The 230,686-nt window shown below is 30.5% G+C and carries 195 protein-coding genes, 1 other RNA gene and 4 riboswitches (2 of these 200 cut by a window edge); of the genes, 26 read left to right on the top strand and 170 right to left on the bottom strand.

Going from position 1 to position 230,686, the window contains the following annotated elements; translation table 11 throughout:
* The 5 genes from B3086_RS15525 to B3086_RS15505 form a co-directional block, all read right to left on the bottom strand.
* On the bottom strand, nt 1–569 hold the 5' portion of the coding sequence (locus B3086_RS15525) for a phosphatase (protein WP_346877235.1). The gene continues 145 nt to the left of window position 1, outside the view; only the first 569 of its 714 coding nucleotides appear in the window; the start codon lies at nt 567–569; the stop codon falls past the left edge of the window.
* Between the two features lie 255 nt (nt 570–824).
* On the bottom strand, nt 825–2,678 hold the full coding sequence (locus B3086_RS15520) for a 5'-nucleotidase C-terminal domain-containing protein (RefSeq protein ID WP_346877234.1): 1,854 nt from the start codon (nt 2,676–2,678) through the stop codon (nt 825–827).
* Between the two features lie 394 nt (nt 2,679–3,072).
* Nucleotides 3,073–4,860, bottom strand: coding sequence for an ABC transporter ATP-binding protein (locus B3086_RS15515; protein ID WP_346877233.1), 1,788 nt, complete (start codon nt 4,858–4,860; stop codon nt 3,073–3,075).
* On the bottom strand, nt 4,860–6,587 hold the full coding sequence (locus B3086_RS15510; RefSeq protein WP_346877232.1) for an ABC transporter ATP-binding protein: 1,728 nt from the start codon (nt 6,585–6,587) through the stop codon (nt 4,860–4,862). Before B3086_RS15510 ends, B3086_RS15515 begins: the two co-directional genes overlap by 1 nt.
* Before the next feature lie 261 nt (nt 6,588–6,848).
* On the bottom strand, nt 6,849–7,136 hold the full coding sequence (locus tag B3086_RS15505; protein ID WP_035131176.1) for a DUF503 domain-containing protein: 288 nt from the start codon (nt 7,134–7,136) through the stop codon (nt 6,849–6,851).
* A gap of 315 nt (nt 7,137–7,451) precedes the next feature.
* On the opposite strand from B3086_RS15505, the gene B3086_RS15500 reads away from it, so the two are divergent.
* The 3 genes from B3086_RS15500 to B3086_RS15490 all read left to right on the top strand — a co-directional run bounded on the left by B3086_RS15500 (nt 7,452) and on the right by B3086_RS15490 (nt 10,645).
* The gene (locus B3086_RS15500) at nt 7,452–8,834 is read left to right on the top strand and encodes an MATE family efflux transporter (RefSeq protein WP_346877231.1); all 1,383 of its coding nucleotides are present in this window, start codon (nt 7,452–7,454) and stop codon (nt 8,832–8,834) included.
* Nucleotides 8,835–8,925: 91 nt separating this feature from the next.
* On the top strand, nt 8,926–10,041 hold the full coding sequence (locus tag B3086_RS15495; protein WP_346847302.1) for an SLC13 family permease: 1,116 nt from the start codon (nt 8,926–8,928) through the stop codon (nt 10,039–10,041).
* 94 nt (nt 10,042–10,135) lie between these two features.
* Nucleotides 10,136–10,645, top strand: a complete 510-nt coding sequence (locus tag B3086_RS15490; RefSeq protein ID WP_346847301.1) for a ferritin — start codon at nt 10,136–10,138, stop codon at nt 10,643–10,645.
* Between the two features lie 148 nt (nt 10,646–10,793).
* Here B3086_RS15490 and B3086_RS15485 read toward each other — a convergent pair whose 3' ends face one another.
* The 12 genes from B3086_RS15485 to B3086_RS15430 all read right to left on the bottom strand — a co-directional run bounded on the left by B3086_RS15485 (nt 10,794) and on the right by B3086_RS15430 (nt 29,444).
* Nucleotides 10,794–14,237, bottom strand: a complete 3,444-nt coding sequence (locus B3086_RS15485) for a pyruvate carboxylase (protein ID WP_346878489.1) — start codon at nt 14,235–14,237, stop codon at nt 10,794–10,796.
* A gap of 502 nt (nt 14,238–14,739) precedes the next feature.
* A complete protein-coding gene (locus tag B3086_RS15480; protein WP_346847299.1) occupies nt 14,740–15,153 on the bottom strand; it encodes a hemerythrin domain-containing protein in 414 nt (137 codons plus the stop codon).
* Nucleotides 15,154–15,338: 185 nt separating this feature from the next.
* Nucleotides 15,339–17,084, bottom strand: coding sequence for a flavin monoamine oxidase family protein (locus B3086_RS15475; protein ID WP_414632296.1), 1,746 nt, complete (start codon nt 17,082–17,084; stop codon nt 15,339–15,341).
* Between the two features lie 85 nt (nt 17,085–17,169).
* Nucleotides 17,170–18,576, bottom strand: a complete 1,407-nt coding sequence (locus B3086_RS15470; RefSeq protein ID WP_346847298.1) for a L,D-transpeptidase family protein — start codon at nt 18,574–18,576, stop codon at nt 17,170–17,172.
* Between the two features lie 188 nt (nt 18,577–18,764).
* Nucleotides 18,765–19,511 carry a biosynthetic peptidoglycan transglycosylase gene (locus B3086_RS15465; protein ID WP_346892095.1) on the bottom strand — a complete coding sequence of 249 codons (747 nt, stop codon included), beginning with the start codon at nt 19,509–19,511 and terminating at the stop codon, nt 18,765–18,767.
* 337 nt (nt 19,512–19,848) lie between these two features.
* The gene (locus B3086_RS15460; protein WP_346847296.1) at nt 19,849–21,108 is read right to left on the bottom strand and encodes a GntP family permease; all 1,260 of its coding nucleotides are present in this window, start codon (nt 21,106–21,108) and stop codon (nt 19,849–19,851) included.
* 24 nt (nt 21,109–21,132) lie between these two features.
* Nucleotides 21,133–22,275, bottom strand: a complete 1,143-nt coding sequence (locus B3086_RS15455; RefSeq protein WP_346847295.1) for a glycerate kinase — start codon at nt 22,273–22,275, stop codon at nt 21,133–21,135.
* A 304-nt stretch (nt 22,276–22,579) separates the two neighbouring features.
* On the bottom strand, nt 22,580–23,665 hold the full coding sequence (locus B3086_RS15450; RefSeq protein ID WP_346847294.1) for a CdaR family transcriptional regulator: 1,086 nt from the start codon (nt 23,663–23,665) through the stop codon (nt 22,580–22,582).
* Between the two features lie 75 nt (nt 23,666–23,740).
* Nucleotides 23,741–24,904, bottom strand: a complete 1,164-nt coding sequence (locus B3086_RS15445) for an SAM-dependent methyltransferase (RefSeq protein WP_346847293.1) — start codon at nt 24,902–24,904, stop codon at nt 23,741–23,743.
* A 255-nt stretch (nt 24,905–25,159) separates the two neighbouring features.
* Nucleotides 25,160–26,701, bottom strand: a complete 1,542-nt coding sequence (locus B3086_RS15440) for a glycine betaine uptake BCCT transporter (RefSeq protein ID WP_084178084.1) — start codon at nt 26,699–26,701, stop codon at nt 25,160–25,162.
* Nucleotides 26,702–26,789: 88 nt separating this feature from the next.
* Nucleotides 26,790–28,100 (bottom strand): betaine reductase selenoprotein B, encoded by a 1,311-nt coding sequence (grdH, locus tag B3086_RS15435; protein ID WP_346879469.1) that lies wholly within the window; start codon nt 28,098–28,100, stop codon nt 26,790–26,792.
* A gap of 18 nt (nt 28,101–28,118) precedes the next feature.
* A complete protein-coding gene (locus tag B3086_RS15430) occupies nt 28,119–29,444 on the bottom strand; it encodes a glycine/sarcosine/betaine reductase component B subunit (RefSeq protein WP_346879468.1) in 1,326 nt (441 codons plus the stop codon).
* A gap of 221 nt (nt 29,445–29,665) precedes the next feature.
* Here B3086_RS15430 and B3086_RS15425 point away from each other — a divergent pair, with 221 nt between their 5' ends.
* Nucleotides 29,666–30,355, top strand: coding sequence for a TetR/AcrR family transcriptional regulator (locus tag B3086_RS15425; RefSeq protein WP_346847290.1), 690 nt, complete (start codon nt 29,666–29,668; stop codon nt 30,353–30,355).
* 154 nt (nt 30,356–30,509) lie between these two features.
* On the opposite strand, the gene B3086_RS15420 is transcribed toward B3086_RS15425, so the two are convergent.
* From B3086_RS15420 to B3086_RS15360, 13 genes are all read right to left on the bottom strand, one after another.
* Nucleotides 30,510–30,707: a cold-shock protein gene (locus tag B3086_RS15420; RefSeq protein ID WP_035131204.1), complete on the bottom strand. Its 198-nt coding sequence runs from the start codon at nt 30,705–30,707 to the stop codon at nt 30,510–30,512.
* 180 nt (nt 30,708–30,887) lie between these two features.
* Nucleotides 30,888–33,824, bottom strand: a complete 2,937-nt coding sequence (locus B3086_RS15415) for an insulinase family protein (RefSeq protein WP_346893876.1) — start codon at nt 33,822–33,824, stop codon at nt 30,888–30,890.
* 420 nt (nt 33,825–34,244) lie between these two features.
* On the bottom strand, nt 34,245–34,673 hold the full coding sequence (gene mscL / locus B3086_RS15410; protein ID WP_346893874.1) for a large conductance mechanosensitive channel protein MscL: 429 nt from the start codon (nt 34,671–34,673) through the stop codon (nt 34,245–34,247).
* Nucleotides 34,657–34,902, bottom strand: a complete 246-nt coding sequence (locus B3086_RS15405) for a hypothetical protein (RefSeq protein ID WP_346893872.1) — start codon at nt 34,900–34,902, stop codon at nt 34,657–34,659. Before B3086_RS15405 ends, mscL begins: the two co-directional genes overlap by 17 nt.
* A gap of 45 nt (nt 34,903–34,947) precedes the next feature.
* A complete protein-coding gene (locus tag B3086_RS15400; RefSeq protein WP_346893870.1) occupies nt 34,948–36,711 on the bottom strand; it encodes a PAS domain-containing protein in 1,764 nt (587 codons plus the stop codon).
* 291 nt (nt 36,712–37,002) lie between these two features.
* The gene (locus tag B3086_RS15395; RefSeq protein WP_346878483.1) at nt 37,003–38,391 is read right to left on the bottom strand and encodes an MATE family efflux transporter; all 1,389 of its coding nucleotides are present in this window, start codon (nt 38,389–38,391) and stop codon (nt 37,003–37,005) included.
* A 475-nt stretch (nt 38,392–38,866) separates the two neighbouring features.
* The gene (locus tag B3086_RS15390; protein ID WP_035131214.1) at nt 38,867–39,373 is read right to left on the bottom strand and encodes a GNAT family N-acetyltransferase; all 507 of its coding nucleotides are present in this window, start codon (nt 39,371–39,373) and stop codon (nt 38,867–38,869) included.
* 247 nt (nt 39,374–39,620) lie between these two features.
* Nucleotides 39,621–40,472, bottom strand: coding sequence for a DMT family transporter (locus B3086_RS15385; protein ID WP_346847283.1), 852 nt, complete (start codon nt 40,470–40,472; stop codon nt 39,621–39,623).
* Nucleotides 40,459–41,778, bottom strand: a complete 1,320-nt coding sequence (locus B3086_RS15380) for an opine metallophore biosynthesis dehydrogenase (RefSeq protein WP_346893868.1) — start codon at nt 41,776–41,778, stop codon at nt 40,459–40,461. The genes B3086_RS15385 and B3086_RS15380 overlap by 14 nt, the downstream gene beginning before the upstream one ends.
* Nucleotides 41,775–42,554, bottom strand: coding sequence for a nicotianamine synthase family protein (locus tag B3086_RS15375; protein WP_346847281.1), 780 nt, complete (start codon nt 42,552–42,554; stop codon nt 41,775–41,777). Before B3086_RS15375 ends, B3086_RS15380 begins: the two co-directional genes overlap by 4 nt.
* A 35-nt stretch (nt 42,555–42,589) precedes the next feature.
* A complete protein-coding gene (locus B3086_RS15370) occupies nt 42,590–43,348 on the bottom strand; it encodes an ABC transporter ATP-binding protein (protein ID WP_346847280.1) in 759 nt (252 codons plus the stop codon).
* Nucleotides 43,348–44,409 carry an iron ABC transporter permease gene (locus B3086_RS15365; RefSeq protein ID WP_346847279.1) on the bottom strand — a complete coding sequence of 354 codons (1,062 nt, stop codon included), beginning with the start codon at nt 44,407–44,409 and terminating at the stop codon, nt 43,348–43,350. The genes B3086_RS15370 and B3086_RS15365 overlap by 1 nt, the downstream gene beginning before the upstream one ends.
* A 4-nt stretch (nt 44,410–44,413) precedes the next feature.
* A complete protein-coding gene (locus tag B3086_RS15360; protein WP_346893866.1) occupies nt 44,414–45,547 on the bottom strand; it encodes an ABC transporter substrate-binding protein in 1,134 nt (377 codons plus the stop codon).
* 319 nt (nt 45,548–45,866) lie between these two features.
* A riboswitch (cobalamin riboswitch) is annotated at nt 45,867–46,052 on the bottom strand.
* Between the two features lie 468 nt (nt 46,053–46,520).
* Here B3086_RS15360 and B3086_RS15355 point away from each other — a divergent pair.
* On the top strand, nt 46,521–47,066 hold the full coding sequence (locus B3086_RS15355; protein WP_346877220.1) for a GNAT family N-acetyltransferase: 546 nt from the start codon (nt 46,521–46,523) through the stop codon (nt 47,064–47,066).
* 219 nt (nt 47,067–47,285) lie between these two features.
* Here B3086_RS15355 and B3086_RS15350 read toward each other — a convergent pair whose 3' ends face one another.
* Nucleotides 47,286–48,578 (bottom strand): HAMP domain-containing sensor histidine kinase, encoded by a 1,293-nt coding sequence (locus B3086_RS15350; RefSeq protein ID WP_346878481.1) that lies wholly within the window; start codon nt 48,576–48,578, stop codon nt 47,286–47,288.
* Complete coding sequence (locus B3086_RS15345) at nt 48,575–49,249, bottom strand: response regulator transcription factor (protein WP_346847275.1); 675 nt, start codon at nt 49,247–49,249, stop codon at nt 48,575–48,577. Before B3086_RS15345 ends, B3086_RS15350 begins: the two co-directional genes overlap by 4 nt.
* Nucleotides 49,250–49,419: 170 nt before the next feature.
* Here B3086_RS15345 and B3086_RS15340 point away from each other — a divergent pair, with 170 nt between their 5' ends.
* Together B3086_RS15340 and B3086_RS15335 are read left to right on the top strand one after the other, a co-directional pair.
* Nucleotides 49,420–51,810 carry an ABC transporter ATP-binding protein/permease gene (locus B3086_RS15340; protein ID WP_346847274.1) on the top strand — a complete coding sequence of 797 codons (2,391 nt, stop codon included), beginning with the start codon at nt 49,420–49,422 and terminating at the stop codon, nt 51,808–51,810.
* Nucleotides 51,811–52,061: 251 nt separating this feature from the next.
* Nucleotides 52,062–52,628 carry a DUF6143 family protein gene (locus B3086_RS15335; protein ID WP_346893864.1) on the top strand — a complete coding sequence of 189 codons (567 nt, stop codon included), beginning with the start codon at nt 52,062–52,064 and terminating at the stop codon, nt 52,626–52,628.
* Nucleotides 52,629–52,715: 87 nt separating this feature from the next.
* Here B3086_RS15335 and B3086_RS15330 read toward each other — a convergent pair whose 3' ends face one another.
* The 4 genes from B3086_RS15330 to B3086_RS15315 are packed head-to-tail and all read right to left on the bottom strand — an operon-like array spanning nt 52,716 to nt 57,903.
* Nucleotides 52,716–54,107 carry a HAMP domain-containing sensor histidine kinase gene (locus B3086_RS15330; protein ID WP_346847272.1) on the bottom strand — a complete coding sequence of 464 codons (1,392 nt, stop codon included), beginning with the start codon at nt 54,105–54,107 and terminating at the stop codon, nt 52,716–52,718.
* Nucleotides 54,089–54,775, bottom strand: a complete 687-nt coding sequence (locus B3086_RS15325; protein ID WP_346893862.1) for a response regulator transcription factor — start codon at nt 54,773–54,775, stop codon at nt 54,089–54,091. The genes B3086_RS15330 and B3086_RS15325 overlap by 19 nt, the downstream gene beginning before the upstream one ends.
* Nucleotides 54,776–54,808: 33 nt before the next feature.
* The gene (locus tag B3086_RS15320) at nt 54,809–55,564 is read right to left on the bottom strand and encodes an ABC transporter ATP-binding protein (protein ID WP_346893860.1); all 756 of its coding nucleotides are present in this window, start codon (nt 55,562–55,564) and stop codon (nt 54,809–54,811) included.
* 11 nt (nt 55,565–55,575) lie between these two features.
* Complete coding sequence (locus tag B3086_RS15315; RefSeq protein ID WP_346877215.1) at nt 55,576–57,903, bottom strand: ABC transporter permease; 2,328 nt, start codon at nt 57,901–57,903, stop codon at nt 55,576–55,578.
* A gap of 195 nt (nt 57,904–58,098) precedes the next feature.
* On the opposite strand from B3086_RS15315, the gene B3086_RS15310 reads away from it, so the two are divergent.
* A complete protein-coding gene (locus B3086_RS15310) occupies nt 58,099–58,569 on the top strand; it encodes a cupin domain-containing protein (RefSeq protein ID WP_346847268.1) in 471 nt (156 codons plus the stop codon).
* 197 nt (nt 58,570–58,766) lie between these two features.
* On the opposite strand, the gene B3086_RS15305 is transcribed toward B3086_RS15310, so the two are convergent.
* The 5 genes from B3086_RS15305 to B3086_RS15285 all read right to left on the bottom strand — a co-directional run bounded on the left by B3086_RS15305 (nt 58,767) and on the right by B3086_RS15285 (nt 63,679).
* Nucleotides 58,767–59,270 (bottom strand): hypothetical protein, encoded by a 504-nt coding sequence (locus tag B3086_RS15305; protein ID WP_346847267.1) that lies wholly within the window; start codon nt 59,268–59,270, stop codon nt 58,767–58,769.
* Nucleotides 59,271–59,504: 234 nt separating this feature from the next.
* On the bottom strand, nt 59,505–60,749 hold the full coding sequence (locus tag B3086_RS15300; protein WP_346847266.1) for a glutamate-5-semialdehyde dehydrogenase: 1,245 nt from the start codon (nt 60,747–60,749) through the stop codon (nt 59,505–59,507).
* Between the two features lie 26 nt (nt 60,750–60,775).
* A complete protein-coding gene (proB, locus tag B3086_RS15295) occupies nt 60,776–61,588 on the bottom strand; it encodes a glutamate 5-kinase (protein ID WP_346847265.1) in 813 nt (270 codons plus the stop codon).
* 256 nt (nt 61,589–61,844) lie between these two features.
* Nucleotides 61,845–62,759 (bottom strand): hypothetical protein, encoded by a 915-nt coding sequence (locus B3086_RS15290; protein WP_346847264.1) that lies wholly within the window; start codon nt 62,757–62,759, stop codon nt 61,845–61,847.
* Between the two features lie 77 nt (nt 62,760–62,836).
* Nucleotides 62,837–63,679 carry a helix-turn-helix domain-containing protein gene (locus tag B3086_RS15285; protein ID WP_346847263.1) on the bottom strand — a complete coding sequence of 281 codons (843 nt, stop codon included), beginning with the start codon at nt 63,677–63,679 and terminating at the stop codon, nt 62,837–62,839.
* A 331-nt stretch (nt 63,680–64,010) separates the two neighbouring features.
* Between B3086_RS15285 and B3086_RS15280 the strand changes: the two genes are divergently transcribed.
* Nucleotides 64,011–65,342: a DUF4910 domain-containing protein gene (locus tag B3086_RS15280; RefSeq protein ID WP_346893858.1), complete on the top strand. Its 1,332-nt coding sequence runs from the start codon at nt 64,011–64,013 to the stop codon at nt 65,340–65,342.
* Between the two features lie 172 nt (nt 65,343–65,514).
* On the opposite strand, the gene B3086_RS15275 is transcribed toward B3086_RS15280, so the two are convergent.
* From B3086_RS15275 to B3086_RS15265, 3 genes are all read right to left on the bottom strand, one after another.
* A complete protein-coding gene (locus B3086_RS15275; RefSeq protein WP_346847261.1) occupies nt 65,515–66,378 on the bottom strand; it encodes a DegV family protein in 864 nt (287 codons plus the stop codon).
* Nucleotides 66,379–66,601: 223 nt separating this feature from the next.
* Nucleotides 66,602–67,063, bottom strand: a complete 462-nt coding sequence (locus B3086_RS15270) for an 8-oxo-dGTP diphosphatase (RefSeq protein ID WP_346847260.1) — start codon at nt 67,061–67,063, stop codon at nt 66,602–66,604.
* A gap of 38 nt (nt 67,064–67,101) precedes the next feature.
* The gene (locus tag B3086_RS15265) at nt 67,102–68,190 is read right to left on the bottom strand and encodes a radical SAM protein (protein ID WP_346847259.1); all 1,089 of its coding nucleotides are present in this window, start codon (nt 68,188–68,190) and stop codon (nt 67,102–67,104) included.
* A 286-nt stretch (nt 68,191–68,476) separates the two neighbouring features.
* On the opposite strand from B3086_RS15265, the gene B3086_RS15260 reads away from it, so the two are divergent.
* Nucleotides 68,477–71,386: a DUF3427 domain-containing protein gene (locus tag B3086_RS15260; RefSeq protein ID WP_414632301.1), complete on the top strand. Its 2,910-nt coding sequence runs from the start codon at nt 68,477–68,479 to the stop codon at nt 71,384–71,386.
* A gap of 46 nt (nt 71,387–71,432) precedes the next feature.
* Here B3086_RS15260 and B3086_RS15255 read toward each other — a convergent pair whose 3' ends face one another.
* The 14 genes from B3086_RS15255 to B3086_RS15190 all read right to left on the bottom strand — a co-directional run bounded on the left by B3086_RS15255 (nt 71,433) and on the right by B3086_RS15190 (nt 85,547).
* Nucleotides 71,433–71,816, bottom strand: a complete 384-nt coding sequence (locus B3086_RS15255; protein WP_346847257.1) for a (deoxy)nucleoside triphosphate pyrophosphohydrolase — start codon at nt 71,814–71,816, stop codon at nt 71,433–71,435.
* 35 nt (nt 71,817–71,851) lie between these two features.
* Nucleotides 71,852–72,901 carry a MerR family transcriptional regulator gene (locus B3086_RS15250; RefSeq protein ID WP_346847256.1) on the bottom strand — a complete coding sequence of 350 codons (1,050 nt, stop codon included), beginning with the start codon at nt 72,899–72,901 and terminating at the stop codon, nt 71,852–71,854.
* Nucleotides 72,902–73,014: 113 nt separating this feature from the next.
* Complete coding sequence (locus B3086_RS15245) at nt 73,015–74,490, bottom strand: protein adenylyltransferase SelO (RefSeq protein ID WP_346879457.1); 1,476 nt, start codon at nt 74,488–74,490, stop codon at nt 73,015–73,017.
* A gap of 256 nt (nt 74,491–74,746) precedes the next feature.
* Complete coding sequence (locus tag B3086_RS15240; RefSeq protein WP_414632300.1) at nt 74,747–75,169, bottom strand: fasciclin domain-containing protein; 423 nt, start codon at nt 75,167–75,169, stop codon at nt 74,747–74,749.
* Nucleotides 75,170–75,496: 327 nt separating this feature from the next.
* The gene (locus B3086_RS15235) at nt 75,497–76,564 is read right to left on the bottom strand and encodes an ABC transporter permease (protein ID WP_346847253.1); all 1,068 of its coding nucleotides are present in this window, start codon (nt 76,562–76,564) and stop codon (nt 75,497–75,499) included.
* Nucleotides 76,555–77,649, bottom strand: a complete 1,095-nt coding sequence (locus B3086_RS15230; RefSeq protein ID WP_346893852.1) for an ABC transporter permease — start codon at nt 77,647–77,649, stop codon at nt 76,555–76,557. The genes B3086_RS15235 and B3086_RS15230 overlap by 10 nt, the downstream gene beginning before the upstream one ends.
* 11 nt (nt 77,650–77,660) lie before the next feature.
* The gene (locus B3086_RS15225) at nt 77,661–78,596 is read right to left on the bottom strand and encodes an ABC transporter ATP-binding protein (RefSeq protein WP_346877208.1); all 936 of its coding nucleotides are present in this window, start codon (nt 78,594–78,596) and stop codon (nt 77,661–77,663) included.
* 85 nt (nt 78,597–78,681) lie between these two features.
* Nucleotides 78,682–79,320: a response regulator transcription factor gene (locus B3086_RS15220; protein ID WP_346847250.1), complete on the bottom strand. Its 639-nt coding sequence runs from the start codon at nt 79,318–79,320 to the stop codon at nt 78,682–78,684.
* Nucleotides 79,321–79,322: 2 nt separating this feature from the next.
* The gene (locus B3086_RS15215; protein WP_346893850.1) at nt 79,323–80,474 is read right to left on the bottom strand and encodes a sensor histidine kinase; all 1,152 of its coding nucleotides are present in this window, start codon (nt 80,472–80,474) and stop codon (nt 79,323–79,325) included.
* Nucleotides 80,475–80,603: 129 nt separating this feature from the next.
* Nucleotides 80,604–81,824, bottom strand: coding sequence for an MFS transporter (locus B3086_RS15210; protein WP_346893848.1), 1,221 nt, complete (start codon nt 81,822–81,824; stop codon nt 80,604–80,606).
* Between the two features lies 1 nt (nt 81,825).
* Entirely contained in the window at nt 81,826–82,614 is a 789-nt protein-coding gene (locus tag B3086_RS15205; RefSeq protein WP_346878464.1) for an ABC transporter ATP-binding protein, read from the bottom strand.
* Nucleotides 82,615–83,622, bottom strand: a complete 1,008-nt coding sequence (locus tag B3086_RS15200; protein WP_346847246.1) for an iron ABC transporter permease — start codon at nt 83,620–83,622, stop codon at nt 82,615–82,617. It abuts the gene before it with no gap.
* A 1-nt stretch (nt 83,623) separates the two neighbouring features.
* On the bottom strand, nt 83,624–84,616 hold the full coding sequence (locus B3086_RS15195) for an iron ABC transporter permease (RefSeq protein WP_346893846.1): 993 nt from the start codon (nt 84,614–84,616) through the stop codon (nt 83,624–83,626).
* Nucleotides 84,603–85,547 (bottom strand): ABC transporter substrate-binding protein, encoded by a 945-nt coding sequence (locus B3086_RS15190; protein ID WP_346877204.1) that lies wholly within the window; start codon nt 85,545–85,547, stop codon nt 84,603–84,605. Before B3086_RS15190 ends, B3086_RS15195 begins: the two co-directional genes overlap by 14 nt.
* A 174-nt stretch (nt 85,548–85,721) precedes the next feature.
* Between B3086_RS15190 and B3086_RS15185 the strand changes: the two genes are divergently transcribed.
* Both B3086_RS15185 and B3086_RS15180 read left to right on the top strand, forming a co-directional pair.
* Complete coding sequence (locus B3086_RS15185; protein ID WP_346877203.1) at nt 85,722–86,720, top strand: AraC family transcriptional regulator; 999 nt, start codon at nt 85,722–85,724, stop codon at nt 86,718–86,720.
* Between the two features lie 496 nt (nt 86,721–87,216).
* Complete coding sequence (locus B3086_RS15180; RefSeq protein ID WP_346893844.1) at nt 87,217–87,597, top strand: metal-dependent transcriptional regulator; 381 nt, start codon at nt 87,217–87,219, stop codon at nt 87,595–87,597.
* 55 nt (nt 87,598–87,652) lie between these two features.
* Here B3086_RS15180 and B3086_RS15175 read toward each other — a convergent pair whose 3' ends face one another.
* The 6 genes from B3086_RS15175 to B3086_RS15150 all read right to left on the bottom strand — a co-directional run bounded on the left by B3086_RS15175 (nt 87,653) and on the right by B3086_RS15150 (nt 94,910).
* On the bottom strand, nt 87,653–89,377 hold the full coding sequence (locus tag B3086_RS15175; protein ID WP_346893842.1) for an ABC transporter ATP-binding protein: 1,725 nt from the start codon (nt 89,375–89,377) through the stop codon (nt 87,653–87,655).
* On the bottom strand, nt 89,374–90,204 hold the full coding sequence (locus tag B3086_RS15170; RefSeq protein WP_346847240.1) for an ABC transporter ATP-binding protein: 831 nt from the start codon (nt 90,202–90,204) through the stop codon (nt 89,374–89,376). Before B3086_RS15170 ends, B3086_RS15175 begins: the two co-directional genes overlap by 4 nt.
* Nucleotides 90,205–90,214: 10 nt before the next feature.
* Entirely contained in the window at nt 90,215–91,228 is a 1,014-nt protein-coding gene (locus tag B3086_RS15165) for an iron ABC transporter permease (protein ID WP_346847239.1), read from the bottom strand.
* Complete coding sequence (locus tag B3086_RS15160; RefSeq protein ID WP_346879450.1) at nt 91,225–92,253, bottom strand: iron ABC transporter permease; 1,029 nt, start codon at nt 92,251–92,253, stop codon at nt 91,225–91,227. Before B3086_RS15160 ends, B3086_RS15165 begins: the two co-directional genes overlap by 4 nt.
* 25 nt (nt 92,254–92,278) lie before the next feature.
* Nucleotides 92,279–93,208 carry an ABC transporter substrate-binding protein gene (locus tag B3086_RS15155; protein WP_346893840.1) on the bottom strand — a complete coding sequence of 310 codons (930 nt, stop codon included), beginning with the start codon at nt 93,206–93,208 and terminating at the stop codon, nt 92,279–92,281.
* A gap of 811 nt (nt 93,209–94,019) precedes the next feature.
* Entirely contained in the window at nt 94,020–94,910 is an 891-nt protein-coding gene (locus B3086_RS15150) for an ABC transporter substrate-binding protein (protein ID WP_346893838.1), read from the bottom strand.
* 321 nt (nt 94,911–95,231) lie between these two features.
* Here B3086_RS15150 and B3086_RS15145 point away from each other — a divergent pair, with 321 nt between their 5' ends.
* A complete protein-coding gene (locus tag B3086_RS15145) occupies nt 95,232–96,200 on the top strand; it encodes an AraC family transcriptional regulator (RefSeq protein WP_346847235.1) in 969 nt (322 codons plus the stop codon).
* 380 nt (nt 96,201–96,580) lie between these two features.
* Here B3086_RS15145 and B3086_RS15140 read toward each other — a convergent pair whose 3' ends face one another.
* The 4 genes from B3086_RS15140 to B3086_RS15125 form a co-directional block, all read right to left on the bottom strand.
* A complete protein-coding gene (locus tag B3086_RS15140; protein ID WP_346877201.1) occupies nt 96,581–97,069 on the bottom strand; it encodes a cysteine hydrolase family protein in 489 nt (162 codons plus the stop codon).
* A 155-nt stretch (nt 97,070–97,224) separates the two neighbouring features.
* Nucleotides 97,225–98,574, bottom strand: a complete 1,350-nt coding sequence (locus B3086_RS15135; protein WP_346893836.1) for a B12-binding domain-containing radical SAM protein — start codon at nt 98,572–98,574, stop codon at nt 97,225–97,227.
* A gap of 381 nt (nt 98,575–98,955) precedes the next feature.
* On the bottom strand, nt 98,956–102,363 hold the full coding sequence (locus B3086_RS15130) for an FtsX-like permease family protein (protein ID WP_346893834.1): 3,408 nt from the start codon (nt 102,361–102,363) through the stop codon (nt 98,956–98,958).
* Nucleotides 102,364–102,373: 10 nt separating this feature from the next.
* Nucleotides 102,374–103,075 (bottom strand): ABC transporter ATP-binding protein, encoded by a 702-nt coding sequence (locus tag B3086_RS15125; protein WP_346847231.1) that lies wholly within the window; start codon nt 103,073–103,075, stop codon nt 102,374–102,376.
* Between the two features lie 219 nt (nt 103,076–103,294).
* Here B3086_RS15125 and B3086_RS15120 point away from each other — a divergent pair, with 219 nt between their 5' ends.
* Nucleotides 103,295–103,846 carry a TetR/AcrR family transcriptional regulator gene (locus tag B3086_RS15120; protein WP_346847230.1) on the top strand — a complete coding sequence of 184 codons (552 nt, stop codon included), beginning with the start codon at nt 103,295–103,297 and terminating at the stop codon, nt 103,844–103,846.
* 61 nt (nt 103,847–103,907) lie between these two features.
* On the opposite strand, the gene B3086_RS15115 is transcribed toward B3086_RS15120, so the two are convergent.
* From B3086_RS15115 to B3086_RS15075, 9 genes are all read right to left on the bottom strand, one after another.
* Nucleotides 103,908–104,201: a cysteine-rich small domain-containing protein gene (locus tag B3086_RS15115; protein ID WP_035131288.1), complete on the bottom strand. Its 294-nt coding sequence runs from the start codon at nt 104,199–104,201 to the stop codon at nt 103,908–103,910.
* An 89-nt stretch (nt 104,202–104,290) separates the two neighbouring features.
* Complete coding sequence (locus B3086_RS15110) at nt 104,291–105,466, bottom strand: macrolide family glycosyltransferase (RefSeq protein WP_346893832.1); 1,176 nt, start codon at nt 105,464–105,466, stop codon at nt 104,291–104,293.
* A gap of 39 nt (nt 105,467–105,505) precedes the next feature.
* Nucleotides 105,506–105,913, bottom strand: coding sequence for a helix-turn-helix domain-containing protein (locus B3086_RS15105; protein WP_414632295.1), 408 nt, complete (start codon nt 105,911–105,913; stop codon nt 105,506–105,508).
* 238 nt (nt 105,914–106,151) lie between these two features.
* Nucleotides 106,152–107,042, bottom strand: coding sequence for a YitT family protein (locus B3086_RS15100; protein WP_147519035.1), 891 nt, complete (start codon nt 107,040–107,042; stop codon nt 106,152–106,154).
* Nucleotides 107,043–107,428: 386 nt separating this feature from the next.
* On the bottom strand, nt 107,429–109,786 hold the full coding sequence (locus B3086_RS15095) for an ABC transporter permease (RefSeq protein ID WP_346893830.1): 2,358 nt from the start codon (nt 109,784–109,786) through the stop codon (nt 107,429–107,431).
* A complete protein-coding gene (locus B3086_RS15090; protein ID WP_346878453.1) occupies nt 109,786–110,544 on the bottom strand; it encodes an ABC transporter ATP-binding protein in 759 nt (252 codons plus the stop codon). Before B3086_RS15090 ends, B3086_RS15095 begins: the two co-directional genes overlap by 1 nt.
* A 125-nt stretch (nt 110,545–110,669) precedes the next feature.
* A complete protein-coding gene (locus B3086_RS15085; RefSeq protein WP_346893828.1) occupies nt 110,670–111,959 on the bottom strand; it encodes a HAMP domain-containing sensor histidine kinase in 1,290 nt (429 codons plus the stop codon).
* Nucleotides 111,925–112,617: a response regulator transcription factor gene (locus B3086_RS15080; RefSeq protein ID WP_346878451.1), complete on the bottom strand. Its 693-nt coding sequence runs from the start codon at nt 112,615–112,617 to the stop codon at nt 111,925–111,927. The genes B3086_RS15085 and B3086_RS15080 overlap by 35 nt, the downstream gene beginning before the upstream one ends.
* 311 nt (nt 112,618–112,928) lie before the next feature.
* Complete coding sequence (locus B3086_RS15075) at nt 112,929–113,474, bottom strand: hypothetical protein (protein WP_346893826.1); 546 nt, start codon at nt 113,472–113,474, stop codon at nt 112,929–112,931.
* 296 nt (nt 113,475–113,770) lie between these two features.
* On the opposite strand from B3086_RS15075, the gene B3086_RS15070 reads away from it, so the two are divergent.
* Entirely contained in the window at nt 113,771–114,181 is a 411-nt protein-coding gene (locus tag B3086_RS15070; RefSeq protein ID WP_346893824.1) for a hypothetical protein, read from the top strand.
* 86 nt (nt 114,182–114,267) lie between these two features.
* Here the strand turns inward: B3086_RS15070 and B3086_RS15065 are convergent, their stop codons facing one another.
* The 4 genes from B3086_RS15065 to B3086_RS15050 all read right to left on the bottom strand — a co-directional run bounded on the left by B3086_RS15065 (nt 114,268) and on the right by B3086_RS15050 (nt 121,473).
* Nucleotides 114,268–116,493, bottom strand: a complete 2,226-nt coding sequence (locus B3086_RS15065; protein WP_346893822.1) for a pentapeptide repeat-containing protein — start codon at nt 116,491–116,493, stop codon at nt 114,268–114,270.
* 38 nt (nt 116,494–116,531) lie between these two features.
* Entirely contained in the window at nt 116,532–117,068 is a 537-nt protein-coding gene (locus B3086_RS15060) for an SEFIR domain-containing protein (RefSeq protein ID WP_346893820.1), read from the bottom strand.
* A 257-nt stretch (nt 117,069–117,325) separates the two neighbouring features.
* Nucleotides 117,326–119,281 carry a UvrD-helicase domain-containing protein gene (locus tag B3086_RS15055; RefSeq protein WP_346893818.1) on the bottom strand — a complete coding sequence of 652 codons (1,956 nt, stop codon included), beginning with the start codon at nt 119,279–119,281 and terminating at the stop codon, nt 117,326–117,328.
* Nucleotides 119,263–121,473 (bottom strand): AAA family ATPase, encoded by a 2,211-nt coding sequence (locus B3086_RS15050; RefSeq protein ID WP_346893816.1) that lies wholly within the window; start codon nt 121,471–121,473, stop codon nt 119,263–119,265. Before B3086_RS15050 ends, B3086_RS15055 begins: the two co-directional genes overlap by 19 nt.
* A 350-nt stretch (nt 121,474–121,823) precedes the next feature.
* Here B3086_RS15050 and B3086_RS15045 point away from each other — a divergent pair, with 350 nt between their 5' ends.
* Nucleotides 121,824–122,150 (top strand): YopX family protein, encoded by a 327-nt coding sequence (locus B3086_RS15045; protein ID WP_346893814.1) that lies wholly within the window; start codon nt 121,824–121,826, stop codon nt 122,148–122,150.
* Between the two features lie 478 nt (nt 122,151–122,628).
* Here B3086_RS15045 and ssrA read toward each other — a convergent pair.
* From ssrA to B3086_RS14815, 46 genes are all read right to left on the bottom strand, one after another.
* Nucleotides 122,629–122,963, bottom strand: a transfer-messenger RNA (tmRNA) gene (gene ssrA / locus B3086_RS15040).
* Between the two features lie 399 nt (nt 122,964–123,362).
* Complete coding sequence (locus tag B3086_RS15035) at nt 123,363–123,974, bottom strand: histidine phosphatase family protein (RefSeq protein WP_346893812.1); 612 nt, start codon at nt 123,972–123,974, stop codon at nt 123,363–123,365.
* Nucleotides 123,975–124,100: 126 nt separating this feature from the next.
* Nucleotides 124,101–124,568, bottom strand: coding sequence for an SsrA-binding protein SmpB (gene smpB, locus B3086_RS15030; RefSeq protein ID WP_035131317.1), 468 nt, complete (start codon nt 124,566–124,568; stop codon nt 124,101–124,103).
* 928 nt (nt 124,569–125,496) lie between these two features.
* Nucleotides 125,497–126,663 carry an iron-containing alcohol dehydrogenase gene (locus B3086_RS15025; RefSeq protein ID WP_346893810.1) on the bottom strand — a complete coding sequence of 389 codons (1,167 nt, stop codon included), beginning with the start codon at nt 126,661–126,663 and terminating at the stop codon, nt 125,497–125,499.
* Between the two features lie 316 nt (nt 126,664–126,979).
* The gene (rnr, locus tag B3086_RS15020) at nt 126,980–129,157 is read right to left on the bottom strand and encodes a ribonuclease R (protein WP_346893808.1); all 2,178 of its coding nucleotides are present in this window, start codon (nt 129,155–129,157) and stop codon (nt 126,980–126,982) included.
* An 800-nt stretch (nt 129,158–129,957) separates the two neighbouring features.
* Nucleotides 129,958–130,674: a 16S rRNA pseudouridine(516) synthase gene (locus tag B3086_RS15015; protein ID WP_346893806.1), complete on the bottom strand. Its 717-nt coding sequence runs from the start codon at nt 130,672–130,674 to the stop codon at nt 129,958–129,960.
* A gap of 472 nt (nt 130,675–131,146) precedes the next feature.
* On the bottom strand, nt 131,147–131,989 hold the full coding sequence (locus B3086_RS15010; RefSeq protein WP_346893804.1) for a lytic transglycosylase domain-containing protein: 843 nt from the start codon (nt 131,987–131,989) through the stop codon (nt 131,147–131,149).
* Between the two features lie 68 nt (nt 131,990–132,057).
* Nucleotides 132,058–134,064 (bottom strand): triple tyrosine motif-containing protein, encoded by a 2,007-nt coding sequence (locus B3086_RS15005; RefSeq protein WP_346893802.1) that lies wholly within the window; start codon nt 134,062–134,064, stop codon nt 132,058–132,060.
* Nucleotides 134,065–134,272: 208 nt separating this feature from the next.
* A complete protein-coding gene (locus tag B3086_RS15000) occupies nt 134,273–134,719 on the bottom strand; it encodes a YaiI/YqxD family protein (protein WP_346893801.1) in 447 nt (148 codons plus the stop codon).
* Between the two features lie 2 nt (nt 134,720–134,721).
* Complete coding sequence (locus B3086_RS14995; protein ID WP_346893799.1) at nt 134,722–136,077, bottom strand: glucose-6-phosphate isomerase; 1,356 nt, start codon at nt 136,075–136,077, stop codon at nt 134,722–134,724.
* A gap of 73 nt (nt 136,078–136,150) precedes the next feature.
* Nucleotides 136,151–137,173: a calcium/sodium antiporter gene (locus B3086_RS14990; protein ID WP_346878438.1), complete on the bottom strand. Its 1,023-nt coding sequence runs from the start codon at nt 137,171–137,173 to the stop codon at nt 136,151–136,153.
* 132 nt (nt 137,174–137,305) lie between these two features.
* Nucleotides 137,306–137,998: a hypothetical protein gene (locus tag B3086_RS14985; RefSeq protein WP_346893797.1), complete on the bottom strand. Its 693-nt coding sequence runs from the start codon at nt 137,996–137,998 to the stop codon at nt 137,306–137,308.
* A 335-nt stretch (nt 137,999–138,333) separates the two neighbouring features.
* On the bottom strand, nt 138,334–139,344 hold the full coding sequence (locus tag B3086_RS14980; protein ID WP_346893795.1) for a hypothetical protein: 1,011 nt from the start codon (nt 139,342–139,344) through the stop codon (nt 138,334–138,336).
* A gap of 137 nt (nt 139,345–139,481) precedes the next feature.
* Nucleotides 139,482–139,934, bottom strand: coding sequence for a DUF134 domain-containing protein (locus B3086_RS14975; RefSeq protein WP_150845363.1), 453 nt, complete (start codon nt 139,932–139,934; stop codon nt 139,482–139,484).
* Nucleotides 139,904–140,134: a Fur family transcriptional regulator gene (locus B3086_RS14970; protein WP_346893793.1), complete on the bottom strand. Its 231-nt coding sequence runs from the start codon at nt 140,132–140,134 to the stop codon at nt 139,904–139,906. The genes B3086_RS14975 and B3086_RS14970 overlap by 31 nt, the downstream gene beginning before the upstream one ends.
* A 10-nt stretch (nt 140,135–140,144) precedes the next feature.
* Nucleotides 140,145–140,501, bottom strand: a complete 357-nt coding sequence (locus B3086_RS14965; RefSeq protein ID WP_346847207.1) for a NifB/NifX family molybdenum-iron cluster-binding protein — start codon at nt 140,499–140,501, stop codon at nt 140,145–140,147.
* A gap of 40 nt (nt 140,502–140,541) precedes the next feature.
* Nucleotides 140,542–141,393 carry an ATP-binding protein gene (locus tag B3086_RS14960; RefSeq protein WP_346893791.1) on the bottom strand — a complete coding sequence of 284 codons (852 nt, stop codon included), beginning with the start codon at nt 141,391–141,393 and terminating at the stop codon, nt 140,542–140,544.
* On the bottom strand, nt 141,384–142,214 hold the full coding sequence (locus B3086_RS14955) for an ATP-binding protein (RefSeq protein WP_346893789.1): 831 nt from the start codon (nt 142,212–142,214) through the stop codon (nt 141,384–141,386). Before B3086_RS14955 ends, B3086_RS14960 begins: the two co-directional genes overlap by 10 nt.
* Nucleotides 142,215–142,232: 18 nt before the next feature.
* Nucleotides 142,233–142,595, bottom strand: coding sequence for a NifB/NifX family molybdenum-iron cluster-binding protein (locus B3086_RS14950; RefSeq protein WP_346847204.1), 363 nt, complete (start codon nt 142,593–142,595; stop codon nt 142,233–142,235).
* 258 nt (nt 142,596–142,853) lie between these two features.
* Nucleotides 142,854–143,237, bottom strand: coding sequence for a hypothetical protein (locus tag B3086_RS14945; protein WP_346893787.1), 384 nt, complete (start codon nt 143,235–143,237; stop codon nt 142,854–142,856).
* A gap of 331 nt (nt 143,238–143,568) precedes the next feature.
* Nucleotides 143,569–145,098 (bottom strand): glutamine-hydrolyzing GMP synthase, encoded by a 1,530-nt coding sequence (gene guaA, locus B3086_RS14940; RefSeq protein WP_346893785.1) that lies wholly within the window; start codon nt 145,096–145,098, stop codon nt 143,569–143,571.
* A 22-nt stretch (nt 145,099–145,120) separates the two neighbouring features.
* Nucleotides 145,121–146,575, bottom strand: coding sequence for an IMP dehydrogenase (gene guaB / locus B3086_RS14935; RefSeq protein WP_346893783.1), 1,455 nt, complete (start codon nt 146,573–146,575; stop codon nt 145,121–145,123).
* Nucleotides 146,576–146,821: 246 nt separating this feature from the next.
* Nucleotides 146,822–146,920: riboswitch (purine riboswitch) on the bottom strand.
* Between the two features lie 189 nt (nt 146,921–147,109).
* Nucleotides 147,110–149,761 (bottom strand): VWA domain-containing protein, encoded by a 2,652-nt coding sequence (locus B3086_RS14930; RefSeq protein WP_346893781.1) that lies wholly within the window; start codon nt 149,759–149,761, stop codon nt 147,110–147,112.
* An 85-nt stretch (nt 149,762–149,846) separates the two neighbouring features.
* On the bottom strand, nt 149,847–150,341 hold the full coding sequence (locus B3086_RS14925) for a prepilin-type N-terminal cleavage/methylation domain-containing protein (RefSeq protein WP_346893779.1): 495 nt from the start codon (nt 150,339–150,341) through the stop codon (nt 149,847–149,849).
* Between the two features lie 19 nt (nt 150,342–150,360).
* Nucleotides 150,361–152,385: a hypothetical protein gene (locus B3086_RS14920; RefSeq protein WP_346893777.1), complete on the bottom strand. Its 2,025-nt coding sequence runs from the start codon at nt 152,383–152,385 to the stop codon at nt 150,361–150,363.
* A 56-nt stretch (nt 152,386–152,441) separates the two neighbouring features.
* The gene (locus tag B3086_RS14915) at nt 152,442–153,302 is read right to left on the bottom strand and encodes a type II secretion system protein (protein ID WP_346847197.1); all 861 of its coding nucleotides are present in this window, start codon (nt 153,300–153,302) and stop codon (nt 152,442–152,444) included.
* Entirely contained in the window at nt 153,289–154,536 is a 1,248-nt protein-coding gene (locus tag B3086_RS14910; protein WP_346878430.1) for a type 4a pilus biogenesis protein PilO, read from the bottom strand. Before B3086_RS14910 ends, B3086_RS14915 begins: the two co-directional genes overlap by 14 nt.
* Nucleotides 154,523–155,098 (bottom strand): PilN domain-containing protein, encoded by a 576-nt coding sequence (locus tag B3086_RS14905; RefSeq protein ID WP_346893775.1) that lies wholly within the window; start codon nt 155,096–155,098, stop codon nt 154,523–154,525. Before B3086_RS14905 ends, B3086_RS14910 begins: the two co-directional genes overlap by 14 nt.
* Nucleotides 155,099–155,106: 8 nt before the next feature.
* On the bottom strand, nt 155,107–156,351 hold the full coding sequence (gene pilM / locus B3086_RS14900) for a pilus assembly protein PilM (RefSeq protein ID WP_346893773.1): 1,245 nt from the start codon (nt 156,349–156,351) through the stop codon (nt 155,107–155,109).
* Between the two features lie 563 nt (nt 156,352–156,914).
* On the bottom strand, nt 156,915–157,319 hold the full coding sequence (locus B3086_RS14895) for a type II secretion system protein (RefSeq protein ID WP_346893771.1): 405 nt from the start codon (nt 157,317–157,319) through the stop codon (nt 156,915–156,917).
* Between the two features lie 328 nt (nt 157,320–157,647).
* Nucleotides 157,648–158,853: a type II secretion system F family protein gene (locus tag B3086_RS14890; RefSeq protein WP_346877696.1), complete on the bottom strand. Its 1,206-nt coding sequence runs from the start codon at nt 158,851–158,853 to the stop codon at nt 157,648–157,650.
* Nucleotides 158,854–158,871: 18 nt separating this feature from the next.
* A complete protein-coding gene (locus B3086_RS14885) occupies nt 158,872–160,560 on the bottom strand; it encodes a GspE/PulE family protein (protein WP_346893769.1) in 1,689 nt (562 codons plus the stop codon).
* 85 nt (nt 160,561–160,645) lie between these two features.
* Nucleotides 160,646–161,383 carry a prepilin peptidase gene (locus tag B3086_RS14880; protein WP_346893767.1) on the bottom strand — a complete coding sequence of 246 codons (738 nt, stop codon included), beginning with the start codon at nt 161,381–161,383 and terminating at the stop codon, nt 160,646–160,648.
* Nucleotides 161,384–161,480: 97 nt separating this feature from the next.
* A riboswitch (cyclic di-GMP riboswitch) is annotated at nt 161,481–161,565 on the bottom strand.
* A 316-nt stretch (nt 161,566–161,881) separates the two neighbouring features.
* Nucleotides 161,882–163,510: a chaperonin GroEL gene (gene groL, locus B3086_RS14875; protein ID WP_346847189.1), complete on the bottom strand. Its 1,629-nt coding sequence runs from the start codon at nt 163,508–163,510 to the stop codon at nt 161,882–161,884.
* An 81-nt stretch (nt 163,511–163,591) separates the two neighbouring features.
* Nucleotides 163,592–163,876: a co-chaperone GroES gene (groES, locus tag B3086_RS14870; protein WP_035130475.1), complete on the bottom strand. Its 285-nt coding sequence runs from the start codon at nt 163,874–163,876 to the stop codon at nt 163,592–163,594.
* A gap of 194 nt (nt 163,877–164,070) precedes the next feature.
* Nucleotides 164,071–164,787 carry a TVP38/TMEM64 family protein gene (locus tag B3086_RS14865; protein WP_346847188.1) on the bottom strand — a complete coding sequence of 239 codons (717 nt, stop codon included), beginning with the start codon at nt 164,785–164,787 and terminating at the stop codon, nt 164,071–164,073.
* 57 nt (nt 164,788–164,844) lie between these two features.
* Nucleotides 164,845–165,726, bottom strand: coding sequence for a DNA-3-methyladenine glycosylase (locus B3086_RS14860; RefSeq protein ID WP_346847187.1), 882 nt, complete (start codon nt 165,724–165,726; stop codon nt 164,845–164,847).
* 94 nt (nt 165,727–165,820) lie between these two features.
* Nucleotides 165,821–166,231, bottom strand: coding sequence for a C-GCAxxG-C-C family (seleno)protein (locus B3086_RS14855; RefSeq protein WP_346847186.1), 411 nt, complete (start codon nt 166,229–166,231; stop codon nt 165,821–165,823).
* A gap of 225 nt (nt 166,232–166,456) precedes the next feature.
* The gene (gltA, locus tag B3086_RS14850; protein WP_346847185.1) at nt 166,457–167,839 is read right to left on the bottom strand and encodes an NADPH-dependent glutamate synthase; all 1,383 of its coding nucleotides are present in this window, start codon (nt 167,837–167,839) and stop codon (nt 166,457–166,459) included.
* Nucleotides 167,839–168,702, bottom strand: coding sequence for a sulfide/dihydroorotate dehydrogenase-like FAD/NAD-binding protein (locus tag B3086_RS14845; RefSeq protein WP_035130488.1), 864 nt, complete (start codon nt 168,700–168,702; stop codon nt 167,839–167,841). The genes gltA and B3086_RS14845 overlap by 1 nt, the downstream gene beginning before the upstream one ends.
* Nucleotides 168,703–169,300: 598 nt before the next feature.
* Nucleotides 169,301–170,149 (bottom strand): 3-hydroxybutyryl-CoA dehydrogenase, encoded by an 849-nt coding sequence (locus B3086_RS14840; protein ID WP_150845321.1) that lies wholly within the window; start codon nt 170,147–170,149, stop codon nt 169,301–169,303.
* Nucleotides 170,150–170,406: 257 nt separating this feature from the next.
* Nucleotides 170,407–171,414: an FAD-binding protein gene (locus B3086_RS14835; RefSeq protein ID WP_150845320.1), complete on the bottom strand. Its 1,008-nt coding sequence runs from the start codon at nt 171,412–171,414 to the stop codon at nt 170,407–170,409.
* A gap of 24 nt (nt 171,415–171,438) precedes the next feature.
* On the bottom strand, nt 171,439–172,224 hold the full coding sequence (locus B3086_RS14830; protein ID WP_035130493.1) for an electron transfer flavoprotein subunit beta/FixA family protein: 786 nt from the start codon (nt 172,222–172,224) through the stop codon (nt 171,439–171,441).
* Between the two features lie 13 nt (nt 172,225–172,237).
* The gene (locus B3086_RS14825) at nt 172,238–173,377 is read right to left on the bottom strand and encodes an acyl-CoA dehydrogenase (RefSeq protein WP_346847183.1); all 1,140 of its coding nucleotides are present in this window, start codon (nt 173,375–173,377) and stop codon (nt 172,238–172,240) included.
* A gap of 36 nt (nt 173,378–173,413) precedes the next feature.
* A complete protein-coding gene (locus B3086_RS14820) occupies nt 173,414–174,193 on the bottom strand; it encodes a short-chain-enoyl-CoA hydratase (protein ID WP_346879414.1) in 780 nt (259 codons plus the stop codon).
* Between the two features lie 244 nt (nt 174,194–174,437).
* Nucleotides 174,438–175,088 carry a redox-sensing transcriptional repressor Rex gene (locus B3086_RS14815; protein WP_346893765.1) on the bottom strand — a complete coding sequence of 217 codons (651 nt, stop codon included), beginning with the start codon at nt 175,086–175,088 and terminating at the stop codon, nt 174,438–174,440.
* Nucleotides 175,089–175,536: 448 nt separating this feature from the next.
* Here B3086_RS14815 and abc-f point away from each other — a divergent pair, with 448 nt between their 5' ends.
* Nucleotides 175,537–177,450 carry a ribosomal protection-like ABC-F family protein gene (gene abc-f, locus B3086_RS14810; RefSeq protein WP_346893763.1) on the top strand — a complete coding sequence of 638 codons (1,914 nt, stop codon included), beginning with the start codon at nt 175,537–175,539 and terminating at the stop codon, nt 177,448–177,450.
* A gap of 115 nt (nt 177,451–177,565) precedes the next feature.
* On the opposite strand, the gene pdxT is transcribed toward abc-f, so the two are convergent.
* The 19 genes from pdxT to B3086_RS14715 all read right to left on the bottom strand — a co-directional run bounded on the left by pdxT (nt 177,566) and on the right by B3086_RS14715 (nt 199,695).
* Nucleotides 177,566–178,150, bottom strand: coding sequence for a pyridoxal 5'-phosphate synthase glutaminase subunit PdxT (gene pdxT, locus B3086_RS14805; RefSeq protein ID WP_346894098.1), 585 nt, complete (start codon nt 178,148–178,150; stop codon nt 177,566–177,568).
* Nucleotides 178,151–178,154: 4 nt separating this feature from the next.
* On the bottom strand, nt 178,155–179,033 hold the full coding sequence (gene pdxS, locus B3086_RS14800) for a pyridoxal 5'-phosphate synthase lyase subunit PdxS (protein ID WP_346847180.1): 879 nt from the start codon (nt 179,031–179,033) through the stop codon (nt 178,155–178,157).
* Between the two features lie 595 nt (nt 179,034–179,628).
* Nucleotides 179,629–180,417, bottom strand: a complete 789-nt coding sequence (locus B3086_RS14795; RefSeq protein ID WP_346847179.1) for an OAM dimerization domain-containing protein — start codon at nt 180,415–180,417, stop codon at nt 179,629–179,631.
* Nucleotides 180,417–181,973: a lysine 5,6-aminomutase subunit alpha gene (locus B3086_RS14790; RefSeq protein WP_346847178.1), complete on the bottom strand. Its 1,557-nt coding sequence runs from the start codon at nt 181,971–181,973 to the stop codon at nt 180,417–180,419. The genes B3086_RS14795 and B3086_RS14790 overlap by 1 nt, the downstream gene beginning before the upstream one ends.
* Complete coding sequence (locus B3086_RS14785; RefSeq protein WP_035130514.1) at nt 181,963–183,441, bottom strand: MutS-related protein; 1,479 nt, start codon at nt 183,439–183,441, stop codon at nt 181,963–181,965. The genes B3086_RS14790 and B3086_RS14785 overlap by 11 nt, the downstream gene beginning before the upstream one ends.
* 1 nt (nt 183,442) lies before the next feature.
* Nucleotides 183,443–184,468, bottom strand: a complete 1,026-nt coding sequence (locus tag B3086_RS14780; protein WP_035130517.1) for a hypothetical protein — start codon at nt 184,466–184,468, stop codon at nt 183,443–183,445.
* A gap of 22 nt (nt 184,469–184,490) precedes the next feature.
* A complete protein-coding gene (gene ablA, locus B3086_RS14775; RefSeq protein ID WP_035130520.1) occupies nt 184,491–185,741 on the bottom strand; it encodes a lysine 2,3-aminomutase in 1,251 nt (416 codons plus the stop codon).
* 71 nt (nt 185,742–185,812) lie between these two features.
* A complete protein-coding gene (locus B3086_RS14770) occupies nt 185,813–186,850 on the bottom strand; it encodes an L-erythro-3,5-diaminohexanoate dehydrogenase (protein WP_035130522.1) in 1,038 nt (345 codons plus the stop codon).
* A gap of 110 nt (nt 186,851–186,960) precedes the next feature.
* A complete protein-coding gene (locus B3086_RS14765; protein WP_150845313.1) occupies nt 186,961–187,785 on the bottom strand; it encodes a 3-keto-5-aminohexanoate cleavage protein in 825 nt (274 codons plus the stop codon).
* A 69-nt stretch (nt 187,786–187,854) separates the two neighbouring features.
* Nucleotides 187,855–188,235, bottom strand: a complete 381-nt coding sequence (locus B3086_RS14760) for a hotdog domain-containing protein (protein ID WP_035130526.1) — start codon at nt 188,233–188,235, stop codon at nt 187,855–187,857.
* 265 nt (nt 188,236–188,500) lie between these two features.
* A riboswitch (Lysine riboswitch) is annotated at nt 188,501–188,672 on the bottom strand.
* Nucleotides 188,673–188,827: 155 nt separating this feature from the next.
* Nucleotides 188,828–189,367, bottom strand: coding sequence for a hypothetical protein (locus B3086_RS14755; protein WP_346879411.1), 540 nt, complete (start codon nt 189,365–189,367; stop codon nt 188,828–188,830).
* A gap of 22 nt (nt 189,368–189,389) precedes the next feature.
* A complete protein-coding gene (locus B3086_RS14750; RefSeq protein ID WP_346847176.1) occupies nt 189,390–190,409 on the bottom strand; it encodes a cell wall-binding repeat-containing protein in 1,020 nt (339 codons plus the stop codon).
* Nucleotides 190,410–190,591: 182 nt separating this feature from the next.
* Nucleotides 190,592–191,443 (bottom strand): formate/nitrite transporter family protein, encoded by an 852-nt coding sequence (locus B3086_RS14745; RefSeq protein WP_346893761.1) that lies wholly within the window; start codon nt 191,441–191,443, stop codon nt 190,592–190,594.
* A gap of 304 nt (nt 191,444–191,747) precedes the next feature.
* A complete protein-coding gene (locus tag B3086_RS14740; protein WP_346893759.1) occupies nt 191,748–192,752 on the bottom strand; it encodes a hypothetical protein in 1,005 nt (334 codons plus the stop codon).
* A 355-nt stretch (nt 192,753–193,107) separates the two neighbouring features.
* Nucleotides 193,108–195,135, bottom strand: a complete 2,028-nt coding sequence (locus B3086_RS14735; RefSeq protein ID WP_346893757.1) for a urocanate hydratase — start codon at nt 195,133–195,135, stop codon at nt 193,108–193,110.
* A 141-nt stretch (nt 195,136–195,276) separates the two neighbouring features.
* Complete coding sequence (locus B3086_RS14730) at nt 195,277–197,262, bottom strand: aminopeptidase (protein ID WP_346878418.1); 1,986 nt, start codon at nt 197,260–197,262, stop codon at nt 195,277–195,279.
* 150 nt (nt 197,263–197,412) lie between these two features.
* Nucleotides 197,413–197,736: a DUF2325 domain-containing protein gene (locus B3086_RS14725; protein ID WP_346847171.1), complete on the bottom strand. Its 324-nt coding sequence runs from the start codon at nt 197,734–197,736 to the stop codon at nt 197,413–197,415.
* Nucleotides 197,737–198,148: 412 nt separating this feature from the next.
* Nucleotides 198,149–198,886 (bottom strand): alpha/beta hydrolase, encoded by a 738-nt coding sequence (locus B3086_RS14720; protein ID WP_346877688.1) that lies wholly within the window; start codon nt 198,884–198,886, stop codon nt 198,149–198,151.
* Between the two features lie 5 nt (nt 198,887–198,891).
* Nucleotides 198,892–199,695 (bottom strand): AraC family transcriptional regulator, encoded by an 804-nt coding sequence (locus B3086_RS14715; RefSeq protein ID WP_346878416.1) that lies wholly within the window; start codon nt 199,693–199,695, stop codon nt 198,892–198,894.
* Between the two features lie 180 nt (nt 199,696–199,875).
* Between B3086_RS14715 and B3086_RS14710 the strand changes: the two genes are divergently transcribed.
* From B3086_RS14710 to B3086_RS14700, 3 genes are all read left to right on the top strand, one after another.
* On the top strand, nt 199,876–200,970 hold the full coding sequence (locus B3086_RS14710; protein ID WP_414632294.1) for a FecCD family ABC transporter permease: 1,095 nt from the start codon (nt 199,876–199,878) through the stop codon (nt 200,968–200,970).
* Nucleotides 200,971–200,979: 9 nt separating this feature from the next.
* Nucleotides 200,980–201,753 carry an ABC transporter ATP-binding protein gene (locus B3086_RS14705; RefSeq protein WP_346891713.1) on the top strand — a complete coding sequence of 258 codons (774 nt, stop codon included), beginning with the start codon at nt 200,980–200,982 and terminating at the stop codon, nt 201,751–201,753.
* A 74-nt stretch (nt 201,754–201,827) separates the two neighbouring features.
* A complete protein-coding gene (locus B3086_RS14700; protein WP_346893755.1) occupies nt 201,828–202,871 on the top strand; it encodes an ABC transporter substrate-binding protein in 1,044 nt (347 codons plus the stop codon).
* A 298-nt stretch (nt 202,872–203,169) separates the two neighbouring features.
* On the opposite strand, the gene B3086_RS14695 is transcribed toward B3086_RS14700, so the two are convergent.
* From B3086_RS14695 to B3086_RS14685, 3 genes are all read right to left on the bottom strand, one after another.
* Nucleotides 203,170–204,039, bottom strand: a complete 870-nt coding sequence (locus B3086_RS14695; protein ID WP_312654290.1) for a PhzF family phenazine biosynthesis protein — start codon at nt 204,037–204,039, stop codon at nt 203,170–203,172.
* 138 nt (nt 204,040–204,177) lie between these two features.
* Entirely contained in the window at nt 204,178–205,164 is a 987-nt protein-coding gene (locus B3086_RS14690) for an ornithine cyclodeaminase family protein (RefSeq protein WP_346847165.1), read from the bottom strand.
* A 4-nt stretch (nt 205,165–205,168) separates the two neighbouring features.
* Complete coding sequence (locus B3086_RS14685; protein WP_346893753.1) at nt 205,169–206,293, bottom strand: aminotransferase class I/II-fold pyridoxal phosphate-dependent enzyme; 1,125 nt, start codon at nt 206,291–206,293, stop codon at nt 205,169–205,171.
* A 110-nt stretch (nt 206,294–206,403) separates the two neighbouring features.
* On the opposite strand from B3086_RS14685, the gene B3086_RS14680 reads away from it, so the two are divergent.
* Entirely contained in the window at nt 206,404–207,876 is a 1,473-nt protein-coding gene (locus B3086_RS14680) for a PLP-dependent aminotransferase family protein (RefSeq protein ID WP_346893751.1), read from the top strand.
* A 193-nt stretch (nt 207,877–208,069) separates the two neighbouring features.
* On the opposite strand, the gene B3086_RS14675 is transcribed toward B3086_RS14680, so the two are convergent.
* From B3086_RS14675 to B3086_RS14595, 17 genes are all read right to left on the bottom strand, one after another.
* Nucleotides 208,070–209,125, bottom strand: coding sequence for a spermidine/putrescine ABC transporter substrate-binding protein (locus B3086_RS14675; RefSeq protein WP_346878415.1), 1,056 nt, complete (start codon nt 209,123–209,125; stop codon nt 208,070–208,072).
* Nucleotides 209,126–209,276: 151 nt separating this feature from the next.
* A complete protein-coding gene (locus tag B3086_RS14670; protein ID WP_346878414.1) occupies nt 209,277–209,810 on the bottom strand; it encodes an NUDIX hydrolase in 534 nt (177 codons plus the stop codon).
* 374 nt (nt 209,811–210,184) lie between these two features.
* On the bottom strand, nt 210,185–210,994 hold the full coding sequence (locus B3086_RS14665; RefSeq protein ID WP_346878413.1) for a MerR family transcriptional regulator: 810 nt from the start codon (nt 210,992–210,994) through the stop codon (nt 210,185–210,187).
* Nucleotides 210,995–211,070: 76 nt separating this feature from the next.
* Nucleotides 211,071–212,729, bottom strand: coding sequence for a hypothetical protein (locus tag B3086_RS14660; RefSeq protein ID WP_346893749.1), 1,659 nt, complete (start codon nt 212,727–212,729; stop codon nt 211,071–211,073).
* Nucleotides 212,730–212,731: 2 nt separating this feature from the next.
* Nucleotides 212,732–213,517 carry an ABC transporter ATP-binding protein gene (locus B3086_RS14655; RefSeq protein ID WP_346893747.1) on the bottom strand — a complete coding sequence of 262 codons (786 nt, stop codon included), beginning with the start codon at nt 213,515–213,517 and terminating at the stop codon, nt 212,732–212,734.
* 361 nt (nt 213,518–213,878) lie between these two features.
* The gene (locus tag B3086_RS14650) at nt 213,879–214,379 is read right to left on the bottom strand and encodes a helix-turn-helix transcriptional regulator (RefSeq protein ID WP_312654316.1); all 501 of its coding nucleotides are present in this window, start codon (nt 214,377–214,379) and stop codon (nt 213,879–213,881) included.
* A 481-nt stretch (nt 214,380–214,860) separates the two neighbouring features.
* On the bottom strand, nt 214,861–216,834 hold the full coding sequence (locus B3086_RS14645; protein WP_346878411.1) for an ABC transporter permease: 1,974 nt from the start codon (nt 216,832–216,834) through the stop codon (nt 214,861–214,863).
* The gene (locus B3086_RS14640) at nt 216,827–217,594 is read right to left on the bottom strand and encodes an ABC transporter ATP-binding protein (RefSeq protein WP_346847151.1); all 768 of its coding nucleotides are present in this window, start codon (nt 217,592–217,594) and stop codon (nt 216,827–216,829) included. Before B3086_RS14640 ends, B3086_RS14645 begins: the two co-directional genes overlap by 8 nt.
* A gap of 214 nt (nt 217,595–217,808) precedes the next feature.
* Nucleotides 217,809–218,822, bottom strand: coding sequence for a sensor histidine kinase (locus tag B3086_RS14635; RefSeq protein WP_346893745.1), 1,014 nt, complete (start codon nt 218,820–218,822; stop codon nt 217,809–217,811).
* Between the two features lies 1 nt (nt 218,823).
* Nucleotides 218,824–219,495 (bottom strand): response regulator transcription factor, encoded by a 672-nt coding sequence (locus B3086_RS14630; RefSeq protein ID WP_346847149.1) that lies wholly within the window; start codon nt 219,493–219,495, stop codon nt 218,824–218,826.
* Between the two features lie 33 nt (nt 219,496–219,528).
* Complete coding sequence (locus B3086_RS14625) at nt 219,529–220,002, bottom strand: methylated-DNA--[protein]-cysteine S-methyltransferase (protein WP_346893743.1); 474 nt, start codon at nt 220,000–220,002, stop codon at nt 219,529–219,531.
* A 33-nt stretch (nt 220,003–220,035) separates the two neighbouring features.
* On the bottom strand, nt 220,036–220,632 hold the full coding sequence (locus B3086_RS14620) for a bifunctional transcriptional activator/DNA repair enzyme AdaA (protein WP_346893741.1): 597 nt from the start codon (nt 220,630–220,632) through the stop codon (nt 220,036–220,038).
* Nucleotides 220,626–220,754, bottom strand: coding sequence for a CGGC domain-containing protein (locus B3086_RS14615; protein ID WP_346847146.1), 129 nt, complete (start codon nt 220,752–220,754; stop codon nt 220,626–220,628). Before B3086_RS14615 ends, B3086_RS14620 begins: the two co-directional genes overlap by 7 nt.
* A gap of 549 nt (nt 220,755–221,303) precedes the next feature.
* Complete coding sequence (locus B3086_RS14610; RefSeq protein ID WP_346893739.1) at nt 221,304–222,023, bottom strand: MBL fold metallo-hydrolase; 720 nt, start codon at nt 222,021–222,023, stop codon at nt 221,304–221,306.
* A 129-nt stretch (nt 222,024–222,152) separates the two neighbouring features.
* Nucleotides 222,153–222,431: a CD3324 family protein gene (locus B3086_RS14605; protein WP_346893737.1), complete on the bottom strand. Its 279-nt coding sequence runs from the start codon at nt 222,429–222,431 to the stop codon at nt 222,153–222,155.
* A 318-nt stretch (nt 222,432–222,749) separates the two neighbouring features.
* Nucleotides 222,750–223,790: a tRNA (adenosine(37)-N6)-threonylcarbamoyltransferase complex transferase subunit TsaD gene (gene tsaD / locus B3086_RS14600; protein WP_346870760.1), complete on the bottom strand. Its 1,041-nt coding sequence runs from the start codon at nt 223,788–223,790 to the stop codon at nt 222,750–222,752.
* 184 nt (nt 223,791–223,974) lie between these two features.
* Complete coding sequence (locus B3086_RS14595) at nt 223,975–224,856, bottom strand: LysR family transcriptional regulator (protein ID WP_346893735.1); 882 nt, start codon at nt 224,854–224,856, stop codon at nt 223,975–223,977.
* Nucleotides 224,857–224,970: 114 nt separating this feature from the next.
* Here B3086_RS14595 and B3086_RS14590 point away from each other — a divergent pair, with 114 nt between their 5' ends.
* The 3 genes from B3086_RS14590 (at nt 224,971) to B3086_RS14580 (ending at nt 226,905) form a co-directional block, all read left to right on the top strand.
* Nucleotides 224,971–225,534 (top strand): chromate transporter, encoded by a 564-nt coding sequence (locus B3086_RS14590; RefSeq protein ID WP_346847141.1) that lies wholly within the window; start codon nt 224,971–224,973, stop codon nt 225,532–225,534.
* An 11-nt stretch (nt 225,535–225,545) separates the two neighbouring features.
* Complete coding sequence (locus tag B3086_RS14585; protein WP_346847140.1) at nt 225,546–226,112, top strand: chromate transporter; 567 nt, start codon at nt 225,546–225,548, stop codon at nt 226,110–226,112.
* Nucleotides 226,113–226,236: 124 nt separating this feature from the next.
* Nucleotides 226,237–226,905, top strand: a complete 669-nt coding sequence (locus B3086_RS14580) for a RusA family crossover junction endodeoxyribonuclease (RefSeq protein WP_035130962.1) — start codon at nt 226,237–226,239, stop codon at nt 226,903–226,905.
* Between the two features lie 109 nt (nt 226,906–227,014).
* On the opposite strand, the gene B3086_RS14575 is transcribed toward B3086_RS14580, so the two are convergent.
* The 3 genes from B3086_RS14575 to B3086_RS14565 form a co-directional block, all read right to left on the bottom strand.
* Nucleotides 227,015–227,938 carry a hypothetical protein gene (locus tag B3086_RS14575; RefSeq protein ID WP_346847139.1) on the bottom strand — a complete coding sequence of 308 codons (924 nt, stop codon included), beginning with the start codon at nt 227,936–227,938 and terminating at the stop codon, nt 227,015–227,017.
* A 98-nt stretch (nt 227,939–228,036) separates the two neighbouring features.
* Nucleotides 228,037–228,333, bottom strand: coding sequence for a hypothetical protein (locus B3086_RS14570; protein WP_346847138.1), 297 nt, complete (start codon nt 228,331–228,333; stop codon nt 228,037–228,039).
* Between the two features lie 2 nt (nt 228,334–228,335).
* The gene (locus tag B3086_RS14565) at nt 228,336–228,635 is read right to left on the bottom strand and encodes a DUF2089 family protein (RefSeq protein WP_346847137.1); all 300 of its coding nucleotides are present in this window, start codon (nt 228,633–228,635) and stop codon (nt 228,336–228,338) included.
* A gap of 461 nt (nt 228,636–229,096) precedes the next feature.
* On the opposite strand from B3086_RS14565, the gene B3086_RS14560 reads away from it, so the two are divergent.
* The gene (locus tag B3086_RS14560) at nt 229,097–229,366 is read left to right on the top strand and encodes a hypothetical protein (protein ID WP_346893733.1); all 270 of its coding nucleotides are present in this window, start codon (nt 229,097–229,099) and stop codon (nt 229,364–229,366) included.
* Between the two features lie 152 nt (nt 229,367–229,518).
* On the opposite strand, the gene B3086_RS14555 is transcribed toward B3086_RS14560, so the two are convergent.
* Nucleotides 229,519–229,734: a cation transporter gene (locus B3086_RS14555; protein WP_150844596.1), complete on the bottom strand. Its 216-nt coding sequence runs from the start codon at nt 229,732–229,734 to the stop codon at nt 229,519–229,521.
* Nucleotides 229,735–229,987: 253 nt separating this feature from the next.
* Between B3086_RS14555 and B3086_RS14550 the strand changes: the two genes are divergently transcribed.
* Nucleotides 229,988–230,686, top strand: the 5' portion of a protein-coding gene (locus B3086_RS14550; protein ID WP_346878407.1) for a branched-chain amino acid aminotransferase. 324 nt of this gene lie beyond the right edge of the window; the window shows 699 of its 1,023 coding nt (coding positions 1–699); the start codon lies at nt 229,988–229,990; its stop codon lies beyond the right edge, outside the window.

Below are 230,686 nucleotides of genomic sequence, written 5' to 3'. Positions count from 1 at the left end.
ATTTTAACTCCATGTTCTTTACATAAGTTTAGAAGAGTTATTTGATTTTCTCTAGCATTTCTTCTAAAGCTCTTTGGAGATATGGATGTATTATTCATTTCAAAAACCATATTTTTTTCTTTAGCCGCTAATACTACTTTTTCATAATCTAAAGGAAATCTACTATCATCAGGATGACCAATGATTTTAACATAAGGATTATCCATAACCTTTATTAAAGCATTAGTATTTTCTTCAATGGTTCCTGGTGCTACACAAGGTGGATGCATACTAGCTATGACATAGTCAAGTTCTAGTGCCAGCTCCTCTTGTACATCTATTCTACCTTCATAATCCATTATGTTAGCCTCTATTCCTTTTAGAATTCTAACTTCCATAATTTCATCCTTAATCACCTTTAAATTATTAAAATAATATTCATGAGCTGTACCTGGCATAGATATAGCATGATCTGAAACTCCAAGGACCTTTAGCCCCTTATCTCTAGCTTCCTCAATATTTTCCTTTAAAGTACTATAAGCATGCCCACTAGAAATAGTATGGGTATGTAAATCCATTAAAGCCTTCATTATATCCCTCCATTACTTTATTTTTCTTTAGTCCTATCACTATCCTCTATATTACCCCAAAACTGCATAATAAAAAAGGGATGATTCTTTCTATGTATTGCTCTATGAGTTATTCACATATTGAAAATCACCTCCAAAATAAAAAGCACATAAGCTTAACAATCGAACTTACGCTGTTAAGCTACGTGCTATATCTATATTATATCAAGTAAAAAATTTTATTTTAAAGCTCGTTAAAAAAATTTTAACAATTTATTATGCTGACTTTTTCTTTTTCTTAGCAATATATCCACCTAATGCAATTACCACAATTCCCATAATTGCAAATGCATCTGGGGTTAATGGAGCACCAGTTTGAGGTAATTTGCTTGGATTGCTTGGTTTACTTGGATTATTAGTATTTGGAGTTGATGGCTTATTTTCTTCTTCTGGAACATTAGGTTCTGTTGGTTTTTCTTCTGTAGGCTTATCTACAGTTGTATCTTCTCCTGCTACTAATACATTAAAATCTACTTTAGGGACACCATTTTGGTTCCAGTCTTCAGCCATTGCATCTCTCATAACTACATTTGTGTTAACTGCATTTATAGCATTAGAGAAATCATATTTATCTCCACCTGTTAACATAAAGTCATTTATTGCTATCGAATAGTATTTATCCATATCAATTTTAGTTCCATCATTTAATCTTATAGATGAAACTTTGCCATCTTCTGGATTACACCAAACCTTTATACCTGCATATTGACCCCATGCAAATCCCTCTGTATTAATTCCATGTTCTATGATGCCATATAAGTCTGAACCCTTAACATCAAGAGTTACTATAGTGTTATCAAAAGGAAGAATTTCGTACATATCACCAATAGTGACATTTCCTTGTTCTAGACTTCTTCTAATTCCACCACCATTAGTTACAGCTATCTCAGTTCCTACTATTTTTCTCATAGTTTCTGCTACAGTTACACCAAGTGGAGTTACTGCAGTGTTTTTATCATCATGACTTAAACGCTCTTTAAGTGAAGTTACCTTTTGTCCTAATATTTCACTTAAACCTGAATTCATATCATTTACTTCCTTTAATACATTTTCATCTACTGGAAGGGTAGCCTCTTTACCTAAAAACACATCCACACTAGGCTCTACGTCTATAAGTTTGTTGCTATGATCAAAGGTAAATGTAAGCTTAGCTAAGGCTCTACCATTATATCCACCTTCTACTACTGGTACTCCATTTACCTCGCCTGAAACTACAGAATGGTTATGACCTGCAATTACAGCATCTACACCTTCAACTTTTGCTATATCAGCAGCTTCCCCAGTTATTTCTTTTGTATTAATATCTTGATACGCTCCGGCATGCGCTATAACTACTACAGCATCAACCTTTTCTGTTTCCCTAAGTACTTTGTTCCACTTAGCAACAGTATCTACTGGATCTAAGAAATCTACATCTTTTACATTTTCAGCTAAAGTAGAAGTTGCTGTCTCTAGAGTAGAAATTCCTATTAACCCTATTTTTGCTCCATTTCTTTCAACTACTTTATATGGTTGCGCATAGCTTACTCTTTCTTCAGTACCTTTTTTAACTATATTGGCAGCTAAGAAGGAGAATCCACCTTCTTTTGACCAAGCATTTATATTATTAATGCCCCAGTCAAATTCATGATTACCTATAGCAGATGCTTCAAGTCCCATAGCTTTTAGCATAGCTGTTACTGGTTTACCAGTGGTAAGATTAGAAATTGCTGTCCCTTGATATAAATCTCCTGCTGATACTGGTATAACACCATATTCAGTAGTAGCTTTAGCTTTATATTCATTTACAACTCCTACTAATTTTGCAGCTCCAATGTTTTTACCAGACTCTAATACATTGCCATGGAAATCATTAAAACTTATAATGTCAACTACCTTGTTAACCTTACTTAAATTAGTCTCCTCTAGTAATTGTGTCTCTATACTGTTTTCGTCACTAGCTACAGCTTGGCTATTATTTGTTTTATCATTATCTTCTGCATATGCCTCAGTAATATTTATTGGCATTACTAAGGTTGCAAATAAAAATAATGACATTATAAACGCCGTAAGTCTTTTTTTCTCTTTCATACCCTTTCCCCCTAATTATAATTTAATGGAACATAGTTAACTATATTCCTTATACCTTATATTGTATTACCCATTATTTTACTTTTCAATAGTTTTATTCCTTACTTGTAATTTATGTCATTACAGAATAATTAAATTAAAAATAAAATTCAATAGGATTTTAACCATAAACTATTTAAATATGAAGCTATAAAACTATGTTCCTATTTAAATATATACCTATAAACCTATTTAAATATTTACCTAGTTAACTAGTTGTTGTGCTCATGCGGGTTTCATGATATTAGGTTACTTAAACTATAAAATTAAATGTATATTTAATTTTATATTGTGATATATGTATATTAAAAAAATATAAAAACGTCTCTTAAAAAGAGACGTTTTCTAATATTATTTAACTTCTTACTTCTTCATTATTTCTAAATTGACTATTATAAAGTTTCTCGTAAAAACCACCCTTTATCATTAACTCTTCATGAGTTCCTTGCTCTATAATATTACCTTCATCTATAACTAAAATTAAATCCGCACTACGGATAGTTGAAAGTCTGTGGGCAATAACAAAGCTTGTTCTTCCCTTCATTATATTCTTCATAGCTTTTTGAAGTAATAGCTCTAGTCTAGTATCTACAGAGCTTGTTGCCTCATCTAATATCAATATGGCAGGATCTGATATTATAGCTCTAGCAATAGTTAACAATTGCTTTTCACCTTGAGATATATTAGATGCTTCTTCATTAAGAAACATGTTATACCCATCAGGGAGAGTCTTTATAAAGTGGTGTACATTAGCTATCTTAGCAGCTTCTATTATTTCCTCTTTCGTAGCATCAAATCTACCATACTTTATATTATCGTAAATTGTACCATTATACAGCCATGTATCTTGAAGAACCATTCCAAATATTGAACGTAGATCTTCCCTCTTCATGTCTCTAATGTCTACTCCATCTATCTTTATAGCTCCCTCTTTGATATCATAAAATCTCATAAGCAAGTTTATAAGAGTAGTTTTACCTGCTCCTGTAGGACCTACAATGGCTACCATTTGCCCACTCTTTACCTCTGCACTTAAGTCCTTTATTAATGGCTTGTCGTCACTATACCCAAACTTAACATGTTCAAAGATAACATTACCACGTGGATTTTCTAATTTTATTGAATCTTCTTTATCTGAAATTTCTTCCTCCTCATTTAATATTTCAAATACACGATCAACTGCAGCAAAAGCTGATTGTATAGCTGAGGATAATTGAGTTACCTGTGAAAGAGGTTGATTTATCTGCCATATATAACGAATAAATGCTTGTAGGTTTCCAACAGTAATGGCACCTGCTATGGCATTAATTGCACCTAATACTCCAATGGCTGCAATTCCTAAATAACTTACTAGAGAAACTAGGGGTGACATTATACTTGATATAAATTGAGCTTTAAATCCAGTACTACAAAGTTCTTGATTTATATCTCCAAATTCTCTTATAACATCATCTTGCTTTCCATATAATTTTATCTCATTAAAGCCCGTATACATCTCCTGAACCTTACCATTTAGGTTTCCTAGAGCCTTTTGTTGCTTATAAAACAGTTTCTGTGATCTTCCAACTATAACTCTAGATATCATATAGCTTATAGGTATTATAAGTATAGCTACTAGTGCCATCTTCACATTTATTGTAAACATCATTATCAAGGCAAAAGTTAATGAAAGAACTGCATTAACTACTTGAACAAAACTTTGCTGTAATGCATTAGATATAGTATCTATATCATTGGTAATACGACTTAATACATCTCCATAGCTATTTTTATCAAAGTAACTCACTGGTAATTTTCTAATTTTATCTTGAACTGCATTTCTTAAATCCCTCATGGTATTTTGAATTGCATTAGTTAACATGAAGCTAGCTGCATATGTTGATGCTGTACCTCCTACATATACAAAGGCTAAAACTATTAAAATTTTTATTATATAATTAAAGTTTACTGAAGCTCCTGCTACTCCTTTCGCCATATCAAAGGCATCCTTGGTAAGCTGAGTTATAATTAATCCTTCTGTCATGGGAGCTAGAGCAGTAAAGACCGCTGCTATAATTACAAATATTATGGCCCCTATAAAAGGCCATTTATAAGGTTTTACAAAGGGAGAAATTTTACTTACTGTATTTTTAATCTTCTTCATTATGCCAACTCCTCCTTTGTTAATTGTGATGATGCAATCTCTTTATATATATCGCAATTTTTCAGTAACTCTCTATGAGTTCCTATTCCAACTACTTCACCTTCATTTAATACTATAATTTTATCAGCATCCATAATAGAGCTTATCCTTTGAGCAACTATCAATACTACAGCCTCTTTAGTTTCATTTTTAAGCTTAGCTCTAAGAGTAGCATCTGTTTTGAAATCTAAGGCAGAAAAGCTATCATCAAAAATATATATTGCAGGCCTTCTTATTATAGCTCTAGCAATAGATATTCTTTGCTTTTGACCTCCAGATACATTACCTCCCCCTTCACTTATTAACTCCTCAAACTTCTTAGGTTTTTTAATTATAAAGTCATAGGCTTGGGCCACCTTTGAAGAATATTCAACCTCTTCTACAGTAGCTTTCTTTTTACCAAATCTAATATTTGTATCTATACTTCCTGTAAATAACCTAGTCTTTTGAGGTATAAATCCAATTTTTTTACGTAAAGTCTTTAAATCATATTCTCTAATATCTATCCCATCTATCTTTATACTTCCTTCAGTAACATCATAAAATCTAGGAATTAGGTTTATTAGTGTACTTTTTCCACTACCAGTACTTCCTATAAACGCAATAGTTTCTCCCTTTTTAGCTGTAAAGGAAATATCTTTAAGCACAGGTACTTCTCCATCTGGATAAGTAAAGGTAACTTTATTAAATTCTACATTTCCTTCATTATTACTTTTCTTGATTCCATTCTCAGGATTCTTGATAATAGGTTCAGCATCTAATAGCTCTTGTATTCTATTAGATGAAACTTGTGCTTTGGGATACATAACAAATACAGTTGAAAATAACATAAGTGAAAACATAGCATGGAATAAGTACTCTATAAAAGCAACTAATTGTCCTACTTGAAGAGTTCCGACATTTATCATGCTACTAGAAATCCAGAATATGGCTATGATTGCTAAATTAAGCACTAAGAAAAAGCTTGGCTGAGATATAGACATAAGCTTGAAAATCTTCTTTGAAATCTCAGTATAGTCCTTATTAGTTTTAGCAAATCTTTCTCTTTCATGATCATCATTACCGAAAGCTCTTATTACCCTTATTCCTGTCAAATTTTCTCTAGATATTCTGTTTAACTTATCTAAATTTTTCTGTTGAATCTCTGACCACGGATGGGAAATTTTAGCTATTATGAATACACCAATAATTATAAATGGTAATGTAACAGCTAATATACTTGATAAGGATGAACTTGTTTTAAGTATCATCACTAAGCTTACTATAAACATTACTGGTGTAATCAACGCTAATCTCAGTAATATATTTATAAATTGCATTACTTGAAATGCATCGTTGGTAGTTCTAGTAATCATTGATGATATACCAAATCTATCATATTCACTATGAGAAAACTCTTGTGATTTCTTAAATATATCATTCCTTATATCTCTAGTTACATTTGTAGATATTTTAGATGAACAATATCCTAACAATATTGTCCCTAAAACCCCTATTATAGATATAACTACAATTATAAGTCCCATTGTTTTTATATATTCTATATCACCATTAGCTATTCCCTTGTCGATAACTTTAGCCATAATAGTTGGTATTCCAAGTTCAACTAAAGCAAAGCCAAATACTGATATTATATTAATCATAAGAAGCATTTTATAATTTTTTAAGTATTTTAAAATTAATTTCATTTTATAATTCCTCCTTTGTAAATATTTTTTAATACTAATAATATAAATTAATAATTTAATTATCTGTTCTATAATTAACTTTAATTATTTACCACTATTAGAACATAATACCCACAGCTTAACTATGAAGTCAATGGAATTTATAACCGTGAATACAATTACATAAAGAATTATTAATATTTATTATTTTATTTCCTCTATGTGTGTTGCAACTTTCCCCTTTTTAATATCTTCTAAAATTTTTCACCATTTAATACCACATCAAAACACATCTTCCTCGTTCTCAATTTTAATTATTTCTGCATCTGTATTTTCTTCTATAAAATTTATTATATTTTCCATGGTAGAATGGACCTGAGCTGATGTTCCACAAACTCCTGCAATACCTATAACTAATGTTTGATGTATATCTTGTTCATCAACTTCGCCAACAGAAATATTAAACTTATTTCTTAGTCTTTGCATTAAACTCTTTATCACCATTCTCTTTTCCTTTAAAGAATGTACCCACGAAGCTCTTAGTGTCACACGCATTATTAATATTTTCATTATATTATCACTCCATTGATTTAATATTTTATATTAATTTCTCCAGTTTCAATAATGTTATGTTCTTACATGGTAAACCCATTGATATTACTGTAATTAAGGCTCCTAGAGCAAATCTAATCAATTACCTCCAATGTACCCTATTATTCTAATTTTATCACAATATTCCTATATATATCCTTCGTTGCTCTTCTTTTACATACATCCTATAATGATAAGGGGATTTTTTTATCTTAAGGTATATATAAACTTAGTTTTAAATTATAAACTTTAGATTAAAATCTATAATTATATCATTTGAGGAGGTAAACTATTATGAACTCTGAAACTATCACTAAAAGGGATAATAAGATTAAAGATAGTTCTATCACTGATATGACCATTGGAAACCCTTTTAAAATTTTATGGACTTTTTCTCTTCCCATGTTACTTAGTTCACTTTTTCAACAACTTTATAATATTGTGGATAGTATTGTAGCAGGAAAATTTATAGGAGTAAATGCTTTAGCTGCTGTAGGTGCTTCTTATCCTATAACTGCACTATTCATCGCCGTAGCTGTAGGCTCTAGTATGGGATGCTCTGTTGTAGTTGCACAAATCTTTGGTTCAAAAAAATATACTACTATGAAATCTGCAATTTCAACAGCTATAATATCTCTAACTAGTCTTAGCATTATTTTAACTATCTTGGGTAGTATTTTTTGTAAGCCTCTTATGAGACTTCTTCATACTCCAGAAAATATATTTTCTGATTCTGCCCTTTATTTACAAATATACATAAGCGGAATTATATTTTTATTTTTATATAATACTGCCACCGCCATATTTAACGGTTTAGGAGATTCCAAAACACCTTTATATCTTTTAATTTTCTCTTCTATATTTAATATTATTTTAGACCTAGTGTTTGTTATAACTTTTAAAATGGGTGTATCTGGAGTTGCTTGGGCTACTTTTATTGCTCAAGGTCTTTCTTCTATACTAGCTATAGTGTGCCTTATTATGAGATTACGTAAAATTGAAGTCACTGAAAAGTATCCTTACTTTAGTAGTTACATTTTAAAGCGTATAAGTAGAATTGCCATACCAAGTATAATGCAACAATCCTTTATATCTGTAGGTCAAATTTGTGTACAAGGTCTAGTTAATAGTTATGGAGCCATAGTCGTAGCAGGATATTCTGCTGCCTTTAGAGTTCATACCATTGCTCTTACTTCTATGAGTACTATGTCTAGTGCACTTTCTAGCTTCACTGCACAAAACATTGGTGCAAAGAAAATTTCCCGGGTGAGAGAAGGATATAAAGCTGCAGTAGCTATAACCTTAAGTATATGTGGTGGAATTCTTATTCTATTTTTAATCCTTGCTCCAAAATTAATTGGATTGTTTGTAGATTCTAGTGAGAGCATAGATGTAATTAATGTGGGTACTGAGTTTCTAAGAACCCTAGCACCGTTTTATTTAGTAGTAGGTCTTAAGATGGTATGTGATGGTGTTCTACGTGGAGCTGGAGCTATGAAAGACTTTATGTTTGCCACCTTTTCTGATTTAATACTAAGAGTAGCCCTTTCCTTCATTTTAGCTTCAATAATAGGATACTCCGGTATCTGGTGGGCCTTCCCTCTTGGTTGGATAATAGGAACTGCGTTATCTGTATACTTTTATTATAAGGGTACTTGGAAACCTTCAATTAATTAAATATATAATTATATTTAGGCTATGTTTTACTTAATAATTAATTTATAATCAAAGTAATACATAGCTTAATTTTTAAAATGGAGATATACAAATGAAAATAGTACAAATTTATAAAAATCAAATTATAAAATTCTTTAAAACCGAGACTATATTAGTAATAGCTATAACTTTAGCTATTCTCTCTTCCTTTATAGCTATACCCAAGATAGAGTATATAGATTTTAAGGTTTTATTTTTATTGCTAAATTTAATGATTATTGTGGCAGCCTTTAAAGATTTAAAGATATTAGACTTCATTGCAGTGTCTATATTAAATAAATGTACAAGCTACACATCATTATGTTTTTCCCTAATATTTATAACCTTTTTCTCCTCAATGTTAGTAACTAATGATGTAGCTCTACTTACCTTTGTACCGTTAACTATAATAATTAGTAAAAAGATTAAGGTTAATCCATTAAAACTAGTAATTTTTCAAACTTTAGCTGCCAACTTAGGTAGTAGTCTAACCCCTATGGGAAATCCACAGAATCTTTTTATTTATTCCTTTTATAATCTAACTCCTGTGGACTTTTTTAGGATAACTCTACCTTTAGTTATAACTGCTATTATATTTTTAACTATATTAATTATAAATAATAAAGAAAATATTAAGGTTCCTAGTCTAGATAATATTTCCGGATTCAACACAAAAGGTATTATTATTTTTACTATTTTATTTATTATAGCTATTTTATCTGTATTTAGATTTATAGATTATAGAACTTCCATGGGGGTAACCTTGATATTAACCTTGATAATCAATAAAAATCTATTAAAGGAAGTGGATTACTCCTTACTTATTACTTTTATAGGTTTCTTCATATTTATAGGCAATATTTCCTCTCTAGGTGTTGTAAAAAGCTTTTTATCACAAATACTAAATAGAGCTAATAATACTTACTTTGCATCTATTCTGCTGAGTCAAGGTATAAGTAATGTACCTGCTACAATGCTCATTGCAAACTTCACAAATTATTATAAAGAGCTTTTACTAGGTGTTAATGTTGGAGGAATGGGCACAATAATTGCATCTATGGCAAGTGTTATATCATTTAAGTTATATGTGAAGGAATTTAAATCCTATAGTGGTAAGTTTTTAAAGAAATTTACCTTCTACAATATTTTAGGACTTTTTATATTTATTCCTATTATTAAATTGTTATAGTTGTTATAATTTGAATAACTATGGTAAATCATGTAGAATAGTACTAAATATTTAAAATCCTACAATAAACTAAGGATTATAAGGAGGTATACTAATGTTAAGTGATAATTTATTAAAAAATCTTAATGACCAAGTAAACTTTGAATTTTACTCATCTTACACTTATTTAGCTATGGCAGCCTATGCTGAATCTGTTGATTTAGGTGGAATAGCTAATTTCTTTAGAGTTCAAGCTCAAGAGGAATTATTCCATGCAATGAAACTTTATGACTATATTTTTCAAAAAAATGGTGTTGTTGAATTAGATAAAATTGATAAACCAGAGGGCAAATATGAAAGTATAATAGATGTATTTGAAACTGGTTATAAACATGAACAACTAGTTACAAGTAGAATTTATAAGTTAGCAGATATTGCTTCCGAAGAAAAAGAACATGCAACTATAAGCTTACTTAGATGGTTCATAGATGAGCAGGTTGAAGAAGAAAACACCTTCAACACTCTTCTTAAAAAGATTAAAAGAGCTGAAGATAATCCAGCAGCTTTATATATGTTAGATGAAGAACTTGCTACAAGAGTTTTCACTCCACCAACTACTGCTTAATGTGAAAATCAATTACTCATTATAATATTTAGTGAGTATAATGACAATGCAAAAGACTTACTTAGTGATAAAACATTAAGTAAGTCTTTTATAATATATATAAATTTTTTATAGGCAATTTATTTTGCTACAAATTAAGTAGATGTTATTACTTTAATTTTACTAGTAATTGTCCTGTCTTTACTTGTTGTCCTTCTGATACAAGGATGGAGTCAATAGTACCATCCATAGAAGCTACTATATTAGTTTCCATTTTCATTGCTTCTATTGTCAGTAAGCTTTCTCCCTCTTTAACTTGTTGTCCTTTTTCTACTAAGACTTTAATTATAGTTCCAGGAATACTCGCTCCAATCTCTAGCTTATCCTCAGCATTAGCCATCTTTATAGAGCTATCTTTACCATTACTCTTTAAAGCACTTGCTGTTTTATCTTTAATTTTAATTTCTCTTCTATTTCCATTAATTTCAAAGGCTAGAGTTCTATATCCTTCTGAATCTAATTTACCTATTTCTATAAATTGAACTATAAGGGTCTTGCCTTCTGCAACTTCAACTTCACATGTTTCACCCTCTGCAAGTCCATGGAAGAATACATCACTACCCATACGACTTACATCACCATATTCTGAAACAAATTTTAAGAAATCTTCAAATACTTCAGGATATAAAGCATAACTTATAACATCTTTTTTAGATGGAGTATATTTATATTTATCCTTTAAATATTCTTCAATTTTATTAAAGTCTTCAGGTGGTAATAATTCTCCTGGTCTATCTGTTATAGCCTTTTCACCCTTTAAAACTATCTTTTGTAGTTCCTCTGGGAATCCACCTTCTGGTTGACCCATCATCCCTTTGAAATAAGATACTGCCGAATCTGGAAAAGCCATATTTCTTCCCTTTTCACAGATATTTTCAGAAGTTAATCCATTTTGAACCATGAAAATAGCCATGTCCCCTACCATTTTTGAAGAAGGTGTAACTTTTATTATATCCCCTACCATATTATTTACCTCTTTGTACATAGATTTAACTTCTTCAAATCTATGACCAAGTCCAAAACTTTCTACCTGAGGTTTTAAGTTTGAATATTGTCCCCCTGGAATCTCATATTTATAAATTTCTGCTCTACCTGACTTAAGTCCTGATTCAAACTGTTCATATACTGGTCTTACAGCATCCCAATAATTTGATAACTTTTGAATTTCACTTACATTTATGCCAGTATCTCTGTCTGTATTTTCAAGAGCTGCTACTACAGAGTTTAGAGCTGGTTGGCTAGTTAAACCAGACATACTATTAAAGGTTGTATCTACAATATCTACTCCTGCATCGGCTGCCATAAGCACAGTTGCTACACCATTTCCAGTAGTGTCATGAGTATGTAAATGAATAGGTATTGAAATCTCATTTTTTAATGCCTTAATAAGTTTTTTAGCTGCATAAGGTTTAAGCAATGCAGACATATCCTTTATAGCAAGTATATGAGCTCCCATTTTTTCTATTTCTTTAGCCTTATTTACATAGTATTCAAGACTATATTTATCTCTAGTTACATCTAAAATATCTCCAGTATAGCATAGAGCAACTTCTGCTAATTTCCCACAGTTTAAAACTTCATCAAGCGATGTCTCTATACCCTTTAACCAGTTAAGTGAGTCAAAAATTCTAAATATGTCTATACCACTCTTTGAAGATTCTCTTATAAATTCTCTTATTACGTTATCTGGATAATTTTTATATCCTACTCCATTAGCTCCTCTTATCAGCATCTGGAACATAACATTAGGAATTCTTTTTCTTAATTCCTCAAGTCTTTCCCATGGAGATTCTTTTAAGAATCTGTAAGCCGTATCAAAGGTAGCTCCCCCCCACATCTCAAGAGAAAACAAATCTCTTCCATAGGCTGAGGTCGCCTTTGCAATGTTGAACATATCTCTACTTCTCACTCTTGTAGCCATTAAGGATTGTTGTGCATCCCTCATAGTAGTATCAGTAATTAATAGTTTTTTCTGATTCTTGATCCAATTTACAACACCCTGTGGACCTTGTTCATCTAATATTTTCTTAGTACCTTGTATTCCTTCTAAAGAGTCTATAACTGGAATAACTGGTACGTCAAATTCTCTCTTATTTCCCTTAGTTTCATTTACTATTTTTTCTCCAATGATTTTTAAAACCTTATATTCTTCATCAGTTCTAGGTTTTATATCAAATAATTGAGGATTATCTGCTATGAAATTAGTATCACATTGTCCTCTTCTAAAGGTTTCATTATTTAATACGTTTATTAGAAAATCTATATTGGTCTTAACTCCAGTAATATTCAACTCTTTAATGGAACGTATGGATTTTCTAATTGTATCTTCAAAGGTTCTAGAATAAGCTGTTGTTTTTACAAGTAAACTATCGTAATATGGACTAATTACAGCACCACTAAATCCATTTCCTCCATCTAGTCTTATCCCAAATCCTGAACCTGTTCTATAAACATCTATTTTCCCTGTATCTGGGGCAAAACTATTAGAAGGATCTTCTGTAGTTACCCTACATTGGATTGCAAAACCTCTTGGTTTTACATCTTCTTGTGAACAGATTCCTATTTCCTTAGAATCTAAACTATATCCCTGTGCTATCAAAATTTGACTTTGAACGATATCTATTCCTGTAGTCATTTCGCTAACAGTATGTTCTACTTGTATTCTTGGATTCATCTCAATAAAATAGTGATTGCCATGTATATCTACTAAGAACTCTAAAGTTCCGGCACTTATGTATCCTACAGATTTTGCAATCTTTAAAGCATCTTCACAGATAACTTGTCTTTTTTCTTCACTTAGAGATACTGCTGGGCTAAATTCAATAACCTTTTGATGTCTTCTTTGTATTGAACAATCTCTTTCATAAAGGTGAACTATATTACCATGCTTATCTCCAAGAACTTGAATCTCAATATGTTTAGGTCCTTCTAGATATTTTTCTATAAATATATCATCTATTCCAAAAGCCTTTTTTGCCTCATTTTTAGCACTTTTAAAAGACTCAAGAAGTTCTTCTTCTTTTCTTACTATCCTCATACCTCTTCCACCACCACCGGCAGCAGCCTTTAGCATGATTGGATATCCACATTCTTTTGCAAATTTAATTGCTTCCGTCTCTGAAGTAATTGGTTTTTCTACTCCTGGTATTACAGGTACACCAACTTCTTTTGCTACAATTTTTGATTTTATTTTATCCCCTAATCTATCCATCATTTCTGCTTTAGGTCCTATAAATTCTATTCCTGCCTCTTTACACTTTCTAGCAAACTCAGGATTTTCAGATAGGAATCCATAACCTGGATGGATGGCATCTACACGCTTTTTTAATGCAAGATTAATTATTTCATCAATATTTAAATAAGCGTCAACAGGGCTTTTATTCTTTCCAATCTGATAGGCTTCATGAGCCTTTGTTCTGAAAAGAGAAAGCTTATCCTCCTCAGAATATATAGCAACAGTTCTTATTCCAAGCTCGTGACAAGCTCTAAATATTCTTATTGCAATTTCTCCTCTATTTGCTACTAATACTCTTTTGAATTTTTTCTTAGTCATATAAAAAACACCACCATCTTTTATTATTTTTAACTAAAAACTTTATAAATTTATGCAATATATAATCTTTAGTTTATGCAAAATATATTTTTTTAACAAAAATAATTGGACTCCAATAACATGTTTTTAATTATATCACACACTTTTTATAAAGTATAGCATTTTTATAAAATTATTATGTACAACTGAAATTTAATATTTTTATACTTGCAAATATAATGACTTGAATGAAAAAATGATTTAAAATAATTCTATTCTAACTATTTTAAATCATCTTCAAACCCTTGTATTTAGCTATTTTGCTTATAATCCATTGTATATTATCATACATTTTTAATTATGCAAGATAATATTTTATGAATTTATATTCTTTAAATATTTTATTTGTGTTAAATCAATTTATTGTATTTTTATTTAATATTAACTAATTTATTGTATAAACCACCTATAATATATTAATTAATTCCATTTTTAGTAATAAAATATATAAAAATTTATGATGCTAATTAACATTTATCATTTTATATAATTCATTTTCTTCCTTGGTAATCCTTGTCTCTATAGCTTTTAATATACACTTAGTTTCTTCAACAAATTCCATTAAATTAGCTTCAATTTTATTCTTAGTATTAAATTTATTTTTATAACTAGTGAATACTTGTGAAATTTCACCCATTTCATTCATATATAAATTAGCCATTTTCTTAAGTGATAAATCTTTACCATTAATCAAAGTTGGATATAAAAATTTATCCTCTGATGTTAAGTGAATTTGTAATTTCCCTGCGAGTTTATTTATATGGCTTGCTGCTTCCATTGCATTTAATGCCATAACATTTTTATTTATCATTTCTTTTATTAGCCTTATTTCATCTGATATGTCTCCGTGTTGTCTCATTAAATTATTTAAATTCATGGTAATACCCCCCTACTGATTTACTACCTTTATTATAAACAAAATGTAACAGAAGTTATGTACCATTTGTTACAACCTTTAGCATATATCCTCTATTTTAATTAATATTAGAAAAGGTCATATCAAAATAATCTATTAATCTTAAATTAATATAAGATTTAATATATTTTGATATAACCTCATTTTTAATTTATACCTATTTTCATATAATTTTTACAATGTTCTGCTACTTCATTTGCAGCAATCATTGCACTTTTTATTGCTCCTTGTATCCATCCATGTTCCTGTGAAATATGTTCACCAGCAAAATATACTCTATTATCATATTCAGGCTGGCTAGAAGCATAGGCAAATAGCCTTTTTTGGCCAGGCATATAATAGCAAACAGCTCCAAAAAATCCTTGTTCATTATCCCATTGTATGGTTTTACTATCTAATACTATATCATCAAGATATCCTTGTTTAAGTCCTTGGACATGCTCTACTTGTATTTTTATCCATTCTAATCTAGTTATTGGTTCTAAATTACCAAGACGCATTGCATCTCTAGATAGATTGTAGGATGCTAAAAGAACCCCAGCCCCTCCATAACTTTTATACTCTCTTCTCACAGAAGGTATTACCTGACTTTCCAAATCGGCAATATTGTACTCAATATTATAAGATGGGTACCATATACTTCCTATTGGTAAGTCTGTATAAGAGGCTCCACCTATTATTGCTTTACTAGGTCCCCCTTCTTCCCAAAATTTCTCCTTACACATAAAGAGAGTTTTTTGTCCTGCTATATAATTAACCTCTTTGATTGCTTGCATTTTTTCTGTGCTAAACATAGGATATATATTTACATTACGAAGGCTAGAAAATGGTATAGTGCATATTACAAAATCAAAGCTCTGGTGGTGACTACTTATTTCTTGTTCACTTTTATATTCTAAAATAACTTTATTATCTTCGTTATTTTTGTATATACCTTCTACTCTATTCCCACTTTTCCAAGTTATATGTCCTAGTTGATCCTGTAAAATGTCATTATACTCTTTAGGGTCAAGTGACATTAATGAATGATACATTGCAATAGGTAACCATACTGTTCCTCCATCAATTTGGTACCTAAAAGCATCATCTACAGCATACTGTTCTTGGAGACTTTCTATATAACTATTATCATAGAGCCATCCAGAAAATGTAACAATAGATGATAACATTTCTATAGCACCTTCACTTAATCCCCGTTCTTCAAGTTCTCTTCTTATGCTTAAGCTGTCAAAGTATTCAATTTCTGGAGAGTACCTTTTTTTATTTTGTAATAACTCTCTTCTTATATCTGGGCTAATTTGAAGTAAGCTAGCTCCTAAGCCATAACTTACAAGCTTTTGCCATGGCTCTTGTCTTTCCCATGGTGCTAAATTAAATTCAGGATATATTTTCTCCATAACACTTATTCCATCTGGATCATTGATAGCTCTTTTATTTCTCACATAAATAAAGGCATTATCATTATTTTGAATAAAAGGTGTTGTTCTTAATTTAAATTGATTTATATACTTCCATGTAGCTTCATGACTTACTGGTATTCTCATAGCACCAAGCTCACCATAAAATCTTTTATTTTCATCAAAATAGTAAGTATAAATTCTTCCTCCTATACGTTCCTTTTGCTGTTCAAATATAGTTATGTCAAAACCCAATTTCCTAAGCTCAAAAGCAGCAGATAAACCTGCAATTCCTCCTCCTATTATACCTATATTAATGCCTTTGCATCCACCCGGTGGTAATATGGTTGTAATGTCCTTTGGCGGGCTAAGTAGTTCAATTAAATTATCATAGTCTTCTATTCGACCTACTTCCTCTAAAGCAAGCCTTAGCATACTATGCCTTTCCTCGTCTGTAGGATTACTTGGCTGCACAACTTTAATTTCCCTAGCCAAATAGTTTCAACTCCTTTTAGTTCTATAGTAATTATAATATTCTACTTTACTAAAAAGAGTTCTATGGTTTAATTATATAATCAAACTAAAAATAACATATTACTGGTGTACCCTGAGTTATATATTCAAATATCTTACTAGCAACATCATATGGAGTATTTATACATCCATGAGAACCATCTGTTATATAAATTTGCCCTCCAAATTTTGAGCGCCAAGTAGCATCATGGATACCAATATCCCCATTGAAAGGCATCCAATAACTAACGGGTGCCGCATAATTTTCTCCTCTTAAAGTTGCATTTTTTTCTTTGTAAGTTAAACTGTAAATACCTGGTGGAGTAGCATGCTTACTATCAGCATTACCACTAACCATAGGCCCTTCCGTAATTAAAACTCCATCATTGTAAAACCATATATGCTGGGTTGTTAAATTAATTTCTACATATGTATTTCCGAAATCATTTGCACCATAAGCTACAGCTGTTTGAGCATATATAGGTTGTCTTTCTTCCTTTTTTCCATCTTTAATAGCATTAATTAAAGTTTCAGTTTCTTCACTATAATTAATTAACCATCCATAGTTACCTCCGCTTACATTTACGGTAGTTCCAATGGAGGTTTTAAAATTTCTTGTAGCCCCATAAGTATCGTACTTAATAGACAGTGAATTTACATATTCTCTTGCCTTTTCTTCATTAATAGATACCTTAAAGTTTTTATCAATATCAAGCCAATTATGAATAGAATCTCCATTTAATACTTCTTTATTATCTCCAAATTTATGAGTAATTACTGAGCCTATATACTTATCAAGAGTATTTTTAGCATTTACCACTTCCTTTGAAGCAACAGTATACTTTGGTTTTTCATAGCATTCAATTTCTTCTAAATTTATTTCATCTACTTTATTATTAAGTGCTTCCTTAACTTTTTTATATAATATATCTTTATTTACCTTATTTCCTTGTACTTCATCTTTAATTACGTATTCCTTATTTTCATATTCAATTTTAGCACTCTCAGGTTTAATTACATTATCATTCTTAAAACAATTTAAACTACGAAACTTCTTTTTTAACAATTCATCATTATAAGATACTTTTTTTTCTAACTTATAATCGCTAGTATTAAAAACTCCATAAATCCATCCAAAAGCACTTTGATTATCCTTCAAGTCTCCAATTTTGTTTTCTAAATTATACTTATATTCAATGTCGCTTCCATTTATATTTTCTTCAATATTACCTCTTTGCTTTAACTTTAATATATAAGCTTCACTTTCTGCTAATATATCAGCTTCTATATCTTCCGTGGTTTTTCCAGTAACACTAACTCCATTAATCTTAGTTCCAAAATAAAATCTCTTCATAAAATATAAAGATGTACTTAAATATATAATTAGCAAAATACTAATGGAAATTATAATACCTATAATTATCCTCTTCTTTATATTCACACTTTTTTCTACTTCTTGATCTTTAATCTCCATAATAACCCCCTATATAACTAGCAATTGCAAATAAATTTACCCCGATTATTTACAATTAAATAATATTAATAAATATATTCTCATACTATATATACTAATCATACCACTTTAAAAGTACAAAAATATAGGTTGTACCTATTATTATTAAAGTACAACCTATAAGTTTTAATTTATAGCTTTTTCAACCCTTAATTTATAGTTTCTGAAGCAAGCGTAGCCTTATTGAAAGTTTTATCCATTTTACCGTTACATAGTAACTCTGCTTCCTCTCTTGAAATAACATTATTTCTTATCATAGACATTAATACAACTTCACTTCTTTCCTTTGCTCTTTCATAATTTTTAGATAATGCATAGTTTTCTGGTGATTGTGGTAATCCAGCTAACAACAATGATTGAGATAAAGTTATTTCATTGGGTGATGTATTAAAGTATCCTTTAGAGGCTTGTTTAATTCCAGAATAGCCATCACCATAATATATTACATTTACATATAGCTCTAATATTTCTTCCTTTGAGTAATTATTTTCTAGTTCTCTAACCACAAAAATTTCCGCAATTTTTCTTTCCAATCTTTGCTCATGGGTAAAAAATAAGTTTTTTGCTAATTGCTGTGTTATTGTACTTCCCCCCATAATTATTTTCCCTGCATCAATATTACTAATAGCTGACCTTCCTATGGCTATTAAATCTATTCCATTATGATTATAAAATCTATGATCTTCTACGGATACAATAGCATCTAGGAAGTCTTTAGAGATTCCATCTATAGTTACATAATCCTTACCATTTATTATATCATTAATTTTTTCTTGTACCCCTATATCAGAGGTAGCAGCTCTATATAAAGAATATCCATCTTGTAAAACAAAAACTCCAAGTGCTGTCATTAAAACAATAATCCCTAAAGTAAGTTTAACTAATAACTTCTTCATTGCAACCCCTCCTTATAAGTTTATTATACATCTCTTAGTTCACATATGTTATCGAAGTAACTTACACTTATCTTACATTTTTGTAATTTATAATTTTATAGGTTAACATATTAATTATTAATTACTAAAATTAATTAATATTATAGTCAATGACTAGTGATTTAAAGAAGGCTTTAAAATAAAAATACTATCATCAAAGAATTCATAAGTATTCCTTAATGATAGTATTTTCCTATTTAATTAAGAGTCTATGGATTTTAAAACTTGATATTGCTCTATTACTTTTAAAATTTAAATATTGTATTTATTTTTAACTATTATATCTATACTTACTAAACTAGAATATAATTCCCCACATTATTGTAGAAACTAAAGTCATTGATAATCCTACTAAAGATTCATATGGTATTAATTTCAAACGCTGTCCTATGCTCATCCCTGTTGCTCCTGCTGTTGCATGGAAGAAAGAACCATGTGGTAGATGATCAAGAACTGTAGCTCCAGCATGAACCATCGCCGCTCCTCCTATAGGTGATATACCTACTCCCACTATGGCTTGTGAGAATGTAGCTGATGCTATAGTTGACCCTGAGGTTGTTGAAGCTGTAGCAGCACACATTAATATTCCAGAAATAGGTGCCAATACAAATGCTGGCATATTTAAAGCATTAAGCACTCCTATAGTTGTAGCCTGTAATCCTGATGCCTTTATTATTCCTGCTACAGTACCTGTCCCTATTAAAAGTATTGCTACAGGCATCATTTTAGATAATCCAAAGGTTAGATATTCGTTAATATTTTTACCTTTACCCATAACTAAAACTCCTATAATACCTCCAACTGGCAATGCTATAAGTGGATCTATTGATATTCCTATTAATGGTCTAAGTGATAGTAAAATTATAGTTACAATTGGACCAATTATTGCTGCAAAGAAAGATGGCAATTCCACCTCTTCAACATCTTCTATTTTTGTTTCTTTTGCACCTCTATACTTTTTATTAAGTAAAGAAGTCAATATTACTGTAACTACAAGCCCAACTATGGCAGGAATTATATTAGCTACCATTAAAGATGACAATTCTACTCCAAAATTTTCTGCTGCTGCTATGGTATTAGGGTTTGGCGATACTATATTTCCTGCCTTACCTCCACCAATCATAGCTAAAAGTATAACCATAGGTGAATATCCTAATTTCTTCGCTATTGCAAGGGCTATAGGTGCTACTGTTATTACTGCTACATCTATAAATACTCCAACAGCTGTTAGTATCATGGTTGATAACGCTATGGCAAATAGTGCTCTTTTCTCACCTAAGCTTTTTACAATTTGATCTGCAATTTTAGCTGCTGCTCCTGTCTTAATAAGTACTCCTGCTAAAACTCCAGAGGTCACTATACGAAGGATTGCTGGCATGATATCTTTTGCTCCGCTTATCATTACACTTACGGTTCCTTCAATTCCAGCTCCACCTACTAACCCTCCAACTACTGCACCTAATATTAAACTATATACAGGTTGTACTTTTTTAATGATTAATACTATGGCTACTACAAGCCCAAGTAAAGCTCCTAATGTTGTAATCTGTACTTCCATTATCGTCACCCCTATTTAAGATTTTTATTCTTTCATTGTCTTTATAAGTCTGAAAATTTGCGTCATTGTTGATGTCATATTCTTTATAGCTGTTTCTTTATTAACTGCTTCTTCTATAGTCATAGCTGAATTTATTATAGAAAAATAGGCATCTATTCCTTCTTCATTACACTTAACAGCATCTTCTGTAGTGCATCCTGCCACTGCTATTACCTTAACCTTATGTTTTTTAGCAAGCTTAGCAACTCCTATAGGCGCTTTTCCCATGGCAGTTTGATTATCTAGTCTACCCTCACCAGTAATAACTAAATCTGCATCCTTTAAGGCTTCTTCTAACTTAATTTCTTCTAATATTATCTTAATTCCAGATTCTAGTTTTGAATTTAAGAACCCTAAAAATGCAAATCCAAGTCCACCTGCTGCTCCCACACCTTCTGTCTCAGCTATATCTTTTCCTAAGTCTTTTTTAACCACCTGTGCAAAATTTCTAAGTCCTCTATCTAATTCTTTCACCATATCAAGAGTTGCACCTTTTTGTGGTCCATAAACATAGGCTGCTCCATTTTCTCCATACAAAGGATTGGTCACATCACAAGCTATTTTGAAGGTACACTCATCTAACTCCTTCAATTTATTATGTGTTTTTATAGTTTTTATCTTATTTAATACCTGGCCACCAAAACCAACAGGTTCATTATTTTCATCATAAAACTCATATCCTAAGGCCTGTAGCATTCCTACTCCTGCATCATTAGTAGCACTTCCACCTATTCCAACTATAAAGTTTCTACATCCTTCTTTTATGGCAGCTTTTATTATTTCTCCAACTCCATAGGTAGTAGTTTTTAAAGGATTTCTTAGTTCTTGTGGAACAAGTGCATAACCTGCCCCTTGAGCCATTTCTATTATTGCTGTATTGTTATTTTTTAATATCCCATACTTAGCCTCCACCTTTTCTTCCACTGGACCTGTAACAGATATAATTTTACCTTCACCATTCATGCCTTCTACTAAGGCATCTACAGTTCCCTCTCCCCCATCTGCTAAGGGCATTATTTTTATATCTGAATTATTATCTACATTCAATATTGCTGTTTTTATTGCATTAGCTGCTTCAATTGAGGTTAAACTTCCCTTTAAAGAATCTATAGAAATTACAATTTTCATTGCTACCTCCTCCTTTTATCAAATTATATCAAAGGATTTTTGTCACTTCTATGTTACACACAACAAAATAATACGTTTTCACACCTTAATTTTTGTCATATCTAATATTGAATTTTCAAATTTAAAATCCTTCATAAAAATATTTTTACTTATAAACAAAAATATCTCAAAATTGGTTATAATTAATCCTCATTTTTATTTGATTGATACCTATTATTCCATATAGATACAATTTCAATAAAAATTTTAGATTTAATCAATTTTGAGATAATTCATTATTAAAAATTTCTTTGCATTTTGCCTTTTATGATAGTTTTATAGCTAAATAAAGTATTACGGATTCATTAAATTTCCTTGGATTAAATCCTGATTTTTCATATATTCTTTCTAATCTGTACTGAAGGGTATTTTTATGTACATATAGCTCTTCTGCAGTTTGTTTTAGAGACATATCATTTTTATAATAAACCTCCAATAGATTTATATCCTCTTCATCAAGAGATTTTAATACCTTATCCTTATACTGATTTTTTGTTTCAGTATCTACACTCTCTAAAATAAGCTCTAAATTCAAGCTATCAAGATAAGTTAAAATATCATGGTTTTCAGCGGAGTATTTAAGGGCAATTCTAGCTTCTTCATAGGATTTATACGCTTCATATAAACCCTTTAACCTCCCTACTCCCCCAGTTAAAATTCCATGATACTTACTTAATGTTTCCAAATGAGTGTTTCTTAATTTATTATATCTTTCTTGGTTTACTAATGCTATGAATTCATTAGGATAAATATATAGTTTAAATATATTACCAATATCATCTAATACACCTTTTATATGGTTCTCTATAGTCTCTAGCTCTCTAAGATTATGATACTTATTTATCTTTAAAATAACTATTGCAAACTGCTGATCTAACTCTATTCCAAATTCCTGAAGAATATTTTCAATTTCATTTTTATCTTCAACATTATTATATATCAATGACTTTACAACATAATTTATTCTCTGTTTATCTGCTTCGTATTTATAATTTAGCTGCTGTTCTTTTATAAATATTTCTGTGATTTTAGTGACTAAAAATCCAAATTTACTAACTTCACTAGGCTCTCCAGTTATACCTATAGCACCTACTGCAATATTGTTTATTTTTATGGGATAGTTTATACCTTTTCTACTTCCTTTATATTCCTCATTATCTTCAACAGTTACATTACTCAAAGTTTTTATAGCATTATATCCTGCTTGATGAAAGGTGTTAAGTCTAGATTTATCTGTACTACCTATAATTATCCCATTAATATCTATAAAATTTATATCTTTATCTACAACCTCTTTAACTGCATTTACTATTTCTTGAGCTAAGTTAAAATTGATTTTATTAATTATCATAATTTAAATCATCTCCTTGTGAAGCACTATATACAAACTTAAAGGAGGTTACCTTGTAACAAATATTATATACCACTAAATTAATTCATCCTGCTTTAATAAATTAAACAATGTAGGATTCAAATTAAATTCATTCATTAAAGCATTAACCTCTGAAAGTGCCTTTTCCTTTTTTTCCTTAGCTATACTAGCCTTTGATGCCCTAATTAATATGTTTTTAGGAGAATGAGCTATATCTATAAATTCTAAAAGCTGAGTTTTATATCCTACAGATTCTAAAAGATTTCCTCTTACTGCATCAGTCATGAGAGCTGCTACTCTTTCTTGAACTATGCCGTATCTAGTAAGTATAGATAAGGATTCTGTGTTCATTTGCTTATTAAACTCATGCTGACAACAAGGTACAGAAAAAATCATTTTGCTATTCCATTTAATAGCATTATACAATGCATAATCTGTAGCAGTATCACAAGCATGTAAGGTAATTACCATATCAACCTTATCATTATATTTAAATCCATTTATATCTCCAAGTTCAAAGTGTAAGTTTTCATAATTATATCTTTTAGCTATATCATTACACTTTTCGATTACATCCTTTTTAAGGTCTAGACCTATCATCTTAACATTAATTTTCTTAATCTCTACAAAATAGTAATATAGTACAAAGGTTAAATAAGATTTGCCACATCCAAAATCTAAAATTGTAAGCTCTTTATAATCATTCTTTTTAATTTCATCATCAATGATTTCAACAAATCTATTTATTTGTTTGTACTTATCATACTTAGAATTTACCACTTTGCCTTCTTTAGTGAAGATTCCTAAATCTATAAGGGGTTCAATTATCATTCCTTCTTTAATGATATAATTCTTTTCTTTATTATGTTCTTTATTAATAAGACTTTCATTATTGCTTGTTTTCTTTCCTAAATGAACTTTACCCTTTTTAGATATTCTTAAATCAAAGGTAATATTACTTGCCCAAGCAGAAACTTGTTTATAATTATCCATTGTATACTCTAAGACTTTTTCCTTTAATAAATCTAAAGGAATATTTTCATGAAATACCTGCTTATCAGTATACTTTTCTATTTGATAATACTCCTTCGAGTTGTTTTCCTTTAATATAAATATTATTTTGTTATATTCTATATCTTTATTCATCTTATTACTAATAACTAATTTTATAATATGTTCTTTTATAATTTCATCAATTGCTTTTCTTAATTCTTCCATCTTTACACACCTTACTATTTATATTTGTATCTATTGTATCATATATTAAATTATTGTGTTCTAAAAGAAAAAGTACATCCAAAATATTATATTATCTACATAGGGTATAGATAAATCTTTAATTTTCTATGAAATGATAATATATAGCTTTAACTATTGGTTATAAAAATGAATATTAAAAAGGGAGTCTATGACTCCCTTAAACTTTATAAATTAACTTAATATATATACCTTACAATCTATCTAAATCGCTAATTATATCTTTTCAGTTTTCAGTGCCTTCCACAGTGAAACGCAACATAAAAGCATTACTATAATAAACGGAAATGCAGCAACTACAGATGCTGTTTGTAATGATGCTAATCCACCTGATAACAATAAAGCTGTAGCTAGCAGTGCCTGAAGTATACCCCATATTATTTTCTTTTTATTAGATGGATTTAAATCTCCATTTGAAGATAACATACCTAACACAAAAGTTGCTGAGTTAGCTGAAGTAATGAAGAAAGTACCTAATAATATTATAGTAAATACTGAAATTATACTTCCTAGTGGATATTTAGTTATAACTTGGAAGAATGCAGTTTCTGGTGATGCAGCTAAGTTTTTTAATACATCCATTGTGAGCTCGCCAGTAATACCAAGATTTACTCCAAGAGTTCCAAAGACTGAGAACCAAATTATAGATACAATACTTGGTGCTACAATAACTCCAATTATAAACTCTCTAATAGTTCTTCCTTTGGATATTCTAGCAATAAATACTCCTACAAAAGGTGCCCAAGCAATCCACCACGCCCAGTAAAATATTCTCCAACTATTTACCCATTTATTACTTGCAAAAGGTTCAATATGCAGGCTACTCTCTATAAACTCTGCTAGATAACCACCTGTACCATTTAAAAAAGTATTTATTATCTTTATGGTTGGTCCTATAAATAGAGATAAAATTAAAATCCCAAAAGCAATGACCAAGTTTATATTTGATATTGCACTAATTCCTTTTTCAATCCCACTAACTGCAGTCCAAATAACTATTACTGTTATGACAAATATTATAATTAACTGAACTATAGGCGTTTCTGGAACTCCAAACATATAACTTAATCCACTATTAATTTGTAGTGTTCCAAGTCCTAAAGAAGTTGCAACTCCAGCTACTGTGGCAAATACTGCAAGTATATCAATAGTTTTACCAATTGGTCCATTTACTCTTTCTTCTCCTAATAATGGAATAAATATGCTGCTAATTAGTCCAGGTTTATTTTTTCTAAATTGAAAATATGCTAGAGCAAGACCTATAATACTATAATTTGCCCAAGGGTGGAATCCCCAATGCATAAAAGAAGATTTAAAAGCAAAATTTGCAGCTTCAACGGAACCTGGATCCATACCTTCTATTGGTGCTACAAAGTGAGATATAGGCTCTGCAATTCCCCAAAATACTAGTCCTATTCCCATACCTGCTCCAAATAGCATTGCAAACCAAGCAACGGTGCTATATTCTGGTTTTGAATCATCCGGTCCAAGTTTTATTTTCCCAAATTTACTAAATGCTAATACTACTGCGAATACTACAAATATCATCATAGAAAGCAGGTATGCCCAGCCAAATTTTTCAGTTAAAAAATTAAGAGCACTATTGGATATTTTTTCAAAACCACTTTTATCTAAAATTCCCCAAAATACAATAGCAAAAGTTATAATCAATGAAATAATAAAAACTGAATTTGTACCTTGCTTTCTTTTAGTCTTTACATTTAGTGTTGTATTTATATTAGTGTTATTATTCCCCATAACAATATCCTCCTTAAAATTAGAGTAGATAATTATGCCGTAGGTTTTCTTTAGGGGCTGTAAATTTACTTTCACAGCCCCTTAAATATTAAAACTTAACTTTAAAAACAGTTTGTTCTTTTACATCTGTAGCTAAGGCATCTAATGCAACTCCAACTCTGTGGTAACGAAGTTTCCATTGTTCTTCTTTTGAAGTTCCTGGATTTCCTAGCGGATATGGAATAGATATAGTAGGAATAATCTTGTTTGCTCCTGCTGTTTTTGAAACTGGAATTAAGTTTGCCATTTGTACAATTGGCATACCTGATTTTTCAATTTCCTTAACCATGGTTGCACCGCAACGCGTACAAGTTCCTCACGTAGAAACCATTATAACTCCATCTATACCTTCATCTTTAAGATGAACTAAAATCTCCTGTGCCATTCTCTTTGCCTCAGCTTGAGTAGTTCCAGTACCAACTGTTGAATAGAAATACTCATGTAATTTTTTGAATTTTCCTTCTTTCTCATATACTCTTAATGCATCTATTGGAGCTATTACATTTGGGTCTGCATCTGCTGCTGCAGGATCAAAACCAGCATGGATTGTTTTATAAACTCCACCTTTTAGAGCATCTACGCCATCAATATTGTATCTTCCCCATCTTGTTGCAGACGCTGATTGAATTCTATCTGGATTATCTACAGGGACGATGCCTCCTGTATTTAAAAGTGCTATAGTTGCATTTTTAAGATCTTTAATTGGCTCTGCTATAGGTACTATATCTGTTTTAGGAATTGGAAGTTCAGTGATAAACGGTCTTCCATATAATTTATCTATAAGCATTTCTACTGCTCTATCAGCACCAAACTTACCATCTTTTCTCCAAATTTGATGTCTTATCCCTCTAGGATAATATCCTTCTACTTCAGCACCAAGGGTTTTTTCACCTTTTAAAAGCTTATTTCCAAAGGTTGCCATAGCTTTTATATCACTTCTCATTTTAGCTGCACTATGTCCTCCTACAAAAACATACATATCTCTTTTAAACATTTCTACCCCAGGATTTTCTATGTGCATAGAAGTAATTACTGGAACATTAAATTCTTCTTTAACAGCATTACAGATTTCACCACACGCAACACCATATCTTCCTGCTTGAAAAGCTGGGCCTGCAAAGAAAATATCAAATTCTATATTTTTAAGTTCAGATATAATTCTTTTTATAGCTTCTTCTGTATTAGATCCCATAAAGTTATCTCCACAAATTATTGTATGAGTAACTTCTGCATCTAAGTTTTTATTTAGCTCTATAGCCGGTCCTATTGTGCCTTCCTTAATTATAGGCTCAAAATCCGCCTTATCTTCTCCACCTATTTGACCAAAGAATTGGTTTATATATATTACTGCCTTTTTCATTTTATCCCCTCCTAGTTACTAAAACTCTATCATTGTTTTTGGCGACCAACCACAAACCTGATCTCCACAGAACATAGCATTATTCTCCATTATTATTGATCCATCTGATCTTACAGAAGGTCCAAGTATCTCATCATTTTCCCAACCACCAGATACACCGTCTCTACCTAGAGATTCTAATTCTCCTATAACAGTTTCCATTGGTGGAAGAGTTATTAATTCTGACACATTACCACAAGACACTATAGCATCAGCCTTTTCGTCCATAGAAACTAGTGGCTGTGATTGTCCATCTCTTCCAGTACACTCATTAGTAAGTCCTACAACTTTTACTCCCGCATCTTCAAGAGCAACTATACAAGCTGTAAAATCTGCATCAGGGTTACCATACCCTTCCTCTGCAACTATTGCACCATCAGCTCCAATAGACTTTGCAATCTGTGCTACAAATAGTGCGGCACGGTTTTTTTGTTCTAAAGCTACATTCAGATTTGACATTATTATTCCTAAGAAATTTATTGTCTTTCCATGTTCTTTATAAAGTCTTTTTATTGTAGGATTATTTTGAAACTCATAAGTTGACCATTTAGATGAGCAAGGCATGAAACTACCTGATACCAACGCTCCATCTAAAACTTCATTTGGATGCATAAAGGTTGGTAGCATACGATTCATGTCCCATCCATATAAAAATGTGTTATACCCTAACTCTTCCATTTGAGATTGAGGTTGCATAACAAATACCATACTTGGAAGTTCATTTACCCTTTTTTCACGTTTTATTACTGGTTTTAGTTCATATTCTTCAATTTCTTCTGGTTCTAAATCTTTAACAACACTGCCTATAAATTCTGCAAGTTTATGACCTGCTTCTCTTAAAGCTTTATTTTTTTTCTGTTGTTCTCTTTTTTCAAATTCTTCATCTGTATCAGCAACTAGTACTATATTTTTAAGTTGAGAATAGTAGGTATATTTTGCACCTTCTCCACTCATATCAATAAGTCCATCTTGAAATCCACCCCAATGTTTTCCAACTACCAGCAAACTACAATCCTTCAGTGCATGAGTTCTACCATTGCCTGCTTTAACTAAATCTCCTGTATAACCTGGAAATAATGAATCTCCATTCAATTTTACTCTTGGCTCTATAGCTTCTTTTACTGGCATAAGTCGTACATTATCGCCTGGTTTAACAATAAATAAATCTGCTTCAATTATATGCTTGTCCTCTAAAACAAAATCTAATGCTTCCTTTTTATTAATAGTTAGTATTCCTTTAGCAAATTTTGTTTTTTCACCAAAAACTATATCTTCCACATAAAAATTTCCAATTTCTAGTTTCATACTCCCACTCCCTTATTATTTTTTAAATTTTCTTAATATTTATAATATTATTTTATTCCTCTAATTGTATTTTGTAAACGTGTTTACGTTTTTTTGTTATTTAATTAACAAATTCTATGTATTTAAAAATCAAATAGTTAATCTTATATCATTATAAATTCAAATTTTAATGTTATAATAAAGATACATATTAATAATGAGTAAATTAAAGGGGTAATCTTATGACTAAGTCAGCCATAGAAAGAAAGGAAATGATAGTTTCTTTCATAAATTCAGCTAATAAACTTATAGATGAAGAAGGTATAGAAAATGTTACAGCAAGAAAAATTGCTCATGCTACAGGATATAACGTTGCTACTGCATATAAGTACTTTAAAAATTTAAATCATATTTTGTTTTTTGCTTGTATGAAATATTATAATTTATATATTCAAGATCTTCCTAATTATATTAGTGAAGATAATTCATCTTTAGAGAATTATTTAGGTATTTGGAAGTGTTTCTCTATACACGCTTTTAACAATCCTAAAATCTTTAAATCAATATTTCTAGATCAAGGTCATCTTAGTGTTAAAGATACTATGAAGGAATATTATGAAATTTTTCCTAATGAATTAAAAAGTCTCCCAACATCTTTATCTACTATGCTAGATAAAGATTATATTAATGAACGTGATCTTGCTTTACTTGAAGTATGTATTAAAGATGGGTATATAAATCAAGAAGATGTTAAAGAATTAAGTGAAAATATTATTATATTTTTTGAAGGTTTATTGATGAAAGTTACAAACCATGTTGATGGCTATAGTAAAAAAAGGGCATTAGAAATTATTCTAAAATTTATTTATAACACCTTGCATTATTATAACTTAAAGTCTTCCAATGTTTTATCACCTTTTTTAACTCTATAAAATGCCATTCATACAGATGTATTTAAAATGAAGATTAATTTAAGATTCGCATATTATTGTGTAATCACACTTTTAAATAATTTATAATTTTTAAATATAAAAAACCCCTTAAATAGTATAACTATTTAAGGGGTAAATATTTACTAATTAAAAACTAGATAATAGTAATATTTTCTGCTTGTGGTCCTTTTGGTCCTTTAGCTACATCAAAAGAAACTTTTTGACCTTCTTCAAGTGATTTATAACCATCAGAATTTATTTGAGAAAAGTGTGCGAAAACATCTGTTCCATCTTCTCCTGTAATAAATCCAAAACCTTTTTCTCCATTAAACCATTTTACTGTACCATTCATAAATGTATACCTCCGAAATTTTATTTTTCTTAAATTCATTGTAATAATTCACTAACAAAATTTCGATATTAACATACTCTATTTATTAAGTACTAATTGAAACATATTGGTTTATATTATTTACTATTAATTTAAGTTCTTATTAAGCATACTACACTTTATTATATAAAGCAAGTTATTTTATAATAATTTACTTGTTTTATTAAAAATAGTTTTATTTTCCTTAATTTTTCCTTCATTACCTACTATGCAACAATAATTTTCATTCATTCCTACCTTAATCATTGAAGCATAATTTCTTATATCTTCATTACTAGTACTCAAAAGTTCATCTCTCCATCTTTGAATATCTTCTTGGGTTACATTGCAAATATAATCTGCAACTGCTTTTTCACCTTTTCTATCAGGAGTTAATGGTTTATATAACTGTCCAACAGATCCTATTATAAATTTTCCCATATCTTCCTTAGTAAAATCTACTTCTTCTAAAAATTTATAAGCTTCATTATATACATCTATAGTTCTTGTAAGGTTTGGATCACGATAGGAATAAATGGCTAAATTTCCATCCTCATTTATATCACTATAACATCCATAAGCTCCACCTTGAAGACGAACTCTAGGATATAAATATTCATTATCTAATATATTTACAAATGCTCTCATCTTTCCTGAATACTCATACCCAAGATCTGCAAAGTTAAACCCTTTAACTACATATTGCACATTGCTAGCAGTTATTATAGCTTCTATATCCTTTTTGCTCTTATATTCAATATTATATAATTTAGTAGGTTCAGTTTTAATATTACAAGTAACCTTATTAATATTAGTTACTACTGTTTCAACTTCTTTTTCTTCTCCCACCACTGAGATAATTAAATTATTTTTATTAAATATAGTCTCATAAACCTTAATAAGACTGCTTCTAACTTCCTTACCAGATTTCTCAATACTTTTTTCTAAATTACAAATGAATTCATAATAAGTTGCACCACTAATTCTTTCCCAATATTCTCCACCACATGAAGTCTGTGCAAATATTCTGTTCATCCCAACTTTATGTCCTGCATTTATATTTTTCATTTGAAGCTTAGATTTTGTTTCTTGAATAATCTGTTTAAGCCTACTTAAATCATCAAATTTAGTAGTAGTAATTATTTCATTTACTAATTCTAGTAGAGCTTGAATATTCTCTCCAATTACCTTTGATTTAACTATAAATTTAGGATGATATACCTGACTATTATTTTTCTCAGTATATACTTGATTTTCAAAAGTTATTCCACCTGTAGTTTTATATATTTCAGTAATTAATTCAGAATAACCTCTTTTCTCAGTATCAAGCTCCCCTAAAACATCCTTTAAAAGTCCTAAATAAGGAATATAAGTTTCTTCGATTACTTTTCCATCAAATAAAAGATTAATATACACTATTTTATTTGTAGGAATATGATGTTTTAAAATAGTTATTCCTTGTTCTTTCTCAACCTCTTGAGGAATTCTTTCTGCTTTTCTATCTATCTCCTCTATAGGTAACTTTGGAAGAGTATCCTTTTCTTCTTGGGTATCAACTCTAACTTGGGCTTCTTTTAACTTCCTATTTCTCTCCATAAGCTCTTTTATTTCTTTTTCTGATAAAGAACTTCTGTAATTTTCTAACTTTTCTTCTAAATCTTTATTTCTAGCATCTTCTAATCCCTTTTTAGGCGTCAAAACTACTAAAGAACAATGAGAATTTTTAACCATATTCTTTTCAATAAACTTCTCAAAATATCCATTCTCTAAAGCAGTTTTTATCTTATTAAGGATATCTTCATACTTCAAGTGAACAAGAGGATCTCCATCATATATCCAGCTATTTAAAACCCAATCATTATATTCGATTCCCTTATTTGCAGTTCTCCACGGATCAGCTTCACGCAAATCAAATTCAACGGTGTTTATAGCTGCCTTCAATTGGTCCTTATCTAATCCCTTGTCTACAAGGTCTTTAAGAGTATTCATAATAACATTTATAAATTCACTCTTCTTTGTAGCATCTACATTCTTAGCTACTATCGGGAATAATATTTCCTTAGTTGCATCCATATTCATATCATCCCTTGTAATAATGCACTCACCTATGCCAGCTTTAAGTAAGGAAGCTTTTATTGGAGATGCTGAGGATTCAATTAACATGTTATAAAGTATTTTTGTAGCTAAATATGCCTCGCCATTACGGGTTTCCTCAAAGGCGAAATTTAGTGCTAAAAATGCCTTATTTTCTTCATTTTCATCCTCACCTATAGAATAATTAGCAGTTCTTTCTATCATACCTTCAAAATTTTTCACATCCTCTATACGAGAAGGTATCTCTATTCTGTCAAATTCATAAAGATATTCATCATTTATAAACTTAAGACATGCTTCTAAATCCTGATTCCCATATAGGTATATATAACTATTAGATGGATGATAGAATTTACTATGGAACTTTTCAAAATCCTCTTGAGTTAAGTTAGGTATAACCTCAGGATCTCCCCCTGAAACAAAAGCATAAGTAGTATTTGGGAACAATGATCTAAATATATCACTACAAATTACTTCCTCTGGAGATGACATTGCTCCTTGCATTTCACTATAAACTACCCCCTTATACGCTAGTTTATTAGTATTTTCATCTAATTCATATCTCCAACCTTCTTGACGTAATATTTCATGATTTTCATATATTCTAGGATGTAAAACTGCATCTAAATATACATCGATTAAATTCATAAAATCTTTACTATTTCTACTTCCTACAGGATACATAGTTTTGTCTGTAAATGTCATAGCATTTAAAAAAGTGTGTAATGAACTCTTGGCCATATCTCCAAAAGGATCCTTAGCCTTAAATTTTCTTGAACCACAAAGTACAGAATGCTCTAATATATGAGCAACTCCAGTACTATCTGTAGGAGTTGTCCTAAAACTTATAGAAAATAACTTATTATCATCTTCATTTTCTAAATGTAAAAGTCTTGCTCCACTTTTCACATGTTCAAATATTCTAGCCATGGATTGTGCCTCTTCTACCTTCTCCTCTTTTAATAATTTAAATCCATAGTAGATTTCGTTAGTTTTAAATTGCATATAAATTCCCCCCACAATCACTCCTAATAGTGGTTTAAAATCATTTTAAACCATTACTATTCATAACTTTATATTAAATAAAAAAGTCATAGATATACCTTAGTTAAACCAAGATATCTACAACTTCTCATTTTACTAAAAAAATAAAAAGTCATAGAGTCCAAACAACCCCATGACTTAAAATATCAAAATAAATATGTTAAAATCTATTCTTAAGGCCGTTATAGGTATTATAAAATTCACTTTTATTCAAATTTTTTATACTTTTCACTTAAAAACGACCTCCTTTCAATATTCTAACTATTCAATCATAACATTTTTTAACATACTTGTAAATACAATTAATATAAGTTATGCTACATACATAAACAAGCTCTTCAATTTTATATACTATAAAAACTTTATTAAAACTTATACATCTTATAAGTCAGACGTACAATGAGGGCATTTTGATGCTTCAATTGAGATTTCTGAAATACAGTAAGGACATTTTTTAGTTGTTACAGGTTTTGCTTCTTCTTTGCCTTTAAACCTATCAAGTTGCTTTACCACAATAAATACTACAAATGTCATAATTAAAAAGTCTATAAGTCCAGTTAGAAAAGCTCCATAAGCAACTACTGAGGCTCCAGCTTCCTTTGCAGCAGCTAGAGTTACATATTCTTTTCCATCTAAAGCAATAAACAAATTTGAAAAATCAATTCTACCTACAAAAATACTAATAATAGGCATTATTACTGTCTCAACCAAAGATGTTACAAGCTTAGTAAAAGCTGCACCTATAATCATACCAATTGCTAAGTCAATCATATTACCTTTAATCGCAAATTTTTTAAATTCCTTTAACATACTTTTCCTCCTTAAAATAATAAAAAACTCTACTTGCTATACCTAATAACCTAAAAGATCTATCATCATAATTACCATAGGATATAACTTGTCCATTATAACATAAATGAACATGTCCAACAGACCCTATTCCATCTAATGTTACATATATAAATACTTCAATGTCAACATCTTTATTACTACTATTTTTTTCATCTATGACAACACCTTTTAAAAGAAGTTCCAGCATAATATAAATTCTATTATACTGAAACTTCTTTGATATTCTTAGTTTTTAATTTCTACTATTAATTTCTTCTGTGATTTTACTTATAATCTCTTCAACCTCAAATCCGCCTCTTTCACTAATCATATCTAATGTAGCTATAGATGCCATAGTCTTAAATAATACTGGATTTTTTAGTTTACTAAACTTAGGTGAAAGGTTTAGTAAGAATTCTTTTAGAAATGGATGTTTTTTTACTAAGTCACCTATAACAGTTTCCTTTGTTAATCCATATTGATTTTTTATAACCTCACCACTTACCTCATCCTTTTTACTTTCTTGTTTTTCATTAGTCCAAGATAATAATCTCTGACTTCCCTGTAATCCTCTAATCTTTGTTACATCCTGCATCATCTCAAGTACTCCTCTAAAATTCCCTTCTTCATCTCTTACTGCATTATAGATTATATAAATAAACTTACCACCGATTTCTAACCAAAACTCTGCCTGATCTTGTTCACCCGCTCTAAACGCTCTAATAATTTCTTCTACCATATGAACACTTTCTCTTGGATGGCAATTTTGCACCTTTCTTCCTATAATTCCTGCACTTCTTGGAAATACTCGATGTTTTGTATCACTATAAAACTTTACAATCTCATTTTCATCTACATAGGATAAATCTACTTGAAGATGTTTAAAAATTAAGTTTATCTGCTTAAGTGTTAACTTTCCTTGGCTTACATCTAACACTTCATTATCTTCTTTATTGAATATTCCATGTTTTTGTAAAACCTTTTCCAAATCCTTCAGAAGTTCATTATTAGACGCATTTTCATCTTTTTTAATTTCATCTTCTTTGTAATAAGGTGGTTTCTCAATTAGACAATATCCAATTTCATCATCACCTTTTCTCATCTTAATAAAATCTTCATGGTCAAGAAGATCCATTGAAGTTGGATAAAGTATTTCTTCTTCTTTTATCATCATATCCTCAATCATTTCAATTACTTCATTTTGAATATTTAAAAACTTTTCATCTTCATCCCTATCTAAATACTCTTTAGCTTTTTTAATAATATCTTTTATATTATTTTCTAAGGTCCACATTACTTTAGAAGGTTTATCGAAGCCCTTACCTTCGAGAGCAGGATATAGTTGATTTTGCTTTCTTGAAAAATGTATATTAATTTCTTCTAATTTATCATATACCTCAGCCCATTGATTTTTAATAAACTTTTTATTTAACATATTATTAGCTTCAATTAAAACATTTCTTATAGCCTTTCCTTCCTCTAAATAGGTTCTAATTGGATGACCTAATTTAACGTCTATTTTATTACTTGTAAGTATTCCATCAAAAATTTGCAGAATTTCATCCATTCTCTCTGCTAATTCATCATCAGTTATACCATATTGCTGAAGATATTGCTCACATATAGCAAATTCTTGAGCTGTTACACTTTTAACTGATGTTATCAGTTCTTCTTTTGCTAGTTCTATAGATATTTCTCCTCTTAAATACTTAAGTTTTATTTCCATGATCTTTTTAACTTTATCATGGTCGATTTCTAAATTATCCTCCATTTGAATTTTTTCTATTTTCTCTTTAGGAGTGAAGTAAACATGAAATTCTTCATCACTTAACTTCTCTACATATTTATCAAAGCCTTTACCATCCATCATTTTATACATAGGAAAAGGTTCGAAATCTTTAATTACATGTATACCTTCATTTGATTTTAACTCCTTAATTGCTTTAGTAATACAATCTTTAAAAGTCTCATGGTCTCCACGTCCATCAATAGTAATGTAGTTAATTTGCTTTTTCATATATTTTCATCCTCCTCATATTTTATATAAAATTTAAATATATTATTTAAACTTAAAATTTCTATTTAACATCATATTGTTTCTAATTGATAATGTCTTTCATTTACAATGTATCATTATTTTATTTATAAATCTGTGATTACTATCACAATATTTCTTAATATTATTTAGTTATCTTCAGTATAACAACTGCAATATTTTCAATATCTAAAACTGAATAAAAAAAGATGATTATATCAATTGCACTATTGATATAATCGTCTTCTTAAAATCTATTTAATTCATGCACTTTTAATCATGTCCAGCAAAACCTTTATTTCTCCACTTACCTCTCTTAAAGAAAACTGTAGTTACAATTGCTCCAAGTGTCCAAGAGACAAGTAGTGATATAAATGTAGATTCTGGTCTTCCAGTAGGATAAGCTGCACTACGAGTTAAATATGCAATACCATAAGCAACAGGTACACGTAAAATCACCGTAGTAATTAGAGAAATCCACATAGGTGTCATAGTATCCCCTGCACCTCTCATTACACCTGATAAACTTTGAGTTACTGCCATAGCAATATAACCCACTGCAAGAATACGCATCATATGCATACTTAAGTCAACTAATTCTGCTGTATCAGTGAAAACACCCATAAGATATTTACCAAAAATTAAAATTAAAATTGTTATAACAGTAGAAACTCCAACAGCAATCATAGTACCATCTTTAGTACCCTTATCAACTCTATCCATCTTTTTAGCTCCAATATTTTGTCCAGCATAGGTTGTCATTGCATTACCAAAGGTGAAGTTAGGCATCATAGCAAATCCATCTACACGCATAACAATTACATTACATGCTATAACCATTTCTCCAAAACTATTAGTTAGAGATTGTACAACAATCATTGCAATAGAAAATATGGCTTGAGTAAATCCAGATGGCAATCCAAGTTTTATAAGCTTCATAGAATATTCCTTAGCTGGTACAAGCATCTTAAGATTAAAATCAAAGGTACTATTCATTCTTGCTAACTTAATAATACAAAGAACTGCTGATATACCTTGAGCAATAATAGTTGCCAAAGCAACTCCTGGTACCCCCATTCCAAGTCCTGCAACAAACCAAAGATCAAGGAATACATTTAAAATTGTAGCAATAAGTAAAAATCCAAGAGCAGATATAGAGTCGCCAAGTCCTCTAAGTACTCCTGCTAAAATATTGTAATAAGCAAAGCCTGCTATACCTACATAATAAATAACAAGATAATCTGCACACCAATCTATTATAGATGCTGGAGTGTTAAGAAAAGATAACAATGGACGAGTAACTAGAGGCCCTATAACCATTATGATTAGAGATGCTATAGCAGTAAGAGATATGCATACCCCAATGGTATGAGAAAGCCTTTCTCTATCCTTTGCTCCAAAATATTGAGCAACCATGATTCCTGCTCCTGTTGCAATTCCAACAAAAAGTACAAGTAAAAGATTTAATATTGGAGATGCACTACCTACAGCAGCCAGTGCATTATCACCTACATACTTACCCACAATAATAGAATCCGCTGTGTTATAAAACTGCTGAGCTATATTCCCAATAAGCATTGGTAATGAAAATTCTACAATTCGTTTCCATGGTGTCCCCTCAGTCATGTCTTTAGGAGAAAAAAGTTCTGAAAATTTTACCATACATCTACCTCCTGATTAAATTTAATAAATTAAACTTCAATTTTTCCTTAATTTAGAGCTAACCATAAATGGTTAGCTCTAAATTTCATTCTTTCATAACTTATTTTATTTTTAAAATTTATATAATAAACATAGTTCTTAGTTTCTTTGAATCTTACCAACTGAATTCTTAATATCGGTATTTTGGGTACTTAGAAGTCGTTGTCCTTTAGGATAAATCTTTTAAATGCACTGGTCTTTTGAATATTACTTCGATACTCGAATTAATATTAGTGTATAACAATTCTGAATTCTTGTCAATTTTTGTTTTAAATTTAATGTTGTTGTTAAATGATAAAAATTCATTAGTAAAAGTTTTATCTACTATAACAATAATTTAATTCTCAATAAAAAAACAACCCTCCCAGTTTATTACCTAAGATGGTTGTCTAAAATTTTTTCTTTATTATTTTATTTACTCTCATATAAAAGATTATTATGCTGCTTTCTTCCAGAATATTTCCTTTGTAATATGATATTCTACTTCTTTTTCAAGTTTTTTTATTTCTCTAAATCCAATTCCCTTTACAAGGTTTTGAGACCTTTTATTATCTTTCTTAATTTTTGCAACAACTTTTTCTGTCCTCATTTCAAAAAATGCAGTTTTTAACGCTTCCATAACTGCATTATGGCCTATACCTTTTCCCCACAGTTCCTTTTCTCCCACAGCTATAACAATTTCAATTGTTTCACCTTTTGGGATAAGTCTTAAAAAACCTATAGTTCCATAGGGATTTTTTATAGTAAAAAATCTACAGTTGTTATTAAATAAATGAGTTAAAATTGGCAGATTTATTCTATCTATAACATTAATTAAGTTCTCTCTAGCCTTATTATCTTCATTTAAATACTTTACAATTTCCTCATCACTAAGCCAATCAGCTATCTTTTCTGCATCAGATCTATATACTTCTGGGCTTAGGACTATACTGTTTATTTCCACAAAGTACAACTCCTTAAACCTATTTAATGCTTGCAAACATATGTTAATTTACTAGTAACTATGATTTATAATACTATTAATCTTAATATAAGTAAAAATCTTAATTGCTGATTAACTAAGTTTAACTTGTTTTTATTGTACTTTCCTTTGTTTTCTACAACTTTTCCAATTAGTTTATATTTCCCATTTTTAGCTTTTTAATCCCAGTTAAAGTTATTAAAAGTCTTTTTATTACATTTAATTTCACCTACTCTAAAGATTTTTGTCTGGATAAAACAATAGATGCTCCAATTATAAGAATTCCTCCTAATATAGAGTATACGGATAAAGATTCTCCAAATAATATCAATCCCCAAGTTGCATTAAATAATATTCCTATATACCTTACTACTTCTACAATTACAGCATTAGTATTTCCAAACGCACCTGTTAAAAATATTTGTGCTAATAAGGAAACAACTCCTAAAATAAACAATAAAACAAATTCTCTAACTGTTGGTACTACAAAATTATTTCTCATTAATATAGCCGCTACTATTGTAGATGCAGCTAAAAAATAAAATACAATTTCATAAGAATGATGTTTCTTAGATTTTGCTAATTTTCTAATAGTTATAGAAGCACTTGCTGATAGGATTGCACTTAACAATCCAAATATAGCATAAAAAGAATATGTGGAATATCTAAATGGATTTATTATAAGGCTTGCCCCAAATAAAATAATTATAATAAATATCCAAGCATTCTTTGGTAGTCTTTCCTTCAAAAACATTGCAGAAAATATCATTACAAAAACACCTGATAAATGTGCTAATATAGAAGCATCTCCTAACTTCATTGTAGAAATTGCAAAGAAGTATGTTACCATGTAAAGTCCTCCTAGAAGCCCTCTCATTAATAAAAGTGGTTTTCCTTCTTTAGAAAACTTTACATTAGTTCCCTTCATTAATATCAATATTAAAATCACACCAATTATGCCTCTAAAAAAAGCTATTTCATTAGAGGGTATTCTATTACTAACTAACTTTACTAAAACATTCATTATACTAAACGTAAATGAAGATAGTATTGCCAATATTACACCTTTATCTACTCTCATTTAATCGCTCCTTAATTATAATTTTTGCATTGTTTATGCTATGATCTTCAAATACACTATTATTTATATTATTCTCACCCTTATCTTCAATAAATTTATTTAAGTAAATATCAAATAAATCTAATAAATATTTTGCATTTTCCATGTCTATATTTAATTTTTTTCCTATAGCATATAAAAGCTTGATCTTTTTATAATCTTCAAATGGCATTCTTGGTATATTCCATTTTCCCCTATTATCTTTATAAATTTTTGGATAAGGAATCCTTGAAAACTCAAAGTATCTTCCATTTTTATCTGGTATGGAAAACGGATCAATTAATATTGAGGAATATCTAACATAAAGTAAATATTCTTGTTTTATGGTATCATATTCCATATATTTATCTATATTTTCTCTTGATATAGATTCTTCTAAAACTGGATAATTATCATCGTTTAAAAACTTAAGTATATTAATAGGTTTAATCCTGAGTTTCATATACACTTGACATATTTCTTTCCATAAAGAACGCATAATAGATATAGTATTCATTGTTATAGGTCCTTCTGGATATAGCTTGTATACATATTTATTTGTTTTATCATAATCAAATACTTGATTTAAACTAATATCATTAATTAAAAAAGCTGGATGTACAAACATAGTTATGTTTCTGCTTTCAACTTCTAATGGATCATTTAATATTTCTGAAATAACTCCAATATCTTTTAGAAAACTTTTTAGAACTTGTACTTTATAGCTATATTCTAATGATGAACCTATATATATCTTTTTTTTCAAAGCTTTTGTTGTTACTTCTATTAATGATTTTGATGATGAATACTTAGTTGCACCGAAATAATTAGACAAAGAAATTATCTCTAATTCCCTTATCTCTCTATTTAAGTAATTAGAAACTATTATACTAGACCCAAACTCTGGTGATACTAAAATAATCGTTTTTACTCTAGTAAGCCTTAGTAAATCTACTTTTTTTAATATGTCCATATAGCAATCACATGGAACACACAATACCATAGTCTCCCAAATATCATCTATATTAGCATGTCCAATATATAATTTTTTTAATTTATAGCTTCCTTCTACTTTAAATAATTCTCTTTTTGATGAGTTCCCCATTATTGTAAAATTATTATTTTTTAATTGTTGTAAAAAAGATATAGTTTTATCACTTTCTCTAGCAACCATACCTATTTCACCCAAAAACCCTTTAGATAAATTAATTGTCATATTCATTGCTACAGGTCCTGAACCTACTATTAATATGTTTCCCAAATTATTATATATATCTTTAAGCATCATACAGATTTCTCCAAAACTATACTTTCATAAATATATTTACTGTCTTTTATTATTGTTTTTTGACAATGTTTCAATATCTTTGTATCCAAAGGGTAATTAAATATACTTTTTAACTCATTTCCATACCTTAAAATAACCTTTGTATCTCCATTGATATTTTCTAATAAAAATTTTGCAATATCTAATTTTTCTTCAACTAAAGAAGCTATAATAATATGAGTAAAGTTGTTTAAATCAAATTTACTTACATCTTGGGATGAAAAGAATATATTTTTGATCCCATACTTATCTGATAATCTTTGAGACAAATCAAGTGCTTCTTTATCAATATCTAAACATGTCACTTCACAATCAACTTCATTTTTTATAGTAAAAGCTGTTATAGGCATAGCTCCAGAGCCAATAAATAGAATCCTTGATTTGGTATTTATTTCAAACTCCAGTATTTCATTTTGCACAGCAAGATTTAATTCATCAGAATACTTGAATGAATCCACACTACCGCTTAATATGCTATGAGCTTGAAACTTTTCAACCCATCCTAAGGCATTTGAAGTAGAGTTTCTAAGTTCTCTAACTAGAGAATCATACGTTTCTTCTGATAAATATTTCTTCCATTTTAAATTATTTGAATTATCTAGTATAAAATCACATACGTAATCAAGTTTATCTTTTAAGACTGAAAAACATTCATTATGCTCTTTGCATAAGTTCATAATTTCTTTAATATCTATGTTTAACAACTTTAAATTTAATAAAAATTTATGTTTATTCATACCCTCTCACCTCAAAACTTTATTTTTACTATTATTTAACTACATGTAATAGGGGTAACTGTAAAATAACCTTTCTTCGTGCAGCAAACTTCTACATCTACCTTATAAACCTCTTTCAATAATGATGGTTGTAATACTTCCTCTGGTTTTCCTTCCTTCATCACATATCCTTTGTTAAATAATACTATTTTGTCACTATATCTAGTTGACAAAGCTAAGTCATGAATTACAACTATAGTAATAGCATTATTTTCTGTAGTATACTCTCTTGCTAGATCTAAAACTTGTAGCTGATGTCTTATATCTAATGCGCTGGTTGGTTCATCTAATAGTAGTATTTTGGGCTTTGAAACTAAGGTTTGTGCCATAATCACTAATTGTTTTTCTCCTCCACTTAAACTAGAAAATTTATTATAACTTAGATGACTTAAATTTATTTTTTTCAATATTTTATTTGTTTCTTCTAGTTTATCCTTAGAAATTTTCCACTTTAAATCCTTCATATGTCCAAGCAATACCATTTCAAATACAGTTAAACCAGAACTACTATTACTCATCTGCGGCACATAGCCCACTTTTTCCATGGATATTTTCTCCTTATTATTTTCATTCATATATATATGACCTCCATAGTTAACCATATTAGATATAGCTTTTATAAAGGTTGTCTTTCCTGTACCATTAGGACCAATAATTGAAGTTATTTCACCTTGGTTAAAAGTAGAAGTAATATCTCTTAATACCTCTTTATTTTTATATTTAACTGAAACCTTATCTACTGTAATAAAACTCATTACTCTGCCCCCTTAGATAGTAATAAAAAAAGTAAAAAAGGTACTCCAACAATAGATGTAACAATGCCTATAGGTATTAATGCACCTGGTTTTATTACTTTAGATATTATAGAAGCTACAACCATGATTAATGCTCCAAATATAGCTGAAACGGGAGATAAATATCTTTGATCTTCTCCAACGGATAACCTTGCAAAATGCGGAGAAATTAATCCTATAAATCCAATAGGACCTATAAATGAAACAGCTCCTGTAGTTAACAAAGTTGATATTAAAAATACCCTTAACTTTAATTTGTCTACATTTATTCCAAGACTTCTTGCTCTTTCTTCTCCGGCAGATAGGGCTGTTATTTTCCATACTATAGTTGTAGTTAGTAAGAAACATAAAAGAAAAATACTTGCAGTAATAAATACCCCAATCCAGGTAGATTTTAATAAACTTCCAAACATCCAGAATACAATTTGTTGTGATACTTCTGGTGCTGCCATATACTGAACTAAAGATTGTAGTGCCTGAAATAGAAAATGAATAACAATACCTGTTAACACCATTGTTATAGACTTCATACCCTTACTTTTACCTATAAAATATATACATAAACTAGATATAAATGAAAAAGCAAATGCCATTAAAGGTATAGAAATCCATCCTATGTTTCCAATAGTAATTCCTGTGACAATAGCAAGAGAAGCCCCAAAGCCAGCTGCTGATGAAATACCTAAAGTATATGGACTAGCTAATGGATTACTAAGTATAGTTTGCATATGAGATCCTGCTAATCCCAATGAAGCTCCCACAAATATACATGTTAATGTCATTGGAAGTCTTATAGACCACATAACAGCTGAATTTATATTTTCTTTAGTAGGTCCTTGTATTAAAGTCCGTATTACCTCTGATAAAGACATCCCAGAGGGTCCAACAATTAAATCTAAAATAGAAAATACAAGTAATGCTATAATTGTAATAGCAAATAAAATAAATCTTTTTTTATTTATGTTCTTATATACATCCTCTCCCTCATTTAAATCCTCCAATACTTTTATTTTATTAGTCATTTGACTATTCCCCCTTTATCATAAAAGTACCTGCTGGTTTTACTGGTAAATATTTTTCATAAAATTCATTTAGATTTTTCATTGGATCTACATCTTTAAACTTTTCCGGATGAATTGCCTTTGCAGCATATTGAAGATATACATAATCATAAAGAGTTCTAAGTCCGCTATGATCAAAACCATATACTTCTTTATTTTTTACCGCATTTAGATTGTTCCAACCTGGTCTTTTTAAATACATATTCATTGTTTCTACAACTCTATCCTCATTTACATTGAATCCCATCTCAAATCTTTGTTTTCCCTTATCTTGAGAATTAGTTTGTCCTGAGAACATTATAATATCAGGATTGCTGGAGATAACGTATTCAGGATTTAGTGGACCATATTCTTCAACTTTCTCTTCAGCAATATTTTTACATTTTGCAGTTTTAAGTATATTTCCCCATAAAGAGTTTCCATAAGAATTTCCATAGGTATCTGGACCTTGACTTGCAAGTTCAAAATAAACAGATTTAAGCTTATCTTCTGGTATATCTTTTACTCTATCTTCAACATTTTTTATATGACTTTTATAATTTTCAACAAGTTCCTTTGCTCTTTCTTCTTTTCCTAATAATTTTCCAAGTATTTCTGTACTTTTTACATGCTTATCTAAAGTAAAAGAATTGTAGTCAACTACTGCTACAGGAATCCCTAGACTTTTTATAGTATTAATCCCATCCCCTATTTTTTTTGCCTGATAAGGTGCAAGAATTACTAAATCTGGTTTTGCCTCAATTAGTTTCTCCATACTGAAACTATCTAAGTAAATAGATCCTGTATCAATACACCCTTCTAAATTAGGAATTATTTCTGCATACTTACTCCACATTGCATTCATTAAATCCTTTGTTTCTCCTTTTGACATAGCAACAATTCTATCTAGTTTAAAATCCCCAGACACTGCAAGATAATTTTCTATATAAAATCCTAAAAATATTTTTTCTGCTGGCCTATTTAAAGTAACTACATCACCATTTATGTCTTCTACTTCTATAACAGTACTTTCTTCTGAGTTTTTTTCCTTTTCCTGTGAGCATCCTGTTAGCCCTACTATCATTATTAAAGATACCATTATACTAACTAGTTTTTTCATAAAAAATCACTCCTCTTACTTTCTATAATACAATTTGGTTTTCATATAAGAATGTTTAGCCACCTCCCTCTTTACTTCTATTATGATTTATTAACCTGTTAATGATAATGAATATCAATTTCATAAAAACATAGTATCATATTTGAAATTCATTATCAATACAAAATTGGTAAAAAATATAAAAATATAAATAGTGAAAATAAAAAAAGTCCTATTTCTAGGACTTTAAGCACACATATACACAGAATAAAAAATGTATACTAAAATATACATTTGATATCTATTAATAATCTTTGCCGCTTTAATTTCCCACCGAAATTGCAAACTTTATTTTATGGTAGGTCTCCTGACTTATAGCTTCAAACCTAATTCTCCTTGCCTTCCCATGAATTATTTTCATAGTGACTTTTAAAGAGTTTCGTAGCTATTACAGTAGCGGGGGCTGTTGAGGATTCTAACCTCATTCCCTGTTATTGCGTATGCAACCATAAAACACAATATGTAATTTTATATCTATATAATACATATACTTATATATTTTGTCAAATAATTCGAATTATTTGTTTTCATAATAACTCAAACTTCACAGCACAAAAAGTATTTCAACCATTGCACTATCAATATCGAAGTAATTTAATAAGCATAATTATTGCAAAATTAAGCTACTTTTTTAACTGCTTATAGCAATTTGATTTTTAATGAGACTACATAACTTTAAATTGCTTCATATAGTTTAAAATGAATTTTATTAAATCATTTTTTTTGGGTTATTTTGTGGTAAACTGTTCATAAGATAATTCATCCAAAAATTTAATATATTGTATTTTGGGTATTTACATCATATCATTTTCCAGAGGAATTCTCTGCAAATTTGAGCACAAAACCTTTGATAAATCAATGGGTTAAGCTATATTTACATGTGCGAGGTTTGAGTAATTAATTATAAATAATGAATGAAATGGAGTATAAAAAAATGATTTGTAAAGTTGAAACTGAGAGATTAATAATTCGTAACTTTACTCCTGAGGACTGGAGAGATTTACATGAGTATTTTTCTGATGAGCAAGTATTAAAATTTGAACCCTACAAGCCTTTCTCCGAGGAAGATTGTAAAGAAGAAGCACTATCCAGGTCAAAGGGTGATACATTTTTGGCTGTCTCCTTGAAGAGTACAGGAAAAGTAATTGGCAATTTATATTTTAGTAAAGAGGATTTTATGACTTGGGAACTTGGATATATATTTAACTCCAAATATCATAGAAAAGGGTACGCTACTGAAAGTGTAAAAGCTATTATGAAATATGCCTTTGAGAATCTAGGTACAAGACGTATAATTGCTAATTGTGATCCCCGAAACATATCTTCTTGGAAACTGCTTGAAGCTGTAAATATGAGAAGAGAAGGACACCGTCTCCAAAATATCTATTTCTTTGAGGATGAAAATGGTAATCCTCTCTGGAAAGACACCTATGAATATGGGATGCTTGTAGATGAATGGAAGACCATAAATATGAAGTAAAGTGTCATTACCAACTTTATTTCACAGGTGCAGTAAAGTCTAAAGTAAAGGAGCTGTCACACTAAAAAATTAGTGCGACAGCTCCTTATATCTTTATATAGTTCAATAAAGGTATAAAATTTTTATTGCAACTACAACTCTTTTCTTTCCTCACTTTTCATATCTACTCTTCGCAAAATTTTAAATCTCTAAATGGGAATATCCTATTTATTAAGAATATTATTTTTTAGGTAGTCCTATTGTGAAAGTCGTACCATAATAAAGCTTACTCCTAACCTTTATTTCACCATCACATAATTCAATTATTCGTTTTACAAGTGATAATCCTAATCCATTTCCCTTGCTTAAATGGGATTTATCACCTTGATAGAACTTATCAAAAATATGTCTTTGAGTTTCTTCATTCATTCCAACACCATTATCTGAAACCTTAATAACTATTTTATCCTTCAAATCCATTAATTTGATACCAATAGTTCCACCCTTCTCCGTAAACTTAATAGCATTTCCTATTATATTTAGCCATACCTGCTGCAATAAATCCTCATTTCCTATAATACTGACTTTATCTAGGTCTATATCTAAGTCAATTCCCTTTTCACTCCACTCTGGTTCCATTATAAGAATTGCACACCTAATCTGTTCATCTAATGCAAACTCTGCTTTTCCAGTAATAACCTCTTGATTTTCAAGCTTTGAAAGCTTTAATATATTTGAAGTTAGCTTAGAAAGCCTTGATGACTCACTAATAATAATATCTGTAAATTCACTTCTCTCATCATCATCTAAGTTTTTATCTTGAATTAACTTTGCAAAGCCTTGTATAGATGCAATGGGTGTTTTTATCTCGTGGGAAACGTTACTAACAAAATCATTTCTTAAGGTCTCTATACTACTAAGCTCATGAACCATCTTGTTAAAATTTTTTGCTAATAATGAAAATTCATAATCCTTAGGAATACCTATTTTAACACTAAAGTTTCCCTTTGCTACCTCTTCAGTAGCTTTACTTAAAGTTCTTATTGGCCTTAAGATTCGCTTTGATGCTATACCTGATATTATGGTAGCTATTACAGTAGATATAATTAAGGATGTGATAGTTAGAAAAAATGCACGTATATGCACACTTTTTTCATTAAATGAATTAGATATTTTTATATACCTATCATCTACCTTTAATATAGTATTAATAATAGGAAGTCTTTTGGTTTTAATCTGTAGAAATTCTCTCTCATGAAGCGTATCAGCAGTTCCAGCATACTCATGCAAATCATTGATAAGTATTACTTCATATCTATCATTATTACTTAACTCTATAATTTTATTTAAAGTAAAATCTGTATTATCATATAGTTCTATTATAGTATCTACTACTTTCCTTTGGGCATTTTTTGATTCTTTCTCTATATTTCCACTAAACATTAATGCAGATATTATAAGGGAACAAATTCCTGATACAATCATCATCAATAGAAGAATTACAACAAACTTAACTCTTAGATTTTTTCTCATATCTTCTTAACCGCCTTATATCCAAGACCACGTACTGTAACAATCTCAAATTCTGTACAACTATCATATCTTTCTCTCAATCTTTTTATATGAACATCTACAGTACGCTCATCCACTTCATTATCCATACCCCATATTTCATCTAATAACTGTCTTCGTGTAAATATGACGTTAGGATAAGATAATAATTTAAATAATAAATAAAATTCTTTTTTAGGAAGGGTAGCACTGTCTCCATGTCGACTTACAGATATTGAATCATAATCTAAAATAATATCACCTATAGATAGTCTATGTTCATTAGATATCTTAGCTCTTCTAAGAAGTGCTCCAACTCTTAATATCATTTCATTTATATCAATAGGTTTTACCATATAATCGTCTACGCCAACATTAAATCCTTTTCTCTTATCTTCGAACATTTCCTTAGCTGTAACCATAAGTATTGGCATATTATATCCTGAGTCTCTCAAAGCTTTCACTAAATTGTAACCATCTAACTTAGGCATCATTATATCAGATATTACTAAATCAATATGCTCTTTATCCATAATATCAAGAGCTATTTCTCCATTCTCTGCCATTAATGAGTTATATCCATTTTGTTTTAAGGTTGCAGATATAAGTTTTCTTAAATTCTTATCATCCTCTACAACAAGTATATTAAACAATATTATCACCTCAATTTATTATGTTACTTTATATAATAATTATTTTATGTTAATTAAATATGAACTTTACAAATAAAAAAGAAATAAAAATATACTTTTAGACCATAATTCATATTAGGTTCATATTACGATTCTACAATTAGAAAAGTTAATCGTAAAGGAGGAGCATAATGTTACAATTAAAAAACATATTTAAAAGTTATACTACAGGCGAATTTACTCAAGTTGCATTAGATGGAATAAGCCTAAAATTTAGAAAATCTGAATTTGTTGCAATTCTTGGACCGAGTGGCTCTGGAAAAACAACATGTTTAAATGTTATAGGTGGTCTTGACCAATATGATGAAGGTGATTTAATTATCAATGGTAAATCTACAAAAAATTTTAAAGACTCAGATTGGGATGCCTATAGAAATAATAGTGTTGGATTTATTTTTCAAAGTTACAACCTAATTTCTCACTTAAGTATAGTAGATAATGTAGAAATGGGAATGACCCTTAGTGGAGTTTCAAATACAGAGAAGCACAAGAAAGCTCTTGAGGTGTTAGAAAAGGTTGGCCTAAAGGACCATGTTCACAAAAAACCAAACCAACTATCAGGAGGACAAATGCAAAGAGTTGCTATAGCTCGAGCTCTAGCTAATGACCCTGATATAATTTTAGCAGATGAACCTACTGGGGCTTTGGACACTCATACAAGTATTCAGATTATGGAGCTTATTAAAGAAATTTCAAAGGATAAACTTGTTGTTATGGTAACTCATAATCCAGAGTTAGCTAATGAATATGCTGATAGAATTGTTGAATTTAGAGATGGTGAGATAAAATCTGATAGCAATCCATTTTATGATGACTTAGATACTGCTGATTATAAACTTAAGAAAACAAGTATGAGTTTCTTTACTGCTTTAAAACTATCTGGCAAAAACATATCTACAAAGAAATGGAGAACAGCACTTACTGCTTTTGCCTCAAGTATAGGTATAATTGGTATTGCCTTAATACTTTCATTATCAAATGGATTCGATAAACAAATTGGAGAATTTGAAAATAGTACATTATCTGGTTTTCCAATAATGATTAATCAAAAAACCGCCGAAGTTGATATGGATGCAATGAGAGAGCAACACAAAGAAGCAGTGAGTAATTCCGTAAATGAAAATCAATTTCCAGATGTAGATTACATTTATCCTTATGACCCTAGTAAAAATAGTATTGAACACACAAATGTATTTACTGATGAATACATAGAGTATATTGAAAATATTGATTCATCTCTGCTTTCTGGAATGTCCTATACAAGACTTGTTAATATGAATCTTTTGAAATCTGATGGCAAAACTGCAACTCCAGTAAATACATCCCTAATTAACTTTTCATCATATCCCAATAGTCTAAATTTAGATACTAAAGGATACCTTGAAAGCAATTATGATTTATTAGCTGGGTCATATCCTAAAGAAAAAACGGATCTTGTTCTTATTGTCGATAGCTATAACAGACTTGACAACTCTATGCTAGAAGCTTTAGGTATAGATTCTGAATCAGATACTGTAAGTTTTAATGATATTATAAACAAGGAATTTAAATTAGCTTTAAATGATGATTACTACAAACAGATGGGCAATATATTTACAATAAACGGTACTCCAGACAATCTTATAGATATTTATAATAATGATAATGCTATTACTCTTAAAATTGCTGGTATAGTTCGTTCTAGCAAAAATTCAAAGCTAGAAATTCTTTCACCAGGACTTTCATATTCAGATGAATTATCACAATATTTTATTGATAATGCTAAAAACTCTGAAATTGTTAAAGTACAGCAAGATTCTAACTATAATGTATTAACTGGAAAGCCTTTTGGAGGTGCCACAGCTGGAACTAGTATGCCTACTAATCCAATGGCTGCAATGTCACCAATGGGAGGAGCTAGTAGTACTACTCCTAATGTTACTAAAGATGACGTACTTTCTCAATTAGGTGCTACTTCTACACCATTTGCTATTACCCTTTACCCTAAAGATTTTACTACCAAGGATAGGGTACTTAATTACTTAAATTCATGGAATGATGGAAATGCTGTTGAAGACTCTATAATATATACAGATTTAGCAGCTACATTCACAAAATTATCTGGTGGTATTATGGATTCAATAACCCTTGTTTTAATTGCCTTTGCCGCAATATCACTTGTTGTATCCCTTATTATGATTGGGATAATAACATACATTTCTGTATTAGAAAGAACAAAGGAAATTGGTGTATTGAGAGCATTAGGTGCAAGAAAGAAAGATATAACCCGTGTATTCAATGCTGAAACATTCATAATAGGTTCTTGTTCAGGATTACTTGGAATATTAATATCATACTTATTAACATTTCCAATAAATAGTGTTCTTAAGAATTTAACAGACCTTGAAGGTGTAGCAAAACTTAATCCAGTTCATGCTATAATACTTATAATTATAAGTGTTTCTTTAACATTGCTGGGTGGTGCTATTCCAGCAAAAATGGCTGCAAGAAAAAATCCTGTAGAATCATTACGTACAGAATAATATATAAATTTAATGTTACATACTCCTTATTTTAAAGAGTATGTGACATTTTTATTTCCTATAGTTATCTAGAAATTAATAATTAAATTTTATATTAAACACTATCTTAAATTCTCAGATTTACTAAATTTCAACTCCTTGTACACCCCTTATATCCGTACAACATATATTAACAGTATACAGATTTATTCTTATACCTTATGTATGGAGAATATGAAAAATCTATACTTTTAATAGGAGATATTATGAAAATGGAAAACACAAAAAATTGTAATGACTCTATAATCTTACCTAATCCAATAACTCAAGTAGCTAGTATGCCATATCCTCTATATCTTTCACTTCAAGGAAAATATTTTGTAGGCTATGCAGATGAATTAAATTTTGGAAGAGGTAAAAGTGCATGGGCAGGATTAGTAAATCCTTATTATTCAGGAGTTAATCTACACGTATATGTCTGGACTGTCACAAATATTGGAGAATCACCAATAAGAGCGCAAATATGGTTTAATTCAAATCCACCTGGATGTCCAGAGATATCAGAATTAGTTACTCCAGCTAATACAGCTCTTTGCCCATTACCAAAGCCACGAATTAGGTTACTTAAAGCAAGCAATGTTATAGGAGAACCTAAAGGTGGAGTTAAGGCATTTGTTAGAAGAGCCCTTCCAGAGTTTACAATTGCCGACGAAGAAGTAGGCAAATTTATTTTTCCTCCTGGAGGATCATTTATTATTTTCTTATCCAACCCAGAAACTCCAAATGAACTTGCTCAAGGTAGAGTCGCATTTGGATGGTGGGAAGAAAAGATAAAGTAAATCCTACTAATAATTAAATTAAAAGATAAAAAAGGTGCTGCTACACAATAGAAAATAAATTCTGAGGTGTGACAGCACCTTTATTAATTATATTTTAAGTATAGTAAAACTAATAGTAGTTCCAGATTCTAAAGAAGATGAACACTTTATATTTCCTCCATGACTCTCTACTATATACTTAGATATAGAAAGACCAAGCCCTGAACCTGATATATTAGTGTTTCTATACTTTTCACCTCTATAAAACTTATTAAAAACAAATGGTATATCATCAATGCTAATTCCACTACCAAAATCCTTAATATTTACAGTAATTTTATCTATCTCATCATCTACCCATATCTCAATTTTTTCTCCTGATTTAGAGTATTTTATTGAATTTGAAATAATATTATTTATAACTTGATTTATTCTTATTATATCTATAGAAATCAAAGCCCTTGGCAATTGTCCCTTAACATCTAATTTCATATTATGAGTAGCTACATCAATAGATAAGTCACCTAAAACTTCCTTTAGATAATCATCAGAGTATATTTCTTTTCTTTCAATTGACATTTCATTCAACTCTGTTTTCGATTGCTCTAATATATCATCTATTAATTTTGAAAGTTCCTTAGATTTCTTCAATATAATGTTTGAATATCTTTTTATACCATCTTCATCCTTTGCAATTCCATCTCTTATGCCTTCAACATATCCTGAAATTGATGAAAGAGGAGTTTTTAAATCATGTGAAATACAAGCTAATAATTCTTTTTCATTTCTTTTAAGCTTTTCTTCCTTTTCTTTTGAGTCTATTATTTCACCTCTCATAGCTTCAAAATCATGACAAAACTCTCCAACCTCCCCATGATAATCGTAGTTTACTTTACACTTATAGCTTCCATTTAGTATGGTTTTTGCACTACTATGGAGCTCTTTAATTGGTTTTATTATATCTATTTTTACAAACCTATTTATCATAAAAGCTAATATTCCTATTAAAAATAAAAGTATCCACAGGGGTATAAATTTCTCATTTTTGCTTTCCTTTTTTAATATACTCTGTGGTAAATCTATAATTATAATCCCTTCTTGAACATCATTATTAACTAAAGGTATACTGTATCTAATGAATCCATTCTTTCTATTGTCAAAGGCATTATCATAACCTATTTCATTTTCAAGATTTATCTTTTCTCCTTTATTAAAATCATCTATGGAAGAAAAGATAGCCTCCCCTTTTAAATTTATAACTGTATAATCATAAAAATCATTTTCCATGTAATAGCTATTTTCTTTAAACATTTCTTTAATCAATTCTCTTTGATTTGATGTTTCTATTCTTAATAAATTAGACTTATCTTCTTTTTTAATATCTTCCTTTAAAATTAGGAGAGAATATACCACTGATAATATAACAAATAGATATGTTAACCCTGTAAATATACTAATTTTTTTACCAAGGTAATTATCCTTCACTCTATTACTTCCCACTTATATCCTACTCCCCATATTGTCTTTATCGACTTTTCACCGTATTCTCCAAGCTTCTCTCTTAACCTTTTAACGTACACAGCTATAGTATTTTCATCCATATATTCACTGTAACCCCATACACTTTCATATACCTGAGACTTTGAAAACACTTGGGAAGGATTAGATGTGAAAAAATCCAATATTTGAAATTCCTTAGAAGTTAGTGGTATTTCCTTATTATTTAGTAAAGCTTTATATGCCTTAGAGTCTACTATTAAATCACCAAATTGTTTTACATCTGATAGTGTATCACTAGAAAATGAAGTATACCTTCTTATATGAGCTTTCACCCTTGCCACTAATTCCATTGGAGAAAAAGGTTTTGTCATATAGTCATCTGCCCCTACTCCTAATGTTAGTATCTTATCCATCTCTCCACTTTTAGCTGATAACATAAGTATTGGCATTTTCGATATCGTCCTTATTCTTTTACAAACTTCAACACCATCTAAAAGTGGGAGCATAATATCTAAAATAATGAGCTTTATCATAGGATCATTAGCCAGTTCCACACCTTTTAACCCATCATTAGCTATCAATACCTGAAACCCATCTATCTCTAAGTAATCTTTTATTAAGTTTCCTAAATCATTATCATCTTCAATTACCAAGATTTTATCATGCATTCTACTCACCCCCACTTCCATTATATCATTATTTTACCAGCCCCTACTTTTTATAAATTCAAATATCTTTTTTTCTCTACTATCTGAATCTTTTTCATTATATCTTCCAAGAGACAAATCACCATCAATTCTTCCATCCTTTAAATAAATCAATCTACTTGCTCTTGAGGCTGCTTTTAAATCATGGGTTACCATTACTATGGATTGTCCCTCTTCATTTAATTCTGTAAGAATATCCAATACCCTGGCTCCCGTTGAAGAATTAAGTGCTCCTGTTGGCTCATCTCCAAAAATTATCTTAGGATTGTTAATTAATGCTCTAGCAATTGCAACTCTTTGCTGTTGTCCTCCTGATATTTCTGAAGGATATTTATTCTCAATATCTTTCAGCTCTAATCTATTCAATAATTCATCTGTTTTTTTATTTACGCTCTTCTTATCTTTATTGTTTAGATAACCACAATAAGTTATATTTTCTCTTATAGTTAAATCATAAAGTAAATTTATACTTTGAAAAACAAAGGATATATATTTATTTCTAATACTTGTAGCTTCTTTTTCACCTATATTTGTTATATCTTTTCCTAAAAGTTCAACGCTACCTGCACTTGGGCTATCCATAGTACTAATAGAGTATAACAATGTAGATTTTCCAGAACCTGAACTACCCATTATTATAGTAAAATCACTTTCATATATATCTAAATTAATATTTTTTAATACATTGTTTGATGTTTTTCCTAAAATAAATGATTTACATAATCCACTTGCTTTAATAATACTTCCCATCTCTTCTCCCCCTACTCTTCAATAAGTTCCACTGTAGATATTTTTCTTATACTAAACATTGATATTATTGATGAGCCAATGGTTAATATTCCAATAAATACTATTGTGCTTATAACTTCACCATTTGGAATCATCAACCCATCTATTCCCATCATTGCAAGCTTAAATAAATTTTTAGATATAGTAGCATTTAAAATAAATCCAACCAAAGATGAAATACCTATAAGTAGCATAATTCTATATAAAGTTCTCTTTAAAATATAAATATTTGAAAATCCTAGCGATTTTATAATAGCATTATTTCTTCTATTATCGGTATTGTTCATAATTATAAGATTTACTATATTTAATATACTGAATAGTAATATTCCTAAAAGAATAATTGTAGTAACTGGTATAACTATCTCAATAACTGACTTACTTGCTGTTGCAATCAAACTTGGACATGTATCTATAGAACATACTTCATATTTTTGTTTATATTCTTCTTTAAACTCTTCATAATCATTTTTATCTTTTAAAGTAATATTGATGTTTAAGTTATTAAGGTTATTTCTAATTTCCTTAGGCACTACATCTAAAGTCATTCTCATATTGTAGTTATTTGACATCATGCCGATATATTTACCAGTGATGAGCAATGATCTCTCTTCACCTAATATTTTTATATCAATATAATCTCCAATATCTAAACTTGCATCTTTTAGAATTTGTTCTGACAATGCAATTTCATTTTTATTTTTAGGATTTCTTCCCTCTTTAATAGATACATTAAACCCATTGTTATTGTCATAGTTATCATATAAATAAGTAATAACTTGAGCATTTTTTATATTGTATCTTGATACATCTAAATAAGCGACCTTTCCTACATCAAATGAGCACGCTCTTACGCCTAAGACTCTCGGGTCACTCTTAATTTCTTCTAAAGCCTTATCATATGACGCCTCTCCACTTGGAAAATCTAAGGTAACATCTCCCTGAAGTAATCCAAACATATTCCATGCATTATCTTTCATATTAATCATTGAGTAATTTACACTAACTAAAAATACTGAAAGATATATTACAAGGGATAAAACTGTTACTATAATTATATTTTGCTTTTTATATTTAAAAATATCATTTATAGCCATGGACATTGGTGATGAAGCATCTCTAATAATTGACTTCCTAAATTTCTCTTTAGATGAAGTAACTCCTATTCTAAATGCCTCAACAGGCTTTATTTTATTTATTCTTCTAAGTAAAAGATAAATATTAGATATTAAAACAAAACTCATTAATATTATTGTTAAAACTATAAAGCTAAAATTATTTATACCACCTTCATATATTCCAATATATTTAATAGATATCTTTACTAAATAATTTATAAACCAAATACTAAAGAAACTTCCAGCGGTTATTGCAATGACTCCTACTATTCCAAAGCTTTTTAAATATATATTACGTATCTGCTTTGAGGTAAATCCTAATGATTTATATACACCTATAGATTTATACTCCTTTAAAATGTTGTTCCATAGTACAAATCTTATTATTACAATAGATACAATGAATATTAATATAGCTGTACTTAACCCCACTGCACTTGTAATTTGACTTCCAGCATTTGCTGCAAATATTGTAATCCACTTATCATATATAACTCCATCAATTGAATCACCTATATAAGAAATTAATTCAGATGTTGCATCGTTTCCTTCTTTAGATGAATCATAACCAATATATTCAGATTTAATAGGTTCATTAAAGTCATCATAATCATTACTACCTATATATAAATTATTATAGCCCACAACAGAACTCGGAACTACTGAATCGTTTACTAAAGCTGATATAGTTAAATATTTATATTCATCACCATCTTTTATCTTTAACTTATCTCCTATTTTTAAATTCTTAGAATCAGCTAAAAGATTTGAGACCCAAATAGTACCTTTACTTGGAGTCGTTACTTTTTCTCCTTCTGTTATAACTACATCCCATGGATGAGCTTTCATACTCTCATAAATTATTAAATTTGCCATTCCCAAATCAAGGTTTTCATCCCCTAAAAATACTTGTCTATCTACCGTTAACCCCTTTGTTTTTCTAATATCCTTTTCATTAGTTTCTTCTTCCATAATAAAACTTTCAACTTTTGAAATAACATCCTCATTATATGTCTGAACTACAATATCCTTTATATTTTCTCCTTCATAATAATCATTAGTATATTTTGAAACTGTACTTGTAAAGCTCATAGATAGTGCAAATATAGATGAAGATACCATTAAAATAATTGCTATTAAAATTAATTGTAATTTTTTTTGTTTAATTTTCTTTTTCCACATCATCATCCCTCCATACTTTTATATTACTAATTAATTTTTAATATATTTATTTCAAATTCTTAATGAATTCTTACATTTTTCTAAATTGATTATACACTAAGGAATTCTATCAGTAATGCCGTCATTAATTTATATTACTACAACAAATCATTAAGTTTTTGATATAATAGATTTATTATACTTAGGAGGTACAGCATGAAATCAGCACAATATTATATAGAAAAATTAGGCATGACACCACATGTGGAAGGGGGATACTTCAAACAATCAGTATTATCAGAAGATTTCTTTAGAGAAGATAAAAAGTTATTTAGTAGCATATATTTCTTGCTTGAAACAGGAGAGGTGTCTCATTTTCACAGATTAACTTCTGATGAAATGTGGTATTACCACGACGGGCAACCTCTGACTATATATATGATCACACCAGAGGGTGAGCTTATAACTAAGCAATTAGGATTAGATATAGAAAAAGGAGAGGTTCCACAAGTTTTAGTTCCTAAGGGATATATATTTGGTTCTTCTATGAATAATGATGGATTTGCTTTAGTTGGATGTATGGTAGCCCCTGCCTTTACTTTTGATGATTTTGAATTATTTGAGAGAAGAGACCTTTTAAATATGTATCCAAATCTAGAAGATATAATAAAAAAGTTAACTAGATAAACCTTCTTCCTGATATTAGCTAAATATTTATTTAATATATCGTGGATAAAAAATGGGGCTGTCGCTCTAAAAAATTTGTGAGACAGCCCCATTTTAATGGTGGAGATGAAATGTAGTATTTATAATCCACCATATAATCTTTTATGTTATTCAATGCCCTTATTAATATATTTACTCTATGTAGAATTGGCCATTCATTATGTGTATTTTTTATGCACATTTGCATTAATAATATTCTGGTACTTCCTTATATCTGATTTTATTTGTCGGTTTTCAAAAAAATAAACTTCTGTGCCTGACCAGATAAATACCCAACACACTATACTTAATATACCTGCGAAATAAGCATATCTGCTTGAAAGACTCAAGCCTATCAACCCAATAATGATGCCGAAGGCGTACAAAACAATAGCCTTCATATTATTTCTACCATAGATATATTCATTTTCTTCCACTCGGTTTGAAAAGGTATTTACTATAGCTGTCTTCAACGACTTATCATCATAATTATTTTCACCTTTAATAAATATATCAACTTCTCTTCTTCTGCAATTCAGTAGCTTTGATAAAATAAACTCTTCCAAATCAGAGCTTAGGTGTAAATCATCCGAGCTAAAATATGGTGCAAATGGAGTATTGGTTTCATCTAAAAAGATATTTATCCTTAAATCATTGTTCATGTTATCACTCCTCTTACTCAAAGTAAGTAAATTGCTATTTGTATATCGTAAATAAACTTTTTAATAGTATAAAGTAAGCAATATATGGAATTGCTACCTTCTACACCTTTTCTATTCTAAATAACATATTTTATATTATTTGAATCTATATAAAAATATATTCAGATTATCTTCTGAGTCCTTACTAAACAAAATAAAGATGACAAAAGAAGTTACTCAAAATACCTTTAATCATTTTGAGTAACTCCTTAGTTATTATCTTATTTGACCATTTCCAAATATTATATACTTATTAGTGGTAAGCTCTTTAAGTCCCATGGGACCTCTTGCATGTAGCTTTTGAGTGCTTATACCTATTTCTGCTCCAAATCCGAATTCCTCTCCATCAGTAAATCTAGTAGAAGCATTCACATAAACTGCTGCTGCATCTACTTGTTGATGAAATTTTTGAGCATTTTGATAATCATTTGTTACTATAGCTTCAGAGTGTCCTGAGCCATATTTATTTATATGAGTTATAGCTTCATCTATATCTTTTACTACCTTTATACAAATTATATAATCTAAATATTCTTTATAATAGTCTTCTTCATTTGCTAGTATTATGTCATTTACTATTTCTATAGATTTTTTGTCTCCTCTAACTTCTACTTTTCTTTGTCTTAATTCATCAACTATTACTGGAATAAATTCTTTTGCTATTTCTTCATGAACAAGTAATTTTTCCTCAGAGTTACAAACTGCTGGTCTAGTAGTTTTTGCATTTATAACTATTTGTTTTGCCATTTCTAAGTCACTATTTTTATCAACATAAACATGACAGTTCCCTGTTCCAGTTTCTATTACTGGTACTGTAGCATTTTCTACTACTGATTTTATTAGTCCAGCGCCTCCTCTTGGTATTAGCACATCTATATATTCATTTAACTTCATCATATTTTTAACAGTTTCTCTACTTGTATCTTCTATTAATTGAATACAATCTACTGGTAACTTAGTTTCTTCTAAGGCTTTTTTTAATATCTGTACTATTTTTTTGTTGGAGTTTATAGCTTCACTTCCACCTCTTAGTATTGTTGTATTACCTGATTTTAAACATAGCCCTACTGCATCACAAGTAACATTTGGTCTTGCCTCGTATATTATTCCTATTACTCCTAGAGGTACCCTTTTTTTCCCTATTTGTAGTCCATTTGGTCTAGTTACTATTGAACTTACTTCACCTACAGGGTCTTCTAGTCCTGCTACTTGTGTTAAACCTCCACTCATCCCTTTGATTCTGTCTTCATTTAAAAGCAATCTATCTACTATTGCTTCTGATGTTTCCTTATTTTTTGCATTTTCTATATCAATTTTATTTGCTGCTATTATTTCACTAGCATTCTCTAATAATGCTTTTGCCATTTCATTTAAAGCTTTGTTTTTTTCATTTGATGAAATATTTGATAATATGTACGCAGCTTCTTTTACTTTTTTACCTTTTAAAATTAACTCTTGCATCTAAAATTACTCCCTTCATATTTTGTTTATCTTTCTTTTCCCAGAAATAAAGTTCCTACATCGTCTCCATTTAATATATCAATAAGTTTACTTGGGTCTTTTCCATTTGCTAATATCATATTTGTACCATTATCAGTTACAATCTTTGCTGCATGTATTTTAGTTTCCATGCCACCTGTGCCTAAATTACTTCCTGCACCTTCTGCAAAATTTAGTACTTCTTCCGTTATATATTTCACTTCTTTTATAAGCTTTGCATCCTTATTTGTTCTTGGATTAGAGTCATAGAAACCATCAATATCTGATAGTATTATTAAAAGATTTGCATCCACAATAGTAGAAACTATTGCTGCTAGATTGTCATTATCTCCAAATCTAGATATATTTTCAATTTCATCTATAGATACACTATCATTTTCATTTACTATTGGAATTATTCCGCTTTCTAGCAAGGTTTCAAAAGTATTTGCAACATTATTTCTACTTCTTTCACATTCTATAATGTCTCTTGTTAAAAGTATTTGACCTACTGAATAGCCATATTCTCCAAATAGTTTGCTATAAATATTCATAAGTGCTACTTGTCCCACAGATGCAGCTGCCTGCTTTTCTCTAATAGTTTTTGGCCTTTCCTTTAAGTTCATTTTACTTACTCCAACACCTATAGATCCAGATGTTACAAGGATTATTTCTTTCCCACTATTTATTAAATCAGATATTGACATGGCTATTTTTTCAATTCTTCTTAAGTTTATATTTCCATTGTCATAGGTTAAGGTTGAAGTACCAATTTTTATAATTATTCTTCTTGAATTTTTAATATTTTCGCGATATATCATTTTTATCTCCTCTTAAGTTTCCTTCATTAATTTTATCTTTAATAAGCTTGTAATAATATTATCATAAAAATATAAGTTTATTAATACTACTTCACTCTACAATTTATTAGAAATAACTTCCAATGCATAGCAAACCTAAGCATATATCCTGTACATGAAATAACCCACCACAATACATTGCCGTATTGTCGTGGGTTTTATGGTGGAGGCGAGACACCACCATTAATTTAAAACTTATTTACATATTAATTTAAAATCAATATAAATTTATTAGCCCAAAAGCTTTGAAAATCCTGGCTCTTTTCACAGCTATGTAGCAAGTCCAAATTTTAGTAACATTTCTAGCTACTTCACTATCTACTCCCCAAGAAAAATTAGGTTGCCAAAAACCTTCTTCCTTCAATGTATTAATCCAAAAAGAAAAGTTCTTTTCTATAAAGGCTTCAACTAATTTATACCATTGTGACTCAGGTGAAGTTACTAAATCTAAAGGTTGTGATACATATTCCATCCATTTAGCCTCATCTATACAAAGACAGTCTAATATTCTTCTTTCCATAGACCTTATAGTTACATCACTAATCAAATTTGAATTTAGTTCTTTTAAAACTATAAATAGTCTTTGTAGGCAATAGCAATCATGGTCAGAACACTCTTCATTACTATTTAAAAACTCTATACATCTAGCTGCAATTTTATTACCTATCTCCTTTTGAACAGCATTACCATACTTGATAAAAGCTGAGGCAACAGCAGCACAAGGGTTAGGAGTAAATTTTGTATCTGGAGCATATATCCACCATGGTGCATGGGGAAAGTTTTCAACTTCCTTTGGAACCTTCTCCCAGAATGATGGCGTATCTTCAATGGTTTTTTCAAAATAATTTAATAAATTTCCAAACCAAGGCTCCTCACAATTAAGGTCATAATCATATGCAATAAAAATGGCCTCAGTAGATGCTATACTTGTTGATGATGGTAATAACATATCAGCTTCTAATCCCTTTCCAAAACCACCATCCTCATTTTGATATTTTATTAGTTCTGATACTATATCCTCTTTACTACCCTTATTAAAAGTATAATTCCATTTTACTTTTTCAATATCTCTACCATTACTAAATATATGCTCCTCTATATTTTTAAATTGGCTCATCTTTAACTTTTCCATAGTACACCTCACAAACTTTATTTCATAACTTAATGTTAATACATTAAACACCTTTAGTATTGTAAAAATGCGACATTCTATTTAATTAACTCGTTTATAGCTTTCATAGGAGTGTTTCCATGGTATTTTTTAAAGTCATTTATCATATGAGCTTGATCACAATAACCATAACTATAAGTAATATTACTAAGATTAAAATCTCTCTTAAAAGCTATGTCTTTCCATATATTTTGATATCTAACTAAACTGCAGCACTTCTTAGGAGTTATTCCAATATATTCTCCAAAGATACGCTCCAACTGTCTAGAACTAACAGAAATATAATTACTAATCTCTGATATTGTAGTTACCCCTTTAGATTTCAAAATATAATATACTCCATTTAATAAATTTTTATTTCTAAAATTCTTATTGAATAATCTTCTTAGCAATAACTTTTCTATGTAATATATTCTTTCTTCAATCTTAGGATAATATATAACTATATCTTCAATTTCTTTTCTTAAACCCATAAAATATTGGTCTACAATTGCAAACTCATTACACTTTTTAGGCAATTGATTATCTGTAAATAAATGCACAGCCCAAAAATTAAATCGGATACCAAAGGTAGAAATCAACGCCGAGGTTTTAACCTCTTCTGTATAAAAAGGATAATCATTTATACTACAAAATAGGTTATTGACTTTATTATTACTATAATCTATATCAAAAATTATATCCATACAACAATCTGGAATCACAATATTGTTTCTATCCCCATCTTTAGTTATTTCCTTATTTCTATAAGGCACTGGACTTCCCCAAAAGCATCTTATATATGGCTTTAAAGTATCACATGGCTCAACTTCTCTATAAGTATCTGATTTATTTATTATATTATTAGTTATGGGTTTAAATAAGTCTGATAACTCTTTCATTTGTTCCACCACTTCATAATAATTTATTTTTATTTTTGTTAATAATCGTACTAATATTATAACATTATTTCTAATATTTAGGATAAATTTTATCTATTAAAATCTTTAATAGATAAAGTTCATAAAAAGTGTTAGTGTGCTTAATTTATTACTAGAATTAAATGTAATTAAGTGTTAATATATTCATATAATTTACAAATAGCATATATTGAATTGTACTAACTACATTACAAATACTATTTAGTTATAAATGAAAGGAGTATAAAATTTTATCTATTTTAAGATTAAAACAAAGGTTATACTTACTAATAATTTTGGGGAGGGATTAATTTTGAAAGGCACCAAAAAAATAATATGTATATGTTGCTCTTTAATTGTTATAACATCACTTGTGGGTTGTAATAGTGTTAAAGACAAATCCTCTAGCTTAAGTGATATAACTAGCATAAAATTCAAAGATTTTTCAAAGGATATTTCTGAAGATAGGATATATAGCACTATAGAGAAACTTTCAGCAAAGGATGATGCTAGAATAACCGGGTTTGATGGAGAAAAGGATGCAGCATCATATATTTCTAAAGTGTTTAAAGACATGGGACTTAGTGTTGATGAACAAGAGTTTCCTGTAACCGCATTTAAATGTAATGATGTAGAAGTAAAAATAGATATACCTGAAAGTAAAGTTGTTGAATCTAAGGCTTTAACCTTTAGTAAAGAGACTCCAAAGGAAGGCTTAACTTCAGAAGTCGTTAATGGATATATGGGAACACAAGCTGATTTGGAAAAAGCTAAAGTAAAAGATAAACTTGTTATTATTCAACGTGGTGGTGATACATTTAAAAATAAAACTGAAAGAGCTACTGCAATGGGTGCTGTAGGTGTTATATTTTTTGATCCTAATAGCGAAGAACCTCTATCTGCTACCCTAGTTGAACCTACAAAAATACCAGCTGTTACAATATCTAAAGCTGATGCAGAATATCTTAATTCAACCATAATAACCTCAAAAAAAGGCCTTAAAGCCACACTAAAGGTTGATAGTCAGTGTCTAGATAGTAAATCTAAAAATATTATTGCAACCTTAAAATCTAAAAAGAAAGATGCTAAAACCTTAATAGTTGGAGCTCACTATGATGGAGTAGATACCCCAGCTGCAAATGACAATGCTTCAGGTATTTCTACTGTAATGGAGTCGGCAAGGATTTTATCCAAGAAAAACCTTGATTGTAATATTAAATTTATTGCATTTGGTGCTGAAGAAATAGGTTTAGTGGGTTCAAATTATTATGTTCAATCTTTAAATAGTGATGATTTACAAAATACTATTGCAATGATAAATGCCGATATGGTTGGTATCGGTGATAACTTATGTGTTTACACAATGGATAGCTCTAAGGATTCTTTAACTGCAGATTTAGCAGTAAGTTGTATGAATAACTTCCAATACGATAATAGAAGAGATGAAAGTAACAGAAGTGATCATGTAGCTTTTGAAGCAGCTGGTATACCAGTGGCATATTTTGAATATGGCCCATTTGTTGACTACCATACGGATAAAGATACCGCTGATAAGATCAATAAAGAAAACTTATCTAATACATGCAACGTAATTACATCTTTATGTAATGAAATTGGTAATAATCCAGAAAGATTCTCAAAATAATAACTAAAAATAAAATCTTAAATCTTATATAAAAAAGAACTTAAGTAACATAATGCTTCTAGTGTACTATTATTCCTATGGATAATAATGAACAAGCAAATATAATTGTAGTGGATACCTTTCTCTAATAAAGTAAGGCTCTATAAAATTNNAATTTTATAGAGCCTTACTTTTATTTAGAACTAACCTTTTCAAATCCTGCTATTCCAATAGCTCCTGGACCACTATGAGATGTAATTACACATCCTGCTTGAATCCATATAATCTTTCTAAATCCCTCTTCTTTAGCAATTCCCTCCATGTTATGTTTTATAGATTCATCAAGACCCAAAGAATAAATAAGATATAATTGTTCTTTATCAAAATTGTATCTCTTAATATATTCTTTCATATACTTATCAGCAACACTAACCATTTTCCCACGAAACTTTTGTGTTGAAATTAACTTTCCATCTACAATTTCAATGAGGGGTTTTATTAGTAGTAAAGTTCCTCCCAAGTATGCAGCATTGGATACACGCCCTCCTGCTCTCAGATATGCAAGATCACCAGGGATAAAAGATACTCTGGCTCTTGCCACGTAATCCTGAATTTCTTCAATTAAATTAGTTATCATTATATTTGGATGTTTTTCTATGATTTCAGCTGCTCTTAAAACAATTGCTCCTTGACCACCAGTGACATTTAAAGAATCAACATGATAAATATCTTCCATTTCTTCTGAAGCAATAAGTGCATTTTGGTAAGCACAAGAGGCTTTAGATGTATATCCAATATGAAGAATAATACAACCCGGATTTTCATCTTTTATTTTTTTAAATAAAAGATGAAATTCTTCTGGATTTGTTGCTGAAGTTGATGGTATTTTTTTAGTTTTTTTATAATAATCATAGACTTCTGTTACAGGTATTGAACCATCTAAATAAGATGAGTCTCCCATTATCACGTGCATGGGGATAACCTGAATATTATGTAATGTGGCTAAATCCAATGGAATATCTGCTCCGCTCTCTGCTAAAATAATTATTTTTTTCACAAGTTTACCTCCATAAAATTCATAACATTTTTCATTTGTATAATTTACCAAAAAAGCTTTGTTAAATTTCTAAGATAAGGTTCTATTAATAATTTATTCCCATATTCCCAGAAATCCTACTAAGAACTTAGATACTTATATTGCTTATATTTTACACACAATAATCCAGAAACATTCAAAATAAGCTAAACATAAAATCTTAAATCTTATAATTGACTTATCTTTATTTTAGCATATGCTCCCAATGAGATTTTTGTTGATTCTCTGTAATAAAATACTCATTAAGTTTATCCTCTAATATTATTTTAACCATCCTATCAAATCCATGGGCAAGATTTAATAAATTAAGTTTATCTATATCATGCCAAAATACATGACCTTCTTCACCATACTCTATTAAATCTCCCTGGTATGAATCAGTTTTAAAAAGAAAAACCATATACCTTTTATTATCTTCTGCCCTATACCAATCTTTAACACCGCAAATTTCTAAATTATTTACTACTAGGCCAGTTTCCTCATTAACTTCTCTGATGGCTGAATCTACAATAGACTCACCCTTTTCTACATGCCCCCCTGGAAAAGCTATTCCAGTCCAATTTCCTTTAATGCGGTTCTGAACAAGAACTTTATTATTTAATTTATCCATTATCATAACCATATTTGTTAGTTCTACATTCTCCATATATTACACCTCTTAAGTACAATTTATATTTTTTTGTTTTATATCAAAAGCTTTTTTACTTCTTCTTCTTTTTCAAACAATACACATCCACCCTTATGTTCACCAAGAAGCATTTCTGCTGCACTTAATTTTCTAAATAAAGGTGATTGTAATGCATCTAACAAGCTAGAATTTTTTAAATTTGTATCTGAAAAAGGTGAAAATGGACATGGCTCTACTCCTCCACTTGTGTTAATATGAAAGAAACCTCTTCCAGCAGCAAGACATCCTCCTGAATGTTTTTCATCTCCTGGAAAAGAAATAAAAATCATATCTTCATAAATTTCTCTAAGACGAGCTTGTTCACTTTCAAGATAGTTCCTTTCTTTATCAGTTGGTGCTAAATCTTTAGTTGAAGCAACTACTGGTACATATTCTACAAAAATTACTAATTTGCAACCTCTATTATATAATTCTGCTATAAACTCTTTACTAGCCACATTATAGATATTTTCTGTGGTAACAGTTATAGAAGCTCCATATAATATTCCTTTAGATTTAAGTGAATCTATTTTATTTATGAGAAGTTCATAGGTTCCTTTACCACGTCTAGCATCAGTTTTGTTCTCATCACCTTCAATACTAATAACAGGCACAAGATTTCTATTAGCATCGAATAGCTTAATATATTCTTCATCAATGATAGTCCCATTTGTGAATATAGGAAAAATAATTTCTTTAATTTGAGACGCTTTTTCTATAACATCCTTTCTCATTAAAGGTTCTCCACCAGCTAGTAATATAAAAGAAATTCCAAGTTCTTTCCCCTGTTTAAATATATCTTCCCATTGATAACTTGTCATTTGATCTTTATTTGACTTTTCACCACAGGTATTATTGGCTCTTGCATAACACCCTTTACAAAAGAGATTACAGCTACTAGTGATGCTTGAGATTAGGAAAGGTGGAATATGTTGTCCTTTCTCTTCAAAGGTTTTTCTTCTTTTAGCAGCTTTTTTGCTTTCTAAAATATATTTCATAATGAACTTTGCCTCTTTGGGATTTTGAAAAGAAGCCTTCATTGCACCCTTTACAATGCTTTCTACCCCTTCATTTAAATAGTTAACTAAACTAAACTCTGTACCCATTTCAATGCCATCTCCCTATAAATTATTTATTTAATTTACTTTATTTCAATATCAAGTATTCTTTAATATTCACAGTTCACCTTACCTTTAGTATGATAAATTCTATTTAAATACATTATATCATTATATAGTAAAATCCATATCATATAATTATGTTATAATATAAGAATTGATGAAATTATTTACACTTTAACTATGATAATTTAAATGTGAGGTAAATATGAGTACTATAACTAAAACAGATATATTTAATACACCAGTAAGTATTAACTTTAAGACTATTGATATGGATACAAATGATAAAAATATAATTAAAGATGAGATTATTAAAGCTAGTGAAACTGGTTTAGTAAATAGCTTAATCCATTCAAATTTAGCTTTAACACCAAAGTTAATAGTAAATGACTATTTAAAAGGTAGCAAAGTTTTAAATGAAATAATCTCTGAATTAACAAGATGTAAAGAGTTTTTTATATCCGTTGCTTTTATTACAAGTAGTGGCATAACCCCCTTACTAGAAACCTTGAAATACTTAAATAAAAAAGGTGTGAAAGGTAAAATTTTAACTACAGATTATCTGAATTTCAGTGAGCCTAAAGCATTAAGGAAGCTACTTGAATTTTCAAATATTGAAATTAAGTTATATAGCAAAGAAAACTTTCATACTAAAGGATATATATTTAAATATGAAGATCATTATAAATTAATTGTAGGAAGTTCGAATTTAACTCAATCAGCATTAACAAAAAATAAGGAATGGAATTTAAAAATTTCCTCTTTAGAGGCAGGTTCCTTAACTGAAAATGTAATTGATGAATTTCAGGAGCTTTGGAAGGATGCTGATGACTTAACTTTAAATTGGATAGAAACCTATGAAGATATTTATAAAAAGCAAATTGAATACGCAAGAAAAAGTAACATTCCAAGGCTAGCACAATATAAGCTTAAGCCAAATAAAATGCAGGTAGCTGCTATTCAAGGATTAAATAAGCTCAGGGAAAACGGTGCAGATAAGGCTCTCTTAATTTCTGCTACTGGTACTGGAAAAACTTATCTATCTGCTTTTGAGTTAAGAAATTATAATCCTAAAAAAGCTCTATTTATAGTACATAGAGAACAAATAGCCAATCAAGACCTAAATAGCTTTCAAAATGTATTTGGTGATACTCGAAGCATGGGAATTCTCTCTGGAAGCCGAAAGGAAATTAATAAAGACTTTATCTTTTGTACAGTCCAAACACTATCAAAGGATGAGGTGCTTCAAAGTTTTAGCAAAGATGAATTTGATTATATTATCATCGATGAAGTTCATAAGGCAGGAGCTAATAGTTATCAAAAGATAGTTGAATATTTTAATCCTAAATTCTTACTTGGCATGACAGCCACCCCTGAAAGAAGTGATAACTTTGATATTTTTAAAATATTTAACTACAACATTGCCTATGAAATACGTCTTCAACAGGCCTTAGAAGAAGATTTACTTTGTCCATTCCATTATTTTGGTGTATCTGATATTAGTGTTAATGGTGTGGAGTTAGAGGAAAAATCAGATTTTAGAGCTTTAGTAGCTGAAGAAAGAGTTAATCATATCATCGATAAAATTGATTTTTATGGATATTGTGGTGAAAGAGTAAAGGGGTTAATATTCTGTAGTGATAAAAAAGAAGCCATTCAACTATCAAATATATTTAATACTCGCGGCTATAAAACAGTAGCCTTAACTGGAGAAAATACTCAGGATGAAAGAGAATCAGCAATTCAACGTTTAGAGCAAGAAGAATTAAATAACTCTCTAGATTATATTTTCACAGTTGATATATTTAATGAAGGTGTAGATATACCTGCTGTTAATCAAGTTGTTATGTTAAGGCCAACTAAGTCAGCTATAATTTTCGTTCAACAATTAGGTAGAGGTCTTAGAAAACATAATTTTAAAGAATATGTTGTTATTATAGACTTTATAGGAAACTATAACAGCAATTTTTTAATTCCCATTGCTTTATCTGGAGATAGAACCTTTAATAAAGATTCCATTAGAAAATATGTTATGGAAGGAACAAGAATAATACCTGGTTGTTCCACTATTAATTTTGATGAAATATCTAAAAATAAAATATTTGAGTCCATTGATAAAGCTAATTTTAATGATATTAAGCTAATTAAAGAAAGTTATAATAATCTTAAGCAAAAGATTGGTAGAATACCAAGTTTAACAGATTTTGATACTTATGAATCTATTGACCCATTAAGAATATTTGATAATAAAAGCCTGGGTTCATACTATAAATTCTTAAAAAAATATGAGAAGGACTATGCTATAGAACTTAATAAGTCTGAAGAATTATTTATTGAATTCATCTCTAAAAAGCTAGCTTCCGGTAAAAGAATTCATGAACTGCTTATGCTTAAGCTTGCTATTAACCATGAAACCAATCTAATCCATAGACTGAAAAAAGAGCTAAAAGATGATTATAATATAGATTTTAAAGCTACCACTGAAACTAATGTGGTTAATGTTCTTACAAATGAATTTCCCACTGGCACTGGTAAAAAAACTTATGAAAAATGTGTTTTTTTAGAAGTATCAGATTCTGATTATAAAATTTCTAAATCCTTTAAGAATCATCTTGAAAATAGGGATTTTAAATATATGGTTGAGGAGTTAATCCATTTTGGAATGGAAAGATATACGAAATTCTACAGTAAAAGTTATATGAATACTAGTTTTCAGTTATATCAAAAATATACCTATGAGGATGTTTGTAGATTACTTCAGTGGGAGAAAGGTGAAGTTGCACTTAATATTGGTGGATATAAATTCGATAAAACCACTAAAACATATCCCGTATTTATCAACTATGAGAAATCTGAAGATATTACTGATACTATTAACTATGAAGATAGATTTCTATCTCCATCCCAGTTAATTGCTATATCAAAGTCAGGCAGAACAATAACTTCTGATGATATTGTACAAGCTTATAAAGCTGAAGAAACTGGTGTTGAAATGAGCTTATTTCTGAGGAAAAATAAAGATGATAAAATTTCAAAAGAATTTTACTTCCTTGGAAAAATTAAAGCTGTAGGAACACCTGTCCAATTCATTATGAAAAATACTAATAAAACAGCTGTGGAAATTAAATATCAATTAATTACACCTGTAAGAGAAGATATTTATGAATACATTACTTCATAATGTAAAAGGACTTAGCAAAGTAATTTAATTTGCTAAGTCCCTTTTCTTACATATTATTTAGAGCATCAATAACTAAAATATCCGCTGGAATCCACTTTTCACCATCTAATTCATCAAATGTAATCCACTTAGCATCATTATGGGCATTTAGATTTAATTTCCCACCAGAAATTTGGCAAATAAAACAATGCATAATAAGATGGAAACTAGGATAATCATATTCTACTGTGGTTAAAAAATCTGATATTTTTATATCTAATTCTAATTCTTCCTTTATCTCACGAATAAGTGCTTCTTCCTTTGATTCACCAATTTCTATTTTACCTCCAGGAAATTCCCACATATCAACAAAGTCACCGTATCCTCTACGTGTAATAAATATTCTATCATTATGTTTTATTACTGCTGCTACTACTTCTATTGTCTTCATATGTTCCCCCTCTTTTACTATGCTTTTTTTAAATACTAATCTACTTTTATTATATAATTAAGTTCATCTATTTTTCTATACTCTAGATTTTTATTATATTTTTTAAATTCATTTTCTAAAAAATCAATATGTGAATAATACTCATCTTCTATTTCTTCTACTTGTTCCTTAGATAATTCATTAAAAATACCTTTTTCATCATCCTTACTTTTAAACATTAAATCTCCAATAACTATTATTCCATCATCTTTTAGTACTCTTATCATTTCTTCTATTGCTATGACTTTTTCACTTTCATTTAAATGATGAAATGCATATGTTGAAATAATAATATCAAAGTACTTATTATCGTATGGTATCTTCAAAAATTCACCTAATCTAACTTTTAAATTTGGATATTTTTGTTTTGCTACTAATAGCATTTCCCTAGACTGATCTATTCCAATTATCTCACAATTGTTATTTAAAAACTTACTTGCTAAATTACCTGTACCTACTCCTATTTCAAGTATTATTGGATTTTTTAACTTCACATTATTTACTAAATCATATACACTTTGCAATATTAAATTGTAGTTCTTATATATTTTAAATTGTCCTTTATCTTCAATAACGTCATTATCATATGTTTTTGCCCAATGATTAAAGCCCCATTTATCTTTCCAGTTATTTCTAATACTACTTAATTTATTACTACTATTTATTATATCTAGTACTTCACTATCTATTTCATATCCTGTTGTTTCTCCATAAAGCTTGTCTATCACATCTTCTAAAGATTTTCTTATACTATTAAGCCTATGTATTTCATCATTAACGAATTTCCATTGATTATTAAAATGTGCTAAACAATTTTCTTTTTCATTATTATCTAATATATTTCTAATGTCATTAATAGTTAATCCTATTGACCTATAGAGCAATATAGATTGTAATTTAATTATATCTTGTTCATTAAATTTTCTATACTCATTTTCTTCTTCTCTTATAGGCTTTAATAAACCCTTTTTCTCATAAAATCTAATTTTATTAGTAGTTATATTAAACATTTTACTTACTTCACTTATAGTATATTTACTTCCCATGTGTTCATCCCCTTAATAATACTCTTAATAATACTATTCTAAACTTTCGTCTAGGGTTAAAGTCAATAAAAATAGCTAGTAAAACCAAATTAATTTTACTAGCTATTTTTATATTAAGTTCCACAATAAGTTCGGTATGGACACGTTGATGTCTCTGGCAATGTAGTGTAATAATCTAGTTCTCTAGAGTGATCATATGGTTTTGAGAGAGCATCCAATAGCCTTTCCATGACCCTATAATCTCCTTGATTTACTGCAGCTTCTAGTGCTTCTTCTACCCTATGGTTACGTGGAATTACTGCTGGATTACTTCTTTGCATAAGTTCCCTTGAGGAAATTTCCGATTCTTCTTGTCTCGTTAATCTCTCCTGCCATCGCTTATACCATTTATCAAATTCCTCTTTGCCAAAGAGTACATTATCCTCTATCTTTCCACTAGTTAATACACGGAAGGTGTTGGTATAATCTGCACCATACTTTTTCATAATACTTAAAAGTTCCTCAATTAAAGCTTCATCAGCAACTTCTTCATTAAAAATTCCAAGTTTTGCTCTCATTCCTCTAATCCAATTATTCTTATACAAATCAGCAAAATGTGAAACTTCTTTTTGTGCTAGCCTTAATGCCTCATTCTCATCAGTGTGTAACAATGGTAACAGAGTCTCCGCAAATCTGGCAAGATCCCATGCACCAATATTAGGTTGATTACCATAAGCATATCTACCCTGAATATCAATAGAACTAAATACAGTAGAAGGATCATAGGCATCCATAAAAGCACATGGCCCATAATCAATTGTTTCTCCACTAATTGTTACATTATCAGTATTCATTACACCATGGATAAACCCAACTAACTGCCATTTTGCAATAAGCTCAGCCTGCTTCCTAATTACTTGCTGAAGTAATAAAAGATATGGATTTTCTTTATCCTTTACCTCTTGAAAATGTCTTTGCAAAGTATAATCAGCTAAAGCTCTAAGTTCTTCAACGGTACCCCATTTTGATGCGTATTGAAATGTACCAACACGAATATGACTAGCTGCTACACGAGTGAGAATTGCACCAGGTAACTGTGTTTCTCTCATTATTGACTCACCAGTTATAACCACAGCTAAACTACGAGTAGTAGGAATACCTAGTGCATTCATTGCTTCACTTATGATATATTCCCTCAGCATTGGACCTAGTGATGCTTTTCCATCACCTCCTCGTGAATATGGAGTTCTACCTGAACCCTTAAGCTGAATATCAACTCTCTCACCTAAGGGAGTAATATGCTCACCTATGAGAACAGCTCTCCCATCACCTAACATAGTGAAATGGCCGAATTGATGTCCTGCATATGCCTGAGCAATAGGCATAGCTCCTTCTGGAATCTTATTTCCTGCAAGTATATCTACTCCATCAATACTTTGTAATCCTTCAGCATTCAATCCTAAAGATTTTATTAGCGCATAATTTAGCATAACTAGTTTAGGTGATGGTACATGACTTGGTCTTTGCATTGCAAAAAATTTTCCCGGAAGTCCAGAATAACTGTTTTCCAAATTGAATCCTGTTTCTATTAATGCTTTTCCTTCTTTCATCCTATCTCCTTTTCTTCTTCATTTTATATAAATTATAGATATAAACTTCTATAATAACTAACCTCTTTTTAGTTTATACTTTTAATAATTATTTATTCTAATATGTTATTCATTAAATACTTATGTCTTTGTTTACTATTGAAATATCAAATTAAATCTATCAATCTTAATATAAAATAAAAATCAAAAAAGATGCTTCATCCTAAGATGATTAGCATCTTTTACCTTAATTTAAACTGTTTGTATATTCCATCTACTAAGGCATCATTACAGTATCAATTACGTGTATAACTCCATTTTTAGCCATAATATCAGTAATTATAACTTTGGCACCATCAATAAATACTGAATCACCCTTAACCTCTATTTTAGCATTTTTTCCATTTGCCATGGCTATTTCCTTGCCATTTAATTTGGCAACATCTGCAGCAGTAACTTTACCTTTGAAAACATGATAAGTTAGAATATCTGTAAGCACATTTTTATTTTCTGGTCTTAATAGCTCATCAATTTTTCCTGCTGGAAGTTTTGAAAATGCATCATCTGTAGGTGCAAACACTGTAAATGGACCTTCACTCTTTAGGGTATCAACTAATCCTGCCGCCTCTAAAGCTGCTGTTAAAGTTTTAAATCTGCCATCACTTGTAGCTATATCCACTATGTCCTTTGGTTCTGCCATTTCTTTCATGGTATCACTTTGAATATGTAAAATGCTCTGTGCACTTGCCACTAAAGGCATTTGGATAATAAATACCATCATTGCTAACGCTACAATAATTTTAATTTTTCTTTTCATAATCATTCTCCTTTACTATTTGGGTTAGTGTAAAGTTTTTACACCCTCTTTTAAAATTTGTAACTTTTATTCCATTTAAGTTTGCCCATTAAAAATCTAGATTATTCTAAATAAATATATACGTACTTAATTAATATTTCTCTGAAATAAATTCACATAAAAAAATAGTAGCCCCAACCTAAATTGAAAGCTACTAATATTAAATCCACATTATTCTTTAACAAACTCCCTGAGCCTAAAGCTACCTGCTGTAAATAACATAATAGACATTAAAAATATGATTAAGATAGGAATAATAATTTTTCCTGTATTTATTATTCTGAGTAGCCATGTAAATGGTGATATTACACTGATTCTACTTATTATTTCAGGAACATTATCAAAGCTATCTAACTCTGATCCAAAAATCCCCATACCAAAGGCAGCTATTCCAAAAACAACTGTAGATAGACTTGCTAAGGTTACATTTCTAATCCATCTTGTTACTGCTACAATAATAGATGTTGTAACTAAACTACTTAGAAATATGATTAGTATTCCTTGAGGAATATTGTTGTTAGGAAGCTTTAATACAAGTGTTAAGATTATAAAAGCTGAGCAACTTAAAACTCCTTGAATTATAAAGGATGAAATAAATAAACTACCTAAAATAGTTATATCTGAATTACTAGTTGCTATGGTTCTTTTTAATACCTTTTGCTCTCTAAGTTTAATTATTTCTCCCGCAATAACGGAACCACCTATCATCATAAAATAACATATCAATAATATAGTCATCTTATAATCCTCTTTACTGTCTACTTCTTCATCTACAATAACTGCAGTAGTAGAATTTGTGCTTAATCCCGCACTTACTTCTTCCTCAACAACTCCAGATACATAGTTTGTTATAATATCTTCTGCCATTATTGAGCCACTAGCTGCTTCTGTACTATAACACTGAATTTTAGGAAGCTCTCCATTATCTAATAAATCTTGAAAGTTATCTTCTATAACATAAATTGCACCTAATTTATTTTCTCTAAGCAAATCGAAATTGTCTTCTACCTTTCCATCTAGTGTATTTATTGAATATTCTTCACTCAATTTCTCAATAACCTCAGTAGAGTGATTTGAATTACTTTTATCTATAATTCCTATGCTTCCTGATCCGTGACTTAAACCTCCACCATTTATAACTAAAATCATAACAACAGGAAATATCAAGGTCATTAGTAACATAAATGGACTTTTTAATTGTCTTTTCATATTAATTAATACTAATCTTATTAAGCGCATACCTTTTTCCTCCCCTGAATTACTGCTTTAATTATTGCTGCAGAGTATATAATAATTGACATTGCAAATATAATTAATATCCATTTCCCACAGCCTTCTAAATTTCCATTTAAATTATATAAATTAAATGCATTATTTAAATAATGTGTTGGTGTTAGCAACGCAATTTTATTACCTTCACCTGAAAATATCTCTCCACTTATTAGGGGTAAGGTAAATATTATAGTCCCAATTATTTTTCCATACTTAGCCCCAAATATAGTAGATATACTTTTAGACATAGATACTACTAGCATAGTTCCCATTAATATTAATAATATTAAATCTAAAATATTTCCTTTAAAACTTAATCCAGCTACTCTAAAGAAAATTACATATCCACTGATTATTATAAACACATATACTATCAAAGCCATAGTCTCGTAAAAAAGATATTGTAATTTTGTAATAGGAGTTGCATTAATTCTTTTATCTAAATTTACACTAATATCTGCATAACCACCATGAATCATTGTATATATAAGAATGGTAATTACAAAGCCAATCATGGATGCTGATATCTTTTCATAGGGATTATTGGTTTTTATAGTATCTATTGTAATATCTTCAACTATAGATGATTCCATAATTCTATTTAAATTCCCCATATCTCCACCAGCTATAGATACATATAAACTTTGATGATATCTATCTAATATTACCTTTAAGGTGTCAGTGGACATTCCCATGCCTTCTACTTTTTTATTAATAATTATATCTCCCTTATTTAAAGATAAAACATTTTTCTCATATCCTTCTTTTATTGTTAGTTCCACATCTGGCTTTTTATCTACTATATTTACAACCTCTTTCAAATCATCACCGCCTAAAAGTTCTACAAGCCTTTTTGAATTTTCAGTGTTGTCTTCATCAACAATTTGAACATTTAATGCCTTAAGCTTTAATGGATTTTCATCATCCAAATTATGAAAAAATGCCATAAAACATGCAAGTAAAATAGGAAATAAGATAAAAGTTGCTATGGTAACTACGCCATTTGCAAACATACCTTTAAGGGTAGTTTTTATATAATATAATGCCTTCATAGCTCTTCCCCCTAATCTCTTAAAGTTTTTCCTGTTAATGATAAAAATACATCTTCAAGCTTTGCCTCTTCATAACTAATCTTCTTTATATTAACAGTTTCTTTTTCTAATAATGAAAGCACACTAGCCAGCTTAAACTTTGAATCAATAGTTAAATTAAGTACATTATCCTTATCTGATACCTTATCGATTCCCTCTAAATCCTTTAACTTCATTATTGTTTCTCCACTTATCTCTTGAGTTTCAATAATCACCTTATTGTTAGAGAAAACTGAAGCCTTAATCTCTTCTCTATCTCCATAGGATACTTCCTTGCCTAAATCAATTATAAATACTCTCTTGCAAAGCTCCTCGATTTCCTCCATATAATGTGAAGTATAAATTACTGTAGTACCCCAATCCTTACATATATTTTTTATGAAAGAAAATATATGATTTCTTGATTGCGGATCTACGCCAACGGTAGGCTCATCCAATATTAAAACTTTTGGATGGTGGAGAATTGATACTGCAATATTTAGTCTTCTTTTCATTCCACCTGAAAACTTCTTAACCTTTTGCTTTTTAGTTTCCTCTAATCCAGTTACTTTAAGAGCCTCTGCTATTCTTTCCTTCAAAAGTTTCCCCTTTAATCCATATAAAGCTCCAAAGAACTCTAAATTATCATAGGCATTAAGGTCCTCCATTAGAGCTAACTCCTGTGGAACATATCCCATACATTCCTTTGCCTTAATCGGCTCCCTTAAAATATCATATCCACATATTTCAATAGTCCCACTATCTGGTGTTAATAAGCTTGTCATAATATTTATTAAAGTTGACTTACCCGCTCCATTAGGTCCAATAAAGCCAAATATCTCCCCTTCTTTTACTTCATAGCTAATATTATCTAAAACTAACTTATCATTAAATCTTTTACTGATGTTTTTTACTTCTATAATACTCATAAAATTACCCCCTAGACTTATCTTACTATTATAATAAGATATTTCCAGGGGGATGGCCATAACTTAAGGTCACTACATAAATGACTTAAGTCACTATTCCATTTTTAAAAGCAAAAATTGCAATCTGCGTCCTATCTCTAAGCTTCAACTTTGATAGTATATTGGTTATATTATTTTTTATTGTTCCTTCTGATAAAAACAACTCTTCTGAAATCTCTTTATTAGTTAATCCTTTAGCTATTGCTTCTATTATCTTAAGCTCTTTCTCCAAAAGTCCATACTTATCTATATCACTTTTAATTACTCCATTACTTCCCATCATTTCTATGGCCACATCAGGATGAACTACCATATTACCTTTATAAGCCATTTTTATACCTTCATAAATTACATCATGGGAGCTATCCTTAAGCATATAACCAAAAGCCCCATACCTCATGGCTTCTCTTATATACTCCTTATCCTTAAAGGTAGTAAGAATTATAACCTTTATCTTTGTAAACTGTTCCTTAATAAGTCTTGTCCCCATAACCCCATCACAAGTTTTCATTCTTATATCCATAAGAACAACATCAACATCAGTGGTTTTGCAAACTTCCAAAGCCTTATAACCATTTTCAGCTATCCCAACAACTTCAATATCCTCATAAACTGAAAGCATTACTTTCAAGCCTTCTCTTATTAATTTCTCATCATCTACAATTAAAAGTTTAATCTTTTCCATTCCTACACCTCCACTTCCCTTGGAACTATAACCTTAACAAAAAAACCATTGTCTTTGCTAGACTTCATATGAACTATACCCTCTATCTCCGCTACTCTTTCCCTTATACTTTTAAGTCCGAGTCCACTTTCCACAATTTTATCTGTTCCCACGCCATTGTCACTAAAGGATATTACAAATTCATCTTCTGTAAAATTCATAATAACCTTAACTATAGTTGCTTTACCATGCTTTAAAGAATTTGATAAAATCTCTTGAATCACTCTATATAAATGATTAATCTGCTTAGTTGATAAATTCCAATCACCCTTTGATATAATGACCTTAACTTCTACTCCAGACATTCTCTCAAAGTTTTTACATACATCTTGAAGTCTTAAAATTCCTTGATAGTTATCATATTCATCGGGCTTTAACTCCCTTACAGCTCTCTTCACATCTTGAAAACTTTCACTAATAAAAGCTCTTAAATTTCCTATCATATCCTTCATAGAACTATTTTCCTTCTCTGCAATGGCTTCCATAGCCGATAACTGAATCATAGCAGTAGATAAAGTATGTCCAACACTATCATGAATTTCCCTTGATATTCTATTTCTTTCCTTTAATAAAGTTAATTCCTCAATAGATTCTACATACCCTTCAAGCTCCTTATTAGCTTCTATAAGTTTTTCATCTGAAACTCTAAGCTTATCATAAAGCTGCTGTGCTTCAACCTTTGTACTAAAAAGTCTAGATATATAACTTAAAAGAATAAAGAAGATTCCAAGTAAAACAAAATTAATAATGCCATCTTCAATAGGCCCACTAAACTTCGGATAAATTCCAATAAATAAAATTATAAGCCCTAATCCATACTTAACTATCTTACTTTTCAACGGGAATAAATCTATGGATACCCCTATTAAGTAAAAAATAATAGTTCCTCCAAAGTTCAGTTGTGCCAATGGTATAAATACTAGCTCTATTATTATTGAAAGGATAGCACTTCTCTCTTTCTCTAAATAAAACATTCTCAAATGATTATTTATAATAAATAATAGAAGAAAAACTAGACTTACTATGCTCTTATTTTCAACTTCTACAAACAACTGAAAGGTTAATATACAAAATGATATATATCTCATTAACAATAATTCTTTACTTTTTACCATACCGCTCTCCTAATATATATTTCTCTATATATTTATTTAAGCCTAAATCACATAAAATTACTAGTGTATTTTTTATATGATTATGTTTTGTTAACCTTATATATAAACACCCTAGGAAGATTCCTTATCTTAAATTTCCCTAACATTCCATTTTATAAACCAAACTACTCCTATACTTAGAATTAAAGTTAATAATAGGATATTGTAAATGCTTAAATTAATATCTATAAGTTGTCCATATATTAACTGACCAGGTGCAACACTTGCTGTTGCAATAGCAGTAGAAAAAGCACTTACCTTTCCTAGCATATCTTCTTTTATTTCTTGTTGAATATAGGTTAAAGATATAATGTTAGATAAAGCTAGTGATAACATTATTCCAAGACCTCCTATAGAATAAAATCCTAAAACAATAAATTTATTTGTTCTAGTTAAATGAGTGGAAATCCCTATAATTACAATAGCTACTACCATAGGATACATAGTTTTGTGTATGTGTTTCATCTTAAACATTTTAGGTCTAAATGTTATTAATAATCCTCCTAGCATCATTCCTATAACAAATATTGCTTCTACAAAACCATATATAACTGAAGGCATATTCAATTTTATTTTAATAAAATAAGGAGATACAACACTTAGAATTGGTACTACAAAAATATTAGTTAAACCATAAGAAACTATAATTCCTAAGACAATTTTCTTTTTTTCTTTTAGATAAATAAAACTCTTTTTCATTTCCTTAAAAGATTGTAAAATAGGTTTTTTTATTTTTTCCTTTAACTGCAAATCTGGAATTTCTAAAAATAGCTCTATAATAGCTGAAATAAAAAAGCTGATAGCATTTATTATTACGATTGTTTTTATCTCAATAAAACTATATAATAAACCTGCGACTATAGGCCCAACTAAATTTACTATAGCACCAACTTGTTGAATTATTCCATTAGCTGTAGCTAGTTTATCCTTTTCAACTATTTGTGGAATACAAGCTGTAACAGAAGGACTATATAAGGTATAAATAGTAGATAGCATGAACATAATGCTTCCTACTATTATGATATTATCTCTTCCACTTATCAATATTATTGAATATATAGCCATTAACCCAGCACTGAAAAAATCAAGGTAAACCATTATCTTTTTTCTATTTACTGTATCAGCTAATAGTCCTGCAATAGGTGCAAATAATATGTATGGAATAGTTGAAATTGCCAATATCCTTGAAAAAATAGCGGCACTTCCTGTTAAATCTAAAATGTATAAGGACATACAAAATCTTTGAATTGCATTCCCAAATAAAGATATTATCTGTCCAGTAACCACTATAGTAAAGTTTTTGTTTTTCATTTTATCCCCCTATAAGTTCATAATCTATGCATATAGGGTAATTTTTATTTTCACTTAATTGCAACTTACCATGAATTCCATAAATCTCTTTTAAGTTTTCTTTAGTTATAGCTTCCATAGGGGTACCTTGGCAAATAACCTTGCCTTTTTTAAGTCCGATAATATTACTTGCAAACCTACAAGCATTATTTAACTCATGTAACACCATGATAATAGTAATGTTTTTTTCTTTATTTAATTTCTCTAACACTTGTAATACTTCAAGCTGATAAGACATATCCAAATAAGTGGTTGGCTCATCTAGCATAATTATATCTGTTTCTTGTGCTAAGGTCATTGCAATCCAAGCCCTTTGTCTTTGTCCTCCAGATAAATTTTCTATTTCTCTATCTGCAAAATCCGTAAGTCCTGTCTCCTCTATTGCCCAATCAATAATTTCTTTATCATGAGCCTTAAGTCCACCTATGAGTTTTTGATGTGGAAATCTTCCAAAAGCAACTAATTCTTTTACAGTAATTCCACTTGGACACACAGGGCCTTGAGGTAGAAAGGCCACTTGTGTTGCTATATACTTCTCTTTTTGTATTTTTATATCTTTTCCATTTATAAAGATATCTCCATTTTTAGGCTTTATTACCCTTGCTATTGTTTTTAGCAGAGTTGATTTTCCGCATCCGTTTGCCCCTATAATAATACTTATCTTACCCTTAGGAATGGAAAGATTCATATCATCTATTATGAGATTATCTTCATAGGCTACTGATAAATTTTTTACACTAATAGCTTCCATCTATTTCTCCTTCATCATTAAATAAATAAAATATGGCACTCCGAATATTGAAATTGTGATTCCTACAGGTATTTCAATTGGAGAAAATAAGTTTCTTGAAACTGCATCAGCAAATAAAACTATTACTATACTTATAATTCCAGATACCCATAAGAAATTTTTATGATAGGGCCCAACTAACTTTCTTGCTATATGAGGAGATATTAATCCAATAAATCCTACATTTCCTGCAAAAGCTGTAGCTCCACCAGCAAGAATAACCGCATAGGATAAAAACTTTTTTCTTTCCCTATTTAAGTTTAAGCCAAGAGAAATTGCATGTTCATCAGATAAATTAAGAGCATCTAACTTTTTATAATCCAATAATACAACCATAAACATTAAAGTAACTAAGGGAATAATTACTTTTGCATAGTTCCATCCTGCTCCCCAAAGGCTTCCAGATGTCCAAATTAATACTCTATTGTAATCACCAACTCCACCTCTAAAAGTAAAGAAGGTAATAAAAGCATTTAATCCCGCATTTAGGCCAAGTCCTATAAGTAGTAATCTCTTTGGTTTAACTCCATTTCTACTTGATAATAAGTAAATTATAGTGGCTGAAATTCCTGCACCTATAATGGCCATAAATGGTAATACATAAACAGATAGAGGGCCAAGTGTACTATAGTAATTTAAAGTTTTTAATGAAACAAATATAACTGCTGCCACTGCTGCTCCAGCATTAATACCAATTATCCCTGAATCTGCTAGATCATTTTTTGTTATAGTCTGCAACAGTGCTCCTGCTGTAGATAAAGCAATACCCACAGAAATTCCAACTAACATTCTAGGGAGTCTAAGATTTAAAATTGCTGCATTTTGAAGTTTTGTTCCTTGACCTAATAAAGTTTTTATACTATCTAAAGGTGATATTTTATAAGTTCCCCAACATAAATACATAATTAAAGATGCAAGTAATAAAATAAATAACATTGAGATTATTATTTTAAATCTTTTTCTTTTCATATCAACCTCGCTCCCTTCTTGCTACAGCTATAAAGAATGGAACACCTATTAAGGCTGTAAAAATTCCAATAGGGGTTTCATAAGGACTATACACCATTCTTGCAGCTATATCGGAATAAGTTAATAGTATTGCACCTAACAAGAAAGAAAAAGGTATATTTTTTCTATAATCTTCTCCAAATATTTTTCTTACTATTTGTGGAACTATAAGTCCAACAAAGGCTATATTTTTACCAACAGCCACAGCCGCTGCACACATTGGTATCATAACAAGGAAAGTTATTAGTCTTATTTTTTCTGGATTTTGCCCAAGGCTAATTGCCACATTATCCCCTAAGCTTAGAATATTTATTTTCTCTGATAGGAAAATAGCTATTATTAAACCTAGGATTCCAACTATTGCAACTAAATTAAAATCTGCCCAGGTTGCATTTCTGAAACCTCCTGAAACCCAAAAAGCAATAAACTGAGATTTATTTGATAAAAGTCCTATTATAGTTGTTAAAGAAATAAAGAAAGTACTCATAGCAGTACCTGCCAAAAGTATTTTTGCTATAGATCTATTATTTGATTTTCTTGATGTAAATCCCATCACTATAATTCCACTAAAGATTGCCCCAATTAATGAAGCTATCATAACATTTATAGTATTTATAGTAATCCCAACAGCATAAAATATAGCTATAACCATAGTTGCCCCTTGACTTACTCCAAGAAGGGACGGCTCTGCTATTGGATTTCTTGTAACTCCTTGAATCATAGCTCCTGTCACTCCCAAAATCCCCCCTGTGAGTAACACTGTAAGGGCCCTAGGAATACGCATATCTCTGATTAGCATAGGTTCTATAGTTTCACTATAATTAAAAATACTATTCCAAACTTCTGATATTCCAATATTGGTGACTCCTAGACTAATAGCTAGGAATACACCGATTATTAGAATAAAAATACTACAAACTATAAAAGTTATTGTATTTTTATTATTTTGTTTCATTTAACATCTCCATTATTTCGTCTAAAAGCACTTGTCTACCTATTGAACTATAGCCTTGTACAAAGTAAGGTGAAGAATCTAGTTTAACAACTTTACCTTCTTTTACTTGAGGTAAATTATTCCATACCCCATTCTCTTCAAGTACTTTTAAATCTTCATCTGTTGCAATCACAAATATATAATCTGATTTTATTGACGCTAATCCTTCATATGTTACCACTGGTAAACTTATATCATTTTGTTCTGGCATACCTTCAGGTTTAGCTAATCCTAAATCTTCATATAAAACATTACCAAAACCTGCTCCATCAAATACATAGAATTGACCACCACTAGCTAAGAAAGATAAATAAGTTGTATCTTTACCATAAGTTTCTTTAATCTTATCTCCAACTTCTTTTGACTTTTTATCGTAATTTTCTAACCACGTATTTGCAGCCTCTTCTTTATTAAATACCTTTGCTAAAGACTTAACATCTTCCTTCCAGTCTAAAGCTTCTAATTTAATCATTACAGTTGGAGCGATTTCACTTAATTGATCATACATTTTTTCTTGCACTGTTGATATGACAATTAAGTCTGGATCTAAGTTCATTATTGCTTCAACATCCATAGTATCTTGCATGCTATAACCTAATATAGTTGCACCTTTTAATGTCTCTTCTAAATATGTAGGGAATTTTGTATAATCGTAAGCATCACTATTAGCAGTTCCGATTACCTTATATCCTAAAATTGATAAAATATCACTATTACCACTTAAGTCAACTATTCTTTCAGGATTCTCTGGAATTTCAACTTCTCCTCTAACGTCTGTTACTGTAACGGTTTTACTTTTTTCTTCTACAGTTGAAGTATTTGAACAACCAACTAAAATCATTGATGTCATACAGGTAGCTAGAATTGCTTTTAATACTGATTTTCTTTTCATCTATATCTTCCTTTCAATAATTAAATTCTTATATTAACAAAGCTAATTGTATATGATTATCATTATCATAACAATATTTGCACCTAATTTAATTATTTTTACATCTAAATAAAGTATTTTCCCTTGATTAATTACAAATTATATATAATATTATTTATAAGAAGGAGGATTTTTATGATAGTAAAATCTAGTGAAGAGTTTAAATCTGTGGTTTTAAATAAATTATGCTTTAGTAAAATTGAAAGTAAAAACTATACTTTATATACAAATAAAAATAAGCCTGAACTTGGCCACTTAATTACTTATTCAAGAGATGGTTATTATAATTTAGGTATTGCAGACTATACAATACCTGAGGATTTTTCCATATACTTTGATAATCCTGAATATTTAATGCGTTTTGGTTTAGTTTATAAAGGAATTACAGAATTTAAAATTGAAAATAATCCTGTTTCATCCTTTACCCCTTCATCCTTCTTTGTCATTGAAAAAAATCTAAAAGGTGAACAGCATTGGAAAAAAGGACAACATTTTCATGGAACTGAAATCACTATATACGAAAATTATTTTAAAGAAATAATAAAACCTAACTTTCCAAAGATAATGGATTTTGATTCTTTTATTAAAAATTATACCTATACTTATCTACCCTTAGGAATTATAGATATTATTAATCAGTTACAAAGTTTAACTTATGAAAATTCCTTAAATAGTATTTATCTAGAAAGTAAAATTTTAGAGTGCATAGCTATATTAATAAATGAGTCCACTAAACCTGAGAATGCTTTTACTAATCAAATTAACTATGGAAATATTAATATTGGTGCTAACAGAATAATAAAACTAACCTCGTCTGATATCCATGCTATTCAAAAAGTCCATGATATTTTAGAAAAAAATTATAATAACCCTCCTAATATTAGTACTTTAAGTAAGATGGTATTTTTGAACGAACAAAAATTAAAAGCAGGATTTTCAAAGCATTATCATATGTCCATTGGGGAATACACCAATCATATTAAAATGAATATTGCTGCAAACCTCTTATCTACCACAGATTTAAGTATTGAAGAAATATCTCAAAAAGTTGGTTATAATTATTCTGCAAACTTTTCTAAAATGTTTAAAAAGACTTATGGAAAAACTCCATTGAAATTCAGAAAAACAAAATAAAGAAATCCATGGATATATACTTGTGCTTTTCGACAAATGCAATGTAGCCCAAGTAGCTCCAATTAATAAGATTGAGCTTTCAAAAACTCTTAGGTCAATAATAGAAAAAGTAGATAGTTTATTTAATCTGTACCAGTTCCTTATTGAGAAGGAACTTAACGGACATAACTATATTGAAGCAATATCATTTTATCAAAATTTTTCCTTAGGTCTACTTCTAGAAATGCTTAGGATTAAATACAAACCATATAGATATAACTTCAAAGCAAGATATATCTATTATGACCTCCCTGAATATATAGTAAAAAGACTTCATATTTTTTATTTCATAAAAGATGGTGAAGAATTAAGAGAAAAACATCATTTAATACATTTCTGGATCAATATATTATATCTCTATTCTGGGAACTCCATATAAAATATGTTATTATTATTAAAAGACATTTTATTAATGTAGAGTGAATAAAATTAACTTTAAAAATCACAGGAGATTTGTATGAAAAAACTTACTTTTGTAATGGAAAATTATTTAGAAGCTATCTATGAGTTATCAGAAGAAGGTAAAGGAGTTAAAATGACTCGCATAGCAGAAAAGCTTGGAGTAACTAAAGCCAGCACTAATAGCGCTATGGTAACTTTAGCTGAAAAAGGACTTATAACTAATGAAAGATACAAGGAAATATTTTTAACTCCTTTAGGCTTAGAAATAGCTAGATCTACATCTAAAAAGCATCATATTATTAAAGATTTCTTTATAAAAATTCTAAACATCGATAGTTCTATTGCAGATGAAGACGCTTGTGCTATAGAACACGTTATTAGTTCAGATTCTGTTTATGCTATGCAAAAATTTCTTTCAAAACATAATAATAAATAAAAAAATCAACGATTTAAAATTGCTTTTGCAATTTTAAATCGTTATTTTTTTACATTTAAGATACCTGACTTCTATATAGCATAGCATAAGTTCCTCCATAACGAATCAGCTCATCATGGGTTCCCGTTTCTTTAATGCCTGTTCCTTCTAGAACTACAATTTTATCTGCATTACGGATAGTTGATAATCTATGGGCAATTACTATAGTTGTTCTATCTTTTGAAATTTCATCTAATGCAGCTTGGATTTCTTTCTCTGTTTTTGTATCAAGAGCTGATGTAGCTTCATCCAAAATAAGAATAGGTGAATTTCTAAGGATTGCTCTAGCTATGGAAATCCTCTGTTTCTGTCCTCCAGAAAGACGTACTCCACGCTCTCCTATTATGGTATCATAACCATCTTCTAAGTTTTCAACAAAATCATGAGCATTAGCCGCCTTTGAAGCCTTAAGAACCTGCTCCCTAGTAGCTTCTTTCCAGCCATAAACAATGTTTTCATAAATTGTTCCGTTAAATAAAAAGGTGTCCTGTAAAACCATGCTTATATTATCTCTAAGACTCTTTAAAGTTACATTTTTAATATCTATTCCATCAATTAAAATACCTCCATTCTGAGGATCATAAAAGCGGTTTAAAAGACTGGCTATTGTGGTTTTGCCCACTCCAGTTGCCCCAACAAAAGCTACAGTTTCTCCTGGATTTACTTTTAAATTTATATTTTGCAAAATGTTTACTTCATCATTGTAAGAGAAAGAAACTTCCTTAAAGTCAATTTCTCCTTTAACCTTATACATTTTCTTTGCATTAACTTTCTCTTTAACATCTGTAACTTCATCCATAACCTCAAAAACGCGTCTACACCCTGCAAGTGCGGTACCTGACATTTCCATAAGTCTTGAAAAACTCTTTATAGGTCCATAAAACATACCAAGATACATAGAAAATCCTACAATATCTCCAATGTTAATTTCTCCTCTTGAAACCATAAATCCACCAAATATTATAACTATAACAGAACCTAGAGCAGTGAAAAATGCAAGAAGTGGAAAAGTGGTTTCAAAAAAGAAGCTTGCCTTTAAGTATGCTTTACTATGTTTTATAGAAAGGTTCTTAATCCTTTTTTCTTCTCTTTCCTGTTGATTGAATATCTGTATTTCTTTAATTCCAGAAAAATTATCTTGAACAGTACCAGAAAGTTCTCCCCTAACCATAGAATTCTGCTTCCATATAGGAGAAAGATGATTACTCTGCCAAAGAGTAATCATAATAAGAAAAGGAATAGTAACAAGACTTAAAAAAGCCAACTTTACATTAATAGAAAATAATAATACCCCAACACCTACGAAAGTCAATATATTAACAACAAAATCAGGAATTACGTGAGCTAAAAGAATCTCTACCTCCATAACATCATTAATAACTCTGCTAGTTAAATCTCCTGTACGACTTTTATTAAAATACTTAAGCCCCATATGTTGAAGCTTAGAGTAAAGTTCTGTTCTCATATCTGCAACATAATGTAAAGCTGCATGATGGTTTAAATATCCTGAAATAGAACTTCCAGCTGATTGAAGTACAGTTGCAACTAAAAGCATCAATCCTATTCGTAAAGATTGGGCTCCAAAATCAGCGCTTCCTTCTGTTGCTATACTTGTAAGCTCTCTTAGGGCCCATGGATTATAAAATCCTGCTATGGTGGAAATAATAACGGCTATTAATGCTAATATCAAATAAATCCAATATTTTCTGGCTCCCATAAAAATACGTAAGGTAGTTCTCATATGCCCACTGCCTCCTTTTCCTTCAACTCTACATCCTCATTTTCATCTACAATATCATAGGTAATACATACTGGACGATTACTCTTAGGTTCAATAACAACATCAGCATTGATATTGAAGGTTTTTCTAAGGACCTCTGGAGTCATAACTTCCTCAGGAGTTCCATGTTTTATGATAGCGCCTTTTTGAATAGCAATAATATAATCAGAAAATCTTGCAGCAAGATTTAAATCATGAAGTACCATAACAATAGTACACTTTTGATTACGGTTAAGCTCATATAAAAGCTTTAAAACCTCTAATTGGTGAGCAAGATCAAGGTAAGTAGTAGGTTCATCTAATAAAATTAAATCAGTTTGCTGTGCTAGAGCCATAGCAATCCAAACTCTCTGTCTTTGCCCTCCTGATAAAGCATCAACTTCTCTTCTCTCAAACTCACTTAACTTAGTTGCAGTTAAAGCCCATTTAACAATTCTTTTATCTTCTTCTGTGAGATTTCCAAAACCTTTTTGATGAGGGAAACGTCCATATGCAACTAACTCACCTACAGTAAGTCCACTTGGTGCAGTAGGAGTTTGAGGAAGTATTGCCATCTTTTTGGCTATTTCTTTTGTAGGCAATTTACTTATATCTTGTCCACTTAGATGTACTACACCCTTTTTAGGCTTTAATATACGTCCAACTGCTTTTAAAATAGTTGATTTACCGCATCCATTTGCTCCTATAATAGAAGTTATCTTTCCCTCTGGTATCTGCATATTTAATTCCCTTACAATGAGAGTATCATCATAAGCTATATCTAAATTTTTAGTTTCAATACTTTTCATACAAACCTCCTTAATTTGACTTTACTAATAAATATAAGAAGTACGGTGTAGTTAATACAGTAATAATAATTCCTGTAGGAACATCGGTTCCAAGACTTATAGTTCTAGTAATAGTGTCTGATAATAGAATAATTATTGAGCCTACTAGAGATGCGGTAGGAATCAATAATTTATGATTTGAGCCTACAAACTTTCTCGCCATATGTGGAGAAATCATTCCAACAAAAAAGAAGTTTCCACCTAAGGCCACGCTGCCTGACGATAGAGCAACAGCTGCTACAGCTAGACCTATGAATTCTCTCTTTACTGCTACTCCTAATCCTGTTGCAGTTTGATTACCAAGGTTTAAAGTATTCAAAGTACGAGATTTATAAAGTACATATAAAAATAGAATCAATATCCAAGGTGCAAGAATAGAAATATACGTCCAATTGTCTCCCCAAAGACTTCCTGCACTCCATCTTTGAATAAAATCCATCTGTTTCTCATCTAACTTTAAAGTAAGCATCATAGTAATAGCACTATATCCACTTCCAACAGCTACACCTGTCAAAATTAATCCTGTAGGTGATATGCTTTTTCCTCTTTTATATGAAAGTAAAAATATAAGCACTGCTGCTGTCATTCCACCTATAAAAGCTAAAAGTGGGAGAGCAATAGCTGAAGATACACTATCTACCTTAAAAATAACTATAAACAATAATACAAATAATCCTGAACCCGAACTTATTCCCAAAGTTCCAGGACTAGCCATATCATTGCGAAGTAAACTCTGCATTACACATCCAGCTGTTCCCATACCAATACCTACAAGAATAGTTAATACAATACGAGGAAGACGAAAATCATATACTATAAGATTTTGTTTAGCTGTACCTTTTCCAAGAAGAACATTAAAGACTTCTGAAGGAGATAGATTCATTTTACCTGAGTTCACACTTATTACCGCTACAAATAACAGCACAATGGTAAGTACTAAAATAATAGTTAAGCCACGTGAAACTGAGTAACCCTTTTTCTTCATTGGAATTCCCTCCTTTGCTTCCTTGTAAGATAAAGAAAATACGGAACCCCTATTACAGCAAAAATAATTCCAATGGGAGTCTCATAAGGCTTATTAATAAGCCTTCCAACTAAATCTGCTGCCACAGTAATCAAAGCTCCATATAATCCTGAAGCTGGAATTATGTATCTATAATCTACGCCTATAAGGTAGCGGACAATATGAGGTACTATTAATCCTATAAAACCAACAGGTCCAACAACAATTACAGAAAGCCCTGTAAGTATTAAAACAACTACAGTAGAAATAGCTTTAACCTTCTTAGTATTAAGTCCAAGACCTATAGCTGCATCATCTCCAAGATTTAAAAGAGTAATTGAAGGTGATATAATAAGAGCTGTAATTATGCCCACAATAAAGAATGGGAAAACTATAGCAAGTTCACTCCATTTAGCACCTGCTGTTCCTCCAGCAGTCCAATAAGCTAAAGCATGCCCAAGTCTATATTTAATAGAAAGATATTGGCTAAAAGCACCAAATAGCATTGATATAGAAATACCTGCTAAAACAAGTCTCTGTGGTTTCATGCCTCCTCTGCCAATAGACGCAATAAAATAAGTCATACCTGTAGTAACAGCTGCACCAGTACATGCAAAAATCATCATCTGTCCATAACTTCCACCAGGTAAAAATGTCATACAAAAAGCTATAGCAAAAGAAGCACCACTACTTATACCCATAAGTCCAGAATCAGCAAGAGGATTTCTTGTGGTTCCCTGCATTATAGCACCACATATGGAAAGGCTTGACCCGACAATTATATTAGCTGCTATACGAGGAAGCCGGAGAGTTTGAATAATCTGGTGTTCAGTTAAAGAAGAGTCAAAATTAAAAATGGCTCCCCAAGCCGTAGACAAATTCATATCAGCAGCACCAAAAGAAATTGATGCTGCTGACATAATCACCAGCAAAACCACCCCTGTAATCATATAGATTGTAAAATTCAAAGCCCCTAATTGTCGCTTTTTATTATAGGTATTTTGCATATTTATTTTCCTTTCTCAATTAGAATTATTTAGCTAATGAATTTATTGCATTAACCATATAGTCAAGTTGTTCAGTAAGACTTGTAACATCAGAATAAAAGAAAAGTCCTTGATACTTTGCTGGAATTTCTATAACCCTTCCCTCTTTAACTGCAGGGATACTCTTCCAAATATCTGTTTTTGCATAATCAGATTCCTTACCTTCCTGTCTACACCATAGTATATAATCTCCAAAATACTCATTGGCTACTTCATAACTTATATGTCCACGTCCTTCTCCTGATTTTTCTATAAGTTCTTTAAGCTTGTCTGGATATTTAAGTCCAAGATATTCATATACTAAAGTACCACCTCTAGAGCCTGTCTCATAATATATACCGCTCCACTCACCAGTAGCTCCCCAATCTTCCAAAATACTGAAAGTTTTACCTTCAAATGTATCACCTTTAAAAGTTTTCTTCACATCCGCAAGTTTTTCTTCAAAGTTAGAAACCGCCTTCTCTGCTTCAGCCTTACGTCCTGTAGCTTCTCCTATGGTTTTTATACGTTCAAGAGAATCCATATCTCCTTCTGGAATAACAAGAACTGGAGCTATTTTACTGAATTTATCAAAGTCTGCCTCATCATATGTAATAATAAGATCTGGTTCTAAATTCATAACTTCTTCAGGCTCCCACTTTTCAATTTTTGTAGAAGCTTTAAGAGTATCATAAAAAGGCATACTTTCTTGTTCCCAAGCATTATATCCAACTAAATTTAATCCCAAAGTAATAACATCTCCAACATACCAATTAGCAATAACACGCTTAGGATTAGCAGGAACTTCAATATCCCCTTTTACAGTAGATATAGTACGAACAGCTTCTTCTTTAGCAGTATCCTTAGATGAAGAACAACCAGCAAAAATCACAGTAGTCATACATATTGCACAAAATAATGACAATAGTTTTTTCATTTTATACCTCTCCCTTATAAATATTTTATATTAATCTAATAACGCTAACACCTGCGTTATATATAAATGTAAGACTAGTCTAACTTTTTAAATCGTAGCATTTATAAATTCCACTGTCAATCGCTTAAAAAACCCCTTTTCAGAAGTCATTTTCTATTAAAATAAGAGTAACTTATTGTTTTATAAGAGTTAAATGAAAATACTTCTCATCATTATGGATTGTAATTTAAATAAAATGGATTATGTTTTTCAACTCTTATCTGCCAACAATCTAAGTATTCGTAGTATATCTGAACTATGCTAATATAAAAATCCAGCAAAATTTGTTGCTGCCTTTAAAGATATCCATAGAATTACTCCTTGTTATTTAGAAAATATTTTAACTTATAAAAAATTAAAGAGCTGTATCAGATTGATTTCATAAATCAATCTTGATACGGCTTCTTTTTTCACTTTCTAAATATTTATAATTTTCTTCACTTTCTTATCCGGCGTCAGCTGTTATCGATTTACATCTCTTTCCTATATTGGATTCTAGTTCGTCTAAAAAAGGAATTAAAGTAAGTTGGTCAGATCTTTCATATGATCTTCTTTCATATTCATGAAAGTTGTGTCTACATCTGTTTTAGACTAATAATCTTTTTCATGTAATTATTATGTGCAAAAAGGTGGATTCAAATTACTGAATCCACCTTTTTTATCGGCTAGGATCAAAATTTATTTTGATACAGCCCCTTGTATTATTAAGCTATAAAATTTATTAGAGAATTCCTATCTCTTTACATGAATATTATAGCTTAATTTATTTTTATTAATTTTCTAGTAATTTATCCATAATATAATTTAACTGTACCCCCGTTGAGTAAATATCAATATCATAAAACAGTGTAAAATCAATAGGTATAACATGTCCTGCCTTAACAGCGGGAATTGATTTCCAAACTGGATTATCCTCTAATTCCCCTATCTCTCCACTAAATATTATATAATCTCCAGCGTAATCCTTAATTGATTCAAGAGAAACCTCTCTATATTGATCTTTTCCTATAATTTCACTCTGTATGACATCTGGTGCTCTAAATCCGAAATGACTGTAAATTAGGTCGCCTCCACGTCCCCATTTATCACCATACACCCAAATACCTCCATTTGGGCTACTCTCAAAAATACTGAATTTCTTATCCATAATTTCTTTAGAAACTAATTGTTCCTTTGCATCATTTATTTTTTCTTTAAAATCAAATAGCACCTTTGATGCCTCTTCCTTTTTATTAAGAACCTCCCCTAAAAATGTTATTCTCTCCTCCATACTAAGAGTACTGAAAGGAATATAAATTGTAGGGGCAATTTTAGAAAACTCCTCAATCTTTTCTTCGTTTACAACAAGAATAAGATCTGGATCATATTGCATTATTTCCTCTGGTTCAAAGTTTTCCCATACTGGTAAGTCTTCTACTTCCTTTTCATAAGCACTCCCATTTGCATCATAAGTAGCTACTGGTTTAACTCCTAATTCCAAAATGTCACCCATTCCATAAGTAGCAATAACTCTTTCTGGATTAGCAGGAACCTCAATATCTCCTCTTACAGTACTTACAGTACGAACAGCTTCTTCTTTAGTAGTATCCTTAGATGAAGAACAACCAGCTAAAATTAAAGTAGCCATAAATGCTGTACAGAATAGTGATAAAAATTTCTTCATTTTATATCTCTCCCTTATAAATATCTTATATTAATCTAATACCGCTAGCACCTGCGTTATATACAAATGTAAGACTAGTCTAACTTTTAAAAGCGTAGCATTTATAAATTCCACTGTCAATCGCTTAAAAACCCCCTTTTCAGAAGTGATTTTCTATTAAAATAAGAGTAACTTATTGTTTTATAAGGGCTAAATGAAAATATTTCTCGTTATTATGGATTGTAATTTAAATAAAACGGATTATGTTCTTATTGAAAACACTTCTCAAATGATGCTATAATATTGTTACTTTAAATCAAAAAAGAGAGGGGTAAAAATTTTATGGATGAATATAATGATTCTTCTTGGAGTGCTTTAGCAGATAAATATAATTTTGTTAAAAGGCCTTATGGTAATGGACATATTTATGATTTTCCTCCTCATTGGTCAAATGGATGGATTGCAGAAATAAATGCTGCTAAGGGATTATTTGTTTCAAGTGCTTGGTTTACTCCAAGTGAACAGATAGTACATACAATAAATTCAAGTAAGCCTTTTATGATTATCTTTTGTGTTGACTGTGGAGAAATAGTCTATTCACATCAAGGGAAAAAGAGGCAAACTCTTCCTCCAATCACTAATTTAATTATTAATCCTCAAAAACCATTTACTTTTACTTTCTCTAAAGACGTACACTATTGTTTTACCAGTGTTTTAATTTTTGATGATTTTATAAAACCCTTTCTTAAAGAACGTACTAATGCACCTAAAATTAGTGTTGGTGATGCGAAGCTCTGGAAAACCCAACATTACAACACTCCTGATATAATGCTTATTTTAGAGCAAATTAGATGGGCTGTAAGAAATACAGACATGCCTTTACTTGCTTTTGAGGGGATGACTTTGCATCTTTTGTCTGCAATCACTAGAAACTTTCCTGATATCCCGAAAAGAAGAAGCAGCCGCCGCCACTACATTACTTGGGAAAATGAGCAGAAGATTTATCAAGTTAAGACTAAGATTGATGAAGATATTTTAAATACTCCAGATACAATTGAACTATGCAGAATAGCTGAAATGAGCGAAAGTAAACTTCGCGAATCTTTTAAAAATCATTATGGAATTCCTCTTTATAAATATATTCGAATAGAAACCATGAAAAGAGCCATGCAGCTCTTATCTGCTGACCATCTAAGTATTCGTGGCATATCTGAACTATGTGGCTACAAAAATCCAGCTAAATTTGCCGCTGCATTTAAAGATATTCATGGAATTACTCCTAGTGATTTTAGAAAATCTTTTAACTTATAAACACAACCTTAACTATGTAATATCAATGGTTACTGCTATAAATATCATTTATTTATGATACTGTTCATTATTATTTATTCTAAAAGATAAATAACCCTCTACAACACATTTCTGTATTGTCGAGGGTTTCATGATGGATGCCAAGGGTCTTATACATCCATCTGACTATATCTCAATGTATGAGTTCTATACAATAGAAAAAGTGCTCCATACCACAAAGATTAGCACTTTCTCTAAGAATCATAGTTTACAGCATATATCTAATCCAATAGTTCTAAAACAAAATAAGCACGCTGCCAAAGTGACTTACACCAAATCAAAGCTTTGGATTATCTGCTTTTGTTCTGAGGATTGCTTAGTGCCTAGGCACTAAGCTTTTCTTACTTTAAAAAATATTCTAATGCCTCAAGACTAATTACTGGTCTTAAGAGTTGCATTTTTTTCACTTCTTCATATTCAACTCCTGAAATACCATTTTGAAGTAATGATGTTCCATATCCCATCTCTTTTGCTCCATTATAAGAAAATAATACGCAATACTCTGCTGCAAATCCACTTATAACAACAAATTCAACTCCAAGTTCTTGAAGCTTTGCATGAAGTTCTGTCTTGAAAAATGCATTATTATACTCTTTATGTATAACAATATCATTTGTACTCTCATTAATAGAATCAACAAATTCAAACTTCTCAGATCCAGGACCATCTCCAACTTCGATATCTAATACTTTAACAACAGGCAATCCTTTTTCCCTAAACATACGTGCTGCTTCATTTATATACTCTACTGCATCATCAAATTCTCTTGGACATTTACAAAAGTCATAACATCCCTTTTGCATATCAATTATTAGAAACGCTGCTTTCATTCTTATACACCCCTTTAAATTTTTATATCTTACCCACGAAAATATATTTCCAATCTATATTAATAATTAACAAATATATACCATTTAATTATAATACATTAAATATTAATAGTCCCAACTTTTTGAAAAATAAAACCACCTAAATTAAATAGTAATTACTTTAATGTTCTTACTAGTGTACTTCTACTCTTTGAAAGAAGTTCATTCTTAATTAGAAAATTCCATACTGGCTCAAACTTTTTCCATGCACCTGCATAAGTGAAATGTTTTAATCTCATTCTAAGTTCTTCATGCTCCTTTGATGCCTTATATATATTTCTCCATCTGTAAAAATTTTTATAAGCTCTATTATATCCACTTTCCATTTCTTCTTTTGTAATATTAGGGTGATTAAATACTAAATGCCTAGTATCGTATAATCTCCAGTCCTTAGTAATAATTCTCTTATCTTCATCCATTTTATTAAATATCCCCGTACCAGGATAAGGAGTAAGAATATGATTAGTTGCTGTGGTTATCCCGCTATTAACAGCCCATTCTGTAGTTCTATCAAAGACATCTAAAGTATCACTGTCCAGTCCAAAAATAAAACTTCCATTTATCATTATTCCTAATTCATCTAATTTCTTTATTGCTTTACTATAATCTTTTCCTATGTTAGACCCTTTATTAGCTTGAATTAGGTTCTGTTTATTAATACTTTCAAACCCAATAAAAGCACTCCTAAATCCAGCCTCATACGCAAGATCTATTGTATCATCTTGAAGAATAGAATCCACAGTTATTGCACCTTGGAAAACTCTATTCATTCCCCTCATTTCTTTGAAAACTTGCCTTGATAACTTTTTATCTGCAAATATATTATCATCAAGAAAGTATAAATGCCTCCCTTTCATACTTTCTATTTCTTTTAATATCCTGTCCACTTTATATGCAAAAAAAGATTTTCCACCTTTATAAAATGAACTAACATAACAAAAGGAACATTTATTAGGACACCCTCTTGAAAATACCATGGAATTTGGAACTAAGTACTTCTCCTGTTTAAATAAATCCCTTCTTGGCAGAGGTAGATTATCTAATGAAACTTCCCCCTGCTCATAAAACTCCTTAATATTTCCCTCTTTAAAATCCTTTAAAAACTCTGGAAAACTTCTTTCTCCAAGACCAAGTAATACAGTATCTGCATGATTCTTAGCCTCTATAGGTAATGATGTTGCATGTATTCCACCAATGGCAACCTTTATTCCTCTTTTTCTATAAAAATCTGCAATTTCATAAGCTCTATTAGCATTAGTTATATAACTTTCAATACAAACTAAATCAGGTTCATCATTTAAATTTATTTCTTCTATATGTTCATCAACTACTTCTATTTCATCTGAGTCATCACACAATGATGCTAAAGTAGCCAAGCCTAAAGGAGGAAACAGTGAATATTTTATAGGCCTCCAATATGGACTTTTTGCCTCTTCTAATGCTGGTAAAATAAACTTTATTTTCACAATAAATTGTCTCCTTTTCAAAAGCTATCATAGTAACAAATATCTATTACTACTTTCTTTTTACAGAGTAACAAACCAGTAGTAATTTACCAATATTTCACTCTTTATTTATATATGATACCATTGCTTTTATTGTTTTTCAATATATTTTTATTCTTTAGGATAATATATTTTGTCTTACAACTGAGAGTTGCATCTCAATTTACAATTAAGGATATCTATTTAGTTTCATGATAACATCATAAACAGAGTTCTTTACTCCCACTTTGAAAAAGGTGGGAGTATTAGATCTGGTAAATATCGGATAAAAAAATACTACTAGTAACCTAACATTTTGGATAAAAAAAGAGCCGCAATTTGCGACTCCCTTTAATTTAAACTTTACTCTATAGATTTTAGTGCATCAATCATATTTATATTTTTTAATTTTATATGCATCATTATCATAACTAATATGGCAAAAAACATTGTAATTACTCCAGAGATTACATAACTGCTCATGTCTACAGTTGGTATCATCATCATATTATCCATTTCTGCTGTACTCACTAAAAATACATATAATATTTTACCCATAACTGACCCTGCAAGTATACCTAATATTGTTAGTATTATGTTTTCTCTAAATATATACATGGCAACTTCATTATCATAAAAGCCTAGTACCTTTATGGTAGATATCTCTCTTATACGTTCAGATACATTTATATTAATTAAATTATATAATACAACAAATGCCAAACTTCCAGAAGCAACTATTATTACTATCATAACTAAGCCTAAATCAGCAGATTCGCTTAAGCTTCTTAGTTTTGAAGCAAGGGTAACATTTACTACCTTATCGTTGTCCATAAGGGTAGTAGATATTTTATTATCATCTTCTCTATTAGGATTTAACTTTAATAATTGTGCATTATGTTTTGGAGCACTTTTAAATATCTCTTCATAATAGGATGGCGATAGATAGATATAATGTCCAGCATAATTTTCTACTATATTGTCTACTTTAACCTTATGAGAATTATTATCCGAATCTGTTAAAGTTACATAATCTAAAGCAGATACCCCTAAAACATTTGCCAGCTTTTCATTTATAATTACTCCACTATCTGATAGTTTGTACTTAGTTCCACTTTCTCTATGGTTTAACAAAATATATTTATTTAGCTCATCTATATTTTCTGGTACATACATAATAGCACTTTGCTTACTTACACCTTCTTTAATGAAGGTTACTGAATCTTGATGAATATTTAAGCTACTCTCATATCCTTTTAAGTTATTTAAACTACTTTCATATTCCTCATCTTCTTTTTTACTATTATTATCATCAAATACTACCATAGCATCATACTTTAATAATTTCCCAAATTGAATGTCCATAACTGAAGAATTGGATTTTTCAAGAGATATCCCTGCAACAAGCATAGCCATACATCCTGATATACCAAGTATTGTCATTAACATCCTTTGCTTATATCTAAAAAGATTTCTAAAGGTAACCTTTTGATTAAAGTTCAGTCTTTTCCATAAAGGTGTAATTCTTTCTAATAATATCTTTTTACCAACCTTTGGAGCTTTTATTCTCATTAAATCAGAAGGATTTTCTCTTAATTCCTCTTTTAATACAATTAATGATGCTCCTACTGTACAAAGTATTGAAGCTACTAAAGACTGAATTATATAAGATGGATAATAGTTTATTTTTACCTTTGGTAATGCAAATGCAGATGAATAAGCTTTACTAATTATATATGGAAGGATACTGCTTCCAACTACAATTCCAAGAACACTACCAACAATACTAGCTAATGCTGCATAAACTATGAATTTCCTAGCTATTTCTAAATCCTTATATCCTAAAGCCTTTAGTGTTCCTATTTCCACTCTATTTTCTTCCACCATCCTAGTCATTGTAGTTAAGCATATAAGTGCTGCAACTAGAAAGAAAAACACAGGAAATACTGAAGCTATCTTATCTAAGCTATCAATTGATCCTTTGTAAGTTGTATAACCTGGATTATCATTTCTATCAAAGAAATAATACTTACTATTATCCAAATCACCTAATTTTTCTTTTTCTTCATCTATCTCTTTTCGCCCATCTGCAAGTTTTGCTTTGTTCTCCTTGATATCCTTCTCTCCATCAAGAAGTTTTTTTTCTGAAGCTTCAAGTTCCTTCTTAGCCTTATCAAGTTCTAACTGTCCTTGTTTTTTACCTTCTTCAAGGTCTTTTTTGCCTTTGATAAGTTCCTCTTTCCCTATAACTAATTGCTTTTCAGCTGCTTCAAGTTGTATCTTGCCCTCATTAAAGCTTTTAACTTTCTCCTCATAGGCAATTATACCTTGTTGATACTGAGTTATTCCAGCCACTAAAGTTTCTACCTTAGACTTATTCTCACTTGCACTTTTACTAGCACCTTCTACTCCTTGTGCCATACTAATCACTAAAGAAATATTAGTTGGGTCTTTTTCTAAACTATTTACTAAGTTACTTAATTCACCTAATCCTAAATCAGGATTAGATAAAGCACCTTTCCAATACTGAATTTTTTCATTTGAAACTTTTTCACCTTCTTTAGTGTTCTTTGCTGTTTCTCTCATATCATTAGAAAGTGTATTGTATGTCCCTATTAAAACTTCTAAATTATCTATTTGATTTTCATACTCTATCGTGCTTTTAGTTGGATCAATTCCTTGGTTTAAAAATCCTTCCTCAGCATTATCAAGTTGAATTTTTCCTGCCTCAAGTTGTTTCTCACCCTGTAAAAATTGCTCTTTTTGTTTATCTAGTTCCTTCTGACCCTTATCTAACTCTCTTTCACCTTCAATTAATTTCAGTTCACCAGCTTTGATTTCTTGCTGATACTTTTCTGCAAACTCTTCATATTGATTTTTACCATTAATAAGCTTTGCTCTACCTTCATCTAATTCTTTTTCAGCATCTTCAAGTTTTTTTTCACCATCTTCTATTTTTTTATAAGCCTTACTAAGCTCCTTTTCTGCCTCTAATTTTACTTCTTCAATTCTTTCTACCACTCTTTTTGAGTATAGGTTTTTAAGATACTTATTATTTTCCTCCATCTTATCCTTATACTCATCACTATATGCACCAAGATTAGCTACATTTTTAAATCGTACATATACTTCCGTATACACATCCATGGATATATCTAAGCTATTTAATATTGCAAAATAGTCTACACTTCCTTTTCCAACGGTAGTTGTTCCCCTAGATATATTTTCTATATACATGGGACTTTGTACAAATCCAACAATTTTAAAAGTTTTCTTCTTAAAATATTTATCTAGCTCTTCATCAGATTCTATGGTATAGGTATCACCTATCTTTAAATTTTTATCTTCCTTTAAAGCATTTTCATCTAAAGCTATCTCACCACTATTTTCAGGCAATCTCCCTTTTGTAACAATAAATTTATTTATATTACTAAAGTCCTTCTTATTATATTCCATAAACTTAACCACATTATTTATATTAGTTAAATTTACATCTATACTAAATGTTCCAAAGTAATCTAAAATTTCATCCTTATTCTCAAGTAGCTTTAAATCATTTTCATTAAGACCTATACTAGACACTATCTTGCTATCCATTAGATTTTGCTCTCTAAAAAATTCATTTATGGACTCTTTTAAATCTGGTCCACTAGATTTAATTCCAGAGTAAAAAGCAACTCCTAAAAAAATTATAGCAAATATTGATATAAACCTTGCTTTAGAAGATAATATTTCCCTTATTATTGATTTTTTATATGCTCCATTTTTCATCTTCTACCCTCTACCACTCTATGTCTTCAACTGAAACAGGATTTTTATTCACTTCAACACTTGTAACCTTTGCATCCCTAATTTTTATAACTCTATCTGCAATAGGCCCAAGGGCTGAATTATGGGTTATAACAATTACTGTTGTCCCTGTATTTTTACATGTATCCTGTAATGTCTTTAAAATCTGTTTTCCTGTTTTATAATCAAGGGCTCCAGTTGGCTCATCACATAAAAGCAACTTAGGATTTTTAGCTATAGCCCTTGCTATAGAAACCCTTTGCTGTTCTCCTCCTGATAATTGAGATGGAAAATTGTTTTTTCTATGATCAAGTCCCACTAACTCAAGAGTTTTATCAACATCTAAAGCATCCTTTGAAATTTGTGTAGCCAATTCCACATTTTCCTTTGCAGTTAAATTTTGAACTAAATTATAAAACTGGAAAACAAACCCCACATCATGTCTTCTGTACTTAGTAAGCTGTCTCTTATTAAACTTAGATATATCAACGTTATCAATAATTATTTCACCTTCATCACAAGTATCCATTCCTCCAAGTATATTGAGCACAGTTGTTTTACCTGCACCACTTGGTCCTAGAATAATAGTAAACTCTCCCTTTTCTATAGAAAAATTAATACCATTATTTGCTGAAATGGTAGTTTCTCCAACTTTATATCTTTTATATTCATCTTTTATCTCTATGTATGACATGTTGCCCTCCCTAATCAATACTACCTTTAAATACTCAATGTCATTAAATAGACACCTTGTTTAGTTAATGCTATAATTCAAGTATAAATAATATATGGATTAGTTACAATAATCACATATTTTTATAGTGTTATTAAATATACATTTTAACTAATTTTGTTTATTTAATAACATATAATTAATAATTGCTTTAATAAATACTAAAAAAGGATGAGTTAAATGGCAGGAGTTAAAGGAAATAGAAGAATTTTATATACTAAAAAAATAATAAAAGAAAGCTTAATTGACTTACTTAAGCATAAGAAAATTCATGAAGTTACCGTTACTGATATCTGCAAAAAATCAGATATTAATAGAGGAACTTTTTATACCCATTATAAAGATACCTATGACTTACTTAAATCATTAGAGGATGAACTATTTAATCAAATCTTAGAATATATCGAAGAAACCCCAGTTGAAGAATACAAAGATGTTTTATTACTTAAAGCTCTTGAATTAATTCAAGAAAACAAAGAATTATGCCAGATTTTATTCAGTAAACAAATGGAAAACAACATTATGGACCGTATTATTTACGTAGCAAGCAAATCTAAAATTGATAAGCTAGTTAGGGATTCAAAAGTAGATGATAAATTTTTAGATTACTTCATAAAATACTCTGTAGGAGGGGTTGTTTCAGTTGTTCAAACATGGCTAGACAATGATTTAAAGGAATCTCCTAAAGAAATAGTTAACATTATAAATAGTATTATCTCTTTTCGACCTTAATATTATAACTAAATAAATAAGCTAAAAAGCTANNTAGCTTTTTAGCTTATTTATTATCTGACTATTTATCTTTATCTAATTGCTCTTTTACTAGTTTCATAATTTCACTATACTTACTATTTATAAGCCCATAGTTATCTTTAACATGTGGAACCATACATCCACTACAGTCCTTTATTCCGTCTTCAGTAATTTTGAAATTACCACCACATTTATCAGCTAATGCGTAAAGTGGGCAATAACAAAATAGGCAATTAAACTCCTCAGGTTTATTAGTTTTGTGACAAGGGAAATATTCACATTCCTTATTTTGATGAAAAGCATAATGCTTACCTTCCCAATATTTATCTATCATATTTTCTCCCCCTACCCTTTATCCTTAGTGTAAAGTTTTTTACACTATTTATCTTATATATTTTATTATACAGTGTGTGATTATAACCGTCAATTTATAGCATCTATAACCTTTAATATAGAATCAGCTGCTTTCTTTGAACCTCCAGCATTTTTGAAACCTTTTGCTAATTTATTTGCATTTTTCTTATAATCATCATTATCCATAACCTGTAATACTCCATCTTTTATAGATTTTGGGTTATTACCTTTTAAAAAGATCCCAGCTTTCAAATCAGCAACTCGTTTTGCTACCATTCCTTGCTCTTCATGCTGTGGGTATAACACCATAGGGACTCCATAATACAAACTTTCATTAACACTATTCATACCACAATGAGTAATAAATACATCTGTATTTTGAAGCACTATAATTTGTTCAACACTATTTCTTACCTGAAAGTTATCTGGTATACAGCCTAAGTCTTCAATTACAGTATCTTTTCCAACTGACATAACTACATCAAAATCACAAGTTTCAAAGGCTTTTATACAATTTTTATAAAACTTTATATTTTTGTTATTTACCGTTCCCAAGGAAATATATATTTTTTTACGTTTTCTTTCCTTATATTCAGCCTTCATATTAGATACTGAAGGTCCTATAAAGGAATATTTATCTGAAAAAGTCTCTACCATTGGTTGAAACTCCTTTGAAGTGTATACAATGGTATTTGTATCATTATCATTTTGAATTATAGAAATAAAATTCTTAACATTATATCCATGGTTTCGTAAAAGCTCTATTTTCTTATTAATACGACTCATACCTAAAATCATAGGTATAACTTCCTTAAAACCTTTCTTCATCATCTTTGCTGTATACTTATTAAATGCAAAGGTTGTTGTAGAACATACATAGGTAATATTTAATTTTTCTGCAAATAGCTTACCCCAAAAACATAAAGAATCTGATACAATACAATCTGGAGTAAACTCTTTAAGTTCACTACATACTTTTTCATCTAAAGCTATAGTAGTATCTGCTATCATCTCAATTAAAGCAGCAAAATCCTTCCCAATTTTTTTCTCATCTCCAGGCTTTAATTCTGGAAGATACTCATTACAACTAATAAATTTTGCACCTGCTCCTTCAATCTTTTCTTTAAATTCATCAAAGGAATAGTACCATACTTCATGGCCTCTATATGATAATTCACGCACTACCTCAATAGTAGGATTCGTATGTCCATGTGCAGGAATGCAAAAAAATACTATCTTACTCATATTATAATTCTCCCCTTTTAACCCCTCTGCTTAAAACTATTACTCCTTAGTTACCACACCAATTTGTCCTACAAAATTTATAAGGTCACGTTGATGTACAATGGCAATTCCCCTATCTTCATCTCCTAATATTAATAAATTATCACCAGACTTAATATTAAATAGCTCCCTAGCTTTTTTAGGAATAACAATCTGACCACGTTCTCCAACCACAACGGATCCAAAGAAATGTTTTCCCTTAGGTGGTACAACAACACCTGAATCTTCTTCTGAATGATTAACTAAATCATCCATAGTAACGTTATACAACTTTGCAAGAGCAATACAACTATTTATATCTGGAGTTGACTCTCCATTTTCCCATTTAGCAACAGCTTGCCTAGAAACATTAATCTTCTCTGCCACCTCTTCCTGAGTATATTGATTGATTTTCCTTAATCTTTTCAAATTTATATTAATCATATTTATCATACCTTTCATATTTATTATATTTTTCTTACCCTTCAATGTCTATCAACCAGCATTAACATTCATGTATATATTTATATTGAAATTAAACCTTCCTTACTCCTAGAAGTAGTAGATATACAGAAGAGTTACTTGCTAAAAAGATGTTTATAAGAACTCATTAATATAAAAATAGCTACATAAGTTTAAACTTACATAGCTATAATTATTAATGATTTTATTTATTTTCCAACAATACTTTTGGTTTACTTTTGATTCCCTTTATTCCAAGATTACCGTAGATTTCACTAACTGTTCCCGCGGTAATAAATGCATCAATTTGTTGTTTTTTAATAAATTCCATAAGATAAGAAAATTCATTTCGTGTCATTAAACTTTCAATTTCATACTTGCCCTCAGCTTCTAATCCACCTTTAATTGGATATAGTGTTGCTCCACGCTTCATATCTTCTATTATAAATTTACGAATTAACTGATAATCATTAGAGATAACACAAACCCTTTTTCTAGAATTAAATCCTATCATAAAGTGCTCTAATATTAATCCATTGAGATAAGTTCCAATCAATCCTATGATTACCGTTCTTACATCATACACAAAAATTGCGGTACAACAAATAATTGCTCCTGCAATAGTAACTGATGAACCTAAATCAACGTGAAAATATTTGTTTACAATTTTGGCTATAATGTCTAGACCACCTGTTGATGCATTACGCCTAAATAAAATTGCTTGTGAAAAGCTCAAAATCAACACAAAACATATAAGATCTAACCACTGATCCTGCATCAATGATTGGCTCATTGGCCATAACTTTTCTAGTATGGCAAGGAGCGGTGACAAAATCAACGCTGAATATACAGTTTTAATGCCAAATTCTTTCCCAATAAGAAAGTAAGATAAAATTAATAAAAATGAATTTATAATAAAAATTAATACCGGCAATGGAATGGATGTAAGTAAATTAATTACTATTGATAAGCCAGTAATAGATCCAACAATTAATTTACTTGGAATCAAAAAGAAATGTACAGCTAATGCCCCAATAAACATACCTAATGTTAATATAGGTATTTCCTTAATAAAAGATTTTACCCTTTCCCCCATTTTATCTCTCCTCAACCTTTAAACTAACCATTTATTTTTAAGTATGATTAGTTTATTATAATATAAATAATAAAATCGTTTACATGATTAATTTTAACATAAATACCTATATTTCGAAATGATAAATTTAACTTTTTTTAAAAATTTCAATTAATATTTTAAAGAATAAAATAATTAATTTTATTTTATAATTAGAAATTGTAATAAAACACTTTTAAAAAGGAGAGTAGATAGATTTGTGAAAACACAAATTTACCTGCTCTCCCTTTTAACTATTTAAATTAAGTTGGTACTTTAATATTTCTCAAAGTACTAAAAATGTATTAATTAAATTAAAACTATTAAAATTCTTTAAAAACCTGAAAACATCACAAATCACTATGATATTATTCACTTACTAGTCCATATGCAGTAATCTTACGTATGCGATAGGTTACAAGCATAGAAATTGCATAGGATACTATTACTATACCAACATCGAACAACATACTCCATAGAGGGGTTACAATAAAATTTACCTTCATTAAGCCCATAGCCTTCATGGGAACTGCCATTATTGCATTGGTTTGAGTCATTCCTAACAAACTTCCTAGGCACACTCCTGTAATAATCGGAGGCAAGAATCCCATGGAAAGCTGGTGCATAAGCTGCAGAGTTGTGAACCCAAGTGCTTTTTGTATGCCAAGGTCATGCTTCTTCCTAATCACTGAAGAATTAATAACAAAATATAAAACAAGCATAACCACAAATATTGTAACTACTAATATGCTAATACCAACCTTGGATATTATACCTGTGTAAAGACCTATCCCCTGTTGAACCTCTTTGTCCAAATCAACTACTTTAAGAAAATCATCTCCATAAAGTTTATCAATTTCCATTTTAAATTCTGAAGATTTAATATCCTTATCAAGATATATTTGCAAGTCCCGCTGCTTAAACTCTTGATTAAGACTTAAAATACCATCGCTCCTAATATAAGCAATATTAAATTTACCCATATAGGACCCTTGGCAATAACCGGTTATAATATACTCACTCTGTTTATCATTGACCTTCAAAATAATACTATCACCTATGTTCTTTTTCACTCTTTCAGCCAAATATCCTGAAATTGCAACTTCATTGCTGTGAAGTGGGTATCTACCCTCATAAATAGTATTGGTTTCTTTCATAGAATAGTCATCCATTACATATGTAGCTACTTCGTAGCTATCTGAGTTCATCATTACTATATCAAGAAACTGAGCCTTTCGTACTCCCTTCATATTTTTGATATTTTCAACCACAGATGTATTATCTACAATAGGATTACAAACTGCAATAACACTAGACAATTCAACACCTGGAATTTCTTTAAAGATTTTTGTGTCTATTACTGAGTTATAAAACATACTTAATGCAAAGGTACCTGCAAAGGAAACAACTAGGAATATCATACCTATCATTAGGCTCTGTTTCATGTTCTGTAACATTAACTTTATAGATAAAACAAAGGGAAGACTTCCCCTTGATTTGTGAAGGGGCATATAGTTCTTTCGGAAACTATGAGTTATTATTCCGCCCCTTAATGCTACAATTGGATTCAGCCTGTTAATACGACTTGAAGATATGAAGGAAACCAATATCACCACCAACAATATAACAAACAAGGAAATACTGCTAATCATACCGTCAAACCCCTGCACCCACATAAGACCCGACTGATGTGCAAAAACCTTTGATATTGCAGGAGTTGCCAGGTAAGACAGTGTTATACCCATCATGCTTCCAACCAAGGCAATTAATGAAAACTGTATAGTGATTGATGATATTATTTGCCTACTGGTGTAACCAACTGCCTTTAATGAACCTATCTTAGTCATATCCTCCTCTATGCTATTCTCAATTCTAAACCTTACAACAATAAGACATACAACAACGATTATTGCAGCAAAGACCATCATCATTACGGAAACAATGTTTGCCATAATTGAACGAGATAATCTCACAACTCCCTTATCTAAACTGAAAAATATGCTTACGTCATCAGTTAGTATATTAGGGTTTTCCTCCTTTATTATCTCCTTTATTCCATTTTCAACATCCATATTATTCTTTCTTAAATCAGCAAAAATAAGTGACGCTTTATATTTTACTCCTAGCTTTTCAACAACCCTATCATAGGTATCACTAGGTAAGTAAACCCCCATAACCACTGTATCTAGTGAACTGAAAAATATATCTTCTGTAAATCCTTTAATGGTAAAAGTCATGTCTATATCCTCAAAACTCACCTTAAGTTTATCATTCACTTTATATCCCCCATCAATATTCATTACATAGGGTAGGTATATGGACATTGAGTCAGGAGATTCATGCTCTCCAACGAATTCCCATTTTGAAAAATCTCTCTTCTGGTCTACATCATTAATGAGAAAATTAAATTCACGGTTATCATTGTTGTAAGGAATGGTTCCTTTTGCCAATAATGAACTTACCTTTTGACTCCTTTTAATATCATCATTGCTTTTGATGTATTCACTCACCCTTTCACTATACAAACTTTCCGGCATTAAATAATATTCATCAGAAGAATTTAGCTCCTCAGTTACCTTTTCAAAGTAGCTTCCGAAATTTACAAACACCAGAAGTCCTAGATTAAGTAGCATCGCTGCAATGATAAACATGAAAAGAATGGATACTGTATGCCCCTTGGTTTTCTTTATATTTGCAAAACTCAGCATTAATATCTTTCTCAACATTACCACCCCATTTCATTGAGAAATCCTTGGAGTTTGTTATGACGCTCCTTGTCCCCACTGACATAGCTTCCTAGGTCACATACTCCCTTAATAGCACCATCACGCATATATAAAATGCGATTTCCACGCCTTGCGGATTTCAAATCGTGAGTAACCATGATTATGCTTTGACCACCTCTATTCACTTCAGTTAAAACATCTAAGGCTGCCTGTCCTGCCGAAGAATTAAGTGCTCCCGTAGGTTCATCTGCGAAGACCACCTTGGGATTATTAATTAATGCCCTTACAATAGCGGCACGCTGAGCCTCGCCTCCAGATAATTGTGATGGAAACTTACTCCATATGATTTCAGTTAGTCCCACTTGTGTAAGAAGATCCTTTGCCCTATCTGCAATTGCCTTTCTATCACTACTTATAAGGAGACCGCTTACAAGGATATTATCCAGTATGCTCATATTATCCATAAGAAACATTTGTTGAAAAACAAAACCGCAGTTTAATCTTCTAAAAATTGCAAGCTTATCATTTGATAGCTTTGAAATTTCATTTCCCCCAAACTTTATAGAACCGAGAGTTGGTTTATCCATTCCTGACAGGGCATAAAGTAGTGTTGACTTTCCTGCACCAGAGGAGCCCATGATTACTGTAAAATCCCCCTGATATATTTCAATATCAAGGTTCTTAAGTACATGCTGTTGCATTCCACCGTTTGAAAATGTCTTGCAGAGCTTATTTGTTGATATAATAACATTCCCCATGATAACATCCCTTTCAATAAAAAAATAAGACTGTTTTACTTACAGTCCTATTATAGTTGAAAATTCCTTAACAGGTCTTTACCCAATCCTTAACTAATCCTTAAATCTTTTAAGTTCTTAAATTTTTAGGCAATTAAAAGTTTTAACAACACAGTGAATCCATCAACTGAGTTTTCACAGTAAATGTCTCCCTCCATTTTTTCCATCATATACTTAGAAATATAAAGTCCTAATCCAGTGCCTCCCTTTTCCTTAGAATTTTTAGCCCTATAGAACTTATTAAATATCAGAGGCAGCTCCTCCTCAGAAACTCCTCTACCATAATCCTTAAATCCTATCTCAAGGTATTTACCCTTAATAACCGAAGAAACATAAATAGATGTCCCTGCGTATTTATATGAATTACTGATTATATTGTCAACAACCTGGGATAACCTTAACCCATCTACTAAAATTATACACTCAGCAATGCCTCCAACATTTGCTTTATAATTATAATCTGCCGCCCTAATCAAATCATACAGAACCTGACTAGATTGCTCAGTAACTATAACCTTTAGCTCCTGCAATTCCTCTAGTGTGGCGCTGAACATATTTGTTATTAATGTATTTATCTGATCAGCCTTTGAATTAATTATATCCAGCTGCCTCCTCTGGTTTTCATCGGAAGTCTTTACATTCATAACTTCAGTAACAGCCTTTATTGACGCCACTGGGGTTTTGATATCATGACTTAGTGAAGCAACAAGTTCTTTTTTACTTTGATTAGCAAGCCTTTCATTTTCCCTTGCCTTATTAAGCTCCTCCCTCATGAGGTCAAAGCTTTCTGTAAATGCACCGAAGAAATTATTTTTGTCCATATCTAGAGGCATATCTAAATTCCCCTCTGCAACATGTCGTGCAAAGCCCTGAAGTTTTCTAAAGGGATATAGAATACACCTGTCAATAAAAACTAAATATAAGCTGCAAAATACTGCAGCAACTATTACTACACAAAGGGTAAAAATAAGAAGTAAATTTCTAAATTTTATCCATTCATTATTTGTATTATTATATATTATTACTTTTCCAAGTACCTTATCCTGAGATTTCACATCAACTATAGTGTCCCTATTACGTATTGCTGAACTTAAATCATTATTTAACCCACTTCTTGTAGCTTTGATAAAACGATTTTCATTGTCCAGTACTACGTAATCTATTTTATAGCTCAAACATGGCAACTCTGCATATTCCAGACTGTCCCATTCCTTTGCAAGAGACTGAGCAATATCATTTACCTTAGGCACTTCAATTTCAGTTTTTCCTTTATAGTTAAACGCAAAAAATGTGAGGCTTGTACAAGTTAAAAGAACAATGATACATATAACTACTATTCTTTTAATGTTCATATGAAGCTCCCATCTCAAAGACATATCCAGTGCCCCAAACAGTTTTGATATACTGGGGTTCATTAGGATTTTCCTCAATCTTCTCACGAAGTCTTCTTATATGTACATTCAAGGTTCCTTCCCCTGTAATTGCATCGCCCCATACCTTTTGAAAAAGCTCATCTTTTGAAATGGTTCGGTTTTTATTTTTAACCAAATATGATAACAATCTATATTCCATTGATTTTAATTTTACTTCCCTACCATCTACCATAAGCTTTTCCATATCTAAATCAATAGAAAATCTACCAAAACTTACGGTACTGGCATAGTTAGACTTATACCTTTTTAAAACAGTTTTAACCTTTGCCATCAGTATATTTAGAGAATATGGCTTTTGAATATAATCATCTCCACCAATGTTTAATGCCAAAAGGACATCATCATCACTTGTTCTAGCACTGATAAATAAAATTGGTGTATCCATTGTCGTTCTCAATTCTTTGCAAATTTCAAAACCTGAGGATTGTCCTAGATTGATATCTAGCAATATTAAATCAACCTTATTCTTCAATAAAAAATCAAAACATGCTGTTTTATCTGATACCCAAAAGGTTTTTACACCGAACATGTTGAAAAACTCACAGGTACTTTGAGACAGTGCCTCCTCATCATCTACTATTAAGCAATCATATCTTGGCATTTAGCTTTCCTCCATAAATACTATATTTTTTTATGTATTTAAAACAAACTTAGCATAAAATATTCTTATCCACACCTCTTGCAATTTTTCAAAGTAATAATCCACAGTTCTCACCTCAGCTGTTAACATTTTTCCTCCATCACTATAGGTCTAAAAGTTAAAAAATATCTTGTAAAAATGTAAGTATATTAGACCTATTAGACTAAAGAAATGCAAATAAAAACCCTACTATCCGTAAAGTTAGATAGCAAGGTATTATACTCTAAACAGCCAGTTTACCTGCCATAGCTTTCATCAGGTGAAGTATTCATTCAATCTTCTTTCTTTAACCTTCTCTCCTTTTTTAACTCTTTAAAAATGTTAAATAATTGAATAACACCAATAATTATCATTCCTATAGATGTTAAGATAAATATTGCTATGGAAAATAACGCAAAATATCTAACATATGAAAGTTCAGATAATAATGTAATAGCAACAAAAATAAAGAATGCTACCAGTGAAACTATTGCTGTTATTTGCATACTATTAAGAATTATATCCATGTAATCTTTTGAAGGCTTTTCTTTATAGTTTAAAGTCTCCAGTTCCTTTGAAATCTCTTGCCAATTCTTTTTAAAATCATTTCTTTCCTTCACATACCAATACCAGTTAATGATAGTCCATATGGTTGTTATTACTGTAAGAATTATTGCAACAGTTGGATCTTTAATTTCTCTTTCTATAAAATATCTAAAGATAAGGTTTAATGGTGGTCCAGAACATATAATTGTGTTCCAAATTGGCCAATATAGTTTTGGCCTTAGAGCTTCCTTGAATTCTCTAACTATTTCTAATTCATCATCATCTTGAATCATTTGCTTTTTAATCTCCTAAATTCATAATTTCTGAAACACAAAAGAGCTGTCACAAAACAGATACATTTTGTAATCTTCTTTAAATTATTTCATCACATTTTACAATAATGACCTGATTCCATTATATAGTATTTGGTTAATTTAGTATATAAATAATATGCATCTTATTGTATAATTTACAGTATCTTACTTTACCTATATTCTTAATAATCTATTACCATAAAGATTATTACCTTACTTTATTTATTTCTGATAATATTGAAAAACCAGTAAATACTATCTATAGAGGTGGTTAAATGACAGAAGTAGAAAAAGCCTATATAGCTGGAATAATTGATGGAGAAGGAAGCATTATGTTACAGCGGTTTCATACAAATCAATATCCTGCTCCTTGCGTATCAATAGCCTCCACTACCATAGAATTATTAACTTGGCTAAAAGACACCATTGGATATGGAGTAATAATAAAGAAAAAAAATTATAACCCTGAAAAACATAAATTATCTTATTCATTTATAATTAAACAGAATAATACTATTAAATTACTAGAAGATATTTATCCTTACTTAATTATAGAATCTAAAAGAAAACGCGCAGAAATGATAATAACTCAGTACAAATCCCTTACCCCTAGAAATGGAAGGTATACAGATGAACAGCTTGCTAAAAAAGAGATGTTTTATGAGGAATTTATTAATGTAAAATAGCTACATCAGATTAGAGCTGATGTAGCTATTTGCTACTGGTGGTGGTGAGGGATAACCCTTAAAATCCACCATTAATTTATTCTCTTTTAAAGTTCTAGCTCGTAAGGTAGTCCAATAACTGTATCCATATTGTTACATTCATAAATATCAACGCCCCCATTTAAATCCATATCTGAAAAATCTGCATCTAAAAAATCACACTCTTTAAATTTACTTTCTTGAAGCTTTGCATTACACAAACTACTTCCTCTAAATAATGATTTTAAAATATCAGCATATGACCAATCCGTGTTTTCAAGAACCTGATCTGAAAAATCAACCTTTTCAATCTTGCTTTTATTAAATGATGTATTTATAAATGAACTACTACTAAAATTAACATTTAATATTCGTGCTTTATAAAAAGATGCATTATCGAAACAAATTTGATTAATATCTATATCTTTAATAATAGAGTAACTCAAGTCTACTCCCTCTAAATTAATAGTTTTCTTACTTTCTACTAACTTAGATAATACACTTCCTATATTTAGATTTGTCTTGGACAAAATAGATATACTATTTAATATAGCTATATCACTCATTCTATCTATATTTATTTGTAATAAATCAACTATTTTTTGTTTATTAATATATTTCTTTTCTAGAAAATCATTTATAAATAGACATATCTCTGTTGAAATATAACTTTCTCCTAATATTTCTTCTATCTCATAATAAATATCAGTTATATTTTTATCAATTTTATTTGAAATTTTATTTAACTTAATTATTATTACTTTAGCAACAAAAAACTCCATAAATGATTTATGTATAAATGTATAATTACCATTCTCGTCTGCAGCTAAAAAAGAACAACTTTTTATATCATGACTAAAGTAATCTATTTCGGTTATATCAGAAATCTTATCGAAATATTTAGCAATAGCATCTGGTAAATTATCATATGAAATACTATTCTCATCTTTAATAAACATTTCAAATGCTAAATTTTCACAAAAGAATTGCTTATCTTTAGCTTTTATTAAAGTCTTTCCCTTTGCATCTTCTCTTCTTAACCATTGTTCTGTATAATTTTCATAAAGTTCTACCGCATTTATTTTAATTTTTATATCTTTTCCTGTTATCTTTTTAGTATTATTAATAATAGTAGGTAATGTTTTAATAATTATATTTAACAGAAAGGGTCTCTTTGCTAAATCTAATAAATCATGTGTTTCATATATTATTTTATTCAGTTCGTTAATTCTTATATTTTCTTGTTTTAATTCTTTTTCATAGGATTTAATAAAACCAATTATCTGATCTCTATTTAATTCTCCAACTTGTACCTCACTAAACTTTACATCATTAAAGTCATCTGGTTCAAAGTGTAAATAAGAATCTTTAAATATGTTTTCATACTCTTTTCTATCCTGAAAATAATTAGGTCTACAGGTTAGCAATATCTTAGTATTATTACTTGCATACTTACATATCTCATTAAAGACTCTATACTTAACATCATAATCAACTCTTTTAGCAATTTCATCAAATCCATCAAATATTAATAATATTTTCCCGTATTCTAAAAGCTTTTTAAAATTTCTAATATTACCGTTTATGATATTATATTTATTTATAAAAAAATTAGTAATCATATCATCCATACTAATAGCTTTAATATATTCCCTCAAATATATTATTATAGGAATATATTTAGTTGAATCTATTTTATACTCTTGTATCATATTATAAGTTAAATCTAAACAAAAGGAAGTTTTTCCACATCCATACTCACCTAAAATCAATAATGCATTTTCATCTTCATTATTAATAAATTCATCTACAGTATATACTAAAGAATCTCCTTCTATAGTATTGATATCAATAAAATGTTCCCTAATAGGATTTTCCTCATATTTTTGGCTAAAGTCACAAAAAAAATTATTTAAATCCATTATCATATTAACTATCTCATCTTCAAAGCAAACTTTTATATTATACCTTTTGGTTAAATCAACAATTTCAATATTCAAATTTCCATTAACTATCAAATGTATTTCGCTTATCTTAATACTGCTTTCATTATCATATGATTCTCTAATTCGGTTTAATTTTATTATTTCATTTGCATCATAAATTCCATCATATAGTGCCTCTGTTCTAACTAAAACTCTACTTCTAATAAAGCCATATTCTAAAGTTGCTAAAAATATGTTGCTGAATTCAGTTTCGATAATTTTACATGGCTGCTCTTTATAGATAGCTTTTATTTGCTCATAAAACTCTTCTTCATAACATCTTTTACAATATCTATTATTTGTGGACACTGTTTCGTTACTACATATTCCCTTATTTCTTCCAAATCCTATACACTTTTTTTTTTATCTTTGAGTGTAAATTTTTCCGGTTTTCTTTTTTGTATAGAAGGAATTGTCTTGGCCACATCTGAAAACTCTATTATCTCTTCGCCATTTAACTTTGAAAATAATAGTTGAAATTCAGCCTCTTCATCTTTAATTAAATCAACTATTTCATGACTTTTATACAATTGAGGTACTATTCTACCAATAGTATCATTAGATATCCCATCAAATGATACTAAAATATACTTATTAGTATTAGTATTTATGTCAGTACCTATTATTTTATATTCTATTCCTACTCCCCCAGCAAACTTCTCCGCTTTTTTCTTATAATGCGCCGATAAAACAACAATAATTTTATCATTACTAAGTCCCTCACTCATAATTTTAGTAAAACTACTAGCTGTTTCTTTTTGCAACCGATTTTTATCGCATTCCGCATCATATCCTTGAGATCTTAACATATCAACAAATGAATATACCTTTTCATTTTCTTCATTATTTTCACTCCAAGAATATGTAACAAACACCTTACCCATTTTTATCCCCCACTTACTACGTTTTACATATTAATTATAGTATACCTCTATTCTTATTTCTACACAATTATCAGTATTAGTTTACTGGTATCACAAATTTAAAAAAACAACATTTTTTTGATATCGCCAATAATTTTTTAACTGTATAATCGCCGCCCACCACCCGCTTAGCAGGTGTTTTCCCTGAAACGCTAAAACACATAAAAAATCCACGACATTCCTGTCGTGGATTTCATGGTGGAGGCGAGGCGTTACCTTTAAAGTCCGCCATTAAATTCATTAGCTTCACTATCCAAATTAACTACATTTTCCTTCCCAAAATATTTTATTGCATTTATCAGCACTTCCTCACTTGGGCTTGGATAATATATAACTAGATTTTCCTTAGCTCTTGTGCAACAGACATAAAAAAGTTTTTTTGTCCTTTCTAAAATAACTGGAAAGTTTTTTCCTTTACTTGTATTCAGAGTTTTTACTACTTCTGGATTAAATAAATATTCAAAATTATAATTTGACCATCCACCATTATCAAGAATAACTAATACGTTATCAAATTCATTTCCTTTTATTTTGTGCTGTGTTGATAAAGGTACATAACCTTCTAAATAGTAATATAACTCTTTAAGTACTCTGTATTTAACCTTCTTAACTCTTTCATACAAATATTCATTAGATTTTATAAATTGTTCAAGTTTATCGTCAATCTTACATAGGTTTTGTTCATCAGCATACTTAATAACTGATTCAATTGTATCATTTTCCATACTATCAAACTTATCAATAATATCCTTAATCTTTACTTTATCAGCAACTGAATTTATTTTATATGATGTTACTCTTAAAAAATCATTATATTGATTGTTCTTATATAAATGCATCAAATTTTGTATCCTAAATAGATGTTGAATTATCCTATCTCTTCTAGGCTCCCTTACTCTTTCTTCCATATAATCTTCTTTTTTATCATCTATTAAATTATCTTTATCAAAATAAATTCTTGTTACTTTACTAAATGGCCACTCTTTTACAATCACATATAGTTCTTTAAATAGTTTATCCTCTAACCTCACATCTTTTTTGGAACGCCCTTTATTCTTTCCTATCTTATAAGTTAGATTTATTTGATTTACAATATTATCAAATGCATCTTCTGCATTAATAGATATATTTTTGTCTCTAATTTCTTTAACAATCTCACCTTTAAATTTAATAATTGGGTCAGAATCATATATCTCCATTAATTCAGAGAATCCTGCTTGTCCAGCAATTAAATTGTGTGTTAATCTTAGTTCTTTTGTTTGACTAGAGTCAGTAAGATTCCATGTCTCGCAATATCTTGAGTTGTATAACTTATTTATATCAATCTCATCTGAATACACAAATTTGATATCTCCATTTTTAATTACTCCATCTTTCATATTCGGAGCATCCATATCATTTGATGGCTTTTGAATTAGGTTATCAATACGAATTTTATTTGATAAATTAATAACACTTATAGGATTTCGTCTATTTTGTACTTTCTTTACTTCATTAATTATTCCACTACCTATATATTCATTTACATTTCCAACTCCACCATCATATATTGCTTGCATTAAATCTCCAAATAAACCTATTATACTTTTACGGTTACCTCTTTGTAAAAATTCCAACAATATTTCTATTACCAACGGAGAGGTATCCTGGTACTCATCAACAAATATATACTGATATTTATCTTTTACTATGTCACAAAGTTTTGGATATTTTTTATACATATAATTTGCTAATATCAATATCTCATCATGTGATATTTCACCATTTTTTATCCTTACATATTCCTTATATTGAATACCATTTTCAAAGTCATTAGTATAAGCAACGTCACCATTAGGATTTTTAATTTTAGAAGATGGACTGTTAATAAGCTCTATTAATGATTCTTTCATATCCTTTTGATAAGGGCTAATTGTACTCCATAAAAAATCATGAATTGTAGATACCACCAAGTTTTTACAAGAAATTCTTTGCTCTATTTCTTTTACAGCAGCGTTTGTATATGTGATACATACTATTTTTGAAGTAGGATTTAGATTAGTTACTTCTTTTATAATCTGTATAAGTGAATAAGTCTTTCCGCTACCAGCTCCACCGCTAAGCAAAAAATTTTTCTTTTCTTTAATATATTCCATTACCTCTAATACTTCAGGTTCTAATTTTCCTTTAACCATAATAATCCATCCTCAATATACTTAGGTATTTTCCAATTGGAATAATTTGATATATCATTACTTTCACTATTGAGCAAAACGTCCATAGCAAAAGATGGTTTACTCTGTATACATCTTTCTGCAAGGATATAGCTATCATACTTATATTTCCCGCTAGAACTTTCTTTTTCATCAAAATAACTAATGTTTTTTAGACTAGTAAAGTTATCTTTATTATCTATTATTAGCTTTCTATTTATATGAAAAAAAGCATCTTCAAAACTTCTTGCATTATAATTGTCTCCATCTTCATTAGTCTCTGTTATTTGATAAACAAGCATCAAAAATCCCTCTGATGAACTTTTCCAGTTTTCATTTTCCTTAAATAGTACTTTATCCTTAATATCTAAATTTTTAAAATAATCAATCTCTTTTGCTCCAACTTTCTTTAAATAGTTTTTTACCTCTTTTTCATAGTAATGCTTTAATGCACCATTGCTTGTATTTGTACTGTCTTCTACAGGAATAGGTTTCACTTTTTGCTTGTTAGTGCCATCTTTATTTCTTTTAACAACACCGCTATTATCCTTGTCATCAATAAACTTAAATGAGTCAATATCTGTAATAACTAACGACTTAATACCAATAAATGCAATGAATTTATCAAATATTTGGGAGTAATTTCCTACTTCTATAATTGATATATTTTGTGATAATAATGGTATTGATTCATTATCAGTATCAACTTCATCTATTTTTTTCATCATAGCTGGTACTAATATTCTTTCAGTATCTCCCTCAATAAAAATGGCTTTATCCGCAAAAAAGATTTCTGATTTATTTAATGTCAAATATTGTTTTAAAAACTTAAAATGAGCTTTTCCCATCTCTTTTTCTTTTCCATATTCAATTTCAAGTAACTTTAAATTTTTTGATTCTACACTATTTATGCTATTCTTCTTAAAATATTTAATATCATCAAATTCACATTCAGATACAATATGTGCGGAATGTGTTGTTATAATTGTCTGCAATTCAAAACTTTTATTACCATTACTCCCATCACTACCCTCTTTTAATATATCCTTTATATTTTTTATAAAAATATATTGCATCTGAGGATGTGTGTGTGCCTCCGGTTCTTCAATAAATAGCAAATTAATATCTGCTGGTTTCATTTCTTTTTTGTTATCTTTTCTGAATTCACTTAATAATGTTTCTATTTCAAAAATCATACTTATTAGATTTAAATATCCTAATCCATTATAACTTTCAGGGAGGCAATGACAGTTATCATCATACACAACAGTAGTATTTCCCTTTAATAATTCTCGCCTTTGCAAAGATGAAATAATTTTAATAACTGTTTCATCCTTTTTCATTCCCCCAAATTTCTTAACTTTTTGTACTACACCTTTAAATAAATCATCATATACAATTGATAGTTTTGAATCTGTCTGTATTAGGGTATTTTCAAAAGTTTCTATCGCTTTACTCTGAGAATCATTTATTTCAGTTTTCTCATAATATTTTGATGATAAATCTGATAATGTTCCATCATTTTCAGAATTAGTTATAGCTCTATGTGCTGATATATATTTAAAATTTATTATTTTGCTTATGTCTACTTTCTTTTTATCTAAGTCAATAAATTCATCTAAATTAACATTTTGAGTAGCATTATCAAATTGAACTGCCTTTCTATTTAATTTAAAAAAATTCTTATGATTCGACTTTATAAAATTCTCAAAGCACGTTAATCTGTCTTCTGATAACACATCATATTTTGTCTCGTACTCTTCAAATTTCCCCTTCATTTTATTGAAGTTGTCACCATCTAATGAATATTCAAATTTTAATACAACCTTCTTATTATCTGGATTTAGATCAAGCATCAAATTACTAATATTAGCAAGACTATCCTTATCATTATATTCAATAAAAATTAATAATGAGATTCCTTCATATTTACCCCAAACTTTATCTTTACCTTCTATACAACTATATAATTCTTTTTTAAATTCAACATTAAAATCATCATATGTAAAATTATTACTTGATGACTTGTCCCCTATAAATCTATTTAAAGCAGATAATAACGAAGTCTTACCACAGTTATTCTTGCCGATAACAATAGATAGTATCTCTTCTAAATCTAATTTCAGGTCTTTCAATAATCTAAAGTTTTTCACTTGTATACTAGTTATTTTCATACTTTTCACCCTTTACATAATCCTATCATCTATTGACAAAATATTAAGTCTATACTTCTTTAAACGAATACTATTATACACCTTTTTTACATATTAATCTATATTTTTCAATTTTTAATTAATATTAACAAAAATAAATTTTCATATATTTATCTTTGCTGATTATACATATTTTATAAGTATAACCCTAATAATAATTAAAGCCTATCACATTAAATCATAATTAAAATTATTATCAAAAATAAGTCTATCATTAATGTGCTTTTTTATATTAAGTTTGTATATACATAAGAATAAAAAAGAATTATATTAAATAAGATTAATCGATAAGTAGAAAGGATGTAGTAAGTATGATAAGAGAAATTAAGTTTAGAGCCTGGCATAAAAACTCTAATCATATGTGCCGAAATATAAAAACAGACTTACTAGATAGGGATTACTTAGTATTTATGCAATATACAGAACTAAATGATATTAATGGAGATAATATCTATGAGGGAGATATAGTATATCAAAAATCAGTAATAGTAGATAGTGAAAATATAAATTTTACTGGTGAAGTTAAGTTTTATAATGGTAGTTGGTGGTTAGATAATGGCATTAACGCTACCTATTTATTTAATAAGTATTGCGAAAATAAAATTGTTGGAAATAAGTTTGAAGGCATTAGAGATTAAAATAACTCACCACAGCCCTAATCGTGAGTTTGATTTATGCAACTATATAATCCTCTTCTGTTTATCAACCAAATTTAGCAAAAACCTCACTTACTTATGATATGATTTTATCATTTTTAATTCTAAAATAAATAAAACCTCGACAATACATTTCTGTATTGTCGAGGTTTTCATGGTGGAGGCGAGGGGACATGCACTCTTACATCTCTGCAAGCACTGACTATATTTTCCTCCTCTTCCAATATTCTTTTTTAAAGTTGAATACTGTATAGGACTCTTGGCGTATTATAGAAGCATAGTTTAGTTTGATATCTTCTATCCTAGTATTCCATAGATTACTCCTTAGGAACCTATAAGTCGATACACGGCTGTTGAATTTCTTCACATACCACTCGGTATTGCCGTCAGCACCATCTGTTACGGTTTCACCGATAAAGCCAAGTTTTCACTTAGAAATTACTCTCTAAGGCGACTCTTTTGAATCGAACCCCTGTCCGAAAGCCATTCCACATAAGCATCTCCGAGTGCAGTCTCTATTTTAACATTCCCTCCATAGAACCCCTAGAGACCGGGTTTCTACTTCAGTAGCTTCATAAATTCCGTTCCATGGTCAAAGCTTTCCATGGCTCGGTTCCCCACTAATCGGCGCCCTATCCTAAGCCGTGGGACTCAAAGGTAGGACGAGCAACTATACTAAGCTGCTAATGCAAAATTGTCTTCTGCGTTTATCTTTAATCCCATAGTTTTTTAAAGCGGGCCCATGAGTTCCCTCTACTCGCTTCCTATATGTCACGTACCCCCGTCGAAACCAGTACGCCCCCATGTTAGGTAGTGGTAATTATTAGTGATTACCACGTATATTCATTATAAACAATATCAATCCTTATAGCAAGTAAAGTTTTGTAAAAAATTTTATAGTGTTTATGGACATATTTCCTTTAGATTCTACATATGGTATTTGACAAATCTATATAAGGCACTATCAAATAAATAATAGATCAGTTTTCTCGCCTATTTGCCACGAATACTGCGTCGTTAAAATCCTGTCATAGCACCACTATGACAGGGTTTTAACTCCTTGTCTCGTGACAAATATACATCGAATCTTTGGTCTATTATTTATTTTCACGTGCCTAAATAAAAAAAGTACCATTTATAATGATACTTTCACACCAAATATAAGTTTATTTTATCGAATATAGGTAGCTCAAACTATTTTATATAAGACATGTCGCTTAGTCTCTTTATGATATGTTTTCCGTTGTCATCTTCTATAAAATGAGAAACTCCACCTGCAAATCCAAATAAATCACAGTTATTAAGATCATCTGGTTTAAGTCCTAACCACATAGCGTTTAAAATACTTAATGTATCCCCATGGGAAACAATAATTATATTCTCATCCTTACTGCTCATTATATCGTTGTAGAAAGGTTCTAGACGATTCCAAGTTTCTCTTCTAGATTCAGCATCCGGTATACATCTATCATCAATTGTCTTTTCCCATGCTGTTTGATTTTCTCTAAGCCATTGTACACTTTTGCCTACAGCAGAACCAAGGTTACGTTCCCTTAGAGCTTCATTGAAGATGGGTTCTAAGTTTAAATGCTTTGCTACAATTTCAGCAGTCTGTTTTGCTCTTTTTAAGTCTGAAGAATACATAACATAGACACTATCTTTTGAAAGTTCTTCCTTAAGTTTTATCCCAATGTTATTTGCTTGATCTTTTCCTAGGTTAGTTAAATCCCAATCTGTCCATGAACCAATCATTCCATTGGTGTGATGCACTGATTGAGTATGTTGAATGGTAATTATTCTTTTCATCCCTTACCCCTCCCCCTATTTAAACTTCCCATACTTCATAGCAAAATTCTATTGTGCAAAGGAAACTCCTGCTCACATTCGTTCCCATGAGTAGGTAACACTTGACCAAATATAAAATTTGGAGTGTTACCTATATTTCTCTTTCATTTGTCTGTCTATGTCTCTCTTAGCTGCTTTTTCTAGCATTACATCTCTCTTATCGTAATCTTTTTTACCTCTACATACTCCAAGGTTAACTTTCACTTTACCGTCTTTAAGATATAAGCTAAGTGGTATTAGAGTGTACCCCTTTTGAGCCGTGAATCCTAAAAGTTTATCTATTTCTCCTTTGTGAAGAAGTAGCTTTCTTACTCTTAGAGGATCTTTGTTAAATATGTTTCCTTGCTCATAAGGGCTTATGTGCATATTTTTTACGAAGACTTCTCCATTGTATACATCTGCATAGCTATCTCTAAGGTTTGCTTTTCCAGCTCTTATAGATTTAACTTCTGTTCCTACAAGTACTATTCCTGCTTCCATAGCTTCTTCTATAAAGTAATCGTGTCTTGCTTTTCTATTTTCTACTAAAGTTTTAGTTCCTAATTTCTTTGCCATGTTTTCACCTACTTTTATGATTAATATATAATTTTCTCATTATACATGTGATTTTACTAAATTTAAAATGTATTGTATAGTATAACCTATTTTTATTATAACCTAAATTATAAATATTGTAATTATTAACCTTGAAATATATGAATTTTAATTCTTTAAAATGTTATAGACATATAAAAATAATTTCATATTAATTCAATTTCTCCAATTACCATGTTTTTAGCTTTTTATGTTTTTATCCGATGACTACCAGCTCTAATGCTCCCATCTTCTTTAAAATGGGAGTAAAGAGCTGGTACGTCCCTGGATAACGATTTCTAACCTTCAGAGGGAGTAAAAACTCCCTCTGAAGCAAAGAACTCTGTTTATGTTCTTACATAGCTAATCCCTTGATATCACTGCATTTAAACCCTCTATGGAACACCTACATTTTAACTATATAAAATTAAAAATATTTATATAGAAAACTTTTTAAATAGCTCTATTTTTATATAGGAAACTATTTACCTATATTACTAGGTAACTATTTAACTAGTTGTTGGCGCTGTGGGGGTTTCAGGGATTTCCTCATAGATTGCTTTCTCTCCATGGTCGCTAGGAAACTCCTTTTCCTTTCAGTCTAAGGAGTAAGCTTCACTTGGCCAAATCATAGATTTGGAGTGAAGCTTAGAAGAGCTGTCTCACGGTAGAATTTTTTTAACTCTACTTTGAGACAGCTCTTCCAAGTTGATTTGATTTGATTTGATTTGATTTGATTTGATGAATTATAAGGATATTTTTTAAATCTGCTGTACCTTAGTTCAACAGAATTAATAACATAATATAAGAAACCCCACTTTTGAGTGGAGTTTCTTCCACTAACTAAAATTAATTATTGTCTCCCTCTATTGCAATTAAACCCCTTTTTACCATGTTCCAATGACAAATCCTAGAACTCTATTTTGTTACCGTAGTAAGTGCATTCGAATAGTCTTTCCATTGTTTTGTCGTCTATTTCTCTTGGGTTTGAGCCTGTGCATGCATCAAGTACTGCATTGTGAGCTATGAACTCAAGATTTGCTTTGAAGTCTTCTTCGGTAACACCGTATTCCTTCATTGAGTGAGGAATACTTAGTTTTGTATTTAAGTCATTGATCATTTCTATTAATGAATCAGTTAATTCTGAATCTGTATTTCCATTTAATTTTAACATTCTAGCTATGTCTGCATATCTATCTTCACATTTAGTTCTGTTGTACTGAATTACATATGGAAGGAAGATTGCATTTGCACATCCATGAGGAATGTGAAATACTGCTCCTGTTTTATGAGCCATGGAGTGAACTATTCCTAGTAGTGCATTTGAGAATGCCATTCCTGCAAGGCATTGAGCCTCGTGCATTAAGTTTCTTGATTTTTCACATCCATTATAAGAATCTATTAAGTGTTCTTTTACCATTTCAATTGCTTTTAATGCTAATGGATCTGAAAAGTTTGATCTTAGTGATGCTGTGTATGCTTCTATAGCATGAGTTAAAGCATCCATTCCAGTATGAGCAACTAGAGTCTTTGGCATTGTTTGTGCAAGTGCTGGATCTATTATTGCTATATCTGGTGTTATATTGAAATCAGCTAATGGATATTTAATCTTAGCTTTGTAATCAGTAATTACAGAGAATGCTGTAACTTCTGTAGCTGTACCACTAGTTGATGGTATTGCAACGAATTTTGCTTTTTGTCTTAATTCTGGTAGTCCAAATGGAATAACTGCTTGTTCAAAAGTAAATTCTGGGTATTCATAAAATATCCACATTGCTTTTGCTGCATCTATTGGAGATCCTCCACCTATAGAAACTATCCAATCTGGCTCAAAGCTTCTCATAGCTTCTGCACCTTTCATAGCTGTTTCTACTGATGGGTCTGGTTCTACCCCTTCAAATAATTCAACTTCCATACCTGCTTCTTTTAGGTAGTCTTCAACCTTTTGCAAGAATCCGAATCTCTTCATAGATCCGCCACCAACAACTACGAAAGCTCTCTTCCCTTTTAAAGTTTTCAGAGTTTCTAACGCTCCTTCTCCATGATATATATCTCTTGGTAATGTAAAACGTGCCATAATATGAACCTCCCTAATACAAACTTTAAATTTTGTTATTTATTTAACATTTACAATTTTAGTATACCACCTTTTTCTAAAAATACTAGTACTTTGTTAAAAATTTATCTGATTTGTTTAACTTTTTAACAATCTTTTTTTGATTTTTACGCTCTTTCATGTAAAATTATCCTATATTTTTATTTGTTTCCCTTAATTTATAGTAAATTACATAAAAAAGAAGAGATAAAATCATATTTAATTTAATAAATAAAATCTTATCTCTTCTTATATAATGTTAAATTTTTATCCTTATAGTTTTCTTCTCAACTATATTTTACTCTCCGAAAATTAAATCATCGATGTCTAGGGACATTTCTTCTTCCTCTTCTTCTACTTGTGGTTTAACTATTTCAAAGTAAATATCGTGGGCATCTATATCAACCTTAGAGCAAACTACCTTAACTTCATCTCCTAGTCTGTAGATATTCTTAGTTCTCTCACCAACTAAAGCTAGATGCTTTTCATCATAGATATAGTAGTCATCATGAAGCTCACTAATATGAACTAAACCTTCTATGGTGTTAGGAAGTTCAACGAACATACCAAAGCTAGTTACAGAGGAAATGATTCCTTCGAATTCTTCTCCAATCTTATCCATCATGTATTCAGCTTTCTTTAAGTCATCTACTTCACGTTCTGCATCCACAGCCATTCTTTCTGTGTCAGAGGATTGTTTTGAAGCATCTATTACAAAGGTTCTTAATCTCTTCTCTCTCTTAGAATTTAATCCTTCGTTTATCATTTCCTTTATAATTCTATGAATTACTAGGTCAGGATATCTTCTTATTGGAGATGTGAAGTGACAATAGTATTTAGCAGCAAGACCAAAGTGTCCTACACATAAATGGGAATATTTTGCTTTCATCATAGATCTTAAAAGTAAGGTACTAACTACTGTTTCTTCCTTCTTGCCTTTAACCTTTTCTAGAATCTTCTGAAGCTCCCTTGGATGAATTTCATCTTCTTTAAATCTTACATGATATCCTAGGTTATATACGAATTCGCTGAAGTGTAATAACTTCTCCATATCTGGGTCTTCGTGAACTCTATAAACAAATGGTGCATTAAGCCAGAAGAAGTGCTCTGCTACAGTTTCATTACAGATTAGCATAAATTCTTCTATTATTCTATTGGCAATGGCTCTTTCACGAGGTAGGATATCTATTGGTTTACCAGTGTCATCAAGGATTATTCTACATTCTTCAAAATCAAAGTCTATAGCACCTCTTGATAATCGCTTTTTATTTAAGAGCTCAAATAATCTACCCATGTTCTTAAAGTCTTCATGAAGGTGTTTAAATTTTTCTATGGTTTCAGCATCTTCATCTCTAAGAATCTTAGTTACATCAGTGTAGGTCATTCTTTCATTAGTTTTTATTACACTTTCAAAGATATCATGATCTATTACTTTTCCTGTAGGATCAATTTCCATAAAGCAACTAAGAGCAAGTCTATCCACCTTTGGATTTAAGCTACATACTCCATTGGATAGTTTTCTAGGTAGCATTGGAATTACTCTATCAATTAGGTATACAGAGGTACCTCTTTTAAAGGCTTCCTTATCAAGGACATTATTTTCTCTTACATAGTGTGATACGTCTGCAATATGAACTCCTAGCTTGAAGTTTCCATTTTTCAGAACTTCTACTGAAACAGCATCATCTAGGTCCTTTGCATCTTCTCCATCTATGGTAACCATAGTCACATCTCTAAGGTCTCTTCTTCTGTCTATTTCACTTTGAGGAACCATATCTTCTATTCTTTCTGCATATTCCTCTACCTGTAATGGGAATTCTTCAGGAAGATTGTGCTTTCTAATTATAGTTAGGATATCTATTCCCTTATCTCCCTTTTCTCCTAGGATTTCAATGATCTTTCCTTCTGGATTTCTTCTTTTCTCTGGCCAGCTAGTGATTTCTACCACTACTATTTGGCCTGATTTTGCTCCATTTCTATCATTTTTAGAAATGAATACGTCTTGACCTATCTTTTTATCATCTGGTACAACGAATCCAAAGTTTTTGCTATCTTCATAGGTTCCAACTAATTTTTTATTCTTTCTTTCAACAATTCTGATAATTTCTCCTTCAGATTTCTTACCGTTGTTTTCATCTTTTAATACTTTAACTAACACCACGTCATTGTTCATGGCACTATTTACATTACTAGCAGGGATAAATATATCTGGCCTATCTTCTTCTACAATTACAAAACCAAAACCCTTTTGGTGAGCAGCAAAAACCCCTTTAAGTATACCCATTCTCTCTGGAATTCCATATAGCTCTGCTCTATTTTTTATTATTTCTCCATCTTTCTCCATTTCATTTAATAGGTTTAAAAACTCTTTAGACTCTTTTTTACCTATACCAAATATTTTAGACAACTCTTTTAAACTCATCGGTTTATAAGCTTTTTCTTTCATAAAGCTTACAAGTACTTCTCTTATATTCATAATGCACTTCCTTTCATACTTTTCTCATCTTTACGTAATATATCCTCTTAATACATACTATTTTTTATATAATGCCTACCATCTCTAAAACTCTCGCAGAAGCTAAGAACTCCGTTTATCCGATGACTACCATCTCTAATACTCCCATTTTTTTAAAGTTGGAGTTAAGAGCTGCTACGTCCCTGGATAACGATTTCTAAAGCTTCAAAGAAGCTAAGAACTCTGTTTATAATTAGTATACCTATTTACTATTATTGCTCTATTAAATCAATGTTATGTGTTTTTTACATTAGATATTTACATATTATATAGTTTACAGTATATGCTACATAATTTCTATATTTATCCGATAACTACTAGCTCTAATACTCCAATCTTTTTCAAAGTAGGAGTTAAGAGCTGCTACGTTCCTGGATAACGATTTCTATGCTTCAAAGAAGCTAAGAACTCTGTTTAACTTCTTAAACATATGTTTTCCAAAAATAAATTTTATTACAAGAAAAAACCCATCGGGGGTAACCAATGGGTTTTTTCCTTGCAATAATATACAATTATATTCGACATAAAATAACTTGTATAACCCTTGGGGTTAGGTTATACGTATAAATAAAAAGGGGTTATTTATTCTATTTATATATATATTATATATATAATTTTATAAATTTTCAAGTAAATTTATAATAAAAAATATAAACTAATTGTTAATATTTATACCTTATCTATATTTTTTGTATATTTTCTACACAATACACCAAATTACCTTTTATATTCAATTTAATGTATATACAGTTAATAAATCCCTATAAGTTGTTTAATGCTTCAATTTCTTCTTTAGTAAGCTCCCTATATTCGCCTTCTTCTAAGGTTTCATCCAGTTCCATAGGACCAAATTTAACTCTTTTTAGATATACAACAGATTTATCTAAAGCTTCGAACATTCTTTTAACTTGATGGAACTTACCTTCCTGTATTGTAACTAAAACTTCAGAACCATCTTCTGTAGAAGAAATAATTTCTAACTTTCCTGGCATACACTTATAACCATCATCTATGACAATACCTTTTCTAAAACTTTCAATATCCTTTTCATTTACTGGCTTATCTATTTCTGCATAATAAACCTTATCTACATGGTTTTTAGGAGCGATTAACTTATGATTTAAAGCTCCATCATTAGTAAGCAATAAGAATCCTACAGTGTCCTTATCTAATCTTCCCACTGGAAATGGCTCAAAAACTTGATATTCTGGATCTAATAAATCTATAACAGTCTCATCATAATTATCAAAGGTTGCACTTACAACTCCTGCTGGCTTATTTAAAAGTAGGTAAACATACTTTCTATACATTACCCTTTCTCCATTTACCTCAATAACTGCTGTCTCTGGATCAACCTTAGTTGAACTGTCCTTTACAACCTCTCCATCAACAACAACCTCTCCATTTTTACAACTAACCTTAACTTCCTTACGACTTCCATAGCCCAAATTTCCTAAAATTTTATCTAAACGTTCCATATCATACCATCCTTTATTAATAGTTTATCTATATATTAACTCATTATTTAACTTTAATTATTATTAGTCAAAATTCATTTTAACATTACTTTAAAAATAAATCTAATATTTTAAGCTAATTATAGGATATAATAAAGCTATTTAATAATTATTCGCTTATCTTTATAAAATGTTGAGCCTGTACTTTAATATTATTGTTAGCGAATGCCATTTGAATAAGTAAGAATCTAAATCTTTGATTTAGATATTCGAACTTAGTTCTTCTAATTTATTAGAAGAGCCTCCTAAAACATTTCTTTACTTAGGATTTATGAATGGTAAAATCGTTAAGCAACACAACTTGTTTGAGTGCATACGAGTTGTTGTGTTGTAGATTTTACCTTGAATAAATCCTCTAGTAAATCAATGCTTCGAAACGGCTGAGCGTCAATAATATAAGTACAGGCCCAACATTAACTTAAGATTTAGTTTATTATATTAAATTATTTATCTTTACTAAATAATTTTTTGTTTCTGATGGTAGTTTGTAAAAATCACTGGAGTTACTTATTCCTCTGGATGCCATATTTCCTGGTCCAAAGTTATATGCTGCTAGGGCCATGTTTAGGTCATAATTATAGGTTTTAAGATAATCCTTTATGTGTCTTGTACCTGCATCAATATTTTGCTCTATATTAAAAGGATCATTAACTCCATAGTGCTCTATGTTGCAAGGCATTAACTGCATTAATCCTTTAGCTCCTGCAGGAGATACTGCATTAGTATTAAAGTTTGATTCTGTTTTAATTATAGCTCTTATTAAATTCGCATTTACTCCATATTTAGTTGAAGCATCTGCTATGGCTTTTTCAATTCTTTCAGAGTCAGTACCTGTAGCACTTACCACTGTGGAAGGTGTTACTCCTCCTATAGCTCTTACAATGACATTGCTGATATCATTTATACCATTAGAAGTGCTATTATAAGCTCTATTATTTTGATCTATTCCCTGCTGAGTTTGTCTCTCTTTTTCACCCATGGCCTTTAGTAAAGATGCCATGATTAAACTAAATCCACCAGTGCTTGAAGAAGTGTTGCTGTTTGAACCTCCACCAAAGCTTCCTGACATTAAACCTAAGCTCATCAGTCCAGTAAGGGCATCACTGCCAGTACCAGAACTTAAGGTATCGTTGAGAATACCTAGGCCATTAACATATTGATTTTGAGTAATTCCATTGTTTACTGAACCTATACTACTATTAGTATTTCCATTTGTAGCTATGCTGTTTATATAGTTATTTATTCCTCCATAAACACTACCCACATCGTAACTCATTACTTCATCTCCCTTGTTTCTTTATACCTTATTAGGCATCTTTCACTTATTTATTTTTTTAAGATGCCTTATTCCTTACACTGAATTTCATAAATGGAATAGTCATCATAGGCACTCTTAGAGTAACAGCTTTTACATAATGCCAATATCTTATAAAACCCTTTATAGAAAGGCATAAAGGTATAATAATTTTTCTTACTATACTTTTGTATTAGCTTCCATTCTCCCTTTTCCATTAAATAAAATTCATATAAATTATCTTTTCCACCGTCACATTCCACATAGAAGTTAACATCTTCATTGCACCTTATTACTTCTTTATCTAAGGTTATCTTGCAGTTAGTTACTGGAACTCCTTGTAATACATCTAAAATCAATTCCTTTTTACAATCATACTCTTTAGTACTAAATACATTTTTACAATATATTTTTACCGTATATACTCCTGCACATTTTGGAATTAGTTTAAACTTCTTATCATTACTAAATTCCGTAGTTTCAACTTCTCTGCCATTGATTTCAACCTTATATTTAGTTAAAGTATTGCTAGTGTTTTCTGTTATTACCTCTAAGACTATTTCATCACCTATAAGATACATATACTTCTTTTCTGTAAGAATATAATCTATCTTAGCTGGTATATATTCTTTACAATCTATATATATCACTGAATGTACATCATAGTCTCTCTTAGATTTTAGATGTTTTACCTTAACTTCTATTTCATATTTTCCTACACTAGTAGGAGTGAACTTAAAATTATCTTCTTCGTTATATTCTATGAACTTGACTTCCTTACCTTCTTTTTTTACAATAAATTCATATAATAAATTTCTTGAGCCAGTGGCTTCAACATTTACCTTAACTGGTTCATTTATAAGAAGTTGCTTGTCCTTATTTAGCTTAATTTCTTTTATATATACATTTTGTGTGCAGTCTTCATCTATAACAAAGTCCATAATTGCCTTCTCTTCATAATCGTCCTTATAGGTACTATCCTTTACAAGAACTTCAACTCTATATAAGCCACTTTTTTCTGGAATCCATTTATAACTGTTGTTAGTAGTAAAATTTGAACTACTATGATAATTTCCATCTACTACAAACTTATAGAGCAATTTATCTCCACCAGAGCATATTGCCTTAAACTCTATAGGTGTTTTTTCAAGCTGTGGTGAGCTTAAATCAGAAGTGAAGTTAAGAATTTTTATAGGTTTATATTTATCTACAGTATAGTGTATTATCCCCCTATCATCAAAATTCTCATGGGAATACATGTCCTTCACTAAACATAAAAGCTTATACTTACCTGGTAGTATTTCTGTGAAGCTAACTAGTCTCTTACTTGAAAAGTCTTGCATTACATGCATGTTTCCATATTCATCAATCTTCATAAATTTGTATAACACAACCCTATTTTCATCAAAGCGTGCATCAATTTCAAAGGTTAATTCATTACCTACTATCAGCTCTTCTGTTAAGCACTGTATATTGTTAATTCTTATTTCATCCATGGGTAATACCTTAAAGGTCGCATTTTTAAAGTCATCAAATTGATGGTCTGAACCTTCTTCTTTACTCTCTATAAGAATCTCAATATCCCCTTCTCGATTTGGGGTAAAACTTAAACTAGTATCCATGGAATAGTCTCTTATTAAATTCCATTTACAATCTTCTTTTATCCAATACTTACAAAGGATAGGTAATTTGTTAGGTACAACATCAATTTCTATCTTTTCCCCTAACTTTATTTCATTATTACTAATGATAATATCTTTTATTAGTTTTTCTTCTACAGAGCCTATGATAAAGTCCATTCTAGATGTAAATTCAATGGGTTTTTTTCCATTTCTTTTTTTGGATTGTACCATTATCATGTATTTGCCATCTTCCTTAGGGGTCCAATAGGTAAAATCCTCCTCATGGAAATCTCTAATGGTTTCCCAACCTCCATCACAGTTTATTATAAATTTATATAATAAATCATCTGACATTTTATTTTCTATATATATCTTAATTTCAGTCCCATTCTCCTGTGGACTTGATAGGCTTGTACCAATAATCATTTCATTCATACATATTCCCCCTAGAATGTACATATACATCCCTAATTGATTAAATTGTTATAATATTCTTACATAAGCATAGCTATATTATACTACACTTACATATTATGTAACAACCTATGGAGGTCTTTATTTGCGATAATTCATTAGACAAAATCCTTGTAAAAAAACACTTGTAAATTATATTTCTACAAGTGTTTTCTTAATTTATGTTTTTCTATTCTTCTCTTAGACTTCTTTCTACAAGCTTTATTAAATTATCTCTAAGGCTTATATTATCGTCTTCATTTCTTTTTTTATGCTTTCCTGTTTTTCCTCCACCACGTCTTACCTTGGCACTTATATGTCTTTCAAAGAGTAATTTGTCTATATTGTTCTCTGAAAATATATATCCCCTTGGACTTATGGCATGGGATTTTTTACCAAGAACCATAGCTGCTACCCCATAATCTTGAGTTACTACTATATCTCCTCTTTTAGCTTCGTTGGCAACCTTCATATCCACTGCTTGAAAGCCACTATCCATAATTATAACTTCACCATATTCTAAATTTATCACATGATGTATATCACAATAAATTTTTAGTGGAACCTTATAGGTCTTAGCTACTTCTTCTATAATACCTCTTCCTGCACATCCATCACCATCAACTATAATAGTCATAATTAATCACCTAGTCTCTCTGTTAGAGACCTTTGAAGCTTTTCATAACCTGGTTTGCCAAGTAGAGCAAACATATTTTTCTTATAGGCTTCTACCCCTTCTTGATCAAAAGGATTTATTCCTAATAAATATCCTCCTATGGCACAGGATTTTTCAAAGAAGTATATAAGCTCTCCTAGAGCCTTAGGATTTAAAGCTTTCATATTTATAACTATATTAGGAACTCCACCTTCTACATGGGCAAGGACTGTTCCCTCCATAGCTCTTTTATTTACAAAATCTATAGTCTTTCCTGCTAAGAAATTAAGTCCATCCACATTTTCTTCATCTTCTTTTATGGATAAATTTATTTGTGGTTCTTCTACATTTATTACAGTTTCAAATATATTTCTCATTCCGTCTTGAATATATTGACCCATGGAGTGAAGGTCTGTTGAAAAGTTAACAGATGCAGGGAATATACCCTTTCCATCCTTCCCTTGACTCTCTCCATAAAGTTGCTTAAACCACTCTCCAAAGTATTGTAGACAAGGTTCATAGTTTACAAGAATTTCTGTAGTTTTTCCTCTTTCATATAAAAGATGTCTTGCAGCTGCATATTTATAACAAATATTTCTATGTACATCTTCATTACTAAAGTTTTCTCTTCCATTTCTAGCACCTTGTAACAGCTCATCTATATTTATTCCTACCACTGCAATGGGAAGTAACCCTACTGGTGTTAAAACGGAAAATCTTCCACCGATATCATCAGGAATTATAAAGGTTTCATACCCTTCTGTATCTGCTAATTTTTTAAGAGCTCCCTTTTCCTTATCCGTTGTTATATAAATTCTATTTTTAGCTTCTTCTTTGCCATACTTTTTCTCAATGATTTCTTTAAATATTCTAAAGGCTATGGCAGGCTCTGTAGTAGTTCCTGATTTTGAAATAACATTTATGGCAAAATCCTTCCCATCTATGAGCTGTATAAGTTGAGACAAATTAGTAGAACTTATATTGTTTCCTGCAAAGTATACTGCTGGAACCTTTCTTTTATCCTCATCCATACTATTAAAGAAGGGTCCTGTCATTGCTTCTATGACAGCTCTAGCTCCAAGATATGAACCTCCAATGCCTATTACTATAAGAACCTTAGAATTTTCCTGTATCCTTTTAGCTGCTACCTTTACTCTTTCAAACTCAGCTTTATCATAATTATTTGGTAGGTCAAGCCACCCTAAAAATTCATTGCCAGCACCACTTCTGTTATGCAGAGTGTTGTGGGCTGCTGTTATCATAGGTTTTAAATTATCTATATGTGATTCATTAACTGCCTCTTGAAGGTTTTTTATATTTAAACTTAAAGAACTAGTCATTTCTAATTGCCTCCTATAAAACGATTTATTAGGTATCTGAAAATAAATAACAAGTCAAAGATGGGAAGATACCTTATATTATTAAAATCAAAAAACTTATGTATATTATATAAACACTAAGCAGCATTATTCCATTTCTCTTAGAGTATCTTCCATTAGTTGATATAGGTAAGATTATAAGTAGCATCAATACTAAAGCCACTGGAATATCTAAAAGTATAGTCTGATTAAAGCTTATAAAAGATGCGTTAAATATATGAATATTTCTAGAGTTTAGTACTAATCCACCCCTAGCTAAAATACTACTAGCAGCTATAGTCATTGTTATATTTAGTATGTTTGCACCAATAACATTACCAACCGCTACTCCACTTTCCTTCTTATATATAGAAGTTAAAACAGTAGTTAATTCTGGTAACGATGTTCCTAAGGCCATAATGGTTAAACTAATTACTCCTTCTGTTACTCCATAATGCCTGGCAATAATCTGCGCATTTACAACTAATAACCTAGCTCCACATCCTATAAGTATTGCTCCTATTATAAATACAACTATATGTTTTGCAAATTCTCTCTTTTTTACTCTTCTTCTAACACTAATTTCATCTATAGTCATAGCAGTCTCATCAGGAATTTCAAGGGACTTTTTAGCACCCTTTATATTTTTTCTTATATAGTACACAAATAACCCTAAAAGGACTACCCCTTCTATTCTATTAATATTTCCATCTGTAGAAAAAAGTAATAGTAAAACCATAGATACTACCATCATAAAAGCTCTTGGCATAAACCTCTTCTTTTCTACCTCCACAGGCATTGCAATCATTGAAATAGCAAGAACAAGCCCTGTATTACAAATTATTGCTCCTATAGCATTACCTACTGCAATCTCTGGTGATCCCATAATAGTTGCCACTGAAGCTATAAAAAACTCTGGAAGAGTAGTTGCTAAACTTACAATGGTTGCTCCTATAATTATTTTTGGTATTCCTGTTATCTCAGCAATCCACATAGCTGAGTCTACAAATATATCTCCGCCCTTTATTATTACTATAATTCCTATAATAAACATTACTATAGGTAAAAACATCTCCATTATATCCTCCACCCTCTTATGCCAGTATACAATATTATGTAAATTATTTCAAACTACTCTATATACTTATAATAATGGCTAAAACAAATAAACTCAATGAATTTTAACATATTCACCGAGTTTATCTTTATCTTATATTCCTTTTTCTTTGCTGGACCACTTATAAAATATTTTAAGAGAATCATCTAATGCTTCTATAGTTAAAATATCTATCTCATTTTCTTCTATTACATAAAAGAATGATCTATCTTCTCCAATTAATATATTCGTCATAGTATTATTAGTAAAGTTAATATTTATGCATTTTATATTTTCATCATTTATTACTCCTCCAAGAACTTTGTAATTCTCAGTAGCACTTACCTTTGTTTCCATTACATTCACTGTAAAAGGAGCATGTTTATCTACCTCTTTTATAGAAGTTGCTAAGATGTTATAAGAATTTTCTACTTTACTTAATTGGCATAACCCCTCATAGTTTTTACCATTGTCTTCATATAAAAACATGACTAATTTATCCTTTTGTATATCTGATACATTTAGAATAGATATTCTATCTTCACCTATGTTAAGGGTCTTAGATAGAAGATATGTTATCTTATCTGTTAACTTTACTTCAAAGGGTTCTTCATCTTTTATAGGCAAGTTACCACTTTTTATCTCCATGGTTTCTTTAAATAAATCATTCTTAATTAGAATAGCTGTAATTAATAAGAATAATCCTATAACTGAAATCATAAAGATTCTTCTATTTTTCTTAATTGTTTTTCCATTTTTGATTTTGTACTTCTTCTTGTTTTTATATCTCTTCTTAAGTTTACTCATATAACATTCCTCTTTAATTTTTTCTCCCTTTGCTCGAGAGGACACTCCTTCTCATATTCATCTTTGAAGTGAAACTCCTTTTCGCTATGCTCAAATGAGTAAGTTCTCATAATTAAATCATAGATTTAAATGGTCACTTAACTTCGACTAACCAAATATAAAATTTCTTTTTCTCGCTTTGCTCGGGAGGACACTCCTTCTCATGTTCATTCGAATGAGTAAGTAATCCTTAACCAAATCATAGATTTATTTTCTCGCTTTGCTCGAGGGGACACTCCTTCTCATATTCATTCGAATGAGTAAGTAATCCTTAACCAAATCATAGATTTGGAGGATTACTTAAATTCAGCTGCGTACCATTTGTAGTGAGCTCCATATTTATCATCTATTTTTTCTACTTCATAAAGTCTAAATATTATATATTGAGTCCAGTTATATCCTGGATTTGCTCCTATGGATAAGATTAAAAAGGAAGCTCCAAAGGAACCTGTCACAGTAAATATGACTTCATTTCTTGCTTCCGCAGGTATTTCTTTACCTTCACTATAGGTTCTAGAGATAGTGGCTCCAGTACTATTTGCAATATTAACTACTCCATAGGAAGATTGCCCACCTCTAGCGTAGTTAATTTTTGATATTTTATCAGTACCTAGTAAAAACTCAGTATATAGATGTATCTTAGAATAGGATAATTCTGATTCAAAACACCACTCTGCTTCTTTAGATTCCACCTTTCCATAGGCATATGAAACTCCCTCTTCCATGAGGATTTCTTCATAACCCTTATTAGACATAACTGGTTTTTTAATATTCTTTTCTCTATTTAAATTTTCTCTTTGAGAGTTTTTTGTGTTATAGGTAATCTTTGAACCATCAGGATAAATTATTTCATAAGCAGATTTATTAGCAAAAGTATTAATTACCTTTTCTGTATATTCTTCTTCACTAAAGATATTTTTTAGAGATTTAAAGGCTTTCTTTAAAGCAACCTTATCTCCTTTTAGTATTTGATTTCTATAGTATTCCTTATTGTTTCTAAAGTCTTTATCAGTTATATCTTCTATGGAATTATCTAATATCACTTCTAAATCACACTGTTCTAACCTTTCTACTATTTCATCAAGTCTTATATAAAACTCGGCATCTTCTTTGTCTAATCCTTCCCTTGTTAGCTTTAATAACTCTTCCTCATCCACAGGAGTAGTTCTCACTTCATCACATATTTCAATTATCCTTTTATCATTATCTTTTCTCTTATTACTTTGTAATGCTAAAACCTCTATAGGTGAGTTAACTATAAAAGAAGTGATAAATATTACTAAAACAATCACCTTAAAATTCTTCATATCAGCACTCTCCATTCCTATGACTTTAAATTTATTATTCCTAGAGAATGGATTTTAAATTCTTAAACTTATATTTTTTCATCTGTAAAATAATATAAATTTAATAGATAAATAAATAAGAGGTGGAAATCCACCTCTTATTTATCCTCTACACTATTTCCTCTACACCATCTTTTACAAAGCTCTGCTTTCTTGCTGCAAACAACTTCCTCTGAACCACAAGTAGGACAATTATCCTTGTCTTGCTCATAATTTATATCATACACATCTCCACAATGAAGGCACTTAAATTTACAAAAAGTAGCTCTGTAGTTACCACCACTTATTCTTATAGCATTTCCTTCTGTTAAAGCAATAGCTATCTTTTTCCTTGCACTATCAATAATATTTTGGAAGGTTTGTCTTGATACTTGCATTCTTTCAGCACATTGTTCTTGATTTAATTCTTCAATATCTTTAAGTCTCATAGCTTCAAGTTCTTCTACCTTTAAAACTGTTTCTTTAATTTCACATTTAGGCTTTCCCCATGGAACAAAATAAGTATCTTCTGGGAAAAACTCTACTCTTCTAAATTTTGTTGGTCTTGGCACTTTAAATCCTCCCTGCATTTACTACATAATCCTATAAACATTATATCAGAATCATATATTTTTACGTTACTTTCTTCTTCTATTCTTTTGTTTAATTTAAGATAGTCAAAATTTAAATTTTGACTATCTATATCAATTATACTATTACATTTATAACATTTAAAATGAATATACAGGGGTTTGCCACTAAATATTTTCATTTTATAATAATTATTCGTTACAGTGACCTTCATGTTGATGTTCTGTACAAACGCTACCTGTTGATTTTAATTCACCATTTACAAATTTTTGAACTACATCATCACTAAGTCCTTGTGCACCAACTACAACTTCAATTCCATTTTCGTTAAATAAGTCTTGTGCTGTTTCTCCCATACCACCTGCAATAATAACATTTACCTTTAAATCTCTTAAAAATACTGGAAGAAGTCCTGGTCTATGTCCTGGATTTGGAGTAAAACTTTTTTCTAAAGACTTACCCTCTTCTACTTCATATATTGTGAATCCTTCACAATGTCCAAAATGTCCACTTACATATTTCTCATCACTTGCAACTGCTATTTTCATTAAAAATTCCTCCTTTTATTTTACCTAAAAATTTAATATATTAATTTAATATATACTTAGTCATATTACTCCACATAGCTTCAATAGCTTTTTCAGCTATGCTATCCTTGTAGAAAGTTATAGGTTTTAATTCATTTATAGACTTCATAACCATGTCATCATAAGGAATTTTACCTACTAAAACTATTTGATTTTCATAAATAAAGTTTTCTATTTCCTTTGTAACCTCTTCATTTATATCAAATTTATTTACGCAAACCATAGTAAAAACTCCAAAGTGTTTACACAGCTGTACTACTCTCTTTAAATCTTCAAGGCCTGATTTTGTAGGCTCTGTTACAACTAAAACTGCATTTGAACCTGTTATTGAAGCTATAACAGCACATCCAATACCTGGTGAGCCATCAATTATAGTTAACTTTTCATCCTTATTAAATCCCTTACCATTTTTTCTTAATTCAGTTATTAATTTTCCTGAACCATCACTGCCTATACCCATTTCTGCCCTTGAAATTATGCCTTTATCTAGCTCTGTAATGAAGGTATCTGCTGTCTTTTCATCCTCTAGTTTTATTGCATTTACAGGACACACTAATGTACATGCTCCACAGCCTTCACAAAGAAATGGATTTATAGTAAAGTTTTCTATGGCATTAAATTTACAAACACCTTCACATTTACCACACTTAATACAAATGCTTTCATCTATTGATGCTTTTTTTCCACCTACAAATTCATCTTTTTCAATATCTTTTCCCTTGTAAAAGAGATAAAGATTGGGAGCATCTACATCACAGTCTATTCTTAATACATCTTTTTCAAGTTCAGCTAAAGCTGTTGCAATGGTGGTTTTTCCAGTGCCACCTTTTCCACTTAAAACTACTAATTCCAAGATAGCACCTCCTTTACTCCCTCTGAAAGCTTATCAAATATCTTCTTATGAACTAAATAATCGTAAAGTATTTCACCCTTAGAATAAAGTACTGCTGTAGCCTTATCATAGGTAATTGTTCCTATTAATTCTATATTTTCTTCTTTGCAATACTTTTTTACTATGTTATCTTTTCCATCATCCTTATTTATAACTATGCCAAAGGGAATATCATACATTTTCACAAGTTCCACTGCCATCTTTAAGTCATGAAGACCAAATTCAGAAGGCTCTGTAACAAGTATTGCCCCATCAGCATATTTCAAAGAATTTACCACATTACAAGAAGTTCCAGGTGGGCAATCTATTAAATTAGTTCCCTTAGATAATCCATTAAGTAATTCTCTAATAACAGGCACTGCCATTGGCTCGCTTATATTTAAAACACCTCTGCTACAGTTTATATCTCTTACTGATCCTTTTTCAACCTTACCCGTTTCTCTTTCACCATAGGCTATAGCACCATATTTACATGCAATTTCACATGCTCCACAACCATGACATAACTTTTGGAACAACATAATATCATCTTTAACCTTTGCTAGAGCATTAAATTGACAAGCTTTTACACAAGCTCCACAGTTAGTGCATTTGTTATCATCTATGATTGGATATTCTACCATTACTTTTTCTTTTCTATCTACTATAGGCTTTAGGAATAAGAAACCATTAGGCTCTTCCACATCACAATCTATATAATTTGCCTTTAGAGCAAGAGCAAGATTAGTAGATACTGTGGTTTTTCCTGTACCGCCTTTTCCACTAAGTACTGCTATATTCACTACCTATTCATCTCCAATCTAGTGAGCTCCGTGATGTGCAGGACCAGACATTTTTATTTCTTCAAGTTCACCTTTTTTATATTTTTCTATAGCCTCAGCTATAACTATACCATCACACTTATATGCCTTAACTCCTGATTTTTCAATGATTTCAAAAGCATTAGGTCCAAGATTTCCTGTGATAATAACATCTATGTTTTCATCAATTAATTGATTAGATGCAGAAATACCTGCTCCACCACTAGCATTTTTGCCTTGGTTTTCTAAAACTTTAATTTCTCCACCTTCAGTATCATGAATTTGAAAATACTCACATCTTCCAAATCTCATATCAAGTAAATTTACAATAGTTTTTCCTTCTGCTGAAACTGCTATTTTCATTTTCCATTCCTCATTTCTTTATTAATTATTCTTTTATGTGATTCTCATTATTGGCATTTGCTAATTATATATTACTGCCATTTTAAGTTATTGTCAAATGCCAATTATGATTTTTTATAAAAAAGTAGCTATGAAATTTCTAATTCATATAGAAACTTCATAACTACTTTGGGGATAATTTTATTCCATCAATACTCTTGAGTATTGTCTTTATTTAATTATAAAAAATCAAAACTACTGATGTTTAAGTATTCCTTATTAAAAAGGATAATATGGATTAATATACTGACCTGGATATTGGGTGTAATATGGATATGGAGAAATATAAGGTGGATATGGTACTATTAATAATTTAGCTAAATCTAAAAGTGGGAAGTTTCTGCGTCTATAACGTCTTTGTCTTCTTCTAGGACGTCCATAAGGGTTATATTGTCGTTGCTGAGCATATTGATTTTCATCATCTAGCTCCATTACATCTTCACCCACTAACATGGTAACGCGATCTCCATCTACATTCTCAATTATTCCATCTACTATGCTTCCGTCTCTCATTGTTAAAATAACGTGATAATAAACATGTTCTTTACATTCATCATATAAAGACTGGTCATCTCTGTTATGATCGTGGATTTCTAAAGCCATTTTTAATCATCTCCTTTACAATATTATGGTATTATTGTGTAAGAAAATTTGTGCCATTATAACTTATAAATATTGCTGTAAATTCAATAAATAATTCTACTATTTTATTTTTTAACACTATAAGTTATAAATTAATACTTACATTGTATATTATTTATAAATAAAAAAAGCAGCTATGAAATTTCTATATTATATAGAAACTTATAACTACTTTCTTTGGGTGTGATTTATTTAAACATGATAACATGTATAAATACATTAGGGTTTAAGAAAAGATATTACTCTTTCAAGGAGTTGATAGAGTAATATCTAATCTATTAGAATATTTATATTACTCCCACTCTATAGTTGAAGGTGGTTTTGAAGTTATATCATATACAATTCTATTTACTCCATTAACTTCATTGACAATTCTTCTAGATACCTTATCTAGTACATCATAAGGGATTCTTGCCCAGTCTGATGTCATTCCATCAGAAGATGTAACTCCTCTTAAGGCTACTGTATGGCTATAGGTTCTTTCGTCTCCCATAACTCCTACTGATCTTATATTAGGTAAGCAAGCGAAGTACTGCCAGATTTCACTTTCAAGGCCAGCAATTGCAACCTCTTCTCTAAATATAGCATCTGCTTCTCTTACTATGTGTAGCTTCTCTTCTGTAATTTCACCAAGTACTCTTATTGCAAGTCCTGGTCCTGGGAACGGCTGTCTCCATACTAAGTGGTGTGGAATTCCAATTTCCTCTCCTACAGCTCTTACTTCATCTTTAAATAACTCTCTTAATGGCTCTATTAGTTCAAATTCTATGTCCTCTGGAAGTCCTCCTACGTTGTGGTGACTCTTAATTGTAGCTGATGAATTAGTTCCACTTTCTACAACGTCAGCATAAATAGTTCCTTGAACTAAGAAATCCATTTTACCAAGTTTATTTGACTCTTCTTCAAAAACTCTGATGAATTCTTCTCCAATGATTTTTCTTTTTCTCTCTGGATCAGAAACACCTTTAAGTTTTCCAAGGAATCTCTCTTGAGCATTTACTCTGATAAGGTTCATATCAAAGCCTTCTCTAAAGATTTTCTCAACTTGATCTCCCTCATCTTTTCTAAGTAGACCATGATCTACAAATACGCAAGTTAGGTTTTTACCTATTGCTTTATGAACAAGTACTGCTGCAACAGATGAATCAACTCCACCTGATAGAGCGCAAAGCACTTTTCTATCTCCTACTAATTCTTTAATTTGTGCAATCTTTTCTTCTGCAAAGGCAGACATAGACCAATCTCCCTTAACTTCACATACATTGTATAAGAAGTTTTTAAGAATTTCTGTTCCAAATAAAGTGTGTTGAACTTCTGGGTGGAATTGAACCCCATAAAGTTTTCTTTCTACATTCGCCATTGCAGCTATAGGACACTCATCTGTATGACCTATGATTTCAAAGCCTTGTGGTGCGCTTTCTATAAAGTCAGTGTGACTCATCCAGCATTGTTTTTCTTTTATTCCATTAAATAATTTATTATCTGTGTTTAAGTTAACATCAGTTTTTCCATATTCTCTAACAGTAGCAGTCTTAACAACTCCACCTAAAACATGGGACATAAGCTGAGCACCATAGCAGATTCCTAGGATAGGAATGTTTAAATCAAATAATTCCTTATCTACTCTTGGAGCACCCTCCCCGTAAACACTGTTAGGGCCACCAGTAAATATTATTCCAACAGGATCTAATTCTTTTATTTTTTCAACAGAAGTACTATATGGAATTATCTCACAATATACTCCATGCTCTCTTACTCTTCTTGCTATTAATTGATTATATTGACCACCAAAGTCAACAACTAATACTAATTCTCTATCCATAAATTAAGCTCTCCTTCTTAGATTATTGATTTACACTATAATTTGGAGCTTCCTTAGTAATTACTATATCATGTGGATGACTTTCTCTAAATCCAGCTGAAGTTTGAACTACGAAGTTTGCAGTTTCATATAAATCTTTTAGTGTAGCTGATCCTAAATATCCCATTCCTGAGCGAATACCACCAATTAATTGGTATATAGTATCTACTACGCTACCCTTAAATGGAAGTCTTCCTTCAACACCTTCTGGTACTAATTTCTTGTTATCTTCTTGGAAATATCTATCCTTACTTCCGTTTGCCATAGCTCCTAAAGAACCCATTCCTCTATATACCTTGTAACTTCTACCTTGATATATTTCTATTTCACCTGGTGCTTCGGCGCAACCAGCAAACATTGAACCCATCATACAAACTTTTGCTCCAGCAGCTAGTGCCTTAACGATATCTCCTGAATATTTTATTCCTCCATCAGCTATAACTGGAACTCCTGATTTTTCCGCTTCTTCAACACAGTCCATAACTGCTGTAAGTTGAGGAACTCCAACTCCTGCAACTACTCTTGTAGTACAGATAGATCCAGGTCCTATACCAACTTTAACACAATCTGCTCCAGCTTCTATTAAAGCTCTTGTACCTTCTGCTGTTGCAATATTACCTGCTATAACTTGAAGCTCTGGATATTTTTCTTTAACTTCTCTAACTGCATCTATAACACCTTTAGAGTGTCCATGTGCTGTATCTATAGTAATGACATCTACGTGAGCTTTAACTAAAGCATCAACTCTTATCATCATATCCTTTGTAACTCCTACTGCAGCTCCACAAAGTAATCTTCCTGAAGTATCCTTTGCAGCATTAGGGAATTTCACAGCCTTTTCTATATCCTTTATAGTAATTAATCCTTTAAGATTAAAATCTTTATCTACTAAAGGTAATTTCTCAATTTTATGTTTTGCAAGTATTGTCTTAGCTTCTTCAATACTTGTTCCCTCTTTTGCAGTAACTAGATTCTCACTAGTCATCACTTCACTTACTTTTTTACTATAATTAGTTTCAAACACTATATCTCTATTAGTAATTATACCAACTAATTTTCCATTTTCAGTTACCGGCACTCCAGATATTCTATATCTTGACATTATGTTTAATGCATCTTGTATAACATTATCTTTTCCTATGGAGAATGGATTTACAATTACTCCATTTTCTTGTCTTTTAACTGTATCTACTTCGCTTGCTTGAGCTTCTATAGACATATTCTTATGGATAATTCCAATTCCACCTTCACGGGCCATAGCTATTGCCATCTTACTTTCAGTTACTGTATCCATTCCAGCACTTATTAGTGGTAAATTAAGAGCTATAGTTTTAGTTAAGTTTGTTTTAAAGCTAACATCCTTTGGTAAAACTTCAGATTTATTTGGAACTAATAATACGTCATCAAAAGTGTATCCTTGTTTTAATATCTTTGCCATAATTTAAATCCTCTCCTTCTATATTATTTTCTTTATAATTAACTTTAGTTATACTTATAATCTGAAATCAATTAAAATTATTGTATTAAATTCTCTAACATAGTTTTTGTTTATATTTTAAATTTAATTAAAACATAAACAAAAACATGCTTAATTCACTTTCAACCCATAATATAACTCCATTAGAGTTCATACTATGTACATACAAGTAAAATTAAGCATGTCCATAAATTCAATGAAATCTATAACATGATTACTTTTACTCATAGTCAGAAATTTATCGGTTTCCGGTAGAAACTCCTTGCCATATTCAAGGGATATATGAGTTATTTATTCATAATTTATTAATTGATTACACCTATTTTATTTAAAATAAGTATGTTTGTCAAGGAAAACTTTTAACCTATTTTCTAAATTTTGTAGAAATTTATCGACTTATATAATAATTATACATTACTAATGAGAATTTTTCCATTATCTCACTATAATTAATTAAAAAATTATAGTGAGATAATGCATATTTATACTAAAATTTTAAAATAAATCTGGTAAAGCTTCCTTCCCAACATTAAATTTAGCTGGAGCTTCAACTCCATCAACAGAAATTATATTTTCATAGGCGCCTTCATCCTTAGGTAAGGTGATTGTATAAAGCACAATAATATTATCATCCTTAACTACATTTCCACCTAAGGTATAGGAATATAATGAATCTGTAGAATTCATAACCATATCTCCTAATAACTGAAGATTGCCTTCTTCATCTACTTTGTATACCTTAGGAGTGTCTTGAATCTTTGCGTTACTTGGTACCTTAAGTCCGATATTTGCCTTACTACTATAGGTTTCAAAGGTAGCCCCAAAGGTTACTGTTGCTTCTTTTGCTAAAGTTCTTTCCACTGTGTCTATATTATATTTTTCAGTTTTACTGTCATACCCATTATAGATTCCATGAAGTATATCTGTTTGTCCTCTAACAATAATAGTAGGAGTTTCTATATTGAATTTCGCCATTTCCCCTATAAGGTTTGTATAAGTAATAGTGTTACTATCCTTAAACTTAAGTTTCCCATGTTCCATTGTCTTAATTATAAAGGATACCTGCGACCCACTAGCTTTATATATTTTATTAACAACATCATAGGTATATCTAATTTCTGGTATCTCTAATGCATAATTATAGGAACTACTACTTTCTACTGATTTAAGTCCTGAAACTACGTCAAATTCATCACCTATATTAAAATTTAACTTAACATCACCAAATACATATGACTTATATCGTTTTGTTGATAATCGTAATGCAATTTCTTTAACTTTATTATTGAGAGCACCACCATTTTCTCTAACAGCATTAAAGTAATCATCCTCAATTCCCCACAACTCATTATGAATCCACTTTAAGCTTTTGGTATTGTTAATGTCATCACTTCCTGATGTTCCTAATTTCAAGGATATAATGCTATATCCTTTATTTTTCACAGCATTAATTTTATTTATATCATAGCTAACATCTCCTGCAGCTAAAATTATAATATATTTCGTTGCCCATTTATTTCCATTTGTTAAAATACTATCTGCCATTTCAAGAGCATTACCAATGTTTCTTTCTGTAGATGATGAAGATGTTACATTTTCCAATTCATTCTTTATATCCTTAGCATCTGTAAGTTCTGATTCTATTTCAGCTGTATTACTATAAGTTACTAATCCGAATTTGGCCATAGAGTCCTTCTTATTATAATCATTTAATAATCCACTCCATAAATGTTTTGAATCATCAAGATAATTAGCTCCCCCATTTTTTGAAGTATCTAGCAAAAAAACAATTTCCTTTTCATTAGAAGTTGACTCATTTTCACTATCTTGAAATACAAAGTTTTCAGGTTTAATATCATAGGTTACCTTTATTTCCTCTCCTGGATATGCCTCTACTTCACTTGGGCTTGTTAACTTAGCCTTAATATTAGGTAATTCATTTTTATCTATATTAACGCTTATACTAGGTACTGGAGCAGTTATAATCTCATTATCCTTCCAAGGGAAACTCACTGTAGACCCTGCAAAGAGTTCATGCTGTCCCGTTACTCCACTTTTAATTACAAATTCAAAGGGCACAGGATCTGCTGTATAGGTAACCTTGCCATCTTTAACTTTACCATCAGTTTTATATAATACATTATCAATATCTACTTTATTTCCTCCAACCTTTAGAGAAAATCCTGATTTAAGATTCATATCCATTTTTACATTACTAATGGCATAGGAAGCTAAGATTTCTGTAGCTATATTCTGGAATACGTTGTCTATAGCACCATTATCAGATGCAAAGAAATTACCTTCTTTACCTCCCATAAATTCATGGATTTGTTTTAGTGTTTTATTGGCTTCACTATTCTTATTTCCTAAACCATAACCTATAGAAAATACATTGTTTGTAGATTCCTTTATACGCTCCCCTATAATATTTGCATATTCTACTGCATCATCATCAAGTTCATTACCTTTTCCATCAAACTTCGGATTGCTATCATCTATATTTTTATAAAAATACTTATAATAATATGAATAATAGTAAGAATAAAATGTTGGTACTCCATCAGACATTAAAACCACTGTCTTATTTGCATTTTTCTCTTTAGATGTACTAAGTAGGTAGGCAGCTTTTCTTAAGCCTTCCCCAGTATTAGTACCTCCATCAGCCTTTAAATTATCTATAACTGTTTTCAGCTCATTTACCTTATTGGCATCTATTAATATTTCTTTATCTACTTTTTTAATACTGGCATTACTTGAATAGGCTACTATCCCAATCTTTAAATTAGGCACATCCTTCATTTTATCTACAAAGTTCTTTGCTGCTTTTTTTAATTCTGCTATCTTTGTAGAGGATTTACCATTTACATATACATTGTCCGCCATACTCCCAGATACATCTAGTACCAATACTATTTCTTTAGCTGGAACTTCAGCTTCAAAGTCTTTAGGAATTATTTTTCCACTGACAGTAATATCTTCTCCTACCTTAGGGAATTCAGGGGATACTGAATTTATCTTTACCTCAAAGGCTGGCTTTGTTGCTACTTCAGCACTGGCATTTGATGCAGAAGTCATTACTAAGGTAGCTGTCATGCAGAGAATAAGCCCTATGCATAATATGGCTTTATAACCGATTCTTTTTTTCATTTTATCCACCTCCATCACCATTAGTAGGTTGTTAACAGACTTCCTTGCCTTAGTGGGAACTTTATTCCCAATGAAACTTAATTCATTACTTCTTATGACTATTTCTAAATAAAAAACTCTCTTTCACTGAATAATCTATATCCTCTGCTTTTAATGACAATCTAATTTCTATACTCTTTAAAATGTCATCTGAAGTCTCTATATGATGTAAATGTGAACCAATAAGCCTTTTACCATCCTCTTTTGTAGATAGATAAACATTATATTCTTCAATGATAAATTCAGCTCCCTCATCAGTTACTGTGCCATCATCTTCAACCTTTGAAAAGGTTATAGTTTTTACAGTACCATCAAGCTCTTTGTCCACTTTACATTTAGTAGCTGCCATGGCATGTTTAGATATACTATCTAAAATAACCTTAGCTTCATATTGAAGGTCTGATCTAGTGTTTATCTCCTCTAGCTTTCTTTCATTAGAAAAGAAAAAGGAGAATATGAATGAAGTAACTATAGCTAAAAGTCCTAATGCTATCACTAATTCTATTAAGGTTACTCCTTTTTTCTTTCTATTTAAAATCATAATCCCACTACCTTATAACTTATTTTTCTAGTGTCCATTTTTCCTTTGTAATCAAATTTGTAGCTAGTATAGTTCTCTCTGTTACTAAGTTTTTACCTTGAGTAAAGATAAAATCTAATACACCCTTATTCTTCTTATCCTTTATCTCATCTTCTGATAATTTAGCAGTTCCTATTAAACCCTTAGAATTCTTTATATTTATATCTTTTAAGGATATAATGGTACCTTTATAATCCTTAGTTCCATTGTAATTTACATCACCCTTTGTCACCACTATATAAGTTATATCTTTAGATTCGTCCCTATTGAATTCTTTATTATAGGTTGCTTCTTTATTTTCATGTCTTAAGATAAGCTTATCATCATTAATTTCAATGTCCCTATTTTCATCATCATTTAATAGAATTACCATATTTTCTAACTGAATAATGTTACCCCTATTAGCAATTAATGAAGATACACCATCCCAGTTTATTTGATTTTCTACAGTATAAATAGCCTTACCCTGTTGAAATTTATTCACATCAAAGTCTTCGTTTCCCATATAATAAACAGCTTGTACAAACCTTTCCCTCATGTGTTTTACTGCATCAAGTTCTTTTTCATTAAGGTTCACTGAATTTCCATGGGCTTTTCCTCCTGAAATATAGGCTCCAGCAGTATAGGTTTTCTGTGGAAGAGATATTCCCTTTGCTCTTATACTTTTATCACTTGAATTACTATAATCCACAAAGTGCTCTGCTTTATCTACCACATTTAAAGGTTGTCCTTCTGCATTTTTAGTTATAAGGACTAAGGGATCTAAATACTCATATTGGCTATTCTTATAATTCCCATTAGAATCCTTGGCATAGGCCTTATAATTCCCCTTTAAGGCTACAGACTCTCCTGTCTGATAGGGCTCTCTATGAGTCTTTATATAAGCAGAACCCATTAGGTAGGCACTGTCACTAACTGTTAAATTACCCTTATCATTAGGCCACTTCATGGAGTTAATTATTATAGAACTAGAACCCCTAACAACCTGTCCATCGTCTGTAGGCACAGCAATATTCAAATCATTAAAACCATAAAGGTTTTTTATATTAATTTTTGTATCACTAGCTCCTATAACTAAATCGTTAGCTAGATATAGCTCTGCCTTACTGGAATCTACATCTATACCACTATCCACATCACCATCTGCTAAACTACCTAAAAATATATTCTCAGCATAAACCTTATTATCAACTTCTTTATCCTCTAAAGTTATTGTCTTAAAATTTACCTTACTTTTGTCTACTGTAATATTGGCAGCGGTGTTAACTTGTCCTTTAAATTCTATATCAGTATTATTTATCTCAATTCCACCCTTATACTTATCTACCGTTGGATTATTAACCATATTTTCACTTCGTAAACCCTGAATCCAAAGGTTTCCGTCCACTTCTACCTTACCTTCCTTAACATGGGATGAATCAGTAGCAATAGTTAAGTTTCCATCAGCAGCTAGAGTGTAGTTTATTAATTTAGATGTGTTTCCATCGGCTTTATCAAGGATTCTATAAGCTTCCGGTGTAACTAAATTATAAGCTACACTCACCACTCTATCTTTGCCTTTATCATCTTTATAGGTAGAAGTTAACTTAACAATTTTATAATCTAACCCCTCTTTTTCTATTGCTGGAACTTTTAACTCACACTTAACTTCTGCCTTATTACTATTTACTACATATTCTCCAGATACGTAATCTATAAGATTATCATCTATATAATCCTTATAAACCCCTTTGAAAATTTCATTTTGCTTCTTTATTGTAGTTTCCTTATTACCTGCCGCTATGCCTTCCTCTATAGCTATCTCTACTACTTTAGTGATTCTAGCGTAGGCCTTATCAATTCCAGATTCAGCAGAATAGAGATTTTTAACCCTATTGTTCTCTTCTACTCTTAGCTTATAGTTTGCATAGGTGGCCCCTAGCATAGCCAATGCTAAGGTAGCTAATATACCAAACACAGCTATTACAAGTAACATAGATGAACCTTTAGTCTTTCTTTTTCTCATCTTCTCCCTCCTCTTAATTTAACAACTCTATTAAAACCCCTTTTTAATTAGTTATTCTACTTAAGTAGTTCTAAATTCATATTTTCTACTACTTCCCCATTTTTATTAGCTCTTAATTCTACAAAGTACAATTTTTCATTGATAACATCATCACTATGTTGAACCCCTTCGATTAATTCTATTTGTCCATTAAATTTAGATATTATTACATCTTGCCTTTCAGATACTTTTTCCCCATTAAATAGATATATTTTTAAGTTTTCTGTATGGCTCTTATTTTCTACACTTAAATTTAACTTCTTTTCACTGTCTTCATTTAAGCATATAAGTAATGACTTAGCTTCTGGTTTAGGAATAGCAATGATACTTCCCCCATAAGTAACATTTATCTCCCCTGTTTCTTTCATTTCAATAAAGACTTCCTCTGATGGTGTAGCTAAATTATCTGATAGTTTTTTTATAGCTTCTCCTATAACCTCCTTACCATTTGATATGGATATGGATCCGTGGTGAAAATATATAGTTCTGTCAACTTCCATTTCACTAACCTTATTATTAATGACCTTGGACTGTTCTTTTATAGATCCCTCTATGGAAAATCCATTTATTTCGCCACTTATTGAATATATTAATTTATTATCTTCCCCTGTAGCTTCACTTAAAGTAATGCCATTATTTAAAGGCTTTGATAAAGCACTTGAAAAATTATCTACAGTTTTAATATTTTCTATAGTTTCCTGAAGTACCGCCTTAGCTTGTTGTTTATTTTCTGTAGATTTATTTATTTTTACAGAAGTTAGTACTAAATTAGCTATAGGAATAAGAATAATTGATATTAGAGCAAAGCTAATTATTACCTCTAGAAGAGTAAAACCTTTCTTACTTTTTCTAGATTTAGTAACTTTATTTATTAACATACTCCACCTTTCCTTCTGGTGTTATTTGCACCCTTGGACTAGTTTTATCATCATCAATTATAGTAAGTGAAACTTTCTTATCATTAGCATTATTTATTACCTTTATATTTGCTCCTACCTTATCATCAATACCTATACGTTTAGATGAGTATATTGCAATATTTATATTTTCTTCATCCACATTCCTAAGCTCTATACCATTTTTACTATAATCTGATGGATAGCTAGATTTCTCTGTTTTGTACTTAATATAGTACTTACCACCTTCCTTATTTACTTCAATTTCCACATCTACCTTTTTATTTTCATCATTATATATATAACTTTCTCTTGTTAAATCATTTTCCTTACCTAAAGTTAAACTTGGTAAATCTGAATTCACACCCTTTAAAGCCATGATTAGAACATAATTATTTCCTTCACTAGTTCTTGATGCCATGGAGCTTTGATTTCCTTCTAAAAAAGGATTTTCCTTTCCATACTCCTCGTCAAAAGTCCATTTTAAGTACTTTGAATCTTCATAAGGATTAATTTTGGGTATGGAGTAAAATTCTAAATCTAAAGTTCCAGAGACTTCATCATTCCCAGAGGCTGTTATATTTATATTTGGCATAGCTAAAATTCTTTCATATTCTGATATTAGCTTTACGAACTTAGCAACATTTTTATAGGTACCATTAAAGGATACCGATACCTTCATTTGCTCTACCTTATTTCCAGTTGACTCTCCTTCATCTCTTTTAGTAGCTTGATCTTCTCCAAGTTCTTTAGTTTCCTCTAGTTTTTCTTCCACATCTTCCTTGGTCTTTTCTTTACTAGACTCCTCCACTACTTGCTCTAGGGATGCTTGTTCCTTAGGGTCTGCTACTTCTGAAAAATAAGCTTCTATTGGAGAAACAGTAACCTCTGAAAAAGTTAAACTTCCCTTAATTCCAGCATTATTTAATAGTTTATTTAGCTCTATTATTATTCTATCTTGATAGATCTTAGGATATAACAGCATAGACTTTGAACCTATACTACCCTTTAATATTTTTATATCACCTTTATTCTTTGTAATAGTATTTATATTGGAAAGCATCTCATTATATTTCTTATTCAGCTCTGATTCTTCCTGTTTAATTTCTTGCAATTTAGCATATTGTCTTTCATAAACCAACTTATAATATGCTGTACATATAATTATGAGGACTAACACTCCTAATAAAAATTTTTCTCTTTTACTTACTTTCATTATAGTAGGCCTCCTTTAGTTTACAGGTCATAGTAAAGGTAAATACTTCTTTTTCACCATCACCTAAGTCTGACACTATTCCACCTATATGAGATTCTTCTATGAATTCAATATTATTCATATTATGTTGAAACTCAGCAATAGCCTCTCTATTTGTAGCTGAAGCATTTATTTCTATAGAACCTGCTGCAAAATTCATAGATTTAAAATACACCTCTTTTGGAAGGGTATAATTTATCTCTTCAATAAAGTCTGGACTTAATTTATTTCTATCGATTATGCCATGGAAAATTTCATTTAACTTACTATTATAAGTAGAAAAGGTTTTTCTCTCTGTAGCTACCTCTAAACTTTCCTTATAACTTTCTAGAAAAGCTTCTTCATTAATTTTATTATTAAGATCACTTATTGATTTTTCAGCTCTATAAATTCCAAAAGTATTAAATGACAAGGTTACTATAATACCTGCCCCAACTATAGCTGCTGCACTAAAAATTGCTTTTTTTACTCCTGCATCGCTTTCTTTATTTGTATCCACATAGAAAAAATTCAAATCATTCATAATCTCACCTACAATCTTACTAATGCACCTAATGCATTAACATACTCTTCAATGGTTGTTGTATTTACATTTTTACTAAATTCTATATTGTTAGCTGTAATTATTTTTGTAGTATCTATGCCAGTCTTTAAAGCTATATACTCATCTATTCCTCTTAACTTAGAAGTACCACCGTATAAATATATATGATTGATCTTTTTCCCATTACTTTTATTAGTATAGAACTGAATAATTCTATTTAAATCCTCTAGCCAACCCTCTATGACTTCTACTACTCCATCATTAAGCTGATTTTCTTTCCTATGCTTTCCTACTTCAACCTGAGCCTTCTTTATTTCCTCTGCTTCCTCCATAGAAATTCCATTTAAATCCGCTATAAACCTATCTATCTCTATTCCACCAATGGGCATAACCCTTATAAATTCTAAATTATTATTATTAACTATAGATAAATCTACACTTTTATAACCTAAGTCTAAATACAAAATGGATTCCTCTTTATTTATTAAATCTACATTATATATATCTGCAATGCTGCTTAGTTTTCTTATGGAGTTGTTACTTATATCCAAAGCATATGGATTTAAAAGTAGTTTTTCAGCTAAGTTTCTATAGGATTCAATGAGATTTTTAGGATATATAATAGTAAATATCTTTTCCTTTCTTACCTCATCCACTATAACTTCCTCTAATCTCATAAATTGAATTACATAGTTATTTAAATTTATAGCTAGAAATTGCTCTATTTCATAATTAACTAAGGTTTTTAATTCTTCATTATTTTCCACATAAGGAACTATAATCTCTCTACTTATGATTGTAGATGAGGAGGAAACTAACGCTATATTTTTAGTTCTCACCCTTGAGGTTTTCATTTCTTCCTTTAACTTAAGTAAGATAGATTCTTCGTTAAAAAGCTCCCCATCTTGAATAATATCCTCTGGAGATTTTATTTTCCTCATATTATAAATTTTTAATTTTCCACCCTTAACTTGTCCCTCTACTATTTTTATATCACTAGAGCCTATGTCAAGACTCACAAGCCTTATACTCTTAGGCTTAGCCGGTTTACTATCATCAACTTTTTTTATTCTTTTAAATTTTAGATCCTGTAACTTTATATCTCTGTTCCATATGGATTCCTTCTTAGAATTTTCAACATCAATGCCCTTATAGGTATCATTGTCTATATTTACTTGAATTTCCTTATTCTTTAACTCTTCACTGACCTTAGATTTACTAAACAAACTCAAAATTAGCACTCCCTTCTTCTTCAAATCCTTTATGTTTAATTAACAATATTTATATCTATTTTATATACACTAAGGCTCTAATAACTTAGCACCCTAGATAACTTTCAAATTCATTATTTTTCTTTCATTACTTCTATTAATTTTCATATATCTTCTTTATTCCCCGAGAAATACTATGAATAATATTACTTTTTCATCATTAAATTACATTGTCACAATTGAAATCTTTCTTCATTATTCCTAAATTGAATATTTATCTATATACCTATTAAAATATGAAACTATAAGTCTATTTAAATATATAGCTATTTAAACTTTTCTATATATAACTATATAACTAGTTAACTATTTGTTGTAATATCAATGGTTTGTAGTGTTTTTACTACTTTAGTGGTTATGTATAGGCTCTAGAATTTTCATGTTTTTAGCTTTTTATGTTCTTCCATGGTGAAAGTGTTGATATAAGTAGTGTTTAAGTATGTAGAGGAATACTTTATTTATTTTTAGAAACATAAGTGTAAAGGGTGGCTTTACACTTATGTTGGGCATTTATTAATAATATATTAATTTACTTCAACTTCTCCATTACTATTTATAATTATAGTAAATGTAGGCGTATCCTTTGCTTGTGGTTTCTTAACTTCTTTTAATGCTTCCTTTAATTCATCAATTCCCGTTATCTTATCTTCTTTATCTGGTTTAGCATCCTTAAATGTTTTATTTTCATTAAATGAAACTGTAACAGTAACAGTCTCGCTTGCAGTAACTGTTTCATCTGAAACAAGCATTAATGCAGTTCTTTTTATTGTTTCTATACTCTGTGTATCAGCTTTAGTTTTAGAGTTATTTCTTACTGCTGCGAAGTTTGGTATAGCTATTAATGCTATGATTGCCATTACTGCTAGAACTATGATTAGTTCTATTAGTGTAAAACCTTTTTTCTTTTTGTTGTTTGCTCTTTTTATCATTTAAAATGACCTCCTAATTATTTCTATTTATTTCTAAAGGGTTTCCCCTGGTTAGACCTGTTATTTTGTTTTGACTATGCTTTAAATAATTTTGAATATTTGACTTCAATATTATCTGAGCGAATACCATTTGCAGGGTTCTTGAATTTACTTAGGCTATGAGAATGATAAAATCGTTAAGAAATACAACTTGTTTGAGCGCATGCGAGTTGTTGTATTTTAGATTTTCTCATTATCAGGGCCTTTAGTAAATCAAGGTTCCGAAACGATTGAGCGCAGATAATATGAAGTCGTTATTCATATTAGTTAAAAGATAGGCTTGTCCTTTTTACATTACGTTGTACATTTCAAACATTGGAGTTAGGATGGAGATTATTAAAAATCCTACTACTACTCCCATTATTACTAGCATTATTGGGTCTAGGATTGTGGTGAAGGCTTCTATTGCTCTTTCTAGCTCTTCGTCGTAGAAGTCAGCTGTTTTGCTTAGGATGTTGTCTAGTTCTCCAGCTTCTTCTCCAATTTTTATCATGGACCCTAGCATTGGTGGAAATAACTGTGATTCCTTTATGGCATCGGATAGTGTATCTCCAGCTAACATTCTTTCTTTTACTGTTTTTAATTTTACATCTGCATATTTATTTTCTAGTACTGCAGATACTACATCTATGGAGCTGGCTATGGATAGTCCAGCTCCTAAAACTGTAGATAGTCCCCTTGCAAATCTTGATACTACAATCTTTTGATTCAAGTCTTTAAAGAGAGATTTTTTCAATTTGTATTTACTGTACATATAAATTCCAGCATCAACTCTCTTGGTGTAATATTTAAAGCCTACTACTGTACCTACAATAACAAGACCTATTAATATACCGTAGTGCCTTATACCATCTCCTAGAGATAGTACTATCTTTGTCATAGCTGGAAGGTCTGAACCTGATGATTCAAACATATCCATAAACATTGGCATTATATAGGTTAGAATAAATACCACTACAAACACTGTTACTGTGGCTAATATGCCTGGATAGATTAATGCATTTTTTAATTTACCATTCATCTTAGTTTGCTTTTCATAGTAAGTGGCCATCCTGTTCATGATGGAATCTAGGGTACCACTTTGTTCCCCAACCTGAATCATGCTTATAAGTAATGTTGGAAATTCATTAGAGTATTTACCCATGGCTACAGATAATTCTTCACCTTTTCTTATATCTTCATCTACTTTTACAAGGACCTCCCTCAGCTTCTTGTTAGGTATTTGCTCTGCTAAAAGACTTATGGCATTAGTTATGGAAACACCAGCTTCTATCATTGTAGCTAGTTGTCTACAAAATATAGAAATATCCTTGTTATTAACCTTATTTTTCTTTCCTAGAATAATCTCCTTACTGCCTATAGCTTCCTCAATGGACAGTGGTGAATATCCACTAGATACCATAAGGTTAAGTACCTCTTCCCTGCTCCTACATTCATGTACTCCTTGAATAACTTCACCCTTAGAGCTAATAGCCTTATATTTATATTTAGACATAATTTAGTTCTCCTTCCTCTACAAGTTATCCATAAATATTATCTTCATCATTTCTTCCATGGTGGTTTCACCTTTAAGAACTAACTCTCTACAACTATCTGATAAAGTCTTCATACCCTTTTTAACCGCTTCATCCTTTAGTTCTTCTGGATTATTAGATTTTATAATCAAATCTTTTATCTCTCTATCTACATTCATTATTTCATAGACTCCAAGTCTGCCACTATAACCAGTATAATTACAGCTAGCACAACCCTTTCCTCTATGAAGAGTTACTTTATCATCACTACTTAAGTTAAGAAGTTTCCTTTCAGCTTCATCCCCCTCATAGGTTTCCTTACAGCTTGGACATATTCTTCTCACCAGTCTTTGAGCTATTACTCCTTTTATGGCAGTGGCAACTAAGAAAGGTTCAACTCCCATATCTATAAGTCTTATTACTGATGATGGTGCATCATTTGTGTGTAGTGTACTAAGAACCAGGTGGCCTGTTATGGCAGCTCTTATACCAATTTCAGCAGTCTCGCTATCTCTCATCTCCCCTACCATTACTACATCAGGGTCTTGTCTTAATATAGACCTTAAGCCTGCAGCAAAGGTAAGTCCTACCTTACTATTTACATTTACTTGATTTATTCCATCCATGGAGTATTCCACAGGGTCTTCTACAGTAACTATGTTCTTATTAATATCATTAAGTTCCCCTAAAATAGTATATAGAGTGGTGGATTTTCCACTTCCTGTAGGTCCTGTTACTAAAATTATTCCATGGGGTGCAGATATGATGTTTTCAAGATTTTTTATATTTTCACTACTCATGCCAAGATTATCTTTTCCAATTTTATAGTTACTTCTATCTAGTATTCTTATTACAACCTTTTCTCCTGTGATAAGAGGTATTATAGACACACGCATGTCTATGTTTTTATTATTGATTACAGTAACTATTCTTCCATCCTGAGGAATTCTTTTTTCAGCTATGTTAAGATTTGCTAGAATTTTTATTCTAGTAACTATGCCTGGAAGTACATCAATATTTAAAGATGATATTTCTTCTAGCTGACCATCTATTCTATATCTAACTCTTATATATTTTTCATAGGGCTCTATATGAATATCTGAAGCTCTTTGTTCCACTGCATTTTTAAGTAGAGAATCCACTAGCTTTACTGTGGGAGCATTTTTAACTTCATCAATCTTTTCTATATCTTCCGTCTTATTATGAAACACTATCCTAGACCTGGTTATCTCTTCTACAGCACTTTCCACATTTCTATCTGAATAATACTTTTCCGTAGCCTTATGGATGTCATCCTTTGTGGATATATAAGGCTCCACCCTTAATCCCGTAGTTATAGCTACATCATCCATGGCAAATATATTTAAAGGATCTGATACAGCTATCTTTATTACTCCATCAGCAGTATAAAAAGGGAATAATTCATATTTTCTACATAAGCCTTCGTTAACTAACTTAACAGCCTTAGAATCTACATCTATATTACTTAAGGTTACTCTTTCAATACCTAACTGTTCTTGAAGTACCTCTATAATAATATCCTCTGTTACTATTCCTTCATCGATTAATAATTCTCCCAGTTTCTTTCTTTTTACCTTTTGAATCTCTAAGGCTTCTGATAATTGTGACCTGGTAATTTTATTTGCCTTTACTAGCAAGTCACCTAGTCTGACAGTATTCCTTGCCATTTCTCTCCACCTCACCTTTACAATTAATTTATTTGTCCTTATCTAAAAGTTTTATACTTCTTTTTATTTCTTAAAACTCCTTATATTAAATGAAATTTAAAATATATTGTTCTCCAATGATTAAAACTATATATGCTCCCATAGCCAAGCTAGGTCCTAAAGGAATATACTCATCCTTTGATTTCTTTTTTGATACAATTAACATAACTGCAATTGTTCCTCCTATAATGAAGGATATAAGTAAAAAGTATATCTCTAATTTCCATCCTAGAAATAATCCACATAATACTGCTATTTCAATATCTCCAACACCCATGCCACCAGTTAATACATATATTAAACCAATAACACCTAGGCCTATTAATCCCCCAATAATATAGTTAGTTATACTATGGGAGTATGCTACAGTTTCTATAAAGATAAAGATTATACCCACTGCCATTCCACTATAAACTACACTAGAATACACATCTGTAGTATCATAATCAATAAGGGCTATGACTATTAAAAATAGAGTTAAAAGGGAGTACTTAAAAAAGCTTACCCCTATGCCATATCTTAGATATATTCCTACTAATAAAATCCCTGTAAGCCCTTCTACTAAAGGATATCTCATAGAAATCTTAGAACCACAATATCTACATTTACCCTTAAGCCATAGGTAGCTTACTATTGGTATTAAATCCTTCCATTTTAATCTAGTATCACAATTTCCACAATGGGAAGGTGGACTAATTAATGACTGATTGTTAGGTATTCTATAAATACATACATTTAAAAAACTTCCTATTACTACTCCATATAAAAATACTATAAAACCCATAATTTATTATCCCTTTACATTTATTTCTATTTAGAAATCATTATACTATATTTTTACATATGTGTATATAAAATACACGCAAAAAAACCGACTAAATTTATAATTTAGCCGGTTGTACCATTAACTCAACAACTTTCAAGGTACCCAAATAAAAAAGTTGCATCATTGTATCTAAACTTACTTTCTTTTTATATAAACTTACTTTCTTTTTATACAAATTTATTTTACATTTATATAAATTTGTTTTATTGTTGTATAAATTTATAAATGTTAAACATATTATACTATATTATGTATTATATTTCTATATACTTTCCTTGTTATGTGTTATTTTATTACATCTCTCCTTAAAATCCACTATTTTAAAGGTTTTTATAGACTTTGTAGATAATTAAATTGATAAAATTTGGAGAGAATTTATGTGAACATTAATTATGGATGTAAAAAAGACTTCCATGAAAACTTCATGAAAGTCTTAATTTTATTTAATATTTAATTTTAGTACATTCCGTCCATTCCCATTCCTGGTGCACCTGGCATTGGAACTGGGTTCTTTTCTGGAATATCAACAACAGCAGCTTCTGTTGTTAAGAATGTTGATGCTACAGATGCAGCATTTTGAAGTGCGCTTCTTGTAACCTTAGTTGGGTCAACTATTCCAGCTTTAATCATATCTACATATTCAGCATTTAATGCATCATAGCCTATTTCTGTAGCTGAATTTCTAACTCTTTCAACTACTACTGAAGCTTCTGCACCAGCATTTGTAGCTATTTGTCTTAATGGCTCTTCAAGAGCTCTTCTTACAATGTTAATACCTACTTGGATTTCTGAAACCTCTGAAGTTAGTTTAGCAACTGCTTCTATTGCATTGATATAAACAGTTCCACCACCTGCAACGATACCTTCTTCAACTGCAGCTTTTGTAGCAGCAAGAGCATCTTCAATTCTTAATTTCTTTTCTTTTAATTCAGTTTCAGTAGCAGCACCAACTTTTATTACTGCAACTCCACCAGCAAGTTTTGCAAGTCTTTCATTTAATTTTTCTTTATCAAATTCAGAAGTTGTATCTTCCATTTGTTTCTTAATTTGATTTACTCTAGATGCTATATTTTCTTTTGCACCTTTTCCATTTACGATAACAGTGTTTTCTTTAGTAACTTTAACACTATCAGCTCTTCCTAACATTTCAATAGTTGCATCTTTAATGTCGTGTCCTAATTCTTCTGAAATTACTGTACCACCTGTAAGTATTGCTATATCTTCAAGCATTTCTTTTCTTCTATCACCAAAGCCTGGAGCTTTAACAGCAACACATGTAAATGTTCCTCTTAATTTATTAACTACTAAAGTAGCTATTGCTTCACCTTCAACATCTTCAGCAATTATTAAAAGTTTTTTACCTTGTTGTACTATTTGCTCAAGAATTGGAAGTAATTCTTGGATGTTAGATATTTTCTTATCAGTTATTAAAATGTATGGATTATCAAGTACAGATTCCATCTTATCTGTGTCAGTTACCATATATGCACTTAAATATCCTCTATCAAATTGCATACCTTCAACAACATCAAGTTCAGTTCCCATTGTTTTAGACTCTTCTACAGCTATAACACCTTCGTTACCTACTTTATCCATTGCTGTAGCTATTAGAGCTCCAACTTCCTCGTCTGCTGCTGATATAGCTGCAACTCTTGCTATGTCTTCTTTTCCATCTACTTGTCTAGAGTATTTTTTTATTTCTTCAACTGCTGTATCTACAGCCATTCTTATACCATTTCTAAGTAACATTGGGTTTGAACCAGCTGTTACATTCTTAAGTCCTTCTCTTATGATAGCTTGAGCAAGTACTGTAGCAGTTGTAGTTCCATCTCCAGCTACATCGTTTGTTTTGTTTGCAACTTCTTTTACAAGTTGTGCTCCCATATTCTCATATGCATCTTCAAGTTCTATTTCTCTAGCTATTGTAACACCATCATTTGTTATAAGTGGTGAACCAAATTTTTTATCTAATATAACGTTTCTTCCCTTTGGTCCTAAAGTTACCTTAACTGTATCTGCAAGTACGTCTACACCTCTTTGCATAGCTCTTCTTGATTCTTCTCCGAATAAAATACTTTTAGCCATATTCATTTACCTCCTATGATATGTGAATTTCTTAGCTTATCATTAAAATTATTTTTCTTTACACTTATTAAGATATATTACTTATTCTAATATTGCTAATATATCTTCTTGCTTTAATATAATATATTCTTGTCCTTGTAATTTAACTTCTGTGCCTGCAAATTTAGAAAATAATATCTTATCTCCTATTTTCACTTCCATCTTAATTTCTCTTCCATGAGAATAAGTTCCTGGACCTACTGCAACGACTTCTGCCTCTTGTGGTTTTTCTTTTGCAGTACCTGCTAGAACTATTCCTCCTTTAGTTATTTCCTCAGATTCTAATCTTTTGATTACAACTCTGTCGCCTAATGGTCTGATATTCATAAAAAACCCTCCTATTGTTAATTATTTATATAATTTTTTTATTTATCTTTATTTATTAGCACTCACGACTATTGAGTGCTAACTACAATATAATAATATATAATTATTATTTTATAAGCAAATCTTTTATTTTAATAGAACCTGGTAAAATAAGCGAATATATTAAAATACCTCACTCATGGTAATATTTTCTCTTATTTTCTCTTATTTTTACCTTTATGCTTTAACGCTCTATGGAAAAAGTCTATAATGCTATGTCCTTTAAGTATTCCGACTAAAAATAAGACTCCTGATATTACTCCTATAATTATCATAGACACATAGTCCCCTCTATGTATACCGTGGCCAAACATGGCAGATGTGATTATCCATGGTAATCTACCAGCAGAAGAATATAATATAAAATCCCTTAGAGTTACATTGGATATACCAGCTACATAAACTAATATATCTTTAGGTATTCCAGGTATAAAGTATATTACAAAGATAACTATATTATTACTTCCAGCATCTAATATCCTCTTTATCTTAGTTAAATTATTTTTTTCAATAAGCTTATTTATATACTTTTTCCCAAATAATTTAGCTATAAAATAAGCAACTATACTTCCAAGAATTATACCTACTGCAGAGGCAATTCCTCCTACTAAAGGTCCGAATATATATCCCCCTGCTACTTGAACTACTTCTCCTGGTATAAAGAATATTATTACTTGTATCATTTGTAGCACTATAAAGGCAATTATACTATAACTACCAAAGGATAGTATTAATTTTTTTAATTCTTCAGGATCTCTGAATACAGTGAATTTCTTGGAAAATTCCCAATATGCTATTAATAATACTACTATAACTATAGTCCATATTACTCCATTTATTACATACTTTTTTATCTTATTTTTATTCTCCATACCTTTCCCACCTTGTATACCCTTAGTTTATGTTCTATATATCAACATATTTCTAACTTAATCTATTTTTATATTGTTTTCTCTTGCATAATAAAATAAGTATTGTTGTGCAAATCCAGATAAACTACCAAACTTCTCTCTTGCAAACTGCCTTATTTTAGGCAATGATACATCTGGTGCCACATAAAAGAATTGCATTGCTCTTTTTACCCATACATCCACTGGAAATGCTGAGTATTTCCCCATAGAAAATAGCATTATGCAATCAGCTACCTTAGGCCCTACTCCATTAAAATTTTTAAGACCCTCATGACATCCATCATCATCACTTTGTTTTATTGCATTTAAATCGTAGGTACCACTACTCAAATCTTCTAGTGCCTTATATATATACTTAGCCCTAAATCCAACCCCTAAAGCTTCTATATCTTCTACTGTAGCTCTTCTAAACTCCTCTAAGGTTGGAAAAGCATAATATGTATTTCCCTTGTACTTTATAGATTTGCCAAATGCTTTACTTATATTCTCTATAGCTCTTTTTATCATAGGGATTCTATTATTTGCAGATATAATAAAAGATATTAGCATTTCAAAGGGGTCTTGCTGTAGTATTCTTATTCCTACACCAAATTCTACTGCTTTTTTTAAAAGTTCATCCTTCTCAAATTCTTCTTTTATAGCTGAATAGTCCCTTTCTAGATCAAAGTAATTTAGCCATATGTCATTAAAATCCTTTAAATCCGTGTTATATATAATTACATCATTATCCCTTTTCTCAATTTCAATAACTCTTCCAAAGGCTACACCTATATAATTATTATTATCTTGTCTGTTCCATCTAAAACATTGTCCACAATCGAAAATATGGGGAAGTTCAAAATTCTTTACATCCTTTAATATAACTTTTCCACTTTCTTCAATAACTTCTTTAAAGTCCATCCATATCAACCTCCTTTAAATAACACTTATGGGATGCTAGTTTAAAAATAGTGCTAAGGATATTCTCAGCACTAAGTTTTAAAATTATTCTCAATTACTGTTTATTTCTCTCTCTTGTTACTATGTTGTCTAATATAACTGCACCTTTTTCTACTATATTAAGACATCTTATTTCATCATTTCTATATAATTCCTTTAATTTATCACAATTTAGTGAATTACATTCTTTATTAAAGTTTTCAATGAATTCTTGAGTAAGGGTTTTTACATAATCACTTTCATGGGCTCTTTCCTTTGTAAATAAAATACCTAAAGCAGAAATTGCTCCTGTGATAACTCCACAAGTGGATTCTACACCCATTCCCCCACCGAAAGCAGCCATGGTTTTAAAAGTTTCTTTACTTAAGTTTAAACCATATTCTTCATTAGCAGCATATAGCATAGTCTCTGCACAGTTTAAATCATATTCTTCTCCATAATATTTTTTTACTACATCTAATAACATATTTATACACCCTACTTTCCTATTAATTAGTCCTAATCTTCACAGAAGCTAAGAACTCTGTTTATTATATTTTTAGTCATAAATCTATGACTCCAAAAATTTCTTTAAATATATTAGAAATCTACTAGTTTTCAGTTTCATTATACTATATTTATCATATAAAAAAGCCATATTTTAAAGAATTTCACATAACTTTAAAATATGGCTTGATTTTTTGAAAATGCCTTATTTACTTAATTGCTCATCAATAGCTTTAGCAGCTTTTTTACCAGCTTCCATAGCAAGTATAACTGTAGCTGCACCTGTTACAGCATCTCCACCAGCATATACTTTTTCTTTTGAAGTAAGTCCTGTTTCTTCCTCTGCAACTATGCATTTATATTTATTAGTTTCTAAGCCTTTAGTTGTAGCTGGAATTAATGGGTTTGGTGAAGTTCCTAGTGACATGATAACAGTGTCACAGTCTAATGTAAACTCAGAACCTTCTATTACTTGTGGTCTTCTTCTTCCAGATGCATCTGGCTCTCCAAGTTCCATTCTTACACATTTCATTCCTTTAACCCAACCATTTTCATCCCCAAGGATTTCTGTAGGATTAACTAATAAATCAAGGATAACTCCTTCTTCTTTAGCGTGATGTACTTCTTCTACTCTAGCTGGAAGTTCAGCTTCACTTCTTCTATAAACTATATGTGTTTCTGAACCTAGTCTTAAAGCTGTTCTAGCAGCGTCCATAGCAACGTTACCGCCACCAACTACTGCAACGCATTTACCAGATTTAATTGGAGTAGCATACTCATCTTTAAATGCTTTCATTAAGTTATTTCTAGTTAAGAATTCATTTGCTGAGAATACTCCATTTAAGTTTTCTCCTGGAATTCCCATAAACTTAGGAAGTCCTGCTCCTGATCCTATAAATACAGCTTCAAATTTCTCATCATTCATTAATTCATCTATTGTAACTGTTCTACCAACAACTACATTTGTTTCTATTTTAACTCCTAATTTTCTTAGGTTGTTTACTTCATGTTTAACAACGGTATCCTTTGGTAATCTAAACTCAGGAATTCCATAAAGTAAAACTCCACCTGGCTCATGTAAAGCTTCAAAGACAGTTACGTCGTAACCCATTTTAGCAAGCTCCCCAGCGCAAGTTATTCCTGATGGGCCTGAACCAATTACAGCAACTTTTTTATTTTTCTTTTCAATCTCTTTAGTCAAATCCACATTGTTATTTCTTGACCAATCTGCTACAAATCTTTCTAATTTACCTATAGCTACTGCCTCACCTTTTATTCCAAGAACACATTTGCTTTCACATTGTAATTCTTGAGGACAAACTCTTCCACATACTGCTGGAAGTGCTGTATATTTATCTAAAGCCTTTGCAGCTTGTGCAAATTCTTTTTCTTTTACATGATGAATAAACTCTGGTATATCTATTGCAACTGGACATTTAGATACACATGGTTTGTTTTTACAATTTAGACATCTAGAAGCTTCTTGAACTGCTTCTTCTTCAGTGTAACCAAGACAAACTTCTTGAAAGTTAGTTGCTCTTACCTTTGGATCTTGTTCTTGTATTGGAGTTCTTTTCATTCTATCCATTAGTTATTTCCTCCTACTTTGCATCCTTTTTGTATAGAATCCTTTTGTATTTCTTCTGTCTTATACATAGTTGTTCTTTTTAATGCTTCATCGAAGTTTACTTTATGTCCATCAAATTCTGGTCCATCAACACAAGCAAATTTAGTTTCTCCATCAACAGTTATTCTACAAGCACCACACATACCTGTTCCATCAACCATGATTGGGTTCATACTAACTATTGTTTTTATACCTAATTCTTCTGTTAATTTACATACAAATTTCATCATTATCATTGGTCCTATAGCAATTACTGTATCGTATTTATTGCCTTCTTCAACCAAAGATTTTAATCTATTAGTAACCATTCCTTTAAATCCATAGCTACCATCATCAGTTGCTACATAAACATTGTCTGCAACATTTTTCATATCTTCTTCTAAAATAACCATTTCTTTATTTTTAAATCCCATGATTACGTCAGCTTTAATTCCATTTTCATGTAACCATTTTACTTGAGGATATACTGGTGCAGCTCCAACTCCACCTGATATAAACATTATTTTTTCATTTTTTAGCTTATCTTTGTCTTCTTCTAAAAGCTCAGAAGGCATCCCTAAAGGTCCAACAAAGTCAAAGAAAGAATCCCCTTCTTCATATTGTTCCATAGCTTTTGTAGTACATCCAATTGTTTGTACAACTATTGATACTGTTCCATTTTCTACATCTGTGTCACATACTGTTAAAGGTACTCTCTCACCCTTTTCATCCATTCTTATTATAATGAATTGACCTGGACGAGCTGATTTAGCTACTCTTGGAGCTAAAATCTTCATCATAAATATTGAAGGTGCCAAAATTTTCTTTTCAACAATTTTATACATAGTACTTTCCTCCGTATTTTAAACATATTTTGTTTTTATATGAATTTAATATTTCACCATTTTAATTCATACCCTTTGCCAAATATAATATTATACTATTTTCATTGAAATTTATATATGAACATTAGATATTTATTTAACATAGTGGTTACAAACGCAAAAATAAACAGCGCAATAATGATAGGATTCTTACCACATTACACTTGTCCAATAAACTAACTTAAATCTCCATATATCCTTAAATAATACGACTTAAATCCTTTACATGAATATACATTGTGTCGGTTACAATTATATTTTATAATTTTATTTAATTATAGTCAACCATATAGTAAATTAAATATTATAAATTTTCAAGCAAATAAATCCATTTTTTATAAACATCCTCTTGAATTCCAGTTATTCTTCCAAACTTCTGGTGATTCCATTTAAACTATACTCCTTTTATTTTTAAAAATCTACAATAAATTATAAAATGCATTGTTATAATTTTATCTATCTTTTATTTTTTTAATTATATTTAATTTATTTTCACATAAAGAAAAGAGTAAAGATAAATTATTCTTTACTCTTTTGTTATAATATTCTTATGATATTATTATTTACTATAATCGAAGAATCCTTTTCCAGTTTTTCTTCCTAATTGTCCAGCTCTAACGAATTTTCTAAGTAGGCTGTGTGCTCTGTATTTTGAATCTCCAGTTTCTTTATATAATACATCCATGATTGCTAAGCAAACATCTAGTCCAATTAAGTCACCTAAAGCAAGAGGTCCCATTGGATGATTTGCTCCAAGCATCATAGCTTTATCTATATCTGCAGCACTTGCAATACCTTCTGCATAGATGCAAACAGCTTCATTTATCATAGGTACTAAAATTCTGTTTACTACAAATCCTGGAGCTTCTTCTACTTGAACTGGCTCCTTAGATATGTTAATAACTAATTCATGCATTGCATCATATGTTTCTTGTGATGTTCCCATTCCTTTTATGATTTCTACAAGTTTCATAACTGGAGCTGGGTTAAAGAAGTGTAGTCCTATAACTTTATCAACTCTCTTTGTAGCAGTAGCAATTTCAGTTATAGAAAGTGAAGATGTATTTGTAGCCAGGATTGCTTCTGGTTTACAGATTTCATCTAATTCTTTAAATATTTGTTTTTTGATTTCCATGTTTTCTACTGCAGCTTCTATTATTAAATCTACATCATCTAATAAGCTTAATTCTGTAGTTCCACTAACTCTTGATAAAATTTCTTCTGCTTGTTCTTCTGTTATTTTACCTTTTGTAGCAAGTTTTTTAATATTTTTTTCTATCATTCCAAGACCTTTTTGTACGAATTCATCCTTTATATCTCTAACTATTACCTCATATCCTTTAGCGGCAAAAGCTTGAGCTATTCCTGATCCCATTGTACCTGCGCCTAAAACACATATCTTTTTCATATTAAACACTCCTAACATAATTTTGTATTATGGATTATAGACTATTACAAATCTATATTACCACATTTTTATATATTTATATTTATATTTATCAAAAATAACTCAATAAATATAAATATATGTATACAATTTTCAACGAAATTAGACTTTTATTCAATATTTAACAAATGAGGGGTATATACATCTCCGTATATCCCCTCATCTTATGTTAATTAGTGTACTATAAAATTCAATTAATCTAAAGTCTTATAAATTTACTATTTGTTCATCTCTTTATATTGAGCTATCATTTCTGGAATAACTTTAGCAAAGTCTCCTACTAAAGCTACGTCAGCAGCTTTCATGATTGGAGCATCTGAATCTTTGTTAATAGCTATGATGTAGTTAGAATCTTGCATTCCAGCTAAGTGTTGGATTGCTCCAGAGATTCCGCAAGCTATATATATAGTAGGTCTTACAGTTTTTCCTGTTTGTCCTACTTGAACTGCTTTTTCTACCCAGCCATTATCAACAGCTGCTCTTGATCCAGCTAAAGTTCCTCCCATTACGTCTGCAAGTTCTTGAAGTAAAGCGAAGTTTTCTTTACAGCCAACTCCTCTTCCTCCTGAAACTACGATATCAGCTTCAGTAATGTCTACCATTTCTTTTACTGATTTAACAACTTCTATAGTTTCTGTTCTTATATCAGAAGCTGATAATTGAACGTCAAATTTTTCAACTTGGAAAGTTCTGTTTTCATCTTTAGCTAACTTTTCGAAAACTCCAGGTCTTACTGTAGACATTTGTGGTCTATGATCTCCACAAACGATTGTAGCCATTAGGTTTCCACCGAAAGCTGGTCTTGTCATTAATAAGTTGTTAGTTTCTGCATCTACATCTAGAGATGTACAGTCAGCTGTAAGACCTGTTGAAAGTCTTCCTGCAACTCTTGGTCCTAAATCTCTTCCAATGAAGCTAGCTCCAATGAATAGGATTTCTGGTTTTTTAGCATTTACAACTTCGTTTATAACTTTTGTATATCCATCAGTTGAATAGTGAGTTAGTAACTCATTGTCGCATACTAATACTTTATCTGCTCCAAAAGCTCCTAATTCTTTAGTCATTTCTTCTATATTTTTATGTCCAAGTAATAATGCTGTAAGTTCTACTCCTAACTTGTCAGCTATTTCTCTTCCTTTTCCTAATAATTCTAAAGCAACCTTTTGTAATTCTCCGTCTCTTTGCTCTGCAAAGACCCATACACCTTTATAATCTGCTATATTCATGGTAATTTCCTCCTTAACTATATCTTAGATGAAGTGTTTTTCTTTTAGTTTTGAAAGCGCAATTGAAGCTGCTTCTTTTGGTGATACTTCAAATATTTCACCTTGTCCTTTAGCTTCTTTAGTCATTGATTTTTTAACCTTTGTAGGTGATCCTTTAAGACCAAGTAGGTTAACATCAACGTTAATGTCTGCTACAGTCCATACTTTAACTTCTTTTTCTTTAGCCATTGCGAATATGTTTTTAATGTTCATATATCTTGGCACGTTTAAAGTTTCGATTGCAGTTAATAGAACTGGAGTGTTAACTCTGATATTTTCATATCCATCTTCCCAAGCTCTTCTTACGTTTAATACGCCTTCTTTTTCTTGGCTAACTGCTTCAACATAAGTTATTTGAGGCATTCCTAAGTGTTCAGCAATTTCTGGTCCAACTTGTGCAGTATCTCCATCAATCGCTTGTCTTCCAGCGAATATTATATCATAATCTAAGTTTTTAATAGCTGCAGCTAAAGCGTGAGATGTAGCTAATGTATCAGCTCCAGCGAAAGCTCTATCTGTAACTAGTATAGCTTCGTCTGCTCCCATTGCTAATGCTTCTTCTAAAGCTACTTTTGCTTGTGGAGGTCCCATTGTTATAACAGTTACGTGTCCACCATAAGTATCTTTTAATTGTAAAGCTCCTTCTAAAGCGTTTTTGTCATCTGGGTTTATTATTGAAGGAACACCATCTCTTATAAGAGTTCCTGTTTTTGGATCTATTTTAACTTCATTTGTATCTGGTACTTGTTTTACACAAACAACTATTTTCATCTTTCACTACCTCCTATTTCAATATGCTTCCTGCGATAACCATTCTTTGAACTTGAGAAGTTCCTTCGTAGATTTCAGTTATCTTAGCATCTCTCATCATTCTTTCAACTGGATATTCTTTAGTGTATCCATATCCACCAAATAATTGAACAGCCTTAGTTGTAACATCCATAGCTACTTCTGAAGCATATAATTTAGCTCTAGCAGCTTCTACTGAGTATGGCATACCCATATCTTTTTTGTATGCAGCTTTGTATACTAAAAGTCTAGCAGCTTCTATTTGAACATCCATATCAGCAACCATCCATTGAAGTCCTTGGAATGCTGCTATTGATTTTCCGAATTGTTTTCTTTCTTTCATGTAAGCAACAGCTTCATCTAAAGCTCCTTGAGCTAGTCCTAAAGCTTGAGCTGCTATACCAATTCTTCCTCCATCAAGAGTTTGCATTGCAACAGCAAATCCTTTTCCTTCTTTTCCAAGTAAGTTTTCTTTTGGAACTATGCAGTTTTCAAATACTAATTCAGTAGTAGATGATGCTCTTATTCCTAACTTCTCTTCAACTTTTCCTATTGAGAATCCAGGGAAATCCTTTTCAACTATGAAAGCAGATATTCCTCTAGTTCCTTTTGATTTATCAGTCATTGCAAATACTACGAAGATATCAGCAACTCCACCGTTAGTTATGAATATTTTTGAACCGTTTAATACGTAGTGATCTCCTTCAAGTACAGCTGTTGTTTGTTGTCCAGCAGCATCAGTACCTGCGTTTGGCTCAGTAAGACCAAATGCACCTAGTTTTTCACCCTTTGCAAGTGGTGTTAAATATTTTTCTTTTTGCTCTTGAGTACCAAATTGGTATATTGGTGCTCCACATAAAGAAGTGTGTGCAGAAACTATAACTCCTGTAGTTCCGCAAACTTTAGAAAGTTCTTCTACAGTCATAGCATAAGATACGTTGTTTCCACCTGCTCCACCGAATTCAGTTGGGAATGGAATTCCTAACATGTTGTATCTAGCCATTTGCTCTACGTTTTCCATTGGGAATCTTTCTGTAACATCTATTTCAGCTGCTATAGGTTTTACTTCATTAATAGCAAACTCCCTTACCATTTGCTTTACAAGTTCTTGTTCCTTAGTTAATGAAAAATTCATTATAATACCTCCTACTTATACGATTATCTATTTCGATTATCTATTCTTAAAATTCTTGTCTCTCTTTTCAACAAAAGCTGTCATACCTTCTTTTTGGTCTTCAGTAGCAAAACACATTCCAAATGCTTCAGCTTCATATAATACTGCACTATCAATATCCATTTGCAAGCCTCTATTGATAGCAGCTTTACATTGGCTTATAGCTATAGGAGCATTCTTAGCTATTTTATTAGCCATAGCTTTTGCTTCATCTAAAAGTGTCTCTGGTTCTACTACCTTGTTTACTAATCCAATTCTTAAAGCTTCTTCAGCATTGATCATGTCACAAGTGTAAATTAATTCTTTTGCAATTCCTTCACCTACAAGTCTTGATAACCTTTGAGTTCCGCCAAACCCAGGAGTTATTCCAAGCCCTGCTTCTGGTTGTGCAAACTTAGCTTTAACTGATGCAATTCTAATATCGCAAGCCATTGCAAGTTCACATCCACCACCTAATGCAAAACCATTAACTGCAGCTATAACAGGTTTTTCAAGTTTTTCAAGTTTTCTAAAAACCCCATTCCCAAGAATACCAAATTCTTTACCTTCTATAGCATTCATTTCTTTCATTTCTGAAATATCAGCTCCAGCAACGAAAGCTTTACCTTCTCCTGTAAGAATAACTGCATAAATTTCTTTATCCCCAGAAATTTCTTGGATAACACAATCAATTTCTTTTAAAGTTTCTGTGTTTAAAGCATTTAATGCTTTAGGTCTGTTTAGTTTAACCAAAGCCACATTTCCTTCTTTTTCCAAGACTATGTTCTTATAATCCATGTTCAAAATCCCCCATGCAATTTTTCAGGTGTTAGCCGCCATAAATCGTTATTAATTTAACAAAAATAGTGATTAAGGTTCTAATACCTTAATCACTATTATAGACTGTTTATAATTCTTTTTCAACCTAATTTATATTTTATTTATGTTTTTTAATGAATCTTTTTACTTAATTCATATAATTAAATTCAAAAAATTCCTGACAATACAAATTTTAAGAAATTCGTATTGTCTTTTTTTAGTATTATAGGAATTCTTCTTCTTTTTCACGCTCATTTAATAAGTAACTTAAAGTCATTAAACTTTCATTAAGATGTACATTCTCTACAATAACATCCTCGTTAACCTTTAGATCTATAGGTGCAAAATTCCATATTCCCTTTACGCCATTCTTTGTTACCACATCTGCTACCCCTTGAGCTCTATTTTTAGGAACACAAATTATAGCTATGTTAATCTTTTCTCTCTGTAAGAAACCATCTAACTCATCCATATCTCTAATTTCAATATCTCTTATTTTAAGTCCAATAAGTTTTACATTTACATCAAAAATACCTTTAAGATTAAATGCCATCTTATCAAAGGTTGTATAATTAGCAATTGCTTGACCTATATTTCCAGCTCCAATTATTACAGTGTTATACTCTTTGTTAAGGCCTAATATAACAGATATTTGATATAATAATTCCTTAACATTATATCCATACCCTTGTTGACCAAAATCTCCAAAACAATTTAAATCCTGTCTTATTTGTGAAGCTGTAAACCCAATTCTTTCACTTAGTTCTTTAGAGGATATTCTATCAACTTCATTTTTATCTAATTCGCGCAAATATCTGTAGTACTTAGGTAGCCTTTTTATTACAGCCATAGAAATGCTTCTTTTCTTCTCCACCTCTTATCAACTCCTTATATATATTCTTTATATATTTCTTATTTATTCTTCTTGTCTTTTATTTTCATGCTTTTTCATACTATAATTCTCTATTAAATATTTTCTAAAATAACTATTCTAGTCTCATATTCAACGGAGGTTTTATTCATATAGATATTATACTATATTACCATTGATTTGTTATATATTTTTTAATAAATAAACTATAATGCTATATTGTACATTTAAAATACTTTATTGTATATATAAATTATAAATTTTTTTAACTTTTTATTATAAATAATATATAAAATCACACAAACTTAATTTTTATACCAATTTTACTTTTCTTTGTATTATATATAACAATGTTTCCTATTACTCACAATACCCATTACTCCACTGTACTATACAAATTATTTTAAATTTCTAACTTTCATGTTAAAATGCTAGTAGGACGGTGAAATAAATGATAGTTTTAAGTTGTAAAAACATAAGTAAATACTTCGGAATAGATATGATTTTAAAAGATATTACCTTCAATGTAAATGAAGGTGAAAAAATAGGATTAATAGGTGCTAATGGTGCAGGTAAATCAACCCTATTTAAAATTTTAACCAATCAAATGGAATATGATAGTGGTGAGCTATATATAGATAAATCAAAGGAACTTGGATATCTTTCTCAAAACCTTTCTCTAGATTCAGATAATACCATATATACTGAACTTCTTTCCGTGTTTAAGTCACTGATAGATATGGAGGAAAGATTACACAATTTAGAAGAGAAGATGAAGGAACCTTATGATGCTGCTAAAGAAGATTATCACAATAAGATTATACGTGATTATACTACTTTAACAGAGGTTTATGAAAATCGTGGTGGATACACTTATAAAGGCGAAATTAGTCGTGTACTTAAAGGCCTAGGCTTTACAGAAGTTGATTTTGATAAATCCATATCTATATTAAGCGGTGGTCAAAAGACTAGAGTTGCTTTATGTAAGCTCCTTCTTAGAAAACCTGAAATTTTGCTTCTAGACGAACCTACAAACCATCTTGACCTTGATGCAATAGAATGGTTAGAGAACTACCTTAAAGAGATTAAAGGCACAATTATAGTAATTTCCCACGATAGATTCTTCTTAGATGCTATCACCAATAAAACTATAGAACTTATAGGTGGAACTGCACAGTGCTATAACGGAAATTATACAGCCTTTATCGACCTTAAAGAGAAAAATAAAGAAGTGATGCAGAAGGCTTACGACCTTCAACAAGCAGAGATTAAAAGACAAGAAGAAATCATAACTAAGTATAAGTCCTTTAATCGTGAGAAAAGTATAAAAGCTGCTGAAAGTCGCCAAAAGGCCTTAGATAAGATAGAAAGAATAGAAGCACCTATCAAAGATGCAAAGGCTTCAAAAATAAAGTTTGAAACACAAATTAAAAGTGGTAATGATGTTCTTTATGTAGAAAATTTAAGTAAAAGTTTTGGTGAAAAACTTCTATTTGAAGGTTTAAATATGGATATTAAACGAGAAGAAAAAATTGCTCTTATAGGCGAAAATGGCCGTGGCAAAACTACTTTATTTAGAATAATCATGGATAAAATACCTTCAGATAATGGGATTAAAGTGTTAGGTAAAAACGTATTTGTTGGATATTACGATCAAGAGCAATCTAATTTAAACTTTAATAAAACTATTTTAGATGAGGTGTGGGATGATTTCCCTCATATGACTACTACGGAGATACGATCGGCTCTTGCAGCCTTCTTATTTACAGGGGATGACGTATTTAAGTCCATATCTACTCTTAGTGGTGGAGAGAAATGTAGAATTAATTTACTAAAACTAATGCTTTCTAAAGCTAATTTTCTTCTTCTAGATGAACCTACAAACCACTTAGATATTATCTCTCGTGAGGCCTTAGAAGATGCAATCTTAAACTATGATGGCACAATAATTCTCATATCCCACGATAGATACTTCTTAAATAAAATTATAAATAAAATCTTTGAGCTTAATGAGGATGGAGTGAAAGAATACTTAGGCAACTATTCCTATTACGTAGAGAAAAAGAAAAACCCTTTAAGGTTTGAGGATATAGAGGAAGGTTCAGGCATTACTAAGACTCAGTTAAAGCTAGATAAAAAGAAAAAACGTGAAGCTGAAAAAGCTGAAAAAGAAAAAGCTAATATTCTTAAAAACATTGAAAATAAAATAGCAGCTACTGAGGAATCTCTTGAGGAGCTCCAAGGGCAGCTATGCCTTGAAGAAGTCTATTCCAACCCTGAAAAAAGCATAGAAATAAATAAAGAGATACAAAAAACCGAAGAAGAACTTCAAAACCTATATGATCAATGGGAAGAACTAGCTTAGGAGCTTCTTCAAAATAAATTAAACTAAATAAATGCTGAGGATGCACTTATATTATCAAAGTACATCCTCAGCATTTTATATAAGATTAATGATTTATTTTGCCAAAGCTCATTATTTATTTTGATATATCTTTGCACATGTTGTAAAAATACTTATGCATAGATAAATCCTCTGTTAACTCTGGATGAAATGATGTTGCTAGCATGTTGTTTTCTCTACATGCTATGATTTTTTCATCTAGTTTACATAGCACCTTTACCCCTTCATGCGCTTTTTCAACGTAAGGAGCTCTTATAAATACTAGAAGTATTTTTTCTTCACTGACACCTCCCACTATTTCATCCGTTATAAAGCTGTCTAATTGAGAGCCATAAGCATTTCTTCTTACCTCTATACCCATAACACCTAAATGGTTGTAATCACTTCCTAGGATGGATTTAGCGAGAATTATCATACCTGCACAGGTTCCCCATACTGGCATCCCACTTTCAATTTTGCTTTTTAGTGGAGATAGCATCTGAAAATCCCTTAATAGTTTTCCTATGGTAGTACTTTCTCCTCCTGGAATTATAAGGCCATCTATATCCTCTAGGTCCTTCACATTCTTCACTCTTAAGGCTGTGGCTCCACTTATATTATTAATCTTATCTACATGTTCTTTTACAGCTCCTTGTAAATCTAGTACACCTATAGTTATCATGGTACTACCATCCTCTTGATGCATATAATTTGCCATCTGGTATATCCTTAGTATTTATACTGTCCATAGGTTCTCCTAAATCCTCAGAAACTTGTGATAAGATTTCAGGATTATTATAGTTTGCTACAGCATGAACTATAGCTTTAGCTCTTTTTTCTGGGTCTGCTGATTTAAATATACCAGAACCAACGAAAACTCCATCACTTCCAAGTTGCATCATTAAAGCTGCATCAGCTGGGGTAGCTACTCCACCGGCAGCAAAGTTAACTACTGGTAGTCTTCCATGGTTGTGAACATAAACTATTAAGTCATATGGTGCACCCATTTCTTTAGCTATAGTCATAAGCTCTTCCTTCGGTGTGTTTTGTACTTTTCTTATTTCACTCATCATAGTTCTCATATGTCTTACAGCTTCTACAACATCTCCAGTACCAGCTTCTCCTTTAGTTCTTATCATGGAAGCTCCCTCACCTATTCTTCTTAGTGCTTCTCCTAGGTTTCTAGCTCCACATACAAAAGGTACATTAAATCCTTTTTTATCTATGTGAAATAAATCATCCGCTGGAGTTAATACTTCACTTTCATCTATATAATCAATCTTAATGGCTTCTAATATTTGTGCCTCTACAAAATGACCTATTCTCACCTTTGCCATTACTGGAATAGATACAGCTTCTTGAATTTCTTTTATCATCTTAGGATCTGACATTCTAGCAACGCCACCTTGCTTTCTAATATCAGAAGGCACACGTTCCAAAGCCATTACAGCAACCGCTCCTGCTTTCTCTGCAATTATAGCTTCCCCAGCATTAACTACATCCATTATTACTCCACCCTTTAGCATTTCTGCTAGGTTTTTGTTTAACTCTGATCTTGTATTCATTTATATTCCCCCTACAGTATAGTACAAAATTGTATGTATATTTTGTATCTATTCATTTAATCTTTACAATACAATTATTCCATAAACGTCATATTAAATCAATACAATTTGATAAATATTAATATTTTGTATTATTTGTATGGGTACAATATAACTATATATCTATCTATGTATAAAAACATTTAAATAGATTCATAGTTAAATAGTTATTGTATTTATAAGGAAACTCCTTCTCATATTTATTTTTAATAGGAACTCCTTTTCACATACGTTATAAGGAGTAAGTTCGAACTACTAAATCAAAGATTTAGATTCTCACTTATTTTTACTTAGCCAAATCGTAGATTTGGAGTGGTGTCACTAACGTGACTTTTCGCTTTGCTCTCGAGGAAACTCCTTCTCATATTCATTCGAATGAGTATTTTTTACTTAGCCAAATCGTAGATTTGGAGTAAAAAATAAAGTAGAATGAATTTCTTCATTCTACTTATATACCCTATAATTTTATTTCACGTAACCCTTTTAGTTTTTATCCCTATAAACTAAATATATATATAAACATTAAACTAGACTTTTAAACATTAAACTTTTTAAATTAAACTAACTTTCTTTCAACTATTTCAGTTACTGCAAAGCTAGCAACGTCATCTGCATATTTTCCTGGTCCGAATCCTGCATCGTATCCTAATTCTTTAGCAAGTTCGTGAGTTATTCTTGGACCACCACAGATTAATACAACTTTATCTCTTAAACCTTCTGCCTCTAATAACTCTACAAGGTTGGTAAGGTTTTGGATGTGTACATCCTTTTGTGTAACTGTTTGAGATACTAGAAGAACGTCAGCTTTTAGCTCGATAGCTTTCTTAACGAACTCTTCGTTTTCTACTTGGCTTCCTAGGTTGTAAGCTTCGATACCTTTGTATCTTTCAAGACCATAGTGACCAGCGAAACCTTTCATGTTCATTATAGCATCGATTCCAACTGTGTGAGCGTCTGTTCCTGTTGAAGCTCCTATGATAACTACATCTCTTCCGATGTGCTCTTCAATGTATTCTCCAACTTCTGACATAGACATAGTATCTACTTCTACAGTTTGAACATGAATTTCTTCATAGTTAACAGTATGAGTTAATGAACCATATACTACATAGAATGTAAACTCTTTATCTAATGATCCGTGATGAGCAACGTTTGGATCTTTAAGTCCCATTGATTTTGCAAGTTGAATAGCAGCTTCTATTCCTCTTTCATCATCTTTAACTGGTAAAGTAAGACTCACTTGAACCTTTCCATCGTTCATAGTATCTCCGTAAGGTTTAAGTTTAGTTAGATCTAAATTAGTATCGTAATCTCTAACTTCTGTTGAATATAATCCACCACTCATTATCTGTTTCCTCCTAACATTAAATCTATAAATGGGTTGAAGTAATTAGCTTCCTTCTCAACAACTCCATCTAATCCTTTTCCTCCGTTTAGAGGTCTCTTAATACCTGCAAATTTACCTTGCTCTAAAGTACTGAATAAACCTTCTTTTTCTATTACAGATAATAGATCAGCAGCTTTTCCTAGAACTTCATCAACTCTTGTTTCCATTATTCCACCTTTTTTGAAAGTGATTTCAGAACCAAGGTCTTTCATTGTATGGAATATATATTGTGCATTATCAATAGATAGTGCTCTATCACTCATAAATGGAGTGTGTATAGCTTCTGTTAACATTCCTAATAAGTGTAATTTTTGGCTAGTCATTATTGTAACCATGTTAAATAATGCATCTTGTACTTGACCCTTGAATATATCTCCAGTCATGAACTTAGTTGGAGGCATGTATTTTAGTGGTGCTTTAGGGAATATTTCTCTAGCCATTTGTGCTTGAGCAAGCTCATATAGGAATCCATTTTCAACATTTGGATTTATTTCAAATGCGTGTCCTAGACCCATTTGCTCTTCTGGAAGTCCTGCAACTAAAGCAAATTGCTCATTGATGAATTGAGAAGCAAGCACCGTGTGAGCTTCTTCAACAGCATCAGCAGTTGTTAAGTAGTTATCTTCACCAGTGTTGATTATAACTCCTGCAAAACCATTGATTACTCTTGAGAAATATTGGTCAACTATAGTTCTTTGCATGTTGATATCTCTGAAAAGAATTCCGTATAATGCATCGTTAAGCATTACGTCAAGTCTTTCCATAGCTCCCATAGCAGCTATTTCTGGCATACATAATCCTGAACAGTAGTTACATAATCTGATGTATCTTCCTAATTCTTCTCCAACTTCATCTAAAGCTGATCTCATAAGTCTGAAGTTTTCTTGAGTTGCAAAAGTTCCTCCGAATCCTTCAGTTGTTACTCCGTATGGAACGTAGTCAAGTAAGCTTTGTCCTGTTGTTCTAATAACAGCTATAACGTCTGCACCTTGTTTTGCAGCAGCTTTAGCTTGAATTATATCTTCATAGATATTTCCTGTAGCAACGATAACATAAAGGTATGGACCTGTTTTATCGCCGAATTTTTCAAGGTAAGCTTCTCTCTCGCCTCTGTTAGCTTTGATTGTAGCTACCATGTTTTTAGCAACTTTTTCAACTGCCATTTTTATTTCAAACATATCTTTCATAGGTAGTTTAGTTAAATCTAATTCATTTTTAGCTACTTTTTCTGCTATTTCTTGTGGAGTTAATCCAGTGTTAACCATAGCATTACCTACTAATACAGCAACTCCAACAGATAATCCGTTTCCAGCTTTAATGTTTTCTACAACTACGTTTGGTAGTGGTACTCCAAATTCATCTACGCCATCTATACCTAATAATCTACATACAGTTCTTTCTACAGCTACTGTAGTATGTCTGTCTATGAACTTTTGAGTGTCTTGAGCTATATTCTTTGATGATTCTCTAGCTTTAGCAACTAGATTTAAATCTAAATTTAATTTACTTTCCATTGTACTCCTCCTCATAATATGTTTTCGCTATATTCACTATGTCTTTTTCTAATCCTAATAGCATCGCTATATTTAGCGCATCCTTAGGTACTTGATTTGTCTTAGATACTCTTTCAAGTTTATATTCCATATGCTCTTGGATAATTTCAACTGAATGAGTCTTATTAAGATCAATCTTATATTTTAGTTTCTCAAAGTCTATATTTTTTAGTCCTACAACTTGATAATGAACCATAGGTTCTTCTACCACACCATCATAATGGGTAGATATTATGCTAGCAGTGTTAAATTTTTGTAGATAATTTGCAAGAGATTTTACAAGGTAATATCCTTCTTTAGGGTTTGTTCCCCTAGCGAACTCATCAAGAGCTACAAATCCATCTCCACGTTTTACACACTCTACCACTTCTTTTAATTTAATTATCTCAGCTCCAAAAGTACTCAATCCCTTAGATATAGATTGCATATCGTCTGAAACAAAATGAATAAAATCTAATACTGGATAAGTTGCTTTTTTTGCAAATACAAAGAAGCCCAATTGTCCAAGAAATAGGTTTAAAACAATAGTCTTTAATGCTACACTCTTTCCTCCCATATTAGCTCCAGTTATCACCGTAGTTCCTCCATGAAGCTGTATATTAACAGGAGAGAATGCTTTTCCTTTTTTCTTAAGGATCGCTTCAATTTCAGGATTTATTCCATCCTCTATATCAATATTCATCTCTTTAACTATGTTAGGTTTAACACAATTGTATTTAATAGCAATGCTTGCCTTTGCCATTAATAAATCTAAAATACCTACCACTTTTAAATTTTCTGATATATATCTACTAAAGGAGGACAATTTAGAAGTAAGTTCTTTTCTAATATGTAACTCTTCTTCTTCCTCTTGAATAACAATATCTAATCGCTCTTGTTTTAACTTTTCAATAAGACCTTCATCATTGCAAGAAAAAATTGCTTTTTCCTTTTCACCTTTTAGTTTTCTTATCTGAGAAAGTTTTTCACTATATTCTTCATAAATATAGAATGTAGATAAACGTTTTTTACTTGGGTCTAATATATCTATTACTTCTTCTAGGGAATGAAGCTTAATTTTACCTACAGATAAATTAATATTATCTAAGACTAATTTAAGCTCTTCCAAAAGCATAGATACATATTTAACCTCATAAAGTTCAACTTCATCTAATATTTCTACCTTCTCTGCTCTTCTTAATGTATTTCTTATATCTTTAATCTTGTGTAGAAGTCTTACTATATCGTTAAACTCATCATGATATTCATTCATATGACCTATCATCAGCTCAACGTTAGTAAGCTCTTCTACCAATTTATCATACTCATTAATTCTAAAAGGCTTTATCAGCTTCTTTTCCTCAGTACCATAAGGAGTTATTATACCAAGCTCATCCATGATAAAGGAAAACCCTATTTGAGCCCTTTGTTCATTATCTAAAAACTTCATATTATTTCCCCCCTAATACATCAAATACTGGAACATTGACAGCTTCTCTAAGACCTTTTAAGAATTCATCCTTTGGAAATTCATATCCATAAGGTGATTTTGGATTTGAAGTTATGCAAACCACAGTTATCTTATTTAGGACCTTTATGACTCCACCTTGCCTATGGAATCTATAAAGGCTTTCACTACTAATAAATAGCTTAGTACCATCTTCCACAAGAAAAGTTATATCTTTATATAGGTTAGTAGAAGTCATGATATTTTTAATAAGTTTGTCAGAAACTGCACCTTTAATAACTACATGGGATACTTGTTCACTCAAAGCTTCTACAATTTCTTTTGAAGCTTCTAGGGCAGTTAAAACCTCTAGTACTTTATAGGTACCATCCTTATAAATGATGCCTACAATTCCTGAATCACATATTTTTGTTGCGACATTTAAAATAGACCTATCTTGCTCATGGGGTAAACTTAATAGATCCATAGTATGTTTTGTCTCACTTATGACGGTCTTCATACTTCTTGATAGAGCGGCTCCTGTAGATAACACTGTAGCTTCTGTTATGGCGGGTGAAGCAAAGGTCTTTCTACTTAAAGCTCCATCTACTATTACAAGATCACACTGAAGACTTAATAATTGATCTTTTATATTGGTCATATATGAATTCACGGAAGGTCCTCCTAAATCCACATAACCATCACTTAAGGCTTTACAAATAACAACTTCTCCCATAGGAGTATTTATTCCTGTAGTTCTTACAATCTCTCTTGTGAAATCACTATTTAAAAGACATTGTTTGGCTGTAGCAATCACAGTCCCCTTTTCAATATATATCTTAGGTTTCTCTGTAGCCGTAACCCTGTCTAACTCTTCACCATCTCTCCCTATAGAAGTTAGGCCAAGGGACACAGAGCCCCTAGCCTCCTTCAAGATATGGTTTAAAGTTGTAGTTTTTCCCACATTTTTATTCATACCTATAATAGATACACTTTTATATGGTTTCAATAACTTTAAAATTTCATTCATTAAGATCACTTCTAACTATATTCTAGTGAGCGTGTCTTTCGTTTCTTTCTAATCCTGTTGGTTCTAAAGCAAGTTTTTCACCGTTTAATAATCCAGCAACTCCAACTTTATGAACTGATTTCTTACCTGTACAAACATCACAAGTACATCCTGGAGTGTAGTTTGTTGGCTCAGAGTAAGTAGTTATAACTCCTTCAAAGTTTCTAAGTATTACTTTGTCATGGCTTTGAGAAATTACATAGTTTGGCATAACTGGAGTTTTTCCACCGCCGCCTGGAGCGTCAACAACGAATGTTGGTACGCAGTATCCAGAAGTATGTCCTCTTAATCCTTCAATGATTTCGATACCTTTAGAAACTGGAGTTCTGAAGTGCTCTAGTCCTAATGATAAGTCACATTGATAGATGTAGTAAGGTCTAACTCTGATTTTAACTAAATCGTTAACTAATTGTTTCATTGTGTGAACACAGTCATTTACTCCTCTTAGAAGTACTGATTGGTTTCCTAGTGGTATACCAGCATTAGCCATTCTCTCACATGCAGCTTTAGACTCTTCTGTGATTTCGTTTGGATGGTTAAAGTGAGTATTTAACCAGATTGGGTGGTATTTCTTTAACATATTTACAAGGCCATCAGTAATTCTTTGTGGCATAACTACTGGTGTTCTTGAACCAATTCTGATTATTTCTACGTGTGGTATTGCTCTTAATTTGCTGATGATGTACTCAAGTACTGAATCGTCAACTAGTAAAGCATCTCCACCTGATAATAGAACGTCTCTGATTACTGGTGTTTTGCTGATATAATCTATAGCTTTATCTATTCTTTCCATTGGCATGCAGTCATCGCTTTGTCCTGCAAATCTTCTTCTTGTGCAGTGTCTGCAGTACATAGAGCATTGGTCAGTTATAAGAAGTAATACTCTATCTGGATATCTATGAGTTAATCCAGGTACTGGAGAATCTGTATCTTCGTGTAGTGGGTCTTCTAAATCTGCAGCAGATTTATGAGCTTCTAATCCTGTTGGGATAGCTTGTAATCTTACTGGGTCATTAGCATTGTTTGGATCGATTAATGATAAGTAGTAAGGAGTTATAGCCATTCTTAAAGTTTCAAGACATTTTTTAGCTCCTTCTTCTTCTTCTGGAGTTAATGGAATATACTTCTTTAATTCATCTAAAGTTTCTATTCTGTTTTTTGTTTGCCATTTCCAGTCAAACCATTGTTCATCTGTAACGTTTGGAAATAATTCTTTTCTACGAGTTGTATTCATTAATTGTTACCCCCTATAATTTCACATTTATATATATTAATTTTATTAATTAATCAATTATAATCTACGGATTAAACGTATAATTCTTGGAATATAGCTCTTAGAGTTTCGTTTTCTCTTAACTCTTGTAATGTTATTTCAGCATGTCCTTTAGTATATCCGTTTCCTACTATCATAGTTACGTCTTTACCTACACCCTCAGCTCCTAAAGCAGCTTTAGTGAATGCTGTAGCCATTGAGAAGAAGTAAACTATACCGTCATCTTTAACTGGTAATATAGTTGACATTTCTGTGTTTTGAACGTTAACTATGTTGATAGATACATCAACTTCTTCGCCGTTGTTGTTAGCTAAAGCTAAGTTCATTACGTCGATAGCTTTAGTAGCATCTCCGATAACTATTTTCATGTTTAAGTTTAATCTTCTTAATCTTGCAGCTTCTTCTTCGTTTCTAACTAAACCAATAACGTTTCCTGTTGGTCCAACTCTTTTAACTGCTTCGTAGCAACATAACATTCCTGATTTTCCTGCTGCTCCTAATAAAAGAACTGATTGTCCTGGTCTAACTAATTTAGCAACTTGAGCTGGAGCTCCTGCTACGTCTAGTGCAGCTAGTGCTAAAGTTTCTTCCATATCTTCTGGAAGTTTAGCATATAATCCGCTTTCGAATAATATTGCTTGACCTTTAATTTCTACTCTATCGATGTCTGGTTTAATATCGATGATTTCTTCTATTTTAAGTGGAGTTAATGAAAGAGATACTAATGTAGAGATTTTGTCTCCAACTTTAAGATCAGTTTTTCCTTCTAATGCAGCTCCTATTTTAGCTATTTTTCCGATAAGCATTCCGCCTGAACCAGTTACAGGGTTTTGCATTTTTCCTCTTTCTCCAACGATTTCAAGGATTTTTGCTTTTATTTTTTCTACGTCATGTCCAGCTTCTTCTTCTATTTGTGTAAAGCTTGCTGAGTCAACGTTTAAAGCTTGAACGTCGATAAGTATTTCATTATCATATATTTCCATTGTATTGTCTATTTTTAAAGCTGGTTGTGGTAATACTCCTGCTGGTGTTATTACTCTGTGAGTTCCATATTTACATCCTTTTTTCATTAAAAACACTCCTTTTTACTTTAGTCTCAATAAATTTTTTCTACTTAATTATTGTTTATTATATTTTTAATCTTATACGTTAAAAATAGCTTCTTATGTTATGCTTCAAATTATAAAGCTTTAAGTCCTAATATTTCTCTTGCTTCTGCTGGAGTTGCAATTTCTCTTCCTAATTCTTTAGCTATTCTTACAGCTTTTTCAACTAGATCAGCATTGCTTTCTGCCATAACACCTTTTGATAGGTATACGTTATCTTCAAATCCAACTCTTACATGTCCACCTTCTATCATAGACATTGCAGCTAATGGGAATTCATTTCTGCCTATTCCTGATACTGTGTAAGTGCTTCCTGCTGGAATACTTTCTTTCATAAATACAAAGTCTCTCATTCCAGCACTTATTCCACCATTAACTCCCATAACGAAGTTGAAGTGCATTGGTGCTTTTATAAATCCTTTTTTATGAAGTCTGATGGCCATGTCAATCATACCTTTATCGAATACTTCGATTTCTGGCTTAACGTTTAACTGGATCATCTTCTCCCCGAATTCTTTGATTGTGTTCTCTGTATTAACAAATATTTCGTCTCCACCAAAGTTACAAGTTCCACAGTCTAATGTTGCCATTTCTGGACTTAAATCAACTGGTTGAAGTCTTTCTTCATTGCTCATTCCTACAGCACCACCAGTAGATGGTTGAATGATAACATCTGGACATCTTCTTCTTATTTCAGCCATACAAGCTTCAAATCTATCTTTGTCTTGAGTTGGAGTACCATCATCTTTTCTAACATGAAGGTGAATTATACTAGCTCCAGCTTTATAACATTTTTCTGCCTCTTGACCAATTTCTTCTACTGTGTAAGGAACATTTGGATTTTGCTCTTTAGTAACCTCTGCACCACAAATAGCTGCAGCAATTATTAACTTTTCCATTTAAAATCCTCCTATATAGTTAATTTTTTAACAATGTTTCTGCAAGAATTCTTGCATATAGTTACTTAATTACTTTCTCTTCTTATCTTTTGGTACTACGCATATTCCAGTTGCTTTACAAACAACTATTGGCTCTTCTAAAACGTCACAAGCTGAATCGTTGATTTCAGGTCTTGGAACTATTACTTTTCTAGCTTCAAAAGTCATTTTTCTTGATGTATTTCCAACGTGTACGATTTCACCTACAGCTTCGATATAATCTCCAGCAAATACAGGTGCCATGAATTCTACGTTTTCATAAGCTTTGAATAGACCTTCGTCTCCATCATTTTGTATTAATAATTCTGTAGCTACATCTCCAAATAATTGTAGCATTCTTGCTCCATCAACAAGATTTCCACCGTAGTGTGCATCATGTGCGCTCATTCTTAATCTGATTACTGATTTCATTTTCTTTTCCCCCTATAAAATAATCGTTTACTTTTTATTTATGTATAACTTTTTAGTATAAACAGATTTCTTAGTTTCTTTGAAACTTAGAAATCGTTATCCAGGGACGTAGCAGCTCTTTTACTCTCACTTTGAAAAAGTTCATAGTATTAGAGATGATAGTCATCGGATAAAAATATAGTAAATAAAAAATGGCGTTGAAAATATTCAACACCATTAGATAACTTGGTTAGTTAGAACTATCAATGCAATGAATATTTTTCATTCCATAAATAGCTCTCCATATAACATGGCAGTGATAAAACCTTGTGTCTTATCCCCAAGTAATACAAAATACCTTTGTACCCTTTCGGCCTATAAACAATTCACTGTAACATCAGAGGGTATTCTCTTTAACATTTATCAGTTACCAATTTATAAGCGCCTCTACTTATGATTCAATATTAAATTTTTAAACAATTCAATTTATTATTTATCATGTACCTATTATAAATCTAATATTTTAGAAATGCAATGGTTTTTTTAAAAAATTTTTAAATTAATATAAGTTTTTTGTAGATTTTGAATTTTACTTAACATTTCACCGTTTTTCTTATACTTTTTTCAGTATACTCATAGTAATTTGTCCACCTAATCGTTTCCATAAGTCATCTATACTCGGAAATGAAGATACAAGATTACAAATTGATTCTTTGTAATCTTCATCACTCCATCGATAACCATAGTTTATACAATTAATTATATATCTTCTAAAAAAGCTTTTTAAACTATTTCTAAAACAAACAATTTTATAATCATTATATTTATTACTTAGTATTAAGTATAATTTTCTTTGATGACTTAAATTTATAATTAAACTTAATGTTTTTTCATCATAATAATTAAAGTGAAAAGGATAATACTTCTCTTTTATATCATCTTTCATTCTTATAATCAAGTGCCCTGAGATTACTTTATTACTTTTTACATAGGCGCTTTTGAAATTAAACTGCATAGAATTAGGCAAATATATAAAATCTTTAAAATCATCTTTAATTATTATACAAGTCAACTTTTTATTATGAACCTTTTGTTCTGTTAAAGCAGATACCCCCAAGGGTAGGTCTTTAAGCATATCTTCTATAGGTCTCACTTTAATTTCACCCACTTTTGAGCTATTCAATACTTAAAACCTTAAATTTCTCCTCATAATTTACTGCCTCTAAAACCTTATTAACTATGTTGTCGCTAACTACTCCAACTCCACCTAAAACCAATACTTGATCGGATTTTATTCCTTTTATTGCTGCTAAAACTTTAGGATAATAAGTTCCTGATTCCTCCATAAGAATTACTGGAGAAGAAGTTAATGCAGCTATTGGTGCTCCTACTAATCCATCTGGAAAATCTATTCCTGATGCTAAATAAATTTTGTTTAAATTAACATTTCCTTTAAAATAATTAAAAACTGCTGTATTAGTTTCATATCTATCAATTCCACTAATTCTTTCAGGACTTTTATAATTAGCCATATTAGAGTTTGATATCACACCATCCCCACCTATAACATAAGTTTTAGGTATGCTATTATTTTGAATGAACTTTTTATTATAACTGTTATATTCATTCACATCTGTTAGCAATATAGGCATTCCTAGTTTTGCCGCCACCGGAGCTATTGATAGAGAATCGGCAAAACTTACCCCTGAAGCCAAAACAACTCCATTAGATGTTCCAATATGCTCAGCTACTTTTACAGCTGTTTCATACCTATTGATACCACCTAATCTTTTAACATCAATGCCCATTCCCTTTAACTGGGATTGTACATTTTTAGATACAACTCCATCTCCACCAACTATGTAAGCTATAGAAGGCTTCAATCTATTTATCTCATTGGACACTACAGTAGATAATGCACTCTGTTCTGTTAGCAATATAGGAGCATTATACTTTTTAGCTAAAGGTGCCGCACTTAGTGCATCAGGATAATCCGTTCCACACACTAGTACTATGGTTTTACTTCCACTAGGCCATCCCTGTTTAGATGTTTCTACAGCAGTTTCATATCTAGTGCTCCCACCTAATCTTATTTTTACTGCATCTGCTTCTACTCTATTATTAATGCTAAAGGCTATTGCCCCCATTATACTTAAAGCTACAATTGAACTGATAACTTTTCCTTTCTTCTTCATATAACCCTCCCCATTAATTAATTTAGTATTCATCTTCATACTATCTATTTTATATTATGTGCCTCAAATATAAAATAGATTTTTACAAATCAATATAGATTTTTACAATTTTCCATAAAATCTTATAAAAAAAATCATGCTAAAACTTAATTCTAACACAATTTTCCATGAATTTATATATACTATGCTGATAACTTCTCTCTTATCTCAATATTCTTTTTATTACATTTTCTATATATGAACCAATAAACTAATCCAATACAAACTGCACCACCAATAATATTTCCTATGGTTACAGGAATTAGATTATTAAAAATTCCAACTATAGTTAAATTATCTAATTTTTCAACAGCTACATGAGATGCTTCAACAAAAGCTGAATTTGTTTTTGCAAGCAATCCTATAGAAAAGTAATACATATTAGCTACGCAGTGTTCAAAACCTGCTATAACAAAAGCAAATATTGGAAAGAAACCCATGAATATTTTTCCTGTTACATCTTTAGCTGCATAGGAACCCCATACACATACACATACTATGACATTACACAATATTCCACTTGCAATTGCAGGTACAAAACCCATACTTGCCTTAGCCGCTGCTACCTTAATAGCATAGCCTCCAACGTTTCCTGTTGATAAAAGACCTGATTCAAAAACTAGTATTGCTACAAAAGCAGCTCCAATAAAGTTTCCTATCCAAACAAGTGCCCAATTTTTAAACATTTGACCTGTGGTTATCTTTTTTTCAGCCCAAGCTACACTTAATAATGAATTTCCTGTGAACAATTCTGCTCCACATATTAACACTAAAATTAATCCAACTGGAAATACTATACCTGCCACAAATTTCTGTAATCCAGGATCACTGATTCCATGTGATGCTACTGATGATGCATATGCCCCTAAAGCTATAAATACTCCTGCTAAAATACCTAAAAATAAAGTTTGTACACATTTATTATTAGCCTTTTTTACTCCAACCTGTTCTACATAATTAGTAATTTCATCAGGTGAAAGCATTTTTTTATCCATTAGAAGTTCCTCCAGTATTTCTACATTTTAATTTGTTTTTTTTACTTTCCACGTTAATTATATTGAAGCCTACACAAGGTGTCAACAGATTTCCCCTTAATAAAACCTGGAAAAAATCCACCTCGGAAATTTATCTGTATATTTTAAATATTACAATAACTTTCATGAAATTTCATATATTATTACAGCTATATTTATATGCATGTTCACAATTTAGACATAAAAAAAGTGGCATGCGCCGCATTCCTAACGGTAAAACCTATAAAGCGTAAAAATCTATACTTTCCTATACAACAAAAAAATATTACCTAGTAAACCAGGTAATATTAAAAACTCCAATTTCATTCCATGATAAGTTTTCATTTATACTTTCGCTTTCAAAGGTATTTTTAAGCATGTTTTTAAGTTTCATAGAATTTTCATTGAGCTTTTTCTTCATTTCCTCATTTTCTTCTTCTATAAACTCTTCATCTTTTACTAAATAATTTCCTTCTTGGCTATATATAACCAGTTCATCACCCTCATATACTATGTCTCCATTTATTTCATAGGGCTTAACAGTCTTAAAAACATCCTTTATTTTACCATTCTCAATTTTTCCTCTATACAAATATTCACATTGAGTTAATTTTTCCTTATCAAAACTAAAGGTAATAAAAGCTATCTCATCCTTTTTAGGAGATACTTTTCCCTTTAATAAAACTTCTCCACTATCTTCCAAACTAATTATTTGTGCATTATTAAAGTATATATTAGTAACTCCATTACTATCTCTACCATAAACTAGAGTATTACCTTCATTAAGAACATCTATTAAGATTCCTTCGCAGGAATTCAAAAGTTCTAAAGTGTCTGCATCATAAATTAGATATTTACTTGTGGTAGGATCTATATATAAATGAACTACTAATTTATTATTCATCCATGATATATTAGATATTTGATTTTCACCTATATCATTTATTTGTAATACTTTATATTCCTCATCTTTCATACTATATATATTTATTTTATCTTTCTCATCTAAATATTTAAAAGCTATATTACTCCAGTCATTACTTAAAGCAGAAAGTTCTTTCAGCCTATGCAAATCTCCTACCCCTTCTAAATATTCCTCATGCTCATCAAAAATATATATATTGTTGTTTTTTTCTATTACAGCACTTGTATAATTGTTTATAATTGGATCTCTTTCTTCTTCAATATCGGATTTACATCCAACTAAAATAAAAAGGGTACTAATTAGTGTTATTGCTACGACAAATATTTTTATTTTATTAACTTTTCTAACTTTTTTTCTATAATTCAACACTACCCCTCCTTATCTACACATCAAATACCCTAACTATTATACTACTTGCAAATACTCTATTCAATATTATCTACTAATGTATATACATTGTTTAATCATTGTTTTTATTTCATTTAAATTTACTACATATATTAAAAAATCATCCCCATAAAAATATACGAAGCAACCTTCAACTTAGAACTTATTTTTTTTATATTTTTATTAATATATTTTATTTACTTTGTAAAAAAAATATAAAAATTTATTTTATTTACAACTAAATACAAACTAAAAAAATAAAAAATCAGGTATATAGTCTTAATCTTTTAATACTATATACCCAATTAAATTATTCAATTATTTAAATTATGATTTATTTATTTAAAGCTTTTTCAATAACAGATTTTATTAATTCATCCTTCGGTATATATGGAAGAGTTATATGATCTGTTCCTTTGTTCTTCTCATTATATTCCATACTTGTTTCAATAGAATGTGGATTTCTTGCCCAAGCTCTTCTAGCAACTCCGCCCATAACATCCCATGCCATAGATGATTTTATAATATTATCAACTCTTTCGCTACCATCAAGAACTAATCCAAATCCTCCATTGATTGACTTACTTGTTCCAACTCCTCCACCATTGTGAAGAGCAATTAAGCTCATTCCTCTTGCTGCATTTCCTGCAAAGCATTGGATTGCCATTTCAGCCATCATGTTACTTCCATCTTTTATATTAGAAGTTTCTCTAAATGGAGAATCTGTACCACTTACATCATGGTGATCTCTTCCAAGCATGATTGGTCCAACTTCACCATTTCTTACAAGTTCATTAAACTTAAGAGCAATATCCATACGACCTTGTGCATCTTGATATAATATTCTAGCTTCTGTCCCAACAACTAATTGGTTCTTTTCAGCATCTCTAATCCAAATGTAGTTATCTCTATCTTGTCCTCTTCTATTTGGATCAATACATTCCATCGCAGCATGGTCTGTTTTTATTAAATCTTCATGTTTATGACTTAAGCATACCCATCTAAATGGTCCATAACCATAGTCAAATAGCATTGGTCCCATGATATCTTCAACATAAGAAGGATAAATGAATCCATCCTTTTCATCTACACCATTTTTAGCTATGTCTTTTCCACCAGCATCATAGATTGCCTTCATAAATGAGTTACCATAATCAAAGAAGTAAACTCCCTTAGTAACTAACCTTTTAATTATGTCGTAGTGCTTTAATAAGGTCATATCTACAAGCTCTTTGAATTTTTCTCTATCTTCTTTTAATAATCTGGTTCTTTCTTCAAAAGAAATTCCTACTGGTGCATACCCACCATCATATGCAGCATGGCAAGAAGTTTGGTCTGATAATAAATCTATATGAATATCATTTTCTAAGATGTATTCAAGTAAATCTACGATATTTCCATGATATGCTATAGAGATAGACTCTTCATTTTTAGCCTTTTCTTTAGCAACTCTTATAACTTCTTCTAAATCACTTGATGCCATGGAAACCCAGCCTTGATCAAGTCTTGTTTTGATTCTTGAATAGTCAACCTCTGCTACAATTCCTACTCCATTAGCTATTTCTATAGCTTTAGGTTGAGCACCACTCATTCCGCCAAGACCAGAAGTTACAAATATCTTACCTCTTAAATCTCCATCATCAGCCACTCCAAGTTTTAATCTTCCTGCATTTACTATAGTGTTGAAGGTACCATGAACTATACCTTGAGGTCCTATATACATCCAACCACCAGCTGTCATCTGTCCATAGTTAGCTACTCCTAGTTGAGTTGCTAAATGGAAGTCTTCTGGATTATCAAACATACCAACCATTAGACCATTAGTAGTTATTACCCTTGGAGCAGTTTTAGAACTTCTAAATAATCCTAATGGATGACCACTCTCTACTACTAAAGTTTGTTCATCTGTCATATTTTCTAGGTATTTTTTAATAAGTCTATATTGCATCCAGTTTTGGCATACTTGTCCTGTTTCACCGTAAGTAACAAGTTCATAAGGATATAATGCCACATCAAAATCTAAGTTGTTATCTATCATTACTTGGAAGGCCTTACCTTCTGCGCAATTTCCTTTATATTCATCTATAGACTTACCACTTAATTTTCCTTCTGGTCTAAATCTATATCCATATATTCTTCCTCTTGTCAAAAGCTCTTCCATAAACTCTGGAGCTAATTTCTCGTGAAGATGTTCTGGAACATATCTTAAAGCATTTTTAAGAGCTAATTCAGTTTGTGCAGGTGTTAAGCTATAACCTCTGTCAGGAGCTCTTCTAATTCCTTCTTGAAACTTAGGCATTTCTGGTAATTCATCATCTAACTTTATTACCATCTTATTTTTAATATCAATGTTATTAATCATAATTTTCCTCCTATTTCTATAAAAAATATATCCGATGACTACCTGCTCTAATATTCCTATCTTTTTTAAAGTAGGAATAAAGAGCAGCTACGTCCCTGGATAACGATTTCTAAGCTTCGAAGAAGCTAAGAACTCTGTTTATTAAGCCTCTCCATTGAAAGGTTCATTTAATTCCTCAGTGCCCTTTAGAATAAATCTACCATTTTTAATTACTTCAATAACTTCCCCATCCTTTGTTATAGCATTTATAAACTCTAAGCTATCGTAAGGTATAGTTATATCTGTATGACATTGAGTATATGCACTCTCTATATCCGTTTTTCTAAGAATAGATTTTTCATTATCCTTAGCAATTATTTCTTTTCCATCAAAAGCATTATAAACTCTTTCATCTTCACTATAAGAATAACAAGTATCACCCACTGCAAAGTGTGGTCCCATCTTTTCTCCAATAAGGATAGGAAGTATAGGTACTATATTATGCTTCTGCGCTATAACATATGCTAAGGTGTTTGTACCTATTGCAAACTCACCAAGAGGTAAAGTTTTATTTGGGAACAACAGATTTTCCTCTACATACTTTTTATTTTTAGATTCTTCATCAAAATTAGAACAGTTATATTCAGCAATATATCCATCCTTAAATAAAAGTTCTAAGTTTATATATTTAAGGCCATCTAGGAAGATTTCTTCTAGATGTAGAAGTCCATTTGTTCCTTTTAACATTGGAGATGTAAATACCTCTCCAACCGGTATATTTACAGTGGCAATACAGTTTTCAAAGTTTGTTTCCTTTTCTGGATTGTTGATCTCCTGCATTTTAACCTTTATATCTGTTCTATTTCCATTGCAGCCCTTAACATGGATAAACTCACCCTTATCTAAAGCCCCAATAATATCATTTTGGATTCTTTCCCACTTGTCTGAATCAAGAGTATTTATCTTCATAGTATCAGCAAAGATTTCCTCAAAATTTTCTCCTATTTCTGGACTAGGGAAAGCTATAATAGTAAAGGTTGTTTCCTTAGATGGCATGTACTTATCTTGAATAGTTCTAAGTCTTACCGTTGCATTTTGGTAAACCTTACTTTGTTCTTCACTTAATTTTAAAGCTGTATTCTTGCTTTCAGGTGCAAACGGAACCTCTCCAAAGCTTTCAATAACTGCAATTCCTGAATACTTTCCTAAACCTTCTTTAAATCTTTCAAAGGTAGCTGTAAATCTTTCTTCTTTAACTTCTGCATAGTTTTTACTGAAGAATAAAGCATTATCAAATCTATGATCATAAGTAAACTGTTTATTTGCTTCAGTAGATTCTACCATTGCAAGGACAGGGGTTAAGTTGTATTTACCAAACTCCTTTATAACCTCTTTAACAATAGCCTCTTGACCAACAAAGTATATTAGTCTAACTGTAGACTTAATAGTGTAATCCTTCTTTTCTCTTATAAAGCTATCCATATATCCTTTAACCATGGTATATGCAATCTTGTTTACATCTTCATAGGTAGACAAAAATTTAGCTGTCTTTATTTCATTATCAGTTATATATTTTCCGTACTTAAATAAGTATCTTAAATCTTCTGCATTTGCTTCATCAACTATAGCTCTGTAATAACCCTTAGTATCTAAAGCTATATTATTAACCTTTTCCTCAGCTTCCATGTCTAAAATGCTAACTTCAAAATCCCTTATAAGCTCCATTAAACCATTAGCATTATCACCATTTTTAACTACGTAAGCATAGGCATCTGTAAATAGCTGTAGTAACTTTTCTATCTTCTCAGTCTTATGAGAAAATACTAAAGATATACATTCATTTAACCTATTATATAAATATGTAGCTATTTGGCCCATTTCTTTTCCTAGCTCTTTCACTGCATAGTCTGGGTTGCCGTAACTTGTTTTATAGTTGTCACCTAGTAAATCATTATAAATTTCATGATTTTCTTTTAAAAGTTCATCAAAGTCTTTCTTTTGAAAATACTCATCATTTAACTTTTCTTCTAAACTACATATTGAATATAGTTTTTCCCCCATTGTCTTAAAGAAAGTTAAATAATTTTTCCCCTGAGTATTTATTAAATATATTTCTTTTACTCCATTAAGATTACATATGTTCCTCATTTCATCCCCCACCCTTCTAAAAATATCCATAACAAAAACGTATCATATTCAGAAAATTAATACAATACTTTAGGCGATTTTTGTCATCGGGGTAAAGTGCTAAAAGATTAAACTCTACCCCAAAAATGTTTCCTTAATTTAACTTTATATTTAATTACTATGTTTAGTGCAGTTTTCGCAATCCCCAGAACAATTTAAACAATGAGTTTCTAATATACTCTTTAAAGAGCTAGAGCTACTACTATGAGATTTTGCTATACTGATATTCTTTCTTGCTGCCTCTTGCATAGCTGCATTAACCATTTTATGAGATACTGTGTTAGTAAACATTACTAATAAATCTGGACATCCTATTTGAGATTTAAAGCGACCTGGCATTTGTGTAAACACCTTAGCCTTACAATTATATTTATCGCATATCTTTTTATATTCAGAAACCATCCTATCATGACCACCAATTATTACTATACTCATTTCTTTACCTCCTAAAATTTATATTATTTATATAAGCTCTTATGTATATATAGCTATGTACTTCTAGAATTTTAAAATATTAAGATGTTATAATAAGAAATTTTAAAATGTCTAAGTATTTTAATTTTGCATATTTATGATGTTAACTATTTACATACTTAAATAGTTATATAGTTAGCTTCGGCTTACCTACTACTAAAATAAAATTAGGTAAATACTTAACTACCTTTAAGAAAGTGAGTTAGCCATTGCTTACTTAACTGTAAAAAGATAAGTTAGCATCAACTAACTTATCTTTCAGTTTACTACTAAAGCTATGTTGTGTCAATATAACTTTAGTATAAAGTTCTTATCCTAACATTATCAAGTTGCAATGAAATACAAAAATTCCTTCTTGTAATTATCAAACTAATTAATCTTTTCTCATTAAAAATTCCAAAGCAATTTTATTTCTATTTAATATATTTTCGTGGTGGTCATAATCATCCCAAACCATTTCTACATTTTCTTCTCCTATATGTTTCTTAAATATTCCATAGGACATACTAGAAAACTTAGGCATGTCCTTCTGAATTGTAGTCTTGCTATGTCCCTCCTTTCTTCCAGCAATAATAATAAGTCTAAAATCATCATTTACTAAAATTTCTTCCTGAATAAATTTAATCCATCCATCATACCATTGAGATGCACATATACTTGCTACCTTACTATAATTATCATTTTTGAAAACTGAATATAAAGAAATCAAAGCTCCAAGAGAATGTCCCATAATTTTTCTATCATTCTTATTACTGCTTACTCTAAACTCTTTTTCAATATAGGTTTGTAAATCGCTTATTAAAAATTCTAAGTATTCATCCCCCATGCCCTCAAATGGATGAAATCTTTCATGGTTAGATTCTGCTGCCCAAGGGGTATATTCATTTAATCTGTCAAAAGGTGTAATTCCAATTATTATATGTTCCTCTAAAGATTTATTTTCAAATTTATCTTCTATTTCATCAATTATTCCACCTAAAAACTTTCTAAATTTATCACCATCATGAACATAAACTACAGGATATTTTTTATCAGATATATCATACTCCCATGGTAAATACATGAAAATCTCTCTATCAAAAACTGTCCTCGTTAAAATTCTTCCTCGCATATCTTCTACCCTTTCTTTAACTTGCTTGGAGTAACTCCAAAATTTTTTTTAAATAACCTACTAAAATAGAATTCATCATTATAGCCAATCTTTTTTGAAACTTCCTTTACTGCAAAACCTTCATTTAATAACTTGAATGCAGCAGTCATTCTGCATTGGATTAAATAATCTATGGGACGAATATTTAAATACTTATTGAATAAGTATGATATTCTATTAGCTTTCTCTCCATATTTTTCTGAAAGCGTGCCTAATGTAATCTCTTCCATATAGTTTTGTGAAATAAATTCACTTACATCTATGGTAAAATCTTTTTCACTTAATCCCTTTTTGTAGTTATGATCAGTAAAGAGTTCTCTTAAAAATAATGAGGTTTGTATTTGAAGATTTACTTTCGATGTTAATTGTTGTTTTGAAGATATTTCTTTAAGCTCATACAAGGATTTCAATATCTCGTCATAATTTATTACGTCAAATTCGAAGGTTGAATTCATATAAGAATCAGGCTTAATACATTTATCTGCCATATAATAGATATTCATATATTCAAATTCTTCATCTCCTAAAACCTTAAAGGATATGTTTTTATTTTTACATCCATGAATCACCTTTCCTCTTTCAGCAATATAGACCTCATTATCAAACTCTATTTGGGCTCTTCCTCTTATAGTAAAAATGAATGCTGAGAGATTAGTTGTATAACCATTTTTCGATGACATAGAATTCTTGATAAACCTTTCTATTCTAAAAACTTCAAAAGTATTTTTTCTAAATTCTTTTAATAAATCACCTTTATTAACATTTTTCAAGTAAATAGGCTCCTTTCAATACATATAACTTTAAATAATTGTCCATGTTTTTATTTTAGTATATTCTATTACGATTTTTTCTATATTATAATAGTTAATGAAATTGATAATTATTATCATTTAATTCTCTAGAATAAGTTTACCTCATTTTTAGTAGGAGTTCAAGAAAGGATGTTAAATGTGAAAGATATTTTAAATGCTTCTTATGAGAAAAACCAAAAGATAAAAAAATCCTTCAATTTATTTATCTTAGGCTTAATTATATTATTATTTATTTCTGTAATTTTATCAGTATCCTTTGGTTCACTTAGAATAAAACCTTCTGTATCCTATAGCATAATCTTAAATGAACTATTTGGATTATCCTTAGGTGATGCTGCCAAAGTAAGTAATATATCTACTTATAATGTTATTTGGTTAATTAGAATGCCTAGAGTTTTACTTGCAATTGTTGTTGGAGCTGGACTTGCTGTATGCGGAACAATAATGCAGGCAACTGTTCAAAACCCTCTAGCTGAGCCATATATTTTAGGAATTTCTTCTGGTGCATCACTAGGTGCAACCTTCTCTATAATGTTAGGATTGGGCTCATTTAGTCTCTTTTCCATAAGCAGTGTATCATTTTGGGCATTTTTAGGTGCTTTAAGTGCCTCTATCTTGGTATTGGTATTATCCTCAATGGGAAATAAAATGTCATCTTCCAAATTAGTCCTTTCTGGAACTGTAGTCAGTGCATTATGTACATCTTTATCTAATTTTATAATTTCTATTGCTAGTAATGCTGAAGGTATGCAAACGGTAAAATTCTGGACAATGGGTTCTTTGGCAACTGCTAAGTGGCAAAATATAGGTTTTGTAATTTTAGCTGTAACTATATGTTGTTTATTTTTCTTAACTCAAGGAAGAACTTTAAACTTAATGTTAATGGGTGATGAAGCCTCAATGACTTTAGGGCTTAATTTAAATTTATACAGAAAAATTTATATGATAATCACATCATTACTAACAGGTATTTTAGTAGCTAATTGCGGGATTATAGGCTTTGTAGGATTAATAATTCCCCATATTTCAAGATCTATAGTTGGGTCTGATCATAAAAGGCTAATTCCAACTTCAATACTTTTAGGTTCTATATTCTTAATTTGGGCTGATGTTTTTGCTAGAATAATCATCCCTAATGCTGAATTATCCATTGGTATTATTACTGGTTTAGTTGGAGCACCCTTCTTTGTTTACATTTTATTGAGAAAGGGCTTCGGATATGGAGATAAGTAGGTGATTTTAATGGATTTGAAAATTAAAGAATTAAGGGTGAATTTATCCAAAAAAGAAATTGTAAAAGGAATTGATTTAGCAGTTACAAGTAATAAGTTCATAGGCTTAATAGGTCCAAACGGGAGTGGAAAATCAACATTATTGAAAGCTGTTTATGGTGTAATAAAGCCAACCTTTGGAGATGTTTTTATATCTGATAAGGATATAAAAAATTACAACAAAAAATCTCTTGCTAAAACTCTTGGAGTGGTTAGCCAATTTAACAATATTAACTTTGATTTTAAAGTTATAGATATAGTTCTAATGGGTAGGGCTCCTTATAAAGGTTTATTAGAGCAGGATAATAAAAATGATTATGATCTTGCACTTAAAGCTTTATCTCAAGTTGGAATGATAGATTTTGCTCAAAAAAACTTCAGCCTATTATCTGGAGGGGAAAAGCAAAGAGTTATATTGGCTAGAGCAATAACTCAAAACCCTAAAATATTAATTTTAGATGAGCCCACTAATCATCTAGATATAAAGTATCAACTAGAAGTTATGTCAATAGTTAAAAATTTAAATATATGTGTTTTAGCTGCTTTGCATGATTTAACATTAGCTTCTCAATTTTGTGATGAGCTTTATGTTTTGAAAGATGGAGTTATTGTGTATAACGGGATTCCAAATGAAGTTATAACAGAAAAAACAATTAAAGAAGTATATGATGTTGAATCTATTGTTCACATAAATCCAGCTACTAAAAAGCTTTCTATTGAATACTTACCACCATCATTACATTAAACAAAAACTATAACTAATTATTCTATTATATAAAAATTAAAACTTTTAATATGAAAATCGAGAGGAGAATTATCATGAATAAAAAAACTTTACTTTTACTTACATCATTAGCTCTATCTGCTGTAGTCTTTGTAGGCTGCAGTAATAAAACTGAAAATGTAGACTCACCATCAAAGCAAGAGCAAACTAGCACTTCTACAGCTGCATCAACTAATAAAACAACTTATCCAATAACCTTTGATGCTTTTGATTCTGAAGGAAATGTGTACAAACAGACTTTTAATGAAGCTCCAAAGAAAGTTATAACTAATAATCAAACTTCAACTGAACTACTTTTAACTTTAGGGTTAAAGGATTCTATAATTGGAACAGGTGACTTAGATACTCCTATGTTAGAAAATTTAAAAGCAGACTACGAATCTATACCTGCAATTGCTAACAAAGGTGATGTTGCTAAAGAAGTTGTTGTTGGCTCAGGTGCAGATTTAGTAATCGGAAGATCTGCTTCATTTAAAGATGATAGATATGGTTCAATACCAAGTTTAAATGAAGTTGGTATTAATACTTACGTTCAATTGGCAAGTAAAATGAATGCCCATATTTCTTTAGACACAATTATTCAAGATGTTAGGAACGTAGGTACTATGTTCGATGTTCAAGATAAAGCTAATAAATTAGCTGACTCACTTCAGAATTCATTTGATAACATTAAATCAAAAGTTCCAACCACTAGTGAAAGAAAAAAGGTTATGCTAATAGTTAATTATAATGGAGAATCCTTTACTGCTTATGGTGCTAATGCTTCATTACAAAAGGAAATGTTAAATGTGTTAAATTCGGATAACGTTATTGAAAAAGGGGGTTCTATATCATTAGAAAATATAATTTCTTCTAACCCTGACCATATTGTTTATGTAACAGCAAATAAAAATGCTTCAGTAGATGTTGATGCCGTAGATAGGCTATTAGCCGAACCTACACTTCAAAGTGTTGAAGCTATAAAGAATAAAAATATCGTTTCTGTTGAATACACTGAACTTATGGGATATGGCTACAGAACCTTCGATTGCTTAGAAAAATTGGCTAAAGACTTCTATCCCGAAATATTTAAAAGCTAAAATGTAAAAAATGCTTAGTGTTGACTCACTAAGCATTTTTATTATAGAATAAATAGATTTGTATAAACACAAATTTATCTACTCTCTTTTTTATTGTTATATAATACTATAGATGATTTCTAATTACTTGATTTTATGCGTATCCACACATCATCATATACCTTTTTCACATAACTAGGAAAATCCACATAGATTTCATATCTATCCATTATTTCTTTAGTCATATATGTATTAAATATATTGTTTTAAGCAAAACAGGTACAACCGTCCTTTTCTACCATTATCAACTGCTAAAACACTAAATTTCAACTTCTATTTCAGAAATATTTAATGCTTTTCCACCTACTCTGACTTCTTCAATCTTATCTCCTAGAGTTGATAATGAGACCAATATCTCTGAAGGTTTGTCCATAGAATAACCTTGTTCAATTATAACATTATCTACAGTTTGTTGGCTTAATGCACCATATTTTAGCATATAGCAAGCTAGTGCTCCATTTGAAGTACCAGTGGCAGACTCTTCAGGTATGCCATAAAGAGGTGCAAGATTTCTAGTGTGAGCATTTGAATTATGTAACGATTCAAGTGTAAACAGATGATACCCTACAACATCATATTTTTTGCTGATTGCAGCTACCTTTTCAAAATCAGGTTTAATGCTACTTAGAATGCTTAAATCTTTAATAGGAACAATAATATCTTTCAAACCAGTAGATACAATTTGTAATGGGAAATTTGCATCTATTTGAGCTACAGAAATATTCAACGAGCCTGCAATTTCTTCTCTGTCTAATGTCTCAAAGAAAGTCGGAAGTGACTGATTCATAATAATTGACATATCTTCCTTAACATATACGTTAAGAATGCCTGCCTTTGTTTCCTGTGTATAGTGTCCTGGTGTAATACGTTTTTCACTTAATAGCATGTAAAATGCGCCTATAGTTGCATGTCCGCAAAGGTCTACTTCTTCTGCAGGAGTAAAAAAGCGTACTTTAAAATCTGCTAAATTTGAATTCATTACAAAAGCAGTCTCGCTAAAACCTATTTTTTCAGCAATTTTTTTCATATCTGCTTCGGATAGGTGATCAGCATCAAAAACAACTGCTGCCGGATTTCCACCCTCCATGGATTTTGCAAATGAGTTTAAAGTAAAAGCTTTAATTTTCATTTTCATTCTTTGGAGAAGATGTCATGGAGCATCTTCTCCTCAAACCTACCTTTCTTAAATATTAATATTATTAATAACAAATTTTATCAAAAATATTATGTACGGGTATTGGAAAGCTGATGTGGGGGATGGCTATTGTTACAACAACTTTATTTTAGATCCAATACCCATAGATAATGCTTTGTTATATATCAAATCTGCCAAAGTATTATCCTGAATACCCATTCCTGTGGCATCAAAAATTGTGACCTGGGTGTCATTATCCCTTCCTTGCTTACTCTTAAGCAAAACTTCTCCTAACTCAGCGTAAATATCCGTGGTTTTTATGTCTCCGGACATAATCGCATTTCTTGTCTCACCGCGTTCCACACACTGATATATTGAATCAACATAAATTTTTGATCGACTAAATATTTTAGGATCAAGCTCCTGTTTACCAGCCATATCAGCACCTATGGCAATAATATGAGTACCTTCCTTTATCCATTCATCTTTGACAATCATATTTTTGCTTGGTGTCGTCGTTACAATGATATCAGCATCAATAACAGCATCTTTTGCAGTTTCACATGTTTCAACTAATAAATTAAGTGATTTAGAGATTTCTTCTCTATATGCTGCTAATAATTCAGTATTAGTGTCCCAAACTTTTACAGATTCAATATTCAAAACTTCGCATATAGCTTTGAGTTGCATACGAGCTTGATTTCCAGAACCAATGATAGCCACTTTCTTAGAATTCTTTCTTGCTAAAAGGCGAGCAGATAATCCACCAGCAGCACCTGTCCTATATCCAGTAATCAAACTTCCATCCATTATACATAACGGATAACCGGTTTTCCCATCAATCAACATAATTGTTGCCAGCATCGTTGGCAAATTATAAACCTTTGGATTATCCCAATATCCAGATGCACTTTTTATACTTATGAATTGATTAGATTTCGAATAGCATGTCTTTATATCAAGTTCTCCATTGTTTTCTTCATCTTCTATTGATACAATAGGTGGCTGAATAACCATATTACTGCAGTAGTCTGTATATGCTTGTTCAACAGAAGCTATTGCATCTTTCATATTGATAAGCATTCCTACATCTTGTTTTGATAAAATCAATGTCTCCATCTAATCACCTACACGTATTTTTTTCAATCAAATATTCCTCGAACTTCTTAAGGCTTTCTTCAAAATTATCTCTACCATAACCCATTCTAAAATATTGTCCTTTAAATCCATAAATACTTGATGGAAGTAAAAGTACACCTTTTTCTGCAACAAGTGTTTCACAGAAATCATGAATTGGCATTTCTATATTCATCTTATGAAAAGCCACTGGGCCTGCCATTGGTCTGTTATATTCAAAAAGATCTGAATATTTACTAAAGAACTTATCAGCTATTTTAAGGTTTGATTCAATTATACTTCTATTTTTATTAAGTATTTCATCACTATGTTTAAGTGCAACCATAGAAAGATATTCAGATGGTGCACTTGTACAAATACTTGTATAATGCTTCATTTTTTTCATTTTTTCAATAATTTCAAGGTCTTTTGTAGCAATCCAACCAAGTCTTAATCCCGCTAAACCATATGCCTTAGACATAACACCAAGAGAAATTCCTTTTTCATAACAGTCTGCAAACCATGGACGCTTTTCTCCATCTAATTCTACACCTTTATAAACTTCATCGCAGAAAACATATAAATCATATCTTCTTGCTATTTCAACTATCTTTTCTATTTCTTCTTTTTTCAAAGTATAACCAGTTGGATTATTTGGGCTATTCAAGCAGATAAGCTTAGTGTTTGGTTTTATCATGTCTTCTAATTTATCTATATCAATTGTCCAACCATTCTCACCTTGTTCCAATGACCATTTTGAAACTTCACAACCTATTGAATTTGGAACTTCGAATGATGACTGATAAATAGGGAACTGACATATTACATGATCACCTTTTTCCAATAACACGTTGGCAAAATTAAATATTGGTTCTTGAGCTCCTGCATGCACTACTATTTCTTCAGGTGTAATTGTAGAATATAAACTAGATATAACCTCCCTAAGATATGGGCTTCCAGCCACTTCAGTATATCCAAGCCCTCCATTTAAAAATTCTTCTTCAGCACCAGGTTCATAAGCAAGTAATTCTTTCATACTCATAGAAGCACAATCTGATTGCGTAAGTAAATATGGTGCTGAAAACTCATGCTTTCCAAAAAATACTTCTAATTTAAAATCTCTTAATTTCATACTATAATCATTCCTTTCTTGAATTTATTATAATAATACAATATAATGACTATAAAATATCCAACCAAAGAAAATATAATACCCATCCAAGTTAGCAAAAGGAGCAAATTATGAGTACCAAATTTAATGAAACTGTAATAATAAATTGGAAACCCGATAAGAACTCAGATATTACTTTAACAAAGCAAATAATTGGATATCTTAAAGAACGAATTGCAAAAGGGGATTGGGTAGTTGGTCAAAAGCTACCATCTCAACGTAAAATGGCCGAGTTATTTGAAGTAAACAGAAGCACAATAGTTGAGGCTCTATCTGAACTGACATCACTTGGCATTATTGACTCCTCCTTTGGTAAAGGCACAACCATAGTAAATAATACATGGTCTCTTCTTATTGACAGCAGTACACCCGATTGGAAAAATTACATAGAACATGGGATACATAGACCCAATAATCCAATAATACAAGCTATGTATAAATTCGAATTTATTGAACCAATAATTCGTCTTGGAACAGGAGAAATGTCACCAGATCAATTTCCTCATGATATGATGACTGATGTTCTTAAAAGAGTATCTGATCGAAATGTTTCTTATAATTATTTAGGTCCGCTTGGCCTATATGAACTTAGAGTTGAATTATGTAAGTATCTAAAAAAATTCAATTTACAGGTAGAACCATCACAAGTTTTAATAGTATCAGGCTCACTTCAAGCTCTGCAACTTATTTCTCTTAGTATACTAGGACCAAATTCTGTTGTCCTCGTAGAAGAGCCATCATATATTAAATCATTGAGAGTTTTTGACTTCTCAGGTATTACCATGAGAAATGTTCCTATGGATAAAGATGGTATAATGCCATGGATGATAGATGATACTATATTAAAAAAGGGAAAGTCTATACTATATACAATTCCTACATTTCATAATCCAACTGGAATTACTATGAGTGAGAATAGACGAAGTGAATTGCTTAGATGGTGTAAATCAAATCGACTTCCAATTATTGAAGATGATGTTTATAGAGAATTATATTTTGATGAGGCTACTCCCCTTCCAATTAAAGCAATAGACAATACTGGAAATGTTCTTTACATGGGAAGCGTATCTAAATCACTAGCACCAGGCTTTAGAATTGGATGGATAGTAGGTCCTGAATCTATTGTAGAGCGTCTTGGAGACATAAAAATGCAAACTGACTATGGTGCAAGTTCATTATCCCAATGGATAATGAATGAATGGTTTAATAGTGGACTATACGATATTCATATTCAAACACTTAGAAAACAACTAAAAGAAAGATGTTCTTTTATGCTTCATTTACTTGATTTATATTTTTCTGATATTGCAACTTGGAATATTCCTAAAGGCGGTTTCTATATATGGTTGAAATTAAATAAACCTTTGTCTATAGATAAGGTTTTTGATCAAGCACTTAAAGAGAATGTATTAATTAATCCTGGTGATATATATAGTTTTAAGAAAAATAATTGTATACGTCTTTCTTACTCTTATGCATCAAATCAAGATATGGAAGAGGGATTGAAAAAACTTTCTGTAATTATTAAAAGAATAATAAATTAATTATTAAAAACTCCTAAGTTTTTCTAACCTAAATAGTACGGCTGCACATGATAATTAGGTTATCATGTACAGCCATTTTTATAAGCCCGTTACTTTTACTGGTATCTGTGTTTCACTGAAATAATCCTCTGTATTTCTTTCATTCCAAGGCCCTTTTATAGCAACTTGGCGGAACATATTGTTTCTGTAACATCTAATTACTTGATTTTATGCGTATCCATGCATCATCATATACCTTTTTCACATCACTAGGAAAATCAACATAGATTTCACATCTATCCATTATTTCTTTAGTCATATATGCATTAGGATTATTTCTAACTTCCTCTGGTTGTTCAAGTCTTGCTTCTTTATTAGGAGTTGTATACCCTATTTCATCAGCTATTCTTAATGCACTTTCCTTATCACTTACAAAGTTTATGAACTTTTCAGCGCCATCAACATTTTTAGCATTATAAGGTATGCATAAACTATCAATCCAGAAGTTTGCCCCTTCCTTAGGTACTACATAAACTAAATTAGTGTATTCAGCTTGAAGATTTAATCCCTCTCCAGACCAAATCATGTTTATATCAGACTCTCCTGCTGGAATCATTACAGTTCCATTATCAATCCCATATATTGGATTAACTAATTTCCTTTGATTTAATAGTAGCTCTTTAGCTTCTTCAATTTCTTTTGGATCAGTTGAATTTAAAGAATATCCAAGTTTCTTTAAAGCCACTCCTATGGTGTCTCTATAGGTATCAAACATAAAAATCTTATCTTTATACTTTTCATCCCATAATATATCGAAGCTATCCACTTCTTCTTTTACTACATCTTTATTATAAATAAGTCCTACTGTTCCAAACATATAAGGAACTGAATATTTATTACCTGGATCTATTTCTAGATTTAAATAGGCTTCATCCATTTGAGATATATTAGGTATATTATCTTTATTTAATTCTTGAACAAACTTACTTTTTATCATTCTAGGCATTAAAACATCAGATACTAATATAACATCATAGTTCACACCGCCCTGACTAATTTTTTGATACATAGTTTCCATATCATCAAAGGTTTCTACATTAACCTTTATGCCATATTCATTCTCAAATTCTTTTACAGTTTCTTCATCTATATTTTCACCATAATTGAAAAAGCTTATTTCTTTAGAAGAATCTTTACTACAACCTGCAAAAACCACCAACATCATTAAAAGACATGTTGATAGGCTCAATAATTTAAATAATTTTTTCATACTACACTTCCTCCCACATGATTTTATATATTATTTAAATCCTAAATATTCTTTCGGATTATAACATTATTTTAAATATATGTCTAATTGTATAGTATTTATTATTTAATTCATCTAATAGCCCTAAGAAAAAATATTGGAATGTGCTAAGTTACAGAGTATACTTATTTTCATTGACAGTACCATATTTTTTTCGAGCATCAAAAAATAGTTGTATCAAACTCTGATAATATGGTATAAATTCACCACTATCTATCATTGAAAATATCTCTTCTTTAGACGCCCACTTCACTTTCTGAACTTCTTCATACTGCAATGATAGTTCATCGATATCAACATCTTGTTCAATTAAATAAATATCATCAAATCCATTGTTAAAGTTCATGGTAATATGAGGTCTAATATTTTTAAAATCTACTCTTAACCCAATTTCCTCAAACAATTCCCTTTCAGCTGCTGATTGGCTTGTATCACCTTTTATAGCACTTCCACCTACTGTTATATCCCACATATTTGACCAACCTTCTTTGAAAGGTTGTCTCTGTTGAATTAGCATCTCACCATCTGAATTAAAAACACATACATGCACAACTAAATGATAATTATTTTTTTCAATAGGTTCACCTCGAACCATAGTTTCATTTGTTTTATTTCGATTAATATCATATACATCCCAAAGTTCCATATTCATACCTCCCATAATATATATTATTATATCTACTGATAAGTTTATTATATCTCATTACTTATGTTACAGTATTTTCACGTATAATAACAGCCCTAGTTAAGTCATATCAATGCCTAAGGCTAGAAATTGTACTTGGTCTTAAAGGAAACTCGACTCACTTCGTTCGCTGAGTAAGTTCGCCTAACTAAATCAAAGATTTGGAGGCTTACTTATGATACGATTCACTGTAATTGGCATAACGTAGACTTTTTAGTCAAAAACAATTTATATCCACAAATTATTAAAGGCTTCTAAATTTTTTCTAATTTAAATAAAGTGGCTGCACATAATGATAACTAAATCATCATGTACAGCCATTTTTTTAAGCTTCTTTATTTTTTTACTGGTATCTGTATTTCACTCAAATAATCCTCTTTATTCCCTTCATTCCAAGGTCCTTTTATAGCAACTTGGCGTGGATTTCCAACTATACTATATCCATTTTCCTCAATCCAATTTCCTAAAAAGTTGTATGCTGGTGCTAAATTAGAATAATCTCCTGGAACTAATATACTAACAGCTTTCTCCACTACTTCAGTTTCCTTGAATATAAACTCATTTTCATTCTCAATAAGCTTGTCAACGCCCATTACTACCTCTACATCAACTTCACCTTCTTTATAGTCCTCATCGTGATAAGTAGCATAAGCAATGTCGTTGCAATGAATGTTTTTTGATACAATGTATTTATCTAACCTTTCCCAAAGCATGCCTTCTGCATTATAAGCTGGTATAGTATCCCTCAAAGAAATAACCTTGTAACTAGGTATTGATTTTAATGTAACATTGTAACTCATATTAACCCTCTCCTTTTTCATATCCTTAATGGCGAAGTTGATTTTTTCAAGTCTTATTTCCTCAGCTCTTATATTATCCTTAATTTCTTCACCTTTCACTTTTAAAATATCTTCTAGCTTTTCCTCAGACTTTTCCTTCATACATACTGCTATATCAGCCACATTAAAACCCATATCTCTCAATGATACTATTAGGTTAATATCTGAAATCTGTTTTGCCGAATAATATCTATAACCTGTGAAGTCATCAATTTTAGAAGGCTTAAAAAGTCCAACTTCATCATAATATCTGAGCATACGGACAGATACCCTGGTCAACTTAGAAAAATCTCCAATCTTGAACATAAAATCAACTCCTATAAATTACTGCCATTCGAATGACATCTTTAGAATAATGCCTAACACCATGTGAGAGTCAATATTATATCCCTATATCTTTCCAACTTATTTTAAAGCTGATTTTCCAAATAATTATATTAATTACAAAAAGAGTTGCTATAAATGCTCCTATAAAGGTAATATTATTTCTAATTATTATGTGTATTGCAGCAAATATCCCAATAAGCACAAATGTAATCGCCCCTGGGCCTATAAGCTTACCACTATCAGTTGAAGCAAATTTCACACTAAAAGGCATCATCTTATTTGATAGTTTAAAATAAACTAATGATGATATTAAAAGGACTAAAAACATTACAATTAAGTCTAAGATTATTGATGGTCCCTTTAATATTAAAAACACTATAGCCGTAAATAAATAAACTGGTATAACTAATTTAAATAAGGTTCCTTTTATTGCTCCTTTTAATATTACTCCTGGATCTTTTATTGGTAATACCTTATATATAAATGCACCTTTATAATTATCACTATTGTTTATATAAGCAGTGCAGAAGCATAGCATTAATACAGTTAAATACATTAATAAATGTACTTTTCCACCATAGCTTGTTTGAATAGTTTCAATAAAGGATTTATCTCTATCTGTAAAAATAAATAAAACTGGCATAAATACAGCCATTGAAAGAGAAGGATATACCTTAAGTTTAAAGTTTCTTTCTGTAGATATCATATTTTTAGTAAATGTAAACATGCTTTTTTCAACTTTATCTTTGCAAATTATTCCCGCTATAAAATCTTTTCTTATTTTATCTCCACCTCTTATAGCTCCCCCATTATCATTTAGTTTTTGAAGGTTCTTTTCAAAATATGGTACTACCTTCTTAACATAAAGGATAATTAGTATTACTGGAGCTAATATTGCCATTACAGATAAAAATATTAAAAAAGGATTTCTATTTCCATCTATTAATATTCCAAAAGGAGCTGCAAACCACATAGATGGAACTAAACTATGCCAAAGCTTAGGTACATAGATAGCCGTAATATCTATAGTAGTAAAAAATCTATTAAATAACTGATACCCAAAAGTAAATAAAAATGCTAATAATATTTGAAAGTAATTTATAATATCCTTTAGCTTTTCTCCATCAAAGAACTTTAAAACTAAAGTATATAAAAATGCTGTTATTACTACAACTAATAAAGCTATTAGTATATTTTCCAAAAAAAATATTGGTAAAAATATCACTCCATATTTTACTGTTCCAAAAATTAAAGGCATTAAATTAAGAGACAAAGATATACCAAGTAGATACATACATATATGAGTAAGCTTTGCCGCATTAAAGGTTCTACTATTTACAGGCTTTGGTAATAGTATGTTTTTTTCCTTTACATCTAATAAAACAGCTGAAAAATCTGATATCATAAGTGATACCATCATAAATAGATTTACACCTATAATAATATTTATATTTTTTAAAGCTGGCATATCAGCTAACATTAACATTCCAATAAAAATGCTTAAAAATCCGTTAAAAAGAAGTAGTTGCTTATAATTATTCTTATCTTTATTTTCGGAAGACTTATTATTATTTGTCAAAACAGTACTTACTCTGCGTCCATCCATAGTTAATTTTATTTGCAAAATCATTCGCATAATATCATAATTAACACCAGCTTTTTTATACAGGGCTTTAAATTTATCTAATAGTCTTAATATGGTAAATTCATTCATAGCTATACCTCTTGAACTAAAGACACAAACTCTTTAGCAATTTGTCCATGTTCATTAAATCCTGTTAATTCATTGAATACTTCTTCTAAAGAGTTTTCCTTTTCACTATTTTTAAGCTCCTCAAAACTTCCATCTGCAGCTATTGTTCCATTATCAATAAGTACAATTCTATCACTTACCTTCTCCACAACATCCATTATGTGTGAAGAATAAAATATAGTTTTTCCTTCCTTTGCAAGACTACTCATAACTTCTTTAAATATCATTACACTATTAGCATCTAGTCCACTTAAAGGCTCATCAAAAAATAATATATCTGGATTATGAATTAAACTACATATTATTAGTAGCTTTTGCTTCATTCCTTTTGAATATGAAGATATTCTTGAGTTTATAGCTCCTTCAATTGTAAATAACTTCATAAGCTTTTTTGCTTTTTTAATAAGGGTATCTTGATCTATGCCATATACTCCACCTAAAAAGCTTATATATTCAAATGCAGTTAAATTTTCATATATATCAGCAAGCTCTGGAACATATCCAATTTTCTTCTTGTACTCTACACTTCCATTACTTATATCTTGTCCTAATATTTTTACCTGTCCTGTATAGCCTTCTATTATACCAAGCATTATTTTTATAGTTGTACTCTTACCAGCACCATTAGTTCCTATATATCCTATTATTTGTCCTCTCTGTATCTCTAAATTTATTCCATTTAAGACACGTTTATCTCCAAAGTTCATTTTAAGATCTTTAATTGATATTATACTCTCTAAATTCTCCATAAGCTTTTCCACCTCAAAACACAACATGTGCAAAATTAATATTTTGTTTAGGCATCTGAAAATAAATAATAAGTCAAAGATGGAAAGTATATTTTGAGTTAGACAAGGAAACAGGTTCCGCAGATAGTAGCACTATCTAAGGGTTCTGTTGACGCAGTATAACACAAAATAGACGANNATTCTGACTTATTTATTTTTTGAAGATGCCTTGTAACTTATACACTAATATAGTACCAAATAAATGATTTATTGTAAAATAAAGGTTTATTCATGGAAGATAAGGTAGACTTATTTTAAAGCCTACCTGTCAAAACTTTATTTTCTCAAACCTTTAACTTCTTATATATTATTTTAAATACGATTATCTCTTATCTTTATTTGAATTTCTTATTGAGTACTTTACCCATACATTAAATATAAGAAGTATTCCTATAACAAGACAACCTGCACTGATAGCTTTAATAAATCCAGCAAAAAATTGTTCATAAGCTTTTATACCTGGTTTATATATTCCAGAATAAATTACTGTAATAAATGATATCAATAATGCACATAATCCCCCAACTAATGATTCATTTCTTTTTAGCTTTTGAATTTCACTAAGTAATAAAATTGTATTTTTATTATTTTCCACCTCTTCATTTTCCTGTTCAATAAATTCACCCTTTAGCAATTCATTAACTGAAACCTCCAACACTTTACTTATTTCTTCAAATAATGAACTATCGGGCATACACTTACCACATTCCCACTTTGAAACTGCTTTATCAGTTACATTCAGATATTCTCCAAACTCTGCTTGAGTCATTTTTTTATTTTTTCTAGCTTCTGTTATAAATCGTCCAATTTTTTGTGTATCCATAATAACACCTCCCTTTAATAATATGATAATCCAAAAGCTACTATATTCAAACCCACCAAAGGTAGAGTATATAGAATATAAGTAGAATATAGTAATTTCACTATTTATTACTGTTTGTAATATCATTTTTATATGGTGAATTTGATTACTTAACACATTTTAACTTTACATATCAACTCTTTACTCACTTATTTGTGATACAGTTCTCCGTATCAGTTGCAGATGATAATACTTTTAGTACATCCGTTAGTAGTATTACGAAAAATCGCATAATTCACTTTCTTGAATTACGCGATTTTTAACTTAAAATTATTTAATTGCAGTTTATTTTTTGAGTATCTACGTTAATACTTATAACTTTGGTTCTGTATGCCAAATCCTTCATAGTTATTAATTCATGACTTTTTTAGTTGCAAGTGATATTTATCCACTCAACTTCCTATTGTAATATATCTAATAAGAAAGTTAACTAAAAATCAAATCAGCTGACAATTTTATAATAAACTCGTGAAGTGAGAAAATAAACAATAGCATAGAAAATAGCAAAGACAAAAATTGTTCCTGCTGTGCAGATTGCAAACAATGTAACATTAGTAAGATTTAATACTGCAAGAAGCTTCACGATAACCTTGAAGGCAAAGGCAATATGAATAATTGCTGTTACAACTGGCAGGAAGAACACCATAAGCACTTGGTTACCAATTGATTTTTTAATCTCTTCTTTGCTCATGCCAACCTTCTTCATAATTTCAAAGCGCTCCTTATCATCATAGCCTTCTGAAATCTGCTTGTAGTATATAATAAGCACCGTAGCCATAATAAATAGTGCTCCAAGGAATATCCCCAAGAAGAAAAGTCCTCCGTATAGAGAAAAGAAGGATTCTCTGGATTCTTCCAAGCCTTCACAACGTGCATCAATAGATAATTGCTTTATTTTGCTATTAATTTCATTAGTTAAAGCAATTTCCTTTTCCGCATTATCATCAGTATCAAAGGAAAAGTAATAAGATAAATCCTCCATTTTGCCATCATCCTGAGTGCTAGAAGCATATATTTTTTCAATTGTCTTTTCATCAGGTACGATAATAAAGTAGCCATTAGTAACTACTGCGGAGGCTATTCCATCCACTGTCATGCTATTTATACGTTCTTTTATTTTAAACTCATTGCCTAAAATATTAATGCTGTCTTCGGCTATTTCTCCTCTATAAGTAAAGAGCAGCACTTCATTTTCCTTTAAAGTAATAGATTTATTTTCCAAGTCATTATATTCACTTAGTGGTACAAACTCTATGAAGCCTAAATTGTTTGCGTCCAAATCACTGCCATTATCTGTGAAATAATTCTTATCTTGTATCATAGCTAGAGATGAAGATCGGTATTTAACTATATTTTTCAAAGTAATATTATCTTTGTCTGATTGCTCTTTTATAATATTATTAATCATTTCTGCCTTTTCTTTTGATATATTTTTTGCGCTTATTGAAATATCTCTTGGATATCTTGTTCTAAGCACATCCTCCATACCAATATACAGCGACACTGTTGTAGATAACATCACTAAAACAGTAGTTGAAAGAATACAAATGTTAGCGAGCCCTACTGCATTCTGTTTCATACGATAAATCATTCCAGACACATTTATAAAATGATTGGTCTTATAATAAAACTTCTTATTTTTTCTAAGGATTTTTAAAAGGGCAATACTTCCTGCAGTAAATAAAGCCCAAGTTCCTATCATAACAAGAATTGCTGCCAGAAAGAACATATTAAGTGCAGCTAGAGGTGATTCTGTAGTTAAGGCAATATAGTAGCCTGCTCCAAGGCTGAGAATTCCAATTAAAGTAAGAATCCACTTTGTTTTTGGCTCCTTTTCACCAACTTGACCTCCCTTAAGAAGCTCAACAGGTTTTGCAAGATGAATTTGTCTCATATTATTTATAAGAGTTAAAACAAAAATAAAGCCAAAGAGAATAACTGTTTTAACTATGGAGTTAGTTGATATAATAAACCCCATTGGCACCTTAAATTGTAAAATCTTAAGAAGTATTAAAAACATAAGCTTGCTTACTGCAATTCCAGATATCAGTCCCAATATCATGCTTATAATTGCCACGAAAAGGGTTTCCCAAAACAACAACTTAGCAATATGCTTTTTCTCCATACCCAAAATATTATATAAACCCAGCTCTTTTTTACGCCTCTTTATAAGAAAGCTGTTTGTATAAAAAAGAAAAATCACTGAGAAAAAACCAATAACATAAGTGCCTAAATTGAGTATTATTTTAAGTTCCCTTCCCCCAGACATACTGTTTAATCCATCATTTACTGATATAAAATGCATGATATAAAACATGGCAATAGTGCTTATACACGTTAGTATATATGGAAAATATGTCTTTCCATTCTTTTTAATATTATTTACAGCTAGCTTTTGATAGAACATCTTACTCATTTTTTACACCGCCTGTAGCAATTATAGTAAGTGTATCGGAAATTTTTTGATACATTTCTTCTTGGGACATGGAAGCTCTATATAGCTGATGAAACACCTCTCCATCTTTTATAAAAAGCACACGGCTTGCATGGCTGGCTGCTTTAGTACTGTGAGTAACCATTATTATGGTTTCTCCTTCTTTATTTATATCATTAAACAAGTGAAGAAGCTCATCACTTGAATGAGAATCCAATGCTCCAGTAGGCTCGTCTGCAAGAATAAGCTGGGGATTAGTAATTAATGCCCTAGCAACGGCAGCTCTCTGCTTTTGACCTCCAGAAACCTCATAAGGATATTTTTGTAAAATATCTTCTATTCCAAGTTTCTTTGCAATAGGTTTTAAACGATTATCCATTTCATTAAAGGACTTACCAGATAAAACAAGGGGCAAAAATATATTATCCTGCAAAGAAAAGGTATCAAGAAGATTAAAGTCTTGAAATACAAAGCCTAAATTATCACGACGAAACTTAGAAATTTCCTTTTCCTTAAGATTCATACTGCTTATACCGCTCAGCACCACCTCGCCGCTTGAGGGCTTATCTAGTGCTGCAATAATATTTAAAAGGGTAGTCTTACCTGACCCAGACTCCCCCATGATAGCTAAGTACTCACCCTTCTCAACTGAAAAGGATACATCAGATAAAGCCTGAACATGGTTTGTACCAAAACGGCTGGTATATATTTTTTTAAGTTTTTTTACTTCTAATATTGACATAATTTTCTCCTTTCACTCGAAACACTGAATAGCCTGCCTTACTCGTTGCCTTTTAGGCACTTGTTAATTTAGGGCACCCATCAAAGTTTATTTAGTACTGTTATATCCTAACTTCTTATCATGTTCAGTATAACAAAAGGAAGAAATGTATGCCTTAACTTTGGCTTACATTTCTTCCTTTAACCTTACACAGTTGTAAGGCTGCATCAAAATCTTATTCTATTTGCACTTCAATTGTTGCCAGATTGATCATTACTTTTGTCCCTTCATCAACCCTGGAGTCTATAGCTATGCTGTGAGATAGCTTACTTAAAATCTGCTTGCATAAATATAATCCAAGTCCTGTAGACTTTTTATCCCATCGACCATTATAGCCTGTAAAACCTCTTTCACATATACGATTTATGTCTTCTTCCCTTATGCCAATACCCGTATCTTCTATTACAAGAGTCTTTTCACTGTAATTATCCATGTATATTGAAATAGTTCCCACTTTAGTATACTTCAATGCGTTTGATAGAATCTGCTCAATGACAAATACCAGCCACTTTTCATCCGTTAAAACCTCACAGCTTAATTCTTTAAAATCTAACTTAATTTTCTTTCTTACAAACATCCTTGCATATTTTCGTACTGCCTGCTTTACTATATCATCGAGACTGTATTTTTTTAACACAAGGTCAGAAGACATGCTCTCAAGTCTTAGATACTGCAGCACAAACTCTACATACTGCTCAATCTTAAAAAGCTCCATAGAAAGCTCTGAGTTTAGCTCACTTTCCGACCACTGAAGAATTAGACCCATCGCTGAAATAGGTATCTTAATTTGATGTGCCCATAAAGTATAGTAGTCTATTAAATTACTTCGACTCATATCTGCACTATGAGCGATCTGAATATTATTGCTATAGAGGGTAGTAAGAAGACCCTTATAGTCCTTTTCAATTATATCTTTAGGCTCAGGGAGTTTATCAAAGCTTAAGGTAATGTTGCTTTTTAAATCTTGAAGCAATTTATGTCTATTATATAATCCTATAAAATCTATTATAAGGAAGATAACACATATGCATGCACATAGTACACTAGCATAAACTACTGGCTCTACAGGAAGATTATATAAAGAAAATACAAGTGCAAAGATGGTACAAAACAAACCTAATAGAATAATTCCTTTAACACGCACTTTGAAATAGGAAATCATAAAATTAAAAACCTCTATTTTCTTCATATCATTCCACCATATACCCTATACCTTTTTTTGTCGTAATAAAATCAGACAGGCCTGCCTCCTGTAGCTTTTTACGAAGTCTTGTTATATTAACGGTTAAGGTATTGTCATCAATATAGCTGTCAGTTTCCCAAAGCCTTGTCATAATGGTATCCCGAGACACAGCCTTGCCTTTATTTTCGAGAAGAATCTGCAGTATCTTGTTTTCATTCTTTGAAAGCTCAATTTTTCTGTCGTGATAATTTAAGGTAGCATCACTTATATTAAGTATTGAACCTTTATGCTCAAGCAAGTTAGTCTGTCCTGTAAAATCATAGGTTCGACGTAATAAAGCCTGTACCTTTGCAGTCAGCACATTAAGGTCAAAAGGCTTTGCAATAAAATCATCTCCCCCCATATTCATAGCCATAACTATGTTCATACTATCTGAGGCTGATGAAATAAAAATAATAGGAACCTTAGAAACCTTTCTAATCTCACTACACCAATGGTAGCCATTAAAAAATGGCAAGGTAATATCTAAAAGAACAAGCTGCGGACTATAGGAAACAAATGCAGCAAGTACATCCTTAAAATCAGTCACACATTCTGCCTCAAATCCCCAAGACCTTATGTGGTTCTTCACTGTTTTAGCAATTATCAAATCATCTTCTACTATTAGAATTTTATACATTTATTGCTCACCTTACTTTTCTTTCTAATATTTCTAAATCGATAGTATATTCTTCTCATGGTTTAAAAGCCATTGCTTTCTATCTATGCCACCAGCATATCCAGTTAAACTTCCATTAGTTCCAATAACCCTATGACAAGGTACTATTATCCATATTTTATTTCTACTATTTGCACTTCCCACTGCCCTAACACTTTTTTCATTTCCTACCCTAATCGCTAAGTTCTTATAGGACAAGGTTTCCCCATAAGAAATCTTCAATAGTTCATTCCATACATTCTTTTGAAAATCAGTACCATTTAATGAAACCTTTAAATCGAATGCTTTTCTACTTCCATTAAAGTATTCATTTAACTGAGCAATAGTATTTTCTAATATTTCATTTCCTTTATTCATCACGGACTTTTCTTGCTCCACAAACATAACTGATAGTATTGAATCTTCAGAGCAAATTATTTCTAATATTCCAATAGGCGAATTATAATAACCATAATATTTTTTAATCATACAAACACTTCCTAATAAAATTTTTATCATCGGTTATACTTTTATCTCAATTATACTATTTCTTTTTCTATACTCCTTAGGAGCAATACCTGCATGTTGTTTAAAACATTTATAAAAATTAGAAAGACTTTTAAATCCTACATCATATGCAATCTCTAAAATAGTATCATTACTTTTACTTAGAAGCTGCATCGCTTTATTTATTCTTATTTGTGATACATATTCATTAGGTGTTAGTCCTGTATATTCTTTAAACAATCTTGTTAAATGACTAATACTAACACCAAATTCCTTTGAAATAAACCTGAAATTAATTGATTTATTATAATTCTGGATTAACTTTTCCTTTACTTTTTCAATTAATTCTCTATTCGGTTCAAAATTATGTTCCTTTATATCAGGTCTGCATAATTTACATGGTCTGAAACCTGCTTTGATAGCATCATCTACACTATTAAAAAACAGTATATTCTCTTTCAATGGTGTCTTAGCTTTACATGAAGGTCTGCAACAAATACCTGTTGTTTTCACAGCATAGTAAAATAACCCATCATAATACTTATTACAACTTATTACTGCATTCCATTTCTCATCTTCAGATATTACTATGTTTCCTTGTATAACTACCATCTCCTAAAAGCATTTACATAATTCTCAAAAGCTGCTACTCTTTCATTAAAGGCTTTAAAACACCCGCAGCTAGTACATTCCTTACTTTCGTTATAGCAATTAGTAATACCAATTTTACTCATAATTATAATTCCACTCCTCGTAAAAGTTTATTTTATATTTTGATTCTAGCATTACTAAAAGTATAACTCTTCCTGTATTTTGCTATCTAATTTTAAGTGTTTTCACTAAGGTATTTCAGGTACTCGAAAGAGTCTACGTCATTTATGGTACGGCTTCCGTATCACAAGCAAATGTAGTTTTTACATTCTATTCTTGTGTATATATTCTACATAGAGGAAGCTCACTATTCACATACGTTCATAGGAGTAAGTGATTCACACCAAATCATAGATTACAATTCTTTACTTAGCGTGTGGTATTGGATATGTTCGATACTTTGATAAAGTGTATATCAGTTATTTATGTAATTAGATTATTCTAAAACATAATCTTTTTATACATCATATAAGAATTAAGATTAAATTCCTTGGTCTTTATATAGAAGTTAAAAGCAAAAAAAGTGCTCTATCCTCGCAAGATTAGCACTTTTTTAAGATTCATAGTTTATATATAAATTTTATCAAATATCCCTAAAACAAAATAAACCTTCTAATCTTTATTTTTTAATATTAAATGTTTTTAAGTGTTTTTGTTATCTCATTTTCATATATTCCACCATGATAACATATTATTCTATCAATATCATAATCTAAAAACTTTTTAATAGACCTTTTGGCCTCTTCTATGTCTAAAGTATACTGAGGTAGTGCAATATCTAAATTTCCATTTTCTACAACCAAAGCATCTCCAGTTATTAATGATTTACTTTCTTTGTGATAAATAGATATGTGACCTGGCATATGTCCAGGTGTAGCTATTATTTCAATTCCTCCACTAAACTCTAAATAATCTTTATCTCTTAATGTTACATCTACATTACAACTTTCTACTGTTTCAAGGATTTTATGAAAATAATTAGCTTGCTCTTTTTCCTTTTCTGTTAAAGAATCATATATACTTTCAGCTTGTTGTAGTCTTAACGATTTTTTACTAGCATTAATATATGGTGCATCTTCTTCAGATGCCAATATCTGTATACTAGGATATTGTCTCTTAAATTCTGCTAACGCTCCCATATGGTCAAAATCATGATGAGTTATAATTATTTTAGATAAATTTTTTATATTAACTCCATTATTTATTGCAACATCCTCTATCAATCTGAGAAAATCAGGATATCCACAATCTATTAATACCATCTCATTTTCATCTTCTAACATTACAGGGTAAATAGTATCGTTTTTGTCACCAAATTTGAAAGACACTTCTAATATATTTATCTTACTCATGTTAATCACTCCTAATAATAATCTAGTCACTTAAATAGTATCATGTATTTAAAACATGTAGTTAGTCTATAAATATTTATGTATTATTTATTCCCACATACTAACCATAAGCATACATGCTCTCATGCTTTATTTATAATACATTTTATATTCCCTAATAATTTTCCTAATACTATTTTGAGTAAGATAATATTTATTTGCTAATTCCTTAACTGAACTTCCATTATTAAATGAATTGTAAATTTGTGTATTTCTTTCTATTAGTTCATCTTTAAACCCACTATTCTCTCCCCAACTTTTTCTATTTTCATTTTTTCTAGGTATATATAAATAACTTCCATCAACATACTGTTGAATTATCTTAATAATTTCCTTAGGTAATATCTTTTGTGCATTTTTATACTTCATAGTCTTTGCTCCTATTTAATATTTATATTTTTAAAAATATTAAAGCAAAAACTGCACAAAACTATTTTGATTAAATCTCTCTTTTAAAACAGCTCCTAACAAAATATGTTCTGTGTTATTACAGTCTTTGCTTGGAGCTTAATGCAATAACTAGTTTTTGTGTCAAGTTTTTCATCTCTTTTCTCCTAACTATTGATTTATATATTTACTAAATTTTAAACTCTAAATACTAATTATTCATTAGTTTCTATTTAGTAAAAACCTCACTTACTTACGATACGGTTCAACATTTGAAATCCTAAATTTAAATCTTTATGCCTATCTTTGTCCTAACTTCAAATTTGGTACTGCATTTAGTGTTAAATCTGCAATTCTACCAGCTTTATACTCATAATAAGCAGCACTTCCAATCATAGCTGCATTATCTGTACATAAAATTGGAGCTGGGAATAAAACTTTTATCCCTTCCTTTTCTCCTCTTTCCATAAGCTTTGCTCTAAGATAAGAATTAGATGCAACTCCTCCAGATATAGCTATTTTATCTACTTGTTTCTCTTTGCAAGCCTTCATAGCATTATCTACTAATACATCTACCACAGCCTTTTGGAAGGAAGCAGCTACATCAGCTTGATTATAGCTCTCACCCTTCATTTGAAGAGAGTTTAAGTAGTTAAGTACTGCTGATTTAACTCCACTAAAGGAGAAATCTAGTGTCTTATCATGGAAATTTGCCCTTGGAAACTTAATAGCGTCCTCATTTCCCTCTTTAGCAATCTTATCAATTTTAGGTCCACCAGGATATCCAAGTCCAATAGCTCTAGCCACTTTATCATAGGCTTCCCCTGCTGCATCATCTCTAGTTTCTCCTAGAACTTCAAAGCTGCCATAATCCTTCATATGAACAATAAAGGTATGTCCTCCTGATACTACTAAAGTAATAAAAGGTGGTTTTAGATCCTTATGCTCAATAAAATTAGCACTTATATGACCTTCAATATGATTTACTCCTATAAGGGGAATATTTAATCCATAAGCCAAAGCCTTAGCATATTGAAGCCCCACAAGTAAAGCTCCCACAAGCCCTGGCCCATAGGTAACGCCCACGGCATCTATATCTTGAAAAGTCAGATTTGCTTCTCTAAGTGCTTCTTCCACCACAGCACTAATAGCCTCTATATGCATTCTTGAAGCTACCTCTGGCACAACTCCACCAAATTTTTTGTGTATATCAATTTGAGAAGCTATAACATTAGATAAAACTTCTCTTCCATTCACTACTACTGAAGCTGCTGTTTCATCACAACTTGACTCTATAGCAAGTATTTTAAAATTTTCTTTTACTTCATTTGCTTCTTTCATATTTTTCACCTACTTTTAAATAATTTACACACTATGAAAGTTTATATTAAAAGTTTACCCTTAAGGTACTAACTTAAACTTATCCACATGCTAAAATAATATATCCACACATTTATACAATTATATCAACAAATGTGATTACTTCATACATTTTATCATTTTTTAAAGAGTAATTACACATGTTTTACTTAATTCTTATACAACAATCAATGAACCACTGCATTGGTTTGGATAGATACTTGTCTCGATGATAACAAATTGAGTTATAATTGAAAAGCCTAATATCCTTAATTGATAATTTTGCTATATCTCCTTCTTTAACTTGCTGCATAACCAGCAAATCTGGAATAACACTTATTCCAAAATCATACTTTACAGCTTGAATAAGTGCTTGTGAATTTACACTTGTCATCATAGGATCCACATAAATATGCTTAAGTAATAAAGCACTATCAAGGGTATCTCTTATTGCAGATCCCTTTTCCCTAAGTAGTAGTGGTTGTGCAGCAAACTCTTCCGCCGCGATTTCTAACCTTCCACTTTTAGCAAAATCATGATTAGAGGAACATATCACTGACATTTCATAAGAAGAAACCTCATGACTAATCAATTGTTTATTATGAATAGCTCCCTCCATTAGTGCAATATCTATTTCATTATTTAATAATTTTTCTTCAATATTAGTAGCACTATCCACTTGAATCTTTAATGGTGTTCTTCCATACTTTCGCCTCCACTCTTTAATCCATTCCTGAAGCCAGAAATTAGCTATAGTAATACTAGATCCAATTCGAATAGTTACTAATTCCTCTTGATATTTAAAACCATTCTCTAACTCCTCATGAAGTTCAATTATTCGCACCACTTTATGTAGTAGTATTTCACCAGTTCCTGTAAGATGAATTTTTCTCCCAATTCGTTCAAAAAGTTTTCCACCTATCTCCGCTTCTAAATCACTTATAACATGTGAAATCGCTGGTTGAGTCATATATAATTTTTTTGCTGTCTTCGTAAAGCTCAACTCTTCACATACCTCTTTAAAAATATACATCTGCCTCAAGTTCATTATAAATCTCACTCCTTTACATTACTTTTTAGTAATGTATTTCATAAAATATTATCATTTTATTTATCTATGTACAAGTAATATAATTGTATAACTTAGAGAAAGGAGGGTTCCATGAATTATTTAAATAAGAATTCAAAATATAAAACTTGCCTTTGGCTTTTTGGAGTTAACTTCTTCATTAGTGCCTTTACCTTTGGAGGAGGTTATGTAGTAATTCCTATGATTCGTAAATACTTTGTCGAGAAAAAACAATACTTTGGTGAGGAAGAGTTACTAGATATGGCAGCAATAGCTCAGTCTTCTCCTGGAGCCATAGCTGTAAATCTATCAGTATTATCTGGATATCGCATAGCTGGCTTTTTAGGTGCTGTTATCAGCTGTATTTCTGCTGTACTTCCTCCACTTATAATACTATCTTTAATTTCTACCTGCTATAGCTTTTTCCGTGATAATGCCACTATTTCATCTATATTAAAGGGAATGGAAGCGGGAGTTGCCGCTTTGATTGTAGATTTAGTAGTAACCATGATTCAGACTGTTACAAAAGAAAAAAATGCTTTACTCTCTTTAATGATTCCTGTAGTTTTCATAGCTAGTTTTATTTTTAATATAAACGTTATGATTATTCTAGTAAGTTGCATTATCCTTTGTCTCATTTTTAAAAACAAATTTTAGGAGGAAGGTTTATGTATAACTATATTTTTAAACTTTTTCTTAGCTTTTTACAAATAGGCTTCTTTAGTATAGGCGGTGGATATGCAACTATTCCCTTAATCCAAGCGCAAGTAGTAGAGAAACATGCCTGGCTTACTATGCAAGAGTTCACGGATATTATTACTATATCTCAAATGACTCCTGGTCCCTTAGCCATTAATACTTCCACCTTTGTAGGAATTCAAATTAATGGGATTTTCGGTGCCCTTGTAGCTACCTTAGGATGTATTATTTCAGGCTTTTTCATCTCACTTTTTTTGTATAATTTTTTTCAAAATCATACTAAATCAAAAAATATTTCAAATATTTTAAAAGGACTTCGTTCAGCTTCCATAGGACTTATTGCTTCTTCTGCTGGTACTATACTAATGCTTTCCTTCCTAGGAACTTCAACATGGAATTTGGTAGAAATGAGTCTTCAAATAAAATCTATAATTATTTTTGTAGTCTGCCTCTTTCTACTTAGAAAAACTAAAGTAAATCCAATGGAAGCGATGATACTCTCAGGTATTGCAGGAATACTATTTAAAATTATATAAAATAATCTGACCTTTACCTAAAGTATTATTATTTCGTTTAAACATAAGTTCCTGTGTTATAATATACTTACTAAAGTTATTTATTTAAACAATTAATCACACAATCATAGAAAGAGGAATTAAAATGAAAGATATTAACTATGCTAAAGTTGTGGTAAAGGGATCACCAATTTCTAAATCTAACTTTAAACTTTTCAATAGCAGTAACAGAGCTATTTTACCATATAACTCTGGAAAATATCATGATAGATATGCACTATACGAGGAAGAAATAGCCTACGAATGTAGGGTTCAAAATCCAAGTGTAACCTTAACAGAGGCACTTATAGCTGTCCTTAAGGTTTATTATAAAAGTGAAAAACGTCATCCAGACACAAATAACATAACAAAAAGTATTTTAGATGGTGTTGAAAAAAGTGGCCTTATAATAAATGATGCCCAAGTAAGAAGACTTATTATAGAAGAATTTTACGATAAAGAAAATCCAAGATTTGAACTTGAACTCTTTGGGGAAAGTTCCTATGCCATGGATTATAAAATAGTTAAGCTAGAAGAAAAACAGCCCATAATAAATTATGAACCTCCTAGTAACAAAAAAAATAAAACCTTAGATAGCTATAGTGCCTCAGGTTTATGCAAAGAGTTTTCCCCTGGAGATAACAATCTATCTTCCAGTAAAGGCTCTAAACAAATCTGTGAACTTTGTCTAAAGGAAGTTTCCAAAGATAATATCATGTCCTGCAATAAAGGAAAAACTCTAATATGTAAAAGTTGCTTTAAAAAACTATTCTAAAAAACACAAGGAATTTAAAGTAATAAATTTATTTAAACAAAGGTTGAGCATGTCCTTATAATTATTAAGTACATGCTCAACCTTTTATAACTTACAAAAGCCATAAATTTTAAATTGTTCTTCCATTAATGAGAACTACTCGTTTAGAGAACATGCCATGAACAACTTTAGCCTCTTCTCCTCGAGAGATAAAAGGATAATTATAAGTTCTATAGGCAATTTCTCTTTTATTTTTAAAGTCAGTAACATATACAGTCCAATACTGGCTTCCATTTCTGCTCTCCTGTGATTCTGTCACCCCAGTGCATACACCTATTAAAGATGTATATAATCCTAAGATATACTCTATAAGAGAAAAGATTTCTCTAAGAACAATTATAAAAAATATAACCTCAAATATATCCGATATTTTACTTTCTATTAGGGTATATGTAAATATAACCATAACAACAATATTATATAATCCAAGACTCCTTTTATTAAATGGCACCCTTTCAAAAGGCATAAACCAAGGTTTAAATCTCCAAAATATACTACTACCTTCCACGGGATAGTCCGTACCGTTTACTGCTGCTCGCCACTTCATTTGATGGTCATTCAACCCTAAGACTATAATTTTCTCTGTAATAAATATTAGGTTCACATAAATTCCTAGCATTATAAAAGCGGCAACAATAAAATATGACTTCTTTATTATAAGTGCAGAAAAAAGAATATATAAAATGAAGAAAATAGTACCTGATTTCATTAATTTCATTTTAGATCTCATCTCATCCTTAGCCTCTTGAGATAAATCCTTAGCTCTATTTATTGCACTTGCAATAGCAGTAGCCACAAAAGGCAAAGTGAAAAATTCAACATAATTTTTTATATTTATTTCTTCGATTATACTAATTTCATATCCTAAATCTTGAATCATATTAACATCATACCCAAAATGCCGAAGTACAAGTACTATATTAATTACAATGCTTATTAACAACATACATACTGAAAAATTTCTTACGGACTTCAAACCACGTTGATCTAACATTACTTTTACTCCCTTACTATATTTATAACTATCTAAATTATATATTTTTTTCTACAATATGTAAATAACCATAGGGTTATACCCCTGGTTTAATATAATTAATTTATATCTTGAGCTTTCATTTTATCCAGTTCAGCTTCTTTTTCTTTTTTGTATCTCTTACGTCCATATTCCCATTCTGCCAAAAACATATTAGTTAATATGAGAAATGGAAATAAATTTCTAAAGCTAAGTGTTAGTTTTGTAAATCTAAACACACATATTGCAAAAATCACTGATATTAAAGGTATAATCCCTCCTAATAAACAGTTCTTTTGTTTACCAAGAAAATATTCAACTCCTAAGAGTGCACCTGCAACTACAAATGCAATAATAATAGTACTTATATCTGACATGGTTATTCTCCTTTCAAACATTTCTTATACTTGTCAATAATTAACTTTGCAGTTTCCAAATCAAGCTTAGAATCCACTGCCAATCCTTTAATAAATATTTGGAATGGCTCTTCTTCTTTCTTATCATTTAGTTCAATTTTTTGAATCAGTTTATCCAATCTCAATCTCACAGTAGGATAAGATACTTCATACATTTTTGCAATATCTTTTAAAGATCCAGATTTCAGCACAAAATTTTTCAAAAAACCTGCATCTTCTTGCTCTAAAGCAAGTATCCATTGTGGTATTTTATCAATATCCATTTTAACCTTCCTTTCATATTATGTTTAATAATATTAATTATAACCTAAATAATATTAAAATCAATAAGCAATATAATATAAATTTAATTAATTTTCTTTACTCAAAAATATATAACAAATAAGAGGTTGAGTGAAAACTCAACCTCTTATAATATTCTATTCCATTTTTCCTGCAAAAGATCTAGTTTCTATCAAAAGCCAACCCAACGCAGCTCCTAATCCTATAGGAAAACCTCTAAGTAAATCTTTCTTCAAAGGCCTAAAAAAATAATCAAGACCATAAAGTACTTATAATAATTTCCTTGGGGTCTGACCCCATAACATTTTATTCCAGAGATTTTACCCACCCTAAAGAATGTTCCCTTGATTAAATTAATTGATAAAGCAAGTCATTATAGGAAATACTAATTACGATTTACGATACAATAGACTTTTTAATAAAATAATGGAGGAAAAAACCTATGGAAAACCTTGAAAGAGCAATTGACAGAATAAAAATACTTGAGTGTCCTACTGGAGACTTAGAAAATCGAGTTGCAGATATTCTTGAAGATTATAAGGTTGCGTATAAAAATAAAATAACTATAAATAGAGCCGAACAATTAGATGTAAATGGTGCTGAAGCTTATAGTGCTAAAATTTCAAGCAATTCGCCACAGTCTATCACTATACTAGCAAAGTCAGGTATGGATGATTATGTAGCTAAAGTAATTGATGTGTCTATAGGTTAAGTTGCAGTAATACGTAAAGCCTGTTAAAACTTTCTTTTAAATTAAGATACCTTATATTAACTTATTAAGAATATGCTAAATAAAAAATGCTTTTGCTAAACTTTAAGCAAAAGCATTTTTAAAGGTAAAAGGTATTCCATTACTTTTTTAAGCTAAGCCTGCTCTATTTTTTCTACTATATAACCTGCATCTTCAATGGCACACTTCATTTCTTTATCATTAACAGAATCTGTTCCATCAACCACTACTATTTGAGATTTTAGGTGTACATCCACATTATCAATCCCATGAACTCCTTGTAATGCTGTTTTAACATTGGTAACACACTTTCCACAAGTCATACCTTCAACGGTTAATCTTTTTTTCATTTCTAATTTCTCCTTTCATTAATATACATATAGTATTAATATAATCATGAAAAATTATTGATAAAATATTTAAAAGTGTTAGTATAGTATTATAGGCACATAATTCTAAATTTTTTAAACATATAAAAGTATACGATTTCATTTACATAGTTCAATTTGCAAGTATACGATTTCATTGAAAATTAAGGATTATGTTAACTACACATTAAAAAATCAAATAAAAAAGTTAATTTTATTAGGGGGAGATTTGGTAATGGAAAAAGAATTCAATTGGAAAGAATTAGGGTTTGATTACCTAAAGGCAGATTTTAATTTTATTTCTCATTATAAAGATGGACAATGGGATGAAGGAAACTTAGTTGAAGATGATAAAATAACAATTAGCCAAGGTTCAACATGCTTGCATTATGGACAACAATGTTTTGAAGGTTTAAAAGCATATACTCATAAAGATGGAAAAGTATGCTTATTCAGACCTGATCAAAATGCTAAAAGATTAAATGAAAGCTGTAGAAGAGTTTTAATGCCAGAAGTACCAGTAGAATTCTTCTTAGATGCTTGCAGAAGAATTGTTAAAGCAAATAAAAGACTTATCCCACCATATGGAAGTGGAGCAACACTATATCTTAGACCTTACGTAATAGGCGTAGGTGACAATGTAGGTGTTCGTCCAGCTAGGGAATATATATTTGGAATCTTTGTTACACCAGTTGGACCATACTTCAAAGGTGGAATGGCTCCAGTTAACTTCATAACTTCTGACTTTGACAGAGCTGCTCCTATGGGAACTGGTGCTGCTAAAGTTGGTGGTAACTATGCTGGAAGCTTATTACCTCATGCAGAAGCTGTTAAAGCAGGCTTTGCTGATTGTATCTATTTAGATCCAGCAACTCATACAAAAATAGAAGAAGTAGGTGCTGCAAACTTCTTTGGAATAACTAAAGATGGTACC

Origin of the sequence: Clostridium sp. UBA871 (assembly GCF_002295255.1) — a bacterium.
GTDB classification, from domain to species: domain Bacteria; phylum Bacillota; class Clostridia; order Clostridiales; family Clostridiaceae; genus Clostridium_J; species Clostridium_J sulfidigenes.
Note: the sequence above shows the minus strand (reverse complement) of the source record. Positions and strands in the feature narration are given on the sequence as shown.

What these genes read in the sequence shown, in the direction of transcription:
- B3086_RS14860 (WP_346847187.1), bottom strand. Translation starts at nt 165,726, where the DNA reads ATGGACTTTAAAGAAGTTATTGAAGAAAGTGGAAAAGTTATATTAAAG.
- guaB (WP_346893783.1), bottom strand. Translation starts at nt 146,575, where the DNA reads ATGGCAAAGATATTAAAACAAGGATACACTTTTGATGACGTATTATTA.
- B3086_RS14795 (WP_346847179.1), bottom strand. Translation starts at nt 180,417, where the DNA reads ATGAGTGGTGGATTATATTCAACAGAAGTTAGAGATTACGATACTAAT.
- B3086_RS14645 (WP_346878411.1), bottom strand. Translation starts at nt 216,834, where the DNA reads ATGAGTAAGATGTTCTATCAAAAGCTAGCTGTAAATAATATTAAAAAG.
- B3086_RS14785 (WP_035130514.1), bottom strand. Translation starts at nt 183,441, where the DNA reads ATGAAGTTTTTAGATAATGAACAAAGGGCTCAAATAGGGTTTTCCTTT.
- B3086_RS15310 (WP_346847268.1), top strand. Translation starts at nt 58,099, where the DNA reads ATGAAATCAGCACAATATTATATAGAAAAATTAGGCATGACACCACAT.
- B3086_RS15145 (WP_346847235.1), top strand. Translation starts at nt 95,232, where the DNA reads ATGGATGAATATAATGATTCTTCTTGGAGTGCTTTAGCAGATAAATAT.
- gltA (WP_346847185.1), bottom strand. Translation starts at nt 167,839, where the DNA reads ATGGATAGAATGAAAAGAACTCCAATACAAGAACAAGATCCAAAGGTA.
- B3086_RS15225 (WP_346877208.1), bottom strand. Translation starts at nt 78,596, where the DNA reads ATGAGTATTATAGAAGTAAAAAACATCAGTAAAAGATTTAATGATAAG.
- B3086_RS15015 (WP_346893806.1), bottom strand. Translation starts at nt 130,674, where the DNA reads ATGGAACGTTTAGATAAAATTTTAGGAAATTTGGGCTATGGAAGTCGT.
- B3086_RS14865 (WP_346847188.1), bottom strand. Translation starts at nt 164,787, where the DNA reads ATGGAGAATAAAAATAAGATAAAAAAGTATGTAATAAATGGAGTAATA.
- B3086_RS14770 (WP_035130522.1), bottom strand. Translation starts at nt 186,850, where the DNA reads ATGAAAAAAGGATGTAAATATGGAACTCACAGAGTAATAACACCAGCA.
- B3086_RS14745 (WP_346893761.1), bottom strand. Translation starts at nt 191,443, where the DNA reads ATGGATAAAAAAATGCTTTCACCTGATGAAATTACTAATTATGTAGAA.
- B3086_RS15445 (WP_346847293.1), bottom strand. Translation starts at nt 24,904, where the DNA reads ATGGAAGAATTAAGAAAAGCAATTGATGAAATTATAAAAGAACATATT.
- B3086_RS14895 (WP_346893771.1), bottom strand. Translation starts at nt 157,319, where the DNA reads ATGATAAAAAGAGCAAACAACAAAAAGAAAAAAGGTTTTACACTAATA.
- mscL (WP_346893874.1), bottom strand. Translation starts at nt 34,673, where the DNA reads ATGTTAAAGGAATTTAAAAAATTTGCGATTAAAGGTAATATGATTGAC.
- B3086_RS15100 (WP_147519035.1), bottom strand. Translation starts at nt 107,042, where the DNA reads ATGGGGGAAAGGGTAAAATCTTTTATTAAGGAAATACCTATATTAACA.
- B3086_RS14690 (WP_346847165.1), bottom strand. Translation starts at nt 205,164, where the DNA reads ATGGAGACATTGATTTTATCAAAACAAGATGTAGGAATGCTTATCAAT.
- B3086_RS15245 (WP_346879457.1), bottom strand. Translation starts at nt 74,490, where the DNA reads ATGAAAGAAGGAAAAGCATTAATAGAAACAGGATTCAATTTGGAAAAC.
- proB (WP_346847265.1), bottom strand. Translation starts at nt 61,588, where the DNA reads ATGATATATCGCGAAAATATTAAAAATTCAAGAAGAATAATTATAAAA.
- B3086_RS14640 (WP_346847151.1), bottom strand. Translation starts at nt 217,594, where the DNA reads ATGTCAATATTAGAAGTAAAAAAACTTAAAAAAATATATACCAGCCGT.
- B3086_RS15260 (WP_414632301.1), top strand. Translation starts at nt 68,477, where the DNA reads ATGGATACAAATGATAAAAATATAATTAAAGATGAGATTATTAAAGCT.
- B3086_RS15285 (WP_346847263.1), bottom strand. Translation starts at nt 63,679, where the DNA reads ATGAAAGAGTTATCAGACTTATTTAAACCCATAACTAATAATATAATA.
- B3086_RS14995 (WP_346893799.1), bottom strand. Translation starts at nt 136,077, where the DNA reads ATGACTAGTTCTTTAAGTTTAAATATAAAAAACCTTCAAGAGGCAGTT.
- B3086_RS15210 (WP_346893848.1), bottom strand. Translation starts at nt 81,824, where the DNA reads ATGAAAAACAAAAACTTTACTATAGTGGTTACTGGACAGATAATATCT.
- B3086_RS15375 (WP_346847281.1), bottom strand. Translation starts at nt 42,554, where the DNA reads ATGAATAAACATAAATTTTTATTAAATTTAAAGTTGTTAAACATAGAT.
- B3086_RS15415 (WP_346893876.1), bottom strand. Translation starts at nt 33,824, where the DNA reads ATGCAATTTAAAACTAACGAAATCTACTATGGATTTAAATTATTAAAA.
- B3086_RS15290 (WP_346847264.1), bottom strand. Translation starts at nt 62,759, where the DNA reads ATGGAAAAGTTAAAGATGAGCCAATTTAAAAATATAGAGGAGCATATA.
- B3086_RS15490 (WP_346847301.1), top strand. Translation starts at nt 10,136, where the DNA reads ATGTTAAGTGATAATTTATTAAAAAATCTTAATGACCAAGTAAACTTT.
- B3086_RS15050 (WP_346893816.1), bottom strand. Translation starts at nt 121,473, where the DNA reads ATGAAAATAACTAGTATACAAGTGAAAAACTTTAGATTATTGAAAGAC.
- B3086_RS15200 (WP_346847246.1), bottom strand. Translation starts at nt 83,622, where the DNA reads ATGAAAAGAAAAAGATTTAAAATAATAATCTCAATGTTATTTATTTTA.
- B3086_RS14585 (WP_346847140.1), top strand. Translation starts at nt 225,546, where the DNA reads ATGTATAACTATATTTTTAAACTTTTTCTTAGCTTTTTACAAATAGGC.
- B3086_RS15470 (WP_346847298.1), bottom strand. Translation starts at nt 18,576, where the DNA reads ATGGAGATTAAAGATCAAGAAGTAGAAAAAAGTGTGAATATAAAGAAG.
- B3086_RS15090 (WP_346878453.1), bottom strand. Translation starts at nt 110,544, where the DNA reads ATGGGGAATGTTATTATATCAACAAATAAGCTCTGCAAGACATTTTCA.
- B3086_RS15125 (WP_346847231.1), bottom strand. Translation starts at nt 103,075, where the DNA reads ATGTCATACATAGAGATAAAAGATGAATATAAAAGATATAAAGTTGGA.
- B3086_RS14650 (WP_312654316.1), bottom strand. Translation starts at nt 214,379, where the DNA reads ATGGATACACAAAAAATTGGACGATTTATAACAGAAGCTAGAAAAAAT.
- B3086_RS14730 (WP_346878418.1), bottom strand. Translation starts at nt 197,262, where the DNA reads ATGAGGAACATATGTAATCTTAATGGAGTAAAAGAAATATATTTAATA.
- B3086_RS15150 (WP_346893838.1), bottom strand. Translation starts at nt 94,910, where the DNA reads ATGAAGAAATTTTTATCACTATTCTGTACAGCATTTATGGCTACTTTA.
- pdxS (WP_346847180.1), bottom strand. Translation starts at nt 179,033, where the DNA reads ATGAATACAAGATCAGAGTTAAACAAAAACCTAGCAGAAATGCTAAAG.
- B3086_RS14610 (WP_346893739.1), bottom strand. Translation starts at nt 222,023, where the DNA reads ATGAGTAAGATAAATATATTAGAAGTGTCTTTCAAATTTGGTGACAAA.
- B3086_RS14920 (WP_346893777.1), bottom strand. Translation starts at nt 152,385, where the DNA reads ATGAGAAAAAGAAAGACTAAAGGTTCATCTATGTTACTTGTAATAGCT.
- B3086_RS14825 (WP_346847183.1), bottom strand. Translation starts at nt 173,377, where the DNA reads ATGAATTTTTCATTAACTAAGGAACAAGAACTTGTAAAGCAAATGGTA.
- groES (WP_035130475.1), bottom strand. Translation starts at nt 163,876, where the DNA reads ATGAATATCAGACCATTAGGCGACAGAGTTGTAATCAAAAGATTAGAA.
- B3086_RS15045 (WP_346893814.1), top strand. Translation starts at nt 121,824, where the DNA reads ATGATAAGAGAAATTAAGTTTAGAGCCTGGCATAAAAACTCTAATCAT.
- B3086_RS15085 (WP_346893828.1), bottom strand. Translation starts at nt 111,959, where the DNA reads ATGTCTTTGAGATGGGAGCTTCATATGAACATTAAAAGAATAGTAGTT.
- B3086_RS14570 (WP_346847138.1), bottom strand. Translation starts at nt 228,333, where the DNA reads ATGTCAGATATAAGTACTATTATTATTGCATTTGTAGTTGCAGGTGCA.
- B3086_RS14980 (WP_346893795.1), bottom strand. Translation starts at nt 139,344, where the DNA reads ATGAAGAATTTTAAGGTGATTGTTTTAGTAATATTTATCACTTCTTTT.
- B3086_RS14735 (WP_346893757.1), bottom strand. Translation starts at nt 195,135, where the DNA reads ATGATTAATAACATTGATATTAAAAATAAGATGGTAATAAAGTTAGAT.
- B3086_RS15370 (WP_346847280.1), bottom strand. Translation starts at nt 43,348, where the DNA reads ATGAGTTTTATTACAGTAGATAAGGTTTCAGTTAAATATAAAAATAAA.
- B3086_RS14780 (WP_035130517.1), bottom strand. Translation starts at nt 184,468, where the DNA reads ATGAATGAAATTTTAAAGTTATTGAAACCATATAAAAGTGTATCTATT.
- B3086_RS14885 (WP_346893769.1), bottom strand. Translation starts at nt 160,560, where the DNA reads ATGGCAAGGAATACTGTCAGACTAGGTGACTTGCTAGTAAAGGCAAAT.
- B3086_RS15120 (WP_346847230.1), top strand. Translation starts at nt 103,295, where the DNA reads ATGGCAGGAGTTAAAGGAAATAGAAGAATTTTATATACTAAAAAAATA.
- B3086_RS15320 (WP_346893860.1), bottom strand. Translation starts at nt 55,564, where the DNA reads ATGGGAAGTATTATTAAAGCAAGTGGATTATGTAAATCATTTATTTTA.
- B3086_RS14990 (WP_346878438.1), bottom strand. Translation starts at nt 137,173, where the DNA reads ATGGAGATGTTTTTACCTATAGTAATGTTTATTATAGGAATTATAGTA.
- B3086_RS14890 (WP_346877696.1), bottom strand. Translation starts at nt 158,853, where the DNA reads ATGTCTAAATATAAATATAAGGCTATTAGCTCTAAGGGTGAAGTTATT.
- B3086_RS15130 (WP_346893834.1), bottom strand. Translation starts at nt 102,363, where the DNA reads ATGAAAAATGGAGCATATAAAAAATCAATAATAAGGGAAATATTATCT.
- B3086_RS14720 (WP_346877688.1), bottom strand. Translation starts at nt 198,886, where the DNA reads ATGCGAGGAAGAATTTTAACGAGGACAGTTTTTGATAGAGAGATTTTC.
- B3086_RS14605 (WP_346893737.1), bottom strand. Translation starts at nt 222,431, where the DNA reads ATGAAGTATAAAAATGCACAAAAGATATTACCTAAGGAAATTATTAAG.
- B3086_RS15070 (WP_346893824.1), top strand. Translation starts at nt 113,771, where the DNA reads ATGACAGAAGTAGAAAAAGCCTATATAGCTGGAATAATTGATGGAGAA.
- B3086_RS14555 (WP_150844596.1), bottom strand. Translation starts at nt 229,734, where the DNA reads ATGAAAAAAAGATTAACCGTTGAAGGTATGACTTGTGGAAAGTGTGTT.
- B3086_RS15215 (WP_346893850.1), bottom strand. Translation starts at nt 80,474, where the DNA reads ATGGTAAAAAGTAAAGAATTATTGTTAATGAGATATATATCATTTTGT.
- B3086_RS15480 (WP_346847299.1), bottom strand. Translation starts at nt 15,153, where the DNA reads ATGAATTTAAATAATTTAATGAGACAACACGGAGACATATCAGATGAA.
- B3086_RS15265 (WP_346847259.1), bottom strand. Translation starts at nt 68,190, where the DNA reads ATGGGTACAGAGTTTAGTTTAGTTAACTATTTAAATGAAGGGGTAGAA.
- B3086_RS14925 (WP_346893779.1), bottom strand. Translation starts at nt 150,341, where the DNA reads ATGATTTTAAATAGAAAGAAAAAAGGAGTAACCTTAATAGAATTAGTG.
- B3086_RS14985 (WP_346893797.1), bottom strand. Translation starts at nt 137,998, where the DNA reads ATGAGTAAACTTAAGAAGAGATATAAAAACAAGAAGAAGTACAAAATC.
- B3086_RS15240 (WP_414632300.1), bottom strand. Translation starts at nt 75,169, where the DNA reads ATGGCAGAACCAAAGGACATAGTGGATATAGCTACAAGTGATGGCAGA.
- B3086_RS15515 (WP_346877233.1), bottom strand. Translation starts at nt 4,860, where the DNA reads ATGAAGAAGATTAAAAATACAGTAAGTAAAATTTCTCCCTTTGTAAAA.
- B3086_RS14635 (WP_346893745.1), bottom strand. Translation starts at nt 218,822, where the DNA reads ATGAAGAAAATAGAGGTTTTTAATTTTATGATTTCCTATTTCAAAGTG.
- B3086_RS14615 (WP_346847146.1), bottom strand. Translation starts at nt 220,754, where the DNA reads ATGAGTAAAATTGGTATTACTAATTGCTATAACGAAAGTAAGGAATGT.
- B3086_RS14725 (WP_346847171.1), bottom strand. Translation starts at nt 197,736, where the DNA reads ATGAGTATAGTAATAATTGGTGGTCATGATAGGATGGTTTCTGAATAT.
- B3086_RS15300 (WP_346847266.1), bottom strand. Translation starts at nt 60,749, where the DNA reads ATGCAAGAGTTAATTTTAAAAGGTAAAAAAGTAAAAGAAGCTGCGTAC.
- B3086_RS14845 (WP_035130488.1), bottom strand. Translation starts at nt 168,702, where the DNA reads ATGTATAAAATTGTTGAAAAGAAAATTTTGGCACCTTCAATATTTATG.
- B3086_RS15440 (WP_084178084.1), bottom strand. Translation starts at nt 26,701, where the DNA reads ATGGGGAATAATAACACTAATATAAATACAACACTAAATGTAAAGACT.
- B3086_RS15400 (WP_346893870.1), bottom strand. Translation starts at nt 36,711, where the DNA reads ATGAAAAAGCAAATTAACTACATTACTATTGATGGACGTGGAGACCAT.
- B3086_RS15500 (WP_346877231.1), top strand. Translation starts at nt 7,452, where the DNA reads ATGAACTCTGAAACTATCACTAAAAGGGATAATAAGATTAAAGATAGT.
- B3086_RS14915 (WP_346847197.1), bottom strand. Translation starts at nt 153,302, where the DNA reads ATGTTAATAAATAAAGTTACTAAATCTAGAAAAAGTAAGAAAGGTTTT.
- B3086_RS14560 (WP_346893733.1), top strand. Translation starts at nt 229,097, where the DNA reads ATGGAAAACCTTGAAAGAGCAATTGACAGAATAAAAATACTTGAGTGT.
- B3086_RS15430 (WP_346879468.1), bottom strand. Translation starts at nt 29,444, where the DNA reads ATGAAACTAGAAATTGGAAATTTTTATGTGGAAGATATAGTTTTTGGT.
- B3086_RS15160 (WP_346879450.1), bottom strand. Translation starts at nt 92,253, where the DNA reads ATGCAAAATACCTATAATAAAAAGCGACAATTAGGGGCTTTGAATTTT.
- B3086_RS15165 (WP_346847239.1), bottom strand. Translation starts at nt 91,228, where the DNA reads ATGAAGAAAAAGGGTTACTCAGTTTCACGTGGCTTAACTATTATTTTA.
- B3086_RS15115 (WP_035131288.1), bottom strand. Translation starts at nt 104,201, where the DNA reads ATGATAGATAAATATTGGGAAGGTAAGCATTATGCTTTTCATCAAAAT.
- B3086_RS15075 (WP_346893826.1), bottom strand. Translation starts at nt 113,474, where the DNA reads ATGATTCAAGATGATGATGAATTAGAAATAGTTAGAGAATTCAAGGAA.
- B3086_RS15365 (WP_346847279.1), bottom strand. Translation starts at nt 44,409, where the DNA reads ATGACTAATAAAATAAAAGTATTGGAGGATTTAAATGAGGGAGAGGAT.
- B3086_RS15360 (WP_346893866.1), bottom strand. Translation starts at nt 45,547, where the DNA reads ATGAAAAAACTAGTTAGTATAATGGTATCTTTAATAATGATAGTAGGG.
- B3086_RS15355 (WP_346877220.1), top strand. Translation starts at nt 46,521, where the DNA reads ATGATTTGTAAAGTTGAAACTGAGAGATTAATAATTCGTAACTTTACT.
- B3086_RS15335 (WP_346893864.1), top strand. Translation starts at nt 52,062, where the DNA reads ATGGAAAACACAAAAAATTGTAATGACTCTATAATCTTACCTAATCCA.
- B3086_RS15340 (WP_346847274.1), top strand. Translation starts at nt 49,420, where the DNA reads ATGTTACAATTAAAAAACATATTTAAAAGTTATACTACAGGCGAATTT.
- B3086_RS15080 (WP_346878451.1), bottom strand. Translation starts at nt 112,617, where the DNA reads ATGCCAAGATATGATTGCTTAATAGTAGATGATGAGGAGGCACTGTCT.
- B3086_RS14820 (WP_346879414.1), bottom strand. Translation starts at nt 174,193, where the DNA reads ATGGATTATAAGAACATAGTCTTGGAAAAAGAAGGAAATGTGGCTTTG.
- B3086_RS15510 (WP_346877232.1), bottom strand. Translation starts at nt 6,587, where the DNA reads ATGAAATTAATTTTAAAATACTTAAAAAATTATAAAATGCTTCTTATG.
- B3086_RS15485 (WP_346878489.1), bottom strand. Translation starts at nt 14,237, where the DNA reads ATGACTAAGAAAAAATTCAAAAGAGTATTAGTAGCAAATAGAGGAGAA.
- B3086_RS14950 (WP_346847204.1), bottom strand. Translation starts at nt 142,595, where the DNA reads ATGAAAATAGCAGTTTCAGCAGAAGGAAAAACTATTGTAAATTTACTT.
- B3086_RS15170 (WP_346847240.1), bottom strand. Translation starts at nt 90,204, where the DNA reads ATGAAAAGTATTGAAACTAAAAATTTAGATATAGCTTATGATGATACT.
- tsaD (WP_346870760.1), bottom strand. Translation starts at nt 223,790, where the DNA reads ATGAAAGAAGCAAATGAAGTAAAAGAAAATTTTAAAATACTTGCTATA.
- B3086_RS14620 (WP_346893741.1), bottom strand. Translation starts at nt 220,632, where the DNA reads ATGGTAGTTATACAAGGAAACATAGTAATATCTGAAGATGAGAAATGG.
- B3086_RS15250 (WP_346847256.1), bottom strand. Translation starts at nt 72,901, where the DNA reads ATGGGAAGTAAATATACTATAAGTGAAGTAAGTAAAATGTTTAATATA.
- B3086_RS14565 (WP_346847137.1), bottom strand. Translation starts at nt 228,635, where the DNA reads ATGGATATTGATAAAATACCACAATGGATACTTGCTTTAGAGCAAGAA.
- B3086_RS15095 (WP_346893830.1), bottom strand. Translation starts at nt 109,786, where the DNA reads ATGTTGAGAAAGATATTAATGCTGAGTTTTGCAAATATAAAGAAAACC.
- B3086_RS14760 (WP_035130526.1), bottom strand. Translation starts at nt 188,235, where the DNA reads ATGAAATCAGTAATCAGATTAAGAATGAGCGCACATGATGCACACTAC.
- B3086_RS14765 (WP_150845313.1), bottom strand. Translation starts at nt 187,785, where the DNA reads ATGGAAAAGTTAATAATTGCTGCAGCTATTTGTGGTGCAGAGGTTACT.
- B3086_RS14945 (WP_346893787.1), bottom strand. Translation starts at nt 143,237, where the DNA reads ATGGCTTTAGAAATCCACGATCATAACAGAGATGACCAGTCTTTATAT.
- B3086_RS15025 (WP_346893810.1), bottom strand. Translation starts at nt 126,663, where the DNA reads ATGGCACGTTTTACATTACCAAGAGATATATATCATGGAGAAGGAGCG.
- B3086_RS14695 (WP_312654290.1), bottom strand. Translation starts at nt 204,039, where the DNA reads ATGAAAATTAAAGCTTTTACTTTAAACTCATTTGCAAAATCCATGGAG.
- B3086_RS15270 (WP_346847260.1), bottom strand. Translation starts at nt 67,063, where the DNA reads ATGGAGAATGTAGAACTAACAAATATGGTTATGATAATGGATAAATTA.
- B3086_RS14835 (WP_150845320.1), bottom strand. Translation starts at nt 171,414, where the DNA reads ATGAATATAGCAGATTATAAAGGTGTATGGGTCTTTGCAGAGCAAAGA.
- rnr (WP_346893808.1), bottom strand. Translation starts at nt 129,157, where the DNA reads ATGAATATAAGAGAAGTACTTGTAAGCTTTATGAAAGAAAAAGCTTAT.
- B3086_RS14595 (WP_346893735.1), bottom strand. Translation starts at nt 224,856, where the DNA reads ATGAACTTGAGGCAGATGTATATTTTTAAAGAGGTATGTGAAGAGTTG.
- B3086_RS14880 (WP_346893767.1), bottom strand. Translation starts at nt 161,383, where the DNA reads ATGGGTTTTATAGTATTTTTATATGGAGTAGTAATAGGAAGTTTTTTA.
- B3086_RS14910 (WP_346878430.1), bottom strand. Translation starts at nt 154,536, where the DNA reads ATGAAAGTAAGTAAAAGAGAAAAATTTTTATTAGGAGTGTTAGTCCTC.
- B3086_RS15495 (WP_346847302.1), top strand. Translation starts at nt 8,926, where the DNA reads ATGAAAATAGTACAAATTTATAAAAATCAAATTATAAAATTCTTTAAA.
- B3086_RS14630 (WP_346847149.1), bottom strand. Translation starts at nt 219,495, where the DNA reads ATGTATAAAATTCTAATAGTAGAAGATGATTTGATAATTGCTAAAACA.
- guaA (WP_346893785.1), bottom strand. Translation starts at nt 145,098, where the DNA reads ATGGATAGAGAATTAGTATTAGTTGTTGACTTTGGTGGTCAATATAAT.
- B3086_RS15420 (WP_035131204.1), bottom strand. Translation starts at nt 30,707, where the DNA reads ATGAATGGTACAGTAAAATGGTTTAATGGAGAAAAAGGTTTTGGATTT.
- B3086_RS15455 (WP_346847295.1), bottom strand. Translation starts at nt 22,275, where the DNA reads ATGAAAATTGTAATTTCTATAGATTCTTTAAAGGGAAGTTTAACCTCA.
- B3086_RS15315 (WP_346877215.1), bottom strand. Translation starts at nt 57,903, where the DNA reads ATGTGGAAAAAGAAAATTAAACAAAAAAAATTACAATTAATTTTAATA.
- B3086_RS15175 (WP_346893842.1), bottom strand. Translation starts at nt 89,377, where the DNA reads ATGAGAACTACCTTACGTATTTTTATGGGAGCCAGAAAATATTGGATT.
- B3086_RS15425 (WP_346847290.1), top strand. Translation starts at nt 29,666, where the DNA reads ATGACTAAGTCAGCCATAGAAAGAAAGGAAATGATAGTTTCTTTCATA.
- B3086_RS15190 (WP_346877204.1), bottom strand. Translation starts at nt 85,547, where the DNA reads ATGAAAAGAAAATCAGTATTAAAAGCAATTCTAGCTACCTGTATGACA.
- B3086_RS15180 (WP_346893844.1), top strand. Translation starts at nt 87,217, where the DNA reads ATGAAAAAACTTACTTTTGTAATGGAAAATTATTTAGAAGCTATCTAT.
- B3086_RS14590 (WP_346847141.1), top strand. Translation starts at nt 224,971, where the DNA reads ATGAATTATTTAAATAAGAATTCAAAATATAAAACTTGCCTTTGGCTT.
- B3086_RS15460 (WP_346847296.1), bottom strand. Translation starts at nt 21,108, where the DNA reads ATGGAAGTACAGATTACAACATTAGGAGCTTTACTTGGGCTTGTAGTA.
- B3086_RS14655 (WP_346893747.1), bottom strand. Translation starts at nt 213,517, where the DNA reads ATGGAGAATTTAGAGAGTATAATATCAATTAAAGATCTTAAAATGAAC.
- B3086_RS14675 (WP_346878415.1), bottom strand. Translation starts at nt 209,125, where the DNA reads ATGAAAAAATTATTTAAATTATTGAGCCTATCAACATGTCTTTTAATG.
- B3086_RS15325 (WP_346893862.1), bottom strand. Translation starts at nt 54,775, where the DNA reads ATGCATGATAAAATCTTGGTAATTGAAGATGATAATGATTTAGGAAAC.
- B3086_RS15195 (WP_346893846.1), bottom strand. Translation starts at nt 84,616, where the DNA reads ATGAAACAAAATAATAAAAATACAATAACTTTTATAGTTTGTAGTATT.
- B3086_RS14685 (WP_346893753.1), bottom strand. Translation starts at nt 206,293, where the DNA reads ATGAAATTAAGAGATTTTAAATTAGAAGTATTTTTTGGAAAGCATGAG.
- B3086_RS15255 (WP_346847257.1), bottom strand. Translation starts at nt 71,816, where the DNA reads ATGAAGACAATAGAAGTAGTAGCAGCAGTAATAAAACATAATGATAGA.
- B3086_RS14840 (WP_150845321.1), bottom strand. Translation starts at nt 170,149, where the DNA reads ATGAAAAAGATATGTGTTTTAGGCGCAGGTACAATGGGATCAGGAATA.
- B3086_RS15055 (WP_346893818.1), bottom strand. Translation starts at nt 119,281, where the DNA reads ATGGTTAAAGGAAAATTAGAACCTGAAGTATTAGAGGTAATGGAATAT.
- B3086_RS14580 (WP_035130962.1), top strand. Translation starts at nt 226,237, where the DNA reads ATGAAAGATATTAACTATGCTAAAGTTGTGGTAAAGGGATCACCAATT.
- B3086_RS15235 (WP_346847253.1), bottom strand. Translation starts at nt 76,564, where the DNA reads ATGCGCTTAATAAGATTAGTATTAATTAATATGAAAAGACAATTAAAA.
- B3086_RS14680 (WP_346893751.1), top strand. Translation starts at nt 206,404, where the DNA reads ATGAGTACCAAATTTAATGAAACTGTAATAATAAATTGGAAACCCGAT.
- groL (WP_346847189.1), bottom strand. Translation starts at nt 163,510, where the DNA reads ATGGCTAAAAGTATTTTATTCGGAGAAGAATCAAGAAGAGCTATGCAA.
- B3086_RS14750 (WP_346847176.1), bottom strand. Translation starts at nt 190,409, where the DNA reads ATGAAGAAGAAAGGAAAAGTTATCAGTTCAATTGTAGCTTTAAGTATA.
- B3086_RS14670 (WP_346878414.1), bottom strand. Translation starts at nt 209,810, where the DNA reads ATGGAACTTTGGGATGTATATGATATTAATCGAAATAAAACAAATGAA.
- B3086_RS15000 (WP_346893801.1), bottom strand. Translation starts at nt 134,719, where the DNA reads ATGACTATTATAGTTGATGGTGATGGATGTGCAGGAAGAGGTATTATA.
- B3086_RS14665 (WP_346878413.1), bottom strand. Translation starts at nt 210,994, where the DNA reads ATGTTCAAGATTGGAGATTTTTCTAAGTTGACCAGGGTATCTGTCCGT.
- B3086_RS15005 (WP_346893802.1), bottom strand. Translation starts at nt 134,064, where the DNA reads ATGAATGAAATGATTATTGGTACAAGCCTATCAAGTCCACAGGAGAAT.
- B3086_RS15010 (WP_346893804.1), bottom strand. Translation starts at nt 131,989, where the DNA reads ATGAGTTACGATGTGGGTAGTGTTTATGGAGGAATAAATAACTATATA.
- B3086_RS15230 (WP_346893852.1), bottom strand. Translation starts at nt 77,649, where the DNA reads ATGAAGGCATTATATTATATAAAAACTACCCTTAAAGGTATGTTTGCA.
- ablA (WP_035130520.1), bottom strand. Translation starts at nt 185,741, where the DNA reads ATGAATACAACTCGTAGAAAAGAATTATTTCCAAACGTTACAGATGAA.
- B3086_RS14930 (WP_346893781.1), bottom strand. Translation starts at nt 149,761, where the DNA reads ATGAAAAAAAGAATCGGTTATAAAGCCATATTATGCATAGGGCTTATT.
- B3086_RS14855 (WP_346847186.1), bottom strand. Translation starts at nt 166,231, where the DNA reads ATGTTATTAGATGTAGTAAAAAAATATTATGGAGAAGAATATGATTTA.
- B3086_RS15350 (WP_346878481.1), bottom strand. Translation starts at nt 48,578, where the DNA reads ATGAGAAAAAATCTAAGAGTTAAGTTTGTTGTAATTCTTCTATTGATG.
- B3086_RS14660 (WP_346893749.1), bottom strand. Translation starts at nt 212,729, where the DNA reads ATGAATGAATTTACCATATTAAGACTATTAGATAAATTTAAAGCCCTG.
- B3086_RS15465 (WP_346892095.1), bottom strand. Translation starts at nt 19,511, where the DNA reads ATGAAGAAGTTATTAGTTAAACTTACTTTAGGGATTATTGTTTTAATG.
- B3086_RS15505 (WP_035131176.1), bottom strand. Translation starts at nt 7,136, where the DNA reads ATGAAAATATTAATAATGCGTGTGACACTAAGAGCTTCGTGGGTACAT.
- abc-f (WP_346893763.1), top strand. Translation starts at nt 175,537, where the DNA reads ATGATAGTTTTAAGTTGTAAAAACATAAGTAAATACTTCGGAATAGAT.
- B3086_RS15385 (WP_346847283.1), bottom strand. Translation starts at nt 40,472, where the DNA reads ATGAGAGTAGATAAAGGTGTAATATTGGCAATACTATCTTCATTTACG.
- B3086_RS15220 (WP_346847250.1), bottom strand. Translation starts at nt 79,320, where the DNA reads ATGGAAAAGATTAAACTTTTAATTGTAGATGATGAGAAATTAATAAGA.
- B3086_RS14575 (WP_346847139.1), bottom strand. Translation starts at nt 227,938, where the DNA reads ATGTTAGATCAACGTGGTTTGAAGTCCGTAAGAAATTTTTCAGTATGT.
- B3086_RS14965 (WP_346847207.1), bottom strand. Translation starts at nt 140,501, where the DNA reads ATGAAAATAGCAGTTGCAAGTGATGAGAAATATGTAAGTGGACATTTT.
- B3086_RS15205 (WP_346878464.1), bottom strand. Translation starts at nt 82,614, where the DNA reads ATGGAAGCTATTAGTGTAAAAAATTTATCAGTAGCCTATGAAGATAAT.
- B3086_RS15060 (WP_346893820.1), bottom strand. Translation starts at nt 117,068, where the DNA reads ATGGGTAAGGTGTTTGTTACATATTCTTGGAGTGAAAATAATGAAGAA.
- B3086_RS15405 (WP_346893872.1), bottom strand. Translation starts at nt 34,902, where the DNA reads ATGCTGGAACTTCTTTTAAAAGGTGTTGTCATAGATGAAAAAAATAGT.
- B3086_RS14700 (WP_346893755.1), top strand. Translation starts at nt 201,828, where the DNA reads ATGAATAAAAAAACTTTACTTTTACTTACATCATTAGCTCTATCTGCT.
- B3086_RS15110 (WP_346893832.1), bottom strand. Translation starts at nt 105,466, where the DNA reads ATGAGTAAGATAGTATTTTTTTGCATTCCTGCACATGGACATACGAAT.
- B3086_RS15520 (WP_346877234.1), bottom strand. Translation starts at nt 2,678, where the DNA reads ATGAAAGAGAAAAAAAGACTTACGGCGTTTATAATGTCATTATTTTTA.
- B3086_RS15155 (WP_346893840.1), bottom strand. Translation starts at nt 93,208, where the DNA reads ATGAAAAAACTATTGTCATTATTTTGTGCAATATGTATGACTACTGTG.
- B3086_RS15185 (WP_346877203.1), top strand. Translation starts at nt 85,722, where the DNA reads ATGATAGTAAAATCTAGTGAAGAGTTTAAATCTGTGGTTTTAAATAAA.
- B3086_RS14705 (WP_346891713.1), top strand. Translation starts at nt 200,980, where the DNA reads ATGGATTTGAAAATTAAAGAATTAAGGGTGAATTTATCCAAAAAAGAA.
- B3086_RS14830 (WP_035130493.1), bottom strand. Translation starts at nt 172,224, where the DNA reads ATGAAAATAGTTGTTTGTGTAAAACAAGTACCAGATACAAATGAAGTT.
- B3086_RS14625 (WP_346893743.1), bottom strand. Translation starts at nt 220,002, where the DNA reads ATGATTAAAAAATATTATGGTTATTATAATTCGCCTATTGGAATATTA.
- B3086_RS15140 (WP_346877201.1), bottom strand. Translation starts at nt 97,069, where the DNA reads ATGAAAGCAGCGTTTCTAATAATTGATATGCAAAAGGGATGTTATGAC.
- B3086_RS15450 (WP_346847294.1), bottom strand. Translation starts at nt 23,665, where the DNA reads ATGATAATTAATAAAATCAATTTTAACTTAGCTCAAGAAATAGTAAAT.
- B3086_RS14905 (WP_346893775.1), bottom strand. Translation starts at nt 155,098, where the DNA reads ATGAATGATTTGAATTTTTTCTATGTGGATACAAATAAAGAAAGCGAT.
- smpB (WP_035131317.1), bottom strand. Translation starts at nt 124,568, where the DNA reads ATGGCAAAGAAATTAGGAACTAAAACTTTAGTAGAAAATAGAAAAGCA.
- B3086_RS15380 (WP_346893868.1), bottom strand. Translation starts at nt 41,778, where the DNA reads ATGATGCTTAAAGATATATATAATAATTTGGGAAACATATTAATAGTA.
- B3086_RS15035 (WP_346893812.1), bottom strand. Translation starts at nt 123,974, where the DNA reads ATGAAAAGAATAATTACCATTCAACATACTCAATCAGTGCATCACACC.
- B3086_RS15395 (WP_346878483.1), bottom strand. Translation starts at nt 38,391, where the DNA reads ATGGTAAAATTTTCAGAACTTTTTTCTCCTAAAGACATGACTGAGGGG.
- pdxT (WP_346894098.1), bottom strand. Translation starts at nt 178,150, where the DNA reads ATGATAACTATAGGTGTACTAGATTTACAAGGAGCTGTAAAAGAACAT.
- B3086_RS14790 (WP_346847178.1), bottom strand. Translation starts at nt 181,973, where the DNA reads ATGGAAAGTAAATTAAATTTAGATTTAAATCTAGTTGCTAAAGCTAGA.
- B3086_RS14970 (WP_346893793.1), bottom strand. Translation starts at nt 140,134, where the DNA reads ATGAAAATATTTAGTGGCAAACCCCTGTATATTCATTTTAAATGTTAT.